Raw genomic sequence first — 230686 nt, 5'->3', positions numbered from 1 at the left:
AGAAGCGGCCCTCGGGCCAGTGCACCTGGCGGCCGAGCAGCGCCCGGTCGTGCTCGTCGGTGACCAGCATGATCACTGCCGGGTCGGTGCGCGGGTAGTGCTCGGCCCCGCAGGCCGGGCAGCGGCGGATGTGGCCGGCCGCCGCGATCACGGTGCGCTCGCCGCAGCGGGAGCAGAAGCGGTGCAGGCGCTGCCAGTTCTCCAGGGCGACGGCGTGCGTCATCAGGCTCGCGTCGCGCGGGGACAGCAGGAGGCCGGCCTCGCGCAGTCCGGCGGGCCGGGCCGACTGGTCCATGCGGCCGGGCAGGGCGTCCTTCTGGAGGGCGAAGTAGCTGACGCCGTCCTCGTCGGTGCCCAGGAAGTAGCGGTGGGTCTCGGTGACCGGGGCCTCGAAGGCCGGGGTCATGACGAGCTCCGTACGCCCGTCGGGGGCGTCGTCGATCAGGGCCTGGCCGCCGGAGACCACGAAGACCCGGGTCGTCGGGTGGCTCCAGGCGGCCGCCAGCCACGCCTCGTCGAGGCGGTGGTGGGCCGCCCGGTCGATGCCGCTGGGCGCGGTGAGACCGATCGGCGTGGCGAGCCCGATCGGCTGGTCCGTGATGGCTTCACTGCTGGTGGTGCTCACAGGTGCTTCCAACTCCCCCGGGTGGATGGTGTGTTCAGCGATTTCTGTCAGCCGGTGGTCAGGCTGGCGGATCAGGCTGTCGTGGCGGCGAGGTCGCTCCACAGGTGGGCCGTGGTCTCGACGCCCTTGAACAGCAGATCCAGTTCGACCTTCTCGTTGGGCGCGTGCCAGCCGTCCGAGGGGACCGAGATCCCCAGGAACAGGACGGGCGCCGCCAGTACGTCCTGGAGGTCGGCGGCAGGTCCCGAGCCTCCCTCGCGGGTGAAGCGGACCTTCGTGCCGAAGGCCTCGCTCATCGCCCGCACGACGGACTGGAGCGCCGGGTGGCCGAGCGGGGTGAGGCACGGCCGGGTGCCCGCGCTCCAGGTGATCTCCTGCCGGATTCCGGCCGGGACCTGCTCGGCGGCCCAGTGGGTGACGAGCTTCTCGATGTGCTTGGGGTCCTGGCCCGCGACCAGGCGGAAGGACAGCTTCACCATCGCCGACGACGGGATAATCGTCTTGCCGCCGGGGCCCTGATAGCCGCCGCCGATGCCGTTGACCTCGGCCGTCGGGCGGGCCCAGATCCGCTCCAGGGTGGAGAACCCGGCCTCGCCCAGGGTCGCCCGCGACTTGGCGGTGCCCAGCCACTCGGCCTCGTCGAAGGGCAGCTCGGCGAAGAGTTCGCGCTCGGCGTCGGTGAGCTCCGCGATGCCGTCGTAGAAGCCGGGGATCGTGACGTGCTCGTCGGCGTCGTGCAGCGCCGCCACCAGGCGGGCCGCGGCCGTCGCCGGGTTGGGTACGGCGCCGCCGAAGGAGCCGGAGTGGATGTCCTGGCCGGGCCCGTACAGCTGGATCTCGCACTCGGCGAGGCCACGCATGCCGGTGCACACGGTGGGGGTGTCCTCGGACCACATGCCGGTGTCGGAGACGATCACGGCGTCGGCCGCGAGGCGCTCGGCGTGCTGCTCGACGAGGGCCCGGAAGTGCGGCGAGCCGGACTCCTCCTCACCCTCGATCAGGAGCTTCAGGTTGACGGCCGGGGCGGTGCGGCCGGTGGCGGCGAGGTGCGCGCGGACTCCGAGGGTGTGGAAGAACACCTGGCCCTTGTCGTCGGCGGCGCCGCGCCCGTACATCCGCCCGTCGGTGATCACGGGCTCGAACGGGTCGGTGTGCCAGCCGTCCTCGCGGACCGCGGGCTGCACGTCGTGGTGGCCGTAGACCAGGACGGTGGGCGCGCCCGCCTCGCCCGAGGGCCACTCGGCGTAGACGGCGGGGGCGCCCGGGGTGTCCAGGATCTCGGCCACCGGGAAGCCGGTCTCGCGGAGCTTGGCGGCGAGCCAGTCGGCACTGCGCCGTACGTCGGCGTCGTGGTCGGGCTGGGCCGACACGGACGGGATCCGCAGCCACTCCGCGAGGTCGTCGAGGAAGGCGGCGCGGTGCTGCTCGATGTACGTGCGCACCGTCTCGGTGGCGGTCTGGACGGCGCTGTCCGGGGTCTCGCTCATGTCCTTGAGCCTATCCGGCCGGGGGTGGTGGCCGGTCCGGCGGTCCGCCCTGCGGACTGCGCCCGAGCAGGATCGCCTCCAGCTCGGCGCGGCCCGGCAGGTGGGCCGGGCGGACCGTCTCACCTGTGCGTACGTACACGAACGCGGCCCCGACCGACTCCAGCGGGACGCCCAGCTGCTCGGCCCAGGCGACCCGGTAGACCGCCAGCTGGAGCGGGTCGGCGGTGGCCTGCCGGCCGGTCTTCCAGTCGACGATCTCGTACGTGGCGCGGGAGCCGTCGCCCTCCTTGTAGACGGCGTCGATCCGGCCCCTGATCACCCGGCCGGCCAGCGTCAGCTGGATGGGGGCCTCGGTGCGGTACGGGGTGCGGGCCGCGTACGGGGTGCGTTCGAAGGCCTCCTTGAGGGCGGCCAGATCCCGTTCGTCCGCGATGTCGGCCTCGGTGTCGTCCGCCCCGGGCAGCTCGTCCGGGCCCAGCATCGGCAGCGGGAGTTCCTCGAAGCGGGACTCCACCCAGGCGTGGAACCGGGTGCCCCGGCGGGCGGCCGGCTGGGGGCGGCGCGGCATGGGGCGGGCCAGGTCGCGGGCGAAGCCGTCCGGGTCCGCGGCAAGGCTGAGCAGCTCGGACGCGGTGAGCGAGGCGGGCACCTCGACCTCACGGGTGGTGGCGCGGGCCCGGCGGAGCTCGGTGGTGAGCGCCTCCAGGTCGCGGTCCCAGGAGTGCAGGGTGCGGCGGTCCTCGGGGGTGAGGCGGGGGGCGGGGATGTCGGCGGGGGTCTGCGCCAGGGCGTGGTCGCGGACGCGGGTGTGCTCGACCGGCGCGGCCGGGGCGTGCTCGATCTCCGCGTCGGCGGACGGCGGGGTGGCGGCCGGGCGCTCGGTGGGCAGCAGGTCCCAGTCCTCGGTCGGGTCAACCGGGTGCCCCAACTCCCCTTCCCCATCAGGAGGGAAGGGCTCGTCATGCGGAGGGAAGGGCTCGTCCCCGTAGAGCTCGCCCTCGTGGGGATCGTCCTCGTACGGATCGTTCTCGTACGGATCGGCTTCATAGGGCGCGTCTTCGTAAAGCCCGTCCCCATAGGGCTCGTCCCCGTAACGCGCGTCCTCATAAGAGGCGGGCGCTTTCTCATGCGGAGCCTCTGCCGCCGGGGTCGCCAGGTGGGCCAGGACTCGTTCCGCTGCGGCGCGGCGGCGGGCCAGGGAGTCCGGGTCGAGCGGGAGGGGCCAGGCGTGGGCGGTGGCGGACTCGTGGAGGGCGGGGTTCTCGGCGTCCTCGGCCGGTTCGTCCGCCCACGCCTCGATCTCGCCGTGGCCCGCCGCGCAGTGCTCGTACAGCGCATGCAGGAAGGCGGAGGGGCCCCGGGGCTTCTTCTGGCTCGGGCCCCACCAGTGGCCCGAGCCGAGCAGCAGGGTGCGGGGGCGGGTGAACGTGACGTATCCCAGGCGCAGTTCCTCGGTGTGCTGGTGGTCCTTCATCGCCTCCTTGAAGGACTTGAGGCCCTTCGCGTCCCACTCCTCGACGACCGGCAGCGTCGGGGCGTCGCCGCGCAGGGCGTGCGGGAGAACCTTCGCCTGGGACGTCCAGGCCTCCCTCGACTGGGTGGAGGGGAACGTTCCGGCGACTAGGCCGGGGACGGCGACGACGTCCCACTCCAGGCCCTTGGACTTGTGGGCGGTGAGCACCTTCACCGTGTTCTCGCCGCCGGGCAGCGCGTTGTCCAGGCCCTTCTCGTACTGGGCGGCGGTGCGCAGGAAACCGAGGAACGCGAGGAGCGAGGCCTCACCGTCCAGCGCCGCGAAGCTCGCCGCCGTGTCGAGAAAGCCGGAGAGGGTCTCGCGGCGGCGGGCGGCCAGGGCGTGCGGGGAGGCGGAGAGCTCGACTTCGAGGCCGGTGACACTCAGGACACGGTGCAGTACGTCCATGAGCGGGTCGGAGAGCGAGCGGCGCAGGTCGCGCAGTTCGGCGGCGAGGCGGGCGAAGCGGACGCGGGCTTCCGCGGAGAAGGGCAGCCCGTCGTCCTCGGCACCTTCGAGGAAGGTGTCCAGGGCGTCGGCGAGCGAGATCACCTCGGCCGGGTCGACCCCTTCGACGGCGTCGGCGAGGCGCTGGTCGGCGTCGTCGGACGCGCCGGTGACGCGGCGTACGAGGTTGCGGGCGCGGCGGCCGAGCAGTGCCAGGTCGCGGGGGCCGATGCGCCAGCGCGGGCCGGTCAGGATCCGTACGAGCGAGGCGTTCGCGCCCGGGTCCTGGAGGACTTCGCAGACCGCCACGAGGTCGGCGACCTCGGGCAGGTGGAGAAGGCCGGAGAGGCCGACGACCTCGACGGGGACGTCGCGGGCCACCAGGGCGCCCTGGATCTGCGGGAAATCGCCCGCCGTACGGCACAGGACCGCGATCTCGCCCGGGGCCTTGCCCGTGCGCACGAGGTGGGCGATCGAGTCGGCGAGCCACTCGATCTCCTGCTCGTGGGTGTCGAGCAGGGCTGTGCGGACGCTGCCGTCCCGCTCGGCGCCGGGGGCCGGACGCAGCGCCTCCACACCCTCGTGCATCGAACGCAGCGGCGCGGCAAGGGAGTTGGCGAGGTCGAGGAGACGGCCGCCGCTGCGACGGTTCTCGGACAGGGCGTAGCGGGTGGCGGGGCGGCCGTCGGCGTACGGGAAGTGGCGGGGGAAGTCGTCGAGGTTGGCCACCGAGGCGCCACGCCAGCCGTAGATGGCCTGGCAGGGGTCGCCGACGGCGGTCACGGCGTGGCCGGTGCCGCCGCCGAAGAGCGCGGCGAGCAGGCGGCGCTGGGCGACCGAGGTGTCCTGGTACTCGTCGAGGAGCACCACCTTGAACTCCTCGCGCAGGATCCGGCCGACCTCGGGGTGGGTGAGGGCGAGCTCGGCGGACAGCGCGATCTGGTCGCCAAAGTCGAGCAGGTCGCGGCTCTTCTTGGCGGCGCGGTAGCGGGTGGTGAGGTCGAGCAGTTCGAGCCGGGCCGCGGCGGCCTCGGGCACCTTGCGCAGCTCGGCGTTGCTGAGCTTGGCGCTCTCCAGGATGCGCAGCAGGTCCCGGTCGTACGTGGCCAGACGCTCGGGGTGTACGAGATGTTCCGCGAGCTCGGCGTCGAGCGCGAGCAGGTCGCTGACCAGGGAGGCGAACGCCTTGGTCAGTGCCGGGTACGGCCCCGGGGCCTCGCGGAGCACCCTGGCGGCGAGCTGGAAGCGGGTGGCGTCGGCGAGGAGGCGTGAGGTGGGCTCCAGGCCTATGCGCAGGCCGTGGTCGGTGAGCAGGCGGCCCGCGAAGGCGTGGTACGTGGAGATGCCGGGCTCGCCCTGCTCGGGCTCCGGGGCGTCCGGGTCGGTGATGCCGGCCCTGATCAGGGCGGTGCGTACGCGCTCCGCGAGCTCGCCCGCGGCCTTGTTGGTGAAGGTCAGCCCCAGGACCTGCTCCGGTGCGACCTGGCCGGTGCCCACCAGCCATACGACCCTGGCCGCCATGACCGTCGTCTTGCCGGAGCCGGCTCCGGCCACGATGACCTGCGGGGCGGGCGGGGCGGTGATGCAGGCCGTCTGCTCCGGGGTGAAGGGGATGCCGAGGAGCTCTTTGAGCTGCTCGGGGTCGGTGAGGGGGGTGGGCACGGTGGTCAAGGGTAGTGGGGGGTGCTGACAGTGGGGGCCGGGTGCGGGTCGGGGGCGCCTGCGGGTGGGAGGCCTGCGGGTGGGAGGCCTGCGGGTCCGGGGCGCCTGCGGCGGGCGTTGCCCCGCCCCGCCCCTTCCCGAAACCCGCCGGGGATGGGTGGGAACAGGGAAGGGGGTTTCCGGGGGCTTCGCCCCCAGGCCCCACGGGGGCTTCGCCCCTCGACCCCCCGCGGGGGCTTCGCCCCCTGCACCCCCTTCGGGGCTCCGCCCCGGACCCCCTCGGAGGCACGCCCGAGCCCCGCTCGGAGGCGCGCCCGGACCCCCCTCGGAGGCACGCCCGGACCCCGCTCCTCAAAGGGGCGTTCTACTCCACCACCTGCCGTCCCTCCGGCTGGGCCGTGCACGACGCCCTGAACGTGCAGTGCGTGCAGTGCGTGCCCGGCGTCGGGGTGAAGCGTTCGTCCAGGACTTTGCCTGCCGCCGTGGCCAAGAGGTCGCCCACCCACTCGCCTGTCAAGGGCTGCTGGGACTGGACCTTCGGGTACGCGTCGCCGCCCTCGCGTTGGGGGGCGGGCCGGCGCAGGTGGACCAGTTCGGCGCCGCCGGGGTCGGGGCGGCGGCCGTCGAAGGCCTCGTCCAGGGCGCCTTCCCGCACCGCCAGCTGGTAGACGGCCAGCTGCGGGTGCGTAGCCACCTCCGCGGCCGTGGGCGACTGCTTGCCGGTCTTGAAGTCGACGACGTACGCGCGGCCCTCCACGTCCTGCTCGACGCGGTCCATGGAGCCCCGGATGCGTACCTCGTACTCGCCCGCCTCCAGGGTCACGTCGAAACCGTGTTCCGTGGCGACGGGGGTGCGGCCCGCGCGGTCCAGGGTGTGCCACTGGAGGAAGCGCTCCAGGGCGGCACGGGCGTTCTGCTTCTCCTGGAGCGACTTCCAGGGTGCGTCGAAGGCGAGCGCGTCCCACACCGAGTCGAGGCGTTCCATCAGGACGGCCAGGTCGGCCGGCGTACGGCCGGAGGCGACCTCGTCGGCCAGGACGTGGACCACGTTCCCGAAGCCCTGGGCGGCCGTCGCGGGCGCGTCCGCCTTGACCTCGCGGCCCAGGAACCACTGCAGGGCGCAGGTGTTGGCGAGCTGGTCCAGGGCGCTGCCCGACAGGGCGACCGGTAGGGCGCGGTCGCGCAGCGGGACCTCCGAGCGGGTCGGCTCGTACAGGCCCCACCAGCGGTGCGGATGCGCGGCCGGGACCAGCGGCTGGCCCTCGTCGTCGGCCAGCGCGGCCAGCCTGCCGAGGCGTTCGGCGGCGGCCTCGCGCAGCGCGTCGGAGGCGTCCGGGTCGACGGTCGTGGCGCGCAGCTCGGCGACCAGCGCGGCCACCGCCAGGGGGCGGCGGGGGCGGCCCGTCGTGTCGCGGGGCTCGACGCCGAGCTCGGTGAGGAAGCGGGACGGCTGGTCGCCGTCGTCGGCCGGGGCCTTGACGGCGGTCACGACGAGGCGGTCCCGGGCGCGGGTGGCCGCGACATAGAAGAGGCGTCGTTCTTCCGCGAGCAGCGCGCCCGGGGTGAGCGGTTCGGCCAGGCCGTCGCGGCCGATCCGGTCGGCCTCCAGGAGCGAGCCGCGGCGGCGCAGGTCGGGCCAGAGCCCCTCCTGCACCCCGGCGACCACGACCAGGCTCCACTCCAGGCCCTTGGAGCGGTGGGCGGTCATGACACGGACGGCGTCCGGGCGGGCGGCCCGGCGGGTGAGGGTGTCGGCCGCTATGTCCTGCGCGTAAACCTCTTCGAGGAAGTTGAGCGCGCCCCGGCCGCCGGTGCGCTCCTCGGCGCGGGCCGCGGTGTCGAACAGGGCGCAGACGGCGTCCAGATCGCGGTCGGCGGCCCGCCCGCCGGCCCCGCCGCGCAGCGCCGCGCGTTCCAGGCGCTGCGGCCAGGGCGTGCCGTTCCACAGCTCCCACAGCGCCTCCGCCGCGGTGCCGCCGCCCTCCAGGAGCTCGCCGGCCTTGCGCAGCAGCGCGCCGAGGCGCTGGGCGCCGCGGGCGTACGAGGGGTCGTGCGCGACGAGCCGCTCGGGCTCGGCCAGGGCCCGGGCGAGCAGCACGTCCGAGGGGGCAGGGAGGCGATTGCCCGCTGCCCGCTCCTCGTCGCGCAGGGCCCGCCCGAGGCGGCGGAGGTCGGCGGTGTCCATGCCGCCGAGCGGCGAGGTGAGCAGGGTGTGCGCGGTCTCGGGGTCGAGCGGGGCGGGGGGTGCGGCCGGGCTGGTCGCCGCGCCCCTGCGGGGGTGCACGAGGCTGACCGGCGCCGCCACCCCGCCCTCCGGAGAACCCTTCGCCGTCGCCTCCGCCACCACCCGCAGCGCCGTCAGGAGCGGCGACACCGCCGGTTCGTCGCGCAACGGCGTGTCCGCGCCCGACGTGTCCACCGGGATGCCCGCCGTCGTCAGGGCGCGGCGCAGGGCCGGGATCGTGCGGGTGCCCGCCCGGACCAGGATCGCCATCTCCTGCCAGGGGACGCCCTCTTCGAGGTGGGCGCGGCGCAGCAGGTCCGCGATGTTGTCCAGCTCGGTGGAGGCCGTGGGGTACGTGTACGTCTCCACGCGGCCGCCCGTACGGGTCGGCGACAGGTCGCGGTGCGCACGGACCCGCTCGGCGGGCAGGCGCGGCAGCGGCATGCGGCGGGTCAGCAGCCGGGTCGCGTCAAGGAGGGCCGTGCCGGAGCGGCGCGACGTGGTGAGGACCTCGACGGGCGCCGGGCTCCCGTCCGTACGCGCGAACGTGTCGGGGAAGTCGAGGATGCCGTTGATGTCGGCACCCCGGAACGTGTAGATCGACTGGTCCGGGTCGCCGAACGCCACCAGCGTGCGGCCGCCGCCCGCCAGCGCCTTCAGGAGCCGTACCTGCGCCGGGTCGGTGTCCTGGTACTCGTCGACGAACACCGCCTCGTAGGAGGGCAGCTCGATGCGTCCGGCGAGCAGTACCGCGCGGTGCACGAGTTCCGCGTAGTCCAGGACGCCCTGGAGGTCGAGGACGTCGAGGTATTCGGCGAGGAACGCCGAGGCCGCCTTCCAGTCCGGGCGGCCGGCGCGCTCGGCGAAGCGGGCCAGGGCGTCGGGGCCGATGCCCAGTTCGCGGCTGCGGGCGAGCACCGCGCGCACCTCGTCGGCGAAGCCGCGCGTGGTCAGGCAGGCCCGCAGCTCGTCGGGCCAGCGCACATGCGCGAGCCCGGTGCGCTGGAGGTCGATCTGCCCGGCGAGCAGGTCGCGTACGGCCACGTCCTGTTCGGGGCCGGACAGCAGGCGCAGGGGCTCGCGGAACAGCTCGGCATCCTGATGCGCACGGACCAGCGCGTAGCAGTACGAGTGGAACGTGGTGGCCTGCGGGCTCTTCGCGCCGGCGCCGAGGCGCAGCGCCATCCGGTCGCGGAGCTCGACCGCGGCCTTGCGGCTGAAGGTGAGGACCAGGATGCGTTCGGGGTCCGTGCCGGCCGCCACCTTGGCCGCGACCGCCTCCACCAGGGTGGTCGTCTTGCCGGTGCCGGGCCCCGCGAGCACGAGAAGCGGACCCGAGCGGTGGTCAACCACCCTGCGCTGGGGTGCGTCAAGGAGAGGGGGATCCACCGGGTCCGGCGGGGTACGCACCAGTCGGTACGCGCCGGGGGACCGCCGACGTACCTGTTGGTACGTCTGACGCCCGGTGGAAGAGGAGGAGCTCACGTGGATCGCCGGTCCTGGTGGGTGTGCTGGTCGTGATGGTGGTTACGAGGCCTGCGCGGCCGGCGCAGACCCTCGACGGTACGCCGATCCGTGCCCGGCACGCAGCGAGTCATCCGTACGGTCCTCAGGTCGCCCCCGGCATCGCCGGATGGCGGAAGCTGTCAGGTATGAGCCGCCCCGCCGCCGAGCCCGCCGACCGCGCCGCCCGTGGTGCCGTCCCAGCGCGCCCGGCGCATGTCGAGCCTCGGCAGATGGCCCTCGGCGGACCGGCCCGCCTCGCGCAGCGGGGTGCCCTCGTCGCGGTAGTGCCCCAGGGCCCGCAGCTCGTGTCCGGGCAGGAGCTGCCCGTCCGACCGCACCACGCGCCACCAGGGCACGGCGCCGCCGTAGAGCGACATGACCCGGCCGACCTGGCGCGGCCCGCCCTCGCCGAGCCATTCGGCGACGTCCCCGTACGTCATCACCCGGCCCGGCGGGATGTGCTCGGCGACGTCGAGGACCCGTTCCGCGTATGCGGGGATCTCGGGCAGCGCCTCGCCCTCCCGGTCCCTCTGCTCCTCGCTCATCCGCTCCATCCTGCCGTACGCCACCGACAGCCGCCCCGAGCCGGGTCATATCCGGACGCAGTCCGGTCGCGGAGCGACAAAGGGGCGCAACTCACGCAGCGCACGCCCTGGCAATGCACCCTGATGCCCCCCTGGGATCTCTGGACATGCCACCATCATGCGGGCGGTGAGCGGTGATACGAGACAGAGACAAGACGGACGAGGCAGCGAAGGAGCGGGGCGTGCAGCCACCCGAGGCGGCGGCGAGCAGCACCCCTGAAACGGGGCGGCAGCCCGCCTCACCCGATGCTCCCGGGCCGGCGGGGGGCGACGCGACACCGGGTGCGGAGTCCCACCCAGGAACCGGACCCGAAGGCTCCGCGAGCCACGCGGACGGCGAGCGCTCCGACACCCCCGAAGGCTCCGCGAACCGCGAAAACGACGAGGTCCCCGAAAACCACGAGGGCCAGCAGGGTCAGGAAGGCCCCGAGGGCCCTGTCGCTCACGAGCGCTCAGAGGGGCCCGGCTCTCACGCGGACCGCGCGAACCCCGAAGGCGACCAGCGCCCCGAGGGCTCCGACGGTACGGACTCCGGCCGGCGCGGCAAGGGCGGCGACGCCCTGTGCGACGACACCTCGGGCTCCATCGAGCGCGTCTCCGTGGACGAACCGCTGCTGCCCGCCCGCGTGCACCGCCCCTCGGACCTGCTCCGGCTGCTCACCGGCGTGCTCGCGATCGCCGTCGTCCTGGCCATCGCCGCGTTCGCCCACGGCACCACGTCCGGCCTGGAAAACGACATCACCAACGGCACCACCGGCGCCCCCGACGTCCTGATCCGCCTCGCCGGGCTCGCGTCCAGCATCGCCGTCCTCGTCCTGCCCGTCGCCTTCGCCATCGAGCGGCTGATCAAACGTGACGGACTGCGGATCGCGGACGGCGTGCTCGCCGCGGTGCTCGCGCACGGCGTCGCCCTCGCCACCGACCTGTGGGTAGCCAAGTCCGCCCCCGGATCGATCACCGAGGCGCTGACCCGATTGTCGCCCTCGGGCTCCCTCACCGACCCCGTGCACGGCTATCTCGCCCCCGTCATCGCCTATATGACGGCCGTCGGAATGGCCCGCAGACCCAGGTGGCGGGTCGCGCTGTGGGCGGTGCTGCTGCTCAACTCCTTCGCCGTACTGGTCGGCGAGCAGACCACCCCGTTCTCGATCATCGTGACGATCCTGATCGGCTGGACGGTCGCGTACGGCACGCTCTACGCGGTCGGCTCGCCCAATGTGCGGCCCACCGGGCAGACCCTGCTCGCGGGGCTTCGCCACGTCGGCTTCAACCCGGTGACCGCGCTGCGCGCCGAGGACGTCCCCGACTCGATGGACCAGGGCGAGCGCGGCCGCCGGTATCTGGTCACGCTCCAGGACGCCCCGCCCCTCGACGTCACGGTCGTCGACCGCGAACAGCAGGCGCAGGGCTTCTTCTACCGGGTGTGGCGCCGCCTCACACTGCGCTCCATCACCACCCGCCGCTCGATCCAGTCGCTCAGACAGGCCCTGGAGCAGGAGGCGCTCCTCGCGTACGCGGCGATCGCGGCCGGGGCGAACGCGCCCAAGCTGATCGCCACCTCCGAGCTCGGCCCGGACGCCGTGATGCTGGTGTACGAGCACACCGGCGGCCGCTCACTGGACTCCCTCGACGACAGGGAGATCACCGACGAGCTGCTGCGCGAGACGTGGCGGCAGGTCGAGGCGCTCCAGTCGCGGCGGATCGCGCACCGCAGGCTGGCCGGCGACGCGATCCTGGTGGATCGTTCCGGCAAGGTGATCGTGACCGATCTGCGCGGCGGCGAGATCGCGGCGGGCGACATCGTGCTCCGGATGGACGTCGCCCAGCTCCTGACCACCCTCGGCCTGCGCGTCGGCGCCGAGCGCTCGGTCGCCTCCGCGCTCGATGTGCTGGGCCCGGACGTGGTCGCCGACAGCCTCCCGCTGCTCCAGCCCATCGCGCTGAGCCGCTCCACCCGCGCGACCCTGCGCAAGCTCGGCCGCGAGCAGGCGCAGCGCGAACGCGAGGCGGTCCTGGAGGCGTCGGACGCGGCGAAGGAGGCGAAGGCCGCGGAGGCGGCCGCCGCCAAGGAGGCCGCGGCGCACCCCGAAGCGGTCCCGGTGCTCGACGACCGCAAGGCCGTCAAGGCCGAGAAGAAGGCCGAGAAGCTGGCCATCGACGAGGCCCTGGAGGAGGCGAAGGAGGACGATCTGCTCACCCAGATCCGCCACCAGGTGCTGCTGATCCGCCCGCAGGCCCCCGTCGAGCCGGTACGCCTCGAACGCATCAAGGTGAAGACGCTGATCAGTTTCGTGGCGGGGGCCTTCGCCGCGTACTTCCTCCTGGTGCAGCTCACCAACATCAAGTTCGGCGATCTGATCGCGAACGCCCAGTGGGGCTGGGTCGCGGCGGCCGTGCTGTTCTCGGCACTGTCCTACCCTGCCGCGGCGGCCAGCCTGCTCGGCTTCGTGCCCGAGCGGGTGCCGTTCTGGCGGGCGGTGACCGCGCAGGTCGCGGGCTCGTTCGTGAAGCTGGTCGCGCCGGCCGCGGTAGGCGGTGTCGCCCTCAACACGCGGTTCCTCCAGCGCGCGGGTGTACGTCCGGGGCTCGCGGTGGCGAGTGTCGGCGCATCGCAGCTCTTCGGGCTCGCCTCGCACATCTCGCTGCTGCTGATCTTCGGGTACGTGACGGGCACCGAGCAGACGTCGGAGCTCTCGCCCTCCCGGACGGTGATCGCGGGTCTGCTCACCGCGGCCGTCCTGATCCTGGTCGTGACGGCGGTCCCGTTCCTGCGGAAGTTCGTGGTCAGCCGGGTCCGCTCGCTGTTCGCGGGTGTGGTGCCGCGCATGCTGGACGTGCTCCAGCGCCCGCAGAAGCTCATCACCGGGATCGGGGGGATGCTGCTTCTGACGGGCGTGTTCGTGATGTGCCTGGACGCGTCGATCCGGGCCTTCGGTACGGGGAGCGAGCACACGCTGAGCTACGCGAGCGTGGCGGTGGTCTTCCTGACGGCCAACGCGCTCGGCTCCGCGGCGCCGACGCCGGGTGGTGTCGGCGCGGTCGAGCTGGCCCTGTCGACGGCGTTGACGATCGCCGGCATGACGGCGGAAACGGCCACCTCGGCGGTGCTGCTGTACCGCCTGCTGACCTTCTGGCTCCCTGTCCTGCCCGGCTGGCTGTGCTTCAACTACCTGACGAGGAAGGGCCAGCTGTAGGAACCGCGCTCCGCCTGCGGGCCGGCGGGGCCACCCGCCCAGGGGCCGCGGGGGCCCGCGATCGGTCCCCGCCCGTGCTCAGAAGGCCGCCAGCACCGTCCCCAGCAGGGCCAGCGAGGCCGCCACCTCCACCGCTCCCACCACCCCCACCTTCAGCCCCCTGCCGGGCAGGAGCGCAGCTCGCAGCAGGTACAGCGCGAACGGGGCTGCCAGCCACGGGCTCAGCAGGGCCGCGAGCGCCGACGCCACGCCGTGGTAGGCGACCGAACCCCGGTAATACGCCCGCGAGTTCCGCTCCCTGATCATTGTCTTCACGTACGGGACCGTCCCCGCGAAGTACAGCAGGCAGGCCAGCGCCGGGGCGAGGCCGGAACTCCACGGCCCGCCTCCCAGCCGCAGGGTCACCAGCAGCATTCCGCACGCCGGGACCACCGCCGCCAGCCCGTTCCACAGCGCACGCTCCCGATTGGCGTACGCGTAAAGGGTGTTGAGCGAGATGAACGGGGCCGCGCACGCTGCCGCCACCAGCAGCCACGGGTGCAGCGCGGCCGGCGGGAGGCCGAAAAGCAGGGCCCCCGCGGCGAAGCACGCCGCAGGGCGGACATGACGGCGGGGCGCCTTCGGGTTGCGGGAGATCCTGCTCAGGCGCAGCCACTGCTGGAAGTGGTACACCGCGAGATAGCCAAGCAGCCACGCCGCGAGCAGCGGCAGATGCGCCCAGCGCGGGTGGCCCAGGAACGTTCCGGCAAGGAACGGGACGGCGAGCATCACCCACGCACCGTGCTGGTTCGGCAGCCAGCGGTTCCGGCTCACAGCGGCCCACCTTTCCCCTTCCGAAAAAGGGTTCCAGAATTACCCGAAAGGACTATCTGCCCTGCACGCTCGGCATTTTTCCCATCATCCCAGCCCGCCCCCGGGACAATCGCGGAATTAGGTCACCGCCCGCCGGGACCAAAGTCCCCGGGTTCCAAGAAATGGCGGGCGTAGGCTCGTTGATGGCCGTCCGGAGGCGTCCGCATTTCCCGACACCTCGTCCGGAAAGGCCCGCTCACATTCTTTTTCCGGGCCGGAGGAGTTTCCGTTGCAAGAGAAGCAAGAGCACCCCCGCGGCATTGCCGACGCACTCGTGCGGGCGGGCAGCTTCTTCACCCGCGCCGAGGTCTCCGACGATCTGCGCACCGTGCACCGCACCGGCGGGCGGCAGGCCGAGTCCTTCTACCGGGACCGCTGGAGCCACGACAAGGTCGTGTACTCGACGCACGGCGTGAACTGCACCGGCTCGTGCCGCTGGAAGGTGTACGTCAAGGACGGGATCATCACCTGGGAGACCCAGGCGACCGACTACCCCTCCGTCGGCCCCGACCGCCCCGAGTACGAACCCCGCGGCTGTCCGCGCGGCGCATCGTTCTCCTGGTACAGCTACTCGCCGACCCGGGTCCGCCACCCGCACGTACGCGGGGAGCTCCTCAGGATGTACCGCGAGGCCAAGGCACGCCTGGGCGATCCGGTGCTCGCCTGGGCCGACATCCAGAGCGACGCCACCAGGAGAAGGACGTACCAGAAGGCGCGCGGCAAGGGCGGTCTCGTGCGGGCGAGCTGGGAGGAGGCCGTCGAGATCGTCGCGGCCGCCCACGTCCACACCATCAAGGAGCACGGACCTGACCGGGTCGCCGGCTTCTCCCCCATCCCCGCGATGTCGATGGCCTCGCACGCGGCCGGCGCCCGCTTCCACTCACTCATCGGCGCGCCGATGCTGTCCTTCTACGACTGGTACGCCGACCTGCCGGTCGCCTCGCCTCAGGTCTTCGGCGACCAGACGGACGTACCGGAGTCCGGCGACTGGTGGGACGCGGCCTATCTGATGATGTGGGGCTCCAACGTCCCCGTCACGCGTACCCCCGACGCGCACTGGATGACCGAGGCCCGCTATCGCGGCCAGAAGGTCGTCACCGTTTCCCCGGATTTCGCGGACAACACCAAGTTCGCCGACGAATGGATGCATCCGCACCCGGGAACGGACGGCGCTCTCGCCCTCGCCATGGGCCACGTCATCCTCAAGGAATTCTTTGTCGAACGACAGACTCCTTTCTTTGTCGATTACGTGCGCACGTACACCGATCTGCCCTTCCTGATCTCCCTGAAGGAGACCGAAGAAGGGCTCGTTCCGCACAAGTTCGTGACCGCGGCCGACCTGGGCGAGGACACCGAGAACGCCCAGTGGAAGACCGTCCTCATCGACGACGCCACCGGTGAACCCACCGTCCCGGGCGGCACGTTGGGCCACCGCTGGGGCACGACGCCCGAGTGGAACCTGGACCTGGGCGACACCGTGCCCCGGCTCAGCATGCTCGGCGAAAGCGACGGCGAGACCGTCGAGGTCGTGCTGCCCCGCTTCGAGGAGGGCAGCGAAGGCGTCGTACGCCGGGGCGTTCCGGTCCGCCGCATCGGCGGACGTCCCGTCACCACCGTGTACGACCTGATGCTGGCCCAGTACGGGGTCGGCCGCGAGGGGCTGCCCGGCGAGTGGCCGACGTCGTACGAGGACGCCGGGACTCCCGGCACCCCCGGCTGGCAGGAGACCCTCACCTCCGTTCCGGCAGCGCAAGTCACCCGTGTGGCGAGGGAGTTCGCGGAGACGGCAGAGAAGTCCGAGGGGCGCTGCATGATCCTGATGGGCGCCGGCACCAACCACTGGTTCCACTCCGAGACCATCTACCGGGCCTTCCTCGCGCTGCTCACCCTGACCGGCTGCCAGGGGCGCAACGGCGGCGGCTGGGGGCACTACGTCGGGCAGGAGAAGTGCCGCCCGGTCACCGGCTGGGCCACCCTCGCGAGCGCCTCCGACTGGACCCGGCCACCCCGGCACATGATCGGCGCGGGCTGGTTCTACCTGCACACCGACCAGTGGCGCTACGACACGCTGCCCACCGAGGCGCTGGCCTCGCCGCTCGGCGACGGCCGCTTCGAAGGCATGACCGGCGCCGACTGCCTGGCCGCCTCGGCCCGCATGGGCTGGATGCCCTCGTACCCGACCTTCGACCGCAACCCGCTGGAACTCGGCGAGGCCGAAGACCCCGTCCAGCATGTGGTGGACGAGCTCAGGGCGGGGCGGCTCGGCCTCGCGGGCGAGGACCCGGACGCCCCGCGGAACTGGCCGCGCGTCCTGAACGTATGGCGTGCAAACCTGCTCGGATCGTCGTCCAAGGGCAACGAGTACTTCCTCAAGCACCTCCTCGGCACGCACTCCAACCTCCCCGAGGACGGCCCGCGTTGCGCGCCGCGCGATGTGGCCTGGCACCAGGAGGACGTCGAGGGCAAGCTCGATCTGCTGCTCGCGATGGACTTCCGGATGACGTCGACGACGCTGCTCAGCGATGTCGTGCTGCCCGCCGCCACCTGGTACGAGAAGCACGACCTGTCCTCGACGGACATGCACCCGTTCCTGCACGCCTTCACCCCGGCCGTCGATCCGCCGTGGCAGGCCCGCTCCGACTACGACGCGTTCCACGCGCTGGCCGAGCGCTTCGGCGAGCTGGCCAAGGAGCACCTCGGCGTGCGCAGGGACGTGGTCGCCACCGCGCTCCAGCACGACACCCCGGGCGGCGAGATGGCCCAGCCCGGCGGCGTCGCGCTCGACTGGTCGAAGGGCGAGTGCGAGCCCGTGCCGGGGCGCACCATGTACAACCTGACGGTCGTCGAGCGGGACTACGGCGCCGTCGGCGAGAAGTTCGCCGCGCTCGGCCCCCTCGTGGACCGGCTCGGCGTCACGACGAAGGCGATCACCTTCGACGTGGCCGAGGAAATCACGTATCTGGGTGAGAAGAACGGTCTCGTACGAGAAGGAATGGCGAAGGGGCGGCCTCGGCTCGACACCGCCCGGCGCGCCTGCGAGGCGATCCTCTCGCTGTCCGGCACCTCCAACGGGCGCCTGGCGACCCAGGGCTTCGAGACCCTGGAGAAGAAGACCGGGCAGCCCATGGCCCACCTCGCCGCCGAGGCCGAGGGCAAGCGCATCACGTTCGCGGACACCCAGGCCAGGCCCGTACCGGTGATCACCTCCCCGGAGTGGTCGGGCAGCGAGTCCGGCGGGCGGCGCTACACCGCGTTCACCGTCAACACCGAGCACCTCAAGCCCTGGCACACCCTCACCGGCCGCCAGCACTTCTTCCTGGACCACGACTGGATCCACGAGGTCGGCGAGGCGCTCCCGGTGTACAAGCCGCCGCTGAACATGCACCGCCTGTACGGGGAGCCCGAGCTGGGCTCAATAGAAGAGGTGGGGACCGAAGGGCTTCGAAACAAGGGTGGTGGTGGGCGACGGGCGGGCGGGAAGCAGGTCGCGGTCCGCTATCTGACCCCGCACAACAAGTGGGCGATCCACAGCCAGTACCAGGACAACCTCTACATGATGACGCTCGGCCGGGGCGGCCAGACCATCTGGATGTCCCCGCAGGACGCCGAGTCGATCGGCGTGCGGGACAACGACTGGATCGAGGCGGTCAACCGCAACGGCGTGGTCACCGCCCGCGCGATCGTCTCGCACAAGATGCCCGCCGGCACGGTCTACATGAACCACGCGCAGGAGCGCACGGTCGGCGTGCCCAGGACCGAGAAGACCGGGAAGCGGGGCGGCATCCACAACTCGCTGACCCGGATCATGCTCAAGCCCACCCATCTGGTCGGCGGATACGCCCAGTTGACGTGGGGGTTCAACTACCTCGGCCCGACCGGCAACCAGCGCGACGAGGTCACCGTCATCCGTCGCCGCGACCAGAAGGTGGAGTTCTAGACATGCGCGTCATGGCACAGATCGCCATGGTCATGAACCTCGACAAGTGCATCGGCTGCCACACCTGCTCGGTCACCTGCAAGCAGGCGTGGACCAACCGGCAGGGCACCGAGTACGTCTGGTTCAACAACGTCGAGACCCTCCCCGGCCAGGGTTACCCGCGCCGCTGGGAGGATCAGGAGAAGTGGAAGGGCGGCTGGGAGCGCACCCGCTCCGGCAAGCTGCGGCTTCGCGCGGGCGGCCGCCTCAAGCGGCTCGGCCAGGTCTTCGCCTACCCCGAACTCCCCGGGATCGACGACTACTACCAGCCCTGGACGTACGAGTACAAGAACCTGATCGACGCCCCCGCGGGCAACGACCTGCCCGTCGCGCGTCCCGTGTCCAGCCTGACCGGCGAGCCCGTCGACACGATCGAGTGGGGCCCGAACTGGGACGACAACCTGGGCGGCGCGCCCCAGAACGCCCCGCTCGACCCCCTCGTCGAGAAGATCCGCGACGAGGTCGGCGAGAAGATCCGCTTCGAGTTCGAGCAGAGCTTCATGTTCTATCTGCCACGCGTCTGCGAGCACTGCCTCAACCCCGCGTGCGTCTCGTCGTGCCCGTCCGGCGCGATGTACAAGCGCGAGGAGGACGGGATCGTCCTGGTCGACCAGGACGCCTGCCGCGGCTGGCGGATGTGCGTGACGGGCTGCCCGTACAAGAAGGTCTACTTCAACCACTCCACCGGCAAGGCCGAGAAGTGCACCTTCTGCTTCCCGCGCGTCGAGGTGGGCCTGCCGACCGTGTGCTCGGAGACCTGCGTCGGCCGCATGCGCTACCTCGGCGTGATGCTGTACGACGCCGACAAGGTGGCCGAGGCGGCGGCCGTCGAGGACGAACACGACCTGTATCCCAGCCAGTTGGAGTGCTTCCTCGACCCGGACGACCCGGCCGTGGCCGCCGCCGCGAAGGCCTCGGGCATCACCCACGAGTGGATCGAGGCGGCCCGCCGCTCCCCCGTGTACGACCTGATCGCCACCTACCAGGTCGCCCTTCCGCTGCATCCGGAGTACCGCACGATGCCGATGGTCTGGTACGTGCCGCCGCTCTCCCCGGTGGTCGAGGCGGTCGCCGCGAGCGGCCACGACGGCGAGGACGCGGGGAATCTGTTCGGCGCGATCGACGCGATGCGGATCCCGGTGGAGTACCTGGCCGAGCTGCTCACTGCGGGCGACACCTACCCCGTGGAGGCGGTCCTGCGCCGGATGGCCGCGATGCGCTCGTACATGCGGCGCGTGAACCTCGGTGAGGAGCGCGACGAGTCCGTCGCGCGGGCCGTGGGCCTGACCGGCACCGAGATGGAGGACCTGTTCCGGCTGCTCGCGATCGCCAAGTACGAGGACCGGTACGTGGTGCCGAGCGCGGCCCGCGCCGACGCCGACGCCCTCGCCGAGGCCCACCCGCTCGACGCCACCTGCCCGGTCGGCGAGGTCGCCCCGAACCGTGTCCTGCTGAATCTCTCCCCTACCCGGAGGAGCGCATGACCCCCGAGAGCTCAGCCGTTCTGCGCCTGGTCGCGGCCCGCTGCCTGCACTACCCCGACGAGGCCCTTCATGGTCAACTCCCCTTGCTGCGCGAGGCGTTGAGGGAGTGCCCGGGTTCGGCGGCCGAGCGGCTCCAGTCCTTCGTGGACATGGCGGCGGCCACCGATCCGCTGGACCTGGCCGCGCACTACACGTCGACGTTCGACACCCGAAACCGCCGCTGCCTGTACCTGACGTGGTGGGCCGACGGCGACACCCGGCGCCGGGGCTTCTCGCTCGTCCGGATCAAGCGGATCTACCGCGACCACGGCCTGGAGTTCAGCCACGAGGAGCTCCCCGACTTCCTTCCGGCCGCGCTCGAATTCGCCGGGCGCCACGAGGACTCCGGCACCGACCTGCTCCAGGAGCACCGTGCGGGCCTCGAACTGCTGCGGCTCGCCCTGACCCAAACCGGCACCCCGTACGCCGACGTCCTCGAAGCGGTCTGCGCGACCCTGCCCGGCGCCTCGCCCACGACGAAGGCCGAGGCGAAGGCGCTGGCCAAGGCGGGACCGCCGCACGAGACCGTCGGCCTTGAGCCGTTCGAGCCCGGCGTCGAGCTCCCCTGGCCCGGCTTCCCCGAGAGGAAGGCATCCTGATGAGCCTGCTCCTGTGGGGCGTGCTGCCCTACGTCTCGATCGCGCTGCTGATCGCGGGCACCTTCTGGCGGGCCCGCTACGACCGGTTCGGCTGGACCACCCACTCCACCCAGGTCCACGAGTCGCGGCTGCTGCGCATCGGCTCGCCGCTCTTCCACTTCGGGATGCTCTTCGTCGTACTCGGCCATGTGGTGGGCCTGGTGATCCCGCAGAGCTGGACGGACGCGGCCGGCGTCAGCGACCACACCTACCACCTGCTCGCCGTGTCGACGGGCGCGGTCGCGGGTGTCGCCGCGGCGGCCGGCATCGGCATCCTCGTCCACCGCCGCTTCACGGTCCCGGCGGTGCGGAAGGCCACGCTGCGCGGCGACCGCCTGATGTACACGTTCCTGCTGGGCGCGATGCTGCTCGGCCTGACGGCGACGATCCTCAACTCCACCGGCGCCACCGGCGATTACAACTACCGCGAAGGCATCTCGATCTGGTTCCGCTCGCTGTTCGCCTTCCAGCCCGACTACCACCTGATGGGCGCGGCCCCGCTCGCCTTCCAGCTGCACATCCTGTTCGGCTTCACCCTGTTCGCGCTGATCCCGTACTCGCGCCTGGTCCACATGTTCAGCGCCCCGGTCCAGTACCTGTTCCGTCCGTACGTCGTCTACCGGCGCCGCGACCCGAAGCTGACGGCCAACCGGGCGGCGCGGCGCGGCTGGGAGCGGGCGCGATGAGCGGGCGGACCCTGGTGCGCCGGCCCCGGCACGCCGTGGCGGAGCGGCCCATCATCGTCATCTGGGAAGCCACCCGGGCCCGCCCGCTCGCCTGTCTGCACTTCCGCGCCGACGCGCAGCCGGACCGCGACCCGGGTCGGCGGCAAGCTCCGCACCGGCACGCTCGCCGGGGTGGCCGTCGACGAGGGCGCCGAGTCCCTGATGGCGCTGCGGCCCGAGGCGGTCGGGCTCGGCCCGCTCCTGACCGACCCGGCGCCCGCGCCGGTGACCGTGTGGACGCGGGGCTCGCGGCGGCCGAGCGGGGCCTCGACCGGGCGGGCGTTCCGGGCTGAGCGGCCCGGCGGCCGGGCGGAGCCGGGCAGGCTGCCACCCCGATGGGCCGCCCCGCTCGCGCGCTCTCCCTGTTCCCGACGCAGGATGGAGGGATGGAACACCACCGCGCACCGCGCAAGCGGACCCGGGCCGCCGCGCTCAGCGCCGCCGCCGTACTGCTCGCCGCCGTCGGCTGTTCCAGCGGGGCCAAGGACGAGGGCGGCCTCACCTCGGGCACCGCCGACGCGGCCGAGCTCGCCACCCAGAAGCTGAACTGGAAGGCGTGCGCCGCGCCCACCGCGGCCGAGGGCACCGGCTCCGCGCCCTCCCCGCTGCCCGGCGGCGCCCAGTGGAAGTGCGCCACCATGAAGGTGCCGCTGGACTACGCGAACCCCAAGGCCGGCACCCTCGACCTCGCCCTGATCCGCACCGAGGCCACCGACAAGGCGCACCGCATCGGCTCGCTCGTCTTCAACTTCGGCGGCCCGGGCGGCTCCGGCGTGTCCACCCTGCCCGCCGCGGCGAGTGACTACGAGGGGCTGCGCGGCCGCTACGACCTGGTCAGCTTCGACCCGCGCGGGGTCGGCGCCAGCGCGCCCGTGCAGTGCGAGAACGACTCCCAGCTCGACAAGTACTTCGCCCAGGACGCCACCCCCGACGACGCCGCCAAGGAGGAGGCGTACATCGAGGGCCTCAAGTCGTTCGCCACCGCCTGCCAGGACAATTCCGGCAAGGTGCTCCCCCACGTCGGCACCACCGAGGCCGCCCGCGACATGGACCTGCTGCGCCAGGTCCTCGGCGACCGGAAGCTGTACTACATGGGGATCTCGTACGGGACGGAGCTCGGCGGCGTCTACGCCCATCTGTTCCCGAAGAACGTCGGGCGGGCCGTCTTCGACGCCGTCGTCGACCCCACCAACGACGTCGAGCAGAGCGCGATCGGGCAGGCCAAGGGCTTCCAGCTCGCCCTCGACAACTTCGCGCAGGACTGCGTGAACCGCGGCGACAAGTGCCTCCTGCGCGGCGCGAACGTGCGGGAGGTCGAGGACGTCATCGTCAAGCTGCTGGCCCAGCTCAACACGAAGCCCATCCCGGCCGGCAACAGCGGCCGCCGGCTCACCCAGACCCAGGCCACCAACGGCATCGCCCAGGCCCTGTACTCCAAGGAGTACTGGCAGCTCCTCGAACAGGGCGTCGACGAGGCGGAGGGCGGACAGGGCGCGCTGCTCCTCGCCCTGTCCGACGCCATGAACGGGCGCGGCAAGGACGGCACGTACAGCAACATCCAGGCCGCCAACGCGGCCATCAACTGTGCCGATTTCAAGGAGCGTTACTCACTGGACCAAACGAAGGCCAAACTCCCCGAGTTCCGCAGGGCCTCGCCCGTCTTCGGCGACTTCATGGCCTGGGGCCTCATGGGCTGCACCCAGTGGCCGGTGGCCGGCCAGTGGACCACTCCCGATGTGAGCGCACCGGGCGCCGCCCCCATCGTGGTCGTCGGCAACACGGGAGATCCCGCGACGCCGTACGTGGGCGCGAAGAACATGGTGGACAAGCTGGGGCCCGGGGTCGGCGTGGAGCTCACGTACAAGGGGCAGGGGCACGGGGCCTACAACAGCGGCAACAAGTGCGTGCAGGGGGCTGTGAACGCTTACCTCCTGGAAGGAAAGGTGCCTTCTGCAGGGGCCGTTTGCCAGTGACCCGGCGCCGTTTTGGGTGCGTTTTCGACTGCGGGCCCGTCGTGGCTGGTCGCGCAGTTCCCCGCGCCCCTTAGCAGGATGCGATCGCACAGAACCGCAAAGGGGCCGGTCCGCACACTGCGAAACCGGCCCCCTGCCAAACAGCACCCTCTAGTAGATGGGCTTCTCCGGCTCGATCTGGTTGACCCAGCCGATGACCCCGCCGCCCACGTGGACCGCGTCGGCGAACCCCGCCGCCTTGAGGACCGCGAGGACCTCCGCCGAGCGGACGCCCGTCTTGCAGTGCAGGACGATGCGCTTGTCCTGGGGCAGCGATTCGAGCGCCGTGCCCATCAGGAACTCGTTCTTGGGGATCAGCTTGGCGCCCGGGATCGAGACGATCTCGTACTCGTTCGGCTCGCGGACGTCGATGATCTCGATCTTCTCGTCCGCGTCGATCCACTCCTTGAGCTGCTTGGGAGTGATCGTCGAGCCCATGGCCGCTTCCTGGGCCTCCTCGGACACGACGCCGCAGAAGGCCTCGTAGTCGATGAGCTCGGTGACCGTCGCGTTCGGGCCGCAGACCGCGCAGTCGGGGTCCTTGCGGACCTTGACCTGGCGGTACTGCATCTCCAGGGCGTCGTAGATCATCAGGCGGCCGACCAGCGGCTCGCCGACGCCCGCGAGGACCTTGATCGCCTCGGTGACCTGGATCGAGCCGATCGACGCGCACAGAACGCCGAGCACGCCGCCCTCGGCGCAGCTCGGGACCATGCCCGGCGGCGGGGGCTCCGGGTAGAGGCAGCGGTAGCAGGGACCGTGCTCGGACCAGAAGACCGAGGCCTGGCCGTCGAAGCGGTAGATCGAGCCCCAGACGTACGGCTTGTTCAGGAGCACGCACGCGTCGTTCACCAGGTAACGCGTCGCGAAGTTGTCCGTGCCGTCGACGATCAGGTCGTACTGGCTGAAGATGTCCATCACGTTCTCGGCTTCGAGCCGCTCTTCGTGCAGGACGACGTTCACGTACGGGTTGATGCCGAGCACGGAGTCGCGCGCGGACTCCGCCTTGGAGCGGCCGATGTCGGCCTGGCTGTGGATGATCTGGCGCTGGAGGTTCGACTCGTCGACCTCGTCGAACTCCACGATGCCGAGCGTGCCGACACCGGCTGCGGCCAGGTACATCAGGGCCGGGGAGCCGAGACCGCCGGCGCCCACGGCGAGCACCTTCGCGTTCTTCAGCCGCTTCTGCCCGTCCATCCCGACGTCGGGGATGATCAGGTGGCGCGAATACCTGCGGACCTCGTCTACGGTGAGCTCAGCTGCTGGCTCGACCAGGGGTGGCAGCGACACGGAAACTCCGTCGGTCGGTAACTCAGTACGGTTGTTCTCTCCGTAACACTGCCACGCGCCCCCTCATTCCGAGATACCCGGTCCGATCCGCGAGACGATTTCGTCCCAGTAGCCGGGCAGTGTTTCAAATGGGTCGGTATGTCCATTTCGCTGGCGGGACCGGTCGGCCCGGTCCGTGAAGTAGATCGTGCCCGCGCCCTGCCAGCGGGCGATCCGCAGCGCCTCCTCCAGATGTGTTCGGGGCACCCCGTGCACCAGGTGGCAGAAGCGCTCCGACGGGTAGTCGGCGGTCCATTCGGCCACCTGCGACCAGCGGTAGTCGGTCCACGGCCCGGTGTACGTGATCAGCTGGTCGGCGGCCTCCGCGTAGCCGGGGTACGGGTGCGTCCCGTGCCCGAAGACCAGGTGGGCGCCCTCGCGCAGGGCCCGCAGCGTGTCGGTGGTGCGCCGCATTTCGGGAAGCGCGTCTCGCTCTGTGGGACAGCGGTCGAGCAGGAAGCCGTCGACCCGGTACCAGTCGAGGTAGCGGTGCGCCTCGGAGATCTGCTCGCCGAAGGGGCGGCTGCCGTACGCCGTGTCGACGTGGCCGAGCACCCGGACGCCCGCGTTGCGCAGCTTGCCGACGGCTTCGAGGCAGTGCGGATCGGGCCGGCTGCCGGGGCCGCCGGGGGTGCCGCCGGAGACATTGAGCACGGCCCAGTGCAACGGCGTTCCGGGGCGGGTGAGTTCGGCCCATTCGACGGGGGCGACGAGCGGGTGGGCATAGCCGGGGACGCCGAGGCCGAGCCGGTCGGCGCCGGTCGCCGCGCGCTGCCCGAGGAGCCGGGTCAGATTCGGCATGCCGCCTCCATCCAGATGTCGGCGAGGGATTCCTCCAGGTTGATCCGGGGCCGCCAGCCGAGCCGGTCGCGGGCGGTGCGTACGTCGGCCTGCTGCCAGCTTCCGCAGCCGTCGGGGTACGGGGCGGGCGTGGCGAGGTGTTCGAGCGCGGCCTCGCCGGAGCGCGGGGAGCCGATGAGACCGGGGCGCATGACGGGCGGCCCGTCGAGTTCGTGCAGGGTGCCCGCGTAGCCCGCGACCCTGGCCAGGACGGCGGCCGCGTCGCGGAGCTTCACCGAGCGTCCGGTGCCGATGTTGACCACGCCCTGGGCGGCGGAGAGCGAGGCGGCGTGTACGGCCCGGGCCACATCGCGTACGTCGACGAAGTCCCGCTGTACGCCGAGCCCGCCGAGCTTCAGTTCGCCGTCGCCGGACTGCATGGCCCGCCGCATCGCCTCCGCGAGGCGCCCGAGCGGCGATCCTGCGGGGGTGCCGGGGCCGACGGGCGAGAAGACGCGCAGCACGATCGCGTCGAGTCCCGAGCCGAGGACGAGTTCGGTCGCGGCGAGCTTGGAGACGCCGTACGGCCCGCCGGGGCGCGGCACGGCGTCCTCCGCGGTGGAGGAGCCGGGCTGCGAGGGCCCGTACTCCGAGGCGCAGCCGATCTGGACGAGGCGGGCACCGCAGCCGCTGCGCCGCAGGGCCTCGCAGACGGTGGCGACGGCGACAGTGTTGTGCCGGGTCAGCTCGCGGGCGCCGCCTCGGGTGGCCCCGGCGCAGTTGACGACGACCCCGGGGTGCACGGCGTCGAGGAAGCGGGTGAGGGCTCCCGGGCTGCCGGTGGCGAGGTCGAACCGTACGTCCGCGTCGTCGCCGCGCCCGAGGGCGGTGAGCTGCACGGCGGGGTCGGCGAGCAGGCGGTCGGCGACGAACCGGCCGAGGTATCCGTTGGCTCCGAGCAGCAGCACCCTCATCGCACGGTCCTTCCGTGCGGTCGGCGGGAGGCCGGTGGCAGGGCGGTCATGTGTCGTTCTCCTTCAATGCCGCCCCGCCCGCTCCGTAAGGGGGTCGGGCGATCGCGGCGCTTCGGTGGGGTGGGCGCGTCGGTCGTCGGGCGCCTCACTGGTCACAGTGGGCCGAGGCGCGGGCCAGCACGGCGGCGGCTCGGGCGAGCAGGGCGAGGGCGGCGGCGCCGCACACGGCGGCGGGCAGGGCCCCGGCGCCCCAGCTCTGCACCACGGCTTCGACGGGGCGGCCGAGTGCGGCGCAGCCGGGCACCCGCCCGGCGAACACGGAGGCGAGCGCGACCAGTTCGGCACCTGCGGCGGCGGCGAGCACCTTGGTCGCGGCTCCGGCGAAGCCGTGCGCGGCGAGCATCCGGGCGAGCCAGAGCAGCACCCCGAGCGCGGCTGCGGCCGCGAACGCATCGGCTCCGTACGCAAGTTGAGCGACCGTCAGGCAGGTGGCGAGTCCGACGAGGAACAGCGCCACCGTCGCCAGGAGCAGCGGGCGGGAGCGTCCGGCGAACTCGGCGAGGCCCCGGCTGGATTCGAGCTTGCGGCGTGCCTGTACGGAGAAGAGGTGCGCGCACCACATCGCGGGAGCCACGGCGAAGGCGAGGCCGGTGGCGGCCGCGGGGTCGAGCGGCCAGCCTCCGTCGGGGCCGCCGCGCACGGCCTCGGCGAGCAGCCCGTCGCCGCCGATCGCGTACGCCATGAGCCAGGCGGCGCAGAGGCGGGCGGCGGGCCGGGCGCGGGGGCCGGCGCGCAGGGGGCCGCGCCGCAGGGTCAGGGCGAGCGCGACGACGAAGGCGACTGCGCCGGCCGCCCCTGCCACGAGCCGGACCCCGCCGGCGGTGAGCTGGACTCCCTCGACGGCGAGGGCGCAGACGGTGCCGGGCAGCAGCGCCCACAGCGCCCATCCGGCGGGCTGCGGGATCGACTCCCGTGCTGCGGAGGGAGTTTCGGTGTCGCGGGGCACGCGCGCGTAGAGCTCTTCGGCGAGCGAGAAGACGTCGCGGTGGCGGAAGCGGGCGGCGGTGCGGTCGGTGACGCCGTGTGCTTCAAGGCCTGCCGCGATCTCCAGCGGGTCGACGGCGCGTTCGCAGAGTTCACGGTGGCGGTGCATGAGGGCTCTGACGGGGTCGGCGGGGCCGCGCCGGGGGGTGGCGGCGCGGCCCGCGCCGCTCCGGTCGGGCGTCGGGGCGAGGGCGTCCTTGGAGCGGGCGCCCCAGGCCGCGCCGGTGGCTCGGGCGGAGGGGATGTCGGTCACGCGCCCGCCCCTTCCGCTTCGGCGTCGAGGCGCTGCTGCAACAGGGCCGCGATCGGGCTTCCTGCCCAACTGGGGCCGCTCGAATGCGAGTTGGATGGAATGCGAGCCGAGGTCGGGGCCGCCCAGCGGCCGGGCACATGGGCTTCGGCGGGGTGCGCGAAGGGCTGTGGGGCGGCCGACTCGTCGGCGTTCTCGCGGTGGACCGGGTTGTGCGACATGAGTTCCAGGTAAATGCCGCGAAATGCCGCGAGGTTCTGCTCGACGGTGAACAGTTCGAGCGCGCGGGCGCGGGCGGCGGCGCCCAGGCGCGAGCGCCGTTCGGGGTCGCGAAGGAGTGCCACGCAGGCGTCGGCGAGGGCGCGCGGGTTGCGCGGCGGCACCACCAGGCCCGTACCGCCGATGACTTCGACGACCGCGCCGGTGTCGGTGGAGACGGTGGCACGGCCGCAGAACATGGCTTCGACGAGGCTGACGGGGAAGCCCTCGACGACGCTGGACAGCACGACGACGCTTCCGGCGGCGTACGCGTCGGCGAGTTCGGGCGCCTCGGGGCCGCCGATCTCCTCGAACGAGACGGGGTTGTCGCCGACCGCGTGGGCGTCGGCGGCCTCGTCGGGGAAGAGCTGGGCGGCGAGCGCCCGGCAGTGTGCGAGATAGGTGACGGCCTCGGCGCCCTCGGCGGGCGCCGCGATCAGGCGCAGCCGCGCCTCGGGTTCGGCCCTGCGGACCTCGGCGAAGGCATGCAACAACGCGATGAGGTCCTTGGCGGGCTCGATCCGCCCGACCCACACCAGAGTGTGGGGCTCACCCTCGTACGCGCCCTCCCCCACCGCGTGGAACCGGTCGGCGGACATGCCGGGGTAGACGGTGCGCAGCTTGGCGCGGTCGGCTCCGCAGCGCTCCTGCCAGCGGCGGGTGTGGGTGTTGCCGGGGGTGATGAGCTCGGCCCGCGCGTACACCTCGGCGGCGAGCCGGCGCTGGAATCCCGCCTGCAACGCCCTTACGGGAACCGAGAGTTGGGCGTTGGCGAGATACTGGGTGCGGAGCTGGACGCCGTACTCGGTGACCAGGAGCGGGACCCCGCAGAAGCGTTTGGCCAGCAGCCCGGGGAGGGCGGCGCCGCCGCCGGATGCGGCATGGCAGAGGTCGACCGCGCCGAGCGCGTCGTCGCCGTACCAGTCGAGGGAGAGCGGGCGCAGGGCTCGCTCCAGGAGGCTCGCGAAGGCGAGATGGTCGGGCACCCGGGCGGCCTGTACCGCGCGGTTCACGCCGGGGGCACGGCAGGCGGCTTCCAGGATGCGGACGGCCGTCTCGGAACGCAGCTCACCGCCGAGCCCGCCGTGCTCGCGGGCGAGGGAGGCGAGCCCGTAGAGCCCGTCCGAGAACGCATCGCCGTCGGCCCGCTCGGTGCAGAGGGAGGCGGCCAGACGCCCGAAGCACTCGGCGAACTCCCGGCGTTCGCGCCGCCCGTACCCGCGCTCGGTACGCCGACGGCCGGTGTGGCGGGATTCGGGTGCGGACCAGGGAGAGGCGGTACGCACCTGACGCACGTGCGGAGGCAGCGCGAGCAGCCCCTGCTGTTCCTGCTCGGCACTCCGGCTGAGCGCGAATATGTCGAACTCGTGCCGCGCGAGCCCGCGCACGAGCCGGTCGCACCACAGCCTGGACTCACCGGTCGTGTACGGATAACCGCCATCCGTGAGCAGTCCGATCCGCATGTGCGCACCCCCGATCTCCCTTGTGGGCGGCCACCGTTGGCAACGGCGACTCGCAGCGGGACGAACGTAAGCGGTCATGCCGGTGGCGCGACGGACGGTTGTCCATCGCGCCACCGGAAGGGGTGAATGCACGTAACTTTCCCGACCCGATGGCGTTCGGTCGCGCTACGGGTCGGGCCGGTCACAGACGGCTACGCCACGGCCACTTCCTCGGGGGCCGCCTCCCACGACGCCTCGCGCAGCTCGCGGCGGGCCGCGCGGCGAGTGGCGGCGAGCGCGGGGTCCAGGGAGGGTACGGCGGCGAGCAGCTGCCGGGTGTACGGGTCCTTGGGCGCCCCGTACACGACGTCGGCCTCGCCCTCCTCCACGATCCGCCCCTGCCGCATGACGGCGACCCGGTCGCTGACCTGCCGCACCACGGCGAGGTCGTGCGCGACGAAGACGAGCGCGAGCCCGAGCTCTTGCTGCAACTGCCCGAGCAGGGCGGTGACTTGAGCCTGAGTGGTGACGTCGAGCGCGGACACGGGCTCGTCGCACACAATGAGTGTCGGCTCGGCGGCCAGCGCGCGGGCGATCCCTACGCGCTGGCGCTGGCCGCCGCTGAACTCGTGCGGGTAGCTGTCGTAGCGATCGGGGTCGAGCCCCACCTTCTGGAGCAGCTCGCCGACCCTGGCCCGGATGCGGCTGTCGTCGCGCTCCCCTCTCGCCCTCAGCGGGTCGGCGACGGATTCGCCGATGGACCGGCGGGGGTTGAGGGAGGAGACGGGGTCCTGGAAGACCATCTGGACGTCGCCGGTGCGGGTGACGTGCCCGGCGCTGGGCTGGAGCAGCCCGACCAGCATGCGACCCAGGGTGGTCTTCCCACTCCCGCTCTCGCCGACGATGCCGAGCGTTTCCCCGCGGCGGACTGTGAGGGAGACCCCGTCCACGGCGGTGAAGGCGGTTCGACCGCGGCCGAAGGTCTTGCGGAGGCCGGTCGCCTGGAGCACGAGGCCGCCTTCGGCGGAGGCCTCCCCCGCCCCGCCCCTTCCCGCAACCCTCCCGGGGTGGGTATGTGGCCGAGGTCCGTTCCCGGGGGCGCCGCCCCCGGACCCCCGCTCCTCAGACGCCGGAGAGGGCGAGAGTCGCTGGGCCGCGGACCGTGCGTGGTTGCTCGCGCAGTTCCCCGCGCCCCTGGCAGAACTGGACATCCCGGCATCACCGCCGTGCGAGCCACTGGCGTCCTCACCGGCATCCCCGGCCGGCCCCACGTTCACCACCGAACCCGTCTCACCGGCACCCCCAGCCCGTCCGGCGTTTGAGGACGAGCGCCCTTCAGGCGCGAACGGGGTCCGGGGCAGAGCCCCAGCAGCGTCCACCGGGCCGCGGCCGAGTACGGCACCCCCGGCGGGTTTCGGGAAGGGGTGGGGTGGGGCCGACGGGGTCCGGGGCGGAGCCCCGGCGGCGACCACCGGGTCGGAGCCGGGCGCACTCTCCCGGGGGCCCGCAGCGGAGCCGGGCGGGGTGGGGGAAATCCTCGGGACCGCCGACAGCAGCGCCCGCGTGTAAGGCTCCCGCGGAGCGCCAAGCACCGCCCCCACCGGCCCCCGCTCCACCTCCCTCCCCGCCCGCATCACCAGCACCTCGTCCACGCTCTCCGCCGCCACCCCCACGTCATGGGTGACCAGCACCAGGCCAAGGCCCGTCTCGCGGCGCAGATCGTGCAGCAGGTCCAGGATCTGCGCCTGGACGGTCACGTCGAGCGCCGTCGTCGGCTCGTCCGCGATCAGCAGGCGCGGTTCGCACGCCAGCGCCATCGCGATGAGGGCCCGCTGCCGCATGCCCCCGCTGAACTCGTGCGGGCGGGAGCGGGACTTGCGGGCCGCGTCCGGGATGCCCACCCGGTCCAGGACCGAGACCGCGCGCGCCCGGGCGGCCCGCCGGGAGCCGCCCTTGTGCACCCGGTACACCTCCGCGATCTGGTCGCCGATCGTGTAGTACGGGTCGAGCGAGGACAGCGGGTCCTGGAAGACCATCGCCGCCGACCCCCCGCGCAGGGAGCGGAGTTCGGAGTCGGAAGCGGCCATCACGTCCACCCCGGCCACCCGGATCGCGCCGGTGACCCGCGCCCCCGTACCCCGGTGCAGGCCGAGCAGCGCGTACGCCGACGCGCTCTTGCCCGAGCCGGATTCCCCGACCACGCCCAGCGCCGCGCCGGGCCGGAGCGTAAAGGAGAGGCCGTCGACGGCCCGTACCTCGCCGAAGGAGATGCCGAGGTCGGACACCTCGACCAAAGGCTCGGTCATGACAGCACCACCCGTCGATCAGCCATCGCGTACAGGACGTCCGCGACCGCATTGGCAAGCACCACGAAGAATCCGGTGGTCAGAACCACACCGACCACCACCGGCAGGTCGACCGTGCGCACCGACTGCACGAGCTGCTGCCCGATGCCCGGGATGCCGAAGAGCGTCTCGGTGAGCACCGCGCTGCCGAACATGGTCCCCGCGTCGAGCGCGCTCAGCGCGATGACCGGGGCGACAGCGCCGCGCAGCGCATGGCGTCCGACGATGGCCCGCTCGCTCAGCCCGTACGCCCGGAACGTACGCACATGGTCCTCGGCGAGCGTCTCCAGCATCGAACTACGGGTCAGGCGCGCGTACTTGGCCGATTCGATCAGGGCGAGGGAGAACCAGGGCAGCAGCAGGCCCCAGAACCACTGCTGCGGGTTGTCCGTGAACGGCACGTACTGCGGGAACGGCAGCCATTGCAGCGTCGAGCACAGGATGATGATCAGCAGCAGGCCGATCACGAACACCGGAGTGGACGTGCCCGCCAGGGTCAGCCAGGTCAGCAGCCGTTCGGTCATTCCGCCGCGCTTCCACGCGGAGAGCACCCCGGTGCCGACGCCGATGAGCAGCCACAGCGCGAACGCGCCGATCACCAGGGAGCCGGTGACCGGGAGCTTGCCGAGGATGAGGTCGGTGACCTGCTCGTCGGTGCGGTAGGACTGGCCGAGGCAGGGCGCCGAGCAGTGCACCATTCCCGTGCCGGACGAGAAGTCGCGGCCGGCGAAGATGCCCTGGACGAAGTGGCCGTACTGGAGGTACAGCGGGTCGCCGAGCCCCAGCTTGTCGTGGACCAGGGCGACTTGCTGCGGAGAGCAGCGTTCGCCGCAGACGATCTGGGCGACGTTGCCCGGGGCCACGTAGAACACGGCGTACACGATGACGGAGAGGGCGAGGAGCACGAGGACGGCTCCGGCGATCCGCCTCAGCAGAAAGCCCGTGAAGCCTGTCAACTTGCCTTCTCCTTACGGGAGTTGCGGGTGCCCACGCGGAGCCTCGACGCCGCTCTCGGGTCCAGGGCCGTGCGTACTCCCTCACCGATCACCGTCAGCGAGAGGACCGTGATGAAGAGCAGGCCGGCCGGCAGGAGCAGATACGTCGGGGCCGCCTGGTACCAGGTGTTGGCGTCGGTGAGCATCTGCCCCCAGGACGGGGTGGGCGGTTTGATGCCCACGCCGAGGAAGGACAGGGCCGCCTCGGCCACCACATTGCTGGGGACGAGGAGGACGGCGTACGTGATGACGGGTGCGGCAAGGGCGGGCAGCAGTTCGCGGCGGGCGATCGCCCAGGTGCCCCAGCCGCTGAGCCGCGCCGCCGAGACGTGGTCGAGCGTCTTGAGCGAGAGGGCACCCGCCCGCACGATCTTCGACGTGCCGAACCAGCCGAGCCCGGCGATGATCAGCGTGATCAGGACCGGCCGCGGGATCGAGGCGGGGGCCACCGCGAGCAGGCCGAGCGTGATGACGAGCATCGGCAGGGCGGCCGCGACGTCGGTGACACGGCTGACGATCTGGTCGGCCCAGCGGCCGCCGAGCGCGGCGAACAGGCCGAGGGCGACGCCGAGCCCGACCTGGATGAGGGTGGCGACGAAGGCTACGCCGAGCGAGACGCGGGCGCCGTAGACGATCCGGGCGAACAGGTCGCGGCCGGTCTGCGGCTCGACGCCGAGCCAGTGCTCGCCGCTGATCCCGCCGAACGAGCCGATGGGCACGCCGCCACTGGCCGAGTCGACGAGCGTGGGGTGGAAGGCGTTGGGGTCCTGGCCTTCGAGCGAGGTGAGCAGCGGTGCCGCGAGTGCGACCAGGACGAGCAGGGCGAAGACGGCCGCCGCGGCGGTGACCGCGCGCTGGGCGCGCAGCCGCCGCCAGAAGAGGCGACCGCCGGGGGCGGGCGCGACGGCGCCCGCCCCGGTGGTCAACAGGGCTTCGGACATGGCTACTTGACCGCTACCTGCGAGATGTCGAGCACGCCGGTCCAGTCGCTGATGACGACGTTCTTGACGTCCTTGCCGACGAGCCGCTTGTAGACGGGGTGGAACAGCGGCACGACCACGGCCTGCTCGCCGATCTTCTTGTCGAGCGCCCCCCAGCGCGGGGCGGCTGCGGTCAGGTCGGTCAGCTTGTTGATCTCGTCGATCTCGCTGTTGACGGAGGCGTCGTCCAGGAAGCCGGTGTTGAAGTTGGCGCCGTCCCGGACGATCTGGCGGCCGTCGAAGATCGGCGCGAGGAACGGGCCGCCGGAGGGCCAGTCGGCGCCCCAGCCGCGCAGGAAGAAGCCGGGCTCCTTCTTCGCGCTGGCCACGGTGTCGTTGTAGTCGTTGCCTTCGAGGCCCTGGAGCTTGACGGTGATGCCCGCCTTCTTCAGCGCGTCCTGGAGGGCGGTGGCGACCTCGGGCCCCTTGGGGCCGCCCTTGGCGTTGGAGTGGGTGAGCGTGACGGTGAGCCCGTCGGCGTAGCCCGCCTCCTTCAGGAGCTCCTTGGCCTTGGCCGCGTTGCCGGAGGCGCCCGCCGGGAAGGGGTCGTACGGGGTGTACCCGAAGGCCTTCTGGTTGGGCAGGAACGTGGTGGCGGGCTCGGCGAGCGAGGAGCCGCCGACCGCGTTGACGGCCGAGGTGCGGTCGACGGCGTACGCGATGGCCTGGCGGACCTTGGGGTTGTCGAAGGGCTTCACGTTCGGGTTGAACGCGATGTAGTTGGTGTAGCCGAAGTGCCCGGTGCCGACCCGCGCGGCGAGCTGCTTGTCGCTGCCGACCTTGGCGAGTTCGGCCGGCCCCAGGTTGGTGTCGGTGGTGACGGCGGCCGCGTCCGGGCCCTGCGATGCGGAGAGCCGCTGGTTGATGACGGCCTGGTCGAGCCCGGAGCGTACGTCGATGGTGTCGGGGTAGGCCTTGCGCTCGGTGTCGGTCGCCTCGGACCAGTGGGGGTTGCGCTCCAGGACCAGGTGCTCGCCGTCGTTCTCGTTCTTGACGACCTTGTACGGGCCCGAGGAGACGGGGTGCTCCTCGTACTTGGTGCCGTTGTCCTTGGCCTTGGGGACCGGCGCGAACTGCGTCTGGGTGGCGAGGAAGGGGAACTCGCCCTCGGGCTTGTTCAGGTGGAACACGATCGTCTTGGCGTCGGGCGTCTCGATCGAGGCGAGGCCCTTGCCGCCGTCCTTGTACGGGCCCTGGTACTGGGCGCCGCCGACCAGCCAGTCCCTCAAGTACGGTGCGCCGCCGGACAGTTCGGCCGCGAAGGACCGCTCGATGCCGTACTTGATGTCGGCGGTGGTGATCGGGCTGCCGTCCTCGTACGTGAGGCCGTCCTTGAGCGTGTACGTCCACACGGTGGCGTCGGCATTGGGCCTGCCCGTGTCGGTCGCGAGGTCGGGCACCACCTTCGTGCCCTCGGCGCCGTTCTCGCGGTTGCGGGTGGTCAGGGTGCGGAAGACGAGCGAGGGGACGTTGCCGCCGCCGGAGGTGTAGAGCCGCGCGGGGTCGAAATCGGTCTGCGCCTCGTTGTTGAGGACGCTGAGCGCGCCGCCCTTGTGGGGCGTGCCGGACGCGCCGGACCCGGCGTTCCCCGCGCCGCCGCCCTCGGGACCGCAGGCGACGGCGCCCACGGCGAGAACCACGGCTATCGCTGCCGCTCTGGCGACATTCCCTGACGAAATGGACGTGTGACGCATCGGAAGTAGACCTCTCGGTAACTGCTGGGCAGGGCGGGAAATGCGGGCGCCCACAGCACCGAAAGGAAAAGGGGTGGCTGCGCCCGCATGCGGAAACCGTGCGAAAGCACGGAAATGCCCGGGCGCAAAAAGGGAAAAGGGAAAGTCGAACGCGCTCGGGACTGCGTCAGCTACAGAGAATGTCGGCCACGCTGTGCCCGGTCACGCCGATGAGCGCCAGCTCGATGGCGGCGCGTTCGGGGGTGGCGTGGCGGTGCGACATGCCGAGAAATATGGACGACCCGCTGTTCACTGTCAATCGAGAACGAGACGGCCGTCCCACATCCTGGACATGTCACACCGCGGTGGGATCAACCCTGGGGATACACCCAGGGGTTGGGCAGGCACTTGATCCCGTCGATGTCCAGGGACTTGGTCTGCTGCTGCATCACCGGGGCGAGCGCGCCGGGCGTGCGGCAGCTCACATGGTTGTGCCCGAGCCGGTGGCCGACCTCGTGGTTGATGAGCATCTGCCGGTAGCTGAGCATCGCCTTGCCCCAGCCGAACGTCTCCGAACCCTGCGCCCAGCGGAACGCGTTGATCATCACGCGGTCGGTGGCGGCCGAGTCGCAGGAGACGTTGTCCTCGTTGGTGTCGAGCCCGGACTTGGCACACCAGGCGCCGGTGGTCCCGGGACTGGCCAGCGTGATGATGAAGTCCGGCTTGCCCGACGAGATCCGCTCGAAGGTCATCGTGCCGCCGTGGCCCCAGCTGCGGTCGTCGTTGAGGGTCTTCTGCACGGCCTCGGCGAACAGACCGCCGTCCAGGCCGAGCCCCTGCTCGACGTCGACCCGGTAGCGGTACTTGCGCCCCTTGCCGGGCGCCGCGTCGAACCCGGGCACGGCGTCGAACTTGCCGGACGCGGTGAGCTTGGGGTCCAGCGGGAACTGCTGGGCCATCTTCTGGTCGTACGTCTGGACCGCGGGGGCCGCCTGCGGGGTGGCCCGCCCGCTGCCCCGGGATGCCGAACTCCCGTCCGTGTCACGGTCGTTGTCGCCGGTGGACCGGCCGGCGACGTCGTGCTTGTTGCCGTCCGAGGTGACCTGCCCGGCGACGACGACCGCGAGCACGGTGGTCACCGCGGCGGCCGCGATCCCGGTGAACGTCCGCCCCTTGGATCCCTTGGACTCCTTGGACTTGGCTTCGGGTTCGGGCGGCGGCGCGAGGCCGACGGTGCGGTTCGCCCCGGTGCCGGCCGACGGGGGCCCGTCGAAGGCCTCGATGGAGGAGCGGCGCGGGCCCGGGATGCGAGCCGCGGCGCCGTAAGGATTCTGCTGGACGGTGCGCGGCCTGCCGTGCCAGTCGCCGTGGCGGGCCTGGGCATCGGACCCGTGCTCGGGGTGCTGCGGATGTCCGCCGCGCACCTGCGGGGTGCCGAAGGCCGGGGTGCCGCCGCCGTGGTGCGGGGCGGGGCCGTCGCCCGGGGCCTGCCGTCTGCGCCGGCCGCTGCCGGAGGCGACGGCCTGCTCGGCCTGCGGGGCCGGGGGCGCTTCGTGTATGGGCACCGAGTCGCTGGGGCCCTTGGGTCGGCTGTGTCGTCCCACGCCCCGGATCAGCTCCTGTTTTCGCGGTCGGTGATTTCTCGGTCGCCGGTCTCCCGGCCGGGGGCCGCCCGGTCGGCGCCGCGGTGTCTGCGGGCGCTCTCGTCGAGCAGTTCCCGTACGGCCTGGGCGACCGTCGCGGGGTACTCCATCATCGCCACGTGCCCGGCATCGGGCAGCGTGAGGAGCCGCGAGTCACGGAAGGCGGCCGCGGCCCGGCGGGCCATCCGGTACGAGACCAGCTGGTCGCGCTGCCCGTAGATGAGCAGCGTCGGCGCGAGCACCCGCTCCGCCTGCCGCCACAGTCCGTGCTGGCCGCCCAGCGTGTACGCGTCGACGATGCCACGCGCCGAGCGGGTCATCGCGTCCCAGAAATAAGGGAGTTGGAGGCGCCGTTCCATCTCCTGGACCGCGGCCTCGAACCCCTCGGGGCTCACCCGCCCGGGGTCGCCGTAACAGAGGGCCATCACGCCCCGGGTGCGGTCCTCGGCGGTCCAGTCCCGGCTCAGCTTCGCGAACAGGGAGGCGACGCCCGGCAGCGCGACCAGCGCGGTCGGCCAGGCGCTGCGCTGCACGCGGACCTCGGGGAGCGCGGGCGAGATGAGGGTGAGGGTGCGCACCAGATCGGGGCGTACGGCCGCGACGCGGGTCGAGACGGCTCCGCCCAGCGAGTTGCCGATGAGGTGGACGGGGCCGCGGCCCGCCGAGTCGAGCAGCCGGATCACGGCGCGGGCGTGACCGGTGACCGAGTAGTTGCCGTCGTCCGGCGGCGGGGAGTCCCCGAAGCCGGGCAGATCGAGCGCCTCGCCCTCCAGGCGGTCGGCGAGCAGCGGCATCAGCGTCGACCAGTTCTGCGAGGACCCGCCGAGCCCGTGGACGTACAGCGCGGGTTCGAGGCCGGGGCCGGTGCCGGGGCGCGACCGGACGGTCAGAGTGAGGCCCGGCAGGCTCACGGAGCGCAGTTCCTCACCCTCCGCGACCCTGACCGCCCCCACCCGTGGTGCCAGGGAGGCGGCGGCGAGGGTTTCCGGCAGCTCGGTCGAAGACATGCGGCAATGTTACGAGACGATCACGCCGTGGTTCATGTGTTCGCCATCACAGGCCGTATAGCGGCATGCCCGGGGAACTCCTAGGCTCGTAAGGGAGCCCCCGAATCACTCGAAGTGCAGGAAAAGGGAGCAGCCATGTCCGTCGATCCCAGCGATCCGGAAACCTTCCAGGACGAAGACGACGACACCGCGGAACTGTCCGAGGAGACCAATGAGGCGGACGCGGCCGAGCAGCACACGGACGTACGACAGGACCACGACGACCCGCTGACCCGTGTCGACCCGGGCGCCGCCAACGAGGCCGACGCCGTCGAACAGGCGCGCGTGGTCGCCCTCGACGAGGACGACTACCGATGATTTGTTCGGTTTCCCGCGGGTATCTCCGGCTACCCAGCGCGTCCGGTCCGTGAAATTCTGCGTTCGCACCGCGCACAGCCGGGTTACCCAAAAGTACGATGGCGGCGCGCGTACATCGCGCACCGGAACAACTTTGGGAGGCGGCGTGACAGCCATCGAGCAGACCGAGGCGGCGCGCCCGCGAGGCACGCGCCTGCCGCGCCGGGCCCGCCGCAATCAGCTCCTGGGCGCCGCCCAGGAGGTTTTCGTCGCACAGGGTTACCACGCGGCCGCGATGGACGACATCGCCGAGCGCGCGGGCGTCTCCAAGCCGGTGCTCTACCAGCACTTCCCCGGCAAGCTGGAGCTCTACCTGGCCCTGTTGGACCAGCACTGCGAGTCACTCCTGCACGCGGTCCGCACCGCCCTGGCGTCGACCTCGGACAACAAGCTCCGCGTCGCCGCGACCATGGACGCCTACTTCGCGTACGTCGAGGACGAGGGCGGCGCCTTCCGGCTCGTCTTCGAGTCGGACCTCACCAACGAGCCCGCCGTGCGCGAGCGCGTGGACCGGGTCAGCCTCCAGTGCGCCGAGGCGATCTCGGACGTCATCGCCGAGGACACCGGCCTCTCCAAGGACGAGTCGATGCTGCTCGCCGTGGGCCTGGGCGGGGTCTCCCAGGTGGTCGCCCGCTACTGGCTCTCCAGCGAATCGGCCATCCCCCGCGACCAGGCGGTCCAGCTCCTCACCTCGCTCGCCTGGCGCGGCATCGCGGGCTTCCCGCTGCACGGCACCGAGGGCCACTGAGCGGCCCGCGCGCGGTCATTCCTGAATTCTGTTCGCTCCTGGCGTTCAGCGACCGGCCATTTCCGGTCGCCTCCCCGGGCTAATGTGTGCAGCGTACGGCGCGGCTGACCGCGCACCGCACGAGGTCGGAGGGACATAGCCGTGGAGGTCAAGATCGGCGTGCAGCACGCACCCCGGGAGATCGTTCTGGAGAGCGGGCAGTCCGCCGAAGAAGTCGAGAGCGCGGTATCCGACGCCCTCGGCGGCAAGGCGCAGCTGCTCAGCCTCACGGACGACAAGGGCCGCAAGGTCCTGGTACCGGCCGACAAGATCGCATACGTGGAAATCGGCGAGCCGGCGGTCCGCCGCGTGGGCTTCGGCGCGCTGTAGTACACCAGGACACCGAAGAAGGGGTGCCACCAGTGATCACTGGTGGCACCCCTTCTTCTTCGTTTTCCCCGCGTCCCGCTCAGTGGACTCCCGCGCCGTGCAGGGGCCGCCGCTCCTCGGGAGCGGGCGGAAGCGGGGACCGCGGCCGAGTCCGCCGACGGGCGGGAGAGTTGAGGCGTACGTCTTCGATGCCGCGTTTCATCGCGTCGCGGACCCACTTGCCCGCGGGGCGTTCCACGAGGCGGTGGATGAGCCAGGCGGTGGCCATCATCAGTGCGATCACCGAGCCCACGAGCACGGGTGCGGGGAGCAGATGGCGGAAGTGGTGGATCAGCGTCATGCCGATGAACATGTGGATCAGGTACAGCGGATAGGTGATCGCGCCGGCCGTGGAGAGCCATTGCCACTGGACCTTGTCGAAGGCGCCCAGGGCGATCGCCCCGACGACGGCGAACCCGGCGACGACGATCAGCCGGACCGGCCAGCTCGGCAGCTGATCGGCGGCGACGTGACCGAGGTTGATGGCGACGCGGTAGTGGATGTACCGCTGCGCGAGCAGCAGTTGGAACAGGACGATGCCCCACAGCAGCGCGTTGGATCCGAAGCGGCGCATCAGATAGAAGGCGATGCCCGCGATGAAGTACGGCGCGTACTGCGGCATCGCGAACGCCGCGAGCGCCGGGATGCCGAGGCTGGGCGCGAGGGCCGCCGCCACGGTCCAGGCGCCGCAGAAGATGAGCACATTGCGGTAGGTCACCCCGCAGAGCACGACGATCGCCATCAGGACGTAGAACTTGAGCTCCACGAAGAGCGTCCAGTACACGTCGTCGACGTTCCTCGTGTTGTTGCCCGCCTGGACCATCGTCAGGTTGACGACGACGTCGTCCCAGCCGCGTATCGAAGTGATCTCCGGCCATTTGTTGACGACCAGCGCGGTGAGCGGCACGGCGACCCAATAAGCCGGAAACAGCCGGGAGACCCGGGAGACGGCGAAGTCGCCGAGGCTGCGGCCCCACACGCTCATGCAGATCACGAACCCGCTGACCAGGAAGAACACCTCGACCCCGAGCCAGCCGAACTCGGCGAACCTGTGCAGCGTCGGGAAGACCGTCACCGGGTCGTGGCCCCAGGGTCTGCTCAGCGCGAGGTAGTGGTAGCAGACCACCATCAGAGCGGCGACGAGCCGGAGCCCGTCCAACGCTGCGAGTCTCGGCACCGGCCGACGCTGGCTCATGGTGTGACCTCCGTGCCGCCGAACGGCACCCGAGAGAACGAAGGAGCCCCGGCGCCAGCGCGGAGTCACCTGTTGCGGAACCTACGTGCGGCTTCTGCTCGCACGGCATCGGTTGACACCAGGTGTGACCGTAAGCACATAAAAATCGTGCCTGTTCGAGGACACGCCCGCGTTGCTTCCTCCCAGTGAGGGGAGGGTTGCGTTCCGCAAGGCTCGGGTAGGACGGCTGTAACCGATCCGCCCTGGCCGTACCCCCGGGAGGCGACGCACATGCTCCTTGAAGCCCTTGGCTCCGTACTGCTGGGATTCGCCCTCGCGTGGGCCGCCGCGGCCCGGCTCTCCCACCGGCTGCCCGACCGCCGCACCGTTCTGTCCGTCGGCCCGCTCGCCGGTCTCTTCGGCGCGTTCCTGACGCATTCGGCGATCGGCCCGGGTCATGGAGTGACGACGGTGCTCGGCGCCACCTTCGTCGCGTCCGTCCTGCTCTCGCTGCTGCTGCGGCCGACCCGCCGCCTGCGCCGTTCGGCGGCGTAGGCGGCGGGTCCGTTCTCGCTCCTACGGGTCAGGCCGCGAGACCCAGCGCCGCCATCCGCTTGGTGTGGGCCTTGGTGATCCGGGTGAACATCTCGCCGACCGCCGCGAGGTCGAAGCCCGCCGCCACCCCGTCGACCCCGCCGACCAGCATCGTCGAGAGCGCGTCGCGCTCGGCGACCACGCGCTGGGCCTGCGAAAGGGCCTCGCCCATCAGGCGCCGCGCCCACAGCGCGAGCCGGCCGCCGACGCGCGGGTCCGCCTCGATGGCTGCCCGCACCTTCTCCACGGCGAAGTTGCCGTGCCCGGTGTCGTCGAGGACCGACAGGACCAGGGAGCGGGTGTCGGAGTCCAGGTGATTGGCGACCTCGCGGTAGAAGTCGCTCGCGATCGAGTCGCCCACATACGCCTTGACCAGGCCCTCCAGCCAGTCCGACGGGGCGGTCTGGTGGTGGAAGTCGTCCAGGGCCTTGGCGAACGGCTCCATCGCGGCCGTCGGCTCCGCGTCGATCTGGGCGAGCCGGTCCCGCAGCCGCTCGAAGTGGTGGAACTCGGCGGACGCCATCTTCGCCAGCTCCGCCTTGTCCTCCAGGGACGGCGCCAGCTTCGCGTCGTCCGCGAGCCGCTCGAAGGCCGCGAGCTCGCCGTAGGCGAGGGCGCCGAGGAGGTCCACGACCGCGGCGCGGTACTGGGGAACCGCGGAGGCCGTCGCCCAGTCCTGGGCGGCGATCCCGGTGCGCTCGGGCTCCGGGGTGGTTTCTTCGGCTGCAGTGGCGTTGTCAGACGTCTCCATAAACCGCACAATAGCCCGCCGGGGACGGGCTGTAAGGGCCTCCTTGCTCACACCCGTCGCACCGGTCTCGCGAATTCTCCCAACACACATGCGCGAATCCGGGGTACAGTGGTAATGCGCCCGCCGAGTATTTCGACGGGCTGCACGAATGAGGATGCCCGGTCGGTTGCTCCGGTCGGCTCCGACCCGACAGCCCTCCGCAGGGCACGTTTCAGTACGTGCCACCGAAGAGGGATCCCTCAGCGGCACGAGCGCTTGAGCGACGGCAGTGGTCCCGCGCCACCCGGCAACACGATCGAATCTGATCCCCGCCGGACGAAATGGGCACGGTACGACCCGCCGCGTTCGCCTCCGTACCGCGTCTCACAGAAGAGGCAGCACCCTGACTACGTTCCGAGAGCTCGGGATCCTTCCCGAGACCGCCGAAGCCCTTGAAGCCGTCGGCATCGTGTCCCCCTTCCCCATCCAGGAGATGACGCTCCCCGTAGCGCTCTCCGGCACCGACATCATCGGGCAGGCCAAGACCGGCACCGGCAAGACGCTCGGCTTCGGTCTGCCGATCCTGGAGCGGGTCACCGTTCCCGCCGACGTCGAGGCCGGCCGGGCCACGCCCGAGCGGCTCACCAACACCCCGCAGGCCCTCGTCGTCGTACCGACGCGCGAGCTGTGCCAGCAGGTCACCAACGACCTCCTCACCGCGGGCAAGGTCCGCAACGTCCGCGTGCTCGCCATCTACGGCGGCCGGGCGTACGAGCCCCAGGTCGAGGCGCTCAAGAAGGGCGTCGACGTGATCGTCGGCACCCCGGGCCGCCTGCTCGACCTCGCCGGGCAGAAGAAGCTCGACCTCTCCCACGTCAAGGCGCTCGTCCTCGACGAGGCCGACGAGATGCTCGACCTCGGCTTCCTGCCCGACGTCGAGAAGATCATCCAGCTGCTTCCGCCGAAGCGGCAGACGATGCTGTTCTCCGCGACGATGCCGGGCGCCGTCATCGGCCTCGCCCGCCGCTACATGTCGCAGCCCACGCACATCCGCGCCACGTCGCCGGACGACGAGGGCACGACCGTCGCCAACACCGCGCAGTTCGTCTACCGCGCCCACTCCATGGACAAGCCGGAGATGGTCGCGCGCATCCTGCAGGCCGAGGGCCGCGGCCTCGCGATGATCTTCTGCCGTACGAAGCGGACCGCCGCGGACATCGCCGAGCAGCTCGCCAAGCGCGGCTTCGCCTCCGGCGCGGTCCACGGCGACCTCGGCCAGGGCGCCCGCGAGCAGGCGCTGCGCGCCTTCCGCAACGGCAAGGTCGACGTGCTGGTCTGCACCGACGTCGCCGCCCGCGGCATCGACGTCGAGGGCGTCACGCATGTCATCAACTACCAGTCGCCCGAGGAGGAGAAGACCTACCTCCACCGCATCGGCCGCACCGGCCGCGCGGGCAAGAAGGGCATCGCGATCACGCTGGTCGACTGGGACGACATCCCGCGCTGGCAGCTGATCAACAAGGCGCTCGACCTGAAGTTCCCGGACCCGGTCGAGACGTACTCCACCTCCCCGCACCTGTTCGAGGAGCTGAAGATCCCGGCCGGCACCAAGGGCGTGCTGCCCCGGGGCGAGCGCACCCGCGCGGGCCTGGCGGCCGAAGAGGTCGAGGACCTCGGCGAGACCGGCGGGCGCGGGCGCAGGTCCGCCGCTGCGGCTCCGGTCGTCACCGAGGAGCGCCCGGCCCGTACGCGTACGCCGCGTCAGCGTCGGCGCACCCGCGGCGGCGCGCAGGCGGACGGCGTCGAGACCACGGCCGCAGCTCCCGTCGCGGCCCCGGTCGCCGAGGCTGCCGCAGCCACCGAGACCGTGGCCGAGCCGCGCACGCCGCGCCGCCGTCGCCGTACCCGCGTGGGTGCGCCGTCGGCAGCGCCGCAGGCCGCTGCCGCGCCGGTGATCGAGGCGGCTGAGGCCGCTGTGGTCGCCGAGCCCGTCGCCGTCGTCAAGGCCGAGCCGCGCCGCCGTCCCGCGCCGGTCGCCACCGCGCCCGCCGTCGCGCCGGTCGAGCCCAAGCCGCGCCGTCGCCGGGTGCGCAAGGCCGACCCGGCCTCCGAGGTCGGTTTCGTGACGCCGGAGTCGGCCGCGCTTGAGCTGGCCAGGGCCGCGAAGGCCAAGGCCACCGCCGCGATGACCGAGGTCGCCGAGGCTCCGGCCGCCGCGGTCGCGGTCGCCGAAGCGCCCGTCAAGCCGCGTCGTACGCGGGCGAAGAAGGCGGCGGAAGCCGTCATCGAGACGGTCGAGGCCGCTCCGGTCGTCGAGACCGAGGCCCCGGCCAAGCCCCGCCGCACGCGCGCCAAGAAGGTCGCCGAAGCCGCCCCCGAGGCGATCGTCGAAGCGGCTGTCGAGGCCGAGGCCCCGGTCAAGCCGCGCCGCACGCGCAAGAAGGCCGCCGAGGCCGTCGTCGAGACCGTCGAGGCCGCCCCGGCCGTCGAGACCGAGGCGCCCGCCAAGCCCCGCCGCACCCGCGCCAAGAAGGTCGCCGAAGCCGCCCCCGAGGCGGCTGAGGCTCCGGCCGCGCCGCGTCGGACCCGCGCCAAGAAGGTCGCCGAAGCCGCCCCCGAGGCGGTCGTCGAAGCGGCCGTCGAGGCCGAGACCCCGGTCAAGCCGCGCCGCACGCGCAAGAAGGCCGCCGAGCCCGTGGTCGAGGCCGTCGAGGCCGAGGCCCCGGCGAAGCCGCGGCGCACCCGCGCGAAGAAGGCGGCGGTCGCGCCCGAGGCGTAACCGGCGCCACCCGAAACGGCCCGGTCCCCCTTGCGGGGTGCCGGGCCGTTCGCGTTCCTGAGCCGGGCCCGCCGGCGGGGGCCGGATACGCTCTGCCCATGAGTAAGCCGCGCTCCCTCGACCTTCCGGCGCGTACGCGTGCGTACCGACTGGCCACCTCGCGCCAGGAGTTCGCCGTGCTCGACTCGCGGCCCGAGGGCGCCGCGCGCGGGACCGTGCTGCTCGTCCCCGGGTACACCGGGAGCAAGGAGGACTTCCTCGGGCTCCTCGACCCGCTCGCGGACGCCGGGTACCGGGCCGTGGCGGTCGACGGGCGCGGGCAGTTCGAGAGCCCCGGGCCGCGGCGTACGTCCGGCTACACCCCGCGCGCCCTCGGCTCCGACGTACTCGCTCAGGCCGCGGCGCTCGGCGACGGGCCCGTGCACCTCGTCGGGCACTCCTTCGGCGGGTTCGTGGCCCGGTCCGCGGCCCGGCTCGACCCGTCCGCGTTCCTCTCCCTGACGCTGCTTTCGTCCGGCCCCGGCCGGGTCGGCCCCGAGCAGCGCACCAAGATCCGGATGCTCCAGGCGGCGCTGCCGGTGCTTCCGCCGTCGTGGGTGTGGGCGGTGACGCAGTGGCTGGACGGCAGGGACCCGGCGTACGTTCCGGACCCGCCGGAGATCGTGGCGTTCCTGGAACGCCGCTGGTTCGGCACGCAGCGCGCCCAACTCATCGCGACGGGGCGGCAGTTGAGGGTGGAGCCGGACCGCACGGAGGGCCTCGCGGCGCTGCCCCTTCCCCTCCACGTGGCGTACGGCTCCGGCGAAACGGTGTGGGCGGTGAGCGAACTGGCCCACCTGGCCCGCAGCGTGAACGCGCGGCACACGGTGATCCCGGGCGCGGACCACTCCCCCAACGTCTCCCATCCGGGTGAGCTGACGGGGGCGCTGACGGATTTCTGGTCGACGGTGACGGCCGGCCGCACCGCGTCGGCCGCCCCCTGACCGCTCCCCCAGGGACGCGGCAACCACGCACGGGGCGAGGCCAAAGACGCATTGAGGGGCGCGGGGAACTGCGCGACCGGCCACCGACGGCCCGAGGCCGAGAGCGGGATCAGGGGCGCGGGGAACTGCGCAATCAGGCATCGACGGCCCGCGGTCGATCAGCGCACCCCGCGGAACGCCTAGTACTGCGACTGCAGGTGCTGCCAGAACCCGTCCCGCAGGGAGCGGCGCAGATCCGCATGCCCCCTCAGTGAGTACTGAAGAAGCCGCTCCGCCTCGATCAGGAGGTCCTGGTCCACCGGACCGGGCAGGTACGGGTGGCCGGGCAGGAGTTCGGCCAGAGCGGCCCGGCCCCGCTCGGAGAGCCACGTCGCCGCGATCCGCGCCCCGACGAACCGCACGTCCTCGCGCGACGGCGCCGGCCCCTCCTGCTCGTACATCGTGACCGGCCGCCGAGTGACGTACGGCTTGCAGAAGTCGAGGTCGAAGGTGCGCTGGCTGTCGACCTCCCAGAGCAGCGGCTCGGCCTGGTTGCGGCCCTCGGCCGCCTCGATGCCCCAGAGGTGGACGCGCGCGCCGTACCCCTGCGCGGCCTCGACCGCCGAGACGAGGTCCTCGTCGCCGCCGATGAGCGCCGCGTCGCTGATCGCGCGGTGCCGGGCCAGTGATTCCAGGTCGGAGCGGATCAGGGAGTCGACGCCCTTCTGCTGGTTGTTGGCGTTGAGGTTGCCGAGCCGGACCTTGACGTCGGGGAGCTCGGCGATCGACTGCTGTTCCGGGGTGTGGATGCGGCGCCGGGCGCCGTCGTACCAGTAGACCCGCAGCAGCCGGCTGTCCGCGAAGATGGTGCGCGCCTTGTCGATGAAGGCCTCGATGAGGCCCTCGGCGTCGAGGTCGAAGGAGCGGCGGTCCTCGGTGCCGGTGACGAGGAGGCCGGCGGCCGCGTAGACATATCCCGCGTCGACGAAGATCGCGTGTGTGGAGGGCGTCTTCGCGACTTCGGCGAGCATGCGCTGGAGCAGCTCGTTGGTGGCGTCCAGCTTGCGGTCCAGCTGGGCGGCGCGGTCGTCGGGCGCCTGGGCCGGCTGTGGTTCCTGGGAGTCGTCCATACGTTTTCCATTGTCGAGGTCGTGACGCAGGGGGCACAACCGGGCACATCCGGTCGCCGTCGGGGCCAGATCCTTAGCAACTCAAAAAATTTCCTTAGCGTAGGGAATGTTTGCTGGAGGCAACCCGTTGAACAGGACGGAACGCGTTGCACCGTAGCCACGCAATCCACTCTTGACGGGCGGGCAACCGCCCGGACGCATCGTGGGAGCAGGCTGTTCACAGCCCCCCGCACCAGTAGTTCTCCTAGCAGGAGGATCAGACGAAGGGAGAAGCCATGCGCTTCGAAATCATGCGCCTGGACGACGTCGACGGTACCGCCGTTGACAGCACCGTCGTGGACGCCGCCTCCGTCAACCGGATTGTGCAGCAGGCCGCCGCCATGGGTCAGCGCATCTACATCCGCCCGGCCACGTCCGTGGCCTCGTAACGCGTTAGAGGTAGTGCTCCCGCGAGCCGGTCGAACGGCCGCGGGTGCCGTACGCAAAGCGCCCCCGTACAGATCCGTACGGGGGCGCTTCGGCGTGTCAGGAGGCTCAACCGCCGTGAATCACCTGGGTGATGCCGTTGATGATCTGCTGCACCGCGAGGGCCGAGAGCATCATGCCCGCGAGCCGGGTCACCAGGACGACGCCGCCGTCCTTGATGACGCGGATGATCAGCAGCGAGTACCGCATGGTCACGTACAGGACGACGTGGATCGCGATGATCGCCGCCCAGACCGAGACCTGCCCGGCCACCGAGTCGTGGTTCTGGACGGCCAGGATGACCTGCACGATCGCGCCGGGCCCGGCGAGCAGCGGCATGCCCAGCGGCACGAGCGCGACGTTGACGTCCTTGGTCTGCTTGGGCTCGTCGGTCTTGCCGGTGAGCAGGTCGAGCGCGATGAGGAGCAGCAGCAGACCGCCCGCGATCATCAGCGCCGGGACGTCGATGTGCAGGTAGGTCAGGATCTGGTGCCCTACGAGACCGAAGAGCGTGATCACTCCGAGTGCGACGGCGGCGGCCTGCCAGGCCATCCTGCGCTGGACCTTGGCGGCACGGCCGGCGGTCAGCGCGAGGAAGATCGGCGTGATCCCGGGGGGATCCATGATGACGAACAGGGTGAGGAAGAGGGAGCCGAAGACGGCAGCGTCGAACACGGTGAGCCTTGCGAGGTGAGGTGCGTACATGAGCGGGCCGGTGTGCGCTGCTGCGCAGGTCGGCGGGGCCCGGCCCCCGGGACCGCGCGGAGGTGCCGGGCGGGGGTTCGAGGAGCGGGGAAACGGGGGCGGGGCCCCAGGGATCGGGAGAGGCGCGCTCTCCCTACGGGCGGGCGCTTCCGCCCGCGCCCGGCACGGGGAAGGCCCCCGTGGCACGGCGGGTGATCTCGCCGTAGATCTCGGGATCGGTGGTGAACTCCCCGAGCCGTACGGTCTTGCGGCTGCCGTGGTAGTCGCTGGAGCCGGTGGCGAGCAGCCCCAGCTCGCGGGCGAGGCCGCGCAGCCGCTCCCGGGTGGGGGCGTCGTGGTCGGCGTGGTCGACCTCTATGCCGTCGAGCCCGGCGGCGGCCAGCTCGGCCATCGCCGACTCGGGCACCACCTGGCCGCGCTTGACGGCCAGCGGGTGGGCGAAGACGGTGACGCCGCCCGCGGCCTTGACCAGGCGGATCGCGTCGAACGGGTCGAGCTCGTGCTTGCCGACGTAGGCGCGGCCGCCGTCTGCGAGCCAGTCCGGCACGAAGGCGTCCGAGACGGAGTCGACGACGCCGAGTTCGACGAGCGCCTCGGCGACGTGCGGGCGGCCGACCGAGCCGTCGCCCGCGATCCGCGCGACCTGCTCCCAGGTGACGGGCACGCCGAGCTCCTGGAGCTTGGCGACCATGCCCTGGGCGCGCGGCACCCGGTCGTCCCGCACCAGTTCGCGCTCGCGGGAGAGCTCGGGCTCCTCGGGGTCGAAGAGGTAGGCCAGCAGGTGCAGGCCGACGCCGTCGATGCGGCAGGAGAGTTCGGCGCCGGTGACGAGCGTGAGCCCGGCGGGGAGCGCGGCGATGGCCTCCGCGTACCCGCGGGTGGTGTCGTGGTCGGTCAGCGCGACGACGTCGAGCCCGGCGGCGGCCGCGTTGCGGACCAGCTCGGCGGGGCTGTCCGTACCGTCCGAGGCCGTGGAGTGGGTGTGCAGATCGATGCGCACGACGCGTACTCCAGGGCATAAGGGGCGGATCAGGGGACAGTCAAGGATAACCGCCCGCCCGCTCCTCCCCGTCCGCCCGCGAGCGGACCCGCCATCAGGACCACCCGAACCGTCAGGACCGTCGGATCTCTCAGGACCGTCAGGACCGTCAGGACCGTCAGGACAGGATGCGCGGGGTCAGGGCCCCGCACGGCACGAGTTCCGTCTCGGCGCCCGCGTCGCGCAGATCGGTCAGGACGAGCTCGTCGTACATGAGGAGCCCGGACTGTTCCGGCCAGACGATCGCCCACAGCCACAGGCCGCGCGCCTCGCCCGCGAAGACCGCACGGTCGTCCGGGGTGCGCGTGACGTGCCACAGCGGGGTGGGCCGGCCGGCCGCGAGGACCTTGGTGTGCGCGGGCTTGTCGACATTCATGAACGGGCCGGGGTCGGGTGCGTCGATGCCCGCGTAGCGCGCGCCGAGCCCCACGCCCAGCTCCTCCGCGACCAGGATCAGCTCGCCGATCCCGCCGAGCGGGCCCGGACCCGAGCAGGCGACGGCGGTCGCGCGGCCGCCACTGCGGTCGTCACCGGCGTACGCGACGCCCGTGAACAGCCAGCCCACGGGCAGCGGCCAGGGCATCCACACCGGCACCTGCGCCCGGCGCACGACGACCTCCAGGGCCTCGACGCTGGGCGGGACCACCGGCTGGAGCGGAAAGACGGGGCCGTGCACATCGCACTGCCAGGTGTCGGCAAAGAGACCGGGCGCCCTGACCCGGCCTCCGCACTTCGGGCAACTGGGTTCGCCCCTCATAGAGCCCCACGGTCCTCCCCCGTCGTGGCCCCGTCAAGGACGATCACCCGTCCGGCGTGTGATCAGCCTGTCGGCGCGAACCGGGACGAAAGTAGTTTCATCTTACACTAATTAGGCTGGCTAAGTTATTCTATGTATCGCACAACGATCTTTCGGTAGCCGTCCGATCAAGGAAGCGGGGCAGCCATGCGGCAAGGAAAGGACCCTCTCGACGAAGGCGCGGGAATCGGCGGCGCCGGCGGCCTGCTGCGTCAGCCCAGGGCGGTCTGGGCGACCGCGGGCGCGTCCGTCGTCGCCTTCATGGGCATCGGCCTCGTCGACCCGATCCTGCCGTCCATCGCCAAGGGCCTGGACGCCACACCCAGCCAGGTGTCCCTGCTCTTCACCTCGTACTTCCTGATCACCGCCGTCGCGATGCTGGTCACCGGCTTCGTGTCCAGCCGGATCGGCGGCAGGAAGACGCTGCTCGTGGGCCTCGCCCTGGTGGTCGTCTTCGCCGCGCTGGCCGGCACGTCGAACTCGGTCGGCGAACTCGTCGGGTTCCGGGCAGGCTGGGGGCTCGGCAACGCGCTCTTCGTCTCGACCGCGCTCGCCGTCATCGTGGGCGCCGCGGCCGGCGGCAGCGCCGCCGCGATCCTGCTGTACGAGTCCGCCCTCGGGCTCGGCATGGCGTGCGGCCCGCTGCTCGGCGCGGTCCTCGGCGACGCGAAGTGGCGCTACCCCTTCTTCGGCACCGCGGCCCTCATGGCGATCGGCTTCGTCGCGATCACCGCGTTCCTGAAGGAGCAGCCCAGGCCCTCGCGCAAGACCTCACTGCTCGATCCGGTCAAGGCGCTCGGCCACGGCGGGCTCGCCTCGGCCGCGGCGTCGGCCTTCTTCTACAACTACGCGTTCTTCACGGTGCTCGCCTTCACGCCGTTCGTGCTGAACATGTCGCCGTACAAGTCGGGCGGCGTCTTCTTCGCCTGGGGCGTGCTGCTCGCGGTGTTCTCGGTGCTCGTCGCGCCGCGGCTCCAGGAGCGGTTCGGCTCGCTGAAGGTGCTCGGGGGATCGCTCGTGCTGCTCGCCGCCGACCTGCTCGTGCTCGGCTACGGCAACCACACCACGGCCGTCGCCGCGACCATCGCCTCCGGCGCGTTCATCGGCCTCAACAACACCGTGTACACCGAGCTGGCCCTCGGCGTCTCGGACGCGCCCCGGCCGGTGGCGAGCGCGGGCTACAACTTCGTCCGCTGGTTCGCGGCGGCCGCGGCCCCGTACTTCGCACAGAAGATCGAGGAGTGGAGCGACATCCATGTGCCGTTCGTGGTGGCCGCGGGGGCGGCGGTGCTGGGTGCGGTGATCGTGTGGGCCCGGCGCGCCTCGCTGACGCGCGAGGCGGGGGAGCGTCAGCCCGCGCATGCCGCCGAGGACGGGGTCTCGGTTTTCGCGGACTGAGTGTTCGGCTGGGTCTGGGGCAGAGCCCCAGGCAGCCGCCCTCAGTCCAGCCCCACCGACTTGCGACGGGGGTCGCGCAGATCCGTGCCCTGGGTCAGCCAGCGCTCCTCCAGCTCCTTCGCACCCCTCACCCGCTTCCACGCCGCCTCGTTCGTGGTCATCGGAAGCAGGGGCAGGAAGCGGACCGGGTCCATCGGGGCGTCGAGCTCCAGGTCCTCCACCAGGCCGCCCGGCTCGGCGACCAGGACCGAGCTGAACGGGGCGCCGGGCCACAGCGGTTCACCGACGTCGAGCGAGGCGCCCGGAGCCACCACCAGTCCCTCGACCTGCGGCGACGCGGCGAGCACGGCGAGCGGGCGGAGCACCTTGTCGGTATCGGCGAGCCCGGCGCGTACCGACAGGACCAGCTCGGCCCGGGGGCCCTTCACCGGGTCGGCGAGCGCCGAGGTGGGGTCGGCCATCGGCTGGGCGGACATGCCGAGCGTGGCGTACCGGACGATGTCGCCCTCGGTGAACCGCAGCACCTCGATGCGGTCCGTACCGAGAAAGGTGACCGCCGCGCGCGCGTCCGGGACGCCCAGCGCGGTGTGCAGGCGGGCCTCGACCAGAGCAAGAACATCAACCATGGGGCGAGCATAGAAGGCGTATGCAAGCGGCAAAGACGGGGCTTGACGCAACAGTGGGCTGATAGTCTTGGCCGCTGTTCAGGACAGCAGGAAGTCCCCCACGGGGGACCGGCTGGAGGAGGTGGGGCTGCGATGGATCGAAGTCGGCCTGGCAGTACCAACCGCTCTTCCACGCGCCTGCGTTGTTCCCGGTGAGCTGAGACCCTCCTTACCCGGCATCCGGGTCCGGAAACACCTGAGCCTCCTGGCGTTTCGCCCAACGGAAGAGCACATCGCCTCACCTTGTCCGTTCAGTAGCGAACGCCGTCTCCGCGTGCCCCTGTGGTGCCGCCCGCTTTGCGAACGTGTGCGATGGATGCCTTTCGGGGTCGATTCGACCTCTTGGTGCTTTTCTTCGCCGTACGTCCCCATTCCGGGCAGTTCCAAGCGTCATGCCCCGCGACGGCCCCTCCGCGAAGGAGTCCTGCCATGTCGATGATCCGTGACCTGCGTGCCGTGGTCCGCCCCGCGCTGCGCAAGACCAGCACCCCCTACAGCGGCTACGACAACACCCGCGACCCCTCGGCGAGCAGCGCCGTCGTGGACTGCGCGGTCTACCGCGACGGGCAGCGCGTCCAGTCCGCCGAGGACACGTCCTGCCTGACGCCCCGTGAGGCGATGCGCCGGGTGCGCGAGGGCGGGGGCTTCGTGTGGATCGGTCTGCACGAGCCGACGGAGGCCGAATTCGCCGGTATCGCGGCCGAGTTCGGGCTGCACCCGCTGGCCGTGGAGGACGCGGTCCACGCCCACCAGCGCCCGAAGCTGGAGCGCTACGACGACACCCTGTTCACCGTCTTCAAGACGATCCACTACGTCGAGCACGCCGAGCTCACCGCGACCAGCGAGGTCGTGGAGACCGGCGAGGTGATGTGCTTCACCGGGCGGGACTTCGTGATCACCGTCCGGCACGGCGGCCAGGGCTCGCTGCGTGCCCTGCGCAAGCGCCTCCAGGGCGACCCGGAGCTCCTCGCCAAGGGCCCCTCCGCCGTCCTTCACGCGATCGCCGACCAGGTGGTCGACGGCTACCTCGCGGTCGTCGACGCGGTCCAGGACGACATCGACGAGGTCGAGATCGAGGTCTTCTCGGCCCCGGCCAAGGGCAGCCCGCGCGGTGTGGACGCCGGCCGGATCTACCAACTCAAGCGCGAGGTGCTGGAGTTCAAGCGCGCGGTCTCCCCGCTGCTGCGCCCGATGCAGTTGCTCAGCGAGCGCCCGATGCGGCTCGTGGACCCCGACATCCAGAAGTACTTCCGGGACGTCGCGGACCACCTCGCCCGCGTCCAGGAGCAGGTCATCGGCTTCGACGAGCTGCTCAACTCGATCCTCCAGGCCAACCTCGCGCAGGCCTCCGTCGCCCAGAACGAGGACATGCGCAAGATCACGTCCTGGGCGGCGATCATCGCCGTACCGACGATGGTGTGCGGTGTGTACGGCATGAACTTCGACAACATGCCGGAGCTGCACTGGAAGTACGGCTACCCGATCTCGATGGGCCTGGTGGCCGTGGCCTGCTTCGCGATCCACCGCACCCTGAAGCGCAACGGCTGGCTGTAGGCGGTCAGTTGCGGCTCGCCCGCACGACGAGGGCGAGCCCGGCCAGGATCACGAGCAGCGCCGGGTAGGCGAGGGCCGGGGGCTGCTGGCCGAGCCAGAGCGCCGCGATGAGGGCGGCGCCGGGGGTTTCGAGCAGGATCGCCGTAGAGGTGACGGACGGGCCGAGGCTCGCCACCACCCGGTTCAGCAGGGAGTGGCCGAGCAGCTGGGCCGCGAGCGTGAGCACCGCGAGCTTCAGCCAGGTCCCGCCGTCGTACGAGGTGAGGTCGGCCCCGCTGACGAGAGCGGCCGTCAGGAGCCCGGCGGCGGCCGTGCCGTAGCAGAGGTAGGTGTACGGGACGGTGTCCACGCTCTTGCGGACCTCGGCGCCGAGCAGCACATAGCCGGCCGCCGCGATGCCGCCGCCGAGCGCGAGGGCGTCACCCGCGAGCGCGCGGGGCGACAGGCTGAGGTCGACGCCGGTGAGCATGACGACTCCGGCGCACGCGGCAAGGGTGCCGGCCCACACCATGGCGGGCGGGCGGTGGCCGCGCAGGCGCAGCGCGATGGTCGTCCATATCGGGGTGGTGGTGCACAGCGCGGTGGACGAGGCGACGGACGTCATGCTCAGGCTGGGCAGCCACAGCCCGAAGTGCAGCGCCAGGAGGCCGCCCGCGCCGAGCGTGAGCCCCACCTCGCGCCGGGTCAGCGCGCGCAGCCGGGCGCGGTACTTGAACCAGGCCACCGGGGTCAGCGCCCCGACCGCGAGGGCGTTGCGCCAGAAGGCGATGGCCAGCGCGGGCGCGGCGGTGGCGGCGATCAGCGGCGCGGACAGCGAGACGCTGGAGATCGCGACGGCGAGCAGCGCGACGTCGAGCCGGGGGACGCGCGCGGCGACCGGCGGCGCGGAGGTGGTGGCAGTGGTCACGCCGGAAGCGTAAGGGGCATGGGCGGATTACGGAACTGACTATTCCCGGGGCCCTGGGCCCTGTGCCTCTATGGCTACTGTTGTGCCATGACGCAGACGTTGCTCGACCAGGCCCTCGTCGAGGAGGCCACGAAGAAGTCCGGTCTCATCTGGGTGCGCGGCACCGGGGTGGCCGAGCGGGCCCTGTGGCACGTGTGGCTCGACGGTTCGGCGTACGTGGTCGGGGGCGGCCCGGGCGAGCAGCCGCTGGAGGGCCTGACGGACGGCGGCACGGCGGCGGTGACGGTCCGCTCGAAGGACAAGGGCGGGCGGCTGGTCGCCTGGACCGCGACGGTCTCCGAGATCCCCTCGGGCACGCCCGCCTGGGACGCGGCGGTGGCCGAACTGAAGGGCAAGCGCCTGAACGCCCCGGACGGCGAGGCGATGCCGGCCCGCTGGGCGGCCGAGTGCCGCCTCCTCAGCCTGACCCCGACGGGCGGCCTGGGCGCGGCCCCGGAGGGCTCCCTGGCCACGCCCCCGGTCCCGTCCCCGGCGACGACACGGCATGCGGTGCCCGCGGCCCTCCCGAGCCTGCTGTTCCGGCGGAAGCGGCGCTGAACCGGGCAGCGCGGGCACCCCCGGTCAGGTCTTCGGGAGTTGCTTGCCGTAGTCCACCGTGTCCCCCTTCGCCGGCGCGGCCAGCGGGAAGTCCTTGTTCCAGTCGGCCAGTTCGAGGACGCCCGCCCCGCCCGCCCGCTCGAAGCGGAGGGGATAGGGCGTGCCCTGGAGGGAGACGTCGAGGGTGCCGCCCTCTCCGTCCTTGCCCGCCGCGATCCGTACCGTGCGGACGTCGCCGACCTCGGACCGGTCGCCCTTGGACAGCGCACCCTGCAGCCCGAGCATCCCCTTGAGCAGTACCGACTTCTCGGTGAACCCGCGCAGCTGCTGGTAGGCCGGATCCCCCGAGGGCACCTTGACGTACTTGTCGTCGAGCTTGCCCGCAGCCGAAGCCGCGCCCCCCGACTCGCTGTGCGACCAGAACCCGGCGTCCGCCTTGAGGAACAGGTCCTCCCCCACCCGCAGCAGCCCGAACGTGCTCTTCTGCGAAGTGACCGTGCCCGTCCCGCCGGTGCCCTTCAGCTTCATGTCGATCTTGTACGAGCCGCCCTTGCTGACCAGCGTCCCCGAGAGACGCACCGCGTCCGCGCCGTCCGCCGCGGTACGCGCCCTGCTCTCGATCTCGGTCGCGGAGAGCTTGCCGACGCCGTTGGTCCCCTCGTCCGGGTCTGTACCGCACGCGGTGAGCGCCGCGCACAGCGCGAGGGGCAGGGCGGCCCGGCGGGCGTGGACCCGTACCCGTACGGACAAGGGGGAGGAGGTCACCTGCGCACTGCCTCTCGCATCGATGTGGGGGGGTCGGCAGACCGCACCCTACCCGCAGTGTCTACGCTGCCCGGCAGAGTGCCGTACGGGCGCCCCGCAAGGGCGTACCGCGCCGCCACCGGCTAGCCTGAAACCCTTGTCCCGCAGCGTTCGTGGTGGTGCGGAGCAACCCTGAACAGTAAGGAGGCGCTCGTATGGCGGCAGGCGCCCCCCGGGTCTTCGTATCGCACCTCTCCGGCGTCGCCGTCTTCGACCCCAACGGCGACCAGGTCGGCCGGGTGCGCGACCTCGTGGCGATGCTGCGGGTCGGCCGCCGGCCTCCCCGGCTGCTCGGCATCGTCGTCGAAGTGGCGGGCCGCAGGCTGATCTTCCTGCCCATGACCCGGGTCAGCGGCGTGGAATCGGGCCAGGTCATCACCACCGGCGTGGTCAATCTGCGCCGCTTCGAGCAGCGCCCGACCGAGCGCCTGGTCCTCGGCGAACTCCTGGACCGCCGGGTCACGCTGGTCGAGACCGGCGAGCAGGTGACCGTCCTGGACGTCGCGATCCAGCAGCTGCCGGCCCGCCGCGACTGGGAGATCGACAAGGTCTTCGTGCGCCGGGGCAAGTCGGGCGCGCTGCGCCGCAAGGGCGAGACACTGACCGTCGAGTGGTCGGCCGTCACCGGTTTCTCGCTGGAGGAGCACGGCCAGGGCGCCGAGAACCTGGTCGCCACCTTCGAGCAGCTGCGCCCCGCCGACCTCGCCAACGTCATGCACCACCTCTCGCCCAAGCGCCGCGCCGAGGTGGCCGCCGCCCTCGACGACGACCGGCTCGCGGACGTCCTGGAGGAGCTGCCCGACGACGACCAGGTCGAGATCCTCGGCAAGCTGAAGGACGAGCGGGCCGCCGACGTCCTGGAGGCGATGGACCCGGACGACGCCGCCGACCTGCTCTCCGAGCTGCCCGAGGAGGACAAGGAGCGCCTCCTCACGCTGATGCAGCCCGATGACGCCGCCGATGTGCGCCGGCTGCTGTCGTACGAGGAGCGCACCGCGGGCGGTCTGATGACGACCGAGCCGATCGTGCTGCGCCCCGACGCCACGGTCGCCGACGCCCTGGCCCGCGTCCGCCAGCAGGACCTTTCGCCGGCGCTCGCCGCGCAGGTGTACGTGTGCCGGCCGCCGGACGAGACGCCGACGGGCAAGTACCTGGGCACCGTGCACTTCCAGCGACTGCTGCGCGAGCCGCCGTTCGCGCTGGTCAGCTCGGTGGTGGACAGCGATCTGAAGCCGCTGCCGCCGGACGCCTCGCTGCCCTCGGTGACCAGCTTCCTCGCCGCGTACAACATGGTGGCGGCCCCCGTGGTGGACGACAGCGGCTCTCTGCTTGGCGCCGTGACCGTCGACGACGTGCTCGACCACCTGCTGCCGGAGGACTGGCGCGAGACGGAGTTCCACGGGCCGGAGGGGGTACCGGATGGGCGGCACTGACCGGGCGGAGGAGCGCACCCGCGCGAGCGGCGCGAGCGCGCTGCCGCGCGGCCGCACTCGCCTCGACCAGCCGCGCGCGCCGCGCGTGCGGCTGCTCCCGGAGTGGGACCCGGAGGCGTTCGGCCGGTTCAGCGAGCGGATCGCGCGGTTCCTGGGCACCGGGCGGTTCATCGTCTGGATGACCCTGATCATCATCCTCTGGGTCGCCTGGAACATCTTCGCGCCGGGCTTCCTGCGCTTCGACAACTATCCGTTCATCTTCCTCACGCTCGCCCTGTCGCTCCAGGCCTCGTACGCGGCCCCGCTGATCCTGCTCGCGCAGAACCGGCAGGACGACAGGGACCGGGTCACCCACGAACAGGACCGCAAGCAGAACGAGCGCTCCATCGCGGACACCGAGTACCTCACCCGAGAAATCGCCGCGCTCAGGATGGGCCTCGGCGAGGTGGCCACCCGCGACTGGATCCGCTCCGAACTCCAGGACCTGGTCAAGGAGATGGAGGAGCGCAGAAACGTATTCCCGCAGGAGCGGGCGTACGGACGTGACGAAGGCGACCGCTGACAGGGCTTTCCGTACCGTGCGGTAAGCGCCGTACCATCGGCGGTATGGCTACGGAAGACGCGGTGCTTGAGGCACTGGCGACGGTGAACGACCCCGAGATCCACCGACCGATCACTGAGCTCGGCATGGTCAAATCGGTGGAGATCGGTGCGGACGGGGCGGTTGCCGTCACGGTGTACCTGACCGTCTCCGGCTGCCCGATGCGCGAGACCATCACCAAGAACGTGACGGAGGCGGTCGAGCGGGTCGAGGGCGTCAGCCGCGTCGATGTGACGCTCGACGTGATGAGCGACGAGCAGCGCAAGGAGCTCGCGACGTCGCTGCGCGGCGGCACCGCCGAGCGCGAGGTGCCCTTCGCCAAGCCCGGCTCGCTGACCCGCGTCTACGCGGTCGCCTCCGGCAAGGGCGGCGTCGGCAAGTCCTCGGTGACGGTGAACCTGGCGGCCGCGATGGCGGCGGACGGCCTGAAGGTCGGTGTCGTCGACGCCGACATCTACGGCCACTCCGTGCCCCGCATGCTGGGCGCCGACGGCAAGCCGACGCAGGTCGAGAACATGATCATGCCGCCGTCCGCGAACGGCGTGAAGGTCATCTCCATCGGCATGTTCACGCCGGGCAACGCGCCGGTCGTGTGGCGCGGCCCGATGCTGCACCGCGCCCTTCAGCAGTTCCTCGCGGACGTGTACTGGGGCGACCTGGACGTCCTGCTGCTCGACCTGCCGCCGGGCACCGGTGACATCGCGATCTCGGTGGCCCAGCTGGTCCCGAACGCCGAGATTCTCGTTGTGACGACCCCGCAGCAGGCCGCGGCCGAGGTCGCCGAGCGGGCCGGCTCCATCGCCGTGCAGACCCACCAGAAGATCGTCGGCGTGGTCGAGAACATGGCCGGGCTGCCCTGCCCGCACTGCGACGAGATGGTCGACGTGTTCGGCACCGGCGGCGGCCAGAAGGTCGCGGACGGCCTCACCAAGACGACCGGCGCCAATGTGCCGGTGCTCGGCTCCATCCCGATCGACGTCCGCCTGCGCGAGGGCGGCGACGACGGCCGCCCGGTCGTCCTGTCCAACCCGGACTCTCCCGCGGGCGCGGCCCTGCGCGCCATCGCGGGCAAGCTGGGCGGCCGCGCCCGCGGCCTGTCGGGCATGTCCCTCGGGATCACCCCGCGCAACAAGTTCTAGGACGCCTAGGCGGCAGCCGTAAGGGGCGCCTCGCAATTGCGGGCGCCCCTTACGCATGCGGCCGTCGGCGTGGGCGCGCCTCAGGCGTGCCCACGCCAGGTCATTCGTACGCCCTGATGTCCTTGACCACCGAGAAGGCGAGCCCGTACGCGCTCAGACCGCGCCCGTACGCCCCCAGGTGCACGCCGTTCTGGGCCGAACCGGCGAGGATCCAGCCGAACTCGGACTCGCGGTAGTGGAAGTCCGTCGGCTCCCCGTCGACGGGGAGCGAGAGCGTCGACCAGTCGGGGCCCTCCAGGTCGTCGGCGAGCTCCCAGGCCGTCTCGGTCTGCTGGTCCAGCCACTCGCCGCGCCGGACGTGGTCCATCTGCGCGGGCCAGGTGAAGGACAGCAGCCCCGAACCGGCCAGCCAGGCCGCCGAGGAGACCGACGTGGCCTCCAGGACGCCGCCGTCGCCGCTGTGGCGCACCGGGTTGGCGGCGATGGTCACGACCACGGCGAACCGCTCCCGGTCGCCCGCGGCCCCGGCCGCCGCCTCGGGCCGTATCGACGGCTCGTCGCCGTGCCCGATCGAGCCGTGCTGGACGGTGCCGTCGGCGGCCTGCGCGACCTGCATGAGCCAGCGTGCCCCGGTGAACGCGTCGTCGAGCCCGTACCAGGGGAAGGGCGCACGCAGATAGCCGTCGAGCGTACGCCGGGCCGCCGGCACTCCCTCCGGTGTGGACTGGGTGCCCTCGGGCGCCCCGTGAGCGGACTCCCCCGCTACCCGGCTTGTCGTCTCCATCTGCCCGGCCGCCTCCTGGATCTAGCGTCCGGAGCGGCCCGCCCCCGCGGGCGTCCTGGCTGCCGGACAGATGGAGGATAGCCATCCCGCCCCGGCTCACCCGAAAAACGCGAGGCGGATTGGCGTGTATCAGGTGGCGTCGGCGTCGAACGGGGGGCGCTCGCCGGGGTCCAGCTTCTCGCGCTTCTTGAGCAGGTCGGGGGTGCCGCCCGAGCCGTTCACCGAGCCGTTGGCGGCCGTGGTGGCGGTGGCCGATTCGCGGCCGTGCACCGCGTCCGCGACCTCTTCCATGTCCTTGCGGAGGTCGAAGCTGTTGCGGATCTCCTTGAGCCCCAGGTCGTCGTTGTCCATGAGCTGCTTGCGGACGAACGTCTTGGGGTTGAGGTCCTCGAACTCGAAGTCCTTGAACTCGGGACCGAGCTCGGCCCGGATGTCCTGCTTGGCGCTCTCGGAGAAGCTGCGCACCTTGCGGATGACGTTCGAGACGTCCTGGATCAGCTTGGGCAGCTTGTCCGGACCGAAGATGAGCACGGCGAGCACCACGAGTGTGACCAGCTCCATGGGCCCGATGTCGTTGAACACCCGCTGCTCCTCGTGTTCTCAGTGCTCGCGATCTCGGCGCTTGATACTCAGCTCCGCGTCCGGTCATGGACCGCTCCACGGTACCCGGCCGAACTGTCGGGGCGGTACCCGCGGGGTTGCCTTTGGGCGTCGGTACGGGGCCGGTGGGGTGCCCGGTCCGCGGACGCCCCGGGGAGCCGGGGTCAGGACGAGGAGCCGAGCGTCAAAGTGATCTCCTGCTCCTTGCCGTCCCGCTGGACGGTGAGCTTGAGCTGGTCTCCGGGCCGGTGCGCGCGGATCTTCACTATCAACTCCTCGCCGCTGTGCACCCGCTGGCCGTCCACCTTGGTGATCACGTCCTGCGACCTGATGCCCGCCTTGGCGCCGGGCCCGTCGGCGGCGACGGCCGGCTTGCCGTCGCTCGCCTTGTCGCCGACGCGGGCGCCGTCTCCGGTGAACTTCATGTCGAGCGTGACACCGATCACGGGGTGCGTGGCCTTGCCGGTGTTGATCAGCTCCTCGGCGACCCGCTTGGCCTGGTTGACCGGTATGGCGAAGCCGAGCCCGATCGATCCCGCCTGGCCGCCGCTGCCCTCCGTGCTGCCGCTCCCGGCCGACCGGATCGCGCTGTTGATGCCGATGACGCGGGCCTTGGAATCGACGAGAGGGCCGCCGGAATTGCCGGGGTTTATGGGGGCATCGGTCTGGAGCGCGTCGACATAGCTGACGTCGCTGCCGTCGCCGCTCTCGCCCCCGGCCGTGATCGGGCGCTCCTTGGCGCTGATGATCCCGGACGTCACGGTGTTGGAGAGGTCGAAGGGCGCCCCGATGGCCACCACCGGGTCGCCGACCAGGACGTTGTCGGAGTTGCCGAGCGGCAGCGGCTTCATCCCCGATACGCCGTCGACCTTGACGACCGCGAGGTCGTACCCGGAGTCGCGGCCGACCACCTGGGCGGGCGCGCTCTCGCCCCCGCTGAAGGTCACCGAGATCTTCCCCGAGTCGCCCGCGGGCTGTACGACGTGGTTGTTGGTCAGGATGTGCCCGGCGTTGTCGAGCACGAAGCCGGTGCCGGTGCCGGACTCGGCGGCGCCGGTGACATGGATGGTGACCACGCTGGGCAGCGCGCTGGCCGCGATCCCGGCGACGCTGTCCGGCGCCCGGCCCTGCGGCTCCTTGCCGGACTGCGGCAGCTTGACGCTGGTGATGCCGCCGTTGCGCTCGACGTACGCGCCCACCCCGCCGCCGATGCCGCCGGCGACCAGCGCGAGCAGCACGGCCCCGACGAGCAGCGCCCCGCGCCGCCGCCTCCTGGGTTCGGGCTGCCCGATCCGACTGAGCGGCTCCCCGGGCGCGGCCCAGGGGTCGTACTGCACCCACTGCGAGGCGGGCGGCACGGGAGGCACCGGAGGCCCGGCGTACGAGGCCTGGGGCGCGGGCGCCTGCACGGGGGCCTGCGGTGCCGGTGCCTGCTGCTGTACGGGGGCCTGTGCCGCGGGCGCCTGGGCGGCCGGTGCCTGGGGTGCGGCGTAGGCGGACTGCTGGGGCAGCGAGGTGCCCCCCGGCGGCGTCGGCACCGGCCGCTGCACGGGCGGCGCGGGCGCCCACGGCCCGGGGCCGCCGTAGGGCGGTGTGCCGTAGGGATCCGGAGCATGCAGGGGCTGCCGTGACGCGAGGGGCTCGGGCTCGGCGGCGCGGGTCGGCTCGGTGATCGGATCCGAATCGATGGTCGCGGCCGACTGTGCGATCGGGTCCGGCTCGGCGGCGCGGGCCGCCTCGGCGACCGGAGCCGAATCGGAGCCGACCTCGGGGGCAGCCTCGGTGGCGGGCTCCAGAGGTACGTCATGTGCCGCGTGCGCTGCGCCCGCGTCGTCGCCCGGCGGAGCCGGAGCGGCCGGGGGCGCATCCTCGGGCGACGGGGCCGATACCGGGTGCGCCGGGTGCGGCTCGTCCGCCGGCGCGGGACGGGCCGCCTCGCCCGTCGCTACCGGCGGAGCCAAGTCGTAGGTGTCGGCCGGGGCTTCGGCCGAGGGCGCCGATGACGGGGTCGCCGCTGCCGGGGCTTCGGTTTCGCGGGGGCGGCCTGCCTGCGGTCGGCTCCACCACTTCGGCTTCGGCCCGGTGGGCTTCTGCTCGTTCATGCTCTCCCCGCAACTGGCTTCCCTGCGTGCTCCGACGAGCACCCCTCCCCCGGATTCAACCAGGTTGCCGGGGGCGAGGGCAGGGCGCGGTCAGCGCCGGGCGGTGAGCGGAAGCCCCGAGGCGACCGGAGCCGCCAGATGCGTCGGCGCCGCCGGGGCCGCGGACGGCGTGACGGCGAGCACCCCGGTGGTGAGGTCGGTCGTGGTGAGCGGGAGCGTCGCCACGGCCGGCCTTATCAACGGGGGCAGCGACGAGCCGTTCAGCCGGGCCGCCGGGAACGCACCGCCCAACGGCTGGACGGGCCCGTTCTGCGCGGGCATGCCGCTCAGGCCACGCGAGAGCGGGGCCGCGGGCGGTGCGGACATGGCCGAAAGGAGGCTTGCCGCGGCGCCGCCGCGACGCCGGTCCTCGGCCGAACTGCCGCTCGGCGCCGGGGAGTTGGAGCGCATCGGGACGACATTGCTGCCGCTGCCCGCCGCGCGGGCGCCGGACGCCGAGCTCAGCGGCAGCGTGCCACCGAGCGCGATCGCCGCCAGGGACACGGCACTGGCGGCGGCGAACGCGAATCTGCGGCCGCGCCATGCCGAGCCCGGCCGGTCCTGCTCGGACCTGCCCACCTCGTGGATACGGAAGCCGCCGCTCAGCCCGTCGGGCAGAACCGCCGCATGGGAGCCGACCGGGACGTAGCCGAAGCCGCCCGAGCGGGGAACGCGCGGGTCCTGGGGGCCGCCCGCGGTGGGGGTCAGCACCCCGAATCCTCCGAAGAACCCGTCGGCCTGGCGCCCCCCGCCGAACGGCGAACCGTCGTCGTCACCTCCGGGCCCGGCGGGTCCGCCGGGCAGGCCCTGGAGCCGGGCGAGGAAGCCTTCGGACGGGGACGGCGGGGCCGCCCGGGCGAAGACGTTCTTCAGGTTGCGCTGGGCATCGGCCTCCGCCTTGCACTTGGCGCAGGTCGCGAGGTGAGCCAGGACGCGCTCGCGGGCATCGTGGTCCAGCTCGCCGTCGACCAGGGCCGCGAGCCGGTCCCCGAGGTGCTGTTCCGCCGGGGTGGGACTCGTACCACTCACGCCGTCCCCTCTCCGGCCACCCCGAGAGCTCCCGGCGCCACCCCCGCCAGCGCGCGCTGCTGCTCGGCTCGGGCTTCGGGAGAGCGGTGCTGGAGGGCCTTGCGCAGGTGCGAGCGGCCGCGGTGGATCCGGCTGCGGACGGTGCCGAGCTTCACTCCGAGGGTGGCCGCGATCTCCTCGTACGAGAGACCCTCGATGTCGCACAGGACGACGGCCGCACGGAACTCGGGCGCGAGGGTGTCGAGCGCCTGCTGGACGTCGGCGTCGAAGTGGGCGTCGTTGAAGACCTGTTGGGGGTTGGGCTCGCGGCTGGGAAGGCGCTCCGCCGCGTCGTCCCCGAGCGCATCGAAACGGATGCGCTGGCGGCGGCGGACCATGTCCAGGAAGAGGTTGGTGGTGATGCGGTGCAGCCAGCCCTCGAACGTGCCCGGCGTGTACGTCGACAAGGAGCGGAAGACGCGGACGAAGACCTCCTGCGTGAGGTCCTCGGCGTCGTGCTGGTTTCCCGTCAGGCGGTAGGCAAGGCGGTAGACCCGGCCGCTGTGCGTGCTGACGATCTCCTCCCACGAAGGGGGAGTCCACGCCTGGGAATCCGCGTCGGCGAAGGTCGCGGTGGTTGCGGAGCTGGTAGCGCGGGAACGGTCAGCAATGTTGGTCACGGATTTCGGCTCACCCGCCGACCTGAGAAAGCGCCGCAGCACTCCTCCCCGATCCACAGGCGCAGCCGCACCTCCCCTGTCGGCTCTGGTGGTGTCCAGTGGAGCCCCTACCATAGCCACCTCGCCCGTTAGCTCCGGATAAGAATCTTTACGTGCATTTGGGACCGGCTTCCGGCCCTGTTCCCCGAACTTGTCCATGCGCTCCCCCGCGGTTCCCCCTGCCCTCCATAACGCGCGGTCCCATCTGCGGGTTCCCGACTCCAGCGGATACAGTCACCGTTGCGCCAACCAAGGGGACAGGAGAGGGCCATTACCGCCAACCGGCAGACGAGCTGGGCGTTCGCGGACGCCTTTGTCGCCGAGGACGACGCGCTGCGCTGGGCCCGCGACCGGGCCCGGGAGGCAGGCCTGCGTTCGGTGTCCCCGGGGACAGGCGCCGCGCTGCGGCTGCTCGCTGCCACGGCGGACGCGAAGGCGGTCGCGGAGATCGGCACCGGGACCGGCGTCTCCGGCATCTATCTTCTGCAGGGCCTGCGTCCGGACGGCGTGCTGACCACCGTCGACCCGGAGCCGGACCGCCAGCAGTTCGCCAAGCAGGCGTTCCGCGCGGCCGGGTTCGCCGCCAACCGGGCCCGGTTCATCCCCGGGCGCGCCCTGGACGTACTGCCGCGGCTCGCGGACGGCGGGTACGACCTGGTGTTCTGCGACGGCGACCGCATGGAGTCGCTCGACGTGCTCGCTGAATCGTTGCGCCTGCTGCGACCGGGCGGAATCGTCTGCTTCGAGGGCGTCTTCGCCGATGGCCGTACGGTCGATTCGGGGATCCAGCCGGCCGAGGTGCTGCGGCTGCGCGAACTGCTGCGTTCGGTGCGCGAGAGCACGGAGCTCATGGAGTCGCTGCTTCCGGTCGGCGACGGGCTGCTCTGCGCGGTACGCCGCGGCTGACCGGCCTCCCGCTCCCGCCCGGCCCCGCACACACAACACCGCCCCGGTTCGGCATGCACTGGCATGCATGCCGAACCGGGGCGGTGAAGAGTCTGGGTCGAACCCGCTAGCTCAGCCGACGACCTTCTTCAGGGCATCGCCGAGTGCATCGGCCTCGTCCGGAGTCAGCTCGACGACAAGCCGACCGCCGCCTTCGAGCGGAACGCGCATGACAATGCCCCGCCCCTCCTTGGTCACCTCGAGCGGGCCGTCGCCCGTCCGCGGCTTCATGGCCGCCATGCTCGTTCCCCTTCCTGAAACCAGCTCATCGTCAGCCGACGGCCCCCGGGATTGGGCACGCGTCACGGCATCGAACACATTGCTTCCAGGTCATTATCCCGCATCGCAGGACCCGATGACCAACATCGGTCTGCATCGCTTGGGCAACGCGCTCTATCAAAACCACTCAATTCGGCGATCCGCCTGCGATACTTCGCCGCCGCGGGTTCCTCCCGGTGCCCCGATTGTTTGACGCAGGTCACATGCCCACCGCTCGTGATCTCCGCCATGCTGAGCGGATACGACACCTGAGAAGCATCCGCGACGGAGGGGATCCCACCATGGCCGACACCGTGCTGTACGAGGTGAGCGACGGGCTCGCGACGATCACGATCAACCGGCCCGAGGCCATGAACGCCATGAACACGGAGGCGAAGGTCGCGCTCCGCGAGGCGGTGCGGGCCGCGGCCTCGGACCCGGCGGTACGGGCCGTGCTGCTGACCGCGACCGGCCGGGCGTTCTGCGTCGGCCAGGACCTGAAGGAGCACGTCGCGTCGCTGACGGCGGACCGCGAGGCGGGCACCGGGCAGACGATGAGCACCGTGCGGGAGCACTACAACCCGATCCTGAAGGCGCTCACCGAGATGCCGAAGCCCGTGGTGGCCGGCGTCAACGGGGTGGCGGCAGGCGCCGGGCTCGGCTTCGCGCTGGCCGCGGACTACCGGGTGGTCGCGGACACGTCCGCGTTCAACACGTCGTTCGCCGGGGTGGCCCTGACCGCCGACTCGGGCGTCTCGTGGACGCTGCCGCGCCTGATCGGCCAGTCCCGCGCGGCCGACCTGCTGCTGTTCCCGCGCTCGATCTCCGCGTCCGAGGCGTACGAGATCGGCCTGGTCAACAAGGTCGTACCGGCCGCCGAGCTGGCCGAGCAGGCCCTCGCGGTGGCCCGGGCGCTGGCCGAGGGGCCGACCGTGGCGTACGGCGCGCTCAAGGAGTCGCTGGCCTACGGCGCGGGCCACACCCTGGCCGAGGCGCTGGAGAAGGAGGACGAGCTCCAGTCGAAGGCGGGCGCCTCCGAGGACCACGCCATCGCGGTGGCCGCTTTCCTCGCCAAGGAGAAGCCGAAGTACGTCGGCCGCTGAGCCGGGCGGTCCGGGACGGTGCTCAGGCGCCGCCCCGGGCCACGCAGTCCACGAGGTGGTCGTCGACCAGGCCGCACGCCTGCATCAGCGCGTACGCCGTGGTCGGGCCGATGAAGCGCAGACCGCGCTTCTTCAGGGCCTTGGACAGGGCCGTCGACTCGTCGGTGACGGCCGGGACTTCGGACAGGGTGCGCGGGGCCGGGCGGGTCGCCGCGTCCGGGGCGTACGACCAGATGAGAGCGTCGAGCTCACCGGGTGACCAGGTGGCGAGGGCCTGCGCGTTGGCGATCGTCGCCTCGATCTTGAGGCGGTTGCGGATGATGCCCTCGTCGCCGAGCAGCCGCTCCTTGTCGGCGTCGGTGAACTCGGCCACCTTCGCGATCCTGAAGTCGGCGAAGGCCTTCCGGAAGCCCTCGCGGCGGCGCAGGATCGTGATCCAGGAGAGCCCCGACTGGAAGGCCTCCAGGCAGAGCCGTTCGTACAGCGCGTCGTCGCCGTGCACCGCGCGGCCCCACTCGGTGTCGTGGTACGCCACGTACTCCTCGGCGGAGAGCCCCCAGGGGCAGCGCAGCCGGCCGTCGGGCCCGGGGATCGCGCCGCTCATCGCCGGGGCTCCTCGTCGGACGGCTCGGTCACCGGCTCTTGTGTCGCGAGGTCCTGCGGCGCGGCGCCCTGGCCGCCGGCCGCGAGGCGCTTCCGGCTGCCTTCGAGCGTGGTCCGGAGCTCGGCGATCCGCGCGTCCCGCTCGGCGAGCTCCGCGCCCAGCCTGCTCAGCACGTCGTCGACGTCCGCCATCCGGTAGCCCCGCAGCACCACAGGGATGCGCAGCGCCTCCACGTCGGCCCGGGCCACGGGGCGGTGCTCGGGCAGCGGGTCCACCAAGTGCTCCGGCTCGGTGTCGGGCAGCACCGCGCCGTCGTCGCCACCTCCGCCCACGACGGCGAGGGTCACGGCGGCGACCACGACGACCATCGCGATCAGCAAGAACCAGAACACGAGCGAGCCTCTTCCCGACGCCGGAAACTGTTCGGGTCCGATCGTGCCATGCGGCACTGACAGTTAGGGTCGCAGGCGGACAACGGCCCGGACCACAGCAAAGGACACAGGGGATGCACAGCGGAACGGACCGCGGCACGCTGCGGCTGGGACGACGCGAGTTCGCCGCGTACGAACCGGTGATCATGGCCATCGTGAACCGGACCCCCGACTCCTTCTACGACCAGGGTGCGACCTTCCACGACGAGCCCGCGCTCGCCCGCGTGGAGCAGGCGGTGGCCGAGGGCGCGGCCATCATCGACATCGGCGGGGTGAAGGCGGGCCCCGGCGACGAGGTCACGCCCGAGGAGGAGGCGCGGCGCACGGTCGGCTTCGTGGCCGAGGTGCGCAGGCGGTTCCCCGACGTGGTCATCAGCGTGGACACCTGGCGGCACGACGTGGGCGCGGCGGTCTGCGAGGCCGGCGCGGACGTCCTGAACGACGCGTGGGGCGGCGTCGACCCCAAGCTCGCCGAGGTCGCGGCGCGCTACGGGGCGGGCCTCGTGTGCACCCACGCGGGCGGTGTGGAGCCGCGCACCCGGCCGCACCGGATCGCGTACGACGACGTGGTGGCGGACATCCTGCGGGTCACCGTGGGCCTCGCGGAGCGGGCCGTGGACCTGGGGGTGCGGCCCGACGGGATCATGATCGACCCCGGTCACGACTTCGGGAAGAACACCCGGCACAGCCTGGAGGCGACGCGGCGCCTCCAGGAGATGTCCGACACCGGGTGGCCGGTCCTGGTCTCGCTGTCCAACAAGGACTTCGTGGGCGAGACGCTGGACCGGCCGGTGAAGGAGCGGGTGATCGGGACGCTGGCTACGACGGCGGTGTCCGCGTGGCTGGGTGCCCGGGTCTACCGCGTCCACGAGGTGGCCGAGACCCGCCAGGTCCTGGACATGGTGGCCTCGATCGCGGGCCACCGCGCCCCGGCGGTGGCCCGGCGGGGGCTGGCCTAGGGAGCGCCTAGCGCCCCGTCTCCTTGGTGACGAGCGCGACCGCCTCGTCCACGTCGTCGGTGACGTGGAACAGCAGGAGGTCGCCCGCGGAGGCCTTGCCCTGGCCGACCACCGTGTTGCGCAGCCAGTCCACGAGCCCGCCCCAGTACTCCGTGCCGAACAGCACGATCGGGAAGCGGGTGACCTTGCGGGTCTGGACCAGGGTGAGAGCCTCGAACAGCTCGTCCAGGGTGCCGAGCCCGCCGGGCAGCACGACGAAGCCCTGCGCGTACTTGACGAACATCGTCTTGCGCACGAAGAAGTAGCGGAAGTTGATCCCGATGTCGACGTGCGGGTTGAGCCCCTGCTCGAAGGGGAGCTCGATGCCGAGGCCGACGGAGATGCCGTTGGCCTCCCGCGCGCCCCGGTTCGCGGCCTCCATCGCGCCGGGCCCGCCGCCGGTGATCACGGCGAAGCCCGCGTCGACCAGGGCGCGCCCGATCCGCACGCCCGCCTCGTACTCGGGCGAGCCGGCCGGTGTGCGGGCCGAGCCGAACACGCTGATGGCGCTGGGCAGTTCGGCGAGAGCGCCGAAGCCTTCGACGAACTCGGACTGGATGCGCATGACCCGCCAGGGGTCGGTGTGCACCCATTGGGAGTCGCCCTCGGAGTCCAGGAGGCGCTGGTCGGTGGTGCCGGCCTGTACCTGATCGCGGCGGCGAAGGACTGGTCCGAGCCGCTGTTCCAGCCGCTGCTCCGCCGGAAACGGGCTTCCCTCGGGGTTGGCCATGCCGTGCTCCCTCCGCTGACGATGTTGCGCGTGCTCAGCCAGGGTAGGTCGGCGAACGTTACGAATGGCGAAATTCAGGCAGGCCACACTACGACCGAAGCCTTGAAAGACTTGAACGAAGGGCTCGCCCGCACGGAGCAAGCCCCTCAGGGCGTCATCGCGCCCTCACAAGAAGGCTCGGCGAGTCGGCAGGAGGCTCAGTCGGTCAGCCAGGCGTACAGCCGCTGCTCGCACCGCGTGATCCGGTCCACGACGACGTGTTCGTTGCGCTTGTGGGCCAGGAGCGCATCGCCGGGACCGTAGTTGACGGCGGGCACACCGAGGTCGCCGAAGCGCGAGACGTCGGTCCAGCCGAACTTGGGCCGTGCGGTGCCGCCGACCGCCGCCATGAAGGCGGCCGCCGCCGGGTGCGAGAGCCCGGGCAGCGCGGCCCCCGAGTGGTCGTCGACGACGAACTCGGCGATGTCGCAGTCGGCGAAGACCTCGCGGACGTGGGCGACGGCCTGCTCACCCGTGATGTCGGGCGCGTAACGGTAGTTGACGACGACCGTGCACTCGTCCGGGATCACGTTGCCGGCGACGCCGCCCTCGACGCGTACGGCGTTGAGGCCCTCGTGGTACTCCAGGCCGTCGATCACCGGGCGGCGCGGCTCGTATGCGGCCAGCTTCGCGAGGATGGGAGCCGCCTTGTGGATGGCGTTGGAGCCCATCCAGCTGCGCGCGGAGTGGGCGCGCTCGCCGCGGGTCTTCAGCAGGACCCGCAGCGTGCCCTGGCAGCCGCCCTCGACCTCGGTGTCGGAGGGTTCGAGCAGCACCGCGAAGTCGCCCGCCAGCCACTCGGGGTGGGCCTCGGCGACCCTGCCGAGGCCGTTGAGGTGGGCCGCGACCTCTTCGTTGTCGTAGAACACGAAGGTCAGGTCCCGGTTGGGCTCGGCCACCGTCTGCGCGATGCGCAGCTGGACCGCCACGCCCGACTTCATGTCGCTCGTCCCGCAGCCCCACAGCACACCGTCCTCGTCGAGGCGGGAGGGCACGTTGTCGGCGATCGGCACGGTGTCGATGTGCCCGGCCAGGATGATCCGCTCGGCCCGGCCCAGGTTCGTGCGCGCCACGATGTTGTTGCCGTGCCGGTCGACGGTGAGGTGCGCCAGCTTGCGCAGCTCGCGCTCGATGGCGTCCGCGAGGGGCTTCTCCTCGCCGCTCACGGAGGCGAAGTCGACGAGCTGGGCGGTCAGCGTGGGCGCGTCCGCGGTGAGATCCAGGGTGGTATCGGCCATGGATCCGACCCTAGCTCCCCCGCTGAGGCTCCCTTCGCGCTCCAGTACGGTGGGCACCGTGTCCGAGCCCATCGACCTCCCGCGCCCCTCCCGACGCGGCCGCCTCCTGCGTATCGGAGCGGCCCTCGTGGTCCTGCTCGCGATCGCCGGATATCTGGTGGTGCAGTACGTGAGCGGGGGTCCGGGCGCGCCCAGATGCGTGGCGGGTACGGGCGACGGGCAGGGAGCCACGTTCGAGATGAGCCCCGAGCAGGCGGAGAACGCGGCGACGATCTCGGCCGTCGGCATCTCGCGCGGGATGCCGGAGCGGGCGGTGACGATCGCGCTCGCCACCGCGATGCAGGAGTCGGGCCTGCGCAATCTGAACCACGGCGACCGGGACTCGCTCGGCCTGTTCCAGCAGCGGCCCTCGCAGGGCTGGGGCAACGCCGAACAGATCATGGATCCGGTCTACTCGGCCGGGAAGTTCTACAAGCACCTCGCCGAGGTCCCCGGATACTCGCGGCTGCCGCTGACCGTGGCCGCGCAGAAGGTGCAGCGCAGCGCCTACCCGCAGGCCTACGCGAAGCACGAGCCGGACGCGGCGGTCCTCACGGCCGCGCTGACCGGCCGCGAGTCCGCCTCGCTGACCTGCACGGTCGCCAAGAACGCGCGTCCGGGCGACCCCGCACAGGTGCGTGCCGGGCTGACGAAGGCGTTCGGTGAGGGAACGGTTCCGGACGGGCAGCCGGCCGGCGCGGGCCGCGACGTCACGGTGCCGGTGCGGGCCACCGAGGGCACGGCCGCGGCGGGCGCCGGCCGGGAGCAGCGCGGCTGGGCGCTGGCGCACTGGGCGGTCGCCCAGGCCTCCTCGCTGCACATCGCGCAGGTCTCCTACGCGGGCCGCACCTGGAGCGCGGACGACTCGGCGGACGGCTGGTCCAAGGCCCCGGCCTCCGCGACGGTCCCCGCCTCGACCGGGCAGGGCTCCGCCGCCGGTCCCTCGGGCGACGGTACGCAAGAGGTACGAATCACCCTCGCACCGTAACCGGCCGTCCGTTCGGCAAGGCACTCGACCGAAGTACCCCTTCATTCCGGGCGTGAGGTTTCGCACCCGCGTCCGGACATCGCTCCGAAGAATCGTCAATTCCCTTGAAAATAAAGGGACCTGACGGATCATCATGGACATGAGCGGTGATTCATTTGCCCGTTTTTATCCGGAGTAGATAATGCGACGCATTACGAACTCTTTACCCGGGGTCACCGCAACCTCTCCTCCCCTCACGGCGGTTGTCACTGCGTCCGAACGCCGGACAGTCACACATTTCCAACCCGTCTGAAGGAGCATCATGTCCCTCCCCCTGACCCGTCGGATCGCCCGCGCCGCGCTGCTCATCGCGGCAGGTGCAGCGCCCGTGGTCGGTGCGGCCGGCTCCGCAAGCGCCGTGGAACTTCCCCAGGCCGCGCCCAACCTCGGCGGCCTGACCCAGATGGACCCCAGCTCCGTCAGCAACACCGTCGACGGGGTGGCCCAGAAGGCCACCGGCCTGGCCGGCGACACCGGCGCCGCCACCGTCAAGAAGGCCGTGCCGATGGCGGGCAAGACGGTCGGACAGGCGGGCAAGGTGGCCACCCCGGCCGCGCAGAAGGCGGCCGGTGACGCGGCGGGCAGCGCGGGCGAGATCCTCGGCTCGGCCGCCCAGACCGCCACCCAGGGCGGCCTGCCCACCCCCCAGGGCGTGCCCACCCCGGGCCTGCCGGGCGCCGAGCAGCTCCCGCTGAAGGGCCTGCCGATCGGCGGCTGAGCAGCAGCGTCAGGTGATGCGAAGGGGCCCGGGGAGTGCAGACTCCCCGGGCCCCTTCGTGTGCGTACGCCGGAGGGCTACTGCCCGAGCCGCTTCACGGCCGCCTCGACGCGCTCGTCGGTCGCCGTGAACGCGACCCGCACGAACCGCTCGCCCGCCTCGCCGTAGAAGTCGCCGGGGGCCACCAGGATGCCGAGCTCGGCGAGGTGGGCCACCGTCTCCCAGCAGCCCTCGTCGCGGGTCGCCCACAGGTACAGGCTGGCCTCGCTGTGCTCGATGCGGAAGCCGTGCTTGACCAGGGCCTCGCGCAGCGCCGCCCGCCGCGCCGCGTACCGTGCCCGCTGCTCCTGTACGTGCGCGTCGTCGCCCAGGGCCGCGACGGTGGCCGCCTGCACGGGCGCGGCGGTCATCATGCCGCCGTGCTTGCGGATCTGGAGCAGCTCGCCGAGGACGGCCGCGTCACCGGCGATGAAGGCGGCCCGGTAGCCGGCCAGGTTGGAGCGCTTGGACAGCGAGTGGACGGCCACGACGCCGTCGTGGCTGCCGCCGCACACGTCCGGGTGCAGCACCGAGACGGGCTCGGCCTCCCAGCCCAGCTCCAGGTAGCACTCGTCCGAGAAGATCAGCACGCCGTGCTCGCGGGCCCACGCCACGATGCGCACGAGCTCGTCCTTGGCGAGGACCCGGCCGGTCGGGTTGGACGGCGAGTTGAGCCAGAGCAGCTTCAGGTGGGTCGGGTCGAGCTCGGTCGGGTCGTCGTAGACGACCGGCTCCGCGCCGCACAGGCGCGCGCCGACCTCGTACGTCGGGTACGCGAGCCGCGGGTAGGCCACCTGGTCGCCGGCGCCGAGGCCGAGCTGGGTGGGCAGCCAGGCCACCAGTTCCTTGGAGCCGACCACCGGAAGGATGTTGGTGTGCTCGACGGAGCGCGCGCCGAGGCGCTTCTCCAGCCAGCCCTTGATCGCGTCCCGCAGCGCGGGCGTGCCCCACACCGTCGGATAGCCCGGCGAGTTCGCGGCCCCGGTCAGGGCCTGCTGCACGAGCTCGGGGACCGGGTCGACGGGCGTGCCGACGGAGAGGTCCACGATGCCGTCCGGGTGGGCCGCGGCCGTCGCCTTGTACGGCTCCAGCTTGTCCCAGGGGAAGACGGGAAGGCGCGAGGAGACTGCGCTCACGAAAGGGGCTCACTTTCTCGTACGTACGGTGCTGCGGGCGGCCGGGCCGGGAAACACCGCGGCCCCGCACGGCAGCTGAGCCGTACGGGGACCGGGGAAGCGCGATCAGCCGTTCTGCGGCGGCAGCGCTGCGATGAAGGGGTGGTCCCGCTCGATCAGGCCGAGCTTGGAGGCGCCACCGGGCGAGCCGAGCTCGTCGAAGAACTCGACGTTCGCCTTGTAGTAGTCCTTCCACTCGTCCGGGGTGTCGTCCTCGTAGAAGATCGCCTCGACCGGGCACACCGGCTCGCAGGCGCCACAGTCGACGCATTCATCCGGGTGGATGTACAAGGACCGGGAGCCCTCGTAGATGCAGTCGACCGGGCACTCTTCGATACACGCCTTGTCCTTGACGTCGACACAAGGCTGCGCGATGACGTAGGTCACGCTGTCGTTCCTCCTCGATAGGGCGCGGCGGGCCGATCTGCGGCTCCGTCCACGTGGCGCGCGGGAGCGCGGCGTCGTCGATGCCCACACCTAGTATCTCCGGTTCGGGGCACGATCCGAACAGGAGGGGCGGAGAGACCTGTGGAATTCACCACCGGCGGACGGCTTGAGGTCCGAATTACGGCCGCCGATACGGGCAAACGCGTATCAGTCCGGCGCCTGGACCCCAGCGGAACTCCAGGCTCACTGTTCGCGGACACCGTCGGCGTACTCACATCATGGGACAACGGTGTGTTGTCGATCACACGAAAGAGCGGTGAGACGGTGCGCATCGAGGAGTCCACGCTGGTCGCGGGCAAGGTCGTGCCCGCGGCTCCGGCCCGTCGCCGCGGTCCGGCCGCCTCCTTCGAGGAGCTCGCGCCGGTCCTGGCGCGCGCCTGGCAGCCGGTGGAGAGCGAGCGGCTCGGCGGCTGGACGCTGCGGGCCGCGGCCGGCTTCACCCGCCGGGCGAACTCGGTCCTGCCGCTCGGCGACCCGGGCCTCCCGCTGCCGGACGCCCTCGACCACGTACGCACCTGGTACGCGGCCCGCGGTCTTCCCGCCTACATCCAGACCGCGACGGGCGCCGCGGGCACCCAGGAGCGGCTCTGCGCGGATCTTGAACAGGCCGGCTGGGAGCGGGAGGTGAGCGCCGAGGTGCGGATCGCGGCACTCGCGCCGATCGGCGACCTGGCCGCGGACGTGTCCCGGGTGCGCCTGGAGCGCACGGTCGACGAGGCGTGGCTGAGCCGCTACCAGCGGTCGGTGACCCCGGGCGAGCACGTTCTGACGGTACTGAACAGCGGCCCCTCGGTGTGGTTCGCCTCGGTCCCCGGCGACGGGGCGGCGCCCGCGGCGATCGGGCGCTGCGTGGTCGACGGACGCTGGGCCGGCTTCATGGCCGTCGAGGTGGACCCGGCGCTGCGCCGCCGGGGCCTCGCGACGGCCGTCATGACCGCGCTGGCCCGCCGTGCCCTGGACGAGGGCGCGTCGGCCGCCTGGCTCCAGGTGGAGGCCGACAACGACGCCGCCCGCGCGCTCTACGAGGGCCAGGGCTTCGCGACGCACCACAGCTACCACCACTTCCGATCTCGCTGACCGGGTACGAGGCTGACATGAATCCGGAAGTCACCGACTGGCGGCGGGAGTTCGCCGAGGAGGCCCGCTCGGAGCGCCCCGACGTGGTGACGCTCTGCCTCCTGCTCGGCGCGGTCGCCGACCCCGCGCTCGGCCAACGGGGCATCGACGCCGCCCACATCGAGCTGGACCGGCTCGCCGGGCTGCTCCCGTACGGGCTCACCGGCGCCCGCCCCTGGGCTCTCGCGGCGGCCGAACTCCTCGGCGCCACCTGCGGCTTCCACGGCAGCCCGCCCGACTACCAGCGCCTGGAGTCGTCCCTGCTGCACGAGGTGCTGCGGCGCCGGCGGGGCCTGCCCATCCTGCTCTCGGTGGTCTGGATCGAGGTGGCCCGGCGGGCCGGGGCGCCGGTGTACGGGGTGGCGCTGCCCGGCCACTTCGTGGTGGGCTTCGGGCCGCCCCGGGACCGGGTCCTGGCCGACCCGTTCGACGCGGGCCGCCTCCTGACCGGCGCGGACGCGGAGCTCCTGGTGGCCGGGGCGACCGGCGCGCCTCTGCAGGAATCCATGCTGAGCCCGGCCGCGCCGCTGGATGTCATCCTGCGCATCCTGAACAACATCCGCGCATGGGCCGCGGCGCGCCCGGAGCGCAGCGACGTCGCCCTGTGGGCGGTGGAGCTCTCCCTGCTGCTCCCCTCCCACCCGGCCCGCCTGCGCTTCGAGCGCGCCCAGCTTCTGGTGCAGCGGGGCGACTTCCTGGCAGGGGCGGCCGAGCTCGACCGGTACGCGGACGTGGTGGAGCCGGTGGAGCCGACCACCGCGGAATCGGTTCGCCGCCGGGCTCGGGCGGCCCGGGCCATGCTCAATTAGCTCCGCCGAGGGGTGGGGTTTGTTCGGGCGCCGGCCCGCCCCCACTGTGGCTGGTCGCGCAGTTCCCCGCGCCCCTAGCGGTATCGCCCCGGCCGGCACGGAGACCCTCCGGGGGGTGGAAGGGGCAGGGTGGGTAAGAAGCCGCCCCGCCTAAAGTCCCCCCATGAGCGACCACCACCCCCGCGCCGTCCACCCCGTCCCCTACCACGCCCAATGGGCCTCCCCCGAGCTCGTGGAGGGGATCGTCGCGGGGGACCTCGACGCCGCCCAGGATCCGTTGTGGCGGAAGTACGGGGCCCGGACTCCGGAGGAGTACGCCTGGTGGTCCTGGCGGCTGTGCGGGGTCGCCTGCCTGCGGATGGCACTGGAGTACTGGCAGGGCTCGGCGCCGACGCCGATGGAGCTCGCCGAGGAGTGCCTCGCGGCGGGCGCGTACGTCCGCCGGGGCGACGGCCTTGACGGGCTGATCTACGCCCCGTTCGCCGCGTACGCCCACGAGCGGTGGGGACTGAAGGCGGCCGCCCGGCCGCATCTGCCGATGGCAGAGATCCCTCGACTCAGCGCATCCGGGCACCTGTTGATGCTCTCCGTCCACCCCTCGATCCGCGAACTCGCACCGGCCCCGGAGCGCCGGGGCGGCCATCTGGTCCTGGCCGTGGGGGCGACCGAGGACGCCCTCGTCTTTCACAATCCGTCCGGATTCCACAGCCGCCGCTCCCAGGAGTTCGTCCCTGTCCAGTGGGCCGACCTCGAGCGGTTCTACGCGGGGCGGGGTGTCGTCATGGGCCCCGGCACCGGGCGGCCCGGGGCCTGAACCCGCCGACATCCGGCCAATCCCCGCGCCCCGCCGGAAAACCCTGCCGGAACGGCGACCAGCGGTCACAATCTGTTGACGCACCCTCAACCGGGCGTCCCCGACGGCCTGTTGAGGACGGCGCAGCCATGTCACCCCGACCTCGCCAGGAGTCCGCGTGTCACGCCTCAGACCCATAGCCGCCCGCCTCGCCCCCGCCCTGCTCCTCCCCCTCCTCGCCGCCCTCGGCCTCGCCGCGCCGGCCGCCGCCGACCCCGCTCAGGCCGACCTCTCCGTGACCCTGGACGTCTCCCCCAAGGGGCTCGGCATCAACGCGGCCACGTTCACCGCGAACGTCACCAACACCGGGCCCGCGGCCGTCGGCGCCGCCCGGGTGTGGTTCAGCTATCCGGCCGGGTTCACGGCGCCCTCCGCGCCCGGCTGCACGCTCGACAAGACCAACCGGACCGCCGTCTGCGCGCTCGGCGCGATCCCGTCCGGCGCCACCGTCTCGAAGAAGCTGACGCTGCACGCCGGCCTCCTGGCGAGCGGCGACCTCCCGGTCACGGCCGCCCTGGTCGACCTGACCCCCGCCGACCCGGACCCGGGCAACAACTCGGCGGTCCACGTCTGCTCGGCCCTGACCCTGCTCCTGGTCAGCTGCTGAAGCCTCCGGGACCCCCGGGGTCATGGATCACGGGGGTCCCACGGTGCACGATGGGAGCGGCGGATCTTCACCCCCGACGCGGGACGGCTGGCACATGCAGACCAACACGGCCATGGCCGGGCTCCTGGCCCGCACCGATGTCTCCGGGCTCGGCGACGACGACGTCCCGGCGCCCTTCCGCGACGTCGTACGCCGGGGGTGGACGACGGGCCCCAGTGGCGCCCGGCTGCTCACGGCGCTGGCCGACACGACCCACGGGACGTACGTCGACGCCGTACAGGAGGAGTACGCCGTCAACGGGCGCGGGATGATCGACGAGGGCCTGCCCGCATCCGGCCCCGAGCGGGAGTGCGCCCTGCTGCGCAGGTGCCTCGCCTATGCCCGGATCGCCCTGATCGGCGCCCGCGAACAGTTCGGGGACGCGGGCGTGAAGGGGTACGTCTCGCTGTCCACCGGCGGGTTCTACGACGACACCGTCACCGCCTACGTCACCTTCTGCGCCGAGCACCCCGGCCTGGCGCGCTACCTCGGCCCCATCGAGGGCTACGAGGAAGAGGCCGTCGCCGAGCTCGCCCTCGACGACTTCGAGGGCTGAGCCGCCCGGCTACAGCCAGCCCTTCTCGCGCGCGATGCGGACGGCCTCCGCACGGTTGCGGGCCGCCAGTTTCTGGATGGCCATGGAGAGGTAGTTGCGGACGGTGCCCTGCGAGAGGCAGAGGGCGGCGGCGAGTTCGGCGTTGGTCGCGCCGTCCTGCGCGGCCCGCAGCACGTCGCGCTCGCGTTCGGTCAGCGGGTTCGCCCCTTCGGCGAGGGCGGCGGCCGCGAGCGTCGGGTCGATGACCCGCTCGCCGTCGAGCACCTTCCGAACCGCCGTCGCCAGTTGGGCCGCCGGGGCGTCCTTCACGAGGAAGGCGTCCGCGCCCGACTCCATGGCGCTGCGCAGGTAGCCGGGGCGCCCGAAGGTGGTCAGGATGACGATCTTCACGTCCGGCAGCTCGCGGTGCAGCTGCGCCGCCGCCTCGATGCCGGTCATGCCCGGCATCTCGATGTCGAGCAGGGCCACGTCCACCGTGTGCTCGCGGGCCGCCGCGAGCACCTCGTCGCCCCGGGCGGCCTGCGCCACCACCGCCATGTCCGGCTCCAGACCGAGCAGCGCGGCGAGGGCCTCGCGGACCATGGACTGGTCTTCGGCCAGGAGGAGTCGGATCATGATCCGGATACTAGAGGGGTCGTGGACGGGTCCGGAATCAGGGGGATCCGGGCGATCAGCGTGAAGCCCTTGCGGCCGGGTTCCGTCTCCAGGACTCCGGACACCTTCGCCAGGCGTTCCGCGAGGCCGGTCAGGCCGTTGCCCGGGACCGGGGACGCCGAGCCGGGCTTGCCGTCGTCCTGGACGCGCAGTTCGAGGAACCGGCCGTCCAGCGTCTGGCGTTCGCCGATGGTGACCGTGCAGTGCCGGGCGCCGCTGTGGCGTACGACATTGGTGGCGGCCTCGCGGAGCACCCAGGCGAGCACCTCCTCCTCGGCGGCGGGCAGGCCCTCGGGCGCCTTCGTCGGCACGTCCGCCTCGATGCCCGCCGCGCTCAACGCGGTGCGGGCGCCCGCGAGTTCGGCGGGCAGGGTCGCCCTGCGGTACCCGCTCACGGCGGCCCGTACGTCGACGAGGGCCTGCCGGCTCACCTGCTCGATGTCGGCCACCTGCTGGGCCGCCTGGTCGGGGTGGCCGGGCAGCATGCGCCCGGCCAGCTCGCTCTTGAGCGTGATGAGGGACAAGGAGTGGCCGAGCAGGTCGTGCAGATCGCGCGCCATCCTCAACCGCTCCTCGTTCGCGGCCAGTTGGGCGACCGTGGCCCTGGCTTCGCGCAGTTCCACCGACGTACGGATCAGATGGCGTACGCCCGTCATGGCGAAGCCGCCCAGGATCGCGGGGATGACCAGGCCCGGCACGACGTCGCCGACGTGGGTGGCGCGCGTCCCGATCACGGTCATCGTGGCGGTCGTGACCAGGATCGACCAGGTGGCGAGCGTGATCGGCAGCGTCGCCCCGCAGGAGACGGACACGTACACGAAGAGCACGAGCCAGGACGAGCCGAGCGTGAGGGAGAGGACGACCGCCAACGCGGCCAGGAAGCCCAGGAGGCTGTAGACCGTCGCGGAGGCCAGGGGGCGGGCGGTGTGGCGCAGGACCAGGGCCAGGTAGACGGTCACGAAGGCGGCGAGGCCCAGCCAGCCGAGCACGGTCGCCGCGGTGGTGTGGTTGCCGTCGAGCAGGTCGCCGATCGGGGCGCTCATGAAGGCCAGCCAGATGCCGACCCACATCAGCTTCTGCCACATCTGGCGGCGCGTCTCGGGGCTCAGCCCGATCCGCACCGCCGGGTCCTTGTGGCCCTTGTTCAGGGGACTCACGCCTTCAGGGTGTCCTTCCGGTACAGCCATGCCGCGCCGCCCGCGAAGAGCAGGAAGTAGAAGACGAGGATGGCGAGGTCCTTGCCTTGCGGGGCGTTGCCCAGCTCGATGGCCTGTCCAAGGGCAGCGTACGCGTGCGTGGGCAGCCACTCGGCGATGTTCTGCAGCCACTGCGGGAAGACGGTGCTGGGCATCCACAGGCCGCCCAGGATCGACATGCCGAAGTAGATGATCATCGTGATCGGGCGGACCGCGTCACCGCTGGCGATGTAGCCGATGGCCACGCCGAGGGCCGCGAAGCAGAGCGAACCGGCCCAGATGGCGACGGTCAGCGCGCCCCACTGCCAGGCCTCGAAGCGCACGCCCTTGGCGGCGGCCGCGACGAGGAAGACGACCACGATGCAGGGCAGGGTCACCACGGCCGCGCTGGCGATCTTCGCGAGGACGTAGCCGCGGCCCGGCAGGGTGGTCAGGCGCAGCTGGCGCACCCAGCCCTTCTCCCGCTCCTTGGCGATCTTCTCGCTGTTGCCCATGAGGACGGCGGTGATCGCGCCGAAGGAAGCCATCGAGACCATGTACAGGGCCGGGAAGGTGAGGTCGGTGCCCTTGACCTTGTCGGTGCTGTTCTGCGAGGCCGCGAAGAGCAGGTAGAGGGCCGAGGGGTAGATCACCGAGAAGAACATGAACTTCTTGTTCCGCAGGGTGCGGGTGATTTCGAGCTTGATCAGCGTGTTCATCGTGCGTTGGCCTCCTCGGCCGAGGTGATGGCGACGAAGGCCTGCTCCAGGCCGAGGCCCGCGACTTCGAGGTTGCGCGGGTAGAGGCCGAGCCCGTACACCGCGTGCATCGTGGCGTCGGCGTCGTGCGACTGGATGCGGACGGTGCGGCCCGAGATGTCGATGGTGGACAGGAAGGGGAGCCCGCGCAGCGCGGCCTCGTCGATCGTGCCCTCCAGGTCGAAGCTGACCCGGCGGGCGCCGGCCTTGGCCTTGATCTCGGCCGCGGTGCCGTCCGCGAGCAGCTTGCCCTTGTGCAGGACGAGCACCCGGTCGGCGATCGCGTCGGCCTCTTCCAGGTAGTGCGTGGCGAACAGGACCGTACGGCCCTGGGCCGCCTGCTCGCGCATGGTCGCCCAGAACGCCTGGCGGGCGGTGACGTCCATGCCGGTCGTCGGCTCGTCGAGGACGATCAGGTCGTTGGCCCCGGCGGTCGCGAGCGCGAAGCGGACGCGCTGCTCCTGGCCGCCGGAGAGCTTGTTGACCTTGCGATCGGCTATCTGAGTGATCCCGGCGCGGTCCATGACCTCGGCGACCGGGTACGGCTTGGGGTGCAGGTCGCAGCCGAGCTTGACCAGCTCGCGCACGGTCACGTCCTCCATCAGACCGCCGCTCTGCAGCATCGCGCCGACCTTGCCGGCGTTGATGGCCTGCGAGGGCGTCATCCCGAAGAGGCTGACCCGGCCGGAGTCGGGGTTGCGCAGTCCGAGCAGCAGGTCGAGGGTGGAGGACTTGCCGGCTCCGTTGGGGCCGAGCAGGGCGACCGTCTCGCCGGGGTGCAGCCGCAGCGACAGGTCGGCCACGGCACGGACGTCGCCGTAGCTCTTGTTCACGTTCTCGAAGCTCACCACGGACTGTGCGGTCCGCTCGGCGGGAGGTGCTGTCTGCGTCATGGGTCAAGATTCGCCCGGACGCAGGCCACCGCGGCAGTGCCGGGCGTCGTGACTCCCGCATGACGGATGTCATGGGTGCCGGCATGACACCGCCCCCGTACCGCGGGGGTACGGGGGCGTTCGTGCCTCACAAGGGGCGCGGGCAACTGCACGACCTGCCACGGACGGCCCGCACTGGGATCCTCGCACTCCCCGGGGCCGGCCGCATCCTCGGAGCGGCTAGCTCGGGTTGAGATCGATCGTGGCGGTCCGCTCGGCCGCGGTCTTGCCGAGCAGCGCGGTCTTCATCGCGTTGGCCACGTCGTCCGCGGACACCTCGTGCTTCTGACCACCCTGGTTGACCATGATCCCCTTGAACGTGGAGCCCATCAGCTCGGTGATCGCGGCCTTGTCGTAGACCTCCACCAGCTTCCCCCCGTTCGCCTTCATCGAGAGGATCTTGGGGAGCGACTTCGAGGGGCCGAAGGGCAGCGACTTGGCGCCCGCCTTGATCGTGACGATCCCGGACATCGCGGGCTGCGCGAAGTCCTTCATCGCCCGGTCGATCTCGGTCTGGCTGATGGTGGGCTGGCGGACCGCGACCGGCAGCGACACCGGGTCGGCCTTGCCGGTCTGCACCATCGTCCGGTACGCGTCCTTCACCGAGATCATCGAGCGGTTCACGTCGAGCGCCTTGCCCGCCTTGCCCGGCACGGCGACGGCCTTGCCCGGCACGAACTTGATCGTGCCCTCGGTCGACGAGCCCGACGCCCCGGCGAGGTCGGTCAGGGCGACGCCGAGCTTCTCCTCGTCGACCGGGATCACCGGTTCGGCCACCCGTTTGCCGCCGAAGAGTGAGCCGATCACGGACACCGGGTTGTAGTCGGAGCCCGCCGCGGCCCGCACGGTCGCCTGGCTGTCCAGCGAGAGCCCCGCGATCTCGGGCTTGAGCTGCGTCTGCTTGCCGTCGACCGTGAGGTTCAGCGGCTGGTTGGCGCGCTTGCCGAGGGTCTGGTCGAGCTTGGAGACGGCCGCCTCCTTGGTGCCGCCGCCGATGTCGACACCGAGCACCGTGGTGCCCTTGGGGACCTCGGAGTGGTTCAGGACGAGACCGGCGCCGTACGCCACGCCGACCAGGGCGACCAGGCCGCCGCCGAGCAGGGCCAGCTTGGAGCGGCCCTTCTTGGCGGGCGCGGGCGCCGCGGGCTTGGTGGTGCGCTGCGGCGGGGCCGGAGGCTCGGCCTCGTCGAAGTCGGCGGCCGGGGGCGGCGTGAGCTTCGGGCCGCCGGGGCCGGGCGGGAAGGAGCCGCCCCGGTGCTCCGGCGGGACGACCGGGATGCCGCTGGTCAGGGTGTCGCCGGAGACATGGCCGCCGGGCGCGGGCGCCGCCGGGTTGACGGCCGGGCTCGCGAGCGGGTTGCCCACGGTGTGCGTGAGCGGGCTCGGCGCCGGGGCCTGCGGGGTGAGGATCGCCGTGTCGTCGGACAGCACGGGGGCGGGGCTCTGGCCGCCGGGCGCGAAGGGGTGACTGCCGACCGCGCCGCCCATGCCGGGGCCCTGGACCGGGTTCCGGCCGAAGTCCTGGCCGGGCCGTACGCCGTCGCCGAACCCGGTGTCGGGGCCCGGGCCTTCACCGCGGCCCCGGCCCAGCTCGGGCCGCGGGCCCGGGAGTTGACCGGAGTCGACGCCGAAGGCCGGGCCCTCGGGAGTCCGGGAGTTCGGCGCGGCGCCCTGGCCCGTGCCCGCGCGGTTGCCGACGGGTCGCACCGGCAGCGCGGCGTTCCCGGTGACGGGCCCCGTGGTCGGTCCTGACGGCTGGCCGGGGCGCGCCCCGTCCGGGCCGTCCGGGCGGCCGGATCCGTCGGCGCCCGGCGCCCCGGTGCCCGAACCGTCCGAGAAGTACGGAAGGTCGGCCCTGGGTGTGCCGCCCGGCGGGGTCGCCGGAGAGGAGGGCGCCGCCGGGGACTTGCGCGGGGCGAACCAGTTGCTGGTGGGCCGCTCTTCGGCGGCCGGCTCCTCGGCGTCCGGCTCGGGCGACTCGGGCCTCGGCACCGAACCGGTGCGCTCGCTCACGCCTTCCGCGTCCGCCGGCTTGGCGGTGTCGCTCATCGGCGTACGCACCACGACCGGCGGGATGGGCCGCGAGCCCGGGATGTTGATCCGGATCCGCGTCGTCAGCGTGGTCTCGGTCTTCGGCTCGTCCGGCTCGACAGCGGCTTCAGGAGCACCCTGGCCCGCGGACGACGGGGTTCCGTACGGCGGGGTGCCCGAGGGATACCCGGCTGTGCCGCGCCCCTGGGGGCCGGAGGACGGACTGTCAGTTTCACGACTCAAGGCTGGTTCTCTCCCGATCGGCTCCGCCACCCGGTCTCGTTCTTGTGGTGCCTCTGTACGGGCGGCTCGGCGGCGCGCACCACCATACTGGCCGCCGTTGTTCCGAACGGGGCGGCCCGGAGAAGGCGCGCCCCCTCGCCTTCTACTGCGTCGTCGCGACTGCGCACGTCACTTGCCAAGTCGGGCGGCCGGGCCGCCGGGTTGCGCGAATCCGCCGATCGTGGCACAGATCACAGCTGCAACCATCCCGCCGAGCAGGAAGACGTACGACCCGGCTCCGGCGCCGAACACGAAGTCGCCCTCGGGGCGCGAGGCGGTCAGCAGGATGACGGCGACCAGCCAGCCGGCCGCGGGCGCCCCCACTCCGCCCCGGCCGCCCATGAGTTGCGTACCGGACCAGAAGAGGCCGACGGCTCCCGCGAGGGACAGGGCGAGGCCGCCCGGGAACCAGGCCGTCTGCACGAGCGCCCCGGCGACGCCGACGAGCGCGCCGAGCACGACGAGCAGCAGGTACAGCGCGATGCGCGCGGCGCCGCCGCCCGTCCTCGTGTCATCCATGGCGGTACGTTTACTCACTTGCCCACACCTTCAAACAGGTCGTGTTCGCGCTGCCCGGCCGGGACTCCCGGGACGCCCGCCGCCAATTGGTAGTACTCGGTGGTGAAGATCGGCTGGCCCAGGTCGTTGGAGAGCGCGAAGTAGGGCCCCTGGACGGCGATCTGGGTCTCGTGGGCGCGCATCGCGGCGGCCTTGGCGGCGGCGAAGGCGGTGCCGTCGATCTCTGCCGTGATGTCCGGCTCGTCCACGACACCCGGTACGTCGCCGATGGCGGCGATGCCGGGGAAGTCCGCGTTCGCGGCGCGCAGCTCGGCGAAGGCCGCCTCGGCGACCGGACGGGGCACCCGGTTCCAGTAGATCTTCGCGACGGTGTGCGGATCGCCCAGGTCGCGGCGGTAGCCGGACTCGGCCGCGAGTTCGGCGGCGCGCATCGCGACCCGGTGCGCCTGAATGTGGTCGGGGTGCCCGTAGCCGCCGTCGGGGTCGTAGGTGACGAGGACCTGCGGGCGCACGGAGCGGATCACCTCTACGAGGTACGCGGCCGCCTCGTCCACGTCGGTGTTCCAGAACGCGTCGGCGCGGTGGTTCTGCTCGACGCCCATCATTCCGGAGTCGTGGAAGCGGCCCGGGCCGCCGAGGAAGCGGTGGTCGGTGACGCCCAGTTCCTTCATCGCGGCGGCGAGTTCGCCGATCCGGTGGGCGCCGAGGCCGCCCTCCTGGTCGGGCGCGAGATGGGCGAGCTCCGGCGGGATGACCTCGCCCTCCTCACCGAGCGTGCAGGTCACCAGGGTGACGTGCGCGCCTTCGGCTGCGTACTTGGCCATGGTGGCGCCGTTGTTGATCGACTCGTCGTCCGGGTGCGCGTGCACCAGGAGAAGACGGCGGGCGGGGAGTTCCGACATGGGCCCAGCCTACGAGGCCGGGGCCGGGCCGTGCCCCCGCCGCCAGGGTTCAGGACAGGCTGCGGGCGCTCGCTAGAACTTGATCCCCCCGATCATCCCCGCCACGTTGCTGGTCACTTGGCTGATGGTGGGGGCGATGGACGAACTCGCCAGATAGAAGCCGAGCAGCATGCAGACCGCCGCGTGTCCGGCCTTGAGCCCGGATTTCCGGACCAGCAGGAAGACGACGATCGCCAGCAGCACCACCGCCGAAATCGAGAGTGCCACGGCGGTTCACCTCCATCTGTTCCGGTGGTCGGACGGACCCAGCAATGCGCATACAGCCAGCAGGTTCATACCCACTGAGCGCTACGGATCATAACTTTCCGTGGGAACGCATTGATCGGGGCACGGGCGCACATGGGGCGCACGCGGCTCGCACCTGGGCGGGCCGCACCGGGGGCGACTAGGTTCCCCTCATGACGACCACCGCATCCAGGCACCCAGAGGACTCCGGGCAGCTCTCGTTCCCCCGGCACTCAGCACGGACCCAGCGCTTCACGCTCGGTGCGCCCCGCGCCTTCACCGTGTCGCCGGACGGCGAGCGGATCGTCTTCCTGCGCTCGCCGTCCGGCACCGAACGCAGCAACGGGCTCTGGGTACTCGACCTGGTGCGCGGTGGTACGGAGCGGATCGCGGCGGACCCCGGCGCGCTGCTCGGCGGCCGGGGCGAGCGGCTCTCGGCGCAGGAGCGGGCGCGGCGCGAGCGCAGCAGGGAGGGTTCGGCCGGAATCGTCGGGTATGCCACCGACGCGGCCGTCGAACTCGCCGCCTTCGCCCTGTCCGGTCGCCTTTTCACCGCCGAGCTGCGCGCCGGCACCGCCCGCGAACTGCCGGTGCCGGGCCCGGTGCTCGACCCCCGCCCCTCCCCCGACGGTCGCCATGTGGCCTATGTGGCGCGGGGCGCGCTGCGGGTCGCGGGAGCCGAGGGCGAGGGCGACCGGGCACTCGCCGAGCCCGAGTCACCCGAAGTGACGTACGGGCTCGCGGAGTTCATCGCCGCGGAGGAGATGTCCCGCTCGCGCGGCCACTGGTGGAGCCCCGACTCGGACCGGCTCCTGGTCGCCCGCGCGGACGACAGCCCCGTACGGCGCTGGTGGATCGCCGATCCGGCCAACCCCGGCCAGGAGCCCGTACAGGTCGCCTATCCGGCGGCCGGCACGCCCAACGCCGAGGTGCGGCTCTTCCTGTACGCGCTCGACGGCACGCGTACCGAGGTCGTCTGGGACCGGGGCCGCCACCCCTATCTCGCCCGGGTCCACTGGTCCTCGGACGGCGCGCCGCTGCTGCTCGTCCAGTCCCGGGACCAGCGCACCCAGCTCCACCTCGCCGTCGACCCCGCGTCGGGCGCCACGCGCACCGTACATGTCGACGAGGACGCGGACTGGCTCGAACTCCTGCCGGGCGTCCCGGCGTGGGCTCCCGACGGCCGTCTGGTCCGGATCGCCGACGAGGGCGGGGCGCGGGTCCTGGCCGTCGGCGACCGGGCCCTGACCGGAGCGCAGTTGCACGTCAGGGCGGTGCTCGACATCGGCGAGAGCGATGTTCTGATCTCCGCGTCCGCGGGTGCGAAGGCCCGCTCGGCGGCGGCCGGTGCTCCCGAGATCGGCGAGATCCATGTGTACCGGGTCAATGAGCTGGGTACGGAACGCGTCTCGGACGGCGCGGGAGTCCACTCGGCCGTGCGTTCCGGGGCGATCACGGTGCTGAGCTCCGCCCGGCCCGACCGGCCGGGGGCGGATGTCAGGGTGCTGCGGGACGGCAAGGAACTGGCCAAGATCGTCTCGTATGCCGCGACTCCCGGCCTCTCGGTGCGGCTCCGGCTGACCGAAGGGGGCGCACAGCGGATCCCGTGCGCCGTTCTGCTCCCGTCCCACTACCGCGAATCCGACGGGCCGCTGCCCGTACTCATGGATCCGTACGGCGGACCGCACGGACAGCGGGTGGTGGCCGCGCACAATGCGCACCTCGCCTCGCAGTGGTTCGCCGACCAGGGCTTCGCGGTGGTCGTCGCCGACGGCCGCGGCACCCCCGGCCGCTCCCCCGCCTGGGAGAAGGCGGTCAAGAACGACTTCACCCTCGTCCTCGACGACCAGATCGAGGCGCTGCACGGCCTGGCGGGCGCCTACCCCCTGGACCTCGGCCGGGTGGCGATGCGGGGCTGGTCCTTCGGCGGCTATCTGTCCGCGCTCGCCGTCCTGCGGCGGCCCGATGTGTTCCACGCGGGCATCGCGGGGGCGCCGGTGACGGACCTGGAGCTGTACGACACCCACTACACGGAGCGGTACTTGGGGCTCCCGTCCGAGAACCCCGACGTGTACGACTCCAACTCCCTGGTCAGGAACGGCGAGTTGACCAGCCGCCCGAGCCCGGCCCGCCCGCTGATGATCATCCACGGCATGGCGGACGACAACGTGGTGGTGGCCCACTCCCTGCGGCTGTCCTCCGCGCTCCTGGCGGCGGGCCACCCCCATGAGGTGCTCCCGCTCACGGGCGTGACGCACATGACCCCGCAGGAGCAGGTCGCCGAGAACCTGCTGCTGCTCCAAGTCGACTTCCTGCGCCGCTCGTTGGGGCTCCAGTAGACCCGAGAAGCACAAGTGACGGCCGGCCGGGCGGCGGAAAGCCACCCGGCCGGCCACGGCACCCGCACGGCCGTACGGTGCTCACCGTGCCATGTCCGTATATCGGCGCCGCGACCTGCATGTTGCCCCCGCGTTACGGAAATTGATGGGCATTTAGCAGGAGATTCCGGATAAGCCGGGAGCCTGTCAAGCACGCGTCCGCACCGAAGAATGAAATCTTGCACCAAGTAAAGCGATGAGTTCACCTCGGCCTGTACCAACCTCTTGACTCGCACCGCCGCACCCATGAATGTTCCGGTCAACAAATGACGCAACAGCGCCGCTGAATCCTTCCTGCGCGGAGGGCAATGCGAAATGTCGAGTTCCACAAGAGCTGCCATGGAGCCATCCGATCCACTTCCCGGAGAGGGTGAGGCCCCCGGCCCGGCCGACGGCATCGAACCGAAGACGGGCGAACTTGTCGGACGCTCACCCGGGCGTCTCGCATGGATCCGGTTCAAACGCGACAAGGTCGGAATCCTGTGTGCCTTTACGGTCCTCGGATTCATCCTGGTCGCAGTGGCCGCTCCACTCATCTCCAAGCTGTACGGAAAAGATCCCTACCAGTTGTACGGGCAGGACCGCGGGCTGCTGAACAGCTACGGCATTCCGCTCAAGCCCAATGGCGGGATCGACGGCGACTTCTGGTTCGGCCTCGAACCGAAGCTCGGCCGCGACGTGTTCACGCTTTTGATCTACGGCATCCGCACCTCGCTGCTCATCGCCCTCGCGGTCACCACGATCGCGGTGGTGATCGGCGTCCTCATCGGCCTGGTGCAGGGGTATCTGGGCGGCCGGACCGACTACTTCCTCGGCCGGTTCTCGGACCTCATGCTGTCCTTCCCGCAGCAGCTGTTCTTCATCGCCTTCACCCCGGTGATCGTGGCCCTGTTCGTCTCGCCCACCGAGGAGGAGCCCGCCTATGTGCGGGTGGTGGCGCTGATCCTGGTGCAGCTGGTCCTCGGCTGGATGACGATCGGCCGGCTCATCCGGGCCCAGGTGCTCTCGCTGCGCGAGCGCGAGTTCATCGAGGCGGCCCGGCTCAGCGGCGCCTCGGGGTGGCGGATCATCCGCAAGGAGCTGCTGCCCAACATCTGGTCGACCGTGCTCGTGCAGGCCACCTTGCTGCTCCCGGTCAACGTCACCGCCGAGGCGGGGCTTTCCTACCTCGGCGTCGGGGTCCACAGCCCGACTCCCGACTGGGGCCTGCTCTTCCAGTCCGGGGCCACGTACTACGACTCCGATCTCACCTTCATGTTCTTCCCCGGCATCGCGATGGTCGTCTTCGTCGTCGCGTTCAACCTGCTCGGGGATTCGGTCCGGGACGCTCTCGACCCCAAGACCGTGCGCTGAAGCCGATCATCCTGACAGGCAGGAACTCATGAGAATAGACAAGGCGCGCCAGGTTTCCGCGGTGTTCGCGGTGGGGGCACTGGCGCTGACGGCCGCGTGCAGCAGCGGCGGGGCGAGCGACAATGGCAAGGGCTCGGACACGGGCAAGCAGGCCTCGGTGCAGAACTTCGGCGTGGGCACCAAGGCCGACTCCACCGGACCGGCCGTCGCGGTCGACGGCGCGAAGTCCGGCGGCACCGCCTACAGCCTCGACCAGGCCGGCTTCGACTACCTGGACCCGGGCCAGCAGTACGTGAGCGACCAGCTGTCGGTGCAGCTGCTCTACAACCGCTCGCTGACCGGCTACAAGATCGACCCGAAGACCGGCAAGACGATCGTGGTCGGCGACCTCGCCACCGACACGGGCACGCCCTCCGACGGGTCGAAGACCTGGACGTACACCCTCAAGGACGGGCTGAAGTTCGAGGACGGCACGCCGGTCACCAGCAAGGACATCAAGTACGGCATCGAGCGGCTCTTCGCCGACTACGAGACGCAGGGGCCGCAGTACGTCCAGAAGTGGATCTACGGCCCCGACTACCGCAAGAAGTACGCCGGTCCCTACGACGGCAAGGAGATCCCGGACTCGCTGATCTCGACGCCCGACGACAAGACGATCGTCTTCCACTTCCTCCAGCCGCACGCGGACACCCCGTACGCGATGGCGATGCCCAACATCTCGCCGGTCCCCAAGGTCAAGGACGACAAGCAGAAGTACAACAACCACCCGGTCTCCACCGGCCCGTACAAGATCGCGAGCTATCAGCCGGGCAAGTCGCTGTCCTTCGTGCGCAACACCAACTGGGACCCGAAGACGGACCCGATCCGCAACGCCTACCCCGACAAGTGGGAGTTCCAGCTCGGCATCCAGGAGCCGGGGCTCACCAACCGGCTCGCCGCGGACACCGGCACCGACAAGTACGCCATCAACATGGCGCAGTCGGCGGACCCCTCGAAGATGCAGACGCTGACCTCGGACCCGCAGTACAAGAGCCGGACGGTGAACGAGTACCAGCCCTACGTCGAGGTGTTCAACCTCAACACCAAGCGGATCACCGACCCGAAGGTGCGCCAGGCGCTCCAGTACGCCTTCCCGCTCCAGCAGGTCCAGCAGGCCATGGGCGGCGGCGCGCAGGGCGACCTCGGCACCTCGCTGCTCAGCCCGACGGTGTCCGGCTACAAGAAGTTCGACCCGTTCGGCAAGCTCGCCAAGCCCATGGGTGACCCCGAGAAGTCCCTCCAGCTCCTGAAGGACGCCGGCGTCACCACCCCGTACAAGATCTCGCTGGCCTACGCGAACACCCCGAAGTGGGACACCGTCACGCTGACCATCCAGAAGGCCCTGGAGAAGGCCGGCTTCAAGGTGGACCGCAAGGCCATCGACACGACCTCGTACTACACGGTGGTCGGCAAGGTGAACACGCCGTACGACATGTACCGGGCGAGCTGGGGCGCGGACTGGCCCAACGGGTCGACGGTCGTGCCGCCCACCATGGACGGGCGCAACCTCACGGACGGCACCAACAACTACTCGTTCCTGAACGACCCGAAGGTCAACTCCGAGATCGACCGCATCAACCAGATCACGGACCTGCCCAAGCAGGCGGCCGCGTGGGAGCAGCTCTCCGAGTACGCGCTCCAGACCGACGCGTCGCAGATTCCGTTCCTCTTCGACAAGTACTTCAACCTGTACGGTTCCGGCCTCGGCGGCGTCACCTACAACCAGGTCTACGGGACGATCAACCCGAACTCGATCTTCGTGAAGCAGTAGCACGTGCGGCCCGGTTTCCCCGGCCCCGAGGCGGGCCGGGGAAACCGCATAGCGACGGAAGAGTCAGCCGATGTTCCGTTTCCTGGTGCGCCGTGTGCTCGGTGCCATGGTCATTCTGGTTCTGATCAGCATGATCACGTATTTCCTCTTCTTCTTCCTGCCGTCCGACCCCGCGCTGCTCTCCTGCGGAAAGCAGTGTGATCCGCAGAATGTCGCCCTGATCCGCAAGAACCTCGGGCTCAACCTGCCGATCTGGACGCAGTACTGGCATTACATGGTCGGCATATTCGCCGGCCGTCATATGCCGGTCGGCAATTGCCCGGCGCCCTGTTTCGGCTATTCCTTCGCCAACCAGCAGCCGGTCTGGGGCACGATCGCCGACAGCTATCCGACGACGCTGACCCTCGCGGTCGGCGGTGCGGCCGTCTTCCTCACCATCGGCGTCTCGCTCGGCCTGATCTCGGCCTGGCGCCAGGGCACGGTCTTCGACCGGGTCGCCAGCGCCACCTCGCTGCTCGGGCAGTCGGTGCAGATCTACTTCATCGGACCGCTCGCGATCCTGTTCTTCTCCACCAAGCTGGGCTGGCTCGACCGGGGCCACGACGTGGACTGGGCGCACGACGTCTGGGGGTCGGTCACCGGGATGATCCTGCCCTGCCTGGTCCTGTCGGTGATCTTCTGGTCCAACTACAGCCGCCAGACCCGGTCGTTGATGGTCGAGCAGCTCTCCGAGGACCACATCAGGGCGGCCCGCGCCAAGGGCATGTCGTCCCGCTACGTCTTCCTGCGGTACGCGCTGCGCGGCGCGATGGCCACCATCGTCACGATCTTCGGCGTGGACCTGAGCGCGGTGCTCGGCGGCGCGATCATCACGGAGGTCACCTTCGGCCTGCACGGCCTCGGGCTGCTCTCGGTGCAGGCGGTGCTCCGCAGCGACCTGCCCCTGGAGATGGCCGTCATGCTCATCGGCGCCTCCCTCATCGTCGTCTGCAACATCGTCGTGGACCTGGCGTACGCCTTCATCGACCCCCGGATCAGGCTCGCCTGACGCCCGCAGACCTTCAGGAGAACCACCTGTGTCCACCCTGAACCAGTCCGCCGCCGAGCCGGTCTCCGCGCCGGCGCGCTCGTTCCTCTCGGTCCGCGACCTGTACGTCCATTTCGCCACCGAGGACGGCACCGTCAAGGCCGTCGACGGCCTCTCCTTCGATCTGGAACGCGGCTCCACGCTGGGCATCGTCGGCGAGTCGGGCTCCGGCAAGTCGGTGACCAACCTCGCGATCCTGGGGCTGCACAACCCGCGCAACACCACGATCGAGGGCGAGATCCTGCTGGACGGCCAGGAGCTGACCGGCGCCACCGAGCGGCAGCTGAACCGGCTGCGCGGCAAGAAGATGGCGATGATCTTCCAGGACTCGCTGGCCGCGCTCTCGCCGTTCTACACGGTGGGCCGGCAGATCGCCGAGCCCCTCATGAAGCACACCGGCGCCTCCCGCCGCGAGGCGCGGGCGCGGGCCGTGGACATGCTGCGCAAGGTCGGCATCCCCCAGCCCGAGCTGCGCGTCGACGACTATCCGCACCAGTTCTCCGGAGGCATGCGCCAGCGCGCCATGATCGCGATGGCGCTGGTCTGCGACCCGGAGCTGGTGATCGCGGACGAGCCCACGACCGCGCTCGACGTGACCGTCCAGGCCCAGATCCTCGACCTCCTGAAAGACCTCCAGCAGGAGACCGGCGCGGCGATCATCATCATCACCCACGACCTCGGGGTGATCGCCAAGACCGCCGACCAGGTGATGGTGATGTACGCCGGCCGGTGCGTGGAGCGCGGCACCGTCAAGGAGGTCATGCACCGGCCCCAGCACCCCTACAGCTGGGGGCTGCTCGGCTCCGTACCGCGCCTGGACTCCTCGGTGGAGACCCCGCTGATGCCGATCCCCGGCGCTCCGCCGAGCCTGCTCTCACCGCCGCCGGGCTGCCCGTTCCACCCCCGGTGCGGCTTCTCGGGAGAGGTGGCGGGCGGCACCTGCAACACGGTCCGGCCCGATCTGCCGGAGGACCAGCGCCGGGGGTCCGCCTGCCATCTGACGGGCCATCAAAAAGAGGAAATCTTCACCACCCAGATCCGTCCGAGGCTGCGCTGACAAGGATGCGGGACATCGCCATGAGTGAGAAAGCCACCAGCCTCGTCAAGCAGCGGGACGGCGCGCCCGGGTCCGGCGGCACGGGCCCATTGCTCGAAGTGACCGGGCTCGTCAAGTACTTCCCGATCAACATGGGGTTCCTCTTCAAGCGGCATGTCGGCGATGTGCGCGCCGTGGACGGGATCGACTTCAGCATCGGGCGGGGCGAGACCCTCGGCCTCGTCGGCGAGTCCGGCTGCGGCAAGTCGACCACCGGCCGCCTGGTCACCCGGCTCCTGGAGCCCACCGCGGGAAAGGTCGTCTACGCCGGGCAGGACATCACCCACGCCTCCCGCCGGGACATCGCGCCGATCAGGTCCGAGATCCAGATGATCTTCCAGGACCCGTACGCCTCGCTCAACCCGCGCCAGACGGTCGGCGACATCATCGCCAACCCGATGCTGGTCAACGCCATCAAGCCACCCGGCGGCGTGGAGCGGCGGGTACGCGAGCTCCTGGAGACCGTCGGCCTGAACCCCGAGCACTACAACCGCTTCCCGCACGAGTTCTCCGGCGGCCAGCGCCAACGCATCGGGGTGGCAAGGGCCTTGGGGATGGAGCCCAAGCTGATCGTGGCCGACGAGCCGGTCTCGGCGCTCGACGTGTCGATCCAGGCGCAGGTGGTCAACCTGCTCCAGAACCTCCAGCGGGAGCTGGACATCGCCTTCCTGTTCATCGCGCACGACCTGGCGATCGTGCGGCACTTCTCGCAGCGGGTCGCGGTCATGTACCTGGGCCGGATCGTCGAGGTCGGCGACCGCGAGTCGATCTACCGGCGCCCGCGCCACCCGTACACCCACGCCCTGCTCTCGGCGGTGCCGGAGGCCGTGGTGGACGAGGAGGGCGAGGGCCGCGAGCGCATCCGCCTCGCCGGGGACGTGCCCTCGCCGGTCGACCCGCCGTCCGGCTGCCGGTTCCGCACGCGGTGCTGGAAGGCGCAGGAGCGCTGCGCCACCGAGACGCCCCCGCTGGTACGCATCGAGGGCAACCGGGAGGGGCACCTGACGGCGTGCCACTTCCCGGAGGAGCCGACGATCACGGCCCGGGACGAGGACGTCGTCCTTGATCCGGCTCTCGCCGCGATCGAGGAGGCGACGGATACGGCCCATTGACCCGAGCCTGAGCCTCCGCTCGGAATCGGGGCCCGCGCCCGCACACCCCGGCCACCACAGCGGGCGCGGGCCTCGACGTTCGGCCCAGCACCGTGCCGCCAAGGGGCGCGGGGAACTGCGCGACCAGCCCCCATCGGCCCGCGGTCGAAGGCGGGTTTCAGGGGCGCGGCGAACTGCGCAGTCAGCCCCCACCGGCCGCAGCCGAACCCTCACTCCGGATCCACCGGAACAACCCGCTTCTCCTCCGCGAAGTGGCAGGCCGAGGGATGATGCGCCGGGCCGGAGGCCAGCCGGAACTCGGCCGGCACCTCAAGCAGCGGCACCTCGAGCGCGCACCGCTCCCGCGCCTTCCAGCAGCGCGTACGGAAGGGACACCCCGACGGCGGATTCGCGGGCGAGGGCACGTCCCCGGTCAGGATGATGCGCTCGCGCTGCTCCCGCGCGGACGGGTCGGGGACCGGCACCGCGGAGAGCAGCGCCTGGGTGTAGGGGTGGGTGGGGTGGTCGTAGATCTCCTCGTCGCGGCCGATCTCGACGATCCGGCCGAGGTACATCACCCCGACCCGGTCGGAGATGTGCCGCACGATGGACAGGTCGTGGGCGATGAAGACGTAACTGAGGGAGAACTCGTTCTGGAGGCGGTCCAGGAGGTTGACGACCTGCGCCTGCACGGAGACGTCGAGCGCGGAGACCGGTTCGTCCGCGACGATGATCTCGGGCTGGAGCGCCAGCCCCCGCGCGATGCCGATGCGTTGGCGCTGGCCGCCGCTGAACTGGTGGGGGTAGCGGTTGATGTACTCCGGGTTGAGCCCGACCACGTCGAGCAGGTCCTGGACCTTCTGGCGGCGGTCGCCCTTCGGGGCGACCTCGGGGTGGATCTCGTACGGCTCCCCGATGATGTCGCCGACCGTCATGCGCGGGTTCAGCGAGGTGTACGGGTCCTGGAACACCATCTGGATGTTGCGGCGCACGGCCTTCAAAGCCCGGCCGGACATCTGCGTGATGTCGTCGCCCTTGTACTTGATCTGCCCGGCCGTCGGCCGCTCCAGATTGACCAGCATCTTGGCGACCGTGGACTTGCCGCAGCCGGACTCGCCGACGATGCCGAGTGTCTCGCCGGGCGCGAGGTCGAAGGAGACCCCGTCGACCGCCTTGACCGCGCCGACCTGCTTCTTGAAGAGGATGCCCTGGGTCAGCGGATAGTGCTTGACCAGGTCCCTGACCTCCAGAATGGCCTCAGCCATCGAGGGTCTCCTTCCAGAAGAAGCACGCGCTCTGCCGGCGGGCGGCCACGTCGAACAGCGGCGGCACGTCGGTCCGGCAGACGTCCTGGGCCATCGGGCAGCGCGGGTTGAAGGCGCAGCCCGGCGGGATGTGCATCAGGTTGGGCGGCAGGCCCTTGATCGCGTACAGCTCCTGGCCCTTCTGGTCCAGGCGCGGGATCGATTCGAGCAGCCCCTTGGTGTACGGGTGCGCGGGTTTCTTGTAGATCTCGTGCACCGGGGCCTGCTCGACGATGCGGCCCGCGTACATCACCGCGATCTTGTCGGCGACATCGGCGACGACACCCAGGTCGTGGGTGATCAGGATGAGCCCCATGTTCAGCTCGCGCTGCAACTCGGCGAGCAGATCCATGACTTGGGCCTGGACGGTGACGTCGAGGGCGGTGGTCGGCTCGTCCGCGATGATCAAGGACGGTTCGAGGGCCATCGCCATCGCGATCATGATGCGCTGGCGCATGCCGCCGGAGAACTGGTGGGGGTACTGGCCGACCCGCTCCTTCGCGGCCGGGATGCGCACCCGGTCCATCAGCTCGACGGCCTTGGCCCTGCCGTCCTTCCTGGACATGCCGCGGTGGACGGTGAACATCTCCGAGAGCTGGTCGCCCACGCTGAGCACCGGGTTCAGGGAGGACAGCGCATCCTGGAAGATCATGGCCATCTCGGAGCCGCGGATCTTGCGCCGCTCGTCCTCCTTGAGCTTGAGGAGGTCCTTGCCCCGGAAGAGGATCTCGCCGCCGGCGATCCGTCCGGGCGGCATGTCGAGGATGCCCATGACGGCCTGAGCGGTGACGGACTTGCCCGAGCCGGACTCGCCGAGCACGGCGAGGGTCTCGCCCGCGTCCACCGAGTAGTTGACGCCGTTGACGGCCTTGGCGACCCCGTCCCGCGTCTTGAACTCCACCTGGAGATCGCGCACTTCGAGCAGCATGGTCCCTCTCCTCACCGCAGCTTGGGGTCGAGGGCGTCGCGCACCGCGTCGCCGAGCATGATGAACGCGAGCACCGTGATCGCAAGCGCCCCGGCCGGCCAGAGCAGCATGTGCGGGGCGTTGCGGATGTACTGGGAGGCGGCCGAGATGTCGATGCCCCAGGAGACGGTGGGCGGCTTGAGGCCGACGCCGAGATAGGACAGCGTCGCTTCGAGCGCGATGTACGTACCGAGTGCGATGGTCGCCACGACGATGACCGGGGCGACCGCGTTGGGCGCGATGTGGCGCAGCAGCATCCGGGAGTTGGAGGCGCCGAGCGCGCGGGCCGCCTGGACGTAGTCGTTCTGTTTGGCGGTGATGACGGAACCGCGGGCGATGCGGGCGATCTGCGGCCAGCCGAGCAGGATCATGAAGCCGATGACGGGCCAGACGGTGGCGGAGGTGACCACCGACAGGAAGACCAGGCCGCCGAGGACCACGGGGATGCCGAAGAAGATGTCGGTGACGCGGGAGAGCAGCGCGTCCCATCCGCCGCCGAAGAATCCGGCGAGCCCGCCGACGAACGAGCCGAACAGGGCGACGCCGACGGTGGTGCACACGCCGACGGTGACCGAGGTGCGGGCGCCGTAGACGGTCCGCGTGTAGACGTCGCAGCCCTGCCCGTTGTAGCCGAAGGGATGTCCTGGCTGGGAGCCCTCCTGCGCCTTGGCGAGGTCGCACTGGAGCGGGTTGCCGTCGGCGATCAGCGAGGGCCACAGGGAGATGACGACCAGGAAGAGGATGACCAGCCCCGAGATGATGAAGACGGGGTTGCGCCGCAGGTCGCGCCAGGCGTCCGACCACAGCGAGCGGGGCTTCTCGGAGGGTCCTGTGCCGAGCGGGCCCCCAGGGGTCTTCTCAAGAGTTGCGGCCTCGCTCGCCGCGAGGTCCATCGCCCCGCCCGCCCCCGTCCCGGCGATCGCTCCGTCGTCGTAGGGCTCAGGCATAGCGAATCCTCGGGTCGAGTACGGCGTACAGAAGGTCGACGATGAGGTTGGCGACCAGGAAGACCAGCACGAGCACGGTCACGAAGCCGACCACGGTCTGGGTGCTCTGGCGCAGGATGCCCTGGTAGAGCTGGTAGCCGACGCCGTGGATGTTGAAGATCCGCTCGGTGACGATCGCGCCGCCCATCAGAGCGCCGACGTCCGTGCCGATGAAGGTGACGACGGGGATGAGCGAGTTGCGCAGCAGGTGCTTGGTGATCACCCGGCGCCTGGGCAGGCCCTTGGCGACGGCGGTGCGGACGTAGTCGGCGCGCGAGTTCTCGGCGATCGAGGTCCGGGTGAGGCGGGTGACGTACGCCAGCGAGACGGACGCCAGCACGAGGCCCGGGATGAGGAGTTCGTTGAACGGGGCCTCCGGCGAGACCGTGGGTCTGATGACCCCCCATTCGACGCCGAGCAGCAACTGGAGCAGCAGGCCCGTGACGAACACGGGGATGGCGATGACGATGAGGGTCAGCATCAGGACGACGGTGTCGACGGGCCGCCCGCGCCGCAGCCCGGTGACCACGCCGAGGCTGATGCCGATGACGATCTCGAAGAGGATCGCCACGATGGTCAGCCGGATGGTGACGGGGAAGGCGGCCGACATCAGCTCGGTGACCTTCTGACCGTTGAACGCGGTCCCGAAGTCGCCGGTGAACACGTTCCCCATGTACGTCAGGTATTGCTGCCACACCGGCTTGTCGAGGCCGAACTCCTTCTTGAGCTGGGCCGCGGTGGCGGGGTCGCAGGCCTTGTCGCCGCACAGGCCGGCGATCGGGTCCCCCATCACGTTCACCATCAGGAAGATCAGCAGCGTGGCCCCGAAGAAGACCGGGATCATCTGGAGCAGACGCCGGATCACATACCGTCCCATGAGGCCCTCCGGGGGTCGTCGGAACTCTCAACGGGCTGGGCCCGGCGCAAAGTTGAGCGCGCCGGGCCCTGCGCCCCGCGGCGTCAGCTCACCTTGATCTGGTCGTAGACCGGGACGCTGAAGGGGTTCAGCGAGACGTTGGAGATCCGGGTCGAGTAGCCCGCGCTGCCGTTCTGGTACCAGAGCGGGATGGCCGCCATCTGGTCCCGTACGACGCCTTCGGCCTGCTGGAAGTCGGCGACCGCCTTCGCCTTGTCGGTGTCGGCGTTGGCCTGGTCGACCAGCTTGTCGAACTCGGCGTTGGACCACTTGCCGTCGTTGGAGGAGGCACCGGTGTAGTACAGCGGCTGGAGGAAGTTCTGGATCAGCGGGTAGTCCATCTGCCAGCCCGCCCGGAAGGGGCCGGACATCTTGGACTGGGTGATCTGGCTGCGGAAGTCCGCGAAGGTGCCGACCGGCCCGCCGACGCACGCCTTGTCGTTGCCGAGCGCGTTGTTGATGCTGTTGCAGACCGCGTCGACCCATTCCTTGTGCGAGCCGGTGTCCGCGTTGTACGAGATCTTCAGCTGCCCGCCGGGAATGCCGCCGCCCTCGGTGATGAGTTTCTTGGCCTCGGCGGGGTTGTAGGTGCACGAATCCCCGCACAGCCCGGCCTTGTAGCCGCCGGCCTCGCCGAGCACCGGCGAGGTCCAGTCGGTGGCGGGGGTGCGGGTCTTCTGGAAGATGGTGTCGGTGATCTGCTGCCGGTTGATCGCCATGGAGATGCCCTTGCGGACCTTGACCGCGTCCGGGGTGTTCCAGGCGGCGTCGTAGTACGGGAAGGCGAGGGTCTGGATGATGCCGGCCGGGGTGTTGATGTACCGGTCGCCGAGGTCGGCCTTCACGTTCTTCAGCTGGGAGGCGGGCACGTCGTCGACGAGGTCGAGGTTGCCGGCCGTCAGATCGGTGTAGGCGGTGTTGTTGTCGGTGTAGACCTTCAGGTCGATGCCGCCGTTCTGCGCCTTGTCCGCGCCCATGTACCCGGCCCACTTGCGCATCGCCAGCTTGGAGCCCTTGGTGTACGAGTCCACCGTGTACGGGCCGTTGCCGACGGGCTTGGACAGCCAGGCCGCGTGGTTGTCGAAGAACGCCCTGGGCAGCGGCGCGAACGCGGGGTAGCCGAGGGTGTCGGGCCAGGTCGAGAACTTCTGGTTGAGCTTGACCGTGAAGGTCTTGTCGTCGACGACCTTGAGGCCGGACATGGTGTCGGCGGCCGGGGACCCGCTCTTGGGGTGGATCTGGGCATAGCCGTCGATGTAGGAGAACATCGACGCGTTCTTCTGGTTGTTCTTCAGGTTGGCGCCGTAGTTCCAGGCGTCCACGAAGGACTTGGCGGTGACCTTCTCGCCGTTGGAGAACGTCCAGCCGTCCTTGAGGTTGACCTTGAAGTTCTCCGAGTCCGAGGTCTCGATGCTCTGGGCGAGCATGTCCTTGGCCTCGCCGGTCTTCGGGTCGTACCGCTTGAGGCCGCGCATCAGCATGTCGAGGACCTTGCCGCCCTGGACCTCGTTGGTGTTGGCCGGCTCCAGCGGGTTCTGCGGGTCGCCCCAGGAGGAGCTGACGATCCCTTCGGCGCCACCACCGCCGCTGCTCCCTCCGCCACCGCAGGCCGAGGCCGCGAGGGCGACGACCACCGCACCTGCGGCCCACTTGGCGTGCGTGGCGTGGCGCATGGAGTCCTCCTAGGGTGTCCCGCTTTGGTCCCAAGTCTCACTTAGGCCCAAATATCACCCCGGAAGCGCGGATACCGCACCTTTACCAGCGCCGTACGGGCGCACAAACGGGTGGGCCCGCGATTCCGGTCAGGAACCGCGGGCCCACCCGTGTGATGCCGGTGTCAGGCCGCGCCGACGACGTCCTTCTCCTCGGCGAAGTGGCACGCCGACTCGTGCGCCACCGGGCTGTCCAGACCCTGGAACCGCTCCGGGATCGCGAGCAGCGGCATCTCGGTCGAGCAGCGGTCCTCCGCCTTCCAGCACCGGGTGCGGAAGCGGCAGCCCGACGGCGGGTTGGCGGGCGAGGGCACGTCACCGGTGAGGATGATCCGCTCGCGGTGCTCGCGCGCGTCCGGGTCGGGGACCGGGACGGCGGAGAGCAGCGCCTGGGTGTAGGGGTGCGTCGGGTGCTCGTAGATCTGCTGGTCGGTGCCGATCTCGGCCATCTTGCCGAGGTACATCACGCCGACCCGGTCGGAGATGTGCCGGACGATCGACAGGTCGTGCGCGATGAACACGTACGACAGGTTGAACTCGTTCTGCAGCTTCTCCATCAGGTTGATGACCTGTGCCTGGACGGACACGTCCAGGGCGGAGACCGGCTCGTCGCAGATGATGATCTCGGGGTTCAGCGCGAGGCCGCGGGCGATGCCGATGCGCTGGCGCTGACCGCCGGAGAACTGGTGCGGGTACCGGTTGATGTACTCCGGGTTGAGACCCACGACGTCCAGGAGCTCCTGGACCTTGCGGCGCCGGTCGCCCTTCGGGGCCACCTCGGGGTGGATGTCGAAGGGCTCCCCGATGATGTCGCCGACCGTCATGCGCGGGTTCAGCGAGGTGTACGGGTCCTGGAACACCATCTGGATGTTGCGGCGGACCGCCTTCAGGGCGCGCCCGGACAGCTTGGTGATGTCCTGGCCCTTGTAGAAGACCTCGCCTGCGGTCGCCCGCTCCAGCGTCATCAGGAGCCTGGCGACGGTGGACTTGCCACAGCCGGACTCGCCCACGATGCCGAGCGTCTCGCCCTGGTACAGGTCGAAGGAGATCCCGTCGACGGCCTTGACCGCGCCGACCTGCTTGCGGAACAGGATGCCGCTGGTCAGCGGGAAGTGCTTGACCAGATTGCGGACCTGGAGGATCGGCTCGCCCCGGTCGACCGGAGCGTCGAGGATCGCCTCGACCTCGGTGGTCGTGGAGGCGTCCGCCTTGACGACGTCGGTGACGTTGGGGGTCGCGTCCACGGCCTCGTCCTTCTTGTCGAGCTCAGCCATGGATCGTCTCCTTCCAGAAGTGGCAGGCGCTGCCGCGGCCGACCAGGTCGGTGCCGTCCTTCTCGGTGACCGGCAGCAGAGCCGGGACCTCGGTACGGCAGATGTCCTGCGCCTGGGGGCAGCGCGGGTTGAACGCGCAACCGGCCGGGATCTTCAGGAGGTTGGGCGGCAGGCCCTTGATCGCGTAGAGGTCCTGGCCCTTCTGGTCCAGGCGCGGGATCGAGGCGAGCAGTCCCTTGGTGTACGGGTGCGCGGGGCGCTTGTAGATCTCGTGCACCGGGGCCTGTTCGACGATGCGGCCCGCGTACATCACCGCGATCTTGTCCGCGACGTCGGCGACCACGCCGAGGTCGTGGGTGATGAGGATCAGGCCCATGTTGTACTCGCGCTGCAGCTCCGCGAGCAGGTCCATGACCTGGGCCTGGACGGTCACGTCGAGCGCGGTGGTCGGCTCGTCCGCGATGATCAGGTCCGGCTCCAGGGCGAGCGCCATGGCGATCATGATGCGCTGGCGCATACCGCCGGAGAACTGGTGGGGGTAGTCGGTCACCCGGGACTTGGCGGCCGGGATCTTGACCTTGTCCATCAGCTCGATGGCCTTGAGCTTGGCGTCCTTGCGGGACAGGCCCTGGTGCACCTGGAACATCTCGCCGAGCTGGTAGCCGACGTTGAGGACCGGGTTGAGCGCGGAGAGCGCGTCCTGGAAGATCATCGCGATCTTCTGGCCACGGATCTTGCGGCGCTCCTCGTTGGACATCTTGAGCATGTCCTGGCCGTGGAAGAGGATCTCGCCCTGCGGGATCTTCCCCGGCGGCATGTCGAGGATGCCCATGATCGCCTGGGCGGTCACGGACTTGCCGGAGCCGGACTCGCCGAGCACGGCGAGCGTCTCGCCCGCGTTCACCGAGTAGTTGACACCGTTGACCGCCTTGGCCACACCCTCCCGGGTGTGGAACTCCACGTGCAGGTCGCGGACTTCGAGCAGCGCGCCGGACTCGTCCCCGGAGGGACGCTGTGCCGGGACGTCGAGGGTCTTGTCGATAGTGGTCACGTCGTACGCCCTCCTCAGCGCAGCTTGGGGTCGAGGGCGTCGCGCACCGCGTCGCCGAGCATGATGAACGCGAGAACGGTGAGGCTCAGCATGCCCGCGGGGAAGAACAGTGCGTGCGGGGCCGTGCGGATCACGCGCTGGGCCGACGAGATGTCGATGCCCCAGCTGATCGTCGGGTCCTGCAGACCGATACCGAGGTAGCTCAGCGTCGCCTCGGCGCCGATGTAGCCGCCGAGCGCGATGGTGGCGACCACGATGACCGGGGCGACCGCGTTCGGCAGGATGTGCCGGAGCATGATCCGGAACGTGCCGGCGCCGAGCGCACGGGCCGCGGTGACGTAGTCGGCGGCCTTGGCGGTGATGACGGCGCCGCGCATGACACGGGTCATCTGCGTCCAGCCGAGCACGGCCAGGGCGAACACCACGGTCCACACGGTGCGGTTGGTGAACGCGCTGAGCATGACCAGCGAACCGAGCAGCAGCGGGATGCCGAAGAAGATGTCGGTGATCCGGGAGAGCAGGGTGTCGACCCAGCCGCCGAAGTAACCGGCGATCATGCCGGTGATGCCGCCCACGATGGTGACCGCGGCGGTCACGCAGATGCCGACGATGATCGAGGCCCGGGCGCCGTAGAGCGTACGGGCGTAGATGCTGCGCCCCTGACCGTCGTAGCCGAACCAGTCGGGCTGGAACACATGACCCCAACTGGGGCCGGTCAGGTAGTGGTTGCGCAGGTCACCGGCGCGCGGGTCCACCGAGGTGAACATGCCCGGCGCGATCGAGATCACGATGAGCAGCAGGATGAGCAGCGCCGAGAGGATGAAGACCGGGCGGCGGCGCAGGTCGCCCCACGCGTCCGACCAGAGGCTGCGCGGCTTGTCGACCTGGTCGGCCGGGGCGTTCACGGCCGCCGCTCCGGGGACCGAGGTCTTCTCGATGGTGTCAGGCATACCGGATCCTCGGGTCCAGGACCGCGTAGAGCAGGTCGACGATCAGGCTGGAGAGGAGGTAGACGACGACCAGGACGGTCACGAAACCGACCACCGTCGCACCTTCCTTGCCGTTGATGGCGCGGTAGAGCGCGTTTCCGACACCCTGCACGTTGAAGATTCCCTCGGTGACGATCGCGCCGCCCATCAGGGCGCCGAGGTCGGTTCCGAGGAAGGTCACCACCGGGATCAGCGAGTTGCGCAGCAGGTGGCGGGTGATGATGCGGCGCTTGGGCAGGCCCTTGGCGACGGCGGTGCGGATGTAGTCCGCGCGCAGGTTCTCGACGATCGAGGTGCGCGAGAGCCGTGCCACGTAGGCGAGCGAAAGGGAGCCGAGCACGATGGCCGGCAGCATCAACTGGCTCAGGTCCATGGAGTCCTGGACGGTGGGCTTGACCCATCCGAGGCCGTCCGAGAAGACCGCCTGGAAGACATAGGCGAGGACGAAGATCGGCACGGAGATCACCAGCAGGGTGACGACCAGGACGAGCTTGTCCATGAGCTTGTTGCGGCGCAGACCCGAGAGGACACCGAGCAGCACGCCGAGCACGAGCTCGATGGTGAAGGCCATGAGCGCGAGCCGGACGGTGACCGGCAGGGCCTCGCCCATCACGTCGGTGACCTTGCGGCCCGACATGGTCATGCCGAAGTCGAAGTGGGCCAGGTTGGAGATGTAGTCCCAGTACTGCTTCCACAGCGGCTGGTCCAGGCCCAGTTGGTGCTTGATGGCGGCGAGCTGGGCGGGGTCCGCCGCCTTGTCGCCCCACATGGCTCTGACGGGGTCGCCCGGCAGGGCGTACACCATCAGGAAGATGAGCAGGGTCGTCCCGAGGAATACCGGGATCATCTGGAGCAGTCGCCTCGCGACATAACGCCCCATGGTGCCTCCATAGATGGGTCGGCGCGACGGCGGCCGGACCGCTCCCCCAAAGAGTAGGGGGGAGCGTCCGGCCGCGTCTTCACTGTGCCTGCTCCGCGATTGCGGAGCTTGGGGGTGGGCCGGATGCCGACCTGGTTACTTCTTCTTGACCTCGACCTGCGTGAACACCGGGTCGCCGAAGGAGTCGTACTTGACGTTCTGGACGTTGTTCGACCAGCCCGCGTTGGTCTTGTAGTACCAGAGCGGGATGGACGGCATGTCCTTGGCCAGGACCGACTCGGCCTGCTGGTAGCCCGCCACGGTCTGGTCGACGTTGGTCGCCTTGTCGGCGTCCTTCGAGAACTTGTCGAACTCCGGGCTGGAGTACAGCGAGTCGTTCGCCGAGGCGCCGGTGCCGTAGATGTCGCGCAGGAAGTTGGCGTTCAGCGGGTAGTCCTGCTGCCACGCCGACCGCATGATGCTGGTGACCTTGTGACCGTCGATCAGGTCACGGGCGGTCTTGAAGTCGGGCTTCGGGTCGCCGGTGCACTCGACGCCGGTGGCCTGGCGGATGGAGTTGCAGACCGCGTCCACCCACTCCTTGTGACCGCCGTCGGCGTTGTAGAGGATGGTGACCTTGTTGTTCGGGACGCCACCGCCCGCGGCGATGAGCTCCTTCGCCTTGGCCGGGTTGTACGTGCAGGCCTCGCCACAGGCGCCCTGCTTGTAGCCGGCGACACCCGGGGCGACCCAGCTGTCGGCAGGCTGACGCGAACCCTGGAGCACCGTCTTGGTGATGGTGTCGCGGTCGATCGCCATCGACAGACCCTGGCGGACCTTGGCCTTCTCCGGGGCCTTCCAGTCCGCGGAGTACATGGCGAAGGCGATGGAGGTGATGCCACCCATCGGCTGGTCGACGGCGCGGTTGCCGAGGTCCGCCTTGTACTTCGGGAGGTCGGTCGGGTCGACCTGGTCGAGCACGTCCAGGGTGTCCGAGGTGAGCTCCTTGTAGGCAGCCTCGGCCTGGGTGTAGTTCTTGAAGACGATGCCGCCGTTCTTCGGCTTGTCGTCGCCCTTGTAGCCGTCGTACGTCTTCAGCGTGACAGCCTTGTTGTGCTCCCAGCTGACGAACTTGTACGGGCCGTTGCCGATCGGGGCCTCGCCGTACTTCTTCGGATCGGTGAAGAAGGCCTTCGGCAGCGGCGAGAAGGCGGTGTAGCCGAGCTTGTACGGGAAGTACGAGACCGGCGCGACCAGGTCGACCTGGATCGTCTTGTCGTCGATCGCCTTCAGACCGGACATCTTGTCGGTCGTCGGGTCGCCCTTGCCCTTCTCGGGGTGGACGTCGGTGTAACCGGCGATGTCCGAGAACCAGTTGGAGTTGACCTGGTTGTTCTTGGTGTTGGCCGACCAGTTCCACGAGTCCACGAAGGACGAGGCGGTCACCGGGGTGCCGTCGTGGAAGGTCCAGCCGGTCTTGATGGTGATCTTGTAGTGCTGGGAGTCAGTGGTCTCGATCTTCTCGGCCATCTGGTTCCGCAGCTTGCCCGTCGCCGGGTCGTAGTCCGTCAGCCCGCGGAACAGGTTCTTGACGATACGGCCGCCGCCGACCTCCATCGCGTTGGCCGGCTGCAACGGGTGCTGCGGCTCGCTGCTCTGGTAGCTGTAGACGCCCTGGGCGTCCACCGCGGCCTTCGCATCGGAGCCGGAGCCGCTGCCGCCGCCGCAAGCGGTGGCGCCCAGGGCGATGATTGCCGCTCCCGCGACCCACTTGGCGCTCGTAGCACCACGCATGGGTTTCCTCCTCATGAGTCCACTTGTCACTACAAGAGAGGTACTTCTACGCGCGCTGACACCCCTGACAGCGCTGTGACGTCAAGTACCCCGAGTGTGCTCGTGAGTCGGCACTCCCCACAGTGCGTGACCCATTGACCCGAGCTCAATGGAGCCAACTATTAAGTACGGCCGGGCTGTAAACCACACTTAAAGGGTCTCGTTTTGACAACATCGGTACCGGTCAACAGCCCGAAATCCGGACAAAATGAGCACAGACAGACACGCCCGAAACGGACCGTTAACACATCTTCCGGTGAGCGACGGTCGATATCCGAACAGCGTGCCCGTTAAAACAACTTGACCGTAGAGGGCACCGGCCACCCCTCACGAGGCTCTTTGACAGTCCTTTGAACTTGATCGCCCGCGCGTGTGTACGCGCCCGTCCAAACCCGGCCGGCAACGCCGAGGGCCCGGCCCCGCGACAAGCGCGGAACCGGGCCCTCGGAACGTACGGGTACGTCAGTTGTGCTTGGCGCGCGAGGCGGTGCGGCCGCGCTCCTTCTGGTCCAGGACGACCTTGCGGATGCGCACGGCCTCCGGGGTCACCTCGACGCACTCGTCGTCGCGGCAGAACTCCAGGGACTGCTCGAGGGAGAGCTTGCGCGGCGGGACGATCGCCTCGAACGAGTCGGCCGACGAGGACCGCATGTTCGTGAGCTTCTTCTCCTTGGTGATGTTCACGTCCATGTCGTCGGCGCGCGAGTTCTCGCCGACGATCATGCCCTCGTACACCTCGGTGCCGGGGTCGGTGAACAGGACGCCGCGCTCCTGGAGGTTGGTCATCGCGAAGGCGGTGACCGCGCCGGCGCGGTCGGCGACCAGCGAACCGTTGTTGCGGGTCGTCAGGGTGCCGAACCACGGCTCGTGGCCCTCGTGGATCGAGTGGGCGATGCCGGTGCCGCGGGTGTTGGTCAGGAACTCCGTACGGAAGCCGATGAGGCCGCGGGACGGGACGACGAACTCCATGCGGACCCAGCCGGAGCCGTGGTTGGACATGTTGTCCATGCGGCCCTTGCGGACACCCATGAGCTGGGTGACGGCGCCCATGTGCTCCTCGGGCACGTCGACCGTGAGGCGCTCGACCGGCTCCTGCACCTTGCCGTCGACGACGCGGGTGACGACCTGCGGCTTGCCGATCGTCAGCTCGAAGCCCTCGCGGCGCATCTGCTCGACCAGGATGGCCAGCGCGAGCTCGCCACGACCCTGGACCTCCCAGGCGTCGGGGCGCTCGGTGTCGAGGACGCGGAGCGAGACGTTGCCGATGAGCTCGCGGTCCAGACGGTCCTTGACCTGACGGGCCGTCACCTTGCGGTCCTTGACCGCGGACTTGGCCTGGGCGCCCTTGCCGGTGCCGCCCCGGCCGACCAGCGGCGAGGTGTTGGTGCCGATGACCATGGAGATGGCGGGCTCGTCGACCGTGATCAGCGGCAGCGCGATCGGGTTCTCCGGGTCGGCCAGGGTCTCGCCGATCATGATGTCGGGGATACCGGCGACCGCGCAGATGTCACCGGGGCCGGCCACCTCGGCCGGCTTGCGGGTGAGCGCCTCGGTCATCATCAGCTCGGTGATGCGGACGTTGGAGATCGTGCCGTCCCGCTTGATCCACGCGACCGTCTGGCCCTTGCGCAGCTCGCCCTGCTCGACGCGGAGCAGCGCGATACGGCCCAGGAAGTTGTCGGCGTCGAGGTTGGTGACGTGCGCCTGCAGCGGGGCGGCCTCGTCGTACTCGGGGGCCGGGACGTGCGAGAGGATCGTCGAGAAGAACGGCTCCAGGTTGTCGCTGTCGGCCGGGACCGTGCCGTTCTCCGGCTTGGTCAGCGACGCGATGCCGTCACGGGCGCAGGCGTAGACGATCGGGAACTCGATCTGGTCCTCGTCCGCGTCCAGGTCCAGGAACAGGTCGTACGTCTCGTTGACGACCTCGTCGATCCGGGAGTCCGGGCGGTCCGTCTTGTTGATGCAGAGGATGACGGGCATCCGGGCCTGCAGCGCCTTGCGGAGCACGAAGCGGGTCTGCGGCAGCGGGCCCTCGGAGGCGTCCACGAGCAGGACGACCGCGTCGACCATCGACAGACCGCGCTCGACCTCGCCACCGAAGTCGGCGTGGCCCGGGGTGTCGATGATGTTGATGGTGATGACGTCGCCGCCATCCTTGGGGTGGTACTTGACGGCGGTGTTCTTCGCCAGGATCGTGATGCCCTTCTCACGCTCCAGGTCGTTGCTGTCCATCATGCGGTCGTCGAGCGACTCGGCGGCGTGCGCGGCGAAGGCACCGGCCTGCTTGAGCATGGCGTCGACCAGGGTGGTCTTGCCGTGGTCGACGTGGGCGACGATGGCGACGTTACGGATGTCGTGGCGCGTGGGCATGCTGGCTAGCGCTTCTCTCGATCGTGGGATCAGGCGTCTGACGCGGTCGAGTCCTCGTCCGCCCGCCGGGCAGACAGGCCACGGCTGCCTCCCATGGTACGGGGCCGCCGCGCCGACGGCCTCCCGGGCCGATTCTGCCGATCTTGAGCAGGGGGCTACGTCGTGATTGAGCCTGGGTCAGGGGCGTACACGACCTTGCCCGCCGGCGGGGCCGGCGGGCAAGTGACTTGAGCAGGTTCTGAGCTTGGAGCCGGTGCCGGGGCCCGCTTCTGACCTGCTTGTTTTCCGTTCTACTTCTTACTGTTCTCCTTTTGCTTCTTGGTGTTCTTCGTCGCGTCGGGCGCCGTTTCCGGCTTCTTGAACCCGATGTCCTGGAAGTGCGGGGTGCCGAACCCGAAGGCGCCGGCATTGGCCACATTCGGCTTCACGGCGACCAGCTGCGGGCGCTGGTAGAGCGGAATCGAGCCGGCCGCCGCCCAGATCCTGGCGTCGGCCTTCTGGACCAGGTCGCGGGCCTCGTCCTCGTCGAGCTCGGCGGCCGCCTGCTCGAAGAGCTGGTCGATGTGGTCCGTGCCGACCCGGCTGTAGTTCTGTTCGACGAGCAGCGAGCCGTCGGCGGCCGGCTCCGGCTTGGCGAAGATCGGCCGGTCGTCGGTGGCCGGGTAGGCGGTGCCGGGCCACGAGTACAGGGCCAGGTCGAAGTCGCCGGACGCGATGTGGTCCTTGAAGTAGCTGTCGTCGGCGACCTTGACGATCTCGGTGTTGATGCCGACGGACTTCAGCTCGGCCGCGATCCTGTCGCCGATGGTGCGCAGCGCCTGCGAGCCGGGCCCCGAGGGCAGCACGAAGCGCAGGGTGAGCGGCTTGCCGTCCTTGCCGAGCGGGCCGCCCTGCGGCGCGGGGGCCGCGGTGCCCTTCGGGGCGTACGCACCGGGGGCGCCGCCCTTGGGCCGCGCTTCGGTCTTGGTGTTCTTGTCGGCGGCCTTCTTGCCCTGCTCGGCGGGCTCGGTGTCGAAGATGCGGGCCTGCTTGAACAGCGCGGCACTCTGGACGGCGGCGGAGCGGGCCGGGGTGAGCCCGTACGTACCGGGTCCGGCGCTGCCGGGCTTGTCGTCGCCGACGATGTAGGTGCCCTCGTCGTTGGGGTGGTTCCCGGTGGCGGGGTGGGTCGTGGCCGCCAGGCGCTTGCCGTCGTCGGAGTCCTCGCCGTCGGCCTCGCCGCCCGCCTTGGCGGGGACCTGCTTCGGCTTCATCCGGGCGCCTTCGGGCGTCCACCCGGCATCCGCGAGCAGCGCCCGAGCCTCCTTCTCGTCATGGCTGCCCAGCGCGTCGCTGCTGTCGGTGTACGCGTCCTGGCCGGCCAGCGCGAGGTGACTGCCGGGGGGCGTGGCGGGCAGGCCGAGCGGCTTGAGGACCTCCTCGGCGAGCTCCCGGCGGTTCAGAGCGCGGGCGATCGCGCGCCGGACCCGCTCGTCGGCCAGCGGGCCGGATGCGCCGTTGAGGGCGAGCTGGGTGTAGGCGGGCTCCAGGGTCTTGCGGATGGCGAAGCCCCGCAGCCCGGCCTGTTCCTTGGCGTACGTCTCGACGGCGGCCCGGCTCTCCTTGCGGGCCTCCTGCTCCGCCTCGGCCTTCTCTTCCTCGCCGCTGTGGGCGATCGCCCAGGAGCGCAGCGCGGAGGCGGGCGTGATCGCGGCGGCCGGGCCGTGGGTGACGGCCTTGCCCTGGTCGCGTTCGGCGAGCGTGATGCGGTCGGCGTCCGCGCGGTCGATCTCGGCCATGTCGACGGTGCCGGCGGCCAGGGCCGCGGCCCGCTTGTCGCGCGGCACGGCCTGCAGGACCAGCGTGTCGAGCTTGGCCGGGTGGCCCCACCAGCGCGGGTTGCGCTCCAGGGTGACGACGCCCTTGGCGCGGTCCGCCTCCTTGAGCCGGAAGGCACCCGCGGTCGCCTTCAGCTTCGTACGGGCGCCGTCGTTGAAGGCGTCGGGGGTGCCCGTGATGTCCTTCGGGTAGAGCGGGCTGAACAGGGAGCGCCAGTCGGCGTACGGCTTGGCGAAGGTGACCTTGACCTCCAGGTCGTTGGCACCCTTCTCGATCTTCTCGATGCGCTCGTACCCGGCGTTGCGCGCGGTCCAGTACGCCGAGTCCTTGCCGCTGAGCGCGCGCCACTGGGCCACGAAGTCGGGGGCGCCGATCTCGCGGCCGTCGCTCCACACCGCCTTCTGGTTGAGCTTGTAGAGCACGACCTGCTTGGGCTCGCGGGTGACGACCTCGGCGGACTCCAGATAGTCGGCGTTGCGCTGCGGCCGGCCCCGCTCGTCCAGCGTGAACAGCGCGGGCAGCACGGCCTGGGCGACCCGCTGGGTCGCGGTGTCGGCATCGGCCTGGAAGGTGTTGAGCGTCTCGGGCATGGCGTCGACGGCCCACTTGAGGGTGCCCCCGTCGGCGACGTGCGGCCGCTCCGCGACCGCGATGTCCTGGGGCGCGGCTCCGACCGGGGTCCCGCTGTCCGAGCCGCAGCCGGTCAGCAGCACGGGGAGCACGAGCGCCCCGGTGGTCAGGAGCGCGACGGAGCGCGACCGGACGGAGGCCGCGGTCCGGATCGCCGTGACGATCCGGGGCGCCCTCCCGTTCGGGTCACCGACGTGGGACATGGCTTGTACCTCTTCGTCAGATTTGTGGGACTTGATGCCATTTCGCGATGATCACACCTATCCCAGCCACTGAAGAGGACGGGCCCGCCGCCCGGGCGGCGACACGGCGCAGTGGGCCCCCAACCCCACCCGTGCGGCCGAACGCACCCGCGAACACGGCCGCCCCGGCCGGCCCCGTCTCGAACACCGGCCCTATAGGGGGCGCGCCCCGATTCCGCAACCCCACAACGTCGTGCACGCACCTTCACAACCGCGCATGTGAGGCGCGACACTCTCAGGCGCATGAACATTGCCACCCGCTCCGGCGAAAGGCAGGCAAGTCATGTCCCTGCAGGACGAGTTGACGGCGGCTCAGCGCTGCCTCGACGACCTCGTGAAGAGCGTCGGGCGACTGGAGAAACAGGTCGGGCACGGCCTGGAGATCAGGCGGGTGAAGACGGACGCCGAGCATCTGCGCGAGAGTCTCGCGCTGCTCCGCGAGACGGCGCCCGGCGCCACGGCGCCACGGCCCGACCTGGTCACCATTCCCGACACCCCGTACGACACCTCGCTCTGGACCGATGCGGACGACGAAGGGCTCGGGAGCACCCGGTCCCGCGGCCGACGCGCCCCCTGACCTCCACTGGAGCCACTCTTGGCCACAGGCACGGAACCCTCTCCCCCGGCGGGGACCGGCACCGGCGTCCACGACGCCTCGCGCGCCGCCATCGCGCCCCGCCATCTGCGCACCGACCGCTGGTGGCTGGCGCCGGCCGTGACCGCCGCGGGGCTGCTCGCCTTCATCGCGTACTCGACCTGGCGGGCGTTCGCGAATGCGGACTACTACCACGCGCCCTATGTCTCGCCGTTCTACTCCCCGTGCCTCGCCGACAACTGCGCACCCATGCGGCACGGCCCGAACGCGGAGATCTTCGGCAGCTGGTGGGGCCTGTCCCCCGCGCTCCTCATCCTGGTCTTCCCGCTCGGCTTCCGGCTGACCTGCTACTACTACCGCAAGGCGTACTACCGGGGCTTCTGGGCCTCGCCACCCGCCTGCGCGGTGGCCGAGCCGCACAAGAAGTACTCGGGCGAGACCCGTTTCCCGCTCATCCTGCAGAACGTCCACCGGTACTTCTTCTACTTCGCGGTACTGGTCGCCGGCGTCCTGACGTACGACACGGTGCTCTCGTTCCGCGACGAGCACTACCGGTGGGGCCACATGGGGCTCGGCAGTCTGGTGTTCCTGGTCAACATCGCGCTGATCTGGACGTACACCCTGTCCTGCCACTCCTGCCGGCACATCATCGGCGGCCGGCTGCGGCACTTCTCCAGGCATCCGGTGCGCTACCGGCTCTGGGGCTGGGTCGGAAAGCTGAATGAGCGTCACATGCTGCTCGCCTGGGCGTCGTTGATCAGCGTCGCGCTCGCCGACTTCTATGTGTATCTGCTCGCCACCGGGGCGTTCGACGATCCGAGGTTCTTCTAGACATGACACAACTCGAACGGCAGCAGTGGGACGTCGTCGTGGTGGGCGCGGGCGGGGCGGGCCTGCGGGCCGCCATCGAGGCACGCGAGCGGGGCGCCCGTACGGCGGTGATCTGCAAGTCCCTCTTCGGCAAGGCGCACACCGTCATGGCCGAGGGCGGCATCGCGGCCTCCATGGGCAACGTGAACTCCGGCGACAACTGGCAGGTCCACTTCCGCGACACCATGCGCGGCGGCAAGTTCCTGAACCAGTGGCGCATGGCGGAGCTGCACGCCCGCGAAGCCCCCGAGCGCGTATGGGAGTTGGAGACCTGGGGCGCCCTGTTCGACCGCACGGCGGACGGCCGTATCTCGCAGCGCAACTTCGGCGGCCACGAGTACCCGCGCCTCGCCCACGTCGGCGACCGTACGGGCCTGGAGCTCATCCGCACCCTCCAGCAGAAGATCGTCAGTCTTCAGCAGGAGGACAAGAAGGAGTTCGGGGACTACGAGGCCCGCCTGAAGGTCTTCCAGGAATGCACCGTCACCAGGGTGTTGAAAGAGGATGAGCGCGTCTCGGGCGCCTTCTGCTACGAGCGCGAGAGCGGCCGCTTCTTCGTCCTGGAGGCCCCCGCGGTCGTGCTCGCGACCGGCGGCATCGGCAAGTCGTTCAAGGTGACGTCCAACTCGTGGGAGTACACCGGCGACGGGCACGCGCTCGCGCTGCTCGCCGGGGCGCCGCTCCTGAACATGGAGTTCGTGCAGTTCCACCCCACGGGCATGGTCTGGCCGCCGTCGGTCAAGGGGATCCTGGTCACCGAGTCGGTGCGCGGCGACGGCGGGGTGCTCAGGAACTCCGACGGCAAGCGCTTCATGTTCGACTACGTGCCGGACGTCTTCAAGGAGAAGTACGCGGAGTCCGAGGAGGAGGGCGACCGCTGGTACGAGGACCCGGACCACAACCGCCGCCCGCCCGAGCTGCTCCCCCGCGACGAGGTCGCCCGGGCCATCAACGCCGAGGTCAAGGCGGGCCGCGGCACCCCGCACGGCGGCGTCTTCCTGGACGTCTCCACACGCATGCCCGCCGAGGTGATCCGGCGCCGGCTGCCGTCCATGTACCACCAGTTCAAGGAGCTGGCGGACGTGGACATCACGGCCGAGGCGATGGAGGTCGGGCCGACCTGTCACTACGTGATGGGCGGCATCGCGGTCGAGTCGGACACCGCGGCGGCCCGCGGCGTGCCCGGCCTGTTCGCGGCCGGTGAGGTCGCGGGCGGCATGCACGGCTCCAACCGGCTCGGCGGCAACTCGCTCTCCGACCTGCTGGTCTTCGGCCGGCGGGCCGGGCTGCACGCCGCCGAGTACGCGACCTCGCTCGCCGCGCGCCCCGCCGTGGACGAGATCCAGATCGACACGGCGGCCGCGGAGGCCCTGCGCCCGTTCAGCGCGGAGGCCCCCGAGGACGGCTCGCCCGTCGAGAACCCGTACACCCTGCACCAGGAGCTCCAGCAGGCCATGAACGACCTGGTCGGCATCATCCGCAGGGAGGGCGAGATGCACCAGGCGCTGCGCAAGCTCGCCGAGCTGCGCATGCGGGCCCGGCGGGCCGGGGTCGAGGGGCACCGCCAGTTCAACCCGGGCTGGCACCTCGCGCTCGACCTGCGCAACATGCTGCTGGTCAGCGAGTGCGTGGCGCGGGCCGCCCTGGAGCGCACCGAGAGCCGCGGCGGCCACACCCGTGAGGACTGGCCCGGCATGGACCGCGCCTGGCGCCGGGTGAACCTGCTCTGCCACCTCGCCGACCCCACCGAGGGTCTGGCCCCGCCCGACTCCGAGCGCGGCCAGATCAGGCTGGTACGCGAGGAGACCGACCCCATCCGTGCCGATCTGCTCTCCCTCTTCGAGAAGGAGGAGCTGGTCAAGTACCTCGCCGAAGAGGAGCTGTACGAGTGAGTACGTACGATGCGAGCTTCCGGGTCTGGCGGGGCGACACCGGCGGCGGTGAGCTCACCGACTTCACGGTCGAGGTGAACGACGGCGAGGTGGTCCTCGACATCATCCACCGCCTCCAGGCGACCCAGGCCCCCGACCTCGCGGTCCGCTGGAACTGCAAGGCGGGCAAGTGCGGTTCGTGCAGCGCCGAGATCAACGGGCGGCCGCGGCTGATGTGCATGACGCGGATGTCGGTGTTCGACCCGGCGGATGTGATCACGGTAACTCCCCTGCGGGCGTTCCCCGTTGTACGGGACCTGGTCACGGACGTGGGGTTCAACTACACGAAGGCGCGGGAGGTGCCGGCGTTCGTGCCGCCCAAGGGGGTGGCGCCGGGCGAGTACCGGATGCAGCAGATCGACGTGGAGCGCTCACAGGAATTCCGCAAGTGCATCGAGTGCTTCCTGTGCCAGGACACCTGCCATGTGGTGCGCGACCACGAGGAGAACAAGGGCGCCTTCGCGGGCCCGCGCTTCCTGATGCGCGTCGCGGAGCTCGACATGCACCCGCTCGACGCGGCGTCCGAGGCGGGCCTGGACCGCAAGGCGACCGCCCAGGACGAGCACGGGCTCGGCTACTGCAACATCACCAAATGCTGTACGGAGGTCTGCCCCGAGCACATCAAGATCACCGACAATGCGCTGATCCCGCTGAAGGAACGGGCGGCGGACCGCAAGTACGACCCGCTGGTGTGGCTGGGAAGCCGGATCCGACGCCGCGACTCCTGACGGACCATCAACTCCGAGGCGTTCCCCAGCCCTTTCGATAGGCGGCCCAGTCCTCATCGCGCTCGGCGAAGTCGACGTACAGGGCGACGCCGAAGTGCTGGCGGTGGCGGTCGGTGCGGGCCAGGCCCAGGCGGGTCCCGCGCACGGCCGCCTCGACCGTCTCGGCGGAGCCGTGGTGGGACATGCTCTCGTCGTCGTAGAACGGCAGACCCATCAGCAAGTCGGTCTGCTTCGGGGTGACTTGGAGGGCCAGCGCGGCCTGGCGGGCGACGTAACCGCCGTACAGGCTCTGGACGGGCATCGCCGTGTCGTACGACATCACGGCGATCTGGTCGACACGGCGGGCCACCTGCCCGAAGTAGGCCTGCGCCCACCACTTGCCGTGGCCGGTGAGGCTTTCGGCCGCGGAGTGCAGAGCGGGCAGCGGGTCTATCTGGTGCGCGGCCACGGACAGCACGGCGCCGCGGGGCTTGGTGAGGGCGTGCAGCGAGTCGAGCAGGGCGAGGTAGTTCCTGTCGCCCGAGGGCAGCGGCTCCAGGTCGAAGTGGACGCCGTCGAAGCGGGCGCCGTCCAGGACCTGGCGGGCGGTCGTGACGACGGCGGTGCGGGTGGCGGGGTTGTCGAGCCGCATCCCGACGGGACCCTCGCTGGCCAGCTGATCCCCCAGCCAGGCCTGCACCCGGACATCCGGGAGCCTGCGGTGCACACCCTCCACCAGCCAGCGGGCCGTGGGGTAGCGGGTGGCGGGGAGGGTGCCGTCGTGGTCGAGGGGGCCGGTGTGCACGAAGAGGTCCTTGATGCCACTGCCGCGGAGCTTGGCCGCGAAGGCGTCGAGGTCCTTGTCGTTCTTGCGGCCGTCGACCCAGGCGTGCCCGAGCCAGTACGCGTCCCGGCCGCGGGTGCGGGTGTCCTCGCCGGGGGCGCCGGCGTACTGGGCGCGAAGCGCCACTCCGGCGGCGGCGAGGGTGACGACTATGACCAGCGTGGTGGCGAGCAGGGTGCGCCGCGTCCACCGACCTCCGCGGCCGCCCCACCACCTGCGTATCGCGCCCACGCCTGCGTCTCCCCCTCCGATGCCCTGGGCCCCAGATTAGCTGGCCCCCTGCTCAGGGGCTCCGCCCCTGAACCCCGGCTCCTCAAACGCCGGAGGGGCCTTCAGGGGGTGGCCGTTCGGCTGCGAGCCAGTGGGGGCCGGTCGCGCCCGCGCGGCGGAGCCGCACCATGTCACAGCCCCGCGCCCCTAACAGGATGAGGCGCAGGGGCGCTTTCCGGTCGCCAGGGTTCTGTTTCGGCCATACGCTCGGAGCGTGACGCCGCCCGTCGGAAGAGCCCGGCGCCGTGCCGCCCTGGGCACGTTCGCCGCTCTGTGCTGGAGCCTGGTCTCCGCCGCCCCCGCTCTCGCCAACAGCACCCACGACTCCGGGAGTTCGGCCAGTGATCTGGTGCTGCCCGTGGTCGTGATCGTCGTGGCGGCCGTATCGGCCGCATACGCCTACCTGAAGCGAAAGCACCGAACCCGAACCCGCACCACCCCGGGTCAGGGCAACCCTCCACCCCGGACGCCCCCAGCCCCCTAGGGGTGCGGGGCGCGACCGGGCAGGGGCAGGGTCAGAACATGCTCAGGAGTTGTTCTTCCGTCAGCTCCGGTGGGGGCGACTCCCCGTCCGGCAGGGGCAGTTCGAACCACACCGTCTTGCCGCGCGGCGTACGGCGGGCGCCCCAGGCCGCGCTCAGGAGGCCCACCAGCTGGAGGCCCCGCCCGCCCTCGTCCGTGTCGCGGGCCCGGCGGCGCCGGGGCTGGACCAGGCCCGCGTCCCACACCTCGCACACCAGCGTGCGGTCGCGCAGCAGGCGGAGGCGGATCTCGCCGTCGCCGTACCGCAGCGCGTTGGTCACCAGCTCGCTGACCAGAAGCTCCGTGGTGTCGACGAGGTCGTCGAGGTCCCAGGCGAGCAGCTGTGTGCGAGCCAGTTCGCGGGCCCGGCCCACCGAGCGGGGCTCGCGCGGCAGACGCCAGTCGCCGACCGCGTCCGCGGGCAGGCCCTGGATGCGGGCGAGGAGCAGGGCGATGTCGTCCTCGCCGTGGCGGGTGTCGAGGGAGCCGAGGACCTGGTCGCAGACGTCCTCCAGGGGGCGGTCCGGGTCGGTGAGGGTCTTGCGGAAGGCGTTGAGGCCCTCGTCGAGCGGGTGGTCGCGGGACTCGACGAGGCCGTCGGTGTAGAGGGCGAGCAGCGCGCCCTCGGGCAGGTCGACCTCGACCTCCTCGAAGGGCTCGCCGCCGACCCCGAGCGGCAGCCCCGGCGGCACGTCGAGGAGCATCGCGGGCTCGCCCGGGTCGTCGCCGGGTTCGACCAGGACGGGCGGCAGGTGCCCGGCGTTTGCGAACGTACAGCGCCGGGTGACCGGGTCGTAGACCGCGTACACGCAGGTCGCGAGGTAGACCTCGGAGAGGTCGGCGTCGCGGGACTTGTGGGCGACGCGGGATGCCTGCTGGCTGCCGCCGGGCGCGCCGAGCCCGCGGGCGATCTCGTCGAGGTGGGACAGGACCTCGGCCGGTTCGAGGTCGAGCAGCGCCAACGTCCGTACGGCGGTGCGCAGTTCGCCCATGGCGACGGCGGCGCGCAGGCCGCGGCCCATCACGTCGCCGATGACGAGCGCGGTGCGGTGGCCGGGCAGTTCGATGACGTCGAACCAGTCGCCGCCGACCTCGGACTCCGCGCTGCCGGGCAGATAGCGGCAGGCGATGTCGAGCCCGGCGGCCTCGGGGTCGCCGGGCGGGAGCAGGGAGCGCTGGAGGATCAGCGCGCGCTCGTGCTCCCTTCGGTAGAGGCGGGCGTTGTCGATGCAGACGGCGGCGCGCGAGGCGAGCTCGGTGGCGAGCGCCCGGTCGCGCTCGCCGAACGGCTCGCTGCCCTTGGCGCGGGCGAACTGCACCAGGCCGACGACGGTGTCGTGGGCGACCATCGGCACGGCCAGGATGGTGTGCACGAGCCCGCCGTCCGCGCCCCGCACGGTGTGCACGCGGGCGGTGCGCAGGGCGCTCGCGTACGGCGAGTGGAACCGGTAGCGGTGTACGTCGCCGACGCCCACCTCCCTCTCGCCGCCGGCCAGCGGCCCGTCCGAGACGGCGCTCGCGAAGGCGACCCTGCGCAGTTCGCCGCGCCCGTCGGAGGGGCCGGCGCCGGGGTCGTCGCCGGCGAGCAGGGTCTGGTAGAGGTCGACGGAGGCGAGGTCGCAGAAGCCGGGGACGGTGATGTCGAGGAGTTCGCGGGCGGTGGTCTCCAGGTCGAGGGAGTTGCCCATGCGGGCGCCCGCCTCGTTCAGGAGGGCGAGGTTGCGGCGGGCGTCGGCGGCCTCGCGGGCCGCGTTGTGACGGCGGGTCACATCGATGCCGAGGCCCGCGACGCCGATCGGGCGCCCGGTGCCGCTGTGCACCCGGTAGAGGTTGATCGACCAGTGCCTGTGGTCGGAGCCGCCGGGCGCGGAGCCCACTATCTGCAGGTCGGTGACGGACTCCCCGGTGTCCAGGACCCTCTGCAGCGCGGCGGACATCCGGTCGGCCTCGGGGCGGGAGAGGTAGTCGTGGACGGTGTGGCCGCGGTGTTCCTCGGGGGCCCCGCCGAAGACGGTGGCGAAGCGCCGGTTGGCGCGCAGCACGGTGAGATCCGTACCGAACAGCAGGAAGCCATAGGGAGATTGACCAAAAATGGCCTGCGAGGCGGCCAGGTCGGTCTCGATGCCGCGCAGGGCGCGTACGTCGACGACGATACACAGGGCCGCCCGTTCGTCGGCGGCCGTTCGGCTCGGCATGACGTAGAGCTCGGCGAGGCCCCGGGCCCGCTCGCCCCCGTCGGGCGACGGCATGCGGAAGGGGACGACGCCGGTCCACTCCTTGCCGTCCAGGATCTCGGCGACCCGGCGGTGGCCGCGCGGGCGCAGTTCGGGGGGCATGAACGCCTCGACGGGGTCGCGGCCGATCACGGTGGCCGCGGCCAGGCCGAACTGCTCCTCGGCCCGCAGGCTCCACTGCTCGATCAGCCCGTCGGGCCCGATCGAGAACGAGGCGACGCGGATGTAGTCATAGATCGAGCCAGGCGGGCTGCTCTGCCACACGACATCGCCAGCCGTCTCAGGTATCTCGCTCACGCGACCGTCCCCTCCAGCTCACCGCACCGGACCGGCCTTGACCGCAGTATTCAGCACTACGGCCCCAGCCGACACGGCGTTCACGATCACGACCCGGTCTCGTTCTTTTCCAGCCGTTGTCGGCCGGTTCTCAACCGGGGCTTGTGATCGTCCGTCCCTCCCTCCTTCTAACCATGCAGAGCCAGCTCGAACCACACGGTCTTGCCTGTTCTGCCGTGGCGCGTCCCCCAGCGCCGGGCGGAACAGGCCACGAGCTGTATGCCCCGGCCCCCTTCGTCGTCGATTCCGGCTGTACGTTCGACGGGCGGATCCGGAAGCGGATCGGAAACCTCCACCAGCAGGGTGGTGTTGTCGAGCCGGTCGAGCCGGACCCCGATGGGCCCCGACGCGTAGCGCAGGGAGTTGGTCACCAGCTCGCTGACCAGGAGCACCGCCACGTCCACGGCCGCGCCGTCGAGGGCCCAGCCGCGCAGGGCGTCCCGGACGGCGTGCCTGGCGGTCCGTACGGCCCCCGGTTCAGCAGGGAAGGTCCACTCGGCGCACTCGCCCGAGGTGTCGATCACGCCGATCACCCGCATCCGATGGTTCGGGGGGTTTAGAAACGATTAATAGGCACATACCCGATATTTGGTACGGCCTATCCCCAAGTGGGGCGTATGGCGGCACGAAAGCGCCCTGTAGGAAGAGTGGGCCCCGCTCAGCGGCTCAAAGCCCCCAGGATGCGCATCGCTTCCGCCACCGCCGGGCGGTCCTGGGGGAGCCAGTCGACCTCGTCGGCCTCTTCGGGGGCGAGCCAGCGGAGTTCGTCGTGGTCCTGGAGCGGGCGGGGCTCGCCGTCGAGCAGCCGCGCGGTCCAGGCATGCAGGACGAGGCCTGGCCTCAGGGGCCACTCCCCCGCGATGCGCCTCAGCGGCTCGGTCTCGATGCCGAGTTCCTCGCGGAGTTCGCGTACCAGGGCCTGCTGCGGGCTCTCGCCCGGTTCCACTTTGCCGCCGGGCAGTTCCCAGCGGCCGGCCAGCTCGGGCGGGGCGCTGCGGCGGGCGGCGAGCAGCCGCCCCCGGTCGCACACGGCTCCGGCCACCACCACGGTCTCGTTCATGCGCCGGAGCGTAACGCGCGCCCTTCGGCCGTCCCGCATCCTGCCCTCGGGGAAGGGCTACTGCTGGGCGGGGGCGCCGATCCGCTCGACCCAGTAGAGCTGCTTGTGCCCGCGGACGTCGAGGCGGTCGGCCATCTGCTCGGCCTCGGCGCGCGTGGCGTACTTGCCGACGCGGTACTGGTTGCCGTTGTCGTCCTGACGTATCACCTGCCAGGCGAGCACAGCCCCACTGTCGTTCATCGCACCTCTCCCGGCGTCGGCGTGCAGGTCAGTAAGCATCCCCAGGAAACCGCAATCCGCATATGCCCGAGCCTACGCCTGACCTTTACTCAGCGGATACGGCTTTACACAAAGAGATACGAATTCGGTCATCGGCGGCACACGGAGAAGGGGGCGCACCCGTCGGGTGCGCCCCCTTCTCCGTGTGCCGGGGCCGTTATTTCACGGGCAGGTGGTACGCGATCCGGTAGCGGTCGGCCGGGACGACGACGTCGGCCGTCTCGACCGCGAGCCCCGAGGCGTAGTACGTCCGCTCGATGACCAGGACCACGTGGCCGGGGACCCCGCCGAGGGCGAGGAGTTCCTCCGCGAGCCCCGGGCGGGCGCCGACCTCCTCGACCACGTTGTCCACCACGACGTCGATCGCGCCCATCCGCTCGACCACGCCGCACCCGCCGAGCGGCCCCTCCTCGGGCAGCATCACCGGTGTGCGGCCGGTGACGGAGAGGGGCTCCCACGACGTGGACAGCATCATCTGCTCGCCCGCGTCGCGGAACACGTACCGCGTGCGCATGACACGGTCGCCGGGGCGGATGCCGAGCCGCTTGGCGATCTCGGCGGTGGCCTCCTCCTGCTCGCTGCGGGACTCCCAGGTCCCGCGCGCCGTCTCCTCGGCCTGCTCCTGCCGGAACGGGCTCGCACCCTTCGTGGGCCGGTAGCCGGAGCGGGCGACCCGGCGCGGCACCGGGCGCTCGCGCACATAGGTGCCCGATCCGGAGCGGCCCTCGACCAGGCCCTCGGCCATCAGGACCTTGCGGGCTTCGAGCGCCACGGTGTCCGAGACCCCGTACTCCTCGCGGATCCTGGCCTGCGAGGGGAGCCGGGTGTGCGGCGGCAGCGAACCGTCCACGATCTTCTGCCTCAGATCGCCGGCTACGCGCAGATAGGCGGGCTGCTCACCGAATGTCACGGGCCACTCCCATCAGGTTGACAGACAGCAACAGCGTGGCAACCGTGGGTTGGCGACCGCAAGCAAAGGCCAGACATTCACTCGAAGTGATGAAGAGCCTCTGCCCAGCGCGTACCCGGGGTACAGCGGATACGTTCTGCCCTCCCCGAGACCTCCTCAGACGCTTTTGGAACCACCGGTTCCGGAACCGGTTCCCCCACTGCCGCCGGCACCCCCGCTGCCACCGCCGCCAGGGTGCTCGTCGGTGGACGGCGGGGTCGTCGCGAGGCCGAGGGCGGCGCGCGCCGCGATCTCGTCGGCCTGCTTCATCGCCTTGTCCGCCGCCCCGGAGTGCAGGTAGAACGCGTCCGCGTCGGCGGCGCCCGACGCCTTCACCCACTCCATCTCCGCGGTCTTCATGCCGTCGATGTACGCCTGCACGGACGCGAGCTTGCCGGCCGCCCAGGTGTGCGCGGTCAGGTCCTCGGCATCCAGGCCAAGGGTGCCGGTCATCTCCCCCGCCCACTTCTTGAAGCCGGGCAGATCGTCCTCGACCCGGTCCTCGTCGGGGGCCTTGGCCAGCGTGCGCTCCACGTCGTTGGCGGCTTTCAGGAACGCGAGCTGGTCGGCGTCGAGCGTGCCGGCGTCATTGCGCACCGACCCTTCGAGTTTGCCGCCCTCCGAGGCGAACGCGCAGGTGACGGTGTGGTCGCCGAGCGCCCAGCTCTTCGGGCTCGGCGTGTAGTAGTACGGCCCCGCGCCCGCCGGGATCTTCCAGCTGTCCATGGCGTACGCCTGCTCCACGTCCCAGCACCGCGCGTCGGCCTCGGTGGAGATGGCCTCCGCACCCGGGTAGGCGCCGCTCTCGTTCAGCCGGAACGAACCGGAGACCTCGGCGTCGTGCTTGCCCTTGCACGGCACGATCCGTACCGAGAGGACCTCGCGCTCCAGCTTGCCGCCGGGCACGTCGAAGCAGTCGCCCTTGCGCAGGTCGAGGGTGTTGCGGGTGCCGGAGACGGAGCCGTTCCAGCCGTCCTTGAAGTCCCGCCAGCCGCCCGAGAGTCCGCCCGTCGCGATCGAGACGATCAGCAGCAGCGTGCTGAGCACCGAGAGCACGACGCCGGCGACGGCCAGGCCCTTGCCGCGCAGCCCCTTCTTCTTGATCTGCCCGAGCGCGACGGCACCCAGGATCAGACCGAGCGGGGGGATGCAGCACAGGATGCCGGCGATCAGCGAGCCGACGGCGAGACCGCTCATCGGCGGCTGCTGCGGAGCCTGCGGATACGGATACCAGGGCCCGCCGTTCATCGGCTGCCCGGGGTACGGACCCGCCGCCGGACCCGGGTGTCCCCCCGGCGCCTGAGGCGGCGCCGGCCAGCCGTACCCCTGCCCCGGTTGCGGCTGCTGAGGCTGCTGCCCGGGTGCGGGCGGCGGCGGTATCTCCACGGGTACGGTGCTCCTCATAGGGCTCTGGCGAACTGTTGCGCGAATGCGCATCGTACGCGGGCGAGTACGGGGAATGAGGGGCGGGATGGCATGCGGGGCTGCCGCGATCCAAGCGGCCAACGCGCTGACGGCACGGTGGGGAAGCACCCACGCGGGCGGGACGGGCACCGTCTTCTCGGCGGCGGGGGTCTGGCCGCTGCTCGCCCTCCTCGCGGCCGGTGCGCACGGCCCGGCGCGGGCCGAGCTGGCGGACGCCGTGGGCCTGCGCCCCGAGGACGCGGCCACCGCCGCACGGGAGTTCCTGGCCCGTGTCGGCGCGATCCGCGGGGTGCATGCCGCGACCGGACTGTGGACCAGGCGGACGCTGCCGCTGCGCCCCGAGTGGTCGGCCGCACTCCCGCCGGGCACCCACGGGGTGCTCACCTCGGACCCCGCCACGGACCGCAAGGCCCTGGACGCCTGGGCGTCCGAGCACACGGGCGGGCTGATCGAGGCCATGCCGGTGGCGGCGGACGCGGACACCGAGCTGATCCTCGCGGCGGCCCAGGCGGTGCGGACGGAGTGGGTCAAGCCCTTCTGGGTTTCGAGCAGGCACCCCGAGTCCGGGCCGTGGGCCGATCGCCGGCTGACCACCCTGCGCCGCTCGACCGCACTGCTCGACGAGGTCGCCGTCGCCGAGACCGCGCACGGCCCGCTGACCGTGCTCAAGGTGCTCGGCGACACCGGCGTGGACGTCCATCTCCTGCTCGGCGAAGAGCAGTTGACGGCAGGTCAGGTCATGACGGGCGGTATCGACGTCCTCGCGGGGCGCTGCCCGGTCGTGCCCGGCGACCGTCTGGTCCGGGGCGCGGTGGGCCCCGGCCTGACGGTGCAGGAGGTCCGCAGCAACACTCAGGAGCCCCGACTCGACGTCACCACCGTGCCGTTCGACCTCGGTGCCGAGCACGACCTGCTGGCCTCGGCGCGGCTTTTCGGCCTGGCGACGGCGAGCGAGCGGGCGAGTGGCCACTTCGACGGCATCAGCCCCGCGCCGCTGGCCATCGCCTCGGCACGGCAGGCGGCGAGGGCGACCTTCGGCGAACTCGGCTTCCGCTCCGGCACGGTGACCGCGGTCGCGATGTACGCGGGCAGCGTCCCGCCTCCCCCGCCCTACCTGGTGAGGCGCATAGAGGCGACCTTCGACCGCCCCTTCGGCTTCCTGGCCGTGCACCGCACGTCACGTCTGGTCCTCACCGCGGGCTGGGTGGCGGAGCCGGCCCCGCGGGCGGGGTAGGGCGCTCAGTCCGTCCAGTACGTGTCGTGCTTCAGGAAGAACTCCGTGCGTTCCTGCGGGCTCAGCCGGGCGACCTCGCCCACCTTCTCGAAGTACTCCTCGCGCGGGGCGCCCGGCGCGAAGAGGAGCAGCATCGAGGCGGCCTCGTCGGAGTCGTTGCGGAAGCCGTGCAGGCCGCCGGTCGGGACGTACAGGAAGTCGCCCTTCTCGGCCTCGATCCACTGCTCGCCGTTGTAGAGGCGGACCGTGCCGTCGAGGATGAAGAAGGTCTCCGAGATCGTGCGGTGGAAGTGGGTGCTGGGGCCGCCGGCGCGGGCCGCCATGTCGAGCCGGTAGAGCCCGAACTCGCCCTGCGTGGACTCGGTGGTGGCCAGGTAGTGCGTACGGCTCCCGTTCGGCGACGCCAGCTCGGCGGGCGTGTCCGCCGGCCGGAACACTGCGTTGACCTCGCCCTTCTCGCCGAAGTACCTGGGCTCCGGATACGACATGACACAGCTCCTCATGATCGGGTTCGCCACCACTCTGGCGCACGGCGGGCTCGTTCACCAGCCGCTTACCGGGCCGGAACCGCCCCCAGGAGCGTGCGCGGCTCGGCCCCCGTGTCGTGCAGGTCGCGCAGCATCGGCTCCGCCTCGCGGGCCGCGCGCAGGTGTTCCGGCAGGAGGTCGGCGAAGATCAGTTCCTCGTCCGTGGGGCCGGCCTCGGCGACGAGGCGTCCATCAGGACCCCACACCGCGCTGCTCCCGCAGGCGTGCCAGCCCCCGGTCACGCCGACGTGGTTGGACAGCACCGCGTACACCGTGTTGTCGAAGGCCCGGGCCGGGAACCAGATCCGGGACTCGTGGTGGCCGCCGCCCTCGCCGAACAGGGCGCCCACGACATACGCGTGGCAGCCGTCGAGCGCTGCGGCGCGGGCGTGCTCGGGGAACCCGGAGTCGTAGCAGACCCCCAACCCCAGCCGCCAGCCGCCCACTTGGAGGGTGACCCCGGCACGGCCCCGGCGGTAGGCCGCCCGCTCGTGCTGGAACAGGGTCTGCTTGTCGTAGCGGCCGACGACGCCGGTTTCGTCGATGACGAGGGCGGACACGTACAGTTCCCCGCCGTCCTGTACGGCGGCCCCGACCACGGCGGTGACCCCGCTCGCCCGGCAGGCCCCGGCGATCGGGGCGAGCCGGGGGTCGTCGGGCCGCACGGCACAGCGCCCGGGGTCGGCGCGGATCAGCTCTATCTCGTAGCCGCTGAGGAACTTCTCGGGAAAGACGGCGACGCGCGCCCCGCCCTCCCCGGCGGCCCGGACCATCCGCGCCACGGCGGCCGCGTTGGCCTCGACCTCCCCGGGAACGGCCTGCGCCTGTGCGGCGGCGATACGGAGGGGAGCGTCGGGAAGCTGGAATTCGATCACGGACCTCGACCCTACCGCGCGCGCGTCCACCCCCGAGCACTGTCCGTAACGACTGGACATGCGTGGAATGTCCCTCCGTGCCACGCTGGTCGAGGCCCGGGGGAGCCGCGGGAACAGCCCCGGCACCCCGCCCCCTCACACCCCTGTAGGAGTGACACCAGATGGGCATCAAGGACCAGTTCGACGACAAGTCGCAGGAGCTCAAGAACAAGGCCAAGCAGGCGATGGGCGACAAGAAGGACCAGACTCAGGAGCGCGCCCGTCAGGCCCAGGACAAGGCCCAGAGCGAGACCCAGCGCGCCCAGCAGGAGGCGCAGGACCGCTTCGACCAGGACTACGACGTCTGACGCGAGCGCCTGACGCGCAGCAGAGAGCGGCGCACCCGCGGCACCGGGTGCGCCGCTTTCGCGCCGCCCGGGTGTCAGCCCCCTGTCAGCCCCCCGCCGGATCATGGACCGCACGTATGCGGAGCCACGCCGCACGGGTCTTGGGGGCAACAAATGGTCTGGATACAACGTGTCGCGCCTCAGCCGTTCGCGGCGCGGCGGGTGGTCTGCTTTCCGCACGCCGGAGGCTCGCCCTATTTCTTCCGGGGCTGGGGCAAGGCGCTGGGCGATTTCGATGTCCATGCGGTGTGCTATCCGGGGCGTGCGGAGCGGATTGCCGAGAAGCCCGCCGCCGAGTTGATTCCCATGGCACGGGAAATCGCCCGGGAAGCAGCCCGGTTGATGGGCGAGGACGGGCGGCCCACCGTGTTTTTCGGACACAGCATGGGAGCCATCGTCGCGTACGAGGCCGCCGTGGAGCTTGCGAGCCGGGGAATCGATCTCGATCATTTCTTTGCATCGGGCGCGCGGGCCCCTCATCTGATGCGGCCCGATCCCGGCGCCCACTGGGACGACGAATCCATCGCGGCCACTCTCGTGGAACTCGGCGGCACCGATGCCGAGCTCCTGCGCAATCCCGCTTTCGTGGAACTCGTCCTGCCCTATATCGGGGCCGATTTCCGCATGCTCGCGTCGTACGACGCGCCGCCGCGCACCCCGTTGGGCTGTGCCGTGACCGCCCTGGTCGGGGCCGACGACCCCCGGGTGACCCTCCAGCAGGCGTCCGCCTGGCGGGAGTCGACCCGGGGTGCGTTCGACGTGCGGACACTGCCCGGGGACCACTTCTATCTGGCCCAGGACCCGCCGTTCGACATCATCGAAGGCTCCGCGGCCGGGCGTTGACCGGACCGCGCTCGCGGTACATCCGGGCCAGCCGGAAGGCCAGGTCCAGGGACTGGGTGTGGTTGAGCCGGGGGTCGCACGCCGTCTCGTAGCGGTGGTGCAGCTCCTCGGCGAGGACCGCGTTGCCGCCGCCCACGCACTCGGTGACGTCGTCGCCGGTGAGCTCCACATGGATGCCGCCCGGGTGGCTGCCCAGCGCGTCGTGCACCTCGACGAAGCCGCGCACCTCGTCCAGGATCGCGTCGAACCGGCGGGTCTTGTGCCCGCTCGCGGCGGTGATCGTGTTGCCGTGCATCGGGTCGCTGACCCAGCAGACCTGCGCCCCCTCCGCATTCACCTTCTCCACCAGGGTGGGCAGCAGGTCGCGGATGCGTTCGGCGCCGGCCCGGACCACGAAGGTCAGCCGGCCCGGATCGCGGTCGGGGTCCAGCCGGTCGAGCAGCCCGAGGACGGTGTCCGGGCTGGTGGTCGGCCCGAGCTTGACCGCGATGGGGTTGTCGATGCGCGAGAAGTACTCGACGTGCGCCCCGTCCAGGTCCCGGGTCCGCTCGCCGATCCACAGCAGGTGGGCGCTGGTGGCATACGTACGGCCCGACTCGGCTTCGGTGCGGGTCAGGGCCGCCTCGTAGTCGAGGAGCAGGCCCTCGTGGCCGACGAAGAACTCGGCCGTGCCCAGCTCCCGGGTGTCCACCCCGCACGCCTTCATGAAGGCCAGGCTGCGGTCGATCTCGTCGGCGAGCTCCTCGTACTGCTCGCCCACGTGCGAGTCGGCCACGAACCCCCGGTTCCAGGCGTGCACTTGGCTCAGGTCCGCGAAGCCGCCGGTGGTCAGGGCCCGCACCAGGTTGAGCGTGGTGGTCGAGGCCTCGTACATCTTCCGCAGCCGCTGCGGGTCGGGGCGGCGCGAGGCGGCGGTGAACTCCAGGCCGTTGACCGCGTCGCCGCGGTAGGAGGGCAGGGTCACGCCGTCGCGGTGCTCCTGGTTCTGGGAGCGCGGCTTGGCGTACTGGCCGGCCATCCGGCCGATCTTGACGACCGGCAGGGCCGCGGCGTGGGTGAGCACGGCGGCCATCTGAAGGAGCGTCTTGAGCTTGCCGTGGATGCCGTCGGTCGTGGTGCCCGCGAACGTCTCGGCGCAGTCGCCGCCCTGCAGCAGCACGGCCTCGCCGCGGGCGACCGCCGCCATGCGCCGGCGCAGCAGATCGCACTCGGCGGCGAAGACCAGGGGCGGCGACTTCTCAAGTCCCGCGGTGACGGAACGCAGTTCGTCCGCATCGGGCCATTCGGGCTGCTGGGCGGCGGGACGGGCGCGCCAGGATTCGGCGGCGCTTTCGGCCGAAGTCTTCGCTTTCGGATCCCAGATGCTGTTTCTCATTACTGCCTCCGGTACGGCTGGCGGGGAGGAAGACGGCTTGGTGGGAGAGGTGCGAGAAAAGTGTTTTCGGGGCGGGTCCACAACAGGCGACAACAGGGCTGCGTCGGACCGGGCCGGTAACAGATCAGCCCAGTCGGGCCGCCGGGGTCAAGCAAATCGCGAGTGGTCCGTATCGGGGGTCGCGGATTGGTCTGGCACCGGTGGTACGCCCACTGATTTGCTGAGCATGGCCGAGTGGTCCGCGTCGGCACACATTCCCAACCATCCTTCCTGCACGAGGAGTTCACCATGCCGGGAATCAGCACGATCGGTGTGCGGGTCACCGATACGGCGCTGCCGCACCACGATCCTCTCGATTTGTACGTCCGGCTGCGCGAAAGCCTCGCCGCCGACGACGTATTCCTCTTCGAAAGCGTGGACGGCGCCGACCAGGACCGCCGCTGGGCCGTCGTCGGCTTCGGCCGGCTCGCCGAGATCCGGGTCCACGAGGGGTATCTGGAGATCGACGGGGCCGCCCGGATCGCCGAGGCACTGGCCGGTCGGGCCGGTGCGGCCGGTCTCGCAGACCACACGGTCGAGTCCGGGGTGCACCGGCTGACGTTCGCCGACGCCGGGCAGATGTGGGACGTACTGGCCGGGGCGCAGGCCCTGTTCGACGTGGCCACCGACATCCCGTCGACGGCGTACGCCTTCGGGTTCCTGACGACCTTCGCGTACGAGTCCGCCTGGCACATGGAGCGCCTGCCCGAGCGCAGCAAGGAGCCGAACGGCCCGGACATCACGCTCACCCTCTTCCGCGACACCGTCTGGTACGACCTGGCCGACGGCGGGGTGCGTCAACTCAGCGCGGATAGCCCGGCGTTCGCGGACCGGCCGAGGGTCGCGGACGCGGTCCTCGCCGCCGGGGCCGCCTGGGGCGCGGTCAAGGACGCGCCGGTGCCCGAGGCGCCGGAGCCGCTCTCGGTGCGCGACAGCGTGAGCCGGGAGACGTTCCTCGGCTGGGCCGACCGTTGCCTGGAGCACATCCGGGTCGGTGACATCTACCAGATCCAGATCGGCCACCGCATCGATGTCCGCACCGAGTTGGAGCCGGTGGACGTCTACCGCAGGCTGCGCGGCCGCAACCCGTCGCCGTACATGTACCTGATGCCGCGCGCCGGGCGGACCCTGATCGGCGCCAGCCCCGAGCTGTTCTACCGGATCGAGGGCGACGAGATCACGATGCGGCCCATCGCGGGCACCGCACGGCGCTGCGCGGACGCGGAGGAGAACGAGCGCCGGGTCAAGGAGATGCGCGAGAGCACCAAGGAGCAGGCCGAGCACATCATGCTGGTCGACCTGTGCCGCAACGACATCGGGCGGGTGACCCGGCCGAGCACCCAGCCGGTGGACCGGCTGATGGCGGTGGAGACGTACTCGCACGTCTTCCATCTCGTCTCGACGATCTCGGGCCGCCTGGAGCCGGACGCCGACACCTGGCAGGCGATGCGCGCGACCTTCCCGGCGGGCACGATGACGGGCGCGCCGAAGGTCCGCGCCATGGAGATCATCGACAGCCTGGAGCAGGAGCGGCGCGGCAGCTACGCGGGCGCGGTGGGCCTCGTCGACGTACGCGGCTGGAGCGAGCTGGCGCTGACCATCCGCACCATCGAGTACGACGGCGAGACGTACTCCACGCAGAGTTCGGCGGGCATGGTGGCGCAGTCGGAGCCCGAGTCCGAGTGGCGCGAGACGCTGGCGAAGATGGGGGCCGCCTACTGGGCGCTCACCGGTCAGGAGCTGTCGTCGTGACCCGAACCGCACAGACCGAAGGAGACGTCACAGGCATGAACGTGCTGCTGATCGACGCATACGACAGTTTCGTGCACATCATCGACCAGTATCTGCGCACCCTGGGGGCGCGGACCGAGGTCGTACGGTCCCACACGCTCTCCCCCGGCGAGCTCGCCGCCCGCGAGCCCGACGCGGTGGTGCTCGGTCCCGGCCCCGGGCATCCCGCGCAGTCCGGCCATGTGGAGCTGGTGCACGAGTTCGCCGGGCGGGTTCCGCTGCTCGGCGTGTGTCTGGGGCACCAGGCGATCGCCCTCGCGCACGGCGGGCGCGTCGAGGTGGCGGACCAGGTGATGCACGGGCGGACCAGCACGGTGCGGCACGACGGGGCCGGGCTCTTCGAGGGGCTCGGGCACACCCTGGAGGTGACCCGGTACCACTCGCTGATCGTCGCCGAGCCGCTGCCCGAGGAGCTGGTGTCCACGGCGGTCGCCGTCGACCACGGCTATCTGATGGGGCTGCGCCACCGCACCCTGCCGATCGAGGGCGTGCAGTTCCACCCGGAGAGCATCACCACCACGGGCGGGCTCACGATGCTGGACAACTTCCTCGGTTCTGCGGTGGGTTGGCGCACCGCTGCGGGGCTCTCCCGGGTCTGATTCACCCGTGGGCGGCCGCCGCCACCTGCCGGACGGCCTCGCCGACGCCGGAGCGCGGCAGGTGGGCGTGGCCGATCACCAGGGCCGGGGCGCCGCGTCCCGGCCCGGTGTGGAAGGCGGCCGCGCCGCGCAGCAGGACGGAGCGGCGCAGCGCCCGGGCGACCAGGGCCGCCTCGTCGGTGCCCCGGGGCAGCTGGAGGTAGGCGTGCAGACCGGCGCCCCGGCCGAGCACCGCGGCCCCGGGAAGGTGGCGGCGTACGGCCTCCTCCAGGGATTCCCGGCGGCTGCGGGCCAGGGAGTTGAGCCGCCGCAGGTGGCGGTCGAAGAGGCCGGTGCGCAGGAGTTCGGCGAAGGTCAGCTGGGTGAGGGTCTCGGTGCCGAGGTCCTGGCGGGCGCGGGCCCGCATCAGGAGGTCGAGCAGGGGCACGGGCGCGGCCAGCCAGCCGAGCCGCAGGCCGGGCGCGAGGGACTTGCTCGCGGTGCCGGCGTAGACGACCCGCTCGGGGTCGGTGCGCTGCAACGCCAGGGGGCGGGCCCCGCGTTCGTACCAGAGCCCCCCGTCGTAGTCGTCCTCGACGATCCAGCCGTCGACGTCGCGCGCCCACCGGACGAGGGCCTCGCGGCGGCGCGGCGAGAGCGTGACTCCGGTCGGGAACTGGTGGCCGGGCGTGACCAGGACGGCGCGGGCGCCCGAGGCGGCCAGTGCCTCGACGTCGATGCCCTCCGCGTCGACCGGGACCGGCACGGCCCGCAGCCCGCTCTCGCGCACGAACTGACGCTGGCCGGGGTGGCCCGGGTCCTCGATGGCGAGCGCGTCGATGCCGATCCTGGGCAGGACCGCGCACATCAGGCCGAGGGTCTGGGCGAACCCGGCCACCACCATCAGCCCGGCGGGCGTGGTCCGCACTCCTCTCAACCGGCCGAGATATCCGGCGAGTTCGAGGCGCAGGTCCGGCTCGCCCGCGAGCGACGGGTAGTCGTGGTCCCCCGAGTCCGCCCTGTACAGGACCCGCTGGTAGCAGCCGAGCCACTCGCGGCGCGGGAACGCCGGGAGGTTGCCGCCGCCGGGCCGCAGGTCCCAGCGGACCGGCGCGGGCGGCGCGTCGAGCGGCTCGGCCGCCTCCCGGTCGTCGAGGAGCGCGGGCACCACGGACCGGTCGTCCCCGAGATGGCGCACGACCCGGGTCCCCGCGCCCTGGACCGCCTCCAGGTAGCCCTCGGCGACGAGTTGGCCGTACGCCTCCACGACCACGCTGCGTGACACGTCGAGATCGTCGGCGAGCCGTCTGCTGGACGGCAGCCGGGTGCCGGGATGAAGAATTCCCTCGGCTATCTCCCGCTTGATGAAATTCTGGATCTGCGAGGTCAGGGAATTCGAGGAGTCCCTGACCACCTCCACCGCCATGTGCAGGGCCACCGGTCCTGCCCCCCTTTACGAATTGGACCGTACATCTCGCCGGACAGTGGTCTGGAGGGCGCTTTGCGCGCCTCACAGAATGGGTTGCGCATACTTCCGATGGCGCCGTTCAAGGAGATTCCCGTGACTGCCGAGCCGCAGGGTCGTACCTGGCCGGAATTGCTGAACTCGCTTCTGGACCGGAGGGACCTCACCGCCGGGGACTCCGGCTGGGCGATGGATCAGGTGATGTCGGGCGGAGTCGGCCCGGCCCGCCTGGCCGCCTTCGTGGTGGCGCTGCGCGCCAAGGGCGAGACGGCTGACGAGATCGAGGGCCTGGTGGGCGCCATGCGCCGGCACGCCGTGCCGCTGCGGGTGCCCGGGCCCACCCTCGACATCGTCGGGACCGGCGGCGACGGCTCCAACAGCGTCAACGTGTCCACCATGTCGGCGGTCGTGGCGGCCGCCGCGGGCGCCCGGGTGGTCAAGCACGGCAACCGCTCGGCGTCCTCCGCCTGCGGCTCGGCCGACGTCCTCGAAGAGCTGGGCGTGGCCCTCGACCTGGAGCCGGAGGTGGTCGCGACGGTCGCCGAGGAGACCGGCATCACCTTCGCCTTCGCCTCGGTGTTCCACCCGTCGATGCGGCACGCGGCCGCGCCGCGCCGGGAGCTCGGCGTCCGTACCGTCTTCAACGCGCTCGGCCCGATCGCCAACCCGGCCGACCCCGCCGCGCAGGCGGTCGGCGTCGCGGACCGGCGGCTCGCGCCGCTGCTCGCCGAGGTGCTGGCCCGCCGCGGGGTGTCGGCCCTTGTGTTCCGGGGCGACGACGGGATGGACGAACTGACGGTCACCACTACCTCCACCATCTGGTCGGTCATCGGGTCCGAGGTGCGGGCCGAGTCGTTCGACCCGCGTGACATCGGCATCGGGTACGCGTCCCCCGACGCCCTGCGCGGCGGGGACCGGGCGCACAACGCGCGGGTGGCCCACGAGACGTTCGCGGGGGCGCGCGGGCCGGTCAGGGACGCCGTGCTCCTCTCGGCCGCGGCGGGCCTGGCGGCCCTCAACCCGAGCGGGCGGCCCGTCGCGGAACGGCTTGCCGAGGGCGTGGCCCGGGCCGGTGAAGCGATCGACTCGGGGGCCGCGGCCGCCGTCCTGGAACGCTGGACGACGGTCACCGCCAAGTACGCGGCCCAGGGCGGCTGAACACTCAGGTCGAGGCGGGCGCGCTGCGGCCCGCCTCGACCAGGGCGGCGACGGCGGCCGCCGGACTGCCGCCGGTCACCACCGCCTCGCCGACCAGTACGGCGTCGGCCCCCTGGGCGGCGTACGTGATGACGTCCCCGGGGCCGCGCACGCCGGACTCGGCGATGCGCACCACGCCCTCGGGGATTCCGGGGGCGAGGCGTGCGAAGGTGGCGCGGTCGACTTCGAGGGTGCGCAGGTCGCGGGCGTTGACCCCGACGACCCGGGCTCCGGCCCGCAGCGCCCGCTCCACTTCTTCCTCGTTGTGCGTCTCGACGAGCGGGGTGAGCCCGATCCCGACGGCCAGCGCGTGCAGGTCGGCGAGGAGGGGCTGATCGAGCGCGGCGACGATGAGCAGCACGAGCTCCGCGCCGTGCGCCCGCGCCTCCCACACCTGGTACGGGTCGACGACGAAGTCCTTGCGCAGCAGCGGCACCTCGACCCGGGCCGCCACCGCGTCCAGGTCGGCGAGCGAGCCGCCGAAGCGGCGCCGTTCGGTGAGCACGCTGATCGCCGCGGCACCGCCGGCCTGGTAGTCGGCGGCGAGCGCGGCCGGGTCGGCGATCTCGGCGAACGCGCCCTTGGAGGGGCTGGCCCGCTTCACCTCCGCGATGACCCGCACCCCCCGGGTGCCGCGCAGCAGCGCCGCACAGTCCCGAGCGGGCCGGGCGGCCTGCGCGCGCTCCCTCAACTCGGCCAGTGCCACCCTCTGTCGGCGTACGGCCAGGTCCGCGCGGGCTCCCTCGACGAGCTGGTCGAGCGTGTTCATATGGGCGTCCTCCCCGGTTCGACGCCGAAGGCCCGGAGCCGGTCCGGCGGGTGACCGGTGGGTGGCGCCACTGCCCCAGAACGCTATGAAGAAGCGAATACCGGAGCCATGTCCTTAAGACTTGGCTGAATGTCACAGGTGGGACTTCGGGTGGGACTTCTGCCCGCCGACCGGTCGTCCGGCCGCCGACAGAAACCGGTTAGTGGGTTTTTTGAGGCCATACCATTCGCGTCCGCGGCCGAAGGGGAAGTGATATTTCCCCGGTCGCACGGGGGTGGTCAAGAGTGACTCCGACGGTTGCTGATAACGGGGGTTACTACTGTGGAAATCAAGGTCCTGGGTGAGCTCTCTCTGTCCTGCGGGGACCAGCGGTCCCCCGTCGCCTCGAAGCGCGCGAGCACCGTACTGACCCTGCTCGCCATGACTCCCCGGGTTCCGGTCCCCTTCGACCAGATCGTCGACGAGCTGTGGGCGGACCAGACGATGACCAACCCCCGCAACGCCCTTCAGGCGATCGTCAGCCGGCTCCGCAAGCTCCTGGAGTCGGTGACCGGCCTCAAGGGGGACGAGATCGTCCGCACCGGCAGCAACGGATACCTCCTCGACGTTCCCGCCGAGACCGTGGACGCCCACCGCTTCCTCGCACTCGCCGAGGCCGGCGCCGATCTGGTGCAGCGCAACCCGGCCGAGGCCATAGTCAAGCTGGAGCAGGCCCTCGACCTGTGGCGCGGGCCCGCCCTGATGGACGCCCGGGACGGGATGCGCTGCCAGATCCACTCGGTCGGCCTGGAAGAACGCCGGATCACCGCGTTCGAGGACCTGACCGTGGCGAAGCTCGCCGTCGACGCCGAGCGCGTCTCCATGTCCGAGCTGCGCCGGCTGGCTTCCGAGCACTCCGAGCGGGAGCGGCTGAGCGAACTCCTGATGCTGGCCCTCTACCGCGACGGCCGCCAGACCGAGGCCCTCGAGGTCTTCCACGGCGCGCGCCGCCGCCTCGCCAGCGACCTGGCCCTGGAGCCGGGCCCCGCCCTGCACCACGCGTACGAGGCGATCCTCAACCAGGACGTGGTCCTCGGCCACCCCAGGCGCACTCTGCTCGGCTCGGTCCAGTCGCGCTGAGCGGCCCCCCTCCTGGGCACGGAGGCGCGGACGAAGCGACGCCCCGGCCCCAACTCCTCATCGTCCAGGCGCATGTCAGCGTGCGCCCGCGTACATCCGGCTCTGCCGGACACCCACTCATGTCCGGCCCTCGCCGGACACCACCAGGAAGGGCAAGGCCCGTGACGGCTTGGCAGAGCGGACCCGCAGACCGACCAGAGGCGCGGCCGTCCGAAGCGGAGGCCCTGGCGTTCTGGCGGGACGTCCTCACGGGCAGCCGCTTCACTCCTCTACCGGGCTGGTGCGCCAAGGCGCCCGCGCGCGACCGGATCGCGCAACGCCGCACCCTGCTGTCCCCGGGCACCTCGGCCGCACTGTCCGACCGGGCCGCGCGGAGCGGCGTCCCGCTCGACGCACTCCTGATCACGGCCGCCGCACGCGTCCTGGCCGCCGTGACTGGGGACGCCACGGTCGTCACCGGCTACCTGGCGGACGGCGAACCCGGCACGGAACCGCTGCCCTGCCCCGTGTACGTCGGCGAGGGCACCTGGCAGGAACTCCTGGGCGAGGCCGCCGCGGCGCGGGCCGCCGCCGAGCGGCACCGGGGCGTCTCGCCGGTCCGGATCCACCGCGAACTCGGGCGTACGGAAGCCCTCTTCGACACCCTCGTGGTTGGCGGGCGTGCGCCCGGGGCGGCCGACCTCGCCGACGACACCGTGCTCGCCATGAGTCTCGTACCGCGGGGAGACCGGCTTGAGCTGGTGCTCCACCACCGCTTCGGCGTTCTGGACGCCGACGCGGCCGGGCGGATCGCCGGGTATCTGCTGGCCGCCCTCGAAGAGCTCGGCGCTCGTCCGGACACGGAGCAGCACCTGTGGCATCCCGTGCCGGAGGCCGAAGCCGCCTTCCAGCGGGAGCACTTGGCCGGGCCCAGGCGTCCGCTGCCCGACCGGCGAGTGCACGAACTCTTCGAGGAGCAGGCCCGGTTGCGGCCGGAGGCGGTGGCCGCCGTCCACGAAGGCCGGTCACTGACCTACCGGGAACTCAACGCGCACGCCAACCGGGTCGCCCACGCCCTGCGCGAGGGCGGCCTGCGCGACGAGGACGTGGTCGCGGTCGTCGCCGAACGGGATCTGGAGTGGCTGACGGCGGTGCTCGCCGTGTTCAAGGCGGGCGGGGCATACCTACCCGTCGAGCCGCAGTTCCCGGCCGACCGGATCACCGCGATGCTGTCCCGCAGCGGCTGCCGCCGGGTGCTCACCCAGGACGGCGTGTGCCCCGGCCTGGACGCGGCCCTGGCCGGACTCGACGGCGTTCGGGCCGACTTCATCGCCGACGTGTGCGAGGACGAGGCCCACTCCGACGCGGACCCCGGCCTGCCGGTAGGCGCGGACCAGCTCGCGTACATCTACTTCACCTCCGGCTCGACGGGTCTGCCCAAGGGCGCGATGTGCGAGCACGAGGGGTTCCTCAACCACCTTCTGGCCAAGATCGAGGATCTCGGCGTCGAGGCCGGCACGGTGGTGGCGCAGACCGCGCCGCAGTGCTTCGACATCTCGCTGTGGCAGCTCGTCGCGGCCCTTGCCGTGGGAGGCCGCACGCTGATCGTCGGGCAGCGGGACATCCTTGAGGTCCCGCGCTTCGTGGCGCTGCTCGCCGAGTGCGAGGTGGAGGTGGCCCAACTCGTCCCCTCCTACCTGGAGGTGGTCCTCGACCACCTGCGCCGCAGTCCGCGCACGCTGCCCGCCCTGCGCTGTGTATCGGCGACGGGTGAGGCGCTGAAGAAGGAACTGACGGAGCGGTGGTTCGCCACGCTTCCGGACATCACGCTGGTCAACGCCTACGGCCTGACCGAGACCTCGGACGACACCAACCACGAGGTGCTGCGCCGCCCCCCGGCCGGTCCCTCGGTACCGCTCGGCCGGCCGGTCCGCAATGTACGCGTGGCGGTACTCGACGAGCGGCTCAGGCCGGTTCCGCTGGGCTCACCCGGCGAGCTGGTCTTCTCGGGGGTCTGCGTCGGCCGCGGGTACGTCAACGACGAGGAACGCACCCACGCCGCTTACCTCCCCGACCCGGACCGGCCCGGCGGACGCCTGTACCGCTCGGGCGACTTCGGCCGCTGGCAGCCGGACGGGCGCCTCGAATTCCTCGGCCGCCGCGACGCCCAGGTCAAGATCCGGGGCTTCCGGATCGAGATCGGCGAGGTGGAGAACCAGCTCCTCAAGCTGTCCGGGGTGCGTGACGCGGCCGTCGTGGTCGTGGGCACGGGCGACGCCCGCCGGCTTGCCGCCTTCTACGGCGCGGCGGAACCGGTCCCGGCCGAGGAACTGCGCACGGCGCTCGCCCGCTCGCTGCCCGAGTACATGCTGCCGGGCCGCTTCCACCAGCTCAAGGAGCTGCCGCTCACCCCGAACGGCAAGATCGACCGCAGGCTGCTCGCCCGGCGGGCCGAGGAGACTCCCGAAGCGGCATCCGACGGGCCCGAGCCCCTGCGTACACCGACCGAGCACCGGCTCGCCGAACTGTGGGCGAAGGCGCTGAAGGTCCCCGTCGAGAGCATCGGCCGCACGACCGACTTCTTCGAGGCGGGCGGAAGTTCCATCGTGCTGCTGCGGGTGGTGATCGCCCTGGACCAGGTGGTGACGGCACCGGAGCTGGCCAGGGCGCCGGTCCTCGGCGAGGCGGCGGCGCTGATCGACAGAAAGTCGGACCGGGCGGCCTGAGCCGTCCGATCCTCGTTCGGTACCCGGCCCGGCCTCACCTCCCCGTGCGGCCGGGCCGGTCTACACAGGGAGACGATTTCAATGACAACGGTCGATGAGGCGGGGAGCGCGGTGCCCCTCCCTGACGGATGGCACCTCACGCTCGAAGAGGGCCGTACGCCGATCCTGCACCTGCCCGGCCCCGGGCCCCTGCCCGGCCAGGAGGTACGCGCGCTGGTCGACCGGCACGGCGCGGTCCTGGTGCGCGGCCTGGGCCTGGCCTCGCCGGGTGATCTGGCGGCGGCTGCCGAGGAGTTGGGGGTGACGGGCATGGTCGAGCGCGAGGGCTTCACCAGCCGGCAGGCCTACCCCGACGGCGTCTATTCGGCCTCGGAGTGGGCCGACGAGGACCAGCTCTGCATGCACCACGAGCTGAGTTACGCCGCCGTCGTGCCCTCGATCGCACTGTTCGGCTGCCTCGTGGCCCCGGAGCGCGGTGGCACGACCACGGTGGCCGACGGGGAGCGCGTCCTGGACCTGCTGCCTGACGCGCTGGTCGCCCGCTTCGAGCGGGACGGGTGGGAACTCACCCGCACCTACTACGAGTTCGGCCTGACCTGGGCGGAGGCCTTCGGCACGGACGACCGGGCCCGGGTCGAGGAGTACTGCTCCTCGCACTCCCTGGACTGCACCTGGACCGAGGACGGCGGGCTGCGCACGCGTCAGCGCCGCCCGGCGCTGCTGCGTCACCCGGTGACGGGCCGCCGCGTCTGGTTCAACCAGGCGGCGTTCCTGCACGAGTCGGCGCTGGATCCGCTGATCCGGGAGTACCTGGAATCCCTGTACGGCCCGGAGGGTCTGCCCTTCCGGACGGCCTACGGCAACGGCGATCCCATCTCGACGGATGTGGTCGACGCGATCAACGCGGCCTACCAGAACGCCTGCTGGCGTGAGCCCTGGCAGGCGGGGGACCTGCTGGTCCTGGACAACCTGCGCATGGCGCACGGCCGGGACCCCTACGAGGGCGCCCGCGAGGTGCTGGCCCTCTTCGGTGCCCCCATCCGTGTGACCCCGGCTGCGGCGACCCCCTGACCGCCGGGCGCGCCGGGCCACCCTGAGCCCCGGGTGGCTCGGCGCCCTCCCCTGGCGAGACCCGGAACGTACCCACCCCCATTCCCCATTCCCTCCATTACGGACATTGCCGGGGAATTCTCGGATTTACTTGCCCCGAACCCGGCACGGTGGCTAAATATTGAGCAGTTGGCGCGATGCTCTGCTGCCCGGAGACGGGTGAGGATTGGAAAGGGAGCCGCACTGATGGGGGGATGAGCGAACACCACAGGCAGGTCTTGCCGTTCCGGCCGCTCCCGCACACGGGTTGGACCAGTAATAGTTCTGGGCCGGTGATTCAGGGGAAAAGGGCGTCCGGCAGCGGGATCACCGGCATCGAGCCACGCCAGGGCCGCGGCAACGGAATCACAAGATAGCAGGAATATGGATCTGGAACTGAGACACGCACGGGCTGTTTCAATAATCGCAGAGGCCGGGAGTATTTCCAAGGCGGCAATCCGGCTCAATCTTCCACAACCCAGCCTGACCGCCCAATTACGCCGTATAGAGAAAATGCTCGGCGGGGATCTTTTCGTCCGGTCGAGTTCTGGCATCGTGCCGACCCCCCGGGGAAAGCGGCTCATTCCGATGCTGACCGATCTCGTGCAGCAGGCGGACGAGGTGATCAGCGAGGCCGCCGCGAGCTCCACGATCACGCTGCGTTTCGGCAACACCGAGTGGACGCCGCCGACGCTGCTCGGCGCGATCCAGGCGGCGGTACCCACCGTGGACGTGGAGACCGAGACGCTCGCCCCGGCGGCCGCCGTCGATGCCGTGCACCGCGGTGCGCTCACCGTCGCGATGGTCCCCGCCTCGGCGACGGACATGCCGGACTCCCTGCTCCAGCCCGGCCTGGAGACCAAGGTCATCGTCCGGGAGCCGATCTGGCTGGCGGTGCCGCGGGGGCATCCGCTGGTCGGCCGCCCCTTCGTGGACGGCACCCATCTCTCCACCCTGCACTGGGTCCACTACTCGCGGGACCACTGGTTCCACGAGATCGAGAAGAAGCTGCTGGCCCGGCTGAACCACACCGACCTCGGCGCGGTGCACTACGCCGACGGCCACCACGAGGCGATGAGCTGGGTCAGGGACGCGGACGCCGCCGCCCTCACCACGGCGACCGGCGCCACCGGTGACGTACGCCTGGTGCCGATACGGGAGACGCAGTCCATCGCGCAACTGCTCGTGTGGCGGCGGGACACGGTCGCCAGGGACACCCTGCGCCGGCTCGTGGACACCGTACGGCGGTACTACTGCGAGTACGCGCGGTCCATCCCGCGCTATCTGTCCTGGATCATCGAACACCCCGCGGACTTCCCGGAGTTGGAGCGCTTCCTGCCGTTGCGTGCGCAGGCGGGTTGAGGGTCTGTCAGTTCGCTGTCAGGGCCCTTCGGCACGATCGCCCGCATGACTACAACGAAGCACGTGGACGCCGAGGGCCGTGCCACGATCAAGGGCATCATCTGCGACATCCTCGAGATCGACGAGGCCGAGATGACCGACACGAGCCGCTTCAAGGAGGACCACGAGGCGGACTCGATGGGCGCCATCGAGATCCTCTCCCAGCTCGAGCGCGCCTTCGGGATCGACATCGACCAGGCCGAACTGGCCCGGATGGTCAATCTCGAAGGCGTCGTCACGGTGGTCGACGAGGCCGTCGCGGCCAAGGCGGCCGCGTCCCTCTAGGCGCCGGGACCGAGTGAGGGGAGCGCAGGTTGTACGACAACGACGAGCGGCCGCGCCGGGTCGTGATCACCGGACTCGGCACGGTCACCAGCATCGGCCTCGGCGTCGAGGCCTTCCTGGAGGGGCTGCGGGCCGGGCGCAGCGGCGCCAAGCCGATCACGGCCTTCGACACGACGGGCTTCGCGCACGCCAACGGATGCGAGGTCGACGACTTCGATCCCGCCGAGTGGATCCACCAGGTGGACCCCGAGGAGCTGGGGCGGGCCACCCAGTTCTCGGTCGCCGCCGCCAACATGGCGGTGGCGGACTCGGGCCTCACTCCCGAAGAGCTCAGGGGGCGCAGGGCGCTGGTCTCGGTGGGCACCACCGACGCCGAGTCCCGTGACCTCGACACCCTGATGGGCGTCCAACTGGAGTACGGACCCGACCAGTTGGCGCCCACCGTGGCCCGTAGGGCGCAGGCCGGACGCCTGTCGACCGGCATCATCCGCGAACTGGGCCTGGTCGACGTCGAGGCGCTCACCATCCCCACCGCCTGCGCGGCCGGCAACTACGCCATCGGCAGCGGCTTCGACGCCATCCGTGACGGCGAGGTCGACGTCGCGCTGTGCGGCGGCGCGGACGCGGTGTGCCGCAAGACGTTCGCCGGGTTCTACCGGCTCGGCACCATCGCCCCCGAGGTGTGCCAGCCCTTCGACAAGGACCGCAAGGGCATCCTCACCGGCGAGGGCGCCGGAATCCTGCTGATGGAGAGCCTGGACTCGGCGCTGGCCCGCGGCGCCCGCATCCATGCCGAGGTGCTCGGCTACGGGCTCAACTGCGACGCGCACCACCCGGTCGCCCCCGACCGGGACAGCCTGGCCCGGTGCATGGAGATCGCGCACCGCAACGCTGGGGTGAAGCCCGAGGACATCGACTTCATCTCCGCGCACGGCACCGGCACCCGCGCCAACGACGTCACCGAGGCCGGAGCCATCCGGCAGGTGTTCGCCACGCCGCCGCCCACCATCTCCATCAAGTCGATGATCGGCCACTCTATGGGCGCCGCGAGCGCGCTGGCCTCGGCGGCCTGCGCCCTTGCCCTGACCGAGGGCTTCATCCCGCCGACGATCAACCACCGTGAGACCGACCCCGAGTGCGGCCTGGACTGCGTGCCCAATGAGGCGCGGCCCGCCGAGCTCAACGTGGTCCAGAACAACGCGCTCGCGTTCGCGGGCAACAACGCCGTGCTCGTCCTGGGCCGGTACCGGGAGGCCGAGTGATGTCCGAACTGGTCCTCTCCGCCTGGTCGGTGGTCTCCCCGTACGGTGTGGGCAGCGCTCCCTTCAGCGCCGGCATCGGTGCCGGCACGAGCGCGGTCGGCGAGCTCGACCGGGCCGCCTGGCCCGGCCCCTTCGACCGGTGCGGCCTGGTGCCCGACTTCACCGCAGCCGAGTACGTGGGCAAGAAGGGCACCCGCACCATGGACCGGGTGACGGCGATCGCGGTCACCGCGGTCGGCCGGCTCCTCGCCTCGTGCGGCGACGAGCTGACCGCGCACCCCGAGCAGATCGGCCTGGTGCTCGGCACCGGCTCGGGCAGCGTCCAGAGCATCATGGACTTCACCCGGGACTCCCTCGTCGGCGAGCGTCCCTACCACGTCGACCCGGCCCGCTTCCCGAACACCGTGATGAACCGGGCGGCCGGCCAGAGCGCGATCTGGCACGGCATCAAGGGCCCCAACACCACGGTCGCGGGCGGCTGGCTGACCGGCCTGCTCGCCCTGAGCTACGCGGTGCGCCTGCACCGCGGCGGCCACTGCGCGCGGGTCCTGTGCGGGGCGGCCGAGGAGTCCTCCACCCAGCGCGCCTGGCTGGAGTGGCACGGCCGCGGCTTCGAGGAGCGGGAGTCGCCGCTCGGCGAGGGCGGCGCCGTCTTCCTGATGGAGACCGCCGCCGACGCCCGTGAGGCGGGCCGCACCCCGCTCGCCCGCGTCCTGGCCACCCGCTTCCGGGCGTACGCCGATCGCGCCGACGCGCAGAAGACGCTGGCCGAGTGCGTGGGCAGCGCCCTGGACAAGGCGCAGGTCGCGCCCGAGGACATCCGCCTGGTGGCGCCGCTCGGCGCGGGCGCCGAACTCGCCGCGCCGGAAGAGGCCGGCATCGAGGACGCGCTCGGCACGGCCCGGCCTCAGTGGATCCGCTGCCGGCCGCTGCTCGGCGACACCTCCGCCGCCTCCACCAGCCTCCAGCTGGCCGCGGTGCTCGCCACCGCGGGCGAGTCGGGGCTCGGCCCCGGCGAGGCGGCACTCGTCACCGGCATCGACCGGGACGGAACGGTGGGCTGCGCGGTGCTCGGCGGCCCGGCCCGCGCCTGAGGAACCGGGCGATCGGGAGGTGCGGCACGGCAAGACCGTGCCGCACCTCTCACGAGTGAGCCCAACTCCCTTGACCTTTACGGCAGTTGAGCCGTACCCCTGGAGAGGAAAACGCGCATGTCCGCAAGCGAACGACGCGTCGCGCTGGTGACCGGGGGCTCCCGGGGGATCGGCCGCCATGTCGTGACCCGGCTCGCCGGCGACGGCTACGACGTGGCCTTCTGCTACCAGTCCAACAAGGAGGCCGCCGACGCGGTGGCCGCGGAGGCCACCGCCGCCGGGGCCCGGGTGTACGCGGCGCAGGTCGACGTCGCCCGGCACGGCGACGTGCGCGACTTCGTGCGCGACAGCGAGAAGGCGCTCGGCCCGCTGCACACCGTGGTCTCCTGCGCGGGCATCGTGCGCGACAACCCGCTGGTGATGCTGGCCGAGGCGGACTGGGACGCGGTGCTCCGGGTCAACCTCGACGGCACGTACAACGTGTGCAAGGCGGCGGTCTTCTCGATGATGAAGCGCCGCGCCGGATCGGTCGTCACGCTGTCCTCCGTCGCGGGCGTGTACGGCAACGCCACGCAGACCAACTACTCGGCGACCAAGGCCGGGATCATCGGCTTCACCAAAGCCCTTGCCAAGGAGTCGGGCCGCTACGGCATCCGCGCCAACGCGGTCGCGCCGGGCTTCATCGAGACCGACATGCTCTCCGCGCTGACCGAGGAGCACACCCGCAAGATGACGGAGCGCATTCCGCTCGGGCGCTTCGGCCGCCCCGACGAGGTCGCCGACCTGGTGTCGTTCCTCGCCTCCGACCGTGCCTCGTACATCACGGGCCAGGTCTTCGGCGTCGACGGCGGCCTCGTCGTCTGAGCCACTCCCCCATCCCCCAGCCCCGAGAGACAGGAGCGCATCACCCATGCCCGCAGCCGACAGGAAGAGCAAGACGCCGCGGTTCTACTTCAGCCTGCGCAGCCCCTATTCCTGGCTCGCCTACCGCGAGCTGATGAGCCGGCACCGGGACCTGGTCGGGCGGCTGGAGTGGCTCCCGTTCTTCGAGCCGGACCCGGAGAGCAGTCGTGAACTCGCCGAGCGGGGCGGCCAGTTCCCGTACTCGGAGATGTCGCGCGAGAAGAACCGGTACGTCCTGCAGGACGTCGGACGGCTCACCAAGGCCCGGGGCATCACGGTGACCTGGCCGGTCGACCGCGCCCCGGTGTGGGAGGTCCCGCACCTGGGCTACCTGGTCGCCGAGGAGCACGGCCTCGGCCACGAGTACATCACCGCGGTGTACGAGGCCCGGTTCGGCGCGGGGCTCAACATCTGCGACCGCGAGGTGATCGGCGACATCGGCGAGAAGCTCGGCATCGACCGCGGCCTGATCGCGGACGCCAGCGACGACGCGGACCTGCGCGCCGAGGGCGTGCGGATCCTGCTGGAGGTCTGTAAGGACGGCGTGTTCGGCGTGCCCTTCTTCGTGCACGGATACACCCGCTTCTGGGGTCTGGACCGGCTCGACGACTTCATCGCCCACCTCGGGTCGAGGAAGGCTCCGGCACTCACCCTCGTGGAGCCCTCGACCGCGGTGGCCCTCGGCCGGTCGGTCGAGGACGCGCACGCCGGCGGCTGCGGCTGACCTGCCCGCGCCCACTCACATCTCAGGCACAACTCGCCTGCAAGGCAAGGAAGTTGAGAGTCAGCCCGCTGTCAGCGGCTTTCTCGATGATCGACGCTGTGCACTCGGTGACCTTCGCTAGGGGATTGCTATGACTGACGTTCAGACGGGCGGCCTGCCCCTCACGGCTGGCCAGAAGGACATCTGGTTCGACGAGAAGCTCTCCGGCGGAGGCGCGACGTACAACACCGCCATCTACTGGGACATCCGCGGACCGCTGGACCAGCGGCTGTTCCGGGCCGCGCTGGCGCGCCTGGTGGAGGAGTCCGAGTGCCTGCGGACCCGGTTCACCGAAGTGGACGGCGAGCCGTGGCAGTTCGTCGAGCCGGTGGCCGAACTGCCGCTGACCGTCACCGACGTCAGCGGCGCCGCCGACCCGGCCGCGGCGGCCCTCGCCGCGATCCACGACGATCTGCGGGTCCCCCTCCCCGTGACCGCCGTCCCGCACGTGCCGCTGTTCCGGCTGAGCGTCTTCACCCTCGGCGCCGACCGCACCTTCTTCTGCCTGCTCAACCACCACCTCGTCTCGGACGGCTTCAGCTACGTCATCTACTGGCAGCGGCTCTCCGCGATCTACGAGGCGATGCTCGCCGGCACCTCCCTCGACGCGAACCGCTTCCCGCCGCTGAGCACCCTGATCGAGGCCGAGGCGGCCTACGCGGACTCGCCGCGCATGGAGCGCGACCGCGCCTACTGGGAGAAGGAGCTCGCCGACCGGCCCGAGCCGCTCAGCCTCGCCACCCGTGACGCGGAGCCGGCCCAGACCTTCCTGCGCGAGGCGGCCGTCCTTCCGGAGTCGATCGCGGAGCGGCTGCGCTCGGTGAGCTGGGACGCCCGGGTGACCTGGCAGACCGTCCTGGTCGCGGCCCTCGGCTCGTACTCCGGGCGCCTGGCCGGCACCGACGACGTGCTGCTCTCACTGCCCGTGACCGCGCGGGTGGGCGGCACCATGCAAAACATCCCCGGCATGGTGGTCAACTACCTGCCGCTGCGGCTATCCCTGCGGCCCGGCATGACCCGCGGCGAACTGCTCGCCTCGACCTACAAGGCGTTCTCTCAGGGACTCAAGCACCAGCGCTACCGGGTGAGCAGGATACGGCGCGCGATGGGACTGCCCAGCGACGACCGCAGGCCGTTCGGCCCGTTCATCAACATGATGCCGCAGGTCGAGAAGCTGAGCATCGGGCCCTGCGCCGCGACGATCTGCAGCCCCTCCACCGGGCTCGTCGACGATCTGGAGTTCACCGTCGCCGACAAGGGCGCCGACGGGATCGGCGTCGACCTCAGCGGCAACGAGGCCCGCTACACCCCGGACGACGTACGCGGCCACCTGGCCCGGTTCGTCGCCTTCCTCGACCGCTTCCTGGACGCGGGCGCGGACGAACCGCTGAGCGCCCTGGACCTGTTCTCGCCGGGCGAGGCCGCCGAACTGGCCGCCGCGCTGACCGGCCCTCGGAGCCAGGAGCCGTACCTGGGTGTCGTGGAGCGGGTACGCGCCCGCGCCGCCGAGCACCCCGACGCGGTGGCCGTCACCGACGACGGCGGAAGCCTGAGCTACGCCGAGCTCGTCGGGCGGGCCAGCGCCGCGTCCCGGCAGGTGGCGGTCGACGGCCCGGTGGCCGTGCTGACCGAGCCGGGCCGGGACTTCGTCACCGCCGAGCTCGCCGTGCTCGGGGCCGGCGGCGCCTTCCTGCCGCTCGACCCCCGCGCCCCGCTCAGCCGTCTGACCTCCCTGCTGAAGGACAGCGGCGCGGTCCAGATCGTGGCCGACACCACGCACCGCGCCCTCGCCGAACGCGCCGCGGGCCGGCTTCCCGTGCACGTCCTGGACGGAGCGCGGGACGACACCGGTGCCCTCGCGCCCGTCGTCGGCGGCCCCCTCGACCTGGCGTACGTGATCTACACCTCGGGCTCCACCGGCAAGCCCAAGGGTGCGATGGTGCAGCGCGGCGGCATGGTCAACCACCTGCTCGCCAAGGTGGAGGAGCTGTCCCTCACCGATGCCGACGCGCTCGTGCACAACGCGCCCGTCACCTTCGACGTCTCCGTCTGGCAGTCGCTGACCACGCTGCTCGTGGGCGGCCGGATCCGCGCGATCGCCCGCGCCGAAGCCGCCGACCCCGAGGCCCTGTTCGGCGTCATCGCGGCCGAGCGCCTGACCGTCCTCGAAGTCGTGCCCTCGCTGCTGCGCGCGACGCTGGACGTGTGGGACGCGGCGGGCGGCGGGCCCGAGCTGCCCGCGCTGCGCTGGATGATCTCCAACGGCGAGGCACTGCCGGCCGAGCTGTGCGCCCGCTGGTTCGCCCGCCACCCCGGCATCGCGCTGGCCAACGTGTACGGCCCCACCGAGTGCTCGGACGACGTCACCCACGGGTACGCCCGCTCCGCGGCCGAGGTGACCGGCGCCTCCATGCCCATCGGCCGGCCGCTGCGCGAAACGCGCCTCTACGTCCTGGGCGACGACCTGCGGCCGGTGCCGCGCGGGGTGCCCGGCGAGTTGCACATCGCGGGCGCCGGCGTCGGCCGCGGCTACCTCGGCGACCCGGCCCGTACGGCGGCAACCTTCGTGCCCGACCCGTTCGCGGGCGACGGCTCCCGCATGTACCGCACCGGCGACCAGGTGGTGCTGCTCGCCGACGGGCAGCTCGTGTTCACCGGCCGCCGCGACCACCAGGTCAAGATCCGCGGCCAGCGCATCGAGCTCGGCGAGGTCGAGTCCGCGCTGCGGAACCTGCCCGGCGTCGCGGACGCGGTGGCCGCCGCCGTCGCCGACCCGGCGGGCAACCAGCGCCTGATCGGCTACGTGGTGCCCGAGTCCGGCACCTGCGACACACGTGCCCTGCGCGACCGGCTCGCGGCCGTGCTGCCCGAACAGATGGTGCCCGCCGTTCTGTTGCTCCTGGAGCGGATGCCCCTCACCGCGCACGGCAAGGTGGACCGCAAGGCGCTGCCCACGCCGGAGTTCGCGGTCACGACCACCGGGCGCGCGGCCCGCACCCCCCAGGAGGAGACCCTCTGCACGGTGCTCGCCGAGGTGCTCGGGGTGCCCCGCATCGGCGTCGACGACAACTTCTTCGCACTGGGCGGCGACAGCATCAGCGCCATCCAGGTGGTGGGCCGGGCCCGCGCCGCCGGTCTCGTCGTCACTTCGCGCGACGTCTTCCAGCACCGCACCCCGGCCGCGATCGCCGCGGTGGCCAAGCGGGTGGACGGAGCGGCGGACGCCGCCGCGGACCTGGCGGCGGACGGCATCGGCGAGCTCGAACTCACGCCGGTCATCGACCAGTTGAGGGAAGACCTGGCCGGCCGCCCCACCGCGGGCGCGACCTTCGCCCAGTACGCCACGGTCACCCTGCCCACGGCCGCGCACGCCGACCCGGCCCGCCTGGAGCGCGCGCTCCAGGCCGTCCTCGACCGGCACGACGCGCTGCGCACCAAGCTCACCGAGCCGGTGCCGGGCCTGTGGTCCCTGGAGACGCTCCCCCGGGGTGCGGTCGCCGCCTCCGACGTACTCAGCAGGGCCGGGTCCACGCCCGGCACGGACCGGGACGCGGTGCTCGCCGAGCAGATCACGGCGGCCGGGGCGCGCCTGTGCCCGAGGGACGGCCTGCTCGTCCAGGCCGTGGTCCTCGACGAGGACCGCCTGCTCCTCGTGATCCATCACCTCGCCGTGGACGGCGTCTCGTGGCGCATCCTGCTGCCCGACCTGGAAGCCGCCTGGAACGGCACGGACCCGGCCCCGGTCGGCACCTCGTTCCGGCGCTGGACGAAGACCCTGTCCGAGCAGGCCCGCGCCCCGCACCGCACGACCGAACTCCCCCTCTGGGCCGAGCAGGTGGGCGGCCCGACGATCGAGCTCGGCGACCGGCCGCTCGACCCGGCGCGCGATGTGTACGCCACGGCCGGACGGCTGCGGCTCGAACTGCCCGCCGAGCGGACAGCCGCCGTGCTCGGCCGGGTGCCCGCCGCGTTCCACGCCGAGGTCAACGAGGTGCTGCTCACCGGCTTCGCGCTGGCGCTCGCCCACCGGGGCACGGGATCGCGCGCCCTGGTCGAGCTGGAGGGCCACGGCCGCGAGCAGCTCGCCGAGGGCCTGGACCTGTCCCGTACGGTCGGCTGGTTCACCAGCGTCTTCCCCGTCGGCCTCGACGTCGGAGAGCCGGACTGGGAGCAGGTGTGGAACGGCGGAGCGTCCTGCGGAGCCGCGCTCAAGCGCGTCAAGGAGAGCCTGCGGGCGCTGCCGGACCACGGCATCGGATACGGGCTGCTCCGCCATCTCAATCCGCAGACCGCCGCCGTTCTGGCCGGCTCGGCGACTCCCCGGATCGGCTTCAACTACCTGGGCCGGTTCGCCACCGACAACGCGGCCGGCGCCTGGTCGATGGAGGCCGGGGCCTTCGGCCTCACCGCCGCCCCCGAGACCCCGCTGCGGCACGCCCTGGAACTGATCGCGACGACCGAGGACCGCGCCGAGGGCCCGGTGCTCGTCGCCGAGTGGGTCTGGGCGGGCGAACTGCTCGTGGAGGGCGACGTCCAGGCGCTCGCCGCCGACTGGTTCCGCGCCCTCGACGCGCTCGCCGCGCACGCCGAGCTGCCCGAGGCGGGCGGGCACACCCCGTCCGACTTCCCGCTGGTCACGATCACCCAGGCGGAGATCGAGGCGTACGAGCGCGACATCCCGGGGCTCGTCGACATCCTGCCGCTCTCCCCACTCCAGCGCGGCCTGCTCTTCCAGTCCGAGTTCGACCGGCAGGGCATGGACGCGTACACCCTCCAGGTGACGATGGACGTGGACGGGCCCCTCGACCGCGACCGGCTGCGCGCGGCGGCGACGGCGCTGCTCGACCGCAACCCGAGCCTGCGGGCCTGCTTCCGTGAGCGCGACGCGGGCGACCCGGTCCAACTGGTCGCGTCCGACGTGGAGTTGACCTGGGCCGAGGTGGACCTCCGGGACTTCGCCGAGGGCCGTACGGAGGCGGAGGCCGACGCGGAGGTGCGGCGGCGGACCGAGGCGGAGTGGCTGGACCGCTTCGACGTCACCCGCGCACCCCTGACCCGCTTCACCGTCTACCGCGTGTCCGACGACCGGCACCGGGTGGTGTGGACGGCGCACCACATGCTGGTGGACGGCTGGTCGCTGTCGGCGGTCCTCGCGGAAGAGCTGGTCACTCTGTGGTCCAACGGCGGTGACACCTCGGCACTGGCGCCGGTCGTCCCGCTGCGCGGCTATCTGGAGTGGTCGGCCGCGCAGGACAAGGCGGCCGCGCGCGAGGCCTGGCAGAAGGAGCTGGCCGGCATCGACGAGCCGACCCGGCTCGGCCCCGCCGACCGCCCCCGCGTCTCGGTCCTTCCCGGCTCCCTCCACCTGGAGCTGCCGGAGGCACTGACCGGGGCGGTGACGTCCTGGGCGACGTCGCGCGGCCTGACGATGAGCACCGTCATGCAGGGCGCCTGGGCGCTCGCGCTCGGCCGGCTGACCGGCCGCCAGGACGTGACGTTCGGCGCGGTCGTCTCCGGCCGGGCCGAGGAGGTCCCCGGCATCGAGCAGACCGTCGGCTCCTTCCTCAGCACCCTGCCGGTACGCGTCGCCCTCGCGCCCGCGCTCAGTTTCGAGGAGATGCTGGCCGCCCTCCAGGAGCGTCAGCTCGACCTGGAGCCGCACCACCACCTGGGCCTCGCCGAGGTCCAGCAGGGTGCCGGGATCGGCGAGCTCTTCGACACCGTGGTCTCCTTCCACAACTACCCGACCGGTGTCCTGGACCGCATCGGCGAGCACGTCCCCGGGCTGAGCATGCGCGCCTGGGAGGCCCGGGTCATCGCCGAATACCCCTTCGCTCTCAACGTGTTCCCGGGCGACCGGATGCGTCTTGAGGCGCAGTACCGGCCCGACATCTTCACACCGGGCGAGGTGGACGAGATCCTGCGCCGCTTCGTGCGCGTACTGGAGCAGCTGGCCGCGGCCCCCGGCACCTCGCTCGGCCGCCTGGACGCGCTCGGCGACGACGAGCGCGCCCAGCTGCTCGGCGACTGGTCCGGTGCGGGCGCCGCGAAGGAGTCGTCCGGCGAGCTGGCCACCAGCGTCTTCGAGGCCCGCGCCGCCCGCACCCCGGACAAGACGGCGGTCGTCTTCGGCACCGAGGAAGTGACCTACGCCGAACTCGACGCCCGCGCCGGCCGGCTGGCCCGCCTGCTCGTGGAGCGCGGGATCGGCCCCGAGCAGACCGTCGCGGTGATGCTGCCGCGCTCCCCCGAGGTGGTCGTGGCGGCGCTCGCGGTCCTGAAGGCCGGTGCGGCGTACCTGCCGGTGGACTCGGCGTACCCCGTAGACCGCATCTCCTACATGCTGGCCGACGCCCGCCCGGCCGCGGTCATCACCGACACTGCGACCGGTCAACGGCTCGATGGCATACCGGAGTTGCAGACCGAGCCGCTGGTCCTGGACGCGCCCGGAACCGTGGAGCGCCTGGCCGCCCTGCCCGGCTCGGACCTCACCGACGCCGACCGGGTCGCGCCGCTCGCCCCGGAGAATCCGGCGTACGTCATCTACACCTCCGGCTCCACGGGCCGCCCCAAGGGTGTCGTGGTGGCCCACACCGGGCTGCTTTCGATGGTGGACAGCCTCGTCGAGCGCTTCGGCCTCGACGACGGGACCCGGGTGCTCCAGTTCGCGTCCTTCAGCTTCGACGCGTCCGTCTGGGAGATCATGCTCGCGCTGCTCACCGGCGGCACGCTGGTCATCGCGGACGAGGAGTGCCGGGCGCCGGGACAGCCGCTGGTCGACCTGATCAACAGCGCCCGTGTCAACCTGGCCGGACTGCCGCCCGTCGTGGTCGGCGGCCTGCCCGAGGGCAGTACGCTCCCCGCCGACCTGCGCCTGGCGGTGGCCGGCGAGGCCGTCCCGGCGAGCGTCGTCGAGCGCTGGTCCTCGGCGGTGCGGCTCTACAACGGCTACGGCCCGACCGAGGCCGTGGTGAGCTCGACCGTCGGCGGCCCGCTGAGGGACGCGGGCCGCCCGCCGATCGGCCGCCCCACCAACGCGCACCGCGTGTACGTGCTCGACCACCACCTGCGGCCCACACCGCGCGGGGTCGTCGGCGAGCTGTACGTCGGCGGCGGCCTGGCCCGCGGCTACCTCGGCCGCCCGGACCTGACCTCCCAGCGTTTCGTGGCCGACCCCTACGGCCCGGCCGGAGCCCGGATGTACCGCACGGGTGACCTGGTGCGGTGGCTGCCGGACGGCCAGCTGGACTACATCGGCCGCGCCGACGACCAGGTACAGCTGCGCGGGTTCCGTATCGAACTCGGCGAGATCTCGGCCGCGCTGCTCGCCCAGCCGGGCGTGGAGCAGGCCACCGTGATCGTGTCCGAGAGCGAGGACGGCGACCGCCGTCTGGTGGCGTACGTCGTGGCGTCCGAGCCCGCGGTCGCCGACGGGCTGCGCGAGCAGCTCGGCCGGTCGATGCCCGAGTACATGGTGCCCTCCGCGGTGGTCGCCCTGGACGCGCTGCCGCTGACCGCGCAGGGCAAGCTGGACCGCAAGGCGCTGCCCGCGCCGGATCTCGGCCACTCGCCGAAGGGCCGTGCGCCGCGCACCCCGGTCGAGGAGATCCTCTGCGGCCTGTTCGCGGACATCCTCGGGGTGGCCCAGGTCTCCATCGACGACGACTTCTTCGAGATCGGCGGCCACTCTCTGCTCGCCACCCGCCTGGTCAGCCGGGCCCGTACCGCCCTCGGCGTGGAGCTTCCCATCCGCGCGCTCTTCGAGGCGCGGACGGTGGTCGCGCTCGCCGGTCATGTCGCGGCGGCCGACTGGGCCAGGCCCGCGCTGACCCCGGCGCCGAAGGACGCTCCGCCGCAACTGTCGTTCGCCCAGCAGCAGCAGTGGTTCATCAACCGGAGCCAGGACAAGGCCGACGGCACGTACAACACACCGATGGCCTTCCGGCTCACCGGTAGCCTCAACGAGGCCGCGCTGCAAGGGGCGTTGACCGATCTGGCCGAGCGCCACGAGGTCCTTCGCACGGTGCTGCCGGAGACCGACGGGGTGCCGTCGGTGCGGGTGCTCGATGCCGCGACGGGCGGGCCGGTGCTGCGGACCCGTACGGTGTCGGCGGCGAGGCTGGAGGCCGCCCTGACCGCCGAGGGCGACCAGGGCTTCGACCTCAGGTCGGAACCGCCCCTGCGGGCACGGCTGTTCGCGGTCGGCGTGGACGAGTGGGTCCTGGTCCTGGTCTTCCACCACATCGCCTTCGACGGCTGGTCGATCGCGCCCATGCTGACCGACCTGGCCGCCTCCTACCGGGCCCGCTGCGACGGGCGCGTGCCGGACCGGGCCCCGCTGCCGGTGCAGTACTCCGACTTCGCCGGCTGGCAGCGCGAGCTGCTCGGCTCGGCGGACGACCCGGACAGCCTGGCCGCCGAGCAGGTCGCCTTCTGGCGGGACGCGCTCGCGGGCGCGCCGGAGGAGCTGCCGCTGCCCACCGACTTCCCGCGCCCCGACGCGAGCACGTCCTCGGGCGACATGGTGATGTTCGAGCTGGAGTCCGGCCTGCACACGAGCCTGGTCGAGCTGGCCCGCCAGACCGGCACCACCGAGTTCATCGTATTCCAGGCCGCGCTGTGCGCCCTGCTGACCCGGCTCGGCGCGGGCACCGACATCCCCGTCGGCTCCCCCATCGCCGGACGCACCGACGAGGCACTCAACGACCTGGTCGGCATGTTCATCAACTCCCTGGTGCTGCGCGGCGACACCAGCGGCGACCCGACCTTCCGCGAGCTCCTGGAGCGGATCCGCGAGACCAACCTGGCGGCCTACTCCCACCAGGACATCCCCTTCGACCAGGTGGTGGAGGCCCTCAGGCCGGCCCGCTCACGGGGCCTGCACCCGCTGTTCCAGGTGATGCTGAGCGTGCAGAACCAGGGCAACCTGCCGCTGGAGATGCCGGGTCTCACCGTCCAGCCGGAGTACGTCGGCTCCGACCGGGCCAAGCTCGACCTGATGCTGGAGCTGCTCCCGTGGCCCGGCGGGGGCGGCATCCGGGGCCTGCTCAGCTTCAGCACCGACCTGTTCACGCGGGCCACCGCGGAGCGCCTGGCCGAGCAGTTCCAGCGGGTCCTGCACGCGGTGGCCGCCGATCCCGAGCTGCGCCTGAGCGGCCTGGACCTGCTCTCCGGCGACGAGCGCGAGCGGGTGCTGCACGGCTGGAACGACACCGCGCACGAGCTTCCGGCGGCGACGCTGGTCGACCTGTTCGCGACGCAGGCCGCGCGAACTCCGGACGCGCCCGCCGCCGGCACCGGGACCAAAGCCCTCACGTACGCCCAACTAGATGTCAAGGCAAGCCAGTTGGCGCGTCGACTGATCGCGGAAGGCGCCGGTCCCGACCGGATCGTGGCCCTCGCGGTGCCGCGCGCCGTGGACCGGACCGTCGCGGTGCTCGCGGTACTCAAGTCCGGCGCGGCGTATGTCCCGGTCGCCGCCGACGAGCCGGTCGCCCGCGTCAAGGCGCTGTTCGCCGACACCGACCCGCTGTGCGTCCTGACGACGGCGGGCCTGGCGAGCCGGCTGCGCAGCACCGGCGTGACCGCCGTGGTGCTCGACGGCCCGGAGGTGCGAGCCGCTTCCACCGACCCGGTCACCGACGCGGACCGCACGGCCCCGCTGCGGCCCGGACACGCTGCCTATGTGATCCGCACGGACGACGCGGCGGGCCGCCCGCAGGGCGCCGTCGTCGAACACCGGGCGGCCGCGGGCCACCTCGCCTGGGCGCTCGCGTCCGGGGAACTCGCGGAGACCGGCCTGTTCGGGCCGCTGCTCTCCGGGGCCGGGGTGCGGGCCTCGGAGCCGCTGCCGCAGGACTGGGCGACCCCGCGCCCGTACGCACCGGGCAAGGCGGTGTGGAACACGCAGGTCTACGTCCTCGACGAGTGGCTCGCGCCCGTTCCGCCGGGCGTGGTGGGCGAGCTGTATGTCGCGGGGGCCACGCTTCCCCGCGGCTTCGCGGGCCTGGCCCGGGCGACCGCCGAGCGGTTCGTGGCCAACCCGTACGGCCCGGCCGGCTCCCGGCTGCTTCGCACCGGCGAACGAGCCAAGTGGGACACCGCGGGAAACCTGCTCGCTCCCGACACGGCCCCGGTGCCCGCCGAGCCCGAGACGTCGGCGCCCGGCCGGTCGGCTCCCCCGACTCCCGTCGAGGCGACGCTCTGCGCGATCGTCGCCGCAATCCTGGGCCGTGACGAGTTCGGCGTCGAGGAGAACTTCTTCGAGACGTCGATGACCAGCATGAAGTCGCTGCGCCTGGTGGCCCTGGCCCGCAAGGCCGGGATCGAGTTCACCATCGCGGACGTCTTCGAGCACCAGACGGTCCGGGCCCTCGCGGCCACCGTCCGGCCCGCCGGGTCCGCCGCCCCCGCCCGCAGGCAGAGCACGCAGATCATGGCGGACGCCATCGACGAGACCGGCGGCCTGGACTTCGCCGACCCGTTCAGCCCACTCCTGTGCATGAAGCCGACGGGCAGTCGCCCACCGGTGTTCTGCCTGCACAGCGGGGTCGGGTTCGCCCTGTCGTACATGCCGCTCATCCGCCACCTCGGCGCCGAGCGCCCCGTGTACGGCATCCAGGCGCCGTACGTCGTCGAGGGCGCGCCGCTGCCCACGAGCATCGAGGAGACCGCGGCCGAGTACATCCGGCTGATCAAGTCGGTGCGGCCCGAGGGGCCCTACCACCTGCTCGGCTGGTCGCTCGGCGGTCTGCTCGCCTACGAGATCGCCGTCCAGCTGCGCGCGGCCGGTGACGAGGTGGGGCTGCTCGCCAACCTCGACTCCTACCCGCGCACCGAGGACACCGGGACCCAGGAGACGCCGGACCAACAGGCCATGCTCGCCTGGCTGCTGGAGGGCATCGGTCACGACCGCTCCGAGTTCGGCGACAGGCCGCTGGACGTCGGCGACATCATCGACACGCTGCGGCGGGACAACAGCCCGCTGGCCCAGATGGGTGAGGAACGGATGGCACGCATGGTCGGTCTGATGGCCAACCACCAGGTACTGCACGCCCGTTGGACCCCACGGGACTACGACGGCACGATGCGGCTCTACGTCGCCGGACAGTCGGACGAGGCGGTGAGCGGCACCGATCCGGCTCAGCGCTGGAAGCCGTACTTCAGCGGCACGCTCGACGTGCACGTCATCGACTCCAACCACGACGACCTGCTCAACCCCGGCCCGCTGGACGAGATCGGCCCGGACCTCGCGGCCGAGCTCGACCGGCTGCACCGCGACCAGGACGGGCGGGCCCGGCGATGACCACCCTGACGAATGCCGCGGCCCTGGACACGGGCCTGCCCAACGCCCCCGGCGGTCTCCGCTCGGCCCTCACCGAACTGTTCGCGATCACCGGCCGGCGCCTGCTCCACCTGCGCCGGGCGCCGGGCCGGGTGCTCGGCGTGGCGATGAGCCCGCTGGTGTCGATGGTCATGGTCGGCTACCTGTTCCGCGACGCCATCACGCTTCCGGCGGGCGGCGACTACGGCGAGTACGTCTTCGCGGGCGGCGCGGTCCAGGTGGCGCTCGCCTGCGTCGGACCCACCGCGGTATCGGTGGCGATGGACCTCCAGGGCGGGCTGGTCGACCGTTTCCGGTCGCTGCCGATCAGCCGGTCCGCCGTGCTCTTCGCGCACACCTTCGCGGACCTGCTCGTGGGCCTGCTCGGCCTGGTCGTGGTCACAGGGGCGGGCCTTGTGCTCGGCTGGCGGCCCCACACGGACGCCCTGTCGGTCCTGGCCGGCTTCGGCCTGATCGTGCTCCTGACGTACGTGATGCTGTGGCTCGGCGTGCTGTTCGCGATGACGCTCGGCAACGTCGAGACGATCAACGTCTGGACGCCGTTCATCGTGATCGTGCTGCCCTTCGTGTCCAGCGCCTTCCTCTCCCCCGCCTCCATGCCGTCCCTGGTCCGCCCGCTCGCCGAGTGGAACCCGATCAGCGCCGTCATCGCGTCCTGCCGCGACCTGTGGGGCAACCCCGCCGCGACCAGCGACAGCTTCCCCGGCCTGCACCCCGGGGTGGTGATCGCCGTGACGCTGAGCGTGCTGTTCGCCCTCTGCTTCACCGTGAGCCTGCGCCGCTACCGCACCGCCGGTTCCTGACCCCCGAGCCCGAAAGGAGACACCCATGACCACTGCTCAGGAGCAGCGCGCCGTACCGGATCCGAGCGCCGTCGACCTCACCGACCCCCAGACGTTCCTCGATGTCGACCCGCACGCCATGTGGCGCCGGTTCCGCGAGGAGAGCCCGGTCCACTGGCAGCCGGTGAACGGCAGCAGGATGCCCGGGTTCTGGGCGGTCACCAAGTACGCCGACGTGGTGGACATCTACCGCAACAACAAGGAGTTCACCTCCGAGCGCGGCAACGTCCTGGTGACGCTGCTGCAGGGCGAGGACTCGGCGTCGCGCAAGATGCTCGCCGTCACCGACGGGCCCCGGCACCGCGAGATCCGCAACCTGATGCTCAAGTCTTTCTCGCCGCGGGTGCTGGAACCCGTCGTGGCCGGCATCCACCGCCGCACCCTCGAACTCGTCGAACTGGCCCTGGAACACGGCGAGTTGGACTTCGTCACGGATGTCGCCGACCACATCCCGATCAACACGATCGGCGACCTGATGGACATTCCGGCCGCGGATCGTGAGCGCCTGGTGGAGTGGAACACCCAGACGCTGTCGCGGCACAGCTCCGAGGACAGCGCCCTGGACGAGGTGATGGCGCGCAACGAGATCCTGCTGTACTTCTCCGAGCTCGCCGCCAAGCGTCGCCGCAACCCCGGTGAGGACGTCATCTCGGCCCTTGCCACGGCCACCGTCGACGGCAAGCCGCTGTCCGAGGACGAGATCGTCTTCAACTGCTACTCCCTCATCCTCGGCGGCGACGAGTCCAGCCGCATGTCGTCCATCGGCGGGCTCATCGCGTTCAGCGAACACCCTGAGCAGTGGCGGCGGTTGAAGAGCAGGGAGGTGGGTGCGGACAGCGCCACCGAGGAGGTCATGCGCTGGACCACCCCGGCCATGCACTTCGGGCGCCGCGCCCTGGTGGACGTGCCGGTCCGCGACCAGGTGGTCAGGGCCGGTGACGTGGTGACGCTGTGGAACAGCTCGGCCAACTTCGACGAGGACGTCTTCGCCGATCCGTACACCTTCGACATCGCCCGAACCCCCAACAAGCACGTCGCGTTCGGGCACGGCCCGCACTTCTGCCTCGGCGCCTTCCTGGGCCGCGTGCACGTGAACGCGATGGTCGAGGCGTTGCGCACCAGGGTCGCCCGCGTCGAGCTGACGGGTCCGCCGCAGCGCCTGTACTCCAACTTCGTCTACGGATACAGCGGTCTGCCCGTGAAGCTCACCGCGGAGCCGGCCGCCTGACCCCGGCGTTCGGGCCGGTGTCTGGGCTGACAACCGGCTGACACGGGGCCGACTGTCCTACGAACCTGGATACGATCCATGAGGCCACGGGTAAAGAGGACTCAACAAACCTAAGGGGAAGCCCACATGACCGGCGCTGTCATCGCCATTGCCATCGTCCTGATCGTCATCGGCGGCATTACGGCGAGTGTGGTCGCGTACTTCAGACTGCAGCGCCACCGCGCCGACGCCGTCGCCATGGCCGAGTACCGCCGCCTGGCCGAGGAGGCGGTTGCCAACCAGGAAGTACTCCAGGGGCAGTTGGGTGAGCTGAACGACCGCATCAAATCGGTCGAAAGCCTGCTGCGCAGCGTCGACTGAGAGCTCGCGAGGCTGTCAGGGTCGCGTCAGCGGGCGCCGGGAACATGAAGGCACGGGTCGATCGCCCGTGCCTTCATACGACTCGGATACCGGAGTTCGCGACGTGTCGAATCCTTTTGATGACCAGGACGGAACGTTCCTTGTACTGGTGAACGACGAGGGCCAGCACTCCCTTTGGCCCGCGTTCGCCCAGCAGCCCGACGGCTGGAAGGTCGCCCTCGGTGAAGGCTCGCGTGACGCCGCCCTCGCCTTCATCGAGGAGCACTGGACCGACATGCGCCCGCGCAGCCTGCGCGAGGCCGCCGCCGCCCAGAGTTCCTGACCATCCCTCGCATCGCCCGCAGCCGGAGGAACAACCATGAGCATGGCGATTCAGGCGGATGGACTGCGCAAGCGGTACAAGCAGCACGAAGCACTCAGCGGCGTCGACCTCGCGGTTCCCAGCGGCACGGTGTTCGGCCTGCTCGGCCCCAACGGGGCGGGCAAGACGACCACGGTGCGCATGCTGGCGACCCTGGCCGAACCGGACGGCGGACGTGCGGAGGTGGCCGGGTTCGACGTGGTGCGCCGCCCGCACGAGGTGCGCCGGCGGATCGGTCTGGCCGGCCAGTACGCGGCGGTGGACGAGCTCCTGACCGGCCGCGAGAACCTGGTTCTCATCGGCCGGCTGCTGCACCTGGGCGGGCGCGCGGCACGCGGGCGCGCGACGGAACTCCTGTCCCGGTTCGATCTGACCGACGCGGCGGACCGCCCCGCCCACACCTACTCGGGCGGCATGCGCCGGCGCCTCGACCTGGCCGTGTGCCTGGTCACCAAGCCGTCGGTGCTCTTCCTCGACGAGCCCACCACGGGGCTGGACCCGGTGAGCCGGATGGCCCTGTGGAACGCGGTCCGCGAGCTCGTGGCCGACGGCGTGACCGTGCTCCTGACGACGCAGTACCTGGACGAGGCCGACGCCCTCGCGGACCGGATCGCCGTCGTCGACACGGGCCGGGTCATCGCCGAGGGCACGCCGGACGAACTCAAGCGCAAGGTCGGCGACGAGCGCCTGGAGGTCGAGGTGGCCCGCCCGGACGAGATGTCCGCCGCGGTCACCGCGCTGCGCCGGATCTCGGCGGGCGAGCCGTCCGTCGACCCGGAGCGGCGCCTGGTCGCCATCTCGCTCGGCGACGGCATGACCGGCATCGCGAACGCCGCCACCGCGCTGCGGCAGGAGGGCGTGGAAGTCGTCGACTTCGCGCTGCGCAGGCCGACCCTGGACGACGTCTTCGTGACGCTCACCGGCCAGTCGGCCTGACCGGTTTCTTCCCGGTTTCCTTGCCTATGAGCTCACCAACGGGGGCAGTTATGCAGAGAATTCACTTCACCGCTACTGATATCGCCAAAACCCGGCTGAAGACGACAGCCGGTCCCCTCGTCGAAACGGCCTTCGCGTACGGGCTGCTCGGCCGGGGCGTCGCGCCGGCGTACGCACGCTGGCGCAAGCAGGTCGCCAAGCGACTCCCGTCCTGGCCGCAGTTGCGGTCGGGCGGCGTCGTCGGCGACCCCGAGGTGCTGCTTCGGCTGATCGAGCACAACGGCAGCGAGGGCTACGCCGACGGCGACACGGCCGGACCGGACGCGCTGGTGGCGCAGCTGTCCGCGTACCGGGAGGCCGCCGGCCTCTCGGAGGTGTGGCAGGCGGCGATCGCGCCGTACTGGGACCACATCGAGGCGTACCTGGAGGTCGAGTGCGAGGCGCGCGGCCGGGTCGTGATGGCCGGCGGCGTGGAGCTGCTCCTCGCCACCCTGCATCCGCGCATCAAGTGGCGCTCGCAGGTCCTGGAGATTCCGGGCGGCCCCGACGAGGACATCTTCCTCGACCGGCGCGGCCTCGTCCTGACTCCGTCGGTCTTCCTCAACCACCGGCCGGCCCAGCTCACCGGCAGGCGCAGCGAGGGCGGCGAGCTGGTCCTTGCCTTCGCCGCACCGCCGGACGTCCATCAGACGGCGAACCTGTGGGACGAGCCCGACGACAGCGCCCAGTCCCTCGGCGCGCTGGTCGGCCAGACCCGAGCCGCGGCCCTGCGCGTGCTGCGGGCCACCTGCACGACCAGCCAGCTGGCCGACCGGCTCGGCATCTCGGCGGCCGGCGCCAGCCAGCACACCACGGTCCTTCGCCAGACCGGCCTGATCACCACCCGCCGCATCCGCAACACGGTCCTGCACACGGTCACCCCGCTGGGCCTGGCCCTGCTCGACGGTCTCCCCACACGCTCCGGTTCGGACCGGGTCCCCGCGCAGCCGTTCGACCGGTGGCGGCACGCCTTGGACGGCATCCCCCAGCAGCTCGCCCAGCACGCATCCTGATGTAGCCTCAACTCTCTTTGCTCATAAGAGCTTTGTGCTGAACCGCTGCGTACGCAAACGATGAGTACGCAGACGATCCCCCGGCCACGGTCTCCCGCGGCCGGGGGATCTTCTTGCGTACGCACCCTCACTCGCGGATTCCCACGACCCCGCGGGGCCGGTTGCGCAGGACGATCATCGCGGAGAGCAGGGTGGTGACCAGGGTCAGGGCGAAGGCGGCGACCACCACCGTGGCGAAGATCCACGGTGAGCCCTCCGGGACGGGCGAGCCGAGCACGCTCAGGCTCAGCGGCACCAGCGTCAGCACCGCGACCAGGATTCCGAGCACGAGGCCGGCCACGGAGACCAGGATCGCCTCCACCGTCATCATGCGCAGCACCTGCCGTCGGGTCGCCCCGATGAGGCGTTGCAGCATGAACTCGCGGCGCCGTTCGGTGGTGGCCAGAACCTGGGTGTTGACCAGGGCGATCGTCGCGTAGGCGACGACCACGCCGAGGACGAGGTAGGCCATCCAGGCCTGGGTGTCGTCCTCGCTCTGGTGCACCGCGCTCACCGTGGCCCGGGGCAGCACGCTGAGTCCGGGATGCGTGTCGGCCAGCGCCGACAGGTTCTTCTCCAGCTGGGCCGGGTCCGTGCCGGGCTTGGCGGTCACCGTGATCTGCGGGACCAGACCCGCGTCGGTGTGCTGCGCCAGAATCGAGGCCGGGAGCAGCGCGGTCTCGTAGCCCCGGCGGGCGTCCACGGTGGCGACGAGCTTGAGGCTGACCTGAGTGCCGTCGCCGAGCCGCATCGGGACGGTGTCACCGAGCTTGAACCCGCCGGCCTCGGATGCGGGCAGTGCGACGGTGTCGCCGTGCAGGTCGTCCAGGCTGCCGGTCGTGGCGCGGAAGGCGGTGGTGCCGGTGACGCCCGCGGAGGTGACGCCCTGCAGGGGCATCTCGGTCGGCTCGAAGTCGCCCTCGTCGATCTCTGACTGCGAGGGCGGGGTCTTGGGTTCCAGGTAGCCGAGGCTGGAGATCTGGGCGGAGGCCGCGGCCACGCCGGGCTGCTTCTGGATGGTGTCCACCAGGGAGAGCGGGAGTCCGCCGGAGACGGAGGTGACCGCGAGGTCGGCCCGCATGTTGTCGCTGAACGCCTGCTGGGAGCCGCTCGACTGGGTGGTCTGGAGGTAGATCAGCGCGGTGGCGAGCCCGGTGGCGAGCATGACCGGCATGACCGCTCCGGCCATCCGGCCGATCCGGGCCTTCGCGTTGAGAGTGGCCAGGCGTCCGGCCAGACCGGTGAACGCCCGCAGCGGCCAGCGGAGTACGGCCGTGATCACCTTGGCCAGACCGGGGCCGAGCAGCCCGAACCCGGCCGTCCACAGCATGGCCGCGGGGGTCGCCGTGCTGCCCGCCATGGGGCCCGACATGTGCGCGGTGACGATGGCGAGCGCGGTGCCGCCGCCGAGGAAGAGCAGCGCGAAGACCAGTCGCGGGGCGCTGACCCACTTGCGCTGGAGGGAGGCTTCGGCGAGGGCCTCGGTCGGCCGGGTGCGGGCGGCGCCGCGGGCCGAGATGAAGGCGGCACCGAGCGCGGTGAGCAGGGCCGCGCCCACGCCGGTCACCATGGGGATCCAGCCGGCCCGGTACGCCAGGGCGTCGGGCACCACGTCGCCGCGGGCGAACGCTTCGAGCAGCCACTTCCCCACGGTCGGGCCGGGGTAGCAGGCGAGGCCGGTGGCGATGACGGCGATGAACAGGGTCTCGCCGAGAATGAGCCGGCGCAGCTGGCCGGGTGTGGTGCCGATCGCCCGGAGGAGGGCCATCTCGCGCTGGCGCTGCTGGATGGACAGGCCCGTGGTGCTGGACACGACGAATACGGTGACCATCGCGGAGAGACCGCCGAACACCGAGGCCAGGGTGACCAGTTTGGTGCCGTCGGTGATGATCGACGGGTTCTCGGCCCAGCCGCGCTTGTCACCGGTCAGCACGGAGACCGGCCGGCCTTCGGCCGCCTTCTTGATGTCGCTGACGACCTGACTCCGGTCGGCTCCGGGCGCGGTGAGCACACCGATGTTGTCGAGCTTGTCGGGGCGGCCGGTGGCCTGGGCGGCGGTCCGGTCCGAGAGGAAGACGGCGTTGGCGTCGCCGGAGCCGGTGGCGATTCCGGAGACCTTGACCTTCTGGGCGCCGCCGTGGACGAGGAGTTGGGTCTCCTGGCCGGTGCTGAGCCCGGCCTTCGCGGCGAGCCTCGCGTCGAGCACGACCTGGCCGGCTCCGGTGGGCGCGCTGCCGTCGGTGATCCGGTACGGAGCGAGCGCGGCGGAGGACCAGCCGTGGCCGGTGACTTTGAGCGGGCCGCCGCCCTGCACGACCGTGGCGTCGAAGGAGACGTCCGGTACGGCCTCGGCGACGCCGGGCACCGCCTTGATGGCGGCGGTGAGGGAGGCGTCGAGGTGGACGCGTTCGGTGAAGACGGTCTCCCCGTGGGTGCCGGGGTGGGACTGGTCGCCCGTGATGACGATCGGGGCGGCGCCGAGCCGCCCGGGGGGCGCGGCGCTGCGCAGCCCCGTCTCGAAGAGGCCGCCGCAGCCGATCACGATCGCGGCGCCGAAGAACAGCGCGATGAACGAGGCGATGAAGCCGCCCTTGTGGAAGCGCAGGGTGCGCAGCGCGATGTGGATCACCGGGACACCCCGTGTCCGGCCCGGACCTCGGCGGAGTCCTGGCCCCAGGCGCCCAGGCCCGTCATACGCTCGGCGACCTGGTCGGCGGTCGGCCGGTCCAGGTAGCTGACGAACTGGCCGTCGGCGAGGAACAGTACGCGGTCGGCGTGGGAGGCGGCCACCGGGTCGTGGGTCACCATCACCATGGTCTGCCCTGCTTCCCGGACGGCCTCGCGCAGCAGCATCAGGACCTCGCGGGCGGCGTAGGTGTCGAGGGCGCCGGTCGGCTCGTCGCCGAAGATCACCGCGGGCTTGGTGATCAGCGCCCGCGCGATGGCGACGCGCTGCTGCTGGCCGCCGGAGAGCTCGGCGGGCCGGTTGTTGCGGCGCTCCGCGAGACCGACCCGCTCCAGTACCGCCTCCACCGCGGCCTTCTTCGGCCGGTGGCCCGCGAGCCGGAGCGGCAGCGACACGTTGTCGAGCACGCTCAGCGCGGGAAGCAGGTTGAACGCCTGGAAGATGAAGCCGATCCGTTCCCGGCGCAGCTTCGTCAGCTCCCGCTCCTTGAGCGGCGAGAGGTCCACCCCGTCGAGCAGCACCGTGCCCGAGGTCGGCCGGTCGAGACCGGCCGCGCAGTGCAGGAAGGTGGACTTGCCGGACCCGGAGGGGCCCATCACCGCAGTGAAAGTGCCGCGCGGCAGGCCGATGGTCACCCCGTCGAGGGCCGCGACCCGGTTCTTGGACCCGCCGTACACCTTGCGTACGGATTCGAGGCGTACGACGTCCTGATGAAACTGCGGGCTCGGCGTCCCGGTCATGAGCTGTGTCCTTCGCTGAGGGTGAGCCCGGTCGGCGGGCTCGTGGATACGAGCGCCAGCGGGCCGGGCTCGGTGAGGATCCGCTTGGCCCGCGCGAGCGGGTCGGGCGGTGGGCGGAGCAGGGTGTGGGCCACGGTCAGGTGCAGCCGGGCGGCCGCGACCACGAGGCGGCAGGCGTACAGGGCGAGGCCGAGGCAGACGGCCGCGGTGATCAGGGCGACGGGCCAGCTGTCGATCCGGAACCCGGGGTCGCCGTCGTCGGGCCCGCCGATCCAGACCCCGTTCAGGGAACCTCCGTCATCCTGGCGGTAGTTGACGGCCCAGAACCACAGCGGCAGCGAGACCCCGGCGAGCGGCACCAGCCACGCCACGAGCGCGAGCAGGTCGAGCAGCAGGAGGAAGGGGAACATCAGGACCAGGCAGGCGATGTCCCGAAAGGTCACCGGGTCCCCGCAGCGGGCCTTGAGCTGCCCGACCAGGCCGGGCTTCGCGGCTTCCTGGTAGGCGTACGGGACCGGCTCGTCGACCAGGGCCGCGCGGCCCCGCTCGACCTGGGCCAGGCAGCGGATCACCCAGGCCGAGCCGACGGTGAGCGTCACCGTGACGGTGAGCTGCATGAAGACGAGGCCGAGCGCCACGGCGAGGGCCGCGACGGCGAACAGGGCCGGGCCCGCGAGGAGGTAGCTGGCGAGGTAGCCCGTCGCGCGCCAGGGTGCGGCCGAGAGCAGCATTCGTACCGGGTTGCTCTGCACGGACAGCTTGCGGCCGGGCCTGAGCGCGATCATCCGACGCTCCGCAGCAGGTTCTCGATCGACTTCATCCGCTCGTCGAGCACGCCCAGCTGGCTCTGGAGGGCCTGCTGCACGACGGGCAACTCCTCGGCGAGCTTGCGGAATTCGGCCATGGCGACGGCGTCGGCCCGGTGCCGCAGCAGCCGGAAGTAGGCGACGACGCTGCCCGTGATCCCGCCCACGACGAGCAGGGTGATGGTGATGGTGATGACGGCGCCGGTCATGCCGCGGTCCCCTTCTTCATGGTGGCGGGCCCTTCCGCGTCCTGGGCCATGGCCCCGACGATCGTGGCGATGTTGACGTGCAGGTCGAACGGTGCGAGCTCGAAGTACTTCAGCGCCTTGCCGTCCGGGGAGAGTTCCAGGTTGCTGACCACCAGGTCGGCCTTCTCCAGGCGTTCCAGGTGCATGTAGAGCAGCGGCCTGGACATCCCCAGGCGGCGCGCCAGTTCGCTGACGTACAGCCGTCCGCCGGCGAGCTCGGCCATGGCGCGGAGCCGTTGCCGGTGGCCCACCGCGGCGAGAACTGCCAGCAGGTCGTCGCTCGTCATGGCCCACCCTCTCCGAACCCCCGAAGCCTGTAAGTTGAGACTTACACATGGCGGCAGATGCGGTCAAGGGTAAGAGCCGGCAGTCTGGTGCCTCCCCGACCGGGAGCGTGCGGGCATGCGCGAAGGCCCGACCCTCGGAGCAGGGACGGACCTGTGGCGCTGTTCGGATCGGTGGCGGGTCCGTCAGAGTTCGGACCAGGCGCGGAACTGCCGCAGCCCGTACAACAGCGGGGGCAGGCCGTGCCGCTGGGTGATCAGACGGGCCTCGCCGAAGACCGTGACGTGGTCGCCGATGCGGTGGACCGCGGACACGTCGCAGTCGGCGACGGTGTGCGCGTCGCGGACCAGATGCGGGCCGCCGGAGTCCGTCTCCTGCTCCCACGGGACCATGCGGAAGCGGTCCGGGTTGCCGGAGGCGAACAGCTCGGCCGTCTCCTGCGCCCCTTCGTGCAGCAGGTTCACCGCGAAGGTGCCCCGCTCCAGGATCGCTTCGAGGGTCGGACTGCCGTCGCGCAGGCAGACCAGCAGGGTGGGCGGGCTGAGCGTGACGCTGCACACCGAGGAGCACGTCATGCCGCGCGGCGCCCCGTCGTGACCGGTGGTGGTGACCACGCCGACGCCGGTGGGGAAACCGCTCATCATCGCGCGGAAGCGGTCGGGCGTCGCCGGGTCGGCCACCTCTTCTACATTCATGGCGCGTTCGGTCATCGGACACTGCTTTCTGTCGCTACGGCAAACGCCCCGGTGCTGAGGCGGCGCTCCCCCCGGTCGAGGAGATTCAGGAGCGGTCCCGTCATGGCCGTCGTCGTCAGCGCCATGACGATCAGCGCCAGGACGATGGGCCCGGTCAGGATGTGGGAGCTCAACCCGGCCTGGAGGACGATGAGTTCGGTCAGTCCGCGGGTGTTCATGAGGACGGCGACCCTGCGTGCCGTCCGCGGGGGCCGCCCGCTCCGGCGCGCCCCCAGATAGCTGCCGAGCCCCTTGCCCGCGCAGCCGAGCACGACGGCCGAGGCGATCAGCAGCCACGAGGTGTCGGAGAACGAGCCGGTGAGCACGGTGACACCGGTGACCACGAAGAACGCCGGGGCAAGGACGCCCCCGGCCCGCGAGACCGAGGTCACCGCACGCTCCCAGGGCGCGTTCTCGCCCCCCGGGATCGACAGGCCGACCAGGGCCGCGCCGAGGATCGCCGTCATCCCGAGGTGCTCCATGGCCAGCGCGACCGTGAGGGCCGCGGCGCCCAGGACCACCGCCGCGGTGCGCGGCATCCGCACGCAGGCGTTCCGGGCGACCCGGGTGCGCAGCCCGTACCGGACGGCGAGGGCGCACACCGCGCCGAACGCGAGCGCCCGGACCGAGTGCAGCGAGCCCTCCGGGCTTCCCTCGCCGAGAGAGATGGCGAGGGTGAGCAGCAGCCAGCCGATCGCGTCGATGACGATGGCCGCCGCCAACGCGGTCTGCCCCGCCGCGGATCGGGTCATTCCGCGATCCGCCAGGATCCGGGCCATGACGGGTACGGCGGTGATCGACATCGACACCGCGACCATCAGCACGAAGGCCGGGAGCGGGGCGCCGCCGCGCGCCGCGCTGTCGTCGGTGACCAGGACCAGGCCGGCCAGGAGCAGGCCGGTCACCAGCGGCGGAACCAGCGCCCCGGCCGCCACCCACAGCGTGCCGCGGCGCGGCGGCCCGCCGGAGTCGGCTCCCAGCTTGTGGGCGAGGCCGACCAGGAACAGGACCAGACCGGCCTGGGAGACCAGCTTGACCACGTCGAACACGGGGCCCGGCAGCAGCGCGTCCAGGGTGTCCCGCCCGAACAGGGCGATCACGGCGGGCCCGGAGAGCAGCCCCACCACGATCTCCCCGATGACCTCGGGCTGGCGCAGCGTCCTGGCGAGGGCCCGGCCGGTCAGGGCTATCAGCAGAATGACGGCGAGCGCCACCGCTACGTGCGCCAGGCGCGGCGCGTCGCCGAGAAGCCTCAGCGTTTCCATTTCGCGGTCCCCCGTCGCCCCCTCAGTGGTGCTGGGCGAAGTATTCGTACGCCTTGGGCAGCGTCTCGGTCAGCCGACGGGTCTTGTCGCGGATCGCCGCGAACTCCCGCTCGGCGGCGGCCGGGTCGGACAGCGCGAGCGCGGGCGACGGCTTCATCTCGATGCCGCCCATACCGAGCAGAACGCACATGTACGAGTAGGCGGGCAGCCCGTGGTAGTACGGGAAAATGCTCTCGGAGTCGGGAACCTGGGTCTTCCACATCTCCAGGCGCTCGGCGAGCGAGTCGGGAATGGCCCGGGTCTTGGTGTCGCGCCAGTACTGGGTGTCCTGCCGCTTGGCCGCGACGTAGTGCAGGACCAGGAATTCGCGGATTCCGTCCATGACATGGGCGATGGACCGGTTGTAGAGGACACGCTGGTTGGGGTTCCAGTCCTCGTTCGGGAAGTTCTTCGCAATCTGCTCGATGGCGTGGTGAATGAAGAAGATTCCGGTGGATTCGAGCGGCTCGACGAATCCGCTGGAAAGTCCGACAGCCACACAGTTGTTGACCCACGAATTACGGCTGCGGCCGATCCGCATCTTGATGTGGTTGGCACTGACATCGGCCGCCGCGGGGCCGACGAACTCCCGCAGGGTGCGCTCGGCGTCCTCGGGCGAGAGGTAGTCCTTGGCGTAGACGTAGCCGGTGCCGACCCGGCCCATCAGCGGGATCGTCCAGATCCAGCCGGCGTCCTGGGCGGTCGCGGTGGTGCAGGGCATGATGCCGCGCTTCTCCATGTCCATCGGGACCTGGAGGGCGACCGCGCTGTCGTTGGGCAGCGTGTCCGCGTAGGAGATGAACGGCTCGTCGAGCGCCTTGTTGATGAGCAGCGCGCGGAATCCGGTGCAGTCGATGTAGAGGTCGCCGCTGATGTCGCCGTGCTCGGCGGTGGTGACGCCGCTGATCCAGCCGCGGTCGTCCAGGTTGACCTGCTTGACATCGTCGATGATGTGCTTGACGCCACGTTCCACCGAGTACTTCGTCAAGTACTTGGCGAGCAGCGCGGCCTCGAACTGGTACGCGTAGGGGAACTGGGTCTTGCCCTGGTGCTCGGACATCGTCAGGCCCTGCATCTCGTCCGCGCCCTCGTCGAAGGGCTGGTCGATGAGCGTGCCGTCGAGGCGGCGCGGGCTGAGCCCGGCGTCGATGACCGACGACATGACGAAGCAGTCCTTGTCGAACCGGTCCGTCGGACCCTGCTGCAGCCACCAGTCGGTCAGCGGGAAGCCGTTGACCGAGCGCATCTGCTCGAAGGGGTGGTAGAAGTAGTGGCCCTTCTCGCGCCAGTTCTCGAACCGCACGGCGAGCTTGTACGTGGCGTTGCAGGCCGGCATCCAGTCCTTCTCCTTGAGTCCGAGGAACTCGAAGAAGTGCCGGATGTCGCTGAAGGTGGCCTCGCCCACGCCGACCGCGCCGACGTGCCCCGACTCCACGAGGGTCACGTTTATTCGGTCTCCGAAGGCGGCCTTGAGGTACGAGGCCGTCATCCAACCGGCGGTTCCGCCACCCACGATCACGACTTTGTTGAGCACTGGTGACTCCTGTTCGGTAGCTCCACGAGTTTCGCCAGTGGCTCCGGCCCATGGAGTGGAACGTGCTGGGTGGCGCCACCGAGAAATGAGACTAGGTGCCGGTCAAATCGGCGCACAGATCATTAAGCGATGGCCGAAAAGCCCAGGTGGGGCTGACCGGACGAACAGGTGGGCCATGGCGGCGAATGGGGGCGTCAGCCCACTGTCAGCGCTGCCCAGGAGCATGAAACGCGGGGTTACCGGGTGGGAATCGCTCCGCCCGCCCGCTGCAATGGAGAATTGGATGACAAAGGAAGAACTTGTTCCGCCGTTCGCCGTGATCCCTGGCTCGCAGGTCCACCGCATTCTCACCGGCCATGAGCAGCACACCATTGATCTGGTGGAGGCCGCATACCGGGTGCACGGCGAGGGCGACACGGTCAACCCGCCGTCGTATTTCCTGCGCTTTCCGGACCGCCCCACCGCCCGGATCATCGCGCTGCCCGCTTCCCTCGGCGGAGAGACCCGGGTCGACGGGCTGAAGTGGATCTCCAGTTTCCCGGAGAACGTGGCCGCGGGGATTCCCCGCGCGTCCGCGGTACTGATCCTCAACGACCACGACACGGGATATCCGCTGGCGTGCCTGGAGAGCTCGATCATCAGCGCCGCGCGCACGGCGGCCTCCGCGGCCCTCGGCGCCGACTGGCTCTCGCGCGGACGCACCCGCCCGCGCAGGGTCGGCTTCATCGGTACGGGGTTCATCGCCCGGCACATCCACACCTACCTCGCCGGGGCCGGCTGGACCTTCGACGAGGTGGGCGTGCACGACCTGAACGCCGAGTACGCGGGCGGGTTCGGCTCGTACCTGGAGGGCGCGGGCGAGAGCGGCCGGATCACCGTGCACGACAGCGCCGAGGAGCTGATCCGCGCCTCGGACCTGGTGGTCTTCGCGACCGTCGCGTCGGCCCCGCACGTCCACGAGCCGGCCTGGTTCGCGCACAACCCGGTGGTCCTGAACATCTCGCTGCGCGACCTGGCCCCCGAGATCCTGCTGGCCTCGGCGAACGTGGTCGACGACATCGAGCACTGCCTGAAGGCCGACACCTCCCCCCATCTGACCGAACAGCTCACCGGATCGCGGGAGTTCATCGACGGCACGCTCGCCGAGGTGATGGCCGGCAAGGTGGAGATCCCCGCCGACCGCCCGGTGGTGTTCTCGCCGTTCGGCCTCGGTGTCCTGGATCTCGCGGTCGGCAAGTTCGTGTACGACGAGGTGCTCGGCCGCGGTGAACTCGACGTCATCGACGGCTTCTTCCACGAGGTGGACCGGTATGGGCGTGCGGCCGCGGCCAACGGCCGTTCCTGAGGCGAGGGGGCCCAAGTGCCGGTGATCTCCGTCCCGGAGGACTTCCACACGGAGGATCTCTATGTGGACCTGCGGTCCGTCCTGGACGCTCCGCTGTACCTGAAGTGCGAAGGCTTCAACTTCGCCGGGTCGATCAAGCTGAAGGCGGCGCGGGCGATGATCGCCGACGCCGAGCGCAAGGGGCGCCTGACCCCGGACTCGGTCATCGTCGAGTCCTCGTCGGGCAATCTCGGCGTCGCCCTGAGCATGATCGCGGCGAGTAGGGGCTACCAGTTCCTGTGCGTCACGGACACCCGTTGCAACCTGAACACCAGACGGTTGATGGAAGCGATGGGCGCCCAGGTGCACACCATCACCGAGCCGGACCCCGAGGGCGGCTTCCTCGGCGCCAGGCTCGACTACGTACGCAAGCTGTGCGCGTCCGACAGCCGACATCTGTGGCTCAATCAGTACGCCAACCCGTGCAACTGGCAGGCGCACTACCGCAGTACGGCCTCTGCCATCGCCGAGCGGTTCCCGGATCTCGACGTCCTGTTCGTGGGCGCCGGCACCACCGGAACGCTGATGGGATGTGCCCGGTACTTCAAGGACTCGGGCCGTCCGGTCACCGTGGTCGCCGTCGACTCGGTCGGCTCGGTGACCTTCGGCGGGCCACCGGCGCCCCGGATGATCCCGGGCCTGGGCTCCGGCGTACGGCCACAACTGCTCGACACGTCGTTCGTGGACGACGTGGTGCACGTGCCGGAGATCGACACGATCCGCGTCGCCCATCAACTGGCCGCGGGCGGCTTCCTGTTCGGGGGGTCCACCGGCACGGTCATCTCGGGCGCGGTGGCCTGGCTGGCCGACAACCGGGACGGCAGGCCGTGCACGGCGGTGGCCATCTCCCCGGACCTGGGTGAGCGCTACCTCGATTCGATCTACCAGAGCAACTGGGTGAGCGACCTGTACGGGGCACACGCGCTGGAGTACGACCCGATCAGGGCGAGCTGACGCACGGCCGGGCTGGCGATGACGCACCGTCAAATCCCGTATGCCCAGAGGTTTTTGGCGGCCCCTGCCACCTGCCCCGCAGGTGACGGGGGCCGTTTCGCGTCCACCGGGCACACGAACCCGGCCACCTCCCGGATCAGGGTTGACGGTCCACAGCACCACATGTAATTCTCGACTTACACCCGTTGGGTAGAGGTGACTACCGTAAGGAGCTGGGTCAGTGAAGAAACAGCCACTCACCGTGAAGGTGGCGAGCTGGAGTGCCCTGCACCCAGGACGGGCCATCCTCGGTTGGTTCGTCTTCGTCGCCCTCTGTCTGGTCATCGGCGGCGCGGTCGGCACCGTCGACGCCGGTGACAAGGACTACTGGGTGGGCGAGGCCGGCCGCGCCGAGTCGATCGCCACCGAGGGCAACCTCCAGCACAAGCCCGCCGAGCGGATCATGATCACCGACAAGTCCGGTGCGGCGCCCGGCGCGAACGCCCAGAGCGCCGCCGCGGACGTCGCGGCCCGGATGAAGCAGCTGCCCGAGGTCGAGAAGGTCGCGGCCCCGGTGCGGTCGGCCAACGGCAAGATGCTCATGGTCGAAGTGACAATGAAGGGCCTGCGCCTTGAGGCTCAGAAGCACATCCAGCCGCTGCTCGACCAGACCGCCGAGGTCCAGAAGAAGAACCCGGACCTGAAGGTCGAGGAGTCCGGCGACGCCTCGGTCGAGATGGGCCTGGACAAGTCGCGCGACGACGACCTCTCCACCTCGGAGACGATCACCTTCCCGATCACCCTGATCACGCTGCTCGTCGTGTTCGGATCGCTGATCATGGTCGGTGTGCCGCTGCTCCTCGCGGTCTCCTCGATCGGCGCCGCCATGGGCCTGTCGCAGCTGATCTCGCACCTGGTGCCCGACGCGGGCGTCGGCAAGAGCGTCATCCTGCTGATCGGCATGGCGGTCGGCGTCGACTACACGCTCTTCTACCTCAAGCGGGAGCGGGAGGAAAGGGCCCACGCGGACGGCCGGCTCAGCCCCGAAGCGCTGGTGGGGATCGCCGCCGCGACCTCGGGCCGGGCGATCGTCGTCTCCGGTCTGGCGGTCGCCCTCTCCACCGCCACCCTCTTCCTCGCCACCGACATCGTGTTCACCTCGCTCGCCATCGCCACCATCGTGGTCGTCCTGGTCGCGGTGCTCAGCTCGATGACCGCGCTGCCCGCGCTCCTGGTCCTGATCGGCCGGCGCCTGGACCGCAAGGCCGCCAAGGCAGTGGCGCGCGGCAAGCGGGTCAAGCGGCACAAGTCCGACGAGACGGGCCGGGTCTGGACGGCGCTGCTGAGGCCCGCCAAGAACCGCCCGGTGGCCACCCTGCTGATCTCGGTACTCGTGATGTTCGGCCTCGCGCTCCCCGCGTTCGGCATGCACCTGCGGGTCCTCAACCTGGCCACCCACTCCCGGGCCATCCCGGAGCTGAAGACGTACGACCGCCTGAACGAGGCCTTCCCCGACCTGCTCGCGGAGCACTGGGTGATGGTGCGCGACAACAACCCCGGCGAGAAGACCGAGGTGCGGTCGGCCCTCGATCGCCTGGCCGCCAAGGCGCAGGCGGACCCGATGTTCTCCAAGAAGCCGCCCAAACTGGAGACCACGCCGGACGGCCGGATCAGCGTGATGACCCTGTCCGTCCCCTTCAACCTGAGCTCTCCGCAGGCGCATGACTCACTGGCGGAACTGCGCAACAACTTCCTGCCGGAGACACTCGGGAAGGTGAAGGGGGCCGAGTTCGCGGTCAGCGGCCCCGTCGCCCAGGACACCGACTATCTCGCCCACCAGAACGACAAGCTGCCCGTCGTCGTCGGGTTCCTGCTCCTACTGACCTTCGTCCTGACCCTGTTCGTCTTCGGCTCGGCGACGATCGCCGCGCTCGGCGTCCTGCTCAACCTGCTCTCCGTCGGAGCCTCGTTCGGCCTGGTCGTCGTCTTCTTCCAATGGGGCCTGGCCTCCACGGTGTTCGGCTTCGAGCCCGGCGCCACCCATGCGATCGGCTCCCGTGTACCGCTCTTCCTCTTCGTGATCCTGTTCGGCCTCTCGATGGACTACCAGGTCTTCGTGGTCAGCCGGATCAAGGAAGCGGCGCTGAAGGGAGTGCCCACCCGGCAGGCGGTGATCGACGGGATCGGGCACTCGGCCAAGGTGGTCACCAGCGCGGCGGTCGTGATGGTGACGGTGTTCGCGAGCTTCATGTTCCTGCACCTGGCCGAGATGAAGCAGATCGGCTTCAGCCTCGGAGTGGCGGTCCTCCTGGACGCCTTCATCATCCGCGTCATGATCCTCCCCTCGGCCCTGATCCTGCTCGGCAACGCCAGCTGGTGGCCGTCCCGCAAGATGCGCCGCGCCCAGCAGCACGCGGTGCCCACCCCGGCGGCCGACGCGCCGCAGCCCTACCACCCGGCGGCACACACCTACCGCTAGCCCCGGGTCCCACAGACGGACGCCGGACCGGACATCCCCCGCCGGTCCGGCGTCTGGCGTTTCCCGGGCCGAGGCCTCTCCCCAGGCACCGTCCCGGAGGGCCGACCGACCGTCAGCTCGCTGTCAGTGGCAGCCGGAACCATCGGCACAGGATCGCCTCGACAGGGACGATCCGCCGCCACGATCAGTGAGCCGATGCGGAGGCCGGGGATGAGCGTGATCAACGCCGAGGGACCGGCGGCGACCGTCGAGCGGTCGCTCCGAGGGATCGAGGACAGCGAGACCGTGGCCCCGATGACCAGTCCGTCCCGTCCCACCCTTCCGCCCCATCCGCCGTGCCCGGCCACCGCCGTGGAGGCCCTGCTGCTCCGCGCCTCGGGCCCGGACGCGGCCCGGCCCGTGTTCACCGCGCTCGGCGACGGGGGCGAGCGGCTGGGGCGGCTGACCGCGGCCGAGCTCCTGGGGCGGGTCCGCGCCACGGCCGCCGCGCTGGACAAGGTGGGCGGCCCGGGCGACCGGGTGGTCGTCCCGGCGCTGCCCGGCCTCGACTTCCCCGTCGGCTTCCTGGCCTGCCTGTACGCCGGGCGGATCGCGGTGCCGGTACCGCCGTTGCGCGCGGGCACCCGCACGGCGAACCGCGCGGACCGCCTCGCGGTGATCCGGAAGGACTGCGCCCCGGTGGCGGTACTGGTCCCGACGGCACAGGAGTCGCTCCGAGACCACCCCGGACCGGCCAGGATCGCGGTGTCGCAGTCACCGACGGCGGACGGCCTTCCCCCAGCTCCCTCCGCACTCGACGCGAACGCGATCGCGCTCCTCCAGTACACCTCCGGCTCGACGAGCGATCCCCGGGGAGTGATCGTCGGCCACGGCAGTCTGGTCGCCAACCAGGTCGCCCTTCGCGACCGCTGCGAGGTCGACTCCGGGACCACCGTGGTCAGTTGGCTGCCGTTCTTCCACGACATGGGGCTCTGCACCGGGGTCGTACTGCCGCTGGTCTCCGGCGCGGCGGCCGTCACGATGGAGCCCGCCGCCTTCGTACGGGATCCGATGGTGTGGCTGCGCGCGATCGAGGCCGAGGAGGACGTGTTCGCCGCCGCGCCGGACTTCGCGTACGAGCTGTGCGTGCGGCGGATTCCGCCGGAGGAGCGGCGCCGGGTCGACCTGTCCACCTGGCGGGTGGCCGCGAACGGGGCGGAGCCGGTGCGTGCGGAGACCCTGCGCAGGTTCGCGGACGCGTTCCGCCCCTCCTTCTTCCGTCCGGAGGTGTTCTCGCCGGGGTACGGCCTCGCGGAATGCACCCTGAGCGTGACGATCGGCCGCCCGCTGTACGACGCGCCGGTCCGCCGCTGCGACCCGTCCGCGCTGGCCCGGGGCACGGCGGTACCGGCCGCGTCGCCGGACGGCGCGGCCGAACTGGTCGGCTGCGGCACGCCGCTGCCCGGGGTCCGGGTCCAGATCGTCGATCCCGCCACGCGCCGCGTGCTGCCCGCCGGGGCGGTGGGCGAGATCTGGGTCTCAGGACCGGGCAACTGCCGGGGGTACTGGGGCCGGGAGGCGGAGTCGGCGGAGGTGTTCGGGGCGGAGCTGGAAGACGGCCCGTACGTACGCACCGGCGATCTGGGCTGCCTGGACGGTGACGAGCTGTTCATCACGGGCCGCCTGAAGGACGTGTTGACGGTCGGCGGGGAGAACTACTTCCCGCAGGACATAGAGGCGGTGGCGGGCGCCGCGCACGAGGCCTTCGCACATCAGCGGGCCGCGGCGTGGCCACTGGACGAGTCTGCGCCGGGAGTCGCGGTGGTGGTCGAGACGGCCGAGCGGGACCCGGAGGTGCTCGGCCGCGCGGTGCGAGCAGCGGGCATCGCGGTCGCCAGGGCGCTGCCCGCCCCGGTGAGCGTCTTCGCGGTGGCCCGCGATCAGGTGCCTCGCACGACCAGCGGCAAGACTCGCCGCCGGGACTGCGCGAAGGACGTACGAGCGGGCCGGCTGCCCCTGCTGGCCCAGTGGTCGAGCGCACCCGTCCACGAAGAAGGAAGACACTCCGCATGAGCGAGCGAGGAGCCGTACCGGTGGCGACCGTGACCGAGCAGCAGGTGGCCGACCAGCTGTCCCAACTCCTGGCGGAATTACTGGAGTTGGATCCTGATCTGATAGACCGCGAGGTGCCGCTCAGCGCCTACGGAATCGACTCGGTGACCAGCACATGGCTGACGGGCGAGCTGAGCGAACGCTGCGGAGTGGCGATCGACAGGGCGGTCCTGCTCGACAGGCCGAGCGTGGCCGAGGTGGCGCAGGACGTGGTGGCGGCGCTGGCCGCGCGGGGCCGGGCCGCCTCGTGATCGAGGCGCTGGTCCCCCTGGAGACCGCCACAGCGGAACACTTCGCAGACACTCCCGACGGGGAGGGCCTCTTCCCACAGGAGAGGGCGCTGGTGGCGGGGGTGGCGGCCGGGCGCCGGCGCGAGTTCACGACGGTGCGGCACTGCGCCCGCCTGGCCCTGAAGCGGCTGGGCGTGCCCCCGGCCGCCCTCGTGCCCGACGAGTGGGGCGCTCCGGGCTGGCCGGCGGGAATCGCGGGAAGCATGACCCATTGCCGCGGCTACCGAGCGGCGGTGGTGGCCCGTCGCTCCTCCGTACAGGCCCTGGGCATAGATGCGGAACCGCACCGTCCGCTGCGGGAGGGCGTACTGGGCGCGGTGGCCCGGCCGGAGGAGCGGGCCGCCCTCGCCGGCCTGGGCGGCACGATCGCCTGGGACCGCCTGCTCTTCTCCGCGAAGGAGGCGGCCTACAAGGCGTGGTCCCCGGGCGCCCGAGCGGGCGGCGCCCGTCCGAGGAGCCTGCACGACATCAGGGTGACCCTGCACCCGGCCGACGGCAGGTTCCGGGCGGAGATCCTGCCCGGCCACCCGGAAGCCGCGCACCTGGAAGGCCGCTGGCTGGCGGCGACGGACCTCCTCCTGACGTCAGTATCAGTACCCGCGGCCCGGTAGATGGCTGTCGGCCGGGACGAACGTTTGACAGCCGTTCATGCCATGGGAAAGTCTCGGCCTACAGGTTTCCGGGATTTCCTAGAGGTGGGCCATGACCAGCGAGGAGCTTCTGGCGGTACTTGCCGCGGTCGGCCATGCCCAGCGGCTGAGGGTCGTGGCCGAACTCTCCGAGGGCCGCATGTACGTCAGTGAACTGGCCCGCCGCCTGGGCATGTCCCGCCCCCTCCTCTACATGCACCTGGAACGCCTGGAAAAGGCGGGTCTGGTGATCGGCAGCCTGGAACTGAGCGAGGACGGCAAAGCCCTGAAGTACTTCGAACTGGCCCCGTTCGACCTCCACGTGAACGTGGACACGATCCTGGCAGCGGTGGCGGCGGATGCGGCGGCGGGGGCCGGGGACGCCGAGTCGGCGGACGAAGCGAGCGAGACCAAGCCCAAGAAGAAGCGCGCTTAGCGGCCCGGCACGGGATTCAGCCCACCAGCCCCCGAGCCCGCTCCTCGACCCATGCCGGGGGGACAACCTCCACGTTCCCGTCCAGCGCGGCCGCCGCGCGGCGCAGCGCCTCGGCTGCCGCCCCCGGGCCGGCGGGCAGCGCCCGGGCCGCCTCCGCCAAGGCTCTGGCCGCTTCCGCCTGGGTGGCGCCCGCGATGTCCAGGGCGGCCGAGGCGCGGTCCGCCGTCGTGGCGGACCGGTCGTAGCGGGCATCGCACCAGTACGCCCATGCCAGGTTCAGCAGGCAGACGCCTTCCGCGCGGGGGTTCTCCATCAGCGAGGCCTCGTGACGGGCCTCCTCCAGGACCGAGGCGGCCCGTGCCGGATCGTCCAGGGCCAGGAGGGCGAGTCCCTGCGCGTTCAGGGCGTACGCGATCGCCTCCTGGCTGTCGGCGGCCCGGTATGCACGAGCCGTTTCCGCGCCCGCCTCGGCCGTCTCCTGCCAGCGGCCCAGGGTGAGGAGTGCGATCGTCCGGGCGTTTCCCGCTCGGGCGATCGTGAGCAAGTCGCCGCCGCCGTCCGCCAGTTCGGTGAGACGAGTCGCCACCGTCAGCGCGCTCCCTCCGTCCCCGAAGTAGCTGTGCGCGAGGCTGAGCGAGAGGAGGGCGTGCGCCTCCCGCTCGGTGTCGCCGAGTTCGCGCGCCAACTCGGCCGCCCGGGTGAGGGGGTGGACGGTGGCGCCCCGGTCGCCGAGCTGGCGGTGGGTGTCGCCGAGGCCGAACAGCGCGTTCTGGAGGGCGGACCGGTCGCCGAGGCGCTCGGCGAGCGCGGCCGCCTCGGTGAACAACTCGGCCGCCTGCTCCATCGGACCCGCGCTGAGCCGGGCGTGCCCATAGGCGACCGCATGCGCGAGCCGTACCCGCTCGTCGCGGAGGCGCCCCTCGACGGCGAGGTGCATCGAGACGGCGGCGAGCACCGACCCGTGCCACACCAGCCACTCGCTGATCTCGCACAGCACCCGCGCCGCATCGTCGTAGTCCTCGGACCGTACGAGGTGATCGAACCGGCGCCGCTGCGGCTCGATGTCCTCAAGGGTCCGCCAGGTCCCGCGCGACGGGGCGCGGCGCCCGTACCAGGATGCGATCTCTCGTTCCACTGCCTGTCTCCTGTGGGGTCCGTCCTCGGGCATGCGTCCGTAGGCGATCTCCGCGTCCAGCGGGTGCAGGGCGAAGGTGCGGTGTGCCCGGTCCACGGAGACCAGGTGCATGCGGACGAGGGAGGTGAGGACGAGGGCCGTGGGCAGCTCCGGATCGAGGCGGGCCAGGATCTCCTCGACCGCGCTCTGCGTCACGGGCGTACGCAGTGCGGCGAGGACGCCGAGGACGGCGTGCGCCCGCTCGTCTAGCCGCTTGTAGCGGTCCTGGGCGAGGTCGGCGACGACGTCGTGGCGCCGGGTGAAGTCGTTCAGTACGTCTTGCAGCCTCGGCAGGAGCACCGTGTCGTCGGCGAGCGCGCCGACGAGCAGTTCCAGCGCGCGCGGTACGCCGTGCACATGGACGGCTGCGTGCAGCAGCTCGTCGTCGGACAGGTCGGCTATGCCGAGCGAGCCGTCCCGGTCGAGTTCGCGAAGGAGGACCGCCGACTCGGCGGGGCTGAGGCCCTCCGAGAGCTCCACGTGGGCGGCGAAACGCCGCAGTTCGGGCGCGAGGCGCACCGGCACCTGGCTGGTGACCAGGAGGCGCGGCGTGGAACGGGCCCGGAAGAGCCAGTCGAGGATGACCGCGAGTTCCGCGTCGGCGATGCTGCCGTCGTCGTCGAGCAGGTCCTCCAGGTTGTCCATGAGGATGACGATCAGCCGGTCGCCCATCGCCGCGAGCAGCTCGGCGAGACGCTCCTGCGCCGTCCCGCCCGCGTTCCAGACGTCGCGCAGCCCGGCCAGGCGCTCGGGCCCGAGCAGCCGGGCGCAGTCGAAATAGAGGCGCTCCAGCGAAATCCCGGACGTACGGCTGGAGAGGTTGACGAGACCGGAAGGGAGCGGTCCTTGGACGGTGCCCGGCCACGCACCCCGGTCGAGCAGATCCATGACCTTCGCGGCGAGCGCGCTCTTGCCGATGCCGCGCGGCCCGGTGACGGTCACCATGCGGATGGCGGGATCGCTCAAGTGCCGTGCGATCGCGTCGCGTTCACTGGCGCGGTTCTTGAACAGCTCGATCCCGTACGCGACGGGCACGCCGACCACCCGCAGGCCCCCGTGCGTTTCTCCCGGCAGGGCGAGCGGCAGGGGCTCGGTCAGCCCGAGCAGCCGCACGAACTCCGCCCGGTCCGCCGGGCGGAGCCTGCCCAGGGCGTGGTCCAGGCGGACGGCGGTGAGCCGGCCCGGCCCCTCCGAGCGGTGGTGCTCGGCGACCACCCCGATGATGCGGCTGCCGGCCCACACCGCGGCCCCGGACATGCCCGCCCACGGAGAGGCCGCCGGGTCGGGATCGGCACCGGCCGGCGCGACGGTCATCTCCAGCGTGCCGGTGCGCAGGTTGGAGAGCGCCGCGACGGTCCCGTCCGCCTGATGCAGTTCGCGGAAGGACGTACGGTCGGAGCGGCTGCGGCGCTTCCACAGCGGGAACCCGAGGGCGTGCACGTCGATCACGCCGTGCCGGTCGTCGGGGATGCGCCCGAACCGGGCCGGCTCGATGCCCGCGGAGGCCGACGCGGGCGGTACGACACGCAGCACGGCAAGGTCGGTGCCCGCATCCGCCCAGGTCACAGCGGCCGGGCCCGACCACTCACCCTCCCGGTCGGCATCAAACCGTACGACTACACGGGTCGCATCAACGACCACGTGAGCAGCGGTGAGGACGGCGTCCGCGCATGTCCGGTAGCCGGAACCGCGTCGCCTGCCGCCGCCGGTCTCGACGATGATCTCGGCGATCCGGTGCGGGTCGAGCCCAGGCCCGTCGGCCGAGGGCTCAGCTCTCATCGAACAGCTCGGCGCCCGAGATCAGCGCGGGGCGCTCGGGCGCGTCGGCGCGCACCGGCTTGAGGCTGAGCTTGATCCGCTGGGTGGCCGTGTTCGCGGAGCGCGCGGAATGCTGGACGTCGAACACCCAGAACCGCACCTTGGCCCCCGGCTCCCGGCTCCGCTCGACCCCGACGGTGAGTTCGAGTTCGAGCGACTCCGCCTGAAAGCGGATGCCTTCGCCGTCCCCGTCCGCCATGGCCCGGCTCAGCTCGCTCCGCAACTGAGCGACCATGTCCGCCAGCTCCACCGCGCCGTCCACCTTGAGCCCCCGCCTCGTCCGACACACGTGTGCACCGAGCATACCTAGGGAAGCCCAACTGCACGCAGAGCAAGGAGACTTGGGTCGGCCCTAGAACCGGACCTTCGGCGCATAGCGCAACAGCACGACATCATCAATGGCCCGCGCTTCGAGCAGTTTCATACGGGCCGTGGCTCCACCGGGATAGGGCGCCGCCCCCAGGAAGGCGGGCGCGCCGGCCTCCCCCACGAGCAAGGGGGCCATGACGAGGTGGAGTTCGTCGACCAGATCCAGCGCGAGCAGCTGGGTGTGCACGGACCCACCCCCTTCCACGAGCAACCGCTCCACCCCGCGCCGCCCGAGTTCGTCGAGCAGAAGCCCCCAGTCGAGTACGGGCCCGGCGCTGACGACATCGGCGAAGGTTCCGAGGGTGCGGCGGGCCCGGGTGAACGCCGCGTCCACGGTGAAGACGAGCTTGGCGCCTCCGCAGTGCCAGAAGGCGAGCCCAGGGTCGAGCTCGGCGGACGCGGTGACGGTGACCTTGAGCGGATGCTCGGACTTCCCGCGGGCGATGCGCCGGGACCGCGAATGCGAATTCGCCACGACGAGACGGGAGTTGTCCTTACGCAAGGTATTGGCCCCGACGAGAATGGCATCAGCGGCGGCACGCTCACCATCGACCCGCTCCAGGTCTCTCCCATTGGACAGTACGAGCCGGTCGCGGGCGGTGTCGTCGAGGCGACCGTCGACGGAGACGGCCGCCGAAAGCAGCACGTACGGACGGCTGGCCACGATCAGAGGGCGCGCTGGTAGTCGGCCCACGCGATGTGCGATTCGTGGAGCCGCACCCCGATCCCGGTGAGACCGAGGGCGCCGGGGCCCAGCGCGCCGTCGTGTATGCGGGCGGCGAGTCGATCGGCGACGACTTTGGCGAGGAACTCGGTGGTGGTGTTGGCGCCGGCGAATTCGGGGACATCGTCGAGGTTCCGATAGGAAAGGTCGCCGACGATCTCGCGTACCTCCTTGGCCGCGAGGCCCATGTCAATGACGAGGTTGTCTCCGTCCAACGCAGGCCGCTGGAAGGTTGCGTCGACCAAGTAGGTCGCTCCGTGCAACCGCTGAGCAGGTCCGAAGACTTCGCCGTGGAAGCTGTGGGCGATCATGAGGTGATCGCGGACGGTGACGCTGAACATGGCTCCTCCGAAGGGATGTTGGGGGATTCAGCGATGGGGCGAGCTGTAGCGAATGCGGTGACAGAGCCCGGGCAGCGTGCCGGCGGCGATATCGCCCATGACGCGCGGCAGCTCGTCGAATTCGGACTCGCCGGTGATCAGTACATCGAAGACGGGGTCCCGCAGGAGGTCGAGCGCGAGGCCGAGCCGGTCGGCGGCGGTGTAGCGCCCGCGCCGCTCCGGCGAGACGGAGCCGACCTGGCTGCTGCGCAGCGAGAGCCGCCGGGAATGGAAGAACTCCCCCAGCGGCAGGGTGACTTGACGGTCCCCGTACCAACTCAGATCGACGACGGAGCCGTCGGGGGCGAGGAGCTCGATGGACCTCCGGAGGCCGTCCTGGGTGGCACTGGCGTGATAGACGAGGTCCCGGTCGCCGGTGGCCTGCACGGGGTTGGCGAAAGCGACGCCGAGAGCCTCGGCTATGTCTTCGCGTCCGGGATCGACATCGACGAGTTGCACCTTCACGCCGGGGAACCGGGCGAGGAGCGCGGCGACACAGCACCCGACGAGGCCCGCCCCGACCACGGCGATCCGGTCGCCGATCCGGGGCGGGGCGTCCCAGAGCGCGTTGAGCGCGGTCTCGACGATCCCGGCCAGTACGGCGCGTTCGGCGGGCACGTCGGTGGGCACGGGCGTGACCGCGCCGACCGGGACGCGGAACCGGGTCTGGTGCGGATACAGACTGAACACGGTCCGCCCGACCAGCTCCGCCGGCCCGGCCTCCACCCGGCCGACATTGAGATACCCGTACTTCACGGGCCCGGGAAACCCGCCCTCCTGGAAAGGCGCGCGCATGGCCTCGTACTGGCTGACAGGGACCCGCCCCTGAAAGACGAGGGACTCGGTACCGCGACTGACACCGGAGTAGAGCGTCCGAACAACGACGCCGCCATCACCACTGGCGGGCTGGCGGGCTGGCGGGCTGGCGGGCTGGCGGGCAGGCGGGCAGGCGGGCAGGCGGAGGCAACGATCTCACCCCGGCCGGGTGAGGTGACCCAGAAGGCACGTATGTGACTTGGCACGGGAGATCCTCTGCCATAGTGGCCCGCCCACGGGGCGGGAGGTTTCCGCGATCCTAGACGATCACGATCGCGATTACGGCCGGGCTGAGTCGGGAAGCCGGCAGGACTGCGCGCCGGGGAAACCGGGGCTCCCGCCCCTGCCCAGCACCTCAGTCAGGCGAAGCCGGAGCGCCCGCCGACAGAAGCTCGGAGTGGACCAGCGCACTTCCCGGCTGGACGGCGGCGAACGTCGCGTCCAGCATGGCGTCGGCCCGGTCAGCGGCTTGCCGCACGTACGCGTCCGGCCCTCCTGCTTTCCCGTGACACCATCTGCGACCGCGCCACACCCGGCGGGCAGGTGAGGGCGGTCGGTCACCGCAGCTCGCGAAAGAGCAAGGGGCCGACTCCGTCGAGAAGCCGGCCCCTGGTCAGCTGCACGCCTGGCGTATCACCCAGCGGGCAGCACCGCACACATCACACGTTGAAGCGGAACTCCACAACATCCCCGTCCTGCATCACGTACTCCTTGCCCTCCATCCGCGCCTTCCCGCGCGAGCGGGCTTCCGCCACCGAGCCCGCGTCGATCAGGTCGTGGAAGGAGATGACCTCCGCCTTGATGAAGCCCTTCTGGAAGTCCGTGTGGATCACGCCGGCTGCCTCGGGGGCCGTGGCGCCCTTCGGGATGGTCCAGGCTCGGGTTTCCTTGGGGCCTGCGGTCAGGTAGGTCTGGAGGCCCAGGGTGTCGAAGCCGACTCGGCCCAGGGTGGCGAGGCCGGGCTCTTCCTGGCCCATGGACTGGAGGAGTTCGAGGGCCTCGTCGTCGTCCAGCTCGATCAGCTCGGACTCGATCTTCGCGTTGAGGAAGATCGCCTCCGCGGGGGCGACCAGCGCGCGCTGCTCGTTCTTGAAGTCCTCGTCGACCAGCTCGTCCTCGTCCACGTTGAAGACGTAGAGGAAGGGCTTGGTGGTGAGGAGGTGCAGCTCGTGCAGGAGGTCGCCCTGCTCGGTGCCCTTGGTGATGCCGTGCGAGAACAGGGTGTCGCCCGCTTCGAGGATCTTCTGGGCCTTCTCCACCGCTGCCAGAACCGCGATCTTGTCCTTCTGGAGGCGGGACTCCTTCGTCAGGCGCGGCACCGCCTTCTCGACGGACTGGAGGTCGGCGAGGATCAGCTCGGTGTTGATCGTCTCGATGTCGTCCTTCGGGGACACCTTGCCGTCGACGTGGACGACGTTCTCGTCCTTGAAGGCGCGGATGACCTGGCAGATCGCGTCGGACTCGCGGATGTTCGCGAGGAACTTGTTGCCCAGGCCCTCGCCCTCGCTCGCGCCGCGCACGATGCCGGCGATGTCGACGAAGTCGACCGTGGCGGGGAGGATGCGCTGGGAGCCGAAGACCTCGGCCAGCTTCGCCAGGCGGGCGTCGGGGACGCCCACGACGCCGACGTTGGGCTCGATGGTGGCGAACGGGTAGTTGGCCGCCAGTACGTCGTTCTTGGTCAGGGCGTTGAACAGGGTCGACTTGCCGACATTCGGCAGACCGACGATTCCGATCGTGAGCGACACGTGGCGACTTCCCGGGACGAGGGCGGTGGACGGTCCTGAGAGTGGACCGTCCACCAGTTTACGGGCGCGCGATACCGGCCGTGACGGCCCCGGACCGTCGAACGCACGCCCAAGCTCGCCGAAAGGGCGTGTCCAATGGGTGGTTACTCCCCTGTGGCGACCTACGTTGGTGCGGTGGAGCAATACAGGACGCGCACCCCGCAGCACGGACAGCGAGCACGGACCCCGGCCCCCGGATCCTCCCCGGCGCCCATCGGCGTGCCCGCGGGAGCGGCGGTGAACGGTGAGAACGCCGCCGCCCACCGGTCGGCCGACGACGCCCGACCGGTGCCGCCCACCGGCCTCGCGCTGCGCAGACTGCCCTCCCCCCGGCTCACCGGGCTCGGCGGCGGGCTCTTCTCGGCGGCCCTGATGTTCGTGCTCGGCACCCTGGACTCGCTGCTCCTCGACGGCTCACCGACGGTGTACGGAGTGCTGTTCCTGCCGGTCAGCGCGGTCACCGCGCTCTGGGTGCGGCCCGTCGACCTGGTGACCGCCCCGATCTGCGTGCCCATCGCCTTCGCCGTCGGGATCGTCCCGATCGCGGGCGGCGTCGGCGGTTTCGGCGGGCAGGCCATGGCCGTGGTCACCGCGCTCGCCCTGCACGCCGGCTGGCTGTACGCCGGAACGCTCGTGGCCGGGGTGATCGCCACCGTACGGAAGGTGCGGATGATGAGCCGGCGCCGGCGCGGTCCGAAGAAGCCCGGGGGGCCGGCAAGCAGGCTCTGACCCCGTCGCTCGGCCGGGCCGGGGGCAGCCCCGGCCCGGGGGCGGACCACGAGCCGGCTCACCCCCGCTCCCCGGCTACCGCCCCGCCGCCACCATCGCCGCCCCCACGATCCCCGCGTTGTTCTGCAGCTGCGCCGGGACGATCTCCGCCTCGATGCCCTCGATCAGCGGGAGGAACTTGTCGGCCTTGCGGCTCACCCCGCCGCCGATGATGAACAGCTCGGGCGAGAACAGCATCTCCACGTGGGCCAGGTACTTCTGGACCCGGCGCGCCCAGTGCGACCAGCTCAGGTCCTCGTCCTCCTTGACCTTGGTCGAGGCGTGTTTCTCGGCATCGTGGCCGTGCAGCTCCAGGTGGCCGAGCTCGGTGTTGGGGACGAGATGGCCGTCGATGAAGACCGCGCTGCCGATGCCCGTACCGAAGGTCAACAGGATCACCGTGCCCTTGCGGCCCCTGCCCGCACCGACGCGCATCTCGGCGACGCCCGCCGCGTCCGCGTCGTTCACGACGGTGACGGGCAGGCCGCCCAGGCGGTCACCGAGGAGCCGGGCCGCGTCCACGCCCACCCACTTCTTGGCGACGTTCGCCGCGGTGCGCACGGTGTTCGCGGTGATCACCCCGGGAAACGTGATGCCCACCGGGCCCGACCAGCCGAAGTGGCCGACGACCTCCGCGACGCAGCCCGCCACCGCGTCGGGGGTGGCGGGCTGCGGGGTCAGTACCTTGTGGCGTTCCTGCGCCAGGTCGCCGCGCTCCAGGTCGACCGGGGCACCTTTGATGCCGGATCCGCCGACGTCCACTCCGAACACGTTCCTCATGGCGTTCATGAGTTCCACGGTACGGGCGGACGCGCGGCGTGACGTGCTGTACGGAGTGACTCGCCGGGATCGCCGGGAGGCCGGCCGGGACTACTCGCCCGAGAGCTCGGCCGCCTCGGCGCGCAGGTCGCGGCGCAGCTCCTTGGGCAGCGAGAAGGTGATCGACTCGTCCGCCGTCTTCACCGTCTCGACGTCGCCGTAGCCGCGCTGGGCCAGCCACTCCAGTACGCCGTCGACCAGGACGTCCGGGACGGAGGCGCCCGAGGTCAGGCCGACCGTGGTGACGCCCTCCAGCCAGGCCTCGTCGATCTCGTCGGCGAAGTCCACCAGATGGGCGGCGGGGGCGCCCGCGTCCAGGGCGACCTCCACCATGCGGATCGAGTTCGAGGAGTTCTTGGAGCCGACGACGATGACCAGCTCGGCGTCCTCGGCGAGCTTCTTCACCGCGACCTGGCGGTTCTGGGTGGCGTAGCAGATGTCGTCGCTGGGCGGCGAGAGCAGGTTGGGGAACTTGTTCTTGAGGGCGCCGACCGTCTCCATCGTCTCGTCGACGGAGAGGGTGGTCTGGGAGAGCCAGACGACCTTCGACTCGTCGCGGACCTCGACGTTCGCCACGTCGTCCGGGCCGTCGACCAGCGTGATGTGGTCCGGGGCCTCGCCCGAGGTGCCGATGACCTCCTCGTGGCCCTCGTGGCCGATCAGGAGGATGTCGTAGTCCTCCTTGGCGTACCGCACGGCCTCCTTGTGGACCTTGGTGACCAGCGGGCACGTCGCGTCGATGGTGGCCAGCTTGCGCTCGGCGGCCTCCGCGTGGACGGTCGGGGCGACGCCGTGGGCCGAGAACATGACGATGGAGCCCTCGGGCACCTCCGCCGTCTGCTCGACGAAGATCGCGCCCTTCTTCTCCAGGGTCTGCACGACGTACTTGTTGTGGACGATCTCGTGCCGGACGTAGATGGGCGCCCCGTACTGCTCCAGGGCCTTCTCCACGGCGATCACGGCACGGTCCACGCCCGCGCAGTAGCCGCGGGGAGCGGCGAGCAGGACCCGGCGGGAAGCAGTAGCAGTCATGCCGTCCATGGTAGGGGCTGGCACGGAAAGCCCGACCGGCGTGCCCGGCGGGCCAAAGATCGCGGAGCCGGTGAGACTGGCCGCATGAGTGGCGTACGCGAGGAGCACGGGGAGCACCGGGAGCCCGGGAGGCGGACGGAAGGGACCGGGCCGGGCGAGGTGGCCGAGGGGGCCGGTCACCTGCGGCGGAGCCTCGGGTTCCGGGACCTGGTCGTCTACGGACTGCTCTTCATCGCGCCCATGGCCCCCGTCGGCATCTTCGGCACCCTGGACGCCAAGTCGCACGGCGCGGTCGCGCTGGTCTATCTGGTGGCGACGGTCGCCATGGGCTTCACCGCGTTCAGCTATGCCCAGATGGTGCGGGTCGTGCCGCTGGCCGGGTCGGTGTTCGCGTACGCGCGCAAGGCGCTCGGCGAGGGGCCCGGGTTCATCGCCGGGTGGATGGCGATGCTCGACTACCTGCTCATTCCGGCGGTCGCCTACCTCTTCTCCGGCATCGCGATGAACTCCCTGGTCCCTTCCGTGTCGCGCTGGGTGTGGACGGCGATCGCGGTGGTGATCACCACCCTCCTGAACCTGTGGGGCGTACGGGCCGCGGCCCGGGTCGGCTTCGCGGTGCTCGCCATGGAGATCGTGGTGCTGCTCGTCTTCGTGGTGTCGGCGGCGGTCGTGCTCGTACGGGACGGGGCGCAGCGGGGCTGGCTTTCGCCGCTCGGCGGGGATGCCGGATTCTCGCCGGGGGCGGTGCTCGGCGCGGTGTCCGTCGCGGTGCTGTCCTATCTGGGCTTCGACGCGATCGCCACGTTCGCCGAGGAGGTGACGGGAGGCTCGGCGAAGGTGGCGCGGGCGGTGCTGTTCTGCCTGGTCCTCGCGGGGTTCCTGTTCGTCGTGCAGTCCTATCTGGCGGCGCTGCTCGAACCGATGTCGTCGGCGCAGCTCGCGGCCGACCCGGCCGGGCAGGGCTCGGCGTTCTACGACACCGTGGAGGCCTCGGTCGGGGGCTGGCTGCACACCCTGGTCGCGGTCAGCAAGGCGATCGGGGCGGCCTTCGCGGCGCTGGCCGGGCAGGCCGCGGCGGGCCGGCTCGTCTTCGCGATGGCCCGCAGCCGGCGCCTGCCGCGCTTCCTGTCGCGGACCGGCTCGGGGGTGCCGCGCGCGGCACTGCTGCTCGCCGCGGTGGTCACGCTGGTGGCCGCGGTGTGGGCGGCCCGGCGCGACGACGGCATGGACCACCTCGTCTCGGTGGTCGACATGGGCGCGCTCACCGCGTTCTTCCTGCTGCACGCCTCCGTGGTCGGCTGGTACGCGGTCCGCCGCATGGAGGGCGCCCCCAACTGGCTGAGCCATGTGGTGATTCCGGTGCTCGGCGCGGCCGTCATCGTCGCGGTGATCTGGGAGGCGACGGCCACGGCCCAACTGGTGGGCCTGGGCTGGCTGGCGGTGGGTCTGGTGGTGCTCGCCGTGCAGTGGGGCCGCCGGGGCGGCGCCGACGCGGAGCCCCCGGCGCCGGGCGGGACTGTCGGTGGGGCGGGCTAGCCTGCGTACATGGCTCTGAATACGAGTGCGGACGCGCCGCTCCCCGTCGGCGAGGTGTCACGCCTCATCGGGGGGTGGATCAACCGGCTCGGCGCGGTCTGGGTGGAGGGGCAGATCACCCAGCTCTCGCGGCGGCCCGGCGCGGGCGTGGTGTTCCTGACCCTGCGCGACCCCTCGCACGACATCTCGGTGGGCGTCACCTGCTATCGCCAGGTGTTCGACGCGGTGGCCGACGTCGTCTCGGAGGGCGCGCGCGTCGTCGTGCACGCGAAGCCCGAGTGGTACGCGCCGCGCGGCCAGCTCTCGCTGCGGGCGGTGGAGATAAAGCCCGTCGGCATCGGTGAACTGCTCGCCAGACTGGAGCAGTTGAAGCGGACACTGGCCGCGGAGGGGCTCTTCGCCCTGGATCGCAAGCGCCAACTCCCGTTCCTGCCGCAGCTCGTGGGGCTCGTGGTGGGGCGGGCCTCGGCGGCCGAGCGGGACGTCCTGGAGAACGCGCGGCGGCGCTGGCCCGCGGTGCGCTTCGAGGTGCGCAACGTGGCGGTGCAGGGGGTGCACGCGGTGCCGCAGGTCGTCCAGGCGGTGAAGGAGCTCGACGAGCTGCCGGACGTCGACGTGATCATCGTGGCGCGCGGCGGCGGCAGCGTGGAGGACCTGCTTCCGTTCTCGGACGAACAGCTGGTGCGGGCGGTCGGCCAGTGCCGTACGCCGGTGGTCTCGGCGATCGGGCACGAGCCCGACGCGCCGCTGCTCGACCTGGTCGCGGACCTGCGCGCGTCCACCCCGACCGACGCCGCGAAGAAGGTCGTGCCGGACGTCGGCGAGGAGCTCGACCGGGTCCGGATGCTGCGGGACCGGGCCCGCCGCCATGTCGTCGGCCTCGTCGACCGGGAGGAGCGGGGGCTCGCCGGGGTGCTCGGCCGGCCCTGGATGGAGCGGCCGCACCGGATGGTCGACGACCGGGCCGACGAGGTGGACGCGCTGCTCCACCGCTCGCGCCGGGTTCTCGGCCACCACCTCGACCGGGCCGACTCCGAGCTCTCGCACACCCACGCCCGGGTGGTGGCCCTGTCGCCGAAGGCCACCCTGGAGCGGGGGTACGCGGTGCTCCAGCGGGCCGGGGGCGAGGTGGTGCGTTCCCCCGAGGATGTCGAGGCCGGGGAGGATCTGCGCGCCCGCGTCGCCGAGGGCGAGCTGCACGTCACTGTCGTACCGCGGACTTAGGGTGGATCACATGGCCAAGACGGACGAGGCCGCGTCGGGCGACGCGGCACTGGGGTACGAGCAGGCGCGGGACGAGCTGATCGACGTCGTACGGCGGCTCGAAGCGGGGGGTACGTCCTTGGAGGAGTCGCTCGCACTCTGGGAGCGGGGGGAGGAGCTGGCCAAGGTGTGCCGCCGGTGGCTGGAGGGGGCCCGGGCCCGCCTCGACGCGGCGCTGGCGGAGCCCGCCGACGAGGGCTGAGCCCCTCCGGTGCCGGGTTCCTGGGGCTCCGCCCCAGACCCCGGGAGACCCCCACCCCGCCCCTTCCCGAAACCCGCCGGGGGACGGCTGAAGATGCCGATCCGGGCCGGCACCATCCTGCTAGGGGCACGGGGAACTGCGCGACCAGCCACCCACGGTCCGCAGACCGAAGGAAGGCCCCCTGTGAGGCTGATCACGCTCAGGTGGATTTAGTTGAAAGTTAATGTAACTCTGCCGTACCGTCGGGACATCGCTTGATCAGCAGCCCGGAAGGTGTTTCCAGATGTCCCTCGCCCTTGACCCCGCCGCCCAGGACCTCCTCTTCCGCGAGGCCCGCACCGCCAACACGTTCACCGACGAGCCGGTGACCGACGAGCAGGTCCAGGCGATCTACGACCTGGTCAAGTACGGCCCGACCGCCTTCAACCAGTCGCCGCTGCGCATCACCCTGGTCCGCTCCGCCGAGGCCCGCGAGCGCCTCGTGAAGCACATGGCCGAGGGCAACCAGCCGAAGACCGCCGCCGCCCCGCTGGTCGCGATCCTCTCCGCGGACAACGAGTTCCACGAGGAGCTCCCCGCGCTCTTCCCGCACTTCCCGGCCGCCAAGGACGCCTTCTTCTCGGAGCGCCCGGTCCGCGAGGGAGCCGCGCTGCTCAACTCCGCGCTGCAGGCCGCGTACTTCATCATCGGCGTCCGCGCCGCAGGCCTCGCCGCCGGCCCGATGACCGGCCTGGACTTCGCCGGCGTCCAGAAGGAGTTCCTGGACGACGACCACACCCCGCTGATGGTCGTCAACATCGGCAAGCCGGGCGAGAACGCCTGGTACCCGCGCAGCCCGCGCCTGGCTTACGAGGACGTCGTCACCACGGTCTGAGCCGACGCTCAGCACCCAGCGCATACGACGAGGGCCGCCGCACCATTCCGGTGCGGCGGCCCTCGTCGTGCGAGGCGCACACGCCTCGTACGCGGTGTACGTCAGGAAGTCTCAGCCCGTCGGCGTCGGCGGCGGTGTCTTCTTCGACTCCAGGGCCCCCGCCATCGTCACCAGCTGCTCGTACGGGGCCGTGCCCGTGACCACCGTCGTGGAGCCCTGGTCCTGGCGGACGAGGGCGTCGTACTTGGGACCGTCCCAGAACGTCCAGGTCGCGCCCGCGATCTGCTGCGACTTGTCGGTCTTCGTCGCACTCTTGCTGACCTCGGCGACGAACTTGTCCGAGGGCGCGGTCGACTGCTCGATCGCGACGTACTGGTTCTCGGGGTCGAGGAAGCCCAGGTGCCAGGCGTTGTTCTTGGCGCCGTCGTACCACTTCGAGGTCGCCCGCCACTTGTCCTGGTCGGGCAGGCCGACCGGGGCTGCCACCGGGTACGGCGCGGCCCGTCGCGCGATGGTGAGCTCTACCTTGTAGTCGACGGTCTGGACCGGGTCGGCCGATTCGTCGTGCGGGATGAACACATAGATCACAGCCGCCGCGATGCCGATCACCGCCAGCGACTGCAGCATGTTCCGGACTGTCTGCTTGCTGCTGCGCGTTCCTGCCACGACCCCATGGTCTCAGGTCATGTCGCCGCTCATACGTGGGCCCCACTGCTCAATTTGTCGATGTGCCGATAGAGTCCTAGCACCCTCTTTTATCCTGCGGCCGTCGCCGTACAGAAAGGTGCGCTCCGATGACCGAGCATCATCTGCCGTCCGAACTCGAAGTCTCCCCGGAGGCTCCCGACCGCAACCTGGCCCTGGAGCTGGTGCGGGTCACCGAGGCCGCCGCCATGGCCGCCGGCCGCTGGGTCGGCCGCGGGGACAAGATCGGCGCGGACGGCGCCGCGGTCAACGCCATGCGGACCCTCGTCTCCACCGTCTCGATGAACGGCGTCGTCGTCATCGGCGAGGGCGAGAAGGACGAAGCCCCCATGCTCTACAACGGGGAGCGCATCGGCGACGGCACCGGCGCCGAGGTCGACATCGCCGTCGACCCGATCGACGGCACCACCCTGAACGCCAAGGGCATGCCCAACGCGATCGCCGTGCTCGCCGCCGCCGACCGCGGCACCATGTTCGACCCGTCCGCCGTGTTCTACATGGACAAGCTGGTCACCGGCCCCGAAGCCGCCGACTTCGTCGACATCAACGCCCCGGTCTCGGTGAACATCCGCCGGGTCGCCAAGGCCAAGAAGTCCTCGCCCGAGGACGTCACCGTCGTCATCCTCGACCGCCCCCGCCACGAGGGCATCGTCAAGGAGATCCGGGAGACCGGCGCGCGCATCAAGTTCATCTCGGACGGCGACGTCGCCGGTTCGATCATGGCCGTGCGCGAAGGCACCGGCGTCGACCTGCTCATGGGCATCGGCGGCACCCCGGAAGGCATCATCTCGGCCTGCGCGATCAAGTGCCTGGGCGGTGTCATCCAGGGCAAGCTGTGGCCCAAGGACGAGGCCGAGCGCCAGCGCGCGATCGACGCCGGGCACGACCTGGACCGTACGCTCTCCACGAACGACCTGGTCAGCGGCGACAACGTGTTCTTCGTCGCCACCGGCATCACCGACGGCGAGCTCCTGCGCGGCGTCCGCTACCGCGCCGAGACCGCCACCACCCAGTCCCTCGTGATGCGCTCGAAGTCCGGCACGATCCGCCAGATCGACTCCACCCACCGCCTGTCCAAGCTGCGCGCCTACAGCGCCGTCGACTTCGACCGGGCCAAGTAGTCGCTGCGCCAAGTACCCACCGGGTCAAGGCAGTTCCTACGTATGTGAAGGGGCGTCCCCGTAGTGCGGCGGGGGCACCCCTTCACGTACGCAGAGCCGTGTGCGGAGCTATGCGGCGGACGCGGCCTTCTTGAGTTCGACCTCGCGCCGGCGGCGGCGGGCGATGACCACCCGGCGTTCGGCCGCGGTCAGGCCGCCCCACACTCCGTACGGCTCGGGCATGAGCAGGGCGTGCTCGCGGCACTCCACCATCACCGGACAGCGGGCGCAGACCCGCTTGGCGGCCTCCTCGCGGGAGAGCCGGGCGGCCGTCGGCTCCTTGGAGGGGGCGAAGAACAGGCCCGCCTCGTCCCGGCGGCAGACCGCCTCCGCATGCCATGGGCCCGCCTGGTCCTCCCGAGCTGGACCACGCTGCGGCGGAACGGCGGCGACCTGCAGGGAATGATGCGGCGGATGCAGCACGGTCTACTCCTGACGACGGCTTCGCGAGCGAGCGACGATGCGACAGTCCCTACCCGCTGTACGCGTGCCTATGCACTGAGTTCCGTAGTGCGGAACTTCGCTCGGGTCGCCGATGGCCTGAACCCGGCGCGCCGCGCGCCGTTCCGGCCGTCAGGATTCGAGCCGTTTGCGCAGCCGGTCGTGGAGGTCGGCGATGCGCTTGCCCCGCTTCGGCTTGGCCTCGATGTTGCCGAAGACGGAATATCCATTGACGACGACCACCGGTGCCTCAGGATCGTCGGCTTCCAGGGTGTGCACCTCGAAGTTGCCGAAGATGCCGGTGCCGCTGCCACGCAGGCTCAGATTCTCCGGGACCCGGACCTCCACATTGCCGAAAATCGCAGTCGCGTTGATGACGGTCAGGCGCTGTTCGAAGAGCGCCTCGGTGAGGTCGATCTCCACGCTGCCGAACAGCGAGAAGGCGTTGGTGCGCTTGCCGACGCGCCAGCGGCCCTTGCGGGTGGAGGCGGAGAAGACCGCGACGAGGTTCTCGGCGTCCACCGGTACGTCGGACTCCCCCGGCACGCGCGGATCGGGCGCGGCGAGCGGGCGCGGGCGGGCTCCGGCCGCGGGCAGGTCCTGGACCAGGGGCTCCAGTTCACCGACCGTCTTGGCGCGGTAGACCGCGTCGATGCGCTCGGAATGCTCGGCGGCATCGAGCCGGCCCTCGGCCAGCGCGTCGCGCAGGATGTCGGCGATCCGGTCCCGGTCCGCGTCGGAGGCCCGCAGCGCCGGGGGCTCGGCATGCTTGGTGAGGTCGGCCTTCGCGGGCTCCGCGGGGTCCGGCTGAGCGTGCTTTTCGAGGTCCACGGAGCCAGCGTACCCAAACGCGATAGATCGCGACTAGTCGCGGGATGGGGCGAGCTCGGCAACTGAGCCTTACCTCACAGGATCGCGCCGGTGGCGGCGGCATACGCTGGTGGGTGCTGTGTCAATGGAGGTGCAGCAGCTGTCTGCCGAGTGAGGAATGGCCGCAATGCCAGAGTTTCAGTACTCCGACCTTCTCCCCCTGGGAGAGGACACCACGCCGTATCGCCTGGTGACCGCCGAAGGTGTCTCCACCTTCGAGGCCGACGGCCGTACGTTCCTCAAGGTCGAGCCGGAGGCGCTGCGCAAGCTGGCCGCCGAGGCCATCCACGACATCCAGCACTACCTCCGCCCGGCGCACCTGGCTCAGCTGCGGAAGATCATCGACGACCCGGAGGCCTCGGGCAACGACAAGTTCGTCGCGCTCGACCTCCTGAAGAACGCGAACATCGCCGCCGCGGGCGTGCTCCCGATGTGCCAGGACACCGGCACCGCGATCGTCATGGGCAAGCGCGGGCAGAACGTGCTCACCGAGGGCGGCGACGAGGCGGCCCTGAGCCGCGGCATCTACGACGCCTACCTCAACCTGAACCTGCGGTACTCGCAGATGGCTCCGCTCACCATGTGGGACGAGAAGAACACCGGCTCGAACCTGCCCGCGCAGATCGAGCTGTACGCGACCGACGGCGGCGCCTACAAGTTCCTCTTCATGGCCAAGGGCGGCGGCTCGGCCAACAAGTCGTTCCTCTACCAGGAGACGAAGGCCGTCCTGAACGAGTCCTCCATGATGAAGTTCCTGGAGGAGAAGATCCGCTCGCTCGGCACCGCCGCGTGCCCGCCGTACCACCTGGCGATCGTGGTGGGCGGCACCAGCGCCGAGTTCGCGCTGAAGACCGCGAAGTACGCCTCCGCGCACTACCTGGACGAACTCCCCTCCGAGGGCTCGGAGTTGGGGCACGGCTTCCGGGACGAGGAGCTGGAGAAGAAGGTCTTCGAGCTGACCCAGAAGATCGGCATCGGCGCGCAGTTCGGCGGCAAGTACTTCTGCCACGACGTGCGCGTGGTGCGCCTGCCGCGGCACGGCGCCTCGCTGCCCGTCGCGATCGCCGTGTCCTGCTCGGCCGACCGCCAGGCCGTCGCGAAGATCACCGCCGAGGGCGTCTTCCTGGAGCAGCTGGAGACCGACCCGGCGCGCTTCCTGCCGGAGACCACCGACGAGCATCTCGACGCGGGCGACGACGACGTCGTACGCATCGACCTCAACCAGCCGATGGACGCGATCCTGGCCGAGCTCACCAAGTACCCGGTCAAGACCCGCCTCTCGCTGACCGGCCCGCTGGTCGTGGCCCGCGACATCGCGCACGCCAAGATCAAGGAGCGGCTCGACGCGGGCGAGGAGATGCCGCAGTACCTGAAGGACCACCCGGTGTACTACGCGGGTCCGGCCAAGACGCCCGAGGGCTACGCGTCCGGCTCGTTCGGCCCGACGACGGCCGGCCGGATGGACTCCTACGTCGAGCAGTTCCAGGCGGCGGGCGGCTCCAAGGTGATGCTGGCCAAGGGCAACCGCAGCAAGCAGGTCACCGACGCCTGCGGCACGCACGGCGGCTTCTACCTCGGCTCGATCGGCGGCCCGGCCGCGCGTCTGGCGCAGGACTGCATCAAGAAGGTCGAGGTCGTCGAGTACGAGGAGCTCGGCATGGAAGCGGTGTGGAAGATCGAGGTCGAGGACTTCCCGGCGTTCGTCGTCGTGGACGACAAGGGCAACGACTTCTTCCAGGCTCCCGCCGAGCCGCCGACGTTCCTGAACATCCCCGTCCGGGGCGTCTAGTTGAGACCGGGGCCGAATAGGGTCCAAAGGCCCTAAGGGCCGTGTGAATTAGCCACCTATCCTGGCATGTGTCCGCAATCGCCCCGGCCGCCGCATCGGCCGGGGAGGTTCAACCACCGGGAGGGGTGGCGCAGTTGGGGTTTCTTCTCGGGCCCGGCGGCTTACTGACGGGGCTCGACCGGGCACTGCGCCGGCGCCGCGCGAGAAGGTCGCCGACGGCTCACGCGCTGGTCGGCGAGGCGGGCCGGGTGGTCACGCCGATCCCGCGCGGCGGCTACGGCGAGGTGCTGTTCTGTGTGCGCGGCAGGTCGCTGAAGTACGCGGCCAGGGCGCGCACCCCGCTCGGCTTCGGGGCCCGCGTGCGGGTGTCGGCGGCCCTGTCCCCCTCGGCCATCGAGGTGGCGCACCTCGGCCCCGCCGCGGACGGCTGTCCGTGACGGGGCCGGGTGCCGTGCGGGTCAGGCGAAGCGCTGGCTCGCGGTGGCGTCGCAGGGCCGCAGGGTGAGCGGGTCCTTGGCGGCGCCGAGCGTGGCGCACAGAGTGCTCGCCGCGGCCGGGCGCAGGGTGCCGGACTGGCGCACCCACTCCTGGTTGGCGGCGCCCGAGCAGTTCCAGATGATCAGCTTGGCGCCGGCGGTGTAGTTCGCCCCGGGCACGTCCAGGCAGCGGTCCTGGGTGAGCTGGGTGTGGACGGACCCCCGGTCACTGTCGTACCACCAGCCCTGGTTCCGCCCTCCGTGGCAGTCCCAGCCGCCCACCGTCGTACCGTTGGCGCTGTTCGCCGCGGTGACGTCGACGCACGTCCCGGTCGCCGCGTTCTTCAGGGGCTTGTACGCGTCGTCCCAGGCGAGCGGGTAGAGCGTCGGGGTTCCGGTGGACGCCGGGTCGGCACAACTGCCTTCCTGGACGCCGGAGTTGTAGAGCTGGGTGAGGCAGGAGGCGAAGGCGCCGTGGCCCCGGTAGTTGGGGTGGAAGGACTGGCGGACCGAGTTCGAGTCCGGCAGTCCGGGCTTGGAGAGGTCGATGTAGAGGCCCCGGGCCCAGGTGTCCTCCATGCACACCTCGTGGCCGTTGAAGAGCCGCGAGTTGTCGAGGTAGGTCGCGCCGGTGTCCTCGGCGGCCTTGCGCATGCCGACCTCGAAGGCGGGCACCGCGGTGTTGCGGCCCCAGACGGTGTCGGAGTCGTAGCCCAGACCACCGCAGGCGAGCTTGCCCGGGAAGCTGGGGTTGTCGTGGAAGTCGGGGCCGATCGGGCTCGGGTAGCCCATCACGACCAGCTTGTACGAGCCGTCGGTGTAACCGGCGTCGCGCATCACGGTCTTGAGGTCGCTCACGGTCCGCTCGACCTTGGGCACGAGCCCGTCGACACGGGCCTGCCAGCCGGACTCGTACTTGGACTGGCACGGTCCCTGGAGCAGCAGATAGCGCTCGACGCAGTCGGTCATGACCGGGCCGAACTGGAGGTCGTCGTTGGCCCCGGCCACGAGCAGCACCATCTTGATGCGGGTGTTGCGCGCCTTGATGGCGAGGCTGTCGCTCTGGACCAGCTCGTCGGCGTACTGCTTGGTCCCGCCGATCACGATGTTCCCGGTGTAGGCGCCCGAGCAGGCGACGTTGTACGTCTCGTCGGCCGGGATGCCGGTGCGGTGGATCGCGGAGTCGGGCGATCGGTGGCACCAGTTGTCGGGGCCGTTGGTGCCGGCCTCGTAGGTGCCGACGCCCTCGCCGGAAATCTCGCTGTCGCCCAGCGAGATCAAGCCGGTCTTGCGGTCGGCCATCGGCCGCTCGGCCGGGCTGCCGTAGAGCTGGGTCGCCTCGGCCGCCCGGATCTTCTCCAGCTCGGGCGAGAGCGGAGTGGACTGGACTGACGGCGTGGCCGCTGCCTGCGCGGTCGTCGCGCCGGCCGCCATGCCGCCGAACGCCGCCGCTGCGGCCACGGTGGCCGCGAACGTACAGCGAAGCCTGTGTCTGGTGCGCCTCATTGCGCCTCCCCGGATATTGGTTACCACCGGTATTTACTGGCCAGTAAGGCGTGTTGGGAATAGTTAGAACAAGACAAGTGCTCAACTTTGCATGGAGGTTCAGCGGACATGAACGACAGCGAGTACCGCATCGAGCACGACTCGATGGGCGAGGTGCGGGTCCCCGCGCAGGCCAAGTGGCGGGCGCAGACGCAGCGGGCGGTGGAGAACTTCCCCGTCTCCGGGCAGCGCCTGGAGCGCGCCCACATCGAGGCGCTGGCCCGCGTCAAGGCGGCCGCGGCCAAGGTCAACGCCGAGCTCGGCGTGCTCGACAAGGACATCGCGGGAGCCGTCGAGGAGGCAGCCGGGGAGGTCGCCGACGGGCGCTGGGACGAGCACTTTCCGGTCGATGTCTTCCAGACCGGATCCGGTACCTCCTCGAACATGAACATGAACGAGGTCGTGGCCACGCTCGCCACCGAGCGGCTCGGCCGCGACGTCCACCCCAACGACCACGTCAACGCGTCGCAGTCCTCCAACGACGTGTTCCCCTCCTCCATCCACATCGCCGCGACGGCCGCCGTCACCGCCGACCTGATCCCCGCCCTCGACCACCTGGCGACCGCGCTCGAGCGCAAGTCGGCCGAGTTCGCCGACGTGGTCAAGTCGGGCCGTACGCACCTGATGGACGCCACCCCGGTGACCCTCGGCCAGGAGTTCGGCGGCTATGCGGCGCAGGTCCGGTACGGCATCGAGCGGCTGCGCTCCTCGCTGCCCCGCCTGGCCGAACTCCCCTTGGGCGGCACGGCGGTCGGCACCGGCATCAACACCCCGCACGGCTTCTCGGCGGCCGTCATCGCCGAGGTCGCGCGGGCCACCGGCCTTCCGCTCACCGAGGCCCGGGACCACTTCGAGGCGCAGGGGGCGCGCGACGGCCTGGTGGAGACCAGCGGGCAGCTGCGCACCATCGCCGTCTCGCTCACCAAGATCTCCAACGACCTGCGCTGGATGGCCTCGGGGCCGCGTACGGGATTGGCCGAGATCAGTCTTCCCGACCTCCAGCCGGGCTCGTCGATCATGCCCGGAAAGGTCAATCCGGTCATTCCGGAGGCCGTCCTCATGGTCGCGGCCCAGGTCGTCGGCAACGACGCGACCGTCGCCACGGCCGGCGCGGCCGGCAACTTCGAGCTCAATGTGATGCTGCCGGTGATCGCCAAGAACCTCCTGGAGTCGATCCGGCTGCTCACCAACGTCTCCCGGCTGCTCGCGGACCGCACCGTCGACGGCATCACGGCGAACGTCGAGCGGGCCCGCGAGTACGCCGAGTCCTCGCCGTCCGTCGTCACCCCGCTCAACAAGTACATCGGGTACGAGGAGGCCGCCAAGGTCGCCAAGAAGTCCCTGGCCGAGCGGAAGACCATTCGTGAAGTGGTCCTCGAATCCGGCTACGTGGAGCGCGGCGACCTCACCGTCGAGCAGCTCGACGAGGCGCTGGACGTGCTGCGGATGACCCGTCCCTGAGACCGGGTGATCTGTATCGCAGCGTGGTCTTGACCGCACTCCGTAATATCTGCGCATGGCAGGTACAGGAGGCGGCACCCCACACTGGGCGCCAGGGGACCAGATCCTCTGGCGCTATCGCGATCACGCCCCCGGCCCGAAAACGGGCGGGTTCCACATCTGCCGTCCGGTCACGGTCGTCCAGGACACCGACGACGTGCTCGCCGTGTGGATGGCGCCCGGCACCGAGTGCGTCCGCCCGATGCTCGCCGACGGCCGGCCCCTGCACAAGGAACCCCTGGCCACCCGCTACACCGCCCCGCGCACCACGGAGCGCTCGCACTGGTTCGGCACCGGCGTGCTCAAGCTGGCGCGCCCCGGCGAGCCCTGGTCGGTGTGGCTCTTCTGGGAGCGGGGCTGGCGCTTCAAGAACTGGTACGTGAACCTGGAGGAGCCGCGCGCCCGGTGGTCGGGCGGCATCGACTCCATGGACCACTTCCTCGACATCTCCGTTCATCCGGACCGGAGTTGGCGCTGGCTGGACGAGGACGAGTTCGCCCAGGCCCAGCGGGTCGGCCTGATGGACGGCGAGCGGGCCGGGCGGGTCCGGGAGGCCGGGCACGCCGCGGTCGAGGTGATCGAGGCGTGGGGCCGCCCGTTCTCGGACGGCTGGGAGGCGTGGCGGCCCGATCCGCTCTGGCCCGTACCCGCGCTCCCGGCGGACTGGGATCGCACCCCGGCGCATATGACGTCGTGAGACCCTTGATGCGCCCCCGGGGTTCAAACGTAGGATCGTCCTCCGCGGGGCCACGCAGGGGCCACCAGCAGTAATCGGCAGTCCCGGTGCAAGAATTGACCGTATGTCACCACAGGGGGGTGGAGCATGCCCGGTGTCGCCGCCGCCCGGTCGGGTCCGCCCCCGTGCCTCGAGAACGTGGGGGAGGGTATACGGCGTGAAGCGACCGCATCGCGCATCCTTGCCCTGTCGCTGCCACTGCCGCCGCTCGCGGCAGGGTGGATGTCTCATCCCGGACGGACGGAACCCGACGCGTGACGGAGCCCCAGCCCACCTCGCACGAGAGCCGGCGCAAGGAACTCGCCCGGCCCACCGAGCAGCCCCTTCCTCACGCTCTTGAGGAGCAGGGGAGGCCCCATGCCGACACCCCGGACCCGGGCGGGCCGGCCCGGCGCAGCCCGCTGGGCGCCCGCGCCGCCGACCGGAGCGGCGGCGTGACCGCCTCCGTGCCCGGCCAGCCCGAACGCGGCAGCCGGGACACCGCGGCCGCCTCCGCCGTGCCCTCCGTCGGCGTGCCCGGGGCGCCCGGCGAGGGCGGATCGGGTGCTTCGGGACCTGGCGACGGGGCGGCCGCGGTGGCCCGCCGCGAGGGCGACCGGCTGCGCTTCGTGGGCGCCGCGACCCGGCGGATCGCCCGCGGCATAGATCTCGACGAGATCGTCCTCGGCCTGTGCCGGGCCACCGTGCCCACGTTCTCCGACGCCATCCTGGTCCACCTGCGCGACCCGCTGCCGGTCGGCGACGAGCGCCCGGCAACACCGTTCGTGCTGCGCCTGCGCCGCACCGACCGGCTGCGTTTAGTGGACGAGGCGCTCAGCGAGAGCGCGGAGGCCGAGGGCCTCACCCTGCTCGGCCCCGGCCCCGACCTGACCCCCGCCTCCGAGCTGTGCGAGGTGCGCACCGGCGGCGAGCTGAACGAGGTCCTGCGCGGGGTGCGGCCGGTCTTCGCGGAGTCCCCCGCCGCCCGCGCGGCCCTCGCCGAGCTGCTCGGCCCCGACCGTACGGTGCCCGGCGGGCGGCGGGCGATACTCGCGCCGCTCCGTGGCCGGCGGCGGGTGATCGGCGCCGCCGTCTTCGTGCGCGGCCCCGAACGGCCCGCCTTCGAGGCCAACGACCTCCTGGTCGCTGCCCAGTTGGCGACGCACACCGCCCTCGGCATCGACAAGGCCGTCCTGTACGGCCGCGAGGCGTACATCGCCGACGAGCTCCAGCGCACCATGCTGCCCGACAGCCTCCCCCAGCCCACGGGAGTGCGGCTCGCCTCGCGCTACCTGCCGGCCGCCGAGACCGCCCGGGTCGGCGGCGACTGGTACGACGCGATCCCGCTGCCCGGCAGCCGGGTCGCCCTGGTCGTCGGCGACGTCATGGGCCACTCCATGACCTCCGCCGCGATCATGGGCCAGCTGCGCACCACCGCGCAGACCCTGGCGGGCCTCGACCTGCCGCCCGCCGAGGTCCTGCACCACCTCGACGAGCAGGCCCAGCGGCTCGGCACCGACCGCATGGCGACCTGCCTGTACGCGGTGTACGACCCGGTCGCGCACCGCATCACCATCGCCAACGCCGGCCACCCGCCACCGGTGCTGCTCCACCTCGGCGGCCGCGCCGAGGTCCTCAGGGTGCCGCCGGGCGCCCCGATCGGCGTGGGCGGGGTCGACTTCGAGGCGGTCGAGCTGGACGCCCCGGCGGGCGCCACGCTGCTCCTGTACACCGACGGCCTGGTCGAGTCACGGCTCCGCGACGTGTGGACCGGCATCGAGCAGCTGCGTGAACGCCTCGCCGCCACCGCCCAGTTGACCGGCCCCGACCACTCGCCGCCGCTCGAAGCGCTCTGCGACGACGTGCTCGACATGCTCGGCCCCGGCGACCGCGACGACGACATCGCGCTGCTCGCCGCCCGCTTCGACGGGATCGCGCCGAGCGATGTCGCGTACTGGTTCCTGGACCCGGAGGAGACCGCCCCCGGCCGGGCCCGCCGCCTCGCCCGCCGGGCCCTTGAGCGCTGGGGCCTGGAGGAGCTGACCGATTCGGTGGAGCTCCTGGTGAGCGAGGTCGTCACCAACGCCGTGCGCTACGCGGAGCGGCCGGTGACGCTCCGGCTGCTCAGGACCGACGTCCTGCGCTGCGAGGTCGGCGACGACTCCCCGCAGCTGCCCCGCCAGCGCCGGGCGCGCGAGACCGACGAGGGCGGGCGCGGGCTCTTCCTGGTCAACCGGCTCGCCAGACGCTGGGGCGCCACCCGGCTCTCCGGCGGCAAGGTGGTCTGGTTCGAGCTGCCCACCCGTATCTGAACCGGCTCCGGAACAAGACGGCCCCCACTCCCGGTGTCCCGGGGTGGGGGCCGTCGGCCGTTGTCAGCCGTTGGGGTTGAGCGGGTCGTCCACCGGCGGGCTCGCCCCGCCCGTGTGCGAAGCCGTCGGCGTCGGCGGCTTCGGCTTGTGCGAGGTCGTGCTGGACGGGGTGTTGCTCGGGGTCGACGGGGTGTTGGACGGCGTGTTCGACGGGGTCCTGGACGGCGGTTTGGACGGCGTGTTCGACGCAGGCTTGGAGGGCGTGTTCGACGGGGCCTTGGACGGCGTGTAGGCGGGCTCGACGGCCGCGCCCTGGTCGGTGTCCAGGTCGAACTTGGCGGTGCCGCCCTTGACCGCGTCGAAGGTGTACGCGGCCCAGATACGGGCCGGGATGGAGCCACCGTTGATGCGGCCGTCCTCGCCGGCGCCGTTGGTCATGGTGACCTGGCCGCCCGTGGGGATGTTCACGCTCTTGCCGTCGACCTTGACGACGCGCGGCTCGGCGGCCTCGCCCCACAGTCCGACCGAGGTGACCAGGTCGGGGGTGTAGCCGGTGAACCAGGCCGACTTGTTGTCGTCGGAGGTACCGGTCTTGCCCGCGACCTGCTTGCCGTCGCGGTTGTCGGCCTCGGCCACCGACTTCTTGGCCGTACCGTCGTCGACCACGCCGGTGAGCACCGAAGTGACCGAGTCGGCCGCCTGCTTGCTGATGACCTGGCTGCCGATCGGGTCCGGCTTCTCGTACTTGTGGTCCTTGTGCTCGGCCGACTTCACGATCGACGGCGTGACCTTCTTGCCGTGGTTGTCGAGCGTGGCGTACACGGCGGCCATCTGGAGCGGGCTCGCGCCGTAGGAGCCGAGTGTCATGGCGGGCACGGGGTTCAGGCCCTTGATGGACGTCATGCCCATTTCCACGGCGGTGTCGCGGACCTTGTCGAGGTGGGCGTCGACGCCCATCTGCGCGAAGACGGAGTTGACCGACTTGTTCATCGCGTCCTGGACGCTGATGGGGCCGTAGCTCGCGTCGTCCTCGTTCGGCGGGTCGAAGGGGATGGTGCTGCCCTTGACCGGCCGCCTGCTGTCACCGTTGTAGACGGTGTTCGCCGTGATCTGCTTGCCGTCCTGCGTCTCGGCGCCCTGGTTGAAGGCGGCCGCGAGGATCACCGGCTTGAAGGTCGAGGCGGGCTGGTAAGTGGGGTTGGTGGCGTTGCTGAGCTGGTGCTTGATGAAGTCCTGGCCGCCATAGAGGGCGACCACCGAGCCGGTCTTCGGGTCCACCGAGGCCGCGCCGGCCTGGAGGTCCGCGTCGACCTTGCGCTTCTTCGGGTCCAGCTTGCTGGTCAGCTGGTCCTTGACCGCGCCTTCCAGGAGCTTCTGCTTGGCAGGGTCGATGTTGAGCGTGATCGTCCAGCCACCGCGGTCCAGGACGGCGGAGTCCACCCCGTTGCGGATCAACTCGGCCTTGGCGGCAGCGACCAGGTAGCCGGTCTGGCCCTCCATGCCGGGGTCGACCTTGGCATCGTGGGGCGGCGTGAACTTCAGCTTCGCCCGTTCCTCCGGCGTGAGCCACTTCATGTCGACCATGTTGTCGAGGGCCTTGTTCCAGCGCCCCTGCACCAGCGACCTGCCCGTGGGACCCGCCGTCTGCCAGTCGTACTGACTGGGGGCCTGGAGCAGCGCCGCGAGGTAGGTCCCCTCCTCCAGCGTCAGCTGGGAGACGTCCTTGCCGTAGTACGCCTGCGCCGCGGCCTGGATGCCGTAGGCACCCCGGCCGTAGTAGCTGGTGTTCATGTACCCGGCGAGGATCTCGTTCTTGCTGTAGCGCTGGTCGACCTTGAGGGAGATCACGATCTCCTTCAGCTTGCGGGTGACCGTCTGCTCCTGCGTCAGGTAGTTGTTCTTGACGTACTGCTGGGTGATCGTCGAGCCGCCCTGGGCGCCCTTGCCCATCAGGGTCTTGAGGATGCCCCGGGTGGTGCCCTTGAAGTCGACGCCCTTGTCGTCGTAGAAGGTCTTGTTCTCCAGGGCGACGAAGCTGTGCTGGATCGGTACGGGGACCTTTTCGAGCGAGACCGCCTCGCGGTTCAGCTTGCCGGAGCGGGCGAGCACCTGGCCGTTGGAGAGCTTGAAGACGTTGCTCTCCAACTGGGCCTCGTCGTTGCCCGTCGGGATCGGCACCATCAGGTAGATGACATAGAACGCGCCCATCGCGAGGAGGCAGAGGCCGAAGAAGGTGCCGAGCATCTTCTTCCAGGTGAAGAACCGGCGTATGCCCTTTTTCTTCACCTTCTGCTTGCTCCGGCGCGCCCCGCCCTGCCGGGCGCGCCGCTCTTCCGCTCGGCCCATAACCTCAGTCGCTCGCCTTCATATGACTCACCAGACTCGCCAGATCAGCTCAGAAAACTAACACCGCACCTATGGACAAAGCGGATTCGATCACGTCTTTTCCGTACGTGAGAATGAGCACCTGCCCCATGGGAACCGACGATTGAATCGTGCCAAGGGTTGCGAGAGTTCCTGATGCTGCCCCGATTTGCCCGGTAATGACAGGGTCACCGAACGCTATGCACCCCGGGTATACACAGCAGGTATACCTGGTGCGTATAGTCCTCTCCCATGAAGCGACGGCTCCACGAACTCGGCCTCGGCATCCGGTTCGCCCTCAGCGGCGGCCGCGAGGGCTGGGCGCGCACCCTGCTCACCGCGGTCGGTGTCGGGCTCGGCGTCGCCCTGCTCCTGGGCGCGGCATCGGTGCCGCGTCTCGTGGACGAGCGGGCGGACCGCATCCACGACCGGCAGCCGTTCTCGCCGGGATCGGCCAAGAACACCGGCGACCGGTCGGCCTCGCTCCTCTATGCCACCGCCGACACCGAGTACCGCGACGACACCATCGGCGGGAAGGTGCTGCGCCCGGCCAACGCCGACCCCGTGCTTCCGCCCGGCCTGACCTCCATACCGGCCCCCGGCACCATGGCCGTCTCCCCCGCACTGCGCGACCTGCTCGACTCCCCCGAGGGTGAACTCCTGCGCCCACGGCTCCCGTACGAGATCACCCAGACCATCGGCGACGCGGGCCTGGTCGAGCCCTCGGAGCTGTACTACTACGCGGGCAGCGCCACCCTCTCCGCCGGCACCGGCGCCTCTTCGGCGGCCGGGTTCGGCAACATCGGCGAGGTGCAGCCGCTCGATCCGATGCTGGTCGTCCTCGTCATCCTGATCTGCGTCGTCCTGCTGATGCCGGTCGCCCTCTTCATCGCCACCGCCGTACGGTTCGGCAGCGAGCGGCGCGACCGGCGGCTCGCGGCGCTGCGCCTGGTCGGCGCCGACGCCCGCACCACACGCTGGATCGCCGGCGGCGAGGCCCTGGCCGGAGCCGTGCTCGGGCTCGCCGTCGGCACCCTGCTCTTCCTCGGCGGCGCCGAGGTCCTCGGCCCCCTCAAGCTGTGGAGCTTCGGCTTCTTTCCCGGCGACCTCAGGCCCGTGCCGCTGCTCGCGCTGCTCGTCGCCGTCGCGGTGCCCGCCCTGGCGGTGACGGTGACCCTGGCCGCGCTGCGCTCGGTGGTCATCGAACCCCTCGGTGTCGCACGCGGCGGCCGCACCCGGCGCCGCAGGCTGTGGTGGCGCCTCGCGCTGCCGGGCATCGGCGTGGTGCTGCTCTTCCTGTCGCAGAACCCGGGGGTGCGGGGGACGCCGCTGCCGCTGGTGCCGGCCGGCGTCGCGATCACGCTGCTGGACAACCTCACGCCCGCCTTCATCGCCACGGGCGCCACCCTCGTCCTCACCGGCCTCATCACGCTGCTGCCCTGGCTGGTCGAGGCGGTGGTGGGCCGACTGCACGGCGGTTCGCCGTCGTGGCAACTGGCCGTCCGCAGGCTCCAGTTGAGCAGCGGCACGGCAGCACGCACCGTCAGCGGCATCACGGTGGCGGTCGCCGGTTCCGTCGCGCTCCAGATGTACTCCGTCGCCATCCACGACGACTTCAACAAGGTGACGGGCGTCGACGCGAGCCACGCCCAGTACACCGTCCGCACCGACCACCCGGACGCCGAGCTCGCCCGGCGCATGACGGAGTCGTTCCGGGAGACCCCCGGCGTGCAGCGGGCGATCGGCTCCGTCAGCGGCTATGCGACCCTGCCGGGACCCGCCGCGTCCAACGACAGGTGGCCCACCACCCAGCTCACCCTCGGCGACTGCGCGACGCTGGCCGAACTGGCCCGCATCGACTCCTGCAAGGACGGCGACGCCTTCGTGGTGCACCCCTCCGACGACGCCGAGCAGGCGGCCTGGGTGGACCGTACGGCCCGGCCGGGAAAGCCGCTCAACACCGCCGAGCCCGGCGAGCCGCAGCGGCTGTGGACGCTGCCCGCATCGGCCCGCACCGTCACCGCCCGCCCCGACCCCACAGGCAAGGAGCAGGACGGCGTCTTCGTCACGCCGGGCGCGATCGACGTCCCGCTGCTGAGCTCGGGAGCCGAGACCTCCGCCGTGCTCACCGTCGACCAGCGGGTGCCGGACGCGGCCGAGTACATCCGCAACACCGCGGCCGAGCTCTCCCCGCAGCTGCGGGTCGACACCGTGCGCACCATCGAGCGCGACCGGCAGTACGCCGGCATCCAGACCGGCCTCCAGGCCGCATCCCTCGCCACGCTCGGCCTGATCGCGGCCGGCATGCTCGTCTCGCAGCTGGAGCAACTGCGCGAGCGCAGGCGCCTGTTGGCGGCCCTGGTCGCGTTCGGCACCCGGCGCACGACGCTGGCCCGCTCGGTCCTGTGGCAGACCGCGGTGCCGGTCGTCCTCGGGATGGGGCTCGCGGTGGCGGGCGGCCTCGCGCTCGGCGCCCTGATGCTGCGGATCATCGGCAAGACCGTCACCGACTGGTGGCTGTTCCTGCCGCTGTCCGGGGCGGGCGCCGCCGCGATCCTCGCGGTGACCCTGCTGAGCCTGCCGGCCCTGTGGCGCCTGATGCGCCCGGACGGGCTGCGCACCGAATGACCTTCCGTAACTCCCTTACAAATAGCGGTAGTTGAGAGGAAAGGAACACCCCATGTCCATCGGCCACACCCTCCTCGGGCTCCTTGAGTCGGGCCCACGCCATGGGTACGACCTGAAGCGCGCCTTCGACGAGAAGTTCGGGCACGACCGCCCGCTGCACTACGGGCAGGTCTACTCGACGATGTCCCGGCTCCTGAAGAACGGCCTCGTCGAGGTCGACGGCGTGGAGGCGGGCGGCGGCCCCGAGCGGAAGCGGTACGCCATCACCGAGGCCGGCGTCACCGACGTCGAGACGTGGATCCGGCAGCCGGAGAAGCCCGAGCCCTACCTCCAGTCGACCCTCTACACCAAGGTCGTGCTCGCCCTGCTCACCGGCCGCGACGCGGCCGACGTCCTGGACACCCAGCGCGCCGAACACCTCCGCCTGATGCGGGTGCTCACCGACCGCAAGCGCCGCGGCGATCTCTCCGACCAGCTGATCTGCGACCACGCCCTGTTCCACCTGGAGGCCGATCTGCGGTGGCTCGAACTGACCGCCGCCCGCCTCGTCCAGCTCGCCACGGAGGTACGCGCATGACGCCCGCCGGCTCCCTTCTCGTCGCCCAGGACCTGCACAAGGCCTACGGCCCGACGCCGGCCCTGGACGGTGCCGAGTTCTCCATCCACCCCGGCGAGGTCGTCGCGGTGATGGGCCCCTCCGGCTCCGGCAAGTCGACGCTCCTTCACTGTCTCGCCGGGATCGTCACCCCGGACTCCGGCAAGATCTTCTACGACGGCCGCGAGCTGTCCGCGATGTCGGACGCCGAGCGCAGCGCGCTGCGCCGCACCGAGTTCGGTTTCGTCTTCCAATTCGGCCAGCTGGTACCGGAGTTGACCTGCGTCGAGAACGTCGCCCTGCCGCTGCGCCTGACCGGCGTCAAGCGCAAGGAGGCCGAGCGCAGGTCCCTGGAGTGGATGGAGCGCCTGGAGGTCGCCGACCTCGGGAACAAGCGCCCCGGCGAGGTCTCCGGTGGTCAGGGCCAGCGGGTGGCCGTGGCCCGCTCGCTCGTGACCCAGCCCCGCGTCGTGTTCGCCGACGAGCCGACCGGCGCGCTCGACTCGCTCAACGGCGAGCGCGTCATGCAGCTCCTGACCGAGGCGGCCCGCTCCACCAACGCGGCCGTCGTCCTGGTCACCCACGAGGCCCGGGTCGCCGCCTACTCCGACCGCGAGATCGTCGTACGCGACGGAAAGTCCCGCGACATGATGCTGGAGCACTCCGTATGAGCCTGCTCCGCGATCTCGCCCTCGGCGCCCGGTTCGCCCTGTCGGGAGGCCGTGAGGGCTGGACGCGCACGCTGCTCACCGCGGTCGGCGTGGGCCTCGGCGTCGCCCTGCTGCTCGGCACCACCGCGCTGCCGGGCGCGCTGAACGCCCGCACCGCCCGCGACAACGCCCGCAACGACTACGGCGCCTCCGTCGACGGCGGCCCCGCGGCGGACACGCTGCTGATCGGGCGCGCGGACTCGCGGTACCGGGGTGCCGACGTGCGCGGCCGGCTGGTCCAGGCGGAGGGCGCCAAGTCGCCGCTGCCGCCGGGCGTCTCGGCGCTGCCGGCCCCCGGCACCATGGCCGCCTCGCCCGCCCTGCGCGACCTGCTCGCCTCGCCCGACGGCAAGCTGCTGCGCGAGCGCATCCCGTACAGAATCAGCTCGACCATCGCCGACCAGGGCCTGATGGGCCCGCACGAACTCGCCTACTACGCGGGCAGCGACACCCTGAAGCAGCGCAAGGACACGACGGACGACGTCGGCGAGGTGATGCGCGTCCACGCGTTCGTCGACAAGCAGCAGGAGAAGCTCGACCCGGTCCTGGCACTGCTCATCGTGATCATCTTCGTGGTGCTGCTCATGCCGGTCGGTGTGTTCATCGCGGCCGCCGTACGGTTCGGCGGCGACCGGCGCGACCGGCGGCTCGCGGCGCTGCGGCTGGCGGGCGCCGACCGCCGGATGACCCGCTGGATCGCGGCGGGCGAGGCGCTGGCCGGCGCCGCGGTCGGGGTCGTGGTCGGCGCGCTGTTCTTCGTGATCGGCCGGCAGTACGTCGGCGACATCTCGGTCGCGGGGCTCAACGTCTTCCCCTCCGACATCGACCCGAACCCGCTGCTCGCGGTGGGCGTGGCGATCGCGGTGCCCGCGTCGGCGGTCGCCGTGACCCTGTTCGCGATGCGCTCGGTGGTCGTCGAACCGCTGGGGGTCGTACGTGCCTCGGTGCCGCGCAGGCGGCGCATGTGGTGGCGGGTCCTGCCGCCGCTCGCCGGGCTCGGCCTGCTCGTTCCGATGATGGGCCGCGGCCGCGACCGGGGGATGTTCAACCAGGGCCAGGTGATCGGCGGCACCGTCCTGCTGCTCGTCGGCGTCACCGCGCTGCTGCCCTGGCTGGTGGAGGCGGTCGTGCGCAGGCTCGGCGGCGGCCCGGTGGGCTGGCAACTGGCCGTACGCAGGCTCCAGTTGACGTCCGGTTCGGCGGCCCGGATGGTCAACGGCATCGCGGTGGCGGTGGCCGGGGCGATCGCCCTGCAGATGCTCTTCGGCGCCGTCGAGGGCGACTACGTCAAGGCGAGCGGCGAGGACACCAGCCGCGCCCAGCTGGTCGTCCCGCTCGCCGCCTCCGACCCCGCCCGGCAGTCCGGCGAGCTCCAGACCCTGAAGGCCACCGAGGGCGTGACCCACGCGGTGGTCCTCGGCTCCCTGAATGGCGGAGACAAGGCCAAGGACCCGGAGCACTACACCCCCGTCACGGTCGCCACCTGCGCGGATCTGAGCGAGGTCGCCACCCTGCCCAGCTGCAAGGACGGGGACACCTTCACCGCGACCGGCGGCGACTACCCGTACGACAACATCGCGAAGCCCGGCAGCACGATGTACCTCGACCCGGCACTGGGCGGGTCCCGGACCAAGGCAGCGGCGGTCGCCTGGACGCTCCCGGCGGCCACCAGGGACGCCCCCTCCCGGCCCGACCCGCAGGGCCAGCGCCGCACCGGCCTCCTGGTCACCCCGGGCGCGCTCCCGCAGCACGCGAAGCTGCCGACGCGCTCCACCGTGTACGTCTCGACGGCCCCGGACGACGCCCTCGCCAAGGAGCGGGTCCTGAACGTGGCGAGCCAGGCCGACCCGCTCACCTCGGCGCGCTCGCTGAACGACACCCAGACGTCCGGCCGGTTCGCCGGGGTACGCAAGGGCCTGTACATCGGGGCGGCAGCGGTGCTGATGCTGATCGGAGCGAGCCTGCTCGTCTCGATGCTGGAGCAGCTGCGCGAGCGCAAGAAGCTGCTGTCCGCGCTGGTCGCGTTCGGCACCCGGCGCACCACGCTGAGCTGGTCGGTCCTGTGGCAGACCACGGTGCCGGTCGCGCTCGGCCTGGTCCTCGCGGCAGCGGTGGGCCTGGGCCTCGGCTCGGTGCTGCTGCGGATGGTGGGCCGCTCGGTGACCGTCGACTGGGTCCCGGCGGTGTCGATGGTGGGCATCGGCGCGGGCGTGGTCCTCCTGGTCACGGCCCTGTCACTGCCACCGCTGTGGCGCTTGATGCGGCCGGAGGGCCTGCGCACGGAGTAGGCGGTGCCTGAACTCACCTCGCTCCAAGGAGAGTTCAGGCACATCACCTCACTTCGACACCCGTACGGGAAGATCGCGCAACGCGCCGCGCAGGGCCGCCGCGAACTCCTCGAACTCGCCCTGGCGAGCGGCACCCGTCCGCATCGCCAGGGCGATCGTGCGCGAGGGGGCGGGCTCCGCGAAGTACCCGGTGACGAGCCGGTCGTTGCGCCCCGTCTCGATCTCCACGGCGGTGCGCGGCAGAAGGGTCACCCCGAGGCCGCCCGCGACCAGCTGCACCAGCGTGGAGAGCCCCGCGGCGGTCGTCGTGACCGGCGCCCCCTCGGTGCGCCCTGCCTCCCGGCAGATGTCGAGGGCCTGGTCGCGCAGGCAGTGGCCCTCGTCGAGGAGCAGCAGATGCAGTTCGCGCAGGGCCTCGCGGGGGATGCCGCTGCGGCCGCCGAGCCAGTGGTCCTGCGGGGTGACGAGCACGAAGTCCTCGTCGAACAAGGGGAGTTCGCTGACCCCGGGCACCCCGAGCGGCACCGCGAGCAGCAGGAGGTCGAGCCGCCCGGCCGCCAGCCCTTCGAGCAGCGAGGAGGTCTGTTCCTCGTGGACCTGGAGGTCGAGCTCGGGGTAGCGCTCGTGGACGAGCCGCAGCACGGCGGGCAGCAGATAGGGCGCGACGGTCGGGATCACGCCGAGCCGGAGCACCCCGGTGAACGGCGCGCGCACCGCCTCGGCCTCCTCCATCAGCTCGCCGACCGCGTCGAGGACCGCCTTGGCCCGCACCGCGAGCCGCTCCCCCGCCGGCGAGAGCAGCACCTTGCGGGTCGTACGCTCCAGGAGCTGCACGCCGAGCGCCTCCTCAAGGGCCGAGACCGCCCCGGAAAGGGCGGGCTGGCTCATGCCGATCGCGGCAGCGGCGTCCCGGAAGTGCAGATGTTCCGCGACGGCCGCGAACGCGCGCAGCTGCGCCAGGCTGGGCTGCTTGGCCCGGTTGCTCGTGCCTCTATTACTTGTGGCCACTGATAGGCACCTCCGATCACGCTGACCCAGTCTAGCTATTTCACTGATCAATGCTCTCTGTGCCAGGATCGGCAATCCGTCCAACCCCGCAGGAAGCTTCCCGAATCCGCTCGATCCGGACTTCCTCGTTTGCAAGGAGAGCGCGTGCTCACTGTTGGTGACCAGTTCCCCACGTACGACCTGACTGCCTGCGTGTCGCTGGAGAGCGGCAAGGAGTTCCAGCAGATCGACCACAAGACCTACGAGGGCAAGTGGCGCGTAGTTTTTGCGTGGCCCAAGGACTTCACCTTCGTCTGCCCGACCGAGATCGCCGCGTTCGGCAAGCTGAACGACGAGTTCGCCGACCGCGACGCCCAGGTCCTCGGCTTCTCCGGTGACTCCGAGTTCGTGCACCACGCCTGGCGCAAGGACCACCCGGACCTGACCGACCTGCCGTTCCCGATGCTGGCCGACTCGAAGCACGAGCTCATGCGTGACCTCGGCATCGAGGGCGAGGACGGCTTCGCGCAGCGCGCCGTCTTCATCGTCGACCCGAACAACGAGATCCAGTTCACGATGGTGACCGCCGGTTCCGTGGGCCGTAACCCCAAGGAGGTCCTGCGGGTCCTCGACGCCCTGCAGACCGACGAGCTGTGCCCGTGCAACTGGACCAAGGGCGAGAACACCCTGGACCCGGTCGCGCTGCTGGCCGGTGAGTAACCCATGTCCCTCGACGCGCTGAAGTCCGCCGTACCGGACTACGCCAAGGACCTGAAGCTGAACCTCGGCTCGGTCATCGGCAACTCCGAGCTCCCGGCCCAGCAGCTGTGGGGCACGGTGCTCGCCACCGCCATAGCCTCGCGCAGCCCGATCGTGCTGCGTGAGCTGGAGCCCGAGGCGAAGGCGAACCTGTCGCCGGAGGCGTACACGGCCGCCAAGTCGGCCGCCGCCGTCATGGCGATGAACAACGTCTTCTACCGCACCCGCCACCTGCTCTCCGACCCGGAGTACGGCACGCTGCGGGCCGGTCTGCGGATGAACGTCATCGGCAACCCGGGCGTGGAGAAGGTCGACTTCGAGCTGTGGTCGCTCGCCGTCTCCGCGGTGAACGGCTGCGGCCAGTGCCTCGACTCGCACGAGCAGGTCCTGCGCAAGGCCGGTGTCGACCGCGAGACGATCCAGGAGGCCTTCAAGATCGCCGCAGTGATCACGGCCGTGGGCGTCACGCTGGACTCCGAGGCCGCGCTGGCCGCTTCGGCCGAGTAGTTCGCGCACGTACGTCGGAAGGGCCCCGCCGGTATCCCACCGGCGGGGCCCTTCTGCATGCCTGCGGCGGGCTACTCCCGGTCGGTGGCGACGGGCACGGGTTCGGCGGCCGGGGCCTCCTCGGCCGCGACGGCACTGCGCAGCGCGTTCTCACGGGCGTACGCCCGCAGATATCCGACGACCGTGTTGGTGACCGCGACCAGCGGGACGGCGACGACGGCGCCGCCGATGCCGGCGACCATGCCGCCGGCGGCCACCGAGAGCACCACCGCGAGCGGGTGCACCCGCACCGCGCGCCCCAGGATGAAGGGCTGCAGGACGTGCCCCTCGATCTGCTGCACCGCGAGGACCACGACCAGGACCATCAGGGCGTTGAACACCCCGTCGGTGACGAGCGCGACCACGACCGCGAGCGCGCCCGAGATGACGGCGCCGACCAGCGGGATGAAGGCGAACAGGAAGATGAACACGGCGAGCGGCACCGCCATGGGCACGCCCAGGAAATAGATGCCGACGCCGATGCAGATCGCGTCGATCAGAGCCACTATCACCGTGCCGCGCACATACGCGGTGAGCGTGCGCCAGGCCTTCGGGCCCGCCCCCGCGACACCCGGACGGGCCGCGGCCGGCACCAGCTTGAGCACCCACTGCCAGATCTTCGGGCCGTCGTAGAGCAGGAACAGCGTCGAGAACATCGCGAGCAGAATGCCGGTGAGCACCTCGACGAGGACGGTCACACCCTGGAGCCCGGCCGAGGTGATCTCGTTGGTGTTGGCCCCGATGGTGTCGCTGAGGTTCTTGGCGATCTGGTTGATCTGGTCCTCGGTGACATGGAACGGGCTGTTCAGCGCCCAGCGCTTGAGCTCCTCGATGCCGTCCCGCACCTTGTTGGACAGGTCGTCGAGGTTGTCCATGACCTGCCAGACCACGAACCAGCCGACGAGCCCCATGACGACGAACCCGGAGATCGCGGTGACCGCGGTCGCCACCCCGCGCGGCAGCCCCATCCGCTTCAGGCGGGCGACGGTGGGCTGGAGCAGCGCGGTGATCAGGAGGGCCGCGACGAAAGCGAGCACCACGAGCGCGATCGCGCTGATGACCTGCGTCAGTACGTAGAGGGTTCCGGCAAGGACGAGCAGCCGCCAGCCGACCTCGGCCGCGACGCGCATGCTCCACGGCACGGCGAGCACCGGATCGGGCCGGGCGGCGACGGCGGGCGCGTACGAGGGCGGCGGCGGTACGTGGTCGGGGGCGTGGTCGCCCGAAGGCGCCACCGGCACCGGGGACTTGCCCTCGGTCGTCTTCGGCCCGGGCCGTGCGGGGGGCTCGGCCGCGGGAGGGGCCATCGCGGGATCGACGACCACCGGACCCGCCTCGGCATCGGCTTCCGCCTCGGCCCGGCGCTCGTCCAGGCGCTCGCCCATCCGGGTCAGTCCGGCGCCTAGCCGTCCGAGCAAACTGGGCACTCTCGACATGATCTGGTCGTTTCCCTTTCCCCCACCGCTGAGTCTCCCCACCGCTTCCCCCCGAGCCGTCCGGACCTGACCGTACACGGGCGAAGCCCCGCACCGAAGGACGGTGCGGGGCTCCGAAAGGTTGAGCGGCTCCGGCCGGTTTCTTACCCGGCCGAGGGCCAGCCGCTGCCTAGTACCAGCTGTGGGCCTGCCAGAAGCTCCAGGCGCCGCACGGGCTGCCGTAGCGGTCGTTCATGTAGCCCAGGCCCCACTTGATCTGGGTGGCCGGGTTGGTCTGCCAGTCGTCACCGGCGGAGGCCATCTTGTTGCCGGGCAGCGCCTGGACGAGGCCGTAGGCACCGGAACCGCTGTTGGTGGCCTGGAAGTTCCAGCTCGACTCGTTGTTCACGATGTTGCTGAAGCACTGGAACTGGCCCGCGGGCACGATCTGACGGGCGATCGCCTGCACGTCGGCTATCGAGTACGAGCTCTTGACCGCGAAGTCCGTCCGGGCGGCCGAGCGGCTGGCGGCCTGGGTCTCCAGGTCGCGGGCCTTGGCGTCCTTGTCGGCCTTGTCCTTGTCGGCCGCGTCCTTCTTGGCCTTGGCGTCCTCGGCGGCCTGAACGCGCGCGGCTTCCTCGGCGGACTTCTTCGCCGCGGCACTTGCCTGCGCGGACTGGGCGTCCGCCTGCTGCGTCAGGGACGCGGTCTGCACCTGGGCCTGCTGGCCGGCGGGGATGTCCGCGAGAAGCGTCGTATCGGCTGCGGTGGCCTCGAAGTTGTCGTTCGAAGCGGCAGCGGGGCTTCCTGCGGCAACGCCGACGACGGCGCCAACGGTGGTGACCGCAGTGGCAGACGCCACCGCGAATCCCCGGACCGAGATCCGGCTCACACGGTTTCCTTCCAGCAGCGTCCGCACGGGTGACCTCGCGGACGCAATCGTGCCCCTGGCTCTCTCCTCCCAACTACTGGGCCACGGGAGGAACTGACCCGATGGGCAACTCCCTTGCGGGAAGTGCCGCGTGATGCGCGGGCGGCATACGGCTCAGCTATTGAGTTGCGAGGGTACGGAGATACCCGGGGTACAGGGGTGCCGTATGCGGGGCCTGACGGATGCAAGACTCTGCCGGAAGCCGATGCCGCGAGGCAATTCCCCGTTGCGTGTGAAACCTCACACCTCGTTCGCCCCAGTAGTTTTTATCAATCCCGCCCACAAGAAGGCGCCGCCCGGCTAGGCTGCTGCGCTCGCCGGACGGCGCCAACTGGTGCGTACTGCCTCAGATGGAGACGTCCTCCAGCATTTCGGTCACCAGGGCGGCGATCTGCGAACGCTCGGACCGGGTGAGGGTGACATGCGCGAACAGCGGGTGCCCCTTCAGCTTTTCGACGACCGCCACGACACCGTCGTACCGGCCGACCCTCAAGTTGTCGCGCTGGGCCACGTCATGGGTGAGCACCACCCTCGAATTGGCCCCGATACGGGACAGAACGGTCAGCAGGACGTTCCGTTCCAGCGACTGCGCCTCGTCCACGATCACGAAGGCGTCGTGCAGCGAGCGCCCCCGGATGTGGGTGAGCGGCAGGACTTCGAGCATGCCGCGCGAGGTGACCTCCTCGATGACCTCACGGCTCGTCACCGCGGACAGCGTGTCGAAGACGGCCTGGGCCCAGGGGCCCATCTTCTCGGCCTCGGACCCCGGCAGATACCCGAGCTCCTGCCCGCCCACCGCGTACAGCGGCCGGAAGACCATGACCTTCTTGTGCTGCCTGCGCTCCAGGACGGCTTCGAGGCCCGCGCAGAGCGCGAGCGCCGACTTGCCCGTGCCGGCCCGGCCTCCCATCGAGATGATCCCGACCTCGGGGTCGAGCAGCAGGTCGAGCGCGATCCGCTGCTCGGCACTGCGGCCGTGGATGCCGAACGCCTCCCTGTCGCCCCGGACCAGCTTGACGTTCCCGTCCGGCGAGACCCGCCCGAGCGCCTTGCCGCGCTCGGAGAGCAGCACGAGCCCGGTGTGGACGGGAAGCGCGGCGGCCTCCGGAACGTAGAGCGTCTCCTCCTCGAAGAGCAGGTCCACCTGCTCGCCGCTCAGCGGCAGTTCGGCCATTCCGGTCCAGCCGGAGTCGGTGATGGCGAGCTCGGCGCGGTACTCCTCGGCGAGCAGGCCGACCGACGACGCCTTGATCCGCAGCGGCAGGTCCTTCGACACGACGGTGACGTCGTATCCCTCCGCCTGGAGATTGCGGGCGACGGCGAGGATCCGGGAGTCGTTGTCCCCCAACCTGTAGCCGGCGGGCAGTACGCCGGGATCGGAATGGTTCAGCTCGACACGGAGGGTGCCGCCGAGCTCCCCCAACGGGATGGGGGCGTCGAGACGTCCGTACCGGACCCGGAAGTCGTCCAGCAGGCGCAGCGCCTGCCGGGCGAAGTAACCGAGCTCGGGATGGTGCCTCTTGGCCTCCAGCTCCGTGACCACGACGATGGGGAGCACCACTTCGTGCTCCTCGAACCGTGTCATCGCGTTGGGGTCGGCCAGCAGGACGCTGGTGTCGAGGACGTAGGTGCGCCGGTCGGGCATGCGGCGCTTTGTGCTGGTCACCACGGAAGGACGTACCCCCTCTTAAGAGGCGCATGAGATCGGGGTGCGACGGCGTCGCGGAAACGGGGACCGGGCTTCGACCGCGCTGCGCGGGCCGAGCTCCGGCCCTCCACGTCGCCCGCGCGCGGTGCGCGGTCGTCCTGGTGCAAAGGGCCTCCCGGGCGAGCGGCGCTGATGCCGCTCACTGAGATACGACGTCCGTGGACCGGACATCGACCTGGGTGGGTTATGCCCTCGAACACGCGAAGCCATGCCCCGTCATATGCCTGGAGTTCCCACTGGGGCTCCGCCCCGGACCCCGTTCGCGCCCGAAAGGCGCTCGTCCTCAAACGCCGGACGGGCTGGAGGTGCCTGTACCCGGCGTAGTCAGGGGTGCGGGGAACTGCGCGACCAGCCACCGACAGCCCGCAGATGACCGGCACTCAGCACGTCATGGGGTTCCCCTGCCCCTTAAGGCCTTGGGGGAGTTTGAGGACGCTCGCCGCAGGCGGAGGGGCGGGCAGCGCAAAGCCGGACGGGACCACCACGAGCCCGTCCGGCGTTTGAGGACAAAGGGGGTTGAAGCGGGACCCACCCCTCAGGTGCCGTACCTCCGGTGCCGCGCCGCGTAGTCGCGCAGGGCTCGCAGGAAGTCGACCTTGCGGAAGGCGGGCCAGAACACTTCGCAGAAGTAGTACTCGGAGTGTGCGGACTGCCAGAGCATGAAGCCGGACAGACGCTGCTCGCCGCTGGTGCGGATGACCAGGTCGGGGTCGGGCTGCCCCCGCGTGTACAGGTGCTCCGAGATGTGCTCGACGTCGACGATCTCGGCGAGCTCCTCGAAGGACGTGCCCTTCGAGGCGTGCTCCAGGAGCAGGGACCGGACCGCGTCCGCGATCTCCTGGCGGCCGCCGTAGCCGACGGCGACGTTGACGAGTATCCCGTCGATGTCGTGCGTGGCCTGCTCGGCCTCCTTGAGGACCGCCTGGGTGTGCCCGGGCAGCAGATCCGCGTTGCCGACGTGGTGCACGCGCCAGCGCCCGTCCGCCGCCAAGTCCCGTACCGCGTCCTCGATGATGCCGAGCAGCGGGATCAACTGGTCCTCGGGGCGGTCCAGGTTGTCGGTCGAGAGCAGCCAGAGGGTGACGACCTCGACGTCCGTCTCGGCACACCAGCCGAGCAGCTCCTGAATCTTGCTGGCACCGGCCTGGTGGCCCTGCTCGGGGCTGCGGGCCGACGCCTTGGCCCAGCGCCGGTTGCCGTCCAGGATGACGCCGATGTGCTTGGGCACCTGGTCGTGGTCGAGGCGGCCTTCCACCCGGCGCGCATAGAGCCTGTACACCAGGTCGCGCAAACTCACCGATTCCACCCTCTCGTTGCCTTCCGGGGGCCCGCCGCCGCCCCGCACACCGGCCGCCCCAGGGAAAGCACAGTACTGCGGACGGGCGACGGCGGCCCAACTCGGTCTGTCACAAGTCCGTGATAAGCAGGGAAACGTGACTGAATCGCTCCGCTTCCTCGCCGCCCCGGACCGCTACGACTCCATGGAGTACCGCCGGACCGGCCGCAGCGGCCTCAAGCTCCCCGCCGTCTCGCTCGGCCTGTGGCACAACTTCGGCGACGACCGCGCCCTGGATTCCCAGCGCGCGATCCTGCGCCGCGCCTTCGACCTGGGTGTCACCCACTTCGACCTGGCCAACAACTACGGCCCGCCGGCCGGCTCGGCCGAGCTGAACTTCGGCAAGATTTTCGGCCAGGACTTCGCCCCGTACCGGGACGAGCTCGTCATCTCGACCAAGGCCGGCTATCTGATGCACCCCGGGCCGTACGGCGAGTGGGGTTCGCGCAAGTACCTGCTGTCCTCGCTCGACGCCTCGCTCGGCCGCATGGGCCTGGACTACGTCGACATCTTCTACTCGCACCGCTTCGACCCGGAGACGCCCCTGGAGGAGACGATGGGCGCGCTGGCGTCCGCCGTCCAGCAGGGCAAGGCGCTGTATGTGGGCGTCTCCTCCTACAACAGCGAGCAGACCGCCGAGGCCGCCCGCATCCTGAAGGAGATGGGCGTCCCGGCCCTGATCCACCAGCCGTCGTACTCGATGATCAACCGCTGGACGGAGGACGACGGGCTGCTCGACACCCTGGAGGCGGCCGGCATGGGCTGCATCTCCTTCGTGCCGCTCGCCCAGGGCCTGCTCACCAACAAGTACCTGAAGGGCATCCCGGAGGGCTCACGGGCCACCCAGGGCAAGTCCCTGGACCCGAACCTGCTGAGCGACGAGGTCGTGCGCCGCCTGGGCGGCCTGAACGACATCGCGTCCCGGCGCGGCCAGTCGCTCGCGCAGCTGGCGCTGGCCTGGGTGCTGCGCGACCCGCGGATGACGTCGGCGCTGATCGGCGCGTCCAGCGTGAAGCAGCTGGAGGAGAACGTGGCGGCGCTGGCCGGACCGGCGCTCACCGACGCGGAGTTGAAGGAGATCGACGTCTTCGCCGTGGACACCGAGGGCACCAACATCTGGGCCCGGCGCGGCTGAGACGGATGAGGGCCGGAGGCGGTCAGTCCTGCCCGGTACGGACCCGGCCCGGCCCCGGGAAAGAAAAAACGGGCCGGTCCGTGGGGGGGATACGGACCGGCCCGAGGGGGGGTTTCCACCATAACCCTTCGTAAGTGATGCTGGGTGCCACGGCGCTCCGGAACTACGCTCCGAAACCGGCCCAGTACGGATTCCCGGTCCCCCGCAGGGGTGACCGCCACTGCGCACCCGGCCTTGACCGTGCAGGTCAGATGGGTCGCGGCCGGGTCTCGGCACCGCTCGACGACGGATTTCGCCGCCCGGAAATCGCGCCCCGTGTGCTTCACCCCACTGGGTCAAGGCAGGACGCGCCGGGTGACCGTCCGGTGTCAGCGCGTGTGCGAAGCCCGCTCGGCGCGGCGCAGCAGAGAGATCCCGTCCGCCTCGGCCACCCGTACATATCCGTACTTCGCGAGCGCGAGGGCGTACTCCTGATCCTGGCGGGGCGCCGGGTAGGGCCAGGTGCCGCGCGGGTAGGGCCAGGACTCCGGCGGGACGCGGTCGTAGGCGATCCATTGCGCGGTGGGGCGCGGGATGGGCCCGTCCGTCTCGTACAGCTTCCAGCGCACCGGGAAGGTCGGGAACAGGACGACCGTGGTGCGTGAAGTCAGCTGTGGGACAAGGCGGTTGGAGGCCGCGACGGTCACGCCGTCGGGGATGCGGCGCAGCAGGTCGCGTGCCGCGGTGACGTGGGGATTGGTGCGCCAGGTGGAGCGGTGGGCGATCTGGGCGAGGGGGAAGGAGGGGACGAGGGCGAGCGTCACCGCCGCCACTGTCATCAGCGAGGCCCGTACGTGACGCCGGGTCAGCGGGCCGCCGTCGGCGGCGTACGGGCGCAGCGCGTCGGTCAGGGCCGCGAACACCACGGGCATCAGGACGGCCGTGTAGTGGAAGGCGGTCCCCCAGTGGAAGACGTTGGTGGACAGCATCCGCCAGCCCAGCGTGGGCAGCGCGATCAGGGCCAGCGGCGAGCGCAGGGCGATGAGCGCGGCCGGCGCGAAGACGAGGACGAGGGTGGTCGCCTTCACCTCGGGGCGTACGGCGTCGAGCGGCGCGAGGGCGAGCGTGGCGAGCAGTGAATGGTGGGCGGGTGCGAGGTTCGCGGCGTGCGCGTAGGCGCCCGCCGGGTTGAAGAACGGCATCAGGACCTTGAATTCGAGCGCGCTGCCCACCAGGCCGGTCACGGCGGTCGCGATGCCGAGCCGGCGCGGGCCCCGCCAGGCGACGTACGCCCCGATCGCGGCCAGCGTGAGCCCGAGGTCCTCCTTGACGAGGAGCAGCGGCACGGCCCACGCGATCGCGCGCCGCCAGCACCTGCGGGCCAGCGCTTCGAGGGCGTACGAGACGAGCGGGACCGCGAAGCACACCTCGTGGAAGTCGAAGCCGACGGCCGACGCGATGCCCCAGCTCAGCCCGTATCCGAAGGCGACGACATGAGCGGCCCGGCGGCCGAGGACCCGCGCGGCCTGCCGGGCGAGCGGCACCACGGCGAGCGCGAGCAGCGCGGCCTGCGCGAGGAGCAGCGTGTACGGCGAGGGGAAGAGGCGGTACAGGGGGGCGAGGACGGCGAGCACGGGGTGGAAGTGGTCGCCGAGGAGGTTGAAGCCGTCGCCGCGCAGGGGGGAGACGGGCGCGTGGAGGTGGGCGTAGGCGCGGACGGCCTGCTCGAAGATGCCGAGGTCGTAGCCGGTGGTGCGGACCAGCGCCTGGCGGCGGCCCGAGACGGTCGCGTACAGGAGGAAGAGCGCGGCGGCCCACCCCCACCACAGGAGGGCGGGCCGGCCGATGCGTACGCGAGGGATGCGGGAGAGGGTGGGTACGGGCGGGATCGGCAGCCGGCTGCGCCGCCCTACCCTTTGGTCAGCAATTGTCCCCATACATCCGGATGCTAGGGCCTCAGCGGGTCGGCCTCAGGGGCTTGCGCGCCTCGATCAGGAAGCGTGTCGTGTGCGCGACGAAGGGGCCGTCGGTACGGATCTGCTCGTCGAGCGCCTTCAGCTGGTCGCGGTACTCCTCGACGGTGAAGCCCGGCACCATCCAGATCACCTTGCGCAGGAAGTAGACGACGGCGCCGATGTCATTGAATTCGGTACGCAGCTTCTCCAGGCGCAGATCGACGACCTCGAGGCCCGCGCTCTCCGCCTCCTTGCGCGCCTTGCCCGGGTCGCGGCCGCCGCGCACCTCCGGCGGCTGCGGCCCGAGGAAGTACTCGACGAGCTCGAACACACTGGCCGGGCCCACCTGTTGGGAGAAGTACGTGCCGCCGGGCGACAGGACGCGGGAGATCTCGGACCACCAGGTGGTGACGGGATGCCGGCTGACCACCAGGTCGAAGGCTCCGTCGGCGAACGGCAGCGGGGGCTTGTCCTCGTCGGCGACGACCGCCACTCCGCGCGGGTGGAGCAGGCCGGTGGCGCGGGCGACGTTCGGGGGCCAGCCCTCGGTGGCGACGGCGAGCGGCGGCAGCTGGGGCACGGCGGCGAGGACCTCGCCGCCGCCGGTCTGGATGTCGAGGGCGGCGGTGGCTCTGGCCATCCGCCCGGCCATCGACCGGGCGTACCCCCACGACGGCCGCTCCTCGGTGGCCCGGCCGTCGAGCCAGGAGAAGTCCCAGCCGTCGACGGAGACGGACGCGGCCTCGTCGATCAGTTCCTCGAAGGGGCGGTTGTTGTGGTTCCTGATGTTTCGGCCCATGTTGCGGACCCTACGCGGCGGCCCCGTGAGCCACTACCGTTTATCCATGGGCCGATGGAGGGACGGAACGGGCACGCTGAGCGTGCTCGACGGCGCCGGGACGGCGGTTCCGCTGGAGATCGCGGCGTCCTACCGGGCCCGGACGCGGGGCCTGCTCGGCCGGGACGGCATCGAGGGCGCGCTCCTGCTGACCCCGGCGAGCAGCGTGCACACCTTCCGGATGCGCTTCGCGATCGACGTGGCCCATCTGGACCGCCGGCTGCGTGTGATCGCGGTCCGCACGATGAGACCGGGCCGCCTCGGCGCGATCCGGCCGCGCGCACGGCACGTCCTGGAGGCGGAGGCGGGCGCGATGGAGGCGTGGGGCCTGCGGCCGGGCTCCCGGCTGGCCATCGCGGCCGGCCCGGCCGGGCAGGATCTCAGGACTTGAGCTTGGCCGCCTGCGCAACGGCGAGCCGGTCGGGAATCTGCGGCGTGTCGCCCCCGCTGACATCAACCGCGTAATAGGTGACAACGGTGGTCCCGCTCCGCACCACCTGAAAAACCATGGGCACGGGGTCGCCCTGGGCCACCCCCATCAACTCGTACGCGACGGCCTCGTCCCCCGCCGCGGGCGCGGGCAGCTCCTTGACCTCGGTGAAGACGGAGGGCTCCAGGTCACCGCCCTTGGTACGGAACCCGTCGGAACAGGCATCAATGGCGGTACGCAGCCGGGCAAGCACGTCCGCGGCCCCGGCCGGATGCGAACCGAGCACCTCCGTGACAACAGTCTGATCGGCCCGCCCGTCCTCGGAGGTGTCGACGAGGCGCCGGTAGACGGTCGCGGAGGGGGCGGGCTCGGGGGTGCCGTTGATGACGGACACGAAGGGCATGCACGCAGCCTTGGCCGTACGGGAGCTGCCGGTCGGGGTGCCGCCCTCCAGGGGCTCGGCCGCGAAGCCCTCGACGTCGCCGGTCATGAGCGCGGCGGCGGTGAGCTGCTCACTGCTGAGCGCGCCGTCGGCCTTGACCTGCGGGGTGGTGTCGCTCGCGCGAGGTGCGGGCGGGGCGGCCCCGCTCGCGCCGGCCGCGGCCGCGGTCTCCCGGGCGGCCCCCTCCGCCCCCTTGCTCCCACTGGCGGGCCCGCACGCAGCCGCCCCCGCGAGGGCGATCAGACACACCCCAGCCGTCGCCGCACGGCTCCGTACCAGCCTTGGCTTCATACCCAGCACGGTAACAACCACGCCTGTGGATTGCCTGGGTCCCGGACGGGGGGATTCCGGCGGTCGCCTGGGGGGCGCCGGGGCGCCACCCTGGCAACACTCTTCGGCTACCCGGGTGCGAGCTCACCCCAACTCGCTTTGTCTATCGGCAAGTTGAAACACAGGACGGCGCGGCCCAATCCGGGCATCATCACCCGGCTCACGGGTCTTGCCGGACCCGGCCAACGCGTACATCGCCGTTGCCGGCCAGAAGCACCGCTCCGTCACCGACAGCCGCGATGCACCCCAGATCTTCATCCCGGCATCAAGGCCAGCCAGGCGGGCCACCTGCTGCGAGTCAGAGGTGAGGTATCACGCTGCGTTATCGCCAGCGAATGGCTTTGATCCACTGGCGGGCTCAGGGCTCCCCTCGGCGCTACGGTTGATGCAGGACCACTCCCCGTAGTCGCACGGAGGGCCGCGGTGACCGTCATGATCGACCGATCGACAGCCATAGACGCAGACGCGAATGCAGCCCAGACCGTCGCCTTCGAAGAGTTGCTGCGGGCTGTCGAGGAACTGAACACGCCGGACGGCTACAAGGCCGAGCTTGTCCGGGGGAAGATCGTCGTGTCGCCGTGGTCCAAGCTCCGCTACAAGATGCCCATGAAACGGCTCCGCCAGCAGCTTGAGCCCCACGCCCCCGCAGGGCACGACGTAGACGTCGCCCCGTTCCTCTTCACCTTCCCCTCTGCGGCGCGCGGCTACGGACCGGACCTGCACGTCGCAGACGAGGCGGCTTTCGAAGCCGAGGGACGGCATACCGACGGAGGCGCGCTCTCGCTGGTCGCCGAGTTCACGTCACTGTCCACCCGGGACGCGGACTGGGAGGAGAAGGTCGCCGTTTACGGTCAGCTGGTTCCGGTCTACCTGATGCTCGACATGCAAGCCTCCGAGATCACCTGCTTCTGGGACCCCTCACCCCATGGATACCGCTCACGGACTACCGCTCCGTTCGGCCGCCCCCTTCGCATCCCGGCCCCCTTCGACTTCGATCTCGACACGGCCGAGTTGGCGGTCACCCCGGACAAGGCTGGGCCTTCCTGAGACGCGGCCAACGCTGCACCACGGCGTGGATTACTGATCGCGGTCGCGCTGGCCTCTGCGCTTTCAAGATGTCTTCCAGCACGCGGACTTGGGGTCGTCCACATCGGCGAGCCGGACAGAGGCGAGTGAGGCCCCGCTCTTGGACGGGCCAAGGCGTGGCCTGAATCGCATTGCACGTGCAACGAGACCCTTGATAGTCGTAGTACCCAGGTATGTCAGTGGTGCGTATGAGGATGCATACCGACTACGGGGCTACGGGGTTGTGGGGGTTGGTTGATGACGGGGTGGGACATAACGCCGAGCGGGGTGGCGTCCATACTGTCGCTCGTCGGGCTTGCGGCAGATGACCTGAGCAAGGACATCAAGGGCTACGGCGAGAGCATGGTGGACGCCGGGCGCTTCGTGGGCACGATCAGCGGCCCGTACTGCGGGGTGCCGGTGGGGCCGGTGGGCGTGGCGGTGGCCGACTTCGCGTCCGACACGCAGGGCAGCATCCGGTTCATGGCTGCCCGTACGAAGAAGACGATGGACGGCACGGTCAAGGCCACGACCGAGTACGTCGGGGGCGACGTGGAGATGGCGGCGCAGGCGCAGCGCGAGGCGGCCAAGGCACCCACTCCGGAGGAACTGGCTGCAGTGGGCAAGGAGCCCGGTGGCAAGGGTGGGAAGCAGTCGGGATGATCGAGCCGAGTGAGATCCCGCAGTACACCGGCGACTTCGACAAGCTGGCCACAGCCGTCACGCACCTGCGCACATACGCCACGGGGATCCGGAACAACGGACAGGACGTGCACTCGCGTTTCCAGGCGACGGCCGGCTACTACAAGGCCCCGGAAGCCGAGCAGCTGTTCTCCTCGACGCGGCCGGTGATGGACACCGCCGACACGTTCGCCACGCACATCGAGTCCCTCGCCGACGCGCTGGACATCTTTACTGCCGAGGCCAAGCCGCACGCGGACCGGCTCAAGCAATTGAAGCTGGACGCGATCACTTTCGTCGGCGAGGTCCAGGGGGATGACGGCTGGACAAAGGACCAGAAGAAGGTCGACCGCGACAAGGCCCTGTGGGACGGCGTGAACGAGGCGCGCGCCGCGTTCCAGGACGCGGAGCGCCGCGCCGCGAACAAGATCGAGGCGATCGCCCCCGCGATATGCCGACCCACGTGGATCGTGGACGACGGCACGCACGCGAAGGGCATGTACGGCGAGAGCACCGCCATGCTCAAGGACATCGGGACCCTGCCCTGGGGCAGCCCCGACGAGCGCACGTACGAGCGCTGGAGCCTGGACTGGTGGGGCCACGGCGCCAAGAGCTGGGCCTGGGACGGTCTGGCCAAGGACAGCATCTGGGGCGGCATCGACGGCATCGGTACGCTGCTCGGATATCACGGCGAAGCCGCTCGCAACCAGGCCTGGGACGGGCTGCGCCGTACGGTCGTCGGCGGTTACGCGTACGGCATGGATCTGATCGGTGAGGGCGATCACCTGTCCAGCTGGCAACGCGACAGCAAGGCGTATGCGAAGGAGTTCGGCAAGCAGTTCGTCGCCTACGACATGCAGAAGAAGGATCCTGCCCGCGCGCACGCGGTGGTCTTCTTCAACCTGATCACCCTGGCTTCCGGTCCTGCTGCGGGCGTCGCGCGACTGGGCAAGGGCGGCACCATCGCGAAGGCCGCCGGCACCGTGGCGAAGATCGGTGATGTGCTCGACCCGATCTCCGGCAGCCTCAAGGCGGTCAAGGCTCTGTCGGACCTGCCCAAGGTCTCCCAGGTGCTGGCCAACGTGACCGACCACTTCCAGATACCGAAGTCGAAGTTTCCCGACGCCATCTTCGACCTGGACCACCGATACCGAGTGGGCGAGGACGGCAGGCTTATCCCGATCAACGCGGACGGCACGCCCAACCTGGCACCGGCGCCGCGCGGACACGAAGGGGACCTCGCGACGGGGGCGGGGCGTGGTGAGCGGGAACTTGCGGGTGTGGGTGCGGAAGGCCATGCGCATGGGGTAGCTGGCCGTGCGGGCGAGGGGCTGCCGCCACGGGGTAGCCACGAAACGCATGGGGGGAGTGGCAAGGACACCGGTCCCGCGGCGAACGGCCACGGCGGGCGAGAGAGCGACCACCCGACTGGGCATACCGAGCATGGGGAAGGTTCCGCGAGTCATCACGGTCCGGACCATGGTGGCAGCGGGGGCGCGGCCGACGATGGCCCGCACACACCGCACGGTCCCGGCGATGGCGGGACCGGGGGCGGCGACACCTCTGGTGGACATGGTGCGGCTTCGCCCGGGGGCGAAGGGCAGCCGATGGTCCGTGGAGGAGAGACGGAGCAACGGCTGCGGGATGCCGTCAAGGGCATCCCCGGAAAAGTGCGGCCGAATCCCAAGCTTCTTGAGAAGGTGATCGACCGGCTCACCACGGAAGCTGATGGACAGAGGGTCGCCGACATCATCGCTTCGGGCCAGTTCAATCAGAGCGACGAATTCGCCACGGTAGTGAAATCGCTCGGGGCAGGCAGGAAGCAGATGTTCCAGCCGGGCGCTGATCAACTCATCTTCGCCGACGACTTGGTGAAGAGCGGTGTGCCCGCGCATTCCATAGACTTCGAGCTCAAGCACCCGCCCGGTGCCGATGTGGACGTCCGTATCGCGGACGAGTCCGGCAAGGTTTACGCCTATCAGATGAAGCACCTCAACGACCCTGCTGACCAGGTTGGTGAGATCACCCGGCCGAAGTACCTGAACCAGTTGGCGATCGCCGAAGCGGACTACCGTGTGCTGCTTGTGGACGGCGGCCGGGGAACGCGCGCCGAATGGATGGCCAACGGTTCCTATGATGAACTCATGGCTGTCCGTCGTGACGTAGACCACCCGGAGAACCTAAAAATCACGTTCGTCATACGCCTCAAGGACGGAAACCTCGTCGTCCCGCCCGGAAGCAAACTCGACCCCAAGGACATACTGTGATCAACTCGTCAATGCCTGTGGGCGATTGGACTTGGGAGGTCGCGCCATCCTCCGGCGGGGTCCGGCCTGCCGCCCGGGCTGCGGAAGTCGCCCTCGAAATCTGGAACATTCTGGCCGAGCGGGATTTGGCGACCCCGGTCGGCAAGGTGGGTGTCTCCGTTCGATCCGCGGGCGACGTGCGGGACGTACTGATCGACGCCGCCGGTATGAACCTGGAGCCGGAGCCACTGGCCCCCGGAACCGCATTCGCGAGGGCCATGGACCAGGCGGAGTCGGTCGAGGAGGACTGCGTCGTCACCATCAGGGTCGAGTGCCCCGGATACTGGCTGGAGCGGGACGGCAAGTACCGAGCAGAGAAGCTGTTCACCATCCAGGTGACCCTCTGGGCACGACGCTCTCTGATGGTGACACTCGAGACCTATTCCGACGCGTGGTTGACCATCGACACCCGGGACCGGGAACAGCCCGAGGTACACGCTCTGAACGCGCCCCGTCTTGCTGGGGCCCTGGAGAGCATCTCGGCTCTGCTGGGCAGCGCGCCCGACCCCGGCGACGAGAACTACTTCGCGAAGCCGACCCAGGACGGATTCGAGGACGTCAGGATCGAAGGGCCTGCCTACGACGATGCCTGGGGGACGTTTGAAGTCCCGGACCAGTACCGGCGGTTGCGCTCTATGCTCCCGAAGTCCGAGGACGAGTACGAGTGCATCACGGATCACCCGGTGCGCTACCTCACCGCCGAGCGCGCCGGAGACGTGGTGGGATACCTCTGGGCTTCCGTCGCGGATGATGCGGCCGGTTTCGCGCCGCGAGTCGCCGTCGGTGACATCGCCTTCCAAGCGGGGGCCGGATGGCTGTTGGCCCTGAGGGAAGCCCACAGCCAAGGCCTGGCCCCGCTCGCCGCAATGGACTGGCTGGCCCGGCGACCGCCGCGGCCGGAGTTCGGCCTCATCACCGGGGCTGCCCGGGAGCTCGCATCTCTGGACGCGCTGGAAGAGCTGTCGGGCCGGTACTGAGGCTCGCGTGTCTGGCCCTTCCAAATCAGGAAACGCTATGTCTACATTGCCCCGCGCGCCGAAGGAGTGCGGTTCTTGGTACTGGGACCTCGGAGAGACTGTTCCGTCCGGCCTGGAATCCGCCCTCGCTGTTGCGGCGGGCGTCACCAATGTTCTCAAGCGGTTCGACCTAATGGATCCAGTGAAGCTGGAGTACGCCTGGTACGTGCTCGATGCGGGGCCTTCAGGCGTACGGAGCATGCTCTTCACACACCGACCTCTAGATGATCCAGACCTTCCTGGGAAGGTGCTTGGAAGCAGACCCGTCGCATTTCCCGATGCAGAAGTCGGTGATCTCCATATCGGTGGGGCAGGAACGTGGTTCGACGCTCCGGGGAAGGGCCGTAGGGAGTGGCTCATCGAGCTATCGGTTTCGCCGAATCTCTTCGGTGTGGCGGTGAACCTCGCAGTGCATCACGACATCTGGAGCCCGCTCGATTTCTCAGGGCGCCCGCAGCCAGAGGTGTTTTCGCGGAACGCACCGCGCCTCGCGGATGCGCTGCGCGAAATCACCGTTCTCCTCGGCGTCTCACCTGAGGTAGGGGAGCCCACTTACTTCGGCCACGCCGTCGAGTTCGGCATCTTCACCTCCGAGGCGCAGGAGGACGGCCTCGGTATCGATCTGACAGATCGCCTCTGATCGAGGCATCTGGCTCTCTGCCCCGTACTTCAGAAAGCAGTACATGACCCACGACGTCATCGCCCTCACCCCGGCCATGCCGGACACCAAGACGCTGCTCGCCGCGCTGCACGCGGGCGGTCCGGACCTGAGGGTGAACGGGGCGGCCAACGGCGCGGTCGCGCAACTGTGCCGTGCCAGCGGACAGCCCCTCGTCTCCATCGAAGCGCCCCGCTTCCTCCAAGTTCCGGGCGAAGCTGCACGGTTGCTCGGCATGGATGCCACTGCTCCGGTGTGGTGGACCGAGGTGCGTGGTACGAGCGCGGTCACGGAGGCTCGGCGGCTGGCAGGCTCGGTGGCAGGGCGGCTGGTCGCGGTGCTCGGCGGCACCACCTGGCCTCGCGAGGCCGCCCACACCGACGTCGTCGCCGTTCCCGACACCGGTCGAGCAGCCGAAGCAGTACTTGGGCCGACGGGCATCGACGTACTTACCGACAAGGCTGCCATCGTCATCCACGACCGCCCCATCGCCGCCGCCACCCCCTGGCTAGCCGACGTCATCCGCTTCACCACCGGCACCGGCCGCGAACTCCACCTCATTACCCCGCCCCGCGCCCGGCTCACCCTCCCCCTGCGCACGCTCCTGGACCACATACCCGGCCGCTGGGTCGTACAGGATCCCGAACACGGCTACTACGACGGCCTCACCGGATCCGAACTCACCTGGAACGACGGACACTTCACCCCGGCCGCCGACCCCGACGGGCGACCGCGCGTCGCATCGCCGTTCAAGCGCCCCCGAGCAGACGGCGAGAGCGAACGGCAGCTGGTGCTGTCGCTGCGCACCATCCACCCCGCCACCGACCACCTCGTCCTCGGCGGGGCCCTGGAGTGTGCCTGGCAGATGCTCACCGGCGCCGCGCCCGCCGGATGGTCCACGGCCGAGCCCGTCAACTTGCCCTGGTCACGTGGCCAGTTGACGGATCTAGCTGTATTGATCACGAGCGTTGTTAACGCTGGTTGGTCTTGATCATGGCGAAGACCTC

Annotated in this window: 193 protein-coding genes and 2 pseudogenes (1 of these 195 cut by a window edge); 95 read left to right on the top strand and 100 right to left on the bottom strand. The window is 71.0% G+C overall.

All coding sequences use genetic code 11. The features are described from left to right. From nudC to ABD346_RS26390, 5 genes are all read right to left on the bottom strand, one after another. Window positions 1-625 carry the 5' portion of an NAD(+) diphosphatase gene (nudC, locus tag ABD346_RS26410; RefSeq protein WP_373300922.1) on the bottom strand. The gene continues 338 nt to the left of window position 1, outside the view, so the window shows 625 of its 963 coding nt (coding positions 1-625); the start codon lies at window positions 623-625; its stop codon lies off the left edge, out of view. Window positions 626-696: 71 nt separating this feature from the next. After that, on the bottom strand, window positions 697-2112 hold the full coding sequence (locus ABD346_RS26405; protein WP_344378263.1) for a dipeptidase: 1416 nt from the start codon (window positions 2110-2112) through the stop codon (window positions 697-699). Between the two features lie 10 nt (window positions 2113-2122). Beyond that, complete coding sequence (locus ABD346_RS26400) at window positions 2123-5734, bottom strand: ATP-dependent helicase (protein WP_344378262.1); 3612 nt, start codon at window positions 5732-5734, stop codon at window positions 2123-2125. Between the two features lie 364 nt (window positions 5735-6098). Further along, window positions 6099-9443, bottom strand: coding sequence for an ATP-dependent helicase (locus tag ABD346_RS26395; RefSeq protein ID WP_344378260.1), 3345 nt, complete (start codon window positions 9441-9443; stop codon window positions 6099-6101). 161 nt (window positions 9444-9604) lie between these two features. Then, complete coding sequence (locus ABD346_RS26390; protein ID WP_381227839.1) at window positions 9605-10018, bottom strand: MGMT family protein; 414 nt, start codon at window positions 10016-10018, stop codon at window positions 9605-9607. 212 nt (window positions 10019-10230) lie between these two features. Here ABD346_RS26390 and ABD346_RS26385 point away from each other — a divergent pair, with 212 nt between their 5' ends. After that, entirely contained in the window at window positions 10231-13242 is a 3012-nt protein-coding gene (locus tag ABD346_RS26385; protein WP_344378256.1) for a lysylphosphatidylglycerol synthase domain-containing protein, read from the top strand. Between the two features lie 78 nt (window positions 13243-13320). Here the strand turns inward: ABD346_RS26385 and ABD346_RS26380 are convergent, their stop codons facing one another. Beyond that, window positions 13321-14055, bottom strand: a complete 735-nt coding sequence (locus ABD346_RS26380; RefSeq protein WP_344378253.1) for a YwiC-like family protein — start codon at window positions 14053-14055, stop codon at window positions 13321-13323. 268 nt (window positions 14056-14323) lie between these two features. Here ABD346_RS26380 and ABD346_RS26375 point away from each other — a divergent pair, with 268 nt between their 5' ends. The 5 genes from ABD346_RS26375 to ABD346_RS26355 all read left to right on the top strand — a co-directional run bounded on the left by ABD346_RS26375 (window position 14324) and on the right by ABD346_RS26355 (window position 22929). After that, complete coding sequence (locus ABD346_RS26375) at window positions 14324-18031, top strand: nitrate reductase subunit alpha (RefSeq protein WP_344378252.1); 3708 nt, start codon at window positions 14324-14326, stop codon at window positions 18029-18031. A gap of 2 nt (window positions 18032-18033) precedes the next feature. Then, complete coding sequence (narH, locus tag ABD346_RS26370; RefSeq protein WP_344378249.1) at window positions 18034-19554, top strand: nitrate reductase subunit beta; 1521 nt, start codon at window positions 18034-18036, stop codon at window positions 19552-19554. Continuing rightward, window positions 19551-20192: a nitrate reductase molybdenum cofactor assembly chaperone gene (narJ, locus tag ABD346_RS26365; RefSeq protein ID WP_344378247.1), complete on the top strand. Its 642-nt coding sequence runs from the start codon at window positions 19551-19553 to the stop codon at window positions 20190-20192. The genes narH and narJ overlap by 4 nt, the downstream gene beginning before the upstream one ends. Then, window positions 20192-20917 (top strand): respiratory nitrate reductase subunit gamma, encoded by a 726-nt coding sequence (gene narI / locus ABD346_RS26360; protein ID WP_344378244.1) that lies wholly within the window; start codon window positions 20192-20194, stop codon window positions 20915-20917. Before narJ ends, narI begins: the two co-directional genes overlap by 1 nt. A 425-nt stretch (window positions 20918-21342) precedes the next feature. After that, window positions 21343-22929, top strand: coding sequence for an alpha/beta hydrolase (locus ABD346_RS26355; RefSeq protein ID WP_344378242.1), 1587 nt, complete (start codon window positions 21343-21345; stop codon window positions 22927-22929). A gap of 150 nt (window positions 22930-23079) precedes the next feature. On the opposite strand, the gene moeZ is transcribed toward ABD346_RS26355, so the two are convergent. From moeZ to ABD346_RS26295, 12 genes are all read right to left on the bottom strand, one after another. Further along, a complete protein-coding gene (moeZ, locus tag ABD346_RS26350) occupies window positions 23080-24258 on the bottom strand; it encodes an adenylyltransferase/sulfurtransferase MoeZ (RefSeq protein WP_189962754.1) in 1179 nt (392 codons plus the stop codon). Between the two features lie 63 nt (window positions 24259-24321). Continuing rightward, a complete protein-coding gene (locus ABD346_RS26345) occupies window positions 24322-25098 on the bottom strand; it encodes a spherulation-specific family 4 protein (protein ID WP_344378240.1) in 777 nt (258 codons plus the stop codon). After that, on the bottom strand, window positions 25086-26051 hold the full coding sequence (locus ABD346_RS26340; protein ID WP_189962756.1) for an NAD-dependent epimerase/dehydratase family protein: 966 nt from the start codon (window positions 26049-26051) through the stop codon (window positions 25086-25088). Before ABD346_RS26340 ends, ABD346_RS26345 begins: the two co-directional genes overlap by 13 nt. 145 nt (window positions 26052-26196) lie before the next feature. Next, entirely contained in the window at window positions 26197-27348 is a 1152-nt protein-coding gene (locus ABD346_RS26335) for a hypothetical protein (protein ID WP_344378238.1), read from the bottom strand. Next, window positions 27345-29066: a DUF3492 domain-containing protein gene (locus ABD346_RS26330; protein ID WP_344378236.1), complete on the bottom strand. Its 1722-nt coding sequence runs from the start codon at window positions 29064-29066 to the stop codon at window positions 27345-27347. The genes ABD346_RS26335 and ABD346_RS26330 overlap by 4 nt, the downstream gene beginning before the upstream one ends. A gap of 191 nt (window positions 29067-29257) precedes the next feature. Further along, the gene (locus ABD346_RS26325) at window positions 29258-31351 is read right to left on the bottom strand and encodes a dipeptide ABC transporter ATP-binding protein (protein WP_344378235.1); all 2094 of its coding nucleotides are present in this window, start codon (window positions 31349-31351) and stop codon (window positions 29258-29260) included. Continuing rightward, window positions 31348-32346 carry an ABC transporter permease gene (locus ABD346_RS26320; RefSeq protein ID WP_344378234.1) on the bottom strand — a complete coding sequence of 333 codons (999 nt, stop codon included), beginning with the start codon at window positions 32344-32346 and terminating at the stop codon, window positions 31348-31350. Before ABD346_RS26320 ends, ABD346_RS26325 begins: the two co-directional genes overlap by 4 nt. Next, window positions 32343-33326 carry an ABC transporter permease gene (locus tag ABD346_RS26315; RefSeq protein WP_344378232.1) on the bottom strand — a complete coding sequence of 328 codons (984 nt, stop codon included), beginning with the start codon at window positions 33324-33326 and terminating at the stop codon, window positions 32343-32345. The genes ABD346_RS26320 and ABD346_RS26315 overlap by 4 nt, the downstream gene beginning before the upstream one ends. 2 nt (window positions 33327-33328) lie before the next feature. Beyond that, window positions 33329-35059 (bottom strand): ABC transporter substrate-binding protein, encoded by a 1731-nt coding sequence (locus ABD346_RS26310; RefSeq protein ID WP_344378230.1) that lies wholly within the window; start codon window positions 35057-35059, stop codon window positions 33329-33331. A gap of 166 nt (window positions 35060-35225) precedes the next feature. Further along, window positions 35226-35321 carry an Ms4533A family Cys-rich leader peptide gene (locus ABD346_RS26305; RefSeq protein WP_317617795.1) on the bottom strand — a complete coding sequence of 32 codons (96 nt, stop codon included), beginning with the start codon at window positions 35319-35321 and terminating at the stop codon, window positions 35226-35228. An 88-nt stretch (window positions 35322-35409) separates the two neighbouring features. Next, window positions 35410-36642 (bottom strand): DUF3152 domain-containing protein, encoded by a 1233-nt coding sequence (locus ABD346_RS26300; protein ID WP_381227701.1) that lies wholly within the window; start codon window positions 36640-36642, stop codon window positions 35410-35412. Between the two features lie 8 nt (window positions 36643-36650). Continuing rightward, window positions 36651-37688: an alpha/beta fold hydrolase gene (locus tag ABD346_RS26295; protein ID WP_344378224.1), complete on the bottom strand. Its 1038-nt coding sequence runs from the start codon at window positions 37686-37688 to the stop codon at window positions 36651-36653. Between the two features lie 135 nt (window positions 37689-37823). Between ABD346_RS26295 and ABD346_RS26290 the strand changes: the two genes are divergently transcribed. From ABD346_RS26290 to ABD346_RS26280, 3 genes are all read left to right on the top strand, one after another. Further along, complete coding sequence (locus ABD346_RS26290; RefSeq protein WP_189962764.1) at window positions 37824-38045, top strand: hypothetical protein; 222 nt, start codon at window positions 37824-37826, stop codon at window positions 38043-38045. A gap of 145 nt (window positions 38046-38190) precedes the next feature. Further along, a complete protein-coding gene (locus tag ABD346_RS26285) occupies window positions 38191-38832 on the top strand; it encodes a TetR/AcrR family transcriptional regulator (protein ID WP_053729923.1) in 642 nt (213 codons plus the stop codon). Between the two features lie 141 nt (window positions 38833-38973). Then, complete coding sequence (locus tag ABD346_RS26280) at window positions 38974-39201, top strand: DUF3107 domain-containing protein (protein WP_053729924.1); 228 nt, start codon at window positions 38974-38976, stop codon at window positions 39199-39201. 79 nt (window positions 39202-39280) lie between these two features. On the opposite strand, the gene ABD346_RS26275 is transcribed toward ABD346_RS26280, so the two are convergent. Next, window positions 39281-40435, bottom strand: coding sequence for an acyltransferase family protein (locus ABD346_RS26275; protein WP_344378219.1), 1155 nt, complete (start codon window positions 40433-40435; stop codon window positions 39281-39283). A gap of 270 nt (window positions 40436-40705) precedes the next feature. Here ABD346_RS26275 and ABD346_RS26270 point away from each other — a divergent pair, with 270 nt between their 5' ends. Continuing rightward, entirely contained in the window at window positions 40706-40969 is a 264-nt protein-coding gene (locus ABD346_RS26270) for a hypothetical protein (protein WP_344378217.1), read from the top strand. A 28-nt stretch (window positions 40970-40997) separates the two neighbouring features. Here the strand turns inward: ABD346_RS26270 and ABD346_RS26265 are convergent, their stop codons facing one another. Further along, a complete protein-coding gene (locus ABD346_RS26265; RefSeq protein WP_189962767.1) occupies window positions 40998-41759 on the bottom strand; it encodes a ferritin-like fold-containing protein in 762 nt (253 codons plus the stop codon). Window positions 41760-42231: 472 nt separating this feature from the next. Here ABD346_RS26265 and ABD346_RS26260 point away from each other — a divergent pair, with 472 nt between their 5' ends. Both ABD346_RS26260 and ABD346_RS26255 read left to right on the top strand, forming a co-directional pair. Next, entirely contained in the window at window positions 42232-44517 is a 2286-nt protein-coding gene (locus tag ABD346_RS26260; protein ID WP_344378215.1) for a DEAD/DEAH box helicase, read from the top strand. A gap of 98 nt (window positions 44518-44615) precedes the next feature. Next, window positions 44616-45500 carry an alpha/beta fold hydrolase gene (locus ABD346_RS26255; RefSeq protein WP_344378213.1) on the top strand — a complete coding sequence of 295 codons (885 nt, stop codon included), beginning with the start codon at window positions 44616-44618 and terminating at the stop codon, window positions 45498-45500. A 179-nt stretch (window positions 45501-45679) separates the two neighbouring features. On the opposite strand, the gene ABD346_RS26250 is transcribed toward ABD346_RS26255, so the two are convergent. Then, complete coding sequence (locus ABD346_RS26250; RefSeq protein ID WP_226599900.1) at window positions 45680-46609, bottom strand: NYN domain-containing protein; 930 nt, start codon at window positions 46607-46609, stop codon at window positions 45680-45682. Between the two features lie 275 nt (window positions 46610-46884). On the opposite strand from ABD346_RS26250, the gene ABD346_RS26245 reads away from it, so the two are divergent. Further along, window positions 46885-47037, top strand: coding sequence for a hypothetical protein (locus tag ABD346_RS26245; RefSeq protein WP_344378210.1), 153 nt, complete (start codon window positions 46885-46887; stop codon window positions 47035-47037). A 106-nt stretch (window positions 47038-47143) separates the two neighbouring features. Here ABD346_RS26245 and ABD346_RS26240 read toward each other — a convergent pair whose 3' ends face one another. The 3 genes from ABD346_RS26240 to ABD346_RS26230 all read right to left on the bottom strand — a co-directional run bounded on the left by ABD346_RS26240 (window position 47144) and on the right by ABD346_RS26230 (window position 49575). Then, window positions 47144-47749, bottom strand: a complete 606-nt coding sequence (locus tag ABD346_RS26240) for a MarC family protein (RefSeq protein WP_344378430.1) — start codon at window positions 47747-47749, stop codon at window positions 47144-47146. A gap of 163 nt (window positions 47750-47912) precedes the next feature. Continuing rightward, window positions 47913-48779 carry a PHP domain-containing protein gene (locus tag ABD346_RS26235; RefSeq protein ID WP_344378209.1) on the bottom strand — a complete coding sequence of 289 codons (867 nt, stop codon included), beginning with the start codon at window positions 48777-48779 and terminating at the stop codon, window positions 47913-47915. A 157-nt stretch (window positions 48780-48936) separates the two neighbouring features. Then, window positions 48937-49575 carry a DUF6758 family protein gene (locus ABD346_RS26230; RefSeq protein ID WP_344378207.1) on the bottom strand — a complete coding sequence of 213 codons (639 nt, stop codon included), beginning with the start codon at window positions 49573-49575 and terminating at the stop codon, window positions 48937-48939. Between the two features lie 186 nt (window positions 49576-49761). Here ABD346_RS26230 and ABD346_RS26225 point away from each other — a divergent pair, with 186 nt between their 5' ends. After that, window positions 49762-51012: an MFS transporter gene (locus ABD346_RS26225; RefSeq protein ID WP_344378206.1), complete on the top strand. Its 1251-nt coding sequence runs from the start codon at window positions 49762-49764 to the stop codon at window positions 51010-51012. Between the two features lie 41 nt (window positions 51013-51053). On the opposite strand, the gene ABD346_RS26220 is transcribed toward ABD346_RS26225, so the two are convergent. Then, the gene (locus tag ABD346_RS26220; protein ID WP_344378205.1) at window positions 51054-51638 is read right to left on the bottom strand and encodes a suppressor of fused domain protein; all 585 of its coding nucleotides are present in this window, start codon (window positions 51636-51638) and stop codon (window positions 51054-51056) included. Window positions 51639-52106: 468 nt separating this feature from the next. On the opposite strand from ABD346_RS26220, the gene ABD346_RS26215 reads away from it, so the two are divergent. Further along, complete coding sequence (locus ABD346_RS26215) at window positions 52107-53231, top strand: magnesium and cobalt transport protein CorA (protein WP_344378204.1); 1125 nt, start codon at window positions 52107-52109, stop codon at window positions 53229-53231. Between the two features lie 4 nt (window positions 53232-53235). Here ABD346_RS26215 and ABD346_RS26210 read toward each other — a convergent pair whose 3' ends face one another. Then, the gene (locus ABD346_RS26210; protein WP_344378202.1) at window positions 53236-54138 is read right to left on the bottom strand and encodes a DMT family transporter; all 903 of its coding nucleotides are present in this window, start codon (window positions 54136-54138) and stop codon (window positions 53236-53238) included. Window positions 54139-54225: 87 nt separating this feature from the next. Between ABD346_RS26210 and ABD346_RS26205 the strand changes: the two genes are divergently transcribed. Then, window positions 54226-54735 carry a hypothetical protein gene (locus ABD346_RS26205; protein ID WP_344378200.1) on the top strand — a complete coding sequence of 170 codons (510 nt, stop codon included), beginning with the start codon at window positions 54226-54228 and terminating at the stop codon, window positions 54733-54735. 24 nt (window positions 54736-54759) lie between these two features. On the opposite strand, the gene ABD346_RS26200 is transcribed toward ABD346_RS26205, so the two are convergent. Then, complete coding sequence (locus ABD346_RS26200; RefSeq protein ID WP_344378198.1) at window positions 54760-55500, bottom strand: hypothetical protein; 741 nt, start codon at window positions 55498-55500, stop codon at window positions 54760-54762. A 194-nt stretch (window positions 55501-55694) separates the two neighbouring features. On the opposite strand from ABD346_RS26200, the gene ABD346_RS26195 reads away from it, so the two are divergent. The 3 genes from ABD346_RS26195 to ABD346_RS26185 are packed head-to-tail and all read left to right on the top strand — an operon-like array spanning window position 55695 to window position 58712. Further along, window positions 55695-56972 (top strand): magnesium transporter MgtE N-terminal domain-containing protein, encoded by a 1278-nt coding sequence (locus ABD346_RS26195; protein WP_344378197.1) that lies wholly within the window; start codon window positions 55695-55697, stop codon window positions 56970-56972. Then, window positions 56959-57534: a DUF1003 domain-containing protein gene (locus ABD346_RS26190; RefSeq protein WP_344378195.1), complete on the top strand. Its 576-nt coding sequence runs from the start codon at window positions 56959-56961 to the stop codon at window positions 57532-57534. Before ABD346_RS26195 ends, ABD346_RS26190 begins: the two co-directional genes overlap by 14 nt. Before the next feature lie 44 nt (window positions 57535-57578). Beyond that, a complete protein-coding gene (locus ABD346_RS26185) occupies window positions 57579-58712 on the top strand; it encodes an Mrp/NBP35 family ATP-binding protein (RefSeq protein ID WP_344378194.1) in 1134 nt (377 codons plus the stop codon). A 100-nt stretch (window positions 58713-58812) separates the two neighbouring features. Here the strand turns inward: ABD346_RS26185 and ABD346_RS26180 are convergent, their stop codons facing one another. The 5 genes from ABD346_RS26180 to sigE all read right to left on the bottom strand — a co-directional run bounded on the left by ABD346_RS26180 (window position 58813) and on the right by sigE (window position 64039). Next, a complete protein-coding gene (locus tag ABD346_RS26180; RefSeq protein WP_344378192.1) occupies window positions 58813-59496 on the bottom strand; it encodes a hypothetical protein in 684 nt (227 codons plus the stop codon). Window positions 59497-59625: 129 nt separating this feature from the next. Then, window positions 59626-60078, bottom strand: coding sequence for a sec-independent translocase (locus ABD346_RS26175; protein WP_053729944.1), 453 nt, complete (start codon window positions 60076-60078; stop codon window positions 59626-59628). Between the two features lie 182 nt (window positions 60079-60260). Continuing rightward, a complete protein-coding gene (locus ABD346_RS26170) occupies window positions 60261-62198 on the bottom strand; it encodes a S1C family serine protease (RefSeq protein WP_344378189.1) in 1938 nt (645 codons plus the stop codon). A 90-nt stretch (window positions 62199-62288) separates the two neighbouring features. Beyond that, complete coding sequence (locus ABD346_RS26165; RefSeq protein WP_344378187.1) at window positions 62289-63266, bottom strand: anti-sigma factor family protein; 978 nt, start codon at window positions 63264-63266, stop codon at window positions 62289-62291. Next, entirely contained in the window at window positions 63263-64039 is a 777-nt protein-coding gene (gene sigE, locus ABD346_RS26160; RefSeq protein WP_199827105.1) for an RNA polymerase sigma factor SigE, read from the bottom strand. Before sigE ends, ABD346_RS26165 begins: the two co-directional genes overlap by 4 nt. Window positions 64040-64204: 165 nt before the next feature. Between sigE and ABD346_RS26155 the strand changes: the two genes are divergently transcribed. Next, window positions 64205-64870, top strand: coding sequence for an O-methyltransferase (locus ABD346_RS26155; RefSeq protein WP_344378185.1), 666 nt, complete (start codon window positions 64205-64207; stop codon window positions 64868-64870). Window positions 64871-64981: 111 nt separating this feature from the next. Here ABD346_RS26155 and ABD346_RS26150 read toward each other — a convergent pair whose 3' ends face one another. After that, window positions 64982-65149, bottom strand: a complete 168-nt coding sequence (locus ABD346_RS26150; RefSeq protein WP_003966491.1) for a DUF3117 domain-containing protein — start codon at window positions 65147-65149, stop codon at window positions 64982-64984. A gap of 320 nt (window positions 65150-65469) precedes the next feature. On the opposite strand from ABD346_RS26150, the gene chcB reads away from it, so the two are divergent. Then, a complete protein-coding gene (gene chcB / locus ABD346_RS26145) occupies window positions 65470-66270 on the top strand; it encodes a 2-cyclohexenylcarbonyl CoA isomerase (protein WP_344378184.1) in 801 nt (266 codons plus the stop codon). Between the two features lie 22 nt (window positions 66271-66292). On the opposite strand, the gene ABD346_RS26140 is transcribed toward chcB, so the two are convergent. Next, on the bottom strand, window positions 66293-66874 hold the full coding sequence (locus ABD346_RS26140) for a DNA-3-methyladenine glycosylase I (protein ID WP_344378183.1): 582 nt from the start codon (window positions 66872-66874) through the stop codon (window positions 66293-66295). Beyond that, the gene (locus ABD346_RS26135) at window positions 66871-67266 is read right to left on the bottom strand and encodes a hypothetical protein (protein ID WP_344378182.1); all 396 of its coding nucleotides are present in this window, start codon (window positions 67264-67266) and stop codon (window positions 66871-66873) included. The genes ABD346_RS26140 and ABD346_RS26135 overlap by 4 nt, the downstream gene beginning before the upstream one ends. Before the next feature lie 113 nt (window positions 67267-67379). On the opposite strand from ABD346_RS26135, the gene folP reads away from it, so the two are divergent. Then, complete coding sequence (gene folP, locus ABD346_RS26130; protein ID WP_344378180.1) at window positions 67380-68264, top strand: dihydropteroate synthase; 885 nt, start codon at window positions 67380-67382, stop codon at window positions 68262-68264. A gap of 7 nt (window positions 68265-68271) precedes the next feature. On the opposite strand, the gene ABD346_RS26125 is transcribed toward folP, so the two are convergent. After that, window positions 68272-69033, bottom strand: coding sequence for an LOG family protein (locus ABD346_RS26125; protein ID WP_053729953.1), 762 nt, complete (start codon window positions 69031-69033; stop codon window positions 68272-68274). A 197-nt stretch (window positions 69034-69230) separates the two neighbouring features. Further along, window positions 69231-70310 (bottom strand): succinyl-diaminopimelate desuccinylase, encoded by a 1080-nt coding sequence (dapE, locus tag ABD346_RS26120; RefSeq protein WP_344378177.1) that lies wholly within the window; start codon window positions 70308-70310, stop codon window positions 69231-69233. A 49-nt stretch (window positions 70311-70359) separates the two neighbouring features. Here dapE and ABD346_RS26115 point away from each other — a divergent pair, with 49 nt between their 5' ends. After that, window positions 70360-71337, top strand: a complete 978-nt coding sequence (locus ABD346_RS26115) for a VldE C-terminal domain-containing protein (RefSeq protein ID WP_344378428.1) — start codon at window positions 70360-70362, stop codon at window positions 71335-71337. A gap of 301 nt (window positions 71338-71638) precedes the next feature. Further along, a complete protein-coding gene (locus ABD346_RS26110) occupies window positions 71639-72094 on the top strand; it encodes an ATP-binding protein (RefSeq protein WP_344378176.1) in 456 nt (151 codons plus the stop codon). Between the two features lie 77 nt (window positions 72095-72171). On the opposite strand, the gene dapC is transcribed toward ABD346_RS26110, so the two are convergent. After that, window positions 72172-73269, bottom strand: a complete 1098-nt coding sequence (gene dapC, locus ABD346_RS26105) for a succinyldiaminopimelate transaminase (RefSeq protein ID WP_344378174.1) — start codon at window positions 73267-73269, stop codon at window positions 72172-72174. Between the two features lie 105 nt (window positions 73270-73374). Next, window positions 73375-73695, bottom strand: a complete 321-nt coding sequence (fdxA, locus tag ABD346_RS26100; protein WP_018845645.1) for a ferredoxin — start codon at window positions 73693-73695, stop codon at window positions 73375-73377. A gap of 141 nt (window positions 73696-73836) precedes the next feature. Here fdxA and ABD346_RS26095 point away from each other — a divergent pair, with 141 nt between their 5' ends. The 5 genes from ABD346_RS26095 to ABD346_RS26075 all read left to right on the top strand — a co-directional run bounded on the left by ABD346_RS26095 (window position 73837) and on the right by ABD346_RS26075 (window position 77735). Next, entirely contained in the window at window positions 73837-74832 is a 996-nt protein-coding gene (locus ABD346_RS26095) for a GNAT family N-acetyltransferase (protein WP_344378172.1), read from the top strand. Between the two features lie 17 nt (window positions 74833-74849). After that, window positions 74850-75680 (top strand): transglutaminase family protein, encoded by an 831-nt coding sequence (locus ABD346_RS26090; RefSeq protein WP_344378170.1) that lies wholly within the window; start codon window positions 74850-74852, stop codon window positions 75678-75680. 163 nt (window positions 75681-75843) lie between these two features. Then, window positions 75844-76494, top strand: coding sequence for a C39 family peptidase (locus tag ABD346_RS26085; protein ID WP_344378169.1), 651 nt, complete (start codon window positions 75844-75846; stop codon window positions 76492-76494). Between the two features lie 157 nt (window positions 76495-76651). Next, entirely contained in the window at window positions 76652-77140 is a 489-nt protein-coding gene (locus ABD346_RS26080; protein ID WP_344378167.1) for a hypothetical protein, read from the top strand. A 94-nt stretch (window positions 77141-77234) separates the two neighbouring features. Next, entirely contained in the window at window positions 77235-77735 is a 501-nt protein-coding gene (locus ABD346_RS26075; protein ID WP_344378166.1) for a hypothetical protein, read from the top strand. Between the two features lie 9 nt (window positions 77736-77744). Here the strand turns inward: ABD346_RS26075 and ABD346_RS26070 are convergent, their stop codons facing one another. From ABD346_RS26070 to ABD346_RS26035, 8 genes are all read right to left on the bottom strand, one after another. Further along, entirely contained in the window at window positions 77745-78350 is a 606-nt protein-coding gene (locus ABD346_RS26070) for a response regulator (protein WP_381227671.1), read from the bottom strand. Next, complete coding sequence (locus tag ABD346_RS26065) at window positions 78347-79474, bottom strand: sensor histidine kinase (RefSeq protein ID WP_344378425.1); 1128 nt, start codon at window positions 79472-79474, stop codon at window positions 78347-78349. Before ABD346_RS26065 ends, ABD346_RS26070 begins: the two co-directional genes overlap by 4 nt. A 68-nt stretch (window positions 79475-79542) precedes the next feature. Next, on the bottom strand, window positions 79543-80283 hold the full coding sequence (locus ABD346_RS26060) for an ABC transporter permease (protein WP_344378165.1): 741 nt from the start codon (window positions 80281-80283) through the stop codon (window positions 79543-79545). Then, window positions 80280-81215: an ABC transporter ATP-binding protein gene (locus ABD346_RS26055; RefSeq protein ID WP_344378164.1), complete on the bottom strand. Its 936-nt coding sequence runs from the start codon at window positions 81213-81215 to the stop codon at window positions 80280-80282. The genes ABD346_RS26060 and ABD346_RS26055 overlap by 4 nt, the downstream gene beginning before the upstream one ends. A 219-nt stretch (window positions 81216-81434) precedes the next feature. Beyond that, window positions 81435-83528: a peptidoglycan binding domain-containing protein gene (locus tag ABD346_RS26050; protein ID WP_344378162.1), complete on the bottom strand. Its 2094-nt coding sequence runs from the start codon at window positions 83526-83528 to the stop codon at window positions 81435-81437. Between the two features lie 168 nt (window positions 83529-83696). Next, the gene (locus ABD346_RS26045; protein ID WP_344378161.1) at window positions 83697-84086 is read right to left on the bottom strand and encodes a DUF6113 family protein; all 390 of its coding nucleotides are present in this window, start codon (window positions 84084-84086) and stop codon (window positions 83697-83699) included. A gap of 14 nt (window positions 84087-84100) precedes the next feature. Continuing rightward, entirely contained in the window at window positions 84101-84988 is an 888-nt protein-coding gene (gene mshB, locus ABD346_RS26040) for an N-acetyl-1-D-myo-inositol-2-amino-2-deoxy-alpha-D-glucopyranoside deacetylase (protein WP_344378159.1), read from the bottom strand. Between the two features lie 72 nt (window positions 84989-85060). Beyond that, window positions 85061-85255 (bottom strand): DUF2304 family protein, encoded by a 195-nt coding sequence (locus tag ABD346_RS26035; protein WP_053729969.1) that lies wholly within the window; start codon window positions 85253-85255, stop codon window positions 85061-85063. A gap of 191 nt (window positions 85256-85446) precedes the next feature. Here ABD346_RS26035 and ABD346_RS26030 point away from each other — a divergent pair, with 191 nt between their 5' ends. From ABD346_RS26030 to ABD346_RS26005, 6 genes are all read left to right on the top strand, one after another. Continuing rightward, complete coding sequence (locus ABD346_RS26030) at window positions 85447-87612, top strand: S9 family peptidase (protein WP_344378157.1); 2166 nt, start codon at window positions 85447-85449, stop codon at window positions 87610-87612. Between the two features lie 354 nt (window positions 87613-87966). Next, on the top strand, window positions 87967-89004 hold the full coding sequence (locus ABD346_RS26025) for an ABC transporter permease (protein WP_344378156.1): 1038 nt from the start codon (window positions 87967-87969) through the stop codon (window positions 89002-89004). Window positions 89005-89032: 28 nt separating this feature from the next. After that, on the top strand, window positions 89033-90814 hold the full coding sequence (locus ABD346_RS26020) for an ABC transporter substrate-binding protein (protein WP_344378153.1): 1782 nt from the start codon (window positions 89033-89035) through the stop codon (window positions 90812-90814). Between the two features lie 70 nt (window positions 90815-90884). After that, window positions 90885-91862 carry an ABC transporter permease gene (locus tag ABD346_RS26015; RefSeq protein ID WP_344378152.1) on the top strand — a complete coding sequence of 326 codons (978 nt, stop codon included), beginning with the start codon at window positions 90885-90887 and terminating at the stop codon, window positions 91860-91862. A gap of 28 nt (window positions 91863-91890) precedes the next feature. Next, window positions 91891-92958, top strand: coding sequence for an ABC transporter ATP-binding protein (locus ABD346_RS26010; protein WP_344378150.1), 1068 nt, complete (start codon window positions 91891-91893; stop codon window positions 92956-92958). 20 nt (window positions 92959-92978) lie between these two features. Next, a complete protein-coding gene (locus tag ABD346_RS26005) occupies window positions 92979-94109 on the top strand; it encodes an ABC transporter ATP-binding protein (RefSeq protein ID WP_344378149.1) in 1131 nt (376 codons plus the stop codon). A gap of 209 nt (window positions 94110-94318) precedes the next feature. On the opposite strand, the gene ABD346_RS26000 is transcribed toward ABD346_RS26005, so the two are convergent. The 12 genes from ABD346_RS26000 to ABD346_RS25945 all read right to left on the bottom strand — a co-directional run bounded on the left by ABD346_RS26000 (window position 94319) and on the right by ABD346_RS25945 (window position 111000). Next, the gene (locus ABD346_RS26000; protein ID WP_344378147.1) at window positions 94319-95353 is read right to left on the bottom strand and encodes an ABC transporter ATP-binding protein; all 1035 of its coding nucleotides are present in this window, start codon (window positions 95351-95353) and stop codon (window positions 94319-94321) included. After that, window positions 95346-96320 carry an ABC transporter ATP-binding protein gene (locus ABD346_RS25995; protein WP_344378146.1) on the bottom strand — a complete coding sequence of 325 codons (975 nt, stop codon included), beginning with the start codon at window positions 96318-96320 and terminating at the stop codon, window positions 95346-95348. The genes ABD346_RS26000 and ABD346_RS25995 overlap by 8 nt, the downstream gene beginning before the upstream one ends. Before the next feature lie 11 nt (window positions 96321-96331). Beyond that, window positions 96332-97306 carry an ABC transporter permease gene (locus tag ABD346_RS25990; RefSeq protein WP_344378144.1) on the bottom strand — a complete coding sequence of 325 codons (975 nt, stop codon included), beginning with the start codon at window positions 97304-97306 and terminating at the stop codon, window positions 96332-96334. Beyond that, window positions 97299-98222, bottom strand: a complete 924-nt coding sequence (locus tag ABD346_RS25985) for an ABC transporter permease (protein WP_189962813.1) — start codon at window positions 98220-98222, stop codon at window positions 97299-97301. The genes ABD346_RS25990 and ABD346_RS25985 overlap by 8 nt, the downstream gene beginning before the upstream one ends. An 83-nt stretch (window positions 98223-98305) precedes the next feature. Next, complete coding sequence (locus ABD346_RS25980; protein WP_344378142.1) at window positions 98306-99934, bottom strand: peptide ABC transporter substrate-binding protein; 1629 nt, start codon at window positions 99932-99934, stop codon at window positions 98306-98308. 164 nt (window positions 99935-100098) lie between these two features. Next, a complete protein-coding gene (locus ABD346_RS25975) occupies window positions 100099-101247 on the bottom strand; it encodes an ABC transporter ATP-binding protein (RefSeq protein WP_344378140.1) in 1149 nt (382 codons plus the stop codon). Continuing rightward, window positions 101240-102298, bottom strand: a complete 1059-nt coding sequence (locus tag ABD346_RS25970) for an ABC transporter ATP-binding protein (RefSeq protein WP_344378138.1) — start codon at window positions 102296-102298, stop codon at window positions 101240-101242. The genes ABD346_RS25975 and ABD346_RS25970 overlap by 8 nt, the downstream gene beginning before the upstream one ends. A gap of 14 nt (window positions 102299-102312) precedes the next feature. Further along, window positions 102313-103248: an ABC transporter permease gene (locus ABD346_RS25965; protein WP_344378136.1), complete on the bottom strand. Its 936-nt coding sequence runs from the start codon at window positions 103246-103248 to the stop codon at window positions 102313-102315. Beyond that, on the bottom strand, window positions 103241-104167 hold the full coding sequence (locus ABD346_RS25960; RefSeq protein ID WP_344378134.1) for an ABC transporter permease: 927 nt from the start codon (window positions 104165-104167) through the stop codon (window positions 103241-103243). The genes ABD346_RS25965 and ABD346_RS25960 overlap by 8 nt, the downstream gene beginning before the upstream one ends. 135 nt (window positions 104168-104302) lie before the next feature. Then, a complete protein-coding gene (locus ABD346_RS25955; protein WP_344378133.1) occupies window positions 104303-105940 on the bottom strand; it encodes a peptide ABC transporter substrate-binding protein in 1638 nt (545 codons plus the stop codon). A gap of 501 nt (window positions 105941-106441) precedes the next feature. After that, entirely contained in the window at window positions 106442-108349 is a 1908-nt protein-coding gene (typA, locus tag ABD346_RS25950) for a translational GTPase TypA (RefSeq protein WP_344378132.1), read from the bottom strand. Window positions 108350-108639: 290 nt separating this feature from the next. Then, complete coding sequence (locus tag ABD346_RS25945) at window positions 108640-111000, bottom strand: ABC transporter family substrate-binding protein (RefSeq protein ID WP_344378131.1); 2361 nt, start codon at window positions 110998-111000, stop codon at window positions 108640-108642. A gap of 322 nt (window positions 111001-111322) precedes the next feature. On the opposite strand from ABD346_RS25945, the gene ABD346_RS25940 reads away from it, so the two are divergent. From ABD346_RS25940 to ABD346_RS25925, 4 genes are read left to right on the top strand one after another with little or no spacing between them, the layout of a single operon-like run. Next, window positions 111323-111616, top strand: coding sequence for a hypothetical protein (locus tag ABD346_RS25940; RefSeq protein WP_344378129.1), 294 nt, complete (start codon window positions 111323-111325; stop codon window positions 111614-111616). Between the two features lie 18 nt (window positions 111617-111634). Further along, on the top strand, window positions 111635-112465 hold the full coding sequence (locus tag ABD346_RS25935) for a hypothetical protein (RefSeq protein ID WP_344378128.1): 831 nt from the start codon (window positions 111635-111637) through the stop codon (window positions 112463-112465). A gap of 2 nt (window positions 112466-112467) precedes the next feature. After that, window positions 112468-114396: a fumarate reductase/succinate dehydrogenase flavoprotein subunit gene (locus ABD346_RS25930; protein ID WP_344378127.1), complete on the top strand. Its 1929-nt coding sequence runs from the start codon at window positions 112468-112470 to the stop codon at window positions 114394-114396. Further along, a complete protein-coding gene (locus ABD346_RS25925) occupies window positions 114393-115163 on the top strand; it encodes a succinate dehydrogenase/fumarate reductase iron-sulfur subunit (RefSeq protein ID WP_189962825.1) in 771 nt (256 codons plus the stop codon). Before ABD346_RS25930 ends, ABD346_RS25925 begins: the two co-directional genes overlap by 4 nt. Window positions 115164-115170: 7 nt before the next feature. Here ABD346_RS25925 and ABD346_RS25920 read toward each other — a convergent pair whose 3' ends face one another. Continuing rightward, on the bottom strand, window positions 115171-116208 hold the full coding sequence (locus tag ABD346_RS25920; RefSeq protein ID WP_344378424.1) for a glycoside hydrolase family 18 protein: 1038 nt from the start codon (window positions 116206-116208) through the stop codon (window positions 115171-115173). Window positions 116209-116470: 262 nt separating this feature from the next. On the opposite strand from ABD346_RS25920, the gene ABD346_RS25915 reads away from it, so the two are divergent. Next, window positions 116471-116740 carry a hypothetical protein gene (locus tag ABD346_RS25915; protein WP_344378126.1) on the top strand — a complete coding sequence of 90 codons (270 nt, stop codon included), beginning with the start codon at window positions 116471-116473 and terminating at the stop codon, window positions 116738-116740. 31 nt (window positions 116741-116771) lie between these two features. On the opposite strand, the gene ABD346_RS25910 is transcribed toward ABD346_RS25915, so the two are convergent. The 6 genes from ABD346_RS25910 to ABD346_RS25885 all read right to left on the bottom strand — a co-directional run bounded on the left by ABD346_RS25910 (window position 116772) and on the right by ABD346_RS25885 (window position 122833). Beyond that, window positions 116772-119309 (bottom strand): SpoIIE family protein phosphatase, encoded by a 2538-nt coding sequence (locus ABD346_RS25910; RefSeq protein WP_344378125.1) that lies wholly within the window; start codon window positions 119307-119309, stop codon window positions 116772-116774. A gap of 167 nt (window positions 119310-119476) precedes the next feature. Next, a complete protein-coding gene (locus ABD346_RS25905; protein ID WP_189962894.1) occupies window positions 119477-119881 on the bottom strand; it encodes an ATP-binding protein in 405 nt (134 codons plus the stop codon). 125 nt (window positions 119882-120006) lie between these two features. Further along, window positions 120007-120408 (bottom strand): (deoxy)nucleoside triphosphate pyrophosphohydrolase, encoded by a 402-nt coding sequence (locus tag ABD346_RS25900; RefSeq protein WP_344378123.1) that lies wholly within the window; start codon window positions 120406-120408, stop codon window positions 120007-120009. Window positions 120409-120465: 57 nt separating this feature from the next. Then, on the bottom strand, window positions 120466-120648 hold the full coding sequence (locus ABD346_RS25895) for an SPOR domain-containing protein (protein ID WP_189962829.1): 183 nt from the start codon (window positions 120646-120648) through the stop codon (window positions 120466-120468). Between the two features lie 196 nt (window positions 120649-120844). Continuing rightward, window positions 120845-121597 (bottom strand): GntR family transcriptional regulator, encoded by a 753-nt coding sequence (locus ABD346_RS25890; protein WP_344378121.1) that lies wholly within the window; start codon window positions 121595-121597, stop codon window positions 120845-120847. 156 nt (window positions 121598-121753) lie between these two features. Beyond that, window positions 121754-122833, bottom strand: coding sequence for a DUF4190 domain-containing protein (locus tag ABD346_RS25885; protein WP_344378118.1), 1080 nt, complete (start codon window positions 122831-122833; stop codon window positions 121754-121756). Between the two features lie 274 nt (window positions 122834-123107). On the opposite strand from ABD346_RS25885, the gene ABD346_RS25880 reads away from it, so the two are divergent. Then, on the top strand, window positions 123108-124295 hold the full coding sequence (locus tag ABD346_RS25880) for a serpin family protein (RefSeq protein WP_344378117.1): 1188 nt from the start codon (window positions 123108-123110) through the stop codon (window positions 124293-124295). Window positions 124296-124300: 5 nt separating this feature from the next. On the opposite strand, the gene ABD346_RS25875 is transcribed toward ABD346_RS25880, so the two are convergent. Further along, complete coding sequence (locus tag ABD346_RS25875; RefSeq protein WP_344378115.1) at window positions 124301-124783, bottom strand: cupin domain-containing protein; 483 nt, start codon at window positions 124781-124783, stop codon at window positions 124301-124303. 65 nt (window positions 124784-124848) lie between these two features. Further along, the gene (locus ABD346_RS25870; protein ID WP_344378114.1) at window positions 124849-125697 is read right to left on the bottom strand and encodes a carbon-nitrogen hydrolase family protein; all 849 of its coding nucleotides are present in this window, start codon (window positions 125695-125697) and stop codon (window positions 124849-124851) included. Window positions 125698-125858: 161 nt separating this feature from the next. Between ABD346_RS25870 and ABD346_RS25865 the strand changes: the two genes are divergently transcribed. After that, on the top strand, window positions 125859-126044 hold the full coding sequence (locus ABD346_RS25865) for a hypothetical protein (protein ID WP_189962834.1): 186 nt from the start codon (window positions 125859-125861) through the stop codon (window positions 126042-126044). A 153-nt stretch (window positions 126045-126197) separates the two neighbouring features. Then, entirely contained in the window at window positions 126198-126926 is a 729-nt protein-coding gene (locus ABD346_RS25860) for a thioesterase II family protein (RefSeq protein ID WP_344378111.1), read from the top strand. On the opposite strand, the gene ABD346_RS25855 is transcribed toward ABD346_RS25860, so the two are convergent. Then, window positions 126898-128301 carry a class II 3-deoxy-7-phosphoheptulonate synthase gene (locus ABD346_RS25855; protein WP_344378110.1) on the bottom strand — a complete coding sequence of 468 codons (1404 nt, stop codon included), beginning with the start codon at window positions 128299-128301 and terminating at the stop codon, window positions 126898-126900. The two genes, ABD346_RS25860 and ABD346_RS25855, sit on opposite strands and share 29 nt — an antisense overlap. A gap of 288 nt (window positions 128302-128589) precedes the next feature. Here ABD346_RS25855 and ABD346_RS25850 point away from each other — a divergent pair, with 288 nt between their 5' ends. Both ABD346_RS25850 and ABD346_RS25845 read left to right on the top strand, forming a co-directional pair. Then, complete coding sequence (locus tag ABD346_RS25850) at window positions 128590-130092, top strand: anthranilate synthase component I family protein (protein WP_344378109.1); 1503 nt, start codon at window positions 128590-128592, stop codon at window positions 130090-130092. Between the two features lie 35 nt (window positions 130093-130127). Next, window positions 130128-130730: an anthranilate synthase component II gene (locus ABD346_RS25845; RefSeq protein ID WP_344378107.1), complete on the top strand. Its 603-nt coding sequence runs from the start codon at window positions 130128-130130 to the stop codon at window positions 130728-130730. Between the two features lies 1 nt (window position 130731). Here ABD346_RS25845 and pdxR read toward each other — a convergent pair whose 3' ends face one another. Then, window positions 130732-132147, bottom strand: a complete 1416-nt coding sequence (gene pdxR / locus ABD346_RS25840) for a MocR-like pyridoxine biosynthesis transcription factor PdxR (protein ID WP_344378105.1) — start codon at window positions 132145-132147, stop codon at window positions 130732-130734. A 99-nt stretch (window positions 132148-132246) separates the two neighbouring features. Here pdxR and trpD point away from each other — a divergent pair, with 99 nt between their 5' ends. Further along, window positions 132247-133332 carry an anthranilate phosphoribosyltransferase gene (trpD, locus tag ABD346_RS25835; RefSeq protein WP_344378102.1) on the top strand — a complete coding sequence of 362 codons (1086 nt, stop codon included), beginning with the start codon at window positions 132247-132249 and terminating at the stop codon, window positions 133330-133332. A gap of 4 nt (window positions 133333-133336) precedes the next feature. Here trpD and trpC read toward each other — a convergent pair whose 3' ends face one another. Then, window positions 133337-134140 carry an indole-3-glycerol phosphate synthase TrpC gene (gene trpC / locus ABD346_RS25830; RefSeq protein ID WP_344378101.1) on the bottom strand — a complete coding sequence of 268 codons (804 nt, stop codon included), beginning with the start codon at window positions 134138-134140 and terminating at the stop codon, window positions 133337-133339. A 321-nt stretch (window positions 134141-134461) separates the two neighbouring features. On the opposite strand from trpC, the gene ABD346_RS25825 reads away from it, so the two are divergent. The 17 genes and pseudogenes from ABD346_RS25825 (at window position 134462) to ABD346_RS25745 (ending at window position 160884) form a co-directional block, all read left to right on the top strand. Then, on the top strand, window positions 134462-135259 hold the full coding sequence (locus tag ABD346_RS25825) for an AfsR/SARP family transcriptional regulator (protein ID WP_344378100.1): 798 nt from the start codon (window positions 134462-134464) through the stop codon (window positions 135257-135259). Between the two features lie 161 nt (window positions 135260-135420). Further along, entirely contained in the window at window positions 135421-137964 is a 2544-nt protein-coding gene (locus ABD346_RS25820) for a non-ribosomal peptide synthetase (protein ID WP_344378098.1), read from the top strand. 81 nt (window positions 137965-138045) lie between these two features. Further along, window positions 138046-139035, top strand: a complete 990-nt coding sequence (locus ABD346_RS25815) for a TauD/TfdA family dioxygenase (RefSeq protein WP_344378097.1) — start codon at window positions 138046-138048, stop codon at window positions 139033-139035. 402 nt (window positions 139036-139437) lie between these two features. After that, window positions 139438-139617: pseudogene (locus ABD346_RS25810) on the top strand (helix-turn-helix domain-containing protein); the annotation flags it as partial. A 24-nt stretch (window positions 139618-139641) separates the two neighbouring features. Beyond that, on the top strand, window positions 139642-140415 hold the full coding sequence (locus tag ABD346_RS25805; RefSeq protein WP_344378422.1) for a LysR substrate-binding domain-containing protein: 774 nt from the start codon (window positions 139642-139644) through the stop codon (window positions 140413-140415). 45 nt (window positions 140416-140460) lie between these two features. Next, window positions 140461-140739, top strand: a complete 279-nt coding sequence (locus ABD346_RS25800; protein WP_189962842.1) for an acyl carrier protein — start codon at window positions 140461-140463, stop codon at window positions 140737-140739. A gap of 29 nt (window positions 140740-140768) precedes the next feature. Further along, window positions 140769-142001, top strand: coding sequence for a beta-ketoacyl-[acyl-carrier-protein] synthase family protein (locus ABD346_RS25795; protein WP_344378095.1), 1233 nt, complete (start codon window positions 140769-140771; stop codon window positions 141999-142001). After that, the gene (locus ABD346_RS25790; RefSeq protein WP_344378094.1) at window positions 142001-143095 is read left to right on the top strand and encodes a beta-ketoacyl synthase N-terminal-like domain-containing protein; all 1095 of its coding nucleotides are present in this window, start codon (window positions 142001-142003) and stop codon (window positions 143093-143095) included. Before ABD346_RS25795 ends, ABD346_RS25790 begins: the two co-directional genes overlap by 1 nt. 117 nt (window positions 143096-143212) lie before the next feature. Then, a complete protein-coding gene (fabG, locus tag ABD346_RS25785) occupies window positions 143213-143959 on the top strand; it encodes a 3-oxoacyl-[acyl-carrier-protein] reductase (protein WP_344378093.1) in 747 nt (248 codons plus the stop codon). Between the two features lie 46 nt (window positions 143960-144005). Then, window positions 144006-144722 carry a 2-hydroxychromene-2-carboxylate isomerase gene (locus ABD346_RS25780; RefSeq protein WP_344378091.1) on the top strand — a complete coding sequence of 239 codons (717 nt, stop codon included), beginning with the start codon at window positions 144006-144008 and terminating at the stop codon, window positions 144720-144722. A gap of 130 nt (window positions 144723-144852) precedes the next feature. After that, entirely contained in the window at window positions 144853-156066 is an 11214-nt protein-coding gene (locus tag ABD346_RS25775) for an amino acid adenylation domain-containing protein (RefSeq protein ID WP_344378090.1), read from the top strand. Continuing rightward, a complete protein-coding gene (locus tag ABD346_RS25770) occupies window positions 156063-156908 on the top strand; it encodes an ABC transporter permease (protein ID WP_344378088.1) in 846 nt (281 codons plus the stop codon). The genes ABD346_RS25775 and ABD346_RS25770 overlap by 4 nt, the downstream gene beginning before the upstream one ends. Before the next feature lie 25 nt (window positions 156909-156933). Continuing rightward, on the top strand, window positions 156934-158175 hold the full coding sequence (locus ABD346_RS25765) for a cytochrome P450 (RefSeq protein ID WP_344378087.1): 1242 nt from the start codon (window positions 156934-156936) through the stop codon (window positions 158173-158175). Window positions 158176-158301: 126 nt separating this feature from the next. Next, window positions 158302-158535, top strand: coding sequence for a hypothetical protein (locus tag ABD346_RS25760; RefSeq protein WP_344378085.1), 234 nt, complete (start codon window positions 158302-158304; stop codon window positions 158533-158535). Between the two features lie 103 nt (window positions 158536-158638). Beyond that, complete coding sequence (locus ABD346_RS25755) at window positions 158639-158857, top strand: MbtH family protein (RefSeq protein WP_344378084.1); 219 nt, start codon at window positions 158639-158641, stop codon at window positions 158855-158857. 36 nt (window positions 158858-158893) lie between these two features. Continuing rightward, window positions 158894-159832: an ATP-binding cassette domain-containing protein gene (locus tag ABD346_RS25750; protein ID WP_344378082.1), complete on the top strand. Its 939-nt coding sequence runs from the start codon at window positions 158894-158896 to the stop codon at window positions 159830-159832. A 50-nt stretch (window positions 159833-159882) separates the two neighbouring features. Beyond that, window positions 159883-160884: an ArsR/SmtB family transcription factor gene (locus ABD346_RS25745; protein ID WP_344378080.1), complete on the top strand. Its 1002-nt coding sequence runs from the start codon at window positions 159883-159885 to the stop codon at window positions 160882-160884. A gap of 127 nt (window positions 160885-161011) precedes the next feature. Here ABD346_RS25745 and ABD346_RS25740 read toward each other — a convergent pair whose 3' ends face one another. From ABD346_RS25740 to ABD346_RS25705, 8 genes are all read right to left on the bottom strand, one after another. Beyond that, on the bottom strand, window positions 161012-163552 hold the full coding sequence (locus tag ABD346_RS25740) for an FtsX-like permease family protein (protein ID WP_344378079.1): 2541 nt from the start codon (window positions 163550-163552) through the stop codon (window positions 161012-161014). Continuing rightward, window positions 163549-164349, bottom strand: coding sequence for an ABC transporter ATP-binding protein (locus ABD346_RS25735; protein WP_344378077.1), 801 nt, complete (start codon window positions 164347-164349; stop codon window positions 163549-163551). The genes ABD346_RS25740 and ABD346_RS25735 overlap by 4 nt, the downstream gene beginning before the upstream one ends. Continuing rightward, on the bottom strand, window positions 164346-165134 hold the full coding sequence (locus ABD346_RS25730; RefSeq protein ID WP_344378076.1) for a sensor domain-containing protein: 789 nt from the start codon (window positions 165132-165134) through the stop codon (window positions 164346-164348). Before ABD346_RS25730 ends, ABD346_RS25735 begins: the two co-directional genes overlap by 4 nt. Beyond that, entirely contained in the window at window positions 165131-165364 is a 234-nt protein-coding gene (locus ABD346_RS25725) for a hypothetical protein (protein WP_344378074.1), read from the bottom strand. Before ABD346_RS25725 ends, ABD346_RS25730 begins: the two co-directional genes overlap by 4 nt. After that, window positions 165361-165690: an ArsR/SmtB family transcription factor gene (locus tag ABD346_RS25720; protein ID WP_344378073.1), complete on the bottom strand. Its 330-nt coding sequence runs from the start codon at window positions 165688-165690 to the stop codon at window positions 165361-165363. Before ABD346_RS25720 ends, ABD346_RS25725 begins: the two co-directional genes overlap by 4 nt. 183 nt (window positions 165691-165873) lie before the next feature. Beyond that, window positions 165874-166398 (bottom strand): flavin reductase family protein, encoded by a 525-nt coding sequence (locus ABD346_RS25715; protein WP_344378071.1) that lies wholly within the window; start codon window positions 166396-166398, stop codon window positions 165874-165876. Beyond that, on the bottom strand, window positions 166395-167687 hold the full coding sequence (locus tag ABD346_RS25710; protein ID WP_344378070.1) for a cation:proton antiporter: 1293 nt from the start codon (window positions 167685-167687) through the stop codon (window positions 166395-166397). Before ABD346_RS25710 ends, ABD346_RS25715 begins: the two co-directional genes overlap by 4 nt. A gap of 22 nt (window positions 167688-167709) precedes the next feature. Then, window positions 167710-169260 carry a tryptophan halogenase family protein gene (locus tag ABD346_RS25705; RefSeq protein ID WP_344378067.1) on the bottom strand — a complete coding sequence of 517 codons (1551 nt, stop codon included), beginning with the start codon at window positions 169258-169260 and terminating at the stop codon, window positions 167710-167712. A 283-nt stretch (window positions 169261-169543) separates the two neighbouring features. Between ABD346_RS25705 and sbnB the strand changes: the two genes are divergently transcribed. From sbnB to ABD346_RS25670, 7 genes are all read left to right on the top strand, one after another. Continuing rightward, window positions 169544-170605, top strand: coding sequence for a 2,3-diaminopropionate biosynthesis protein SbnB (sbnB, locus tag ABD346_RS25700; RefSeq protein ID WP_344378066.1), 1062 nt, complete (start codon window positions 169544-169546; stop codon window positions 170603-170605). 15 nt (window positions 170606-170620) lie between these two features. After that, complete coding sequence (gene sbnA / locus ABD346_RS25695; RefSeq protein ID WP_344378064.1) at window positions 170621-171598, top strand: 2,3-diaminopropionate biosynthesis protein SbnA; 978 nt, start codon at window positions 170621-170623, stop codon at window positions 171596-171598. A 220-nt stretch (window positions 171599-171818) separates the two neighbouring features. Next, on the top strand, window positions 171819-174056 hold the full coding sequence (locus tag ABD346_RS25690) for an MMPL family transporter (RefSeq protein ID WP_344378062.1): 2238 nt from the start codon (window positions 171819-171821) through the stop codon (window positions 174054-174056). A gap of 210 nt (window positions 174057-174266) precedes the next feature. Further along, on the top strand, window positions 174267-176108 hold the full coding sequence (locus tag ABD346_RS25685; RefSeq protein WP_344378060.1) for a fatty acyl-AMP ligase: 1842 nt from the start codon (window positions 174267-174269) through the stop codon (window positions 176106-176108). Next, window positions 176105-176398: an acyl carrier protein gene (locus tag ABD346_RS25680; protein WP_344378059.1), complete on the top strand. Its 294-nt coding sequence runs from the start codon at window positions 176105-176107 to the stop codon at window positions 176396-176398. The genes ABD346_RS25685 and ABD346_RS25680 overlap by 4 nt, the downstream gene beginning before the upstream one ends. Then, window positions 176395-177048, top strand: coding sequence for a 4'-phosphopantetheinyl transferase family protein (locus ABD346_RS25675; protein ID WP_344378058.1), 654 nt, complete (start codon window positions 176395-176397; stop codon window positions 177046-177048). Before ABD346_RS25680 ends, ABD346_RS25675 begins: the two co-directional genes overlap by 4 nt. 91 nt (window positions 177049-177139) lie before the next feature. After that, window positions 177140-177502, top strand: a complete 363-nt coding sequence (locus tag ABD346_RS25670) for an ArsR/SmtB family transcription factor (protein ID WP_344378057.1) — start codon at window positions 177140-177142, stop codon at window positions 177500-177502. 16 nt (window positions 177503-177518) lie between these two features. On the opposite strand, the gene ABD346_RS25665 is transcribed toward ABD346_RS25670, so the two are convergent. The 6 genes and pseudogenes from ABD346_RS25665 to ychF all read right to left on the bottom strand — a co-directional run bounded on the left by ABD346_RS25665 (window position 177519) and on the right by ychF (window position 184531). Continuing rightward, window positions 177519-180455: a trypsin-like peptidase domain-containing protein gene (locus ABD346_RS25665; RefSeq protein WP_344378056.1), complete on the bottom strand. Its 2937-nt coding sequence runs from the start codon at window positions 180453-180455 to the stop codon at window positions 177519-177521. After that, the gene (locus ABD346_RS25660; RefSeq protein ID WP_344378054.1) at window positions 180445-180783 is read right to left on the bottom strand and encodes a trypco2 family protein; all 339 of its coding nucleotides are present in this window, start codon (window positions 180781-180783) and stop codon (window positions 180445-180447) included. Before ABD346_RS25660 ends, ABD346_RS25665 begins: the two co-directional genes overlap by 11 nt. 63 nt (window positions 180784-180846) lie before the next feature. Continuing rightward, on the bottom strand, window positions 180847-181527 hold the full coding sequence (locus ABD346_RS25655; protein ID WP_344378053.1) for a RibD family protein: 681 nt from the start codon (window positions 181525-181527) through the stop codon (window positions 180847-180849). Between the two features lie 2 nt (window positions 181528-181529). Next, window positions 181530-181928, bottom strand: a complete 399-nt coding sequence (locus tag ABD346_RS25650) for a 6-pyruvoyl trahydropterin synthase family protein (RefSeq protein WP_344378052.1) — start codon at window positions 181926-181928, stop codon at window positions 181530-181532. A gap of 27 nt (window positions 181929-181955) precedes the next feature. Next, window positions 181956-182989: pseudogene (locus ABD346_RS25645) on the bottom strand (zinc-dependent alcohol dehydrogenase). A 453-nt stretch (window positions 182990-183442) separates the two neighbouring features. Then, window positions 183443-184531 (bottom strand): redox-regulated ATPase YchF, encoded by a 1089-nt coding sequence (ychF, locus tag ABD346_RS25640; protein ID WP_344378049.1) that lies wholly within the window; start codon window positions 184529-184531, stop codon window positions 183443-183445. A gap of 174 nt (window positions 184532-184705) precedes the next feature. On the opposite strand from ychF, the gene ABD346_RS25635 reads away from it, so the two are divergent. Next, window positions 184706-185299, top strand: a complete 594-nt coding sequence (locus ABD346_RS25635) for a DUF6542 domain-containing protein (protein ID WP_344378047.1) — start codon at window positions 184706-184708, stop codon at window positions 185297-185299. Window positions 185300-185374: 75 nt separating this feature from the next. Here ABD346_RS25635 and ppgK read toward each other — a convergent pair whose 3' ends face one another. Both ppgK and ABD346_RS25625 read right to left on the bottom strand, forming a co-directional pair. After that, window positions 185375-186118, bottom strand: a complete 744-nt coding sequence (ppgK, locus tag ABD346_RS25630) for a polyphosphate--glucose phosphotransferase (RefSeq protein ID WP_381227831.1) — start codon at window positions 186116-186118, stop codon at window positions 185375-185377. Window positions 186119-186208: 90 nt separating this feature from the next. Continuing rightward, a complete protein-coding gene (locus ABD346_RS25625; RefSeq protein ID WP_344378043.1) occupies window positions 186209-187198 on the bottom strand; it encodes a 4-hydroxy-3-methylbut-2-enyl diphosphate reductase in 990 nt (329 codons plus the stop codon). Window positions 187199-187273: 75 nt separating this feature from the next. Between ABD346_RS25625 and ABD346_RS25620 the strand changes: the two genes are divergently transcribed. The 4 genes from ABD346_RS25620 to ABD346_RS25605 all read left to right on the top strand — a co-directional run bounded on the left by ABD346_RS25620 (window position 187274) and on the right by ABD346_RS25605 (window position 191064). After that, window positions 187274-188725: an APC family permease gene (locus ABD346_RS25620; protein ID WP_344378042.1), complete on the top strand. Its 1452-nt coding sequence runs from the start codon at window positions 187274-187276 to the stop codon at window positions 188723-188725. 9 nt (window positions 188726-188734) lie between these two features. Next, complete coding sequence (gene xseA, locus ABD346_RS25615) at window positions 188735-189949, top strand: exodeoxyribonuclease VII large subunit (RefSeq protein ID WP_344378041.1); 1215 nt, start codon at window positions 188735-188737, stop codon at window positions 189947-189949. A gap of 10 nt (window positions 189950-189959) precedes the next feature. Continuing rightward, on the top strand, window positions 189960-190190 hold the full coding sequence (locus ABD346_RS25610; protein WP_344378039.1) for an exodeoxyribonuclease VII small subunit: 231 nt from the start codon (window positions 189960-189962) through the stop codon (window positions 190188-190190). Between the two features lie 283 nt (window positions 190191-190473). Continuing rightward, the gene (locus ABD346_RS25605; protein ID WP_344378038.1) at window positions 190474-191064 is read left to right on the top strand and encodes a malonic semialdehyde reductase; all 591 of its coding nucleotides are present in this window, start codon (window positions 190474-190476) and stop codon (window positions 191062-191064) included. 111 nt (window positions 191065-191175) lie between these two features. Here the strand turns inward: ABD346_RS25605 and ABD346_RS25600 are convergent, their stop codons facing one another. Next, window positions 191176-191730 (bottom strand): DUF4245 domain-containing protein, encoded by a 555-nt coding sequence (locus ABD346_RS25600; RefSeq protein WP_344378036.1) that lies wholly within the window; start codon window positions 191728-191730, stop codon window positions 191176-191178. A gap of 128 nt (window positions 191731-191858) precedes the next feature. Between ABD346_RS25600 and glpX the strand changes: the two genes are divergently transcribed. Then, the gene (gene glpX, locus ABD346_RS25595) at window positions 191859-192890 is read left to right on the top strand and encodes a class II fructose-bisphosphatase (RefSeq protein ID WP_344378035.1); all 1032 of its coding nucleotides are present in this window, start codon (window positions 191859-191861) and stop codon (window positions 192888-192890) included. Window positions 192891-192998: 108 nt separating this feature from the next. On the opposite strand, the gene ABD346_RS25590 is transcribed toward glpX, so the two are convergent. Together ABD346_RS25590 and ABD346_RS25585 are read right to left on the bottom strand one after the other, a co-directional pair. Further along, on the bottom strand, window positions 192999-193352 hold the full coding sequence (locus ABD346_RS25590) for a WhiB family transcriptional regulator (protein ID WP_053726269.1): 354 nt from the start codon (window positions 193350-193352) through the stop codon (window positions 192999-193001). Window positions 193353-193502: 150 nt separating this feature from the next. Continuing rightward, the gene (locus tag ABD346_RS25585) at window positions 193503-194201 is read right to left on the bottom strand and encodes a DUF1707 SHOCT-like domain-containing protein (RefSeq protein WP_381227602.1); all 699 of its coding nucleotides are present in this window, start codon (window positions 194199-194201) and stop codon (window positions 193503-193505) included. A gap of 166 nt (window positions 194202-194367) precedes the next feature. Between ABD346_RS25585 and ABD346_RS25580 the strand changes: the two genes are divergently transcribed. Continuing rightward, window positions 194368-196029, top strand: a complete 1662-nt coding sequence (locus tag ABD346_RS25580; RefSeq protein ID WP_344378033.1) for a fumarate hydratase — start codon at window positions 194368-194370, stop codon at window positions 196027-196029. A 134-nt stretch (window positions 196030-196163) separates the two neighbouring features. Beyond that, on the top strand, window positions 196164-196466 hold the full coding sequence (locus tag ABD346_RS25575; RefSeq protein WP_344378032.1) for a hypothetical protein: 303 nt from the start codon (window positions 196164-196166) through the stop codon (window positions 196464-196466). Between the two features lie 21 nt (window positions 196467-196487). Here the strand turns inward: ABD346_RS25575 and ABD346_RS25570 are convergent, their stop codons facing one another. Then, complete coding sequence (locus ABD346_RS25570; protein ID WP_344378030.1) at window positions 196488-198011, bottom strand: ricin-type beta-trefoil lectin domain protein; 1524 nt, start codon at window positions 198009-198011, stop codon at window positions 196488-196490. A gap of 108 nt (window positions 198012-198119) precedes the next feature. Between ABD346_RS25570 and ABD346_RS25565 the strand changes: the two genes are divergently transcribed. The 3 genes from ABD346_RS25565 (at window position 198120) to ABD346_RS25555 (ending at window position 202577) form a co-directional block, all read left to right on the top strand. Beyond that, the gene (locus ABD346_RS25565; protein ID WP_344378028.1) at window positions 198120-199511 is read left to right on the top strand and encodes a class II fumarate hydratase; all 1392 of its coding nucleotides are present in this window, start codon (window positions 198120-198122) and stop codon (window positions 199509-199511) included. 55 nt (window positions 199512-199566) lie between these two features. Beyond that, window positions 199567-200247 (top strand): cytidylyl-2-hydroxypropylphosphonate hydrolase, encoded by a 681-nt coding sequence (gene fomD, locus ABD346_RS25560; protein ID WP_344378027.1) that lies wholly within the window; start codon window positions 199567-199569, stop codon window positions 200245-200247. 293 nt (window positions 200248-200540) lie between these two features. Next, window positions 200541-202577 carry a SpoIIE family protein phosphatase gene (locus ABD346_RS25555; RefSeq protein WP_344378026.1) on the top strand — a complete coding sequence of 679 codons (2037 nt, stop codon included), beginning with the start codon at window positions 200541-200543 and terminating at the stop codon, window positions 202575-202577. Between the two features lie 63 nt (window positions 202578-202640). On the opposite strand, the gene ABD346_RS25550 is transcribed toward ABD346_RS25555, so the two are convergent. Beyond that, complete coding sequence (locus ABD346_RS25550) at window positions 202641-204923, bottom strand: transglycosylase domain-containing protein (protein ID WP_344378023.1); 2283 nt, start codon at window positions 204921-204923, stop codon at window positions 202641-202643. Window positions 204924-205193: 270 nt separating this feature from the next. Between ABD346_RS25550 and ABD346_RS25545 the strand changes: the two genes are divergently transcribed. Genes ABD346_RS25545 through ABD346_RS25530 form a run of 4 tightly spaced genes read left to right on the top strand, consistent with a single transcriptional unit; the run spans window position 205194 to window position 211162 of the window. Next, window positions 205194-207569, top strand: coding sequence for an ABC transporter permease (locus ABD346_RS25545; RefSeq protein WP_344378022.1), 2376 nt, complete (start codon window positions 205194-205196; stop codon window positions 207567-207569). Between the two features lie 52 nt (window positions 207570-207621). After that, window positions 207622-208146, top strand: coding sequence for a PadR family transcriptional regulator (locus ABD346_RS25540; RefSeq protein ID WP_344378020.1), 525 nt, complete (start codon window positions 207622-207624; stop codon window positions 208144-208146). Beyond that, window positions 208143-208835, top strand: a complete 693-nt coding sequence (locus ABD346_RS25535) for an ABC transporter ATP-binding protein (protein ID WP_344378018.1) — start codon at window positions 208143-208145, stop codon at window positions 208833-208835. The genes ABD346_RS25540 and ABD346_RS25535 overlap by 4 nt, the downstream gene beginning before the upstream one ends. Beyond that, entirely contained in the window at window positions 208832-211162 is a 2331-nt protein-coding gene (locus ABD346_RS25530; RefSeq protein ID WP_344378017.1) for an ABC transporter permease, read from the top strand. Before ABD346_RS25535 ends, ABD346_RS25530 begins: the two co-directional genes overlap by 4 nt. A gap of 48 nt (window positions 211163-211210) precedes the next feature. Here ABD346_RS25530 and ABD346_RS25525 read toward each other — a convergent pair whose 3' ends face one another. Next, window positions 211211-212170, bottom strand: coding sequence for a hydrogen peroxide-inducible genes activator (locus tag ABD346_RS25525; RefSeq protein ID WP_344378016.1), 960 nt, complete (start codon window positions 212168-212170; stop codon window positions 211211-211213). Window positions 212171-212314: 144 nt separating this feature from the next. On the opposite strand from ABD346_RS25525, the gene ABD346_RS25520 reads away from it, so the two are divergent. Together ABD346_RS25520 and ABD346_RS25515 are read left to right on the top strand one after the other, a co-directional pair. Continuing rightward, on the top strand, window positions 212315-212869 hold the full coding sequence (locus tag ABD346_RS25520) for a peroxiredoxin (RefSeq protein ID WP_053726283.1): 555 nt from the start codon (window positions 212315-212317) through the stop codon (window positions 212867-212869). Between the two features lie 3 nt (window positions 212870-212872). Beyond that, the gene (locus tag ABD346_RS25515) at window positions 212873-213415 is read left to right on the top strand and encodes an alkyl hydroperoxide reductase (protein ID WP_189968561.1); all 543 of its coding nucleotides are present in this window, start codon (window positions 212873-212875) and stop codon (window positions 213413-213415) included. A 71-nt stretch (window positions 213416-213486) separates the two neighbouring features. On the opposite strand, the gene ABD346_RS25510 is transcribed toward ABD346_RS25515, so the two are convergent. From ABD346_RS25510 to ABD346_RS25495, 4 genes are all read right to left on the bottom strand, one after another. Then, window positions 213487-214890 carry an AI-2E family transporter gene (locus ABD346_RS25510; RefSeq protein ID WP_344378012.1) on the bottom strand — a complete coding sequence of 468 codons (1404 nt, stop codon included), beginning with the start codon at window positions 214888-214890 and terminating at the stop codon, window positions 213487-213489. Window positions 214891-215059: 169 nt separating this feature from the next. Continuing rightward, window positions 215060-215761 (bottom strand): aggregation-promoting factor C-terminal-like domain-containing protein, encoded by a 702-nt coding sequence (locus tag ABD346_RS25505; RefSeq protein WP_344378011.1) that lies wholly within the window; start codon window positions 215759-215761, stop codon window positions 215060-215062. A gap of 385 nt (window positions 215762-216146) precedes the next feature. Continuing rightward, window positions 216147-217469: an RNA 5'-3' helicase PhoH2 gene (gene phoH2, locus ABD346_RS25500; RefSeq protein WP_189968567.1), complete on the bottom strand. Its 1323-nt coding sequence runs from the start codon at window positions 217467-217469 to the stop codon at window positions 216147-216149. Between the two features lie 574 nt (window positions 217470-218043). Then, a complete protein-coding gene (locus ABD346_RS25495) occupies window positions 218044-218805 on the bottom strand; it encodes an isoprenyl transferase (RefSeq protein ID WP_189968569.1) in 762 nt (253 codons plus the stop codon). Window positions 218806-218941: 136 nt separating this feature from the next. On the opposite strand from ABD346_RS25495, the gene mgrA reads away from it, so the two are divergent. Next, window positions 218942-219979, top strand: a complete 1038-nt coding sequence (gene mgrA / locus ABD346_RS25490; protein WP_344378007.1) for an L-glyceraldehyde 3-phosphate reductase — start codon at window positions 218942-218944, stop codon at window positions 219977-219979. A gap of 368 nt (window positions 219980-220347) precedes the next feature. Here the strand turns inward: mgrA and ABD346_RS25485 are convergent, their stop codons facing one another. Both ABD346_RS25485 and ABD346_RS25480 read right to left on the bottom strand, forming a co-directional pair. Beyond that, entirely contained in the window at window positions 220348-221895 is a 1548-nt protein-coding gene (locus tag ABD346_RS25485) for a DUF2079 domain-containing protein (protein ID WP_344378006.1), read from the bottom strand. A gap of 19 nt (window positions 221896-221914) precedes the next feature. Continuing rightward, window positions 221915-222712 carry a class I SAM-dependent methyltransferase gene (locus ABD346_RS25480; protein WP_344378004.1) on the bottom strand — a complete coding sequence of 266 codons (798 nt, stop codon included), beginning with the start codon at window positions 222710-222712 and terminating at the stop codon, window positions 221915-221917. Between the two features lie 46 nt (window positions 222713-222758). Here ABD346_RS25480 and ABD346_RS25475 point away from each other — a divergent pair, with 46 nt between their 5' ends. Further along, entirely contained in the window at window positions 222759-223142 is a 384-nt protein-coding gene (locus ABD346_RS25475) for a DUF192 domain-containing protein (protein ID WP_344378002.1), read from the top strand. Here the strand turns inward: ABD346_RS25475 and ABD346_RS25470 are convergent. Further along, the gene (locus tag ABD346_RS25470; protein WP_344378001.1) at window positions 223132-223914 is read right to left on the bottom strand and encodes a hypothetical protein; all 783 of its coding nucleotides are present in this window, start codon (window positions 223912-223914) and stop codon (window positions 223132-223134) included. The two genes, ABD346_RS25475 and ABD346_RS25470, sit on opposite strands and share 11 nt — an antisense overlap. Window positions 223915-224385: 471 nt before the next feature. On the opposite strand from ABD346_RS25470, the gene ABD346_RS25465 reads away from it, so the two are divergent. From ABD346_RS25465 to ABD346_RS25440, 6 genes are all read left to right on the top strand, one after another. Further along, the gene (locus tag ABD346_RS25465; protein ID WP_344378420.1) at window positions 224386-225000 is read left to right on the top strand and encodes a Uma2 family endonuclease; all 615 of its coding nucleotides are present in this window, start codon (window positions 224386-224388) and stop codon (window positions 224998-225000) included. Between the two features lie 276 nt (window positions 225001-225276). Continuing rightward, window positions 225277-225681, top strand: a complete 405-nt coding sequence (locus ABD346_RS25460; RefSeq protein WP_344377999.1) for a DUF6507 family protein — start codon at window positions 225277-225279, stop codon at window positions 225679-225681. Beyond that, window positions 225678-227966, top strand: a complete 2289-nt coding sequence (locus ABD346_RS25455; RefSeq protein ID WP_344377998.1) for a hypothetical protein — start codon at window positions 225678-225680, stop codon at window positions 227964-227966. The genes ABD346_RS25460 and ABD346_RS25455 overlap by 4 nt, the downstream gene beginning before the upstream one ends. Next, window positions 227963-228982 carry a hypothetical protein gene (locus tag ABD346_RS25450; RefSeq protein ID WP_344377997.1) on the top strand — a complete coding sequence of 340 codons (1020 nt, stop codon included), beginning with the start codon at window positions 227963-227965 and terminating at the stop codon, window positions 228980-228982. The genes ABD346_RS25455 and ABD346_RS25450 overlap by 4 nt, the downstream gene beginning before the upstream one ends. 37 nt (window positions 228983-229019) lie before the next feature. Beyond that, window positions 229020-229661 (top strand): hypothetical protein, encoded by a 642-nt coding sequence (locus tag ABD346_RS25445; RefSeq protein ID WP_344377995.1) that lies wholly within the window; start codon window positions 229020-229022, stop codon window positions 229659-229661. Window positions 229662-229704: 43 nt separating this feature from the next. Continuing rightward, window positions 229705-230670, top strand: a complete 966-nt coding sequence (locus ABD346_RS25440; RefSeq protein WP_344377993.1) for a DUF6177 family protein — start codon at window positions 229705-229707, stop codon at window positions 230668-230670. Window positions 230671-230686 lie beyond the last annotated feature (16 nt).

This window comes from Streptomyces mauvecolor (genome assembly GCF_039532965.1).
In the GTDB taxonomy this organism is placed as follows: domain Bacteria; phylum Actinomycetota; class Actinomycetes; order Streptomycetales; family Streptomycetaceae; genus Streptomyces; species Streptomyces violascens.
Note: the sequence above shows the minus strand (reverse complement) of the source record. Positions and strands in the feature narration are given on the sequence as shown.

What these genes read in the sequence shown, in the direction of transcription:
- ABD346_RS26140 (WP_344378183.1), bottom strand. Translation starts at nt 66,874, where the DNA reads ATGAGCGGCGCGATCCCCGGGCCCGACGGCCGGCTGCGCTGCCCCTGG.
- ABD346_RS25745 (WP_344378080.1), top strand. Translation starts at nt 159,883, where the DNA reads ATGCAGAGAATTCACTTCACCGCTACTGATATCGCCAAAACCCGGCTG.
- ABD346_RS25940 (WP_344378129.1), top strand. Translation starts at nt 111,323, where the DNA reads ATGTCCCTGCAGGACGAGTTGACGGCGGCTCAGCGCTGCCTCGACGAC.
- ABD346_RS25995 (WP_344378146.1), bottom strand. Translation starts at nt 96,320, where the DNA reads ATGCTGCTCGAAGTGCGCGATCTCCAGGTGGAGTTCAAGACGCGGGAC.
- ABD346_RS25750 (WP_344378082.1), top strand. Translation starts at nt 158,894, where the DNA reads ATGAGCATGGCGATTCAGGCGGATGGACTGCGCAAGCGGTACAAGCAG.
- ABD346_RS25535 (WP_344378018.1), top strand. Translation starts at nt 208,143, where the DNA reads ATGACGCCCGCCGGCTCCCTTCTCGTCGCCCAGGACCTGCACAAGGCC.
- narH (WP_344378249.1), top strand. Translation starts at nt 18,034, where the DNA reads ATGCGCGTCATGGCACAGATCGCCATGGTCATGAACCTCGACAAGTGC.
- ABD346_RS25570 (WP_344378030.1), bottom strand. Translation starts at nt 198,011, where the DNA reads ATGAGGCGCACCAGACACAGGCTTCGCTGTACGTTCGCGGCCACCGTG.
- ABD346_RS25760 (WP_344378085.1), top strand. Translation starts at nt 158,302, where the DNA reads ATGACCGGCGCTGTCATCGCCATTGCCATCGTCCTGATCGTCATCGGC.
- ABD346_RS26110 (WP_344378176.1), top strand. Translation starts at nt 71,639, where the DNA reads ATGTCCCTCCCCCTGACCCGTCGGATCGCCCGCGCCGCGCTGCTCATC.
- ABD346_RS25765 (WP_344378087.1), top strand. Translation starts at nt 156,934, where the DNA reads ATGACCACTGCTCAGGAGCAGCGCGCCGTACCGGATCCGAGCGCCGTC.
- ABD346_RS25580 (WP_344378033.1), top strand. Translation starts at nt 194,368, where the DNA reads ATGCCAGAGTTTCAGTACTCCGACCTTCTCCCCCTGGGAGAGGACACC.
- ABD346_RS26290 (WP_189962764.1), top strand. Translation starts at nt 37,824, where the DNA reads ATGTCCGTCGATCCCAGCGATCCGGAAACCTTCCAGGACGAAGACGAC.
- ABD346_RS25985 (WP_189962813.1), bottom strand. Translation starts at nt 98,222, where the DNA reads ATGGGACGGTATGTGATCCGGCGTCTGCTCCAGATGATCCCGGTCTTC.
- ABD346_RS25850 (WP_344378109.1), top strand. Translation starts at nt 128,590, where the DNA reads ATGCCGGGAATCAGCACGATCGGTGTGCGGGTCACCGATACGGCGCTG.
- ABD346_RS25855 (WP_344378110.1), bottom strand. Translation starts at nt 128,301, where the DNA reads ATGAGAAACAGCATCTGGGATCCGAAAGCGAAGACTTCGGCCGAAAGC.
- ABD346_RS26270 (WP_344378217.1), top strand. Translation starts at nt 40,706, where the DNA reads ATGCTCCTTGAAGCCCTTGGCTCCGTACTGCTGGGATTCGCCCTCGCG.
- ABD346_RS25565 (WP_344378028.1), top strand. Translation starts at nt 198,120, where the DNA reads ATGAACGACAGCGAGTACCGCATCGAGCACGACTCGATGGGCGAGGTG.
- ABD346_RS25605 (WP_344378038.1), top strand. Translation starts at nt 190,474, where the DNA reads ATGTCCCTCGCCCTTGACCCCGCCGCCCAGGACCTCCTCTTCCGCGAG.
- ABD346_RS26180 (WP_344378192.1), bottom strand. Translation starts at nt 59,496, where the DNA reads ATGGAGACGACAAGCCGGGTAGCGGGGGAGTCCGCTCACGGGGCGCCC.
- ABD346_RS25975 (WP_344378140.1), bottom strand. Translation starts at nt 101,247, where the DNA reads ATGGCTGAGCTCGACAAGAAGGACGAGGCCGTGGACGCGACCCCCAAC.
- ABD346_RS26030 (WP_344378157.1), top strand. Translation starts at nt 85,447, where the DNA reads ATGACGACCACCGCATCCAGGCACCCAGAGGACTCCGGGCAGCTCTCG.
- ABD346_RS26150 (WP_003966491.1), bottom strand. Translation starts at nt 65,149, where the DNA reads ATGGCGGCCATGAAGCCGCGGACGGGCGACGGCCCGCTCGAGGTGACC.
- ABD346_RS25445 (WP_344377995.1), top strand. Translation starts at nt 229,020, where the DNA reads ATGTCTACATTGCCCCGCGCGCCGAAGGAGTGCGGTTCTTGGTACTGG.
- typA (WP_344378132.1), bottom strand. Translation starts at nt 108,349, where the DNA reads ATGCCCACGCGCCACGACATCCGTAACGTCGCCATCGTCGCCCACGTC.
- ABD346_RS25895 (WP_189962829.1), bottom strand. Translation starts at nt 120,648, where the DNA reads ATGAACGACAGTGGGGCTGTGCTCGCCTGGCAGGTGATACGTCAGGAC.
- ABD346_RS25900 (WP_344378123.1), bottom strand. Translation starts at nt 120,408, where the DNA reads ATGAACGAGACCGTGGTGGTGGCCGGAGCCGTGTGCGACCGGGGGCGG.
- ABD346_RS26245 (WP_344378210.1), top strand. Translation starts at nt 46,885, where the DNA reads ATGCGCTTCGAAATCATGCGCCTGGACGACGTCGACGGTACCGCCGTT.
- ABD346_RS26205 (WP_344378200.1), top strand. Translation starts at nt 54,226, where the DNA reads ATGACGCAGACGTTGCTCGACCAGGCCCTCGTCGAGGAGGCCACGAAG.
- ABD346_RS26230 (WP_344378207.1), bottom strand. Translation starts at nt 49,575, where the DNA reads ATGAGGGGCGAACCCAGTTGCCCGAAGTGCGGAGGCCGGGTCAGGGCG.
- ABD346_RS26405 (WP_344378263.1), bottom strand. Translation starts at nt 2,112, where the DNA reads ATGAGCGAGACCCCGGACAGCGCCGTCCAGACCGCCACCGAGACGGTG.
- ABD346_RS25470 (WP_344378001.1), bottom strand. Translation starts at nt 223,914, where the DNA reads ATGAAGCCAAGGCTGGTACGGAGCCGTGCGGCGACGGCTGGGGTGTGT.
- ABD346_RS26225 (WP_344378206.1), top strand. Translation starts at nt 49,762, where the DNA reads ATGCGGCAAGGAAAGGACCCTCTCGACGAAGGCGCGGGAATCGGCGGC.
- ABD346_RS25440 (WP_344377993.1), top strand. Translation starts at nt 229,705, where the DNA reads ATGACCCACGACGTCATCGCCCTCACCCCGGCCATGCCGGACACCAAG.
- narJ (WP_344378247.1), top strand. Translation starts at nt 19,551, where the DNA reads ATGACCCCCGAGAGCTCAGCCGTTCTGCGCCTGGTCGCGGCCCGCTGC.
- ABD346_RS25815 (WP_344378097.1), top strand. Translation starts at nt 138,046, where the DNA reads ATGACAACGGTCGATGAGGCGGGGAGCGCGGTGCCCCTCCCTGACGGA.
- ABD346_RS25730 (WP_344378076.1), bottom strand. Translation starts at nt 165,134, where the DNA reads ATGATCGCGCTCAGGCCCGGCCGCAAGCTGTCCGTGCAGAGCAACCCG.
- ABD346_RS25800 (WP_189962842.1), top strand. Translation starts at nt 140,461, where the DNA reads ATGACTACAACGAAGCACGTGGACGCCGAGGGCCGTGCCACGATCAAG.
- sbnB (WP_344378066.1), top strand. Translation starts at nt 169,544, where the DNA reads ATGACAAAGGAAGAACTTGTTCCGCCGTTCGCCGTGATCCCTGGCTCG.
- ABD346_RS25670 (WP_344378057.1), top strand. Translation starts at nt 177,140, where the DNA reads ATGACCAGCGAGGAGCTTCTGGCGGTACTTGCCGCGGTCGGCCATGCC.
- ABD346_RS26190 (WP_344378195.1), top strand. Translation starts at nt 56,959, where the DNA reads ATGGGCGGCACTGACCGGGCGGAGGAGCGCACCCGCGCGAGCGGCGCG.
- ABD346_RS25545 (WP_344378022.1), top strand. Translation starts at nt 205,194, where the DNA reads ATGAAGCGACGGCTCCACGAACTCGGCCTCGGCATCCGGTTCGCCCTC.
- ABD346_RS25710 (WP_344378070.1), bottom strand. Translation starts at nt 167,687, where the DNA reads ATGGAAACGCTGAGGCTTCTCGGCGACGCGCCGCGCCTGGCGCACGTA.
- ABD346_RS25680 (WP_344378059.1), top strand. Translation starts at nt 176,105, where the DNA reads ATGAGCGAGCGAGGAGCCGTACCGGTGGCGACCGTGACCGAGCAGCAG.
- ABD346_RS26090 (WP_344378170.1), top strand. Translation starts at nt 74,850, where the DNA reads ATGAATCCGGAAGTCACCGACTGGCGGCGGGAGTTCGCCGAGGAGGCC.
- ABD346_RS26195 (WP_344378197.1), top strand. Translation starts at nt 55,695, where the DNA reads ATGGCGGCAGGCGCCCCCCGGGTCTTCGTATCGCACCTCTCCGGCGTC.
- ABD346_RS25530 (WP_344378017.1), top strand. Translation starts at nt 208,832, where the DNA reads ATGAGCCTGCTCCGCGATCTCGCCCTCGGCGCCCGGTTCGCCCTGTCG.
- mshB (WP_344378159.1), bottom strand. Translation starts at nt 84,988, where the DNA reads ATGTCGGAACTCCCCGCCCGCCGTCTTCTCCTGGTGCACGCGCACCCG.
- glpX (WP_344378035.1), top strand. Translation starts at nt 191,859, where the DNA reads ATGACCGAGCATCATCTGCCGTCCGAACTCGAAGTCTCCCCGGAGGCT.
- ABD346_RS25860 (WP_344378111.1), top strand. Translation starts at nt 126,198, where the DNA reads ATGGTCTGGATACAACGTGTCGCGCCTCAGCCGTTCGCGGCGCGGCGG.
- ABD346_RS25455 (WP_344377998.1), top strand. Translation starts at nt 225,678, where the DNA reads ATGATCGAGCCGAGTGAGATCCCGCAGTACACCGGCGACTTCGACAAG.
- ABD346_RS26025 (WP_344378156.1), top strand. Translation starts at nt 87,967, where the DNA reads ATGTCGAGTTCCACAAGAGCTGCCATGGAGCCATCCGATCCACTTCCC.
- ABD346_RS26260 (WP_344378215.1), top strand. Translation starts at nt 42,232, where the DNA reads ATGACGCTCCCCGTAGCGCTCTCCGGCACCGACATCATCGGGCAGGCC.
- fomD (WP_344378027.1), top strand. Translation starts at nt 199,567, where the DNA reads ATGGCAGGTACAGGAGGCGGCACCCCACACTGGGCGCCAGGGGACCAG.
- ABD346_RS25715 (WP_344378071.1), bottom strand. Translation starts at nt 166,398, where the DNA reads ATGACCGAACGCGCCATGAATGTAGAAGAGGTGGCCGACCCGGCGACG.
- ABD346_RS26275 (WP_344378219.1), bottom strand. Translation starts at nt 40,435, where the DNA reads ATGAGCCAGCGTCGGCCGGTGCCGAGACTCGCAGCGTTGGACGGGCTC.
- ABD346_RS25720 (WP_344378073.1), bottom strand. Translation starts at nt 165,690, where the DNA reads ATGACGAGCGACGACCTGCTGGCAGTTCTCGCCGCGGTGGGCCACCGG.
- ABD346_RS26330 (WP_344378236.1), bottom strand. Translation starts at nt 29,066, where the DNA reads ATGCGGATCGGACTGCTCACGGATGGCGGTTATCCGTACACGACCGGT.
- ABD346_RS25550 (WP_344378023.1), bottom strand. Translation starts at nt 204,923, where the DNA reads ATGGGCCGAGCGGAAGAGCGGCGCGCCCGGCAGGGCGGGGCGCGCCGG.
- ABD346_RS25930 (WP_344378127.1), top strand. Translation starts at nt 112,468, where the DNA reads ATGACACAACTCGAACGGCAGCAGTGGGACGTCGTCGTGGTGGGCGCG.
- ABD346_RS25515 (WP_189968561.1), top strand. Translation starts at nt 212,873, where the DNA reads ATGTCCCTCGACGCGCTGAAGTCCGCCGTACCGGACTACGCCAAGGAC.
- trpC (WP_344378101.1), bottom strand. Translation starts at nt 134,140, where the DNA reads ATGAACACGCTCGACCAGCTCGTCGAGGGAGCCCGCGCGGACCTGGCC.
- ABD346_RS25465 (WP_344378420.1), top strand. Translation starts at nt 224,386, where the DNA reads ATGATCGACCGATCGACAGCCATAGACGCAGACGCGAATGCAGCCCAG.
- ABD346_RS26015 (WP_344378152.1), top strand. Translation starts at nt 90,885, where the DNA reads ATGTTCCGTTTCCTGGTGCGCCGTGTGCTCGGTGCCATGGTCATTCTG.
- ABD346_RS25980 (WP_344378142.1), bottom strand. Translation starts at nt 99,934, where the DNA reads ATGCGCCACGCCACGCACGCCAAGTGGGCCGCAGGTGCGGTGGTCGTC.
- ABD346_RS25475 (WP_344378002.1), top strand. Translation starts at nt 222,759, where the DNA reads ATGGGCCGATGGAGGGACGGAACGGGCACGCTGAGCGTGCTCGACGGC.
- ABD346_RS25510 (WP_344378012.1), bottom strand. Translation starts at nt 214,890, where the DNA reads ATGTCGAGAGTGCCCAGTTTGCTCGGACGGCTAGGCGCCGGACTGACC.
- fabG (WP_344378093.1), top strand. Translation starts at nt 143,213, where the DNA reads ATGTCCGCAAGCGAACGACGCGTCGCGCTGGTGACCGGGGGCTCCCGG.
- ABD346_RS26310 (WP_344378230.1), bottom strand. Translation starts at nt 35,059, where the DNA reads ATGCGTCACACGTCCATTTCGTCAGGGAATGTCGCCAGAGCGGCAGCG.
- ABD346_RS25480 (WP_344378004.1), bottom strand. Translation starts at nt 222,712, where the DNA reads ATGGGCCGAAACATCAGGAACCACAACAACCGCCCCTTCGAGGAACTG.
- ABD346_RS25875 (WP_344378115.1), bottom strand. Translation starts at nt 124,783, where the DNA reads ATGTCGTATCCGGAGCCCAGGTACTTCGGCGAGAAGGGCGAGGTCAAC.
- ABD346_RS26070 (WP_381227671.1), bottom strand. Translation starts at nt 78,350, where the DNA reads ATGATCCGACTCCTCCTGGCCGAAGACCAGTCCATGGTCCGCGAGGCC.
- ABD346_RS26250 (WP_226599900.1), bottom strand. Translation starts at nt 46,609, where the DNA reads ATGGACGACTCCCAGGAACCACAGCCGGCCCAGGCGCCCGACGACCGC.
- ABD346_RS26340 (WP_189962756.1), bottom strand. Translation starts at nt 26,051, where the DNA reads ATGAGGGTGCTGCTGCTCGGAGCCAACGGATACCTCGGCCGGTTCGTC.
- ABD346_RS26215 (WP_344378204.1), top strand. Translation starts at nt 52,107, where the DNA reads ATGTCGATGATCCGTGACCTGCGTGCCGTGGTCCGCCCCGCGCTGCGC.
- ABD346_RS26345 (WP_344378240.1), bottom strand. Translation starts at nt 25,098, where the DNA reads ATGCCGAATCTGACCCGGCTCCTCGGGCAGCGCGCGGCGACCGGCGCC.
- ABD346_RS26085 (WP_344378169.1), top strand. Translation starts at nt 75,844, where the DNA reads ATGAGCGACCACCACCCCCGCGCCGTCCACCCCGTCCCCTACCACGCC.
- ABD346_RS25625 (WP_344378043.1), bottom strand. Translation starts at nt 187,198, where the DNA reads ATGGACGGCATGACTGCTACTGCTTCCCGCCGGGTCCTGCTCGCCGCT.
- ABD346_RS25460 (WP_344377999.1), top strand. Translation starts at nt 225,277, where the DNA reads ATGACGGGGTGGGACATAACGCCGAGCGGGGTGGCGTCCATACTGTCG.
- ABD346_RS26255 (WP_344378213.1), top strand. Translation starts at nt 44,616, where the DNA reads ATGAGTAAGCCGCGCTCCCTCGACCTTCCGGCGCGTACGCGTGCGTAC.
- ABD346_RS26075 (WP_344378166.1), top strand. Translation starts at nt 77,235, where the DNA reads ATGCAGACCAACACGGCCATGGCCGGGCTCCTGGCCCGCACCGATGTC.
- ABD346_RS25805 (WP_344378422.1), top strand. Translation starts at nt 139,642, where the DNA reads ATGCTGACCGATCTCGTGCAGCAGGCGGACGAGGTGATCAGCGAGGCC.
- ABD346_RS25945 (WP_344378131.1), bottom strand. Translation starts at nt 111,000, where the DNA reads ATGTCCCACGTCGGTGACCCGAACGGGAGGGCGCCCCGGATCGTCACG.
- ABD346_RS26060 (WP_344378165.1), bottom strand. Translation starts at nt 80,283, where the DNA reads ATGAACACGCTGATCAAGCTCGAAATCACCCGCACCCTGCGGAACAAG.
- ABD346_RS25965 (WP_344378136.1), bottom strand. Translation starts at nt 103,248, where the DNA reads ATGCCTGACACCATCGAGAAGACCTCGGTCCCCGGAGCGGCGGCCGTG.
- folP (WP_344378180.1), top strand. Translation starts at nt 67,380, where the DNA reads ATGCACAGCGGAACGGACCGCGGCACGCTGCGGCTGGGACGACGCGAG.
- ABD346_RS25725 (WP_344378074.1), bottom strand. Translation starts at nt 165,364, where the DNA reads ATGACCGGCGCCGTCATCACCATCACCATCACCCTGCTCGTCGTGGGC.
- ABD346_RS25885 (WP_344378118.1), bottom strand. Translation starts at nt 122,833, where the DNA reads ATGAGCGGTCTCGCCGTCGGCTCGCTGATCGCCGGCATCCTGTGCTGC.
- ABD346_RS26045 (WP_344378161.1), bottom strand. Translation starts at nt 84,086, where the DNA reads ATGGATGACACGAGGACGGGCGGCGGCGCCGCGCGCATCGCGCTGTAC.
- ABD346_RS25880 (WP_344378117.1), top strand. Translation starts at nt 123,108, where the DNA reads ATGGCATGCGGGGCTGCCGCGATCCAAGCGGCCAACGCGCTGACGGCA.
- ABD346_RS26020 (WP_344378153.1), top strand. Translation starts at nt 89,033, where the DNA reads ATGAGAATAGACAAGGCGCGCCAGGTTTCCGCGGTGTTCGCGGTGGGG.
- ABD346_RS25790 (WP_344378094.1), top strand. Translation starts at nt 142,001, where the DNA reads ATGTCCGAACTGGTCCTCTCCGCCTGGTCGGTGGTCTCCCCGTACGGT.
- ABD346_RS25735 (WP_344378077.1), bottom strand. Translation starts at nt 164,349, where the DNA reads ATGACCGGGACGCCGAGCCCGCAGTTTCATCAGGACGTCGTACGCCTC.
- ABD346_RS25990 (WP_344378144.1), bottom strand. Translation starts at nt 97,306, where the DNA reads ATGCCTGAGCCCTACGACGACGGAGCGATCGCCGGGACGGGGGCGGGC.
- ABD346_RS25960 (WP_344378134.1), bottom strand. Translation starts at nt 104,167, where the DNA reads ATGGGGCGTTATGTCGCGAGGCGACTGCTCCAGATGATCCCGGTATTC.
- ABD346_RS25685 (WP_344378060.1), top strand. Translation starts at nt 174,267, where the DNA reads ATGAGCGTGATCAACGCCGAGGGACCGGCGGCGACCGTCGAGCGGTCG.
- ABD346_RS26125 (WP_053729953.1), bottom strand. Translation starts at nt 69,033, where the DNA reads ATGGCCAACCCCGAGGGAAGCCCGTTTCCGGCGGAGCAGCGGCTGGAA.
- chcB (WP_344378184.1), top strand. Translation starts at nt 65,470, where the DNA reads ATGGCCGACACCGTGCTGTACGAGGTGAGCGACGGGCTCGCGACGATC.
- ABD346_RS25865 (WP_189962834.1), top strand. Translation starts at nt 125,859, where the DNA reads ATGGGCATCAAGGACCAGTTCGACGACAAGTCGCAGGAGCTCAAGAAC.
- ABD346_RS26170 (WP_344378189.1), bottom strand. Translation starts at nt 62,198, where the DNA reads ATGAACGAGCAGAAGCCCACCGGGCCGAAGCCGAAGTGGTGGAGCCGA.
- ABD346_RS25955 (WP_344378133.1), bottom strand. Translation starts at nt 105,940, where the DNA reads ATGCGTGGTGCTACGAGCGCCAAGTGGGTCGCGGGAGCGGCAATCATC.
- dapE (WP_344378177.1), bottom strand. Translation starts at nt 70,310, where the DNA reads ATGGCCGATACCACCCTGGATCTCACCGCGGACGCGCCCACGCTGACC.
- ABD346_RS26305 (WP_317617795.1), bottom strand. Translation starts at nt 35,321, where the DNA reads ATGTCGCACCGCCACGCCACCCCCGAACGCGCCGCCATCGAGCTGGCG.
- ABD346_RS26055 (WP_344378164.1), bottom strand. Translation starts at nt 81,215, where the DNA reads ATGACGCAGACAGCACCTCCCGCCGAGCGGACCGCACAGTCCGTGGTG.
- ABD346_RS26390 (WP_381227839.1), bottom strand. Translation starts at nt 10,018, where the DNA reads ATGGAGCGGATGAGCGAGGAGCAGAGGGACCGGGAGGGCGAGGCGCTG.
- ABD346_RS25610 (WP_344378039.1), top strand. Translation starts at nt 189,960, where the DNA reads ATGGCCAAGACGGACGAGGCCGCGTCGGGCGACGCGGCACTGGGGTAC.
- ABD346_RS26065 (WP_344378425.1), bottom strand. Translation starts at nt 79,474, where the DNA reads ATGTGGCAGAAGCTGATGTGGGTCGGCATCTGGCTGGCCTTCATGAGC.
- ABD346_RS26265 (WP_189962767.1), bottom strand. Translation starts at nt 41,759, where the DNA reads ATGGAGACGTCTGACAACGCCACTGCAGCCGAAGAAACCACCCCGGAG.
- ABD346_RS25780 (WP_344378091.1), top strand. Translation starts at nt 144,006, where the DNA reads ATGCCCGCAGCCGACAGGAAGAGCAAGACGCCGCGGTTCTACTTCAGC.
- narI (WP_344378244.1), top strand. Translation starts at nt 20,192, where the DNA reads ATGAGCCTGCTCCTGTGGGGCGTGCTGCCCTACGTCTCGATCGCGCTG.
- ABD346_RS25775 (WP_344378090.1), top strand. Translation starts at nt 144,853, where the DNA reads ATGACTGACGTTCAGACGGGCGGCCTGCCCCTCACGGCTGGCCAGAAG.
- ABD346_RS25845 (WP_344378107.1), top strand. Translation starts at nt 130,128, where the DNA reads ATGAACGTGCTGCTGATCGACGCATACGACAGTTTCGTGCACATCATC.
- ABD346_RS26000 (WP_344378147.1), bottom strand. Translation starts at nt 95,353, where the DNA reads ATGGCTGAGGCCATTCTGGAGGTCAGGGACCTGGTCAAGCACTATCCG.
- ABD346_RS25665 (WP_344378056.1), bottom strand. Translation starts at nt 180,455, where the DNA reads ATGAGAGCTGAGCCCTCGGCCGACGGGCCTGGGCTCGACCCGCACCGG.
- ABD346_RS25620 (WP_344378042.1), top strand. Translation starts at nt 187,274, where the DNA reads ATGAGTGGCGTACGCGAGGAGCACGGGGAGCACCGGGAGCCCGGGAGG.
- ABD346_RS26295 (WP_344378224.1), bottom strand. Translation starts at nt 37,688, where the DNA reads ATGTCTTCGACCGAGCTGCCGGAAACCCTCGCCGCCGCCTCCCTGGCA.
- ABD346_RS25770 (WP_344378088.1), top strand. Translation starts at nt 156,063, where the DNA reads ATGACCACCCTGACGAATGCCGCGGCCCTGGACACGGGCCTGCCCAAC.
- ABD346_RS26315 (WP_344378232.1), bottom strand. Translation starts at nt 33,326, where the DNA reads ATGTCCGAAGCCCTGTTGACCACCGGGGCGGGCGCCGTCGCGCCCGCC.
- ppgK (WP_381227831.1), bottom strand. Translation starts at nt 186,118, where the DNA reads ATGAGGAACGTGTTCGGAGTGGACGTCGGCGGATCCGGCATCAAAGGT.
- ABD346_RS25650 (WP_344378052.1), bottom strand. Translation starts at nt 181,928, where the DNA reads ATGTTCAGCGTCACCGTCCGCGATCACCTCATGATCGCCCACAGCTTC.
- ABD346_RS26220 (WP_344378205.1), bottom strand. Translation starts at nt 51,638, where the DNA reads ATGGTTGATGTTCTTGCTCTGGTCGAGGCCCGCCTGCACACCGCGCTG.
- ABD346_RS26325 (WP_344378235.1), bottom strand. Translation starts at nt 31,351, where the DNA reads ATGACCGAGCCTTTGGTCGAGGTGTCCGACCTCGGCATCTCCTTCGGC.
- ABD346_RS26185 (WP_344378194.1), top strand. Translation starts at nt 57,579, where the DNA reads ATGGCTACGGAAGACGCGGTGCTTGAGGCACTGGCGACGGTGAACGAC.
- trpD (WP_344378102.1), top strand. Translation starts at nt 132,247, where the DNA reads ATGGCGCCGTTCAAGGAGATTCCCGTGACTGCCGAGCCGCAGGGTCGT.
- ABD346_RS25485 (WP_344378006.1), bottom strand. Translation starts at nt 221,895, where the DNA reads ATGGGGACAATTGCTGACCAAAGGGTAGGGCGGCGCAGCCGGCTGCCG.
- xseA (WP_344378041.1), top strand. Translation starts at nt 188,735, where the DNA reads ATGGCTCTGAATACGAGTGCGGACGCGCCGCTCCCCGTCGGCGAGGTG.
- ABD346_RS25540 (WP_344378020.1), top strand. Translation starts at nt 207,622, where the DNA reads ATGTCCATCGGCCACACCCTCCTCGGGCTCCTTGAGTCGGGCCCACGC.
- ABD346_RS26355 (WP_344378242.1), top strand. Translation starts at nt 21,343, where the DNA reads ATGGAACACCACCGCGCACCGCGCAAGCGGACCCGGGCCGCCGCGCTC.
- ABD346_RS26005 (WP_344378149.1), top strand. Translation starts at nt 92,979, where the DNA reads ATGAGTGAGAAAGCCACCAGCCTCGTCAAGCAGCGGGACGGCGCGCCC.
- sigE (WP_199827105.1), bottom strand. Translation starts at nt 64,039, where the DNA reads ATGGTAGGGGCTCCACTGGACACCACCAGAGCCGACAGGGGAGGTGCG.